Below are 200,166 nucleotides of genomic sequence, written 5' to 3' on the forward strand. Positions count from 1 at the left end.
GTTTGCCGGTATGCAGCGCGCGGCAAACCCCACGCACGCGCCCGCTTCGCACTGAACGCAGATGGTTGGCGTTGACTTCCACGCCAACCACGTTCTGCTCACCTTCCGTGCATAAATACCCCGCCACGGAGCCTAACGTTTCCGCCAGCACCACCGATGCGCCACCGTGCAGCAAGCCAAATGGCTGATGAGTTCGGTTATCTACCGGCATTGAGGCTTCAAGCGCATCCTCGCCGATGCGCTCAAAACGGATATCCAGTAAACCGACCATATTGCCATCGCCCATAGCATTCAGCGCTTCCAGCGTTACTGCGCGTTTCCAGATCATCCCACTATCTCCAATAAAGCCTGCAACGGATGGCGCACGCCATTCCCTTCAACACGTTTCACCTGGCTTCGGCAAGAGTACCCTGTCGCCAGGCAGCGATTACGCGGCAAACGCTGCATCGCCTGGTGCCAGGAGAGCTCGTAAATACCGAGTGAATTTGCATGGTTTTTCACTTCATGGCCGTAGGTCCCGGCCATACCGCAGCAACCAACGCTGACATTTTCCAGCTTCGCGCCAAAACGCGCAAAAATCGACGCCCACTGTCCCGGCGCGGTGGGCAGTGCCGTGACTTCGGTACAGTGACCGAACAGATACCAGGGTTCGCCGCTGATAGCCGGTGCATCTTCGCTGTCAGGTACCGTCGCTAACCATTCATGCACCAGTTGCACATGGAAATCCCCGCGTTTATCCCCCAGCGCCAGTTTGTACTCATCGCGGTAACAGAGCACCAGCGCCGGATCAACGCCCACCATTGGCATCTCCAGCTGCGCCACGCGATTAAGGAAATCTGCCGTCTTCCGCGCGGTTTTCGCAAAGCGGTTCAGGAAGCCTTTAATATGCTGCGCTTTACCATTAGGCGAGAAGGGTAAGACCACCGGCTGGAAACCGAGTTTCTCTACCAGACGAACAAAATCAGTCACCACTTGCGCATCGTAATAGCTGGTAAACGGATCCTGCACCACCAGCACGGTTTTCGCTTTTTGTGCCGCATCCAGTTGTTCAAGCTGTTCCAGCGTCATATTGGCCGTACGGTGCCCAACCATTTGCCGTTGCAGCGACGGCACCGACAATAACGGTAAATCCACCATGCCAATATGTTTTGCTGACAGCGAGCGCACCCAGGGCTGACTCATAAAAAAGTTAAATGTCTTAGGCGCGCGCGCCATCAGCGGCGCATAGCTTTCAACGGTCGCCACCAGATGATCGCGCACGGGTCGCAGATAGCGACTGTGGTAAATCTGCAAGAAGCGCGAGCGGAACTCCGGCACATCGATTTTAATCGGGCACTGCGTGGAACAGGCTTTACAGGCCAGACAACCCGACATGGCCTCTTTCACCTCGTGGGAGAAATCATACTCACCGCGGCGTGCATGCCAGCTATTACGGGTACGCTCAATCAGCGTGCGCAGGCTGGCGCGTTTTTCGGGCAGTTCTTTTTCCAGCTTAACGGGATCGATACCCCGATCCGCCAGCAAACGTAGCCACTCGCGCACCAGCGTCGCCCGGCCTTTTGGCGAATGGATGCGGTTGGCAGAAATTTTCATCGACGGGCACATCGGGCTTTTTACATCGAAGTTAAAACACAAGCCGTTACCGTTACACTCCATTGCACCGCGCCAGGAGGCGCGAACAGCAATCGGGATCTGCCGATCGAGCGTGCCGCGTTTGACATCATCCACCTGCTTCATCGGCGCATCGACGCCTTCCGGCGGGCAAATCTTACCAGGATTCAAACGGTTCTGCGGGTCAAATACGGCTTTCACTTTCCGCAGTTCGCCGTAAAGTTGTTCACCGAAGAACGCCGGGCTGTATTCGGCGCGGAAACCTTTCCCATGTTCGCCCCACAGCAGACCACCATATTTTGCCGTTAGCGCAACCACTTCATCGGAAAGGGTCTTCATTAATATTTCTTGTTGCGGATCGCACATATCCAGCGCCGGACGGACATGCAACACCCCGGCGTCGACATGGCCGAACATACCGTAACTCAGACCATGGCTGTCCAGCAGCGCTCTGAATTCCACAATGTAATCCGCCAGATGCTCCGGCGGCACACAGGTATCTTCGGCAAAAGGAATTGGCTTAGCGGCTCCTTTCGCGTTCCCTAACAGACCAACGGCTTTTTTACGCATCGCGTAGACGCGTTCAATCCCCGCCAGATCGTCGCAGACCTGCCAGCCAATCACCCCACCCTCGCCATTTGCCATCAGCACGTCGAGGCGCTCGCAAAGGGACTGCACCTGGCTGTCAATAAGCGCCTGATCATCACCGGCAAATTCAACAATATTCAGGCCAAGCAGGGTCTTATCCGGCACATCGGTGATCAATTCGCTTACCGAATGCCAGACGATATCCTCTCGCGCCAGATTAAGAACTTTGGAATCAACGGTTTCCACCGACAACGCCCGGGCTTCCACCATAAACGGCGCATTACGCAGCGCGGAATCAAAAGAGTCGTACTTGATGTTAACCAGGCGGCGTACTTTCGGCAGCGGGGTGATGTCGAGCCGTGCTTCGGTAATAAACGCCAGCGTCCCTTCTGAACCGGTAAGAATGCGCGTGAGGTCAAACTCGGTCATCTCATCGTTAAAGACGTGGCGCAAATCGTACCCCGTCAGGAAGCGGTTCAGTTTTGGGAATTTATCAAGAATTAATTGCCGGTTATCACGGCAACGCTCCAGTACGGTTTTATAGATACGCCCAATGGCGGTATTGGCCGCGCCCAGCGTTTCAGCCAACGCCACAGGCATGGCCTGCGTATCCAGAATATCCCCGCCCAGCAGCACGGCGCGAACCCCCAGAACGTGATCGGAGGTTTTTCCGTATACCAACGACCCCTGGCCGGAGGCGTCGGTATTGATCATCCCTCCCAGCGTCGCACGATTACTGGTCGACAGTTCCGGCGCAAAAAAGTAGCCGTAAGGTTTAAGGTATTGATTGAGTTGATCTTTGATCACTCCCGCTTCGACACGCACCCACCCCTCTTCCGGGTTGATCTCCATAATGCGGTTCATATAGCGGGACATATCGACGATGATACCCTGGTTTAACGCCTGACCATTGGTGCCGGTACCGCCGCCGCGCGGGGTAAACACCAGCGACTGGAAACGCGCTTCGGATGCGAGGCGGGTAATAAGCGCAACGTCTGACGTAGAACGGGGGAAAACAACGGCATCCGGTAATAGCTGGTAAATACTGTTGTCTGTCGCCATGGTCAGCCTGTCGGCATAACTTGTGGCGGTATCACCGGTAAAACCTTGTTGCTCCAAAGCCTGCAAAAAATTCAGCACCAGCTGAACGACGCCGGGTGCCTGGGAAATCTGTGGGATCATTATGCTTGACCCTGCCTGACGGTGAGTGTTGTAAAAGGTTAATCGTTTGCTTTCAGCATTCATCGTTGTATCACATTTTTTTCTTATGCGCCCATGAGAATTACAGGCAGAATCAGACTGTCCAAAATCGCTGAAATCATTAATCATTATCTCTGTTGATTTCCTGATACACCGAATTTTCGGCCATTCAATAAAGGTGAGTTATACATATGGTTGATTTACGTCAGTCCAGGGATGTACCGCAAATCATGCTGTCGGTACTGTTTTTAGCCATCATGATTATCGCCTGTCTGTGGGTCGTACAGCCCTTCATTCTTGGGTTCGCCTGGGCGGGCACGGTAGTGATTGCCACCTGGCCGCTGCTGTTGCGCCTGCAACGTCTGCTGTTTGGTCGCCGCTCGTTGGCGGTGCTGGTGATGATGCTGCTGCTTATCCTGCTGTTTATTATCCCTGTAGCACTGCTGGTTAACAGCCTGGTTGACTCCAGCGGTCCGGTGATCCACGCGGTGACAAGCGGCGCGATGGCACCGCCGGAACTGGCCTGGCTGCACAGCATTCCGCTCGTTGGCGACAAGCTTTACGCCGGCTGGCACAACCTGCTGGATATGGGCGGCAGCGGCATTATGGCGAAACTGCGCCCTTATGTCGGCGCCACAACCACATGGTTTGTCGGCCAGGCTGCGCATATTGGTCGCTTTATGCTGCACTGCGCGCTGATGCTGCTATTCAGCGCCCTGCTCTACTGGCGTGGCGAACAGGTGGCGCAGGGGATCCGTCACTTCGCCGTGCGGCTGGCGTCCAAACGCGGCGATGCCGCAGTAGTGCTGGCCGGGCAAGCGATCCGCGCCGTAGCGCTTGGTGTGGTGGTTACCGCACTGGTGCAGGCCGTGCTGGGCGGGATTGGCCTGGCCATCTCCGGCGTGCCGTACGCCACACTGCTTACCGTGGTGATGTTGATGACCTGTCTGGTGCAACTTGGGCCGCTGCTGGTGCTAATCCCGGCGATTATCTGGCTCTACTGGAGCGGTGATTCCACCTGGGGCACCGTACTGCTGGTGTGGAGCTGCGTGGTGGCAATGCTGGATAACGTTATCCGTCCGGTGTTAATCCGTATGGGCGCCGATCTGCCGCTGATCCTTATCCTCTCCGGGGTGATTGGCGGCCTGGTCGCGTTTGGCATGATTGGTTTGTTCATTGGTCCTGTCTTATTGGCCGTTTCCTGGCGTCTCTTTTCTGCCTGGGTTAACGAGGTTCCACAGCCGGAGGCAACGGACAACACGCTGAATGATGTACAAAATTTAGACAGCAAATCCTGAATGCAAACAAGGCGGGTGCAAGCCCGCCTTAAATGATTATTAAGCAGCACTTATCATTTATCTGCCTTATTTCTGAGCGCACCCCTTCAGACCCCGTAAAATGCGCCATTCTGCGCATATATTCTTTACGTACGTTTAACTAATGAGACGAATCTGATCGACTCAAAAATCCCGCATGCCTACTATTAGGCTCAAGGTTATAGATCAACATCTTGATTTATAAGCATGGAAATCCCCTGAGTGAAACAACGAATTGCTGTGTGTAGTCTTTGCCCATCTCCCACGATGGGCTTTTTTTTATCCTCAGTTTGCCGGGCCGCCACCGTGCAGTGACAGCCCGAACAATTCACGCGGGTTATTGGCTGTCGTTCACTTCGCAGTGACTTAGCATTTTCCACTGTTGCGGCAACACCCGGGTTTCCCCCGTCACGCTGACGGTTACCCGACCGCGAATGTCTGATGAAGATGCGCCAACCTGCAGTTCAAACTCACCCGCCTCTACAATGCGTTTCCCATCACGCCGGGTGAAATTCAGCATATCCACCGGCAAAGTAAAGGTCAGCGTCGCCGATTCTCCGGGTGATAACGCAACCCGCTGAAAGGCTTTCAGCTCCTTCACGGGCCGAACCATCGAGGCGACGTTATCGCGCACATAGATCTGAACCACCTCGTTGCCGCTGCGCTCGCCCACGTTTTTCACCCTCACCTGCAAGCGGATATCGCCTTCAATCGGGACTTCCGGGGTGAGTAAGACAGGCTGACCATATTCAAACTGCGTCCAGCTTTGTCCATACCCAAACGGATAACGGGAACCAAAATGGAATGCATAGGGCGTTCCCCCGCTTTTTAGCTTGTGGTTGTAGTAATACGGCATTGCGCCTGCGCTTTTCGGCACACTCACCACCAGACGTCCCTGTGGCTCGGTACGCCCGGTCAGCACATCAGCAATGGCGTGGCCGCCTTCCTGTCCCGGCGCCCAGGCCATCATCCATGCCGCTACGCGCGTCTCCAGCCCTTGCAGGTTGTACGGACGACCGCCGGTCATCACGACCACCACCGGTTTACCTGTTGCCACCAGCGCCTCCAGCAGTTGTTGCTGTACGCCAGGCAACGTCAGGCTGTCAGTGTCGGAACCTTCCCCCACTGTTCCGCTCTGGAACAACCCGGCCAGATCGCCCACGCAGGCGATAACCACATCGCTCTCCTGCGCCACGCGCACCGCTTCCGGAATCAGTCTTTGGTCCATCGACACCGGTGATTGTTGCATCGGCTTACCTGAGGCATCACCCGGAAATACCGGCGCACCCGCCATGCGTTTTTCGATAATGTGGCAACCTTTAGCATAGCGAACGTTCTCTTCTCCCAATTGCTTGCGCAGTGCCGCCAGCGGCGTTGTCACCTGCGTGGTCTCTTCCAGCATATCGCTGATGATCAAATGAACCGGGAAGCTATAGCCGCTGAGTAACGCCAGCGGATCGTCTGCCGTAGGGCCAACCACCGCTACGCGTGGCGTACCGCTGAGCGGTAGAATGCCATTGTTTTCCAGCAGCGTGAGCGAGCGTGTCGCCACATCCCGCGCCACCTGACGTGTATCATCGGATTGCAAGCGGATGCCTTGTTCATCGGTATACGGATGTTCAAACAGACCGAGGCGGAACTTCACTGTCAACACACGAGCGACGATCTCATCCACTTTCGCCATCGATATCAGTCCACGTTCAACCGCCTGTGCCAGATGGCGTGCGCAATCATCTTTCGGCAGTTCCACATCCAGACCCGCATTGAAAGATAATGCCGCTGATTCGGCTGCATCGTGAGAGATCCCATGATGCTGATGCAACAGACTGACGCCGCCATAATCGGCGACAATGATGCCGTCAAATCCCCACTGCTCCCGCAGCAATGTGGTCAGCAAGAAATGATCACTGTGACCCGGCTGATTATCGATATCGTGATAGGCAGGCATCAGCGAACCGGCTTTCGCCATTTTTACCGCCATCTCGAAAGGCAGCAGAAATGTGTCGTTCAGTTCGCAAAAGCCCAGATGCACCGGCGCATGGTTGCGCGCGCCTTCGCTGAAAGAGTGGCCCACATAGTGTTTAAGCGTGGCCAGCATATCGCCCTTCTCACCCTGTAACCCTTCAACGTAGGCGCAGGCCATTACTCCAACCAGCCAGGGATCCTCACCGAATGTCTCTTCGGTCCGCCCCCAGCGCACATCCCTGGACACATCCAGCACCGGGGCCAACCCCTGTTTACAGCCTGTGGAGCGCGCCTCCTGTCCAATGTGCCAGGCAGCGCGTTTGATCAATTGGGGATCCCAGGTTGAACCGTAATTCAGCGACGACGGGAACAGCGTAGCGTCTTTGCATAACAATCCCACCAGACACTCTTCATGGAACAGAGCGGGAATACCCAGCCTCGTCTCTTCCACCAACGTTTTTTGCAGGCGGTTGGCCGCACGCACGCCGCGTTTTGCATCCACAATGTGTGTGCCCAGCGGGCGCGTAATCTGCCCGACACCCAGCTTTAGTCGCTGCGCCAGCGCCGCCTGGGCAATCACGCCGGCGAACTCATCACTGAGATCGGTACGTTCACGGTGCTCACCATGTTCATCGAGCACCAGCCATAAGGCGTGCATTTGTGCGAATTTTTCCTCTGGCGTCATACGCGCCAGTAAATCTGCCACACGTTCTGAAACAGGTCGGTTTGCATCTTTATACAGTGCGGTCATCGGCTGACTCCTGTGTTACTGAAATCCGGTGAGGCCTGCGGCTCCGTCGCGCTTTTGCTGATATCGCGTTTACGCATCAATTGCTGAGCAATAGTGTCAGCAAGCTGGCTGTTGAGTTTGTAACGGGTCAGCAGCAGCACCATACAAATAAACAGCAGGCAAGGAATGAGGGTGAAGAGCGCATTGATGGTGGTGAGCACCGTAGGGCTTTGCAGCGCCTGATTGGGCGCATAATCCACGGCACCCAGTACCCATCCCACCACCGCGCCACCGAGAGCGAGGCCAAATTTGATCGCGAACAACGCAGTAGAGAACACCAACCCATCCAGACGTCGCCCGCTGCGATGCTCTTCATAATCCACCACATCGGAAAACATGGTCCACTGCAGTGGCGTCGTCAGGTTTTGAATAAAACTGAACACAATGTTCAGGCCAAAGATCAGCCATACCTGAGAAGGCGGGATAATAAAGATCAGTGCGGCAAAAACCACGAAGGTAATAATCGTCCATTGATAGGCGCGGACACGGTCGAATTTACCCAGCAAACGGGCAGACAACAGTGCACCGGCGAGAGCGGCAAGCATACCGGAAACAATAAAGGTGAAGACCATCTCCGGTCGCTGTAATACATACTTGACGTAATACATGGTGGCCGAACCACGCGTCACCACGGCGGTTAACAATAAGATATTGAACAGAAACACAATGCGCCACTGACTGTTCGCCGCCAGCAGTTTCAGATCACTCAATAGCGAACCGCTAGTGTCGTTGCGGGGCGTAAACCGCTCGCGGGTCATGAAAAAACAGCCGAAGAACAACACAATCCCGAGCAGGCCCATCATGCTCATGGCGTAAAAATAGCCCTTTTGATCATTACCACCGCCAAGATGCGACACCAGCGGTAAGGCAATCACCGTGACAACCAACCCGCCAATAAAAGACAGGCCAAATCGCCAGGACTGCAACGAATGACGTTCATGAGGATCCATTGTCAGCGCGCCGGGCATTGCGCAGTACGGAACATTAATCGCGGAGTAGATAAAGCTCAGGATCGCATAGGTGACGCAGGCATAAATGATTTTTGCCGTCGCGCCGACGTCCGGTACATAGAAAGTAATGAGGCAGCTCACACCAAACGGAATGGCGAACCACAGCAGCCACGGACGGAAGCGGCCATGCCGGGTTTGCGTGCGATCCACCAGCGCGCCAATACAGGGATCGACAAAAGCATCGATCACGCGCACCACCAAAAACATGGTACCCATGATCGCGGCGGGTAAACCAAAGACATCGGTATAGAAATACGCAAGAAACAGTGTTGCGGTTTGCCAGACAAGGGCGCTTGCCATATCACCCAGGCCGTAACCTATTTTGTCTGTAGTACGAAGGACAGAGGGAATTGTCATTTTTATCAGCCTTGTGAGGTTAAAAATTTTTCAACCTGGCGCGAAATTCGCATCGCGCCGCTCACTACCGGCTAAAGTATTGGAAGAAGAAAACCGGCTCACAATTACAATAATTGCCAGGCTTTTTACGATTTTTAGTTATTGTGATCGAAGACGACTTCGCGTTTGAAATAAAAAAATCCCCGACGTTATGCCGGGGATTTTCATTTAGCCGTTATTTTTTCAGCTCAGCTAGGCTCAACCAGGTCTGAACGACGGTATCCGGATTCAGGGAAAGGCTGTCGATGCCTTCATCCATCAACCATGCGGCAAAATCTTCATGGTCGGACGGCCCCTGCCCGCAGATGCCCACATATTTGCCCTGTTTCTTCGCCGCGCGAATAGCCATTGAAAGCAGCGCCTTCACCGCATCATTGCGCTCGTCAAACAGTTCAGATACCACACCGGAATCACGATCGAGACCAAGGGTCAATTGCGTCATGTCGTTGGAACCAATAGAGAAGCCATCGAAATATTCGAGGAACTGTTCCGCCAGTAACGCATTCGAGGGGATCTCACACATCATAATAATTTTGAGTCCATTCTCGCCGCGTTTCAGCCCCTGACGCGCCAACTCGTCCACGACGGCTTTCGCTTGTTCAACGGTGCGCACGAACGGGATCATAATTTCAACGTTGGTCAGCCCCATATCGTTACGCACGCGTTTCACCGCTTCACACTCCAGCGCGAAGCAGTCGCGGAAGCTGTCAGCAACATAACGGCCCGCCCCACGGAAGCCAAGCATCGGGTTCTCTTCTTCCGGTTCGTAGCGTTCGCCGCCGACAAGGTTTGCATATTCGTTCGATTTGAAATCGGACAAACGCACAATCACGCGTTTTGGCCAGAAAGCCGCGCCGAGCGTGGAAATGCCTTCCGTCAGGCGACCGACGTAGAACTCGACCGGCGAATCAAATCCTTTCATCATCTCGCGGATTTCGCTTTGCAGCTTCGGCTCCTGGTCATCAAACTCCAGCAGCGCACGCGGGTGCACACCAATCATACGGTTGATGATGAATTCCAGACGCGCCAGGCCAACGCCTTCGTTTGGCAGGCAGGCAAAATCAAAGGCGCGATCCGGGTTGCCAACGTTCATCATGATCTTCAGCGGCAGATCCGGCATGGTGTCTACGCTGGAGCTTTTCACGCTGAAATCCAGCAGATCGGCATACACGTAACCGGTGTCCCCTTCGGCGCAGGAGACGGTGACTTTCTCACCGGTTTTGATGCGCTCCGTTGCGTCACCGCAACCCACTACCGCCGGGATCCCCAGCTCACGGGCAATGATCGCAGCGTGGCAAGTACGGCCGCCGCGGTTAGTGACAATCGCTGCTGCTTTTTTCATGATCGGTTCCCAATCCGGGTCGGTCATGTCGGTGACCAGCACGTCGCCCGGTTGGATCAGGTTCATTTCGCTAATGTCCTGGATCACTTTCACCGTGCCCGCGCCAATGCGATGCCCGATAGCACGGCCTTCAGAAACGATTTTTCCCTGCGCATGAAGGGTATATCGTTCCATCACCTGACCACGTGAACGCACCGTTTCAGGACGCGCCTGGACAATAAACAGTTTGCCGGTATGACCATCTTTTGCCCATTCAATATCCATTGGACGGCCATAGTGTTTCTCGATTTGCACCGCCTGTTTCGCCAGCGCCTGCACTTCCTCGTCGGACAATGAGAAACGGTCACGATCCGCCTGCGGCACATCTTCGATTTGCACCTGCTTGCCATGTTCTTGCGTCGGTGCATAGATCATGCGGATTTTTTTCGAACCCATGGTGCGGCGAACAATCGCCGGACGGTTAGCAGCCAGCGTCGGTTTGTGCACGTAGAATTCATCGGGGTTAACCGCACCCTGCACCACCATCTCACCCAAGCCCCACGCGGAGGTGATAAACACCACCTGGTCGAAGCCGGACTCGGTATCAATGGAGAACATAACACCGGATGAGCCGATGTCGGAACGCACCATCCGCTGGACGCCAGCAGACAGCGCCACACCACGGTGATCATAGCCCTGGTGCACACGGTAGGAGATGGCGCGGTCATTAAACAGGGAAGCGAACACATGCTTAATCGCCACCAGCACCGCATCATAACCTTGCACATTGAGGAAGGTTTCCTGCTGCCCGGCGAAGGAGGCATCCGGCATATCTTCGGCGGTGGCCGATGATCGGACCGCGAAGGACGCTTGCGCATCATCTTCCGATAATTTTGCGTAAGCATCATGAACGGCCTTTTCCAGCGCTGGCGTAAACGGCGTCTCGACCACCCACTGGCGGATCTGCGTGCCGGCTTTTGCCAGTTCGGAAACATCATCGATGTCCGTTTTATCCAGTAGTTCATAAATACGTTGGTTCAGCCCGCTTTGCTCAAGGAACTGATTAAACGCATAGGCGGTGGTTGCAAAACCGTTCGGTACGGATACGCCGACACCGGACAGATTAGTAATCATCTCACCAAGGGAGGCATTTTTGCCTCCAACTCTGTCTACATCATTCATGCCGAGTTGGTCATACCAAAGCACCAGCGGAGACGAGTCATTGTTGGACATCGAAACAATCCTTTTGTGATATATGAATGGGTAAAACACCAGACTACCCATTAATCCTGGCATAATTAATTCCGTTGAAAAAACGGTGAATCGTGTAAGCAATTACGATTTCTGGTTTTTCGGACAGATTCCCATCAATCTGCGGTCCTCGGTAATAGTCATTCTTAAGTAAAACCTTATTTTTCATGCAACAATAAAAAAATTGAACTCAGCTTTTCATTAAAAACAAAAACACCATTTCATTTTTAAAAATGAGAAAAAGGAGATACGCAATATCGGTGTTTTAATTTATGCTTTCAGAGAATTACGTATGATATTCAGGATGGATTAAATGGAGAGTTCTGTAGATCGCCACGTGTTTTATATTTCTGATGGAACCGCTATCACCGCCGAAGTATTAGGCCACGCGGTCATGTCGCAGTTCCCTGTTACTGTAAGTAGTATAACGCTTCCATTCGTGGAAAACGAAAGCCGTGCCAGAGCCGTCAAGGAACAAATAGATGCTATCTATCAACAGACCGGCAACCGGCCGCTGGTTTTCTATTCCATCGTCCTTCCGGAAATTCGCTCTATTATTTTGCAAAGCGAAGGATTTTGTCAGGACATCGTGCAGGCGCTGGTTGCCCCATTGCAGCAGGAATTAAAACTCGATCCCACACCGATTGCGCATCGTACACATGGGCTCAATCCAGGTAATTTAACCAAATATGACGCCCGAATTGCAGCGATTGATTACACTCTCGCGCACGATGATGGTATTTCACTGCGTAATCTCGATCAGGCGCAGGTGATTTTACTGGGTGTTTCCCGTTGCGGTAAAACACCCACCAGTCTCTATCTGGCAATGCAATTTGGTATTCGCGCAGCAAATTATCCTTTTATCGCCGACGATATGGATAACCTCATTCTTCCCGCAGCCCTGAAGCCATTGCAACATAAATTATTTGGTCTGACCATTAATCCAGAGCGTCTTGCCGCGATTCGCGAAGAACGCAGGGAAAACAGTCGGTACGCGTCGTTACGCCAGTGTCGGATGGAAGTGCAGGAAGTTGAAGCGCTTTACCGCAAGAACAATATTCCTTGTCTCAACAGTACCAATTACTCGGTGGAAGAGATCGCGACAAAAATGCTCGACATTATGGGGCTGAATCGCCGCATGTACTAACAGACTAGTACGAGAGTTCAATGTGCGCTATCATATGCGGCAATGATGTGATGCGCGTCACAGTCAGACTTGTAATAAGCCGGGATTGGTTTAAGGTGATGCGCATTACTTCCGGCATTTCTGCCCATGAAGCACACCTTTTTTGAGATTTCTGATGAATAAAACCGATGAACTTCGCACTGCGCGCATCGACAGGTTGGTGACGCCATCTGAACTGGCGCAGTTGCACCCTGTTAGCGCAGAAGTCGCGGAGCACGTAACGCATTCCCGTCGCCGGATCGAAAAAATCCTCAATGGCGAAGATCGTCGCCTGCTGGTCATTATTGGCCCTTGCTCCATCCACGACCTTGATGCGGCAATGGATTATGCCCGCCGCCTTAAGACATTACGGGAAAAACACACTGCGCATCTGGAAATCGTGATGCGCACCTATTTTGAAAAACCCCGCACCGTTGTGGGCTGGAAAGGGCTGATTTCCGATCCAGACCTTAACGGCAGTTACCGGGTCAACCACGGTATCGAACTGGCACGTAAATTACTGTTGCAGGTAAACGAACTTGGCGTCCCCACGGCGACGGAGTTCCTTGATATGGTGACAGGTCAATTTATCGCCGACTTAATCAGTTGGGGAGCGATTGGCGCACGGACCACGGAAAGTCAGATCCACCGGGAAATGGCCTCCGCGCTCTCTTGCCCGGTAGGCTTCAAAAATGGCACCGACGGCAATACCCGTATCGCAGTAGATGCCATTCGCGCCTCGCGTGCCAGCCATATGTTTCTCTCCCCGGATAAAAGCGGGCAGATGACCATCTACCAGACCAGTGGTAACCCGTACGGCCATATCATTATGCGTGGGGGGAAAAAACCCAACTACCATGCCGAAGACATTGCGAATGCCTGCACGACATTGCGTGAATTTGATCTGCCGGAACATCTGGTGGTGGACTTCAGTCATGGCAACTGCCAGAAACAACACCGTCTGCAACTGGATGTCTGCGATGATATTTGCACGCAGATCCGTAACGGCTCAACCGCGATTGCCGGTGTGATGGTGGAAAGTTTCCTGCAAGAAGGGACGCAAAAAATCGTGAGTGGTCAACCGATGGTGTATGGGCAATCCATTACCGATCCTTGCCTGAGTTGGGAAGACAGCGAAGACCTGCTCGTCAGATTAGCTGACGCAGTAGCAACACGCTTTTGATCCTCTCCCGCCGTTCGCGGCGGGAATCCCCTTTTCTCCCTACGTCTTCCTGGGGGATCAGCCGCAAAACAGCGACGTGCCCCTTGCCTCTCACGTCAGAATATTGATAATGATTCTCATTGTTAATACAGATTTTGCTTTGAGCTGAGATGTCGCATATGGATAGCACGACGATGCCCCCGGTCAGATCCCAGGAAAACGCCACGCATATCATTCCCACCGATCGCCGCATCAGCAGTCAGATACTGCTGGGCGACGAAGGACGTGTGGTGATTGAGCACAAAGGCCAGCACTATCTGCTACGCCAGACCCACGCAGGAAAGCTCATCCTCACCAAATAACAGCCCGTTAGCTTGAACAGCTCACTTCAAGACGTTTACCCCAGTCCGGCGGACGATGGACATAGTCATCATGGCGATCGATAAAGGGCTGACGAAGCGCGTCATGAAGTTGTTCCAGCTCTGCATTATTGCCCTGCTCCGCGGCTTCTATGGCACGCTGTGCCAGCCAGTTTCGCAAAACGATTGCCGGATTGGCGCTTTTCATCCGTTGTTGCCGCTGTGCATCATCAATGTTTTCCGCCTGGAGACGCGCACGGTAATCCGTGAACCAGCGATCAAACGCTGCGCGATCGATAAATTCATCACGCAGCGGTGAACTGGCGCTGTGCTGTTCCGTCAGACTCAGCATGCGGAAAGTACGGGTATAATCGCTTCCTTCCCGCGCCATTAATGAGAACAACCCATCCAGCAACTGGTTATCACCTTGCTGCTGACTCACGAACCCCAGCTTGCGGCGCATTAACACGCCATACTCTGTCAACAGCACATGCTGATACTCATCCAGCGCTGCGTTTAACGCTTCGACAGCGATAAACGGCGACAGCGACTGCGCCAAACGCTGAAGATTCCACAAGGCAACGGCGGGCTGGTTATCGAAACTGTAACGCCCCTGATAGTCCGAATGATTGCAAATGAAACCCGGTTCATAATCATCCAGAAAACCAAACGGGCCATAGTCAATTGTCAGTCCGAGGATCGACATGTTATCTGTATTCATGACGCCATGAGCAAACCCCACCGCCTGCCAGCGGGCGATCAGTGCCGCTGTGCGCCGTACGACGTCACGGAACCAGACCACATATTTATCGCCTTCATCGTGTAACGCTGGCCAGTGATGGCGGATCACAAAATCTGCCAATTGCTGCACTTTTTGTGGCTCGCGGCGATAGTAGAAGTGCTCGAAATGCCCGAAACGCACGTGACTTTCGGCAATACGCATCAGCATTGCGCCCGATTCCCGTCGCTCACGCATCACCGGCGTCTCACTGGTCACGATACTGAGCGCGCGCGTAGTGGGAATACCGAGGTAATGCATCGCTTCCGATGCCAGGCTCTCGCGAATTGTCGAACGCAGCACCGCACGGCCATCTCCCATGCGCGAATAAGGCGTCAGCCCAGCCCCTTTCAGATGCCAGTCTCGGGTGGAGCCATCCTGCAATTGCTGTTCTCCAAGCAGGATACCGCGCCCGTCGCCCAGTTGACCGGCCCAGACGCCGAATTGATGTCCACTATAGACTTGTGCCAGTGGCGACATGCCCGGAAGCAGTGTTTCGCCGCCCCAGACGCCCGCCCCGGAAGTGGGATGGAAAAGGGCATCCGGTACGCCCAGCTCACGCGCCAGCGGTACGTTACGCCAGATCAGCCGCGCATTATCAAGCGGTGTCGGTGACAACGCGCTATAAAATTCTGGCAACTCGTCGCGCCAGTGGGTAGTAAAAGACAGGGTCATGGTTCCTCCTGCTTTTAGTGTAGTGCCTTCAGCGACGATTAAACACGGGGGAAAAGCAGGGCTATGGATGTATCAGCGAGGTGATCATCGATACAGTCACCGCTGGCCACAGTGCGCCTTGCATGGCGCTGAACTGGAATGGAATGGCCTTTTTTAACGCAAGCTCATTATCGATACCGGTAATCATGATCGAACGACAGTATGGTTCAATTTGCGAAACGATCGCCCGCATAAATGGCTCAAATGAATGGGAAGATAATCGTTGATGAACGAAATTTTTATCTAACGCCACACCTTTAAACAGGCCATCGAAAATGGCTTTGGTCGACGCAGCACCAGAACCAAAATTTGCCAGCACTAACGGATATCGTTTCGCCAATAGAGACAATATCTGATTTTCTTTACCCATATTCAGACCGGGATAGTTCTCATTGATGGTAAATTCCAGGAAGGGGAATTTATCCACGCGAGCAGCAAGTTGTTCATTCGATAACAAAGCATCAACAATAAGCGGGGAAATATTTATCCAGGCAATTAACTGATGTTGTATAAAAAAGAGTTGGCAGGTTTCAAGCAACGCAAGCTGCTCAGCAAACAGCGCCAGCGTCTCGTCTGCCGTCAGGCGTGGCAAGACCAGCTCTGTGGGCGCACGCACAGTACTGTCGCTACCCACAAAGTTTACAATAATCTCCAGCCCCTGAAGCATTCCGTTACCATTTTTCGCAGGCAGTAATAAAAGCTCGGAGCGATATGTGTCATCCAGCGATACAATCATTGTGCCAGTCCCGCATTAAGGGTGAAGTCCGGCATTCTTAAACCCAGGTAAACATAATTCAAATTTGTTGATTTTAATGAGATTAACTTCATTTTTTTCCATTTAATATTCAGATTCTCCTTAATCCTTATTAAGTTTTAGCAGCTTAGAAAACTAATAAGCCACGATTCCAGAGCCCAGTGTACGATAAAATTAATTAATATTATAAATATTAATTAGCAGAAACATCCTGGTTTAATAAACGTGAATGCTCAAAAACAAAAGAGAAGCGACTACTCTCGCTCCTCCTCTCGCTTTCCCCGACGCACGACGAGCACGATATGACTCAAATCCGCCGTGCCTGCCAGAAATTCTTACGCCAGTAAACGTTATCAAGAGAGGAACGCATCACCCCACGACTGGTCGATGCATGAATAAACGCGTGGTCAGTATCATAAATGCCAACATGCAGCCCATTTTCGCCAGAGCCAGTTTTAAAGAACACCAGATCACCGGGCAGCAAATCGTCTTTATCGATCCTTGTGCCAATTTCCGCCTGCTGACGCGTTTCCCGCGGGAGTTGGAGGGCAAACTTATCGCGGAATGTCATCATCACGAAGCCAGAGCAATCAATGCCCGAACGACTGGTTCCCCCGTAGCGATACGGCGTACCGTTCCATTCACTAAGCTGATCATTCAGATTAGCAATAACGGTAATCGAGTCGGACAATCTCGGGTTAGGTGGCGGTGCGCGATGCGAACTACATCCTGCAAGGAATAGCGCTGCGGCCACAAGAAACCAGATACGCATTCTGGACCAAGCCTCGTTCTTTCTTTTCTCGGAATAATCTACCGTGGGAGTACGATATGTGGCAAGTCACGTTTTTGTCACGTCACGGGGATCAGCATCGAATGGCCTTCGATTTCCAGCCGCCGGAAGGGTACGCCGTAAGCCACCTCAAGCATTGATGGCACCAATACGTCCTGCCCTGCACCGTTGGCAATCAGCTTGCCACCATTCAATAACCATGCCTGATGGGTATGCCGTAACGTGTGGTTCAGGTCATGGCTACTCATCACCAGCGTAATGCCTGACGCCACCAGTTCGCAGAGCAGCTTATCCAACGCGGCTTGCTGTGCAATGTCGAGACCATTCATTGGCTCATCCAGCAACAGAAGCTGCCCGGACGGATTACCGCGCGGGTGGATCTGTAATATCACCGCGGCAAGACGCACGCGCTGCCATTCCCCGCCGGAAAGCTGGTTCACTGCCCGATCCAGTTTATCGTTCAGCCCCAGTTTCCCGGCGATCTCCAGCAATAAGGCGCTTTGCGCGCCATCGGGCTGATGCAACGACAGGTAATGCCAGACTGGCATGGCGAAAGGCGGCGTTTGTTGCTGGGCAAGGTAAGCACGATGGCGCGCCAGTTGCGTCGCAGGCCAGCGCTCCAGAGGCTGTCCATCGAATAGCACACATCCCTGCCCGCCAGACAATCCTGCAAGGCGGGTCAATAAGGTGCTTTTCCCCGCACCGTTAGGCCCCACCATGTGCAGGATCTCTCCACGACCAATGGTTGACGTTATCGGACCCAGTCGACCCGCAGCCCCCACATCCAGCAATTGCAACAGCATCGGTATTATTTCGCCAGTGCGTCTTTAATGGCTGCCAGCAAGAGCGGATCTTCCGGTGTCATATCCGGCGAGAAACGTTGGATCAGATGACCATCGCGACCGATAAGGAATTTTTCGAAGTTCCACAAAATGTCACCCGGCTCCTTCGGCGCACGCCCTTTACTCTCCATACGCTCATAGAACCCACTGCCTTCAGGCGCAACAGCCACGGGCGCTGCAGCAATCAATTTTTTATAGAGCGGATGACGAGATTCTCCGTTGACCTCTATTTTGCTGAACATCGGAAAGGTCACGCCATACGTGGTGCTGCAAAACGTTTTGATCTCTTCTTCGGAGCCAGGCTCCTGGCCGAGGAACTGGTTACAAGGGAAGCCGAGCACGCTGAACCCTTCGTCGCCTAACGTCTTCTGGAGGTTTTCCAGTTGCTCATACTGCGGCGTCAGCCCACATTTCGAGGCAACGTTAACCACCAGCAGCACATTACCGCGGTAGTTTTCGAGCGTGGTGTTTTCACCCTCAATGGTCGTGACGTCAGTTTTCAGAATATCCTGTTGCATAGCATCCCCTTTGTTGATGTTGTGGTTGTCAGACTTAGCGCCCAACTTTTAATAATAGCCAGATAAACACCGGTGCGCCCAGCGTGGCGGTTACGACACCTATTGGTAACTCAGCGGCGCTTAATGCAAGACGGGCGACAACATCGGCAAAGAGCAACGCCGATGCGCCAGTTAACGCACAGGCGGGCAATAGCACCCGGTGATCGGTCAGACCGCATAATCGTAGGATATGCGGGATCACCAGACCGATAAAACCTATTGCCCCGGCAAGCGCGACGCTGACACCCACCATCCAGCCCGTAGCGACCACCAATACATTACGCCATAACCATAATGGCAATCCCAGCTGTCGCGCTGACACGTCCCCCAGCGCCAGCACATTAAGTGGTGCCGACTGCAAACAGATCCACCCCATAACGGGCAGCAGCGCAAGCATCAACCAGCTCTGTTGCCAGTCAACACCACCAAAACCGCCCATCATCCAGTACATCAATTGGCGTAAATCGAACGAGGTTGAAAAATAGACCGCCCAGGTGGTTAATGCTGTGCAAATAATGCCGAGCGCAACACCAGCCAGTAACAGCCGACTGGTAGAAAGATGTCTGCGAGCAAAACGCAGCAGAATCAGCGTCACGATAAGCGCACCGGCGATAGCACAGACACCTAGCGCCCAAGTGGGTAGCATGCCGCCACCGAGCAGAACAGCGGCAATCAGGCCAACACCGGCGCCACTGGAGACGCCCAGCAGACCCGGTTCAGCCAGCGGGTTTTCAAATAAAGCCTGCATAACGGCACCGGAGAGCGCCAGCGCTGCGCCGACCAACAGTACCGCCAATGTGCGCGGCAGACGAATTTGCCAGACGAAGAGTTGCCCGCCGGGGGTAAACCAGGCATTGGGAGCAATCCATTGTTCACCCGCGCACAGGCTGAAAACGAGCGCGAACAGTAAAAGCAGCGATAAACCGCATAGCCAGCGGCGATTGCGTTGCTGTTGGAGATGAGCGTATGCCAGCATGTTTTCCGTGATGCCCGTCAGTCAGGTGACTGATTCTAAGGTTGATGCGGCGCGCTGAAAAGAAAAAAGGCCGCATGGCGGCCTTTTTAGTTAGTTCATATCACTCAGCTTTGGGCGAAGCGTTTTCGACACGGCTTTTTAACTTCTGACCGGGTCTGAAGGTCACCACGCGCCGGGCTGTAATGGGAATATCTTCGCCCGTTTTCGGGTTACGTCCCGGACGTTGATTTTTGTCGCGCAAATCGAAGTTGCCAAAGCCGGAGAGTTTTACCTGCTCACCGTTTTCCAGAGCACGACGGATCTCTTCGAAAAACAGCTCTACCAGCTCTTTTGCGTCCCGCTTGCTAAGCCCTAGCTTATCAAACAGATATTCTGACATTTCAGCTTTTGTAAGCGCCATAGGTTCAATCCCTCAATGATGCCTGGAATCGCTCTTTTAATGCCTCTACACATCTGGCAACGGTAGCGGCAATCTCCTCTTCTTCGAGTGTACGGCTGGTATCCTGAAGGATCAGGCTAATGGCAAGGCTCTTATACCCTTCCTCTACACCCTTACCGCGGTACACGTCAAATAAGTTTACGCCAACTACCTGATTTACGCCAACTTTCTTACATTCGCCCAAAACATCTGCTGCAGCCACATTTTCAGCGACGACAACAGCGATATCACGACGGTTTGCAGGGAAGCGAGAAATCTCCTGAGCCTGAGGAACCACGCGGTCTGCAAGCGCATTCCACTCCAGTTCAAACACCAGCGTACGACCATTGAGATCGAGTTTACGCTCCAGCTCCGGATGGACTACCCCAATGAAACCTATACGTTTATCTTTCAGATAAATCGCGGCGGACTGCCCCGGATGCAATGCCGGATTCGCCTCTGCGCGGAACTCGATCGCCGATAATTTGCCCGTCAACTCCAGGACCGACTCCAGGTCGCCTTTCAGATCGAAGAAATCGACGCTGCCTTTCGCCAGATCCCAGTGCTCTTCATAGCGGTTACCGCAAATTGCACCCGCCAGCATCACATCCTGGCGGATGCCCAGGTTTGCCTGAGTATCCGGAACAAAACGCAAACCAGTTTCGAAAATGCGAACGCGGCTCTGCTGACGGTTCTGGTTATAAACAATGGTGCCAAGCAGACCGGTCCACAGTGATAAGCGCATTGCCGACATTTCACTGGAGATCGGGCTTGGCAGGATCAGGGCTTCTTCCCCCGGGTGGATCAACTGTTGCAGTTTCGGATCGACGAAACTGTAGGTGATCACTTCCTGGTAGCCTTTATCATTCAGCAGCGTTTTCACGCGCTTAAGCGACAGGTTCGCTTCGCGGTGCGAACCCATGATCAGACCAGCCTGCACTGGCTCATCCGGAATATTGTTGTAGCCGTATACACGCGCCACTTCTTCCACCAGATCTTCTTCGATTTCCATATCGAAACGCCAGCTCGGCGCGACGGCCAGCCACTCATCCTGACCTTCGGTCACTTCACAGCCCAGGCGGTTCAGAATGTCGCTTACTTGCTCATCGGCAATGTGATGGCCAATCAGGCGATCCAGTTTGCTGCGACGCAAGCGGATAGTCGCTCGTTTCGGCAGCGTCGCCTCGTTTGTCACGTCAATTACCGGGCCTGCCTCACCGCCACAAATGTCCAGCAACAGGCGGGTAGCCCGTTCCATGGCTTTGTACTGCAGTTGCGGGTCAACGCCACGCTCATAGCGATGGGACGCATCCGTATGCAAACCATGACGACGCGCGCGACCGGTAATAGAGAGCGGATTGAAGAAGGCGCACTCCAGCAACACGTTCTGCGTTTCAGCGTTCACACCGGAGTGTTCACCGCCGAAAATACCGCCCATCGCCAGCGCTTTGTTATGATCTGCAATCACCAGCGTATCTGCGTTCAGCTTCGCTTCGCTGCCATCGAGCAATACGAGAGTTTCACCCTCTTTCGCCATACGGACGACGATACCGCCATCCAGACGATCGCGGTCAAAGGCGTGCATCGGCTGACCCAGCTCAAGCAGAACGTAGTTGGTGACATCCACCACCGCATCGATAGAACGAATACCGCAGCGACGCAGTTTCTCTTTCATCCACAGCGGCGTTGGCGCTTTTACGTTAATGCCCTTCACCACACGACCAAGGTAGCGTGGACAGGCTTCAACGGCCTCTACTGTAATCGGCAACGTGTCGTTGATCGTTGCAGCAACCGGCGTCATTTCTGGTGCTACCAGCGGTGACTTATTCAGTACCGCCACATCGCGTGCCACACCAATAATACCGAGGCAGTCAGCACGGTTCGGAGTAACGCTGATTTCGATGGTGTTATCATCAAGTTTCAGGTATTCACGAATATCGGTGCCAATCGGCGCATCCGCCGGCAGTTCGATAATGCCGCTGTGATCGTCAGAAATACCCAGCTCAGAGAAGGAGCACAGCATACCTTCAGACGGCTCGCCACGCAGTTTTGCCGCTTTGATTTTGAAATCACCCGGTAACACCGCGCCGACGGTTGCAACGGCCACTTTCAGTCCCAGACGGCAGTTTGGTGCGCCACAGACGATGTCCAGCAGACGATCGCCGCCAACATTGACTTTTGTTACGCGCAATTTGTCAGCATTTGGATGCTGAGCGCACGCCATCACTTCGCCCACGACCACGCCGTGAAACGCCCCGGCTACCGGCTCAACGCCGTCCACTTCGAGGCCTGCCATCGTGATTTGGCCCGACAACGCTTCGCTATCAATGGACGGATTGACCCATTCGCGTAACCACAGTTCACTGAATTTCATTGTTTTGCCTGCCTTTATTTAAACTGTTTGAGGAAACGCAAATCGTTTTCGAAGAATGCGCGCAAATCTGTCACGCCATAGCGCAGCATGGTAAGACGCTCCATCCCCATACCAAATGCAAAGCCGGAGTAAACTTCCGGGTCAATGCCAACATTGCGCAGCACGTTCGGGTGCACCATACCGCAGCCCAGAACTTCCAGCCATTTGCCGTTTTTACCCATCACATCCACTTCCGCAGAAGGTTCAGTGAACGGGAAATAAGACGGACGGAAACGGATCTGCAGATCCTCCTCAAAGAAGTTACGCAGGAAGTCGTGCAACGTACCTTTCAGGTTGGTGAAGCTGATGTTTTTGTCAACAATCAGCCCTTCCATCTGATGGAACATCGGCGTATGCGTCTGATCGTAATCGTTACGATAGACGCGGCCTGGCGCGATAATGCGGATCGGCGGCTGCTGGTTTTCCATGGTACGGATCTGCACGCCAGAAGTCTGGGTGCGCAGCAGGCGGGTCGCATCGAACCAGAAAGTGTCGTGGTCAGCACGCGCCGGGTGATGGCCCGGAATGTTCAGGGCGTCGAAGTTGTGGTAATCGTCTTCGATTTCCGGACCTGTCGCGACGGTAAAGCCGAGCTCACCGAAGAAACTTTCAATGCGGTCAATAGTACGGGTAACCGGATGCAGCCCCCCATTTTCGATACGGCGACCTGGCAGAGAAACATCGATGGTTTCAGCCGCCAGACGCGCGTTCAGCGCTGCGTTTTCAAGATCGGTTTTACGGGCATTCAGCGCCTGCTGAACCTGCTCCTTCGCTTCATTGATCACGGCCCCGGCAGCCGGGCGCTCTTCCGGCGGCAGCTCACGCAGGGTGGTCATTTGAAGGGTCAGGTGCCCTTTCTTACCCAGATATTCGACGCGAACATTGTCCAGCGCGGCGACATCCTGGGCATCGTTAATGGCTGCCTTTGCACCGGCAACCAGCTCTGCGAGATGTGACATGGTTTTCCTCGTTATATGACGATATTTACACGCGGCAGATACAAAAAAAGCCTCCACAAGGGAGGCTTTCTGGCGCTGTTTTCCGTTTCTTCTTTCACGCGCTAGCCTCCTGGAGTCAGGTGCTAAAGTAAAAAAAGAAGCGGAAAATAGCAGCATTCATGCTTGCGTTACCTTAACCGGGTAAGTGAGCTGTGATGACTTATTGAAAGCGTATCACGGCGAAATGTCAATGCATTGATAATGTTAAAGCAAAAGAGGGAGCCAGGCTCCCTCTCTTAAACTGGCTTACGCCAGAGCTGCTTTCGCTTTTTCAACCAGGGCAGTGAATGCCACTTTGTCGAATACGGCGATGTCAGCCAGGATCTTACGGTCGATTTCAACAGAGGCTTTTTTCAGGCCATTGATGAATTTGCTGTAAGAAATACCGTTCTGACGTGCTGCTGCGTTGATACGTGCAATCCACAGTTGACGGAACTGACGCTTTTTCTGACGACGGTCACGATAAGCGTACTGACCAGCTTTGATAACAGCCTGGAAGGCAACACGGTAAACGCGAGAACGCGCGCCGTAGTAACCTTTAGCTTGTTTCAAAATTTTCTTATGACGTGCACGTGCAATCACACCACGTTTTACGCGAGCCATGGCTCTCTCCTGTATCTATATTCTAATTAAAAAGTTAAAGGTTAACGACTTATGCGTACGGCAGGCACGCGATTACCAGGCCCAGATCGCCTTTGGAAACCATGGCTTTCGGACGCAGGTGACGTTTACGCTTGGTAGCTTTTTTGGTCAGAATATGACGCAGGTTAGCGTGCTTGTGTTTAAAACCACCTTTACCGGTTTTTTTAAAACGCTTCGCAGCACCGCGTACGGTTTTGATTTTTGGCATTTTTTAACTTCCACTTCGCATTGTTAATAAACGAAACATAGGCGAACTAAACCCGCAGGCTTGTGGCCCACAGGTTTAATTACTTGATGGCCTTACTGTTTCTTCTTAGGAGCAAGCACCATAATCATCTGGCGGCCTTCGATCTTCGTAGGGAAGGATTCGACCACTGCCAGTTCATTCAGATCGTCTTTCACGCGATTAAGCACTTCCATACCGATCTGTTGGTGGGCCATCTCACGACCGCGGAAACGCAGCGTAATCTTGGCCTTATCGCCCTCTTCGAGAAAGCGAATCAGGCTGCGGAGTTTTACCTGATAGTCGCCTTCATCTGTACCAGGTCGGAATTTAATTTCCTTAACCTGAATAACTTTTTGCTTCTTCTTCTGTTCCTTTGAAGATTTGCTCTTTTCATAGAGGAACTTGCCGTAATCCATTATACGGCAAACTGGCGGCTCGGCGTTAGGGCTGATTTCAACTAAATCTACCCCGGCTTCTTCAGCTTTTTCCAGAGCTTCTCTCAGACTCACAATACCAAGCTGCTCGCCTTCCAGACCTGTTAAGCGAACTTCCAGAGCACGAATCTCGCCATTGATACGATTGGGACGCGCCGTTTGAACTCGTTTTCCGCCTTTAATACTTTATTCCTCCAGTTGTTGAAGACTGCGGCTGCGAATCTCTTGTTGCAGCTTCTCGATAACTTCATTTACGTCAAGGCTACCCAAGTCTTTACCACGACGGGTACGCACGGCAACTTTACCGGCTTCAACCTCTTTATCCCCACAAACCAGCATATAAGGGACGCGACGTAAAGTGTGCTCGCGGATTTTAAAGCCAATCTTCTCGTTTCTCAAGTCTGCTTTTACACGAATGCCCGCATTTTGCAGTTTACGCGTCAGTTCGTTAACGTACTCAGCCTGAGAATCGGTGATGTTCATCACGACGACTTGCACTGGAGCAAGCCATGTCGGGAAGAAACCGGCAAACTCCTCAGTCAGGATGCCAATAAAGCGCTCCAGTGAACCAAGAATTGCACGGTGAATCATAACCGGCACCTGACGTTCGTTGTTTTCGCCAACATAGGAGGCGCTCAGACGAGACGGCAGAGAGAAGTCGAGCTGTACTGTTCCGCACTGCCATGCACGATCGAGGCAGTCATACAGTGTAAATTCAATTTTCGGGCCGTAGAAAGCGCCTTCACCCAGTTGGAATTCAAACGGGATGTTGTTTTCTTCCAGCGCAACCGCCAGATCCGCTTCCGCACGATCCCACATTTCGTCGCTACCAATACGTTTGTCAGGACGCGTTGACAGTTTGACGACGATTTTCTCGAAACCAAAAGTGCTGTACATATCATAGACTAAACGGATGCACGCGTTCACTTCATCGCGAACCTGCTCTTCCGTACAGAAGATATGCGCATCGTCCTGCGTAAAGCCGCGAACACGCATCAGCCCATGCAGCGCACCTGATGGCTCGTTACGATGACAGCTACCGAACTCCGCCATACGCAGCGGCAGATCGCGGTAGGATTTCAGACCCTGATTAAAGATCTGCACGTGTCCCGGGCAGTTCATCGGCTTAATGCAGTACTCACGGTTCTCGGAAGAGGTCGTAAACATTGCATCTTTATAGTTGTCCCAGTGCCCGGTTTTTTCCCACAGCACGCGGTCCATCATGAACGGGCCTTTCACTTCCTGATACTGGTACTCTTTCAGCTTGGAGCGTACAAACGTTTCCAGCTCACGGAAGATAGTCCAGCCATCGTTATGCCAGAAGACCATACCCGGCGCTTCTTCCTGCATATGATACAGGTCGAGCTGTTTACCGATTTTACGGTGGTCGCGTTTGGCGGCCTCTTCCAGACGTTGCAGATAAGCATTCAGTGCTTTTTTATCTGCCCACGCGGTACCGTAAATACGCTGCAGCATTTTGTTGTTGCTGTCACCGCGCCAGTAAGCGCCCGCAATTTTCATCAGTTTAAAGTGATGGCAAAAACGCATATTCGGCACATGCGGACCGCGACACATGTCGATGTATTCCTGATGATGATACAAGCCCGGCTTGTCATCATGCGCGATATTCTCATCAAGGATGGAGACTTTGTAGCTTTCGCCGCGTTTAACAAACGTCTCGCGGGCTTCATGCCAGCTTACTTTTTTCTTGATGACATCGTAGTTGCTCTCGGCGAGCTCGTGCATACGTTTTTCGAGCGCGTCGATATCTTCCTGGGTCAACGTATGGTCAAGGTCAATGTCATAGTAAAAACCATTGTCGATAACCGGACCAATAGCCATTTTGGTGGTTGGCCAGAGCTGTTTAATAGCATGACCTAACAGGTGCGCGCAGGAGTGACGGATAATTTCCAGACCTTCTTCATCTTTCGCGGTGATGATGGCAAGGTTTGCGTCACTCTCGATCACATCAGAAGCATCGACCAGTTCGCCGTTTACACGGCCAGCAATACAGGCTTTCGCCAGTCCCGGACCGATATCCAGCGCGACATCCATTGGGCTTACAGCATGGTCATAATGGCGTTGGCTGCCATCAGGAAGCGTAATTACAGGCATTTCATTTCCTTATTTGCAGTGGTGCCCCACACGAAAGAGCACATACAAAATTAAATAATATATTTATATCAGCACGTTAAATGTGGTTCTTTGCTTCACTCTGCAAATTGTGCACCTCTGGATGTACAAAAATCCGACAGGCGCCCGCATTCACGGGTTGATAACGCCACCCAATAGTACACGGCATCGGCGTGACATAAAAGCGTGAACAGAATCATAATCCTGGTCTTCGGGACATTGTTTAGCGCAGTGTTACCCGACGTTTTCGACGGGCTTTATTTGTAAGTTATCCGCGACAGAGAAGATTACATATTTACAACAATGACAATTCCAGGTGAAATTGCAGTGTGTTGCTGTGAATTCTGGCAATCAGAATGAAAAGGAATTTTAAAAATCGTTTATGTAATCTGAGGTTTATCTGATTTTAAGGCGCTATCCCAACTGGCTGCTAAAGCGTCAGCTATGGGTGGCTATCATCAACGCCTAACTAACTGATAAAGAATGGAAATAATATATCCGGTTATTGTTATCGCGCTGGTCGCGATCATTATATTTTCGTTTTATAAGCACTACAGCATGAAGTCGTCCAGGAACCTTCCCGGCCGGCATAAAAAGCGCCATTAATCAAAACTCACTCAAAAAGGCACGTGTTCAGCGTGCCTTTTTCTGATCAACTCAAGCCTGATAACCTAAGGCGCGGATCACCTCTTCCATCGCTTCCTGAGTCAGCGCTGAACGTTTAATCTTTTGGTTTGCCAGCATGGTTCTGACAAGGCCCGCAATCACGATATGTTTGGGCTCCTGCCCGAGGTCACGCATTTCCAGCACCACCTTGCCAACCACCCGGCACATTTCCTCATATAACACGTCGTCTTTTGCCTTCCCCATTACGCCTCCGTTTAGCGTCATTTTTATTAGTCAATTTACGTTTGCAGGTGTATCTAATAAAGAAACTAATACGTATAGCATTTCTCCGCATTTAGCATAGGGTGTGAGATGTTCTTTGTAACGTATAACGTTTCACGCTTCTTTCCCTTCCGCTGCGTGCGGATTTCACGCCGGAAGGGCATTTTTTTGCTCAGCGTTAACATCCCCCTGAAAATTTGCGTTAAAGGTAATCAGCAAGCCTGCCGATTAATGATTCATTAGCGATCTGAATGAATCAACCACGGTAATGCAAGCGATCAACTACAACGAAATGACGGGGCTGAATCTGTCCATCAGATCCGCCACAGCATCGACGCTTCAGGAATCGATTGAGCGGTTGTCATCGGGCTCACGGATCAATAGCGCCCGGGATGATGCGGCGGGGCAAGCTATTAGCAACCGCATGCGCGCCAGCGTTAACGCCGACCATGTCGTCTCCCGCGGTCTGGATGACGCCATCAGTATGGCGCAAACTGCCGATGGCAGTCTTAGCACGGTTAGCGAGTTATTGATCCGTGCCAAAAGTCTGGCCATCCAGGCCGGAAACGGCACCTTATCTGAGGGCGATCGTCAGAGCATTCATAACGAATATCAAAGTATTCTGGAGAACATCCAGTCAATTTCTGAAGGTACGGAGATCTTCGGTCGCTATCCGCTGGCAACCGATACTCCGGAACTGCCGCCGGAGTTGATTGGCAACGTCCCGCCGTTAAGCGTTAAATTCCCTGCTCAGGGCGTCAATTACACTTTCAGTTCCGGCATTGTATCGCTGGCCTATATCCCGGCGGGTTCGAAAAACATCGCAATTACTATTGATTCATTGGGGCTGGATGATGACATTCAGTTATTCACCCGCGATGGCAAGCATCTGGCAGGAACGCCAATCAACGGCACCACTGCGGACTACACCTGGAAAAGTCGTAGCATCACCAGCTCAGCTAAAGCCACCAGCAAGGTACTGACGGAAGCGAATGGTTTTCAGCATGGCGCAACCTATGATGACACCATGCTGATCGAAGGCGGCGCGTCATGGGCACTCAACGGCAGCGAAACCCTCGCGTATAACGGCATGACGATCAGCTACAGTGGCGACGGTGACCGTTATGAACCGGGTAAAGCTTTCAACGATGGCAGCAACGGTTCGAACAGGCTTGAACGCCTGAAAATCGACAATGTAACGGAAGATCTGGTAGTGATGGTGGTAGGCAGTGGTTCATTCACAAGTAACCTGACCTGGGGTGATTTGCCAGAGCCCACCCTCACCCCAGCGGAACCACCGAAACAAAGCCGGCCCTGGGAAGTGGTGACCAGCGCCAGCTATGGCGACGAAGTACAAGCTACGACCATGCCAACCACACCTTCGGACGTGAAATCACTGGGACTCACCAACACCGAGTTGCGCTCAACGGCAACGGCCAGTATCGCCATGGGGGCGCTCGACAAAGCGCTGGATAAAGTCAGCAGCTACCGCGCGCAATATGGTGCGTTTATTAACCGCTTCGAATCCAATAAATCCGTACTCGCGCAGCAACGTATTGCCACACAGGCAGCGAAAAGCCGTATTGAAGATGCCGATTACGCGATGGAAGCCAGTAAACTGGTGAAAGCGCAAATATTGCAACAAGGACAGGATGCGGTATTAAAAGTGGCTAACCAGTCGATGGAAAATATTCTTTCGCTTCTGCGAAGTTAGCTCATAAAAAATGTTAAATAATCAACCATTCATTATTCACATCAGTTTTCGTCAGGAACCTATCAGGTTTATCTAACACGCTTTACAGTTCGATTATTAACACAAAAAAACCGGTACAGCGTTATCCGGTTTTTCAAAGCTAATGAATTAACTCAGAATGTAATTAATTCCACTCACCCGCAACCAGTGTATGGGCGTCGAATGCAGCGGCATTGGTGTTATGTTCAGTCTGCGCAACAGGCACCATGTTGGAACCCGCTTCAATGTTAGTGATGTTCGTGTTGTTCTGGCTCGCAGTCGTGGTAACAGAATCCGCGGCGAAGACACCAAAGGAGAGTGCAGACAGCACGACAGCCGCGGCAGCAGTATTGATTTTTTTCATGATGAATTTCTCTTTCTTGAATAAACACATGACTGTTTGGGTGTGTTTTTTACCCGTGCAATCAGTGTAGATCTGGATCACACTTTTGCACAGTCAATTTATTTATCCATTCGTGTCAAATAAACTGAATATGTTTCATTTTAATTAATTATGAAGAAATTAAGGAGGGAGAATATTTACTTAAATAAAATTCAATAAACGCTGCGGAAAATAGCACGAATGAACAAATTAAAACAAGGGGCCGGTATTTCCGGCCCACTCAATTACATTTTATAGCCTAACGTTACCGTGGTTCTGCGATCGGTATGATCCGGCGCAGTTGACGGCGGCTGGGAGTTCCAGGTCAGGTTATAAGCGACTTTCAGCGCGAAATGCTCGTTGATAGCCACGTTCAGCGCCGTCTCGGAGTTCACCGTGGTATCGTCCGCGCCAAATACGGAAACGCCTTGGGTGAATTTCGTGTTGTCGCTAATTTGCCACGCATAGGTACCGGATGCATAACCCAGTGCTGTGGTTTTGGTGTCGCCATCGGTGTACTTGTCGTAACGCACACCCGGACCAAATTCAAAGCGCAGGCTGTGTACCGGGCCGTTCAGGATCTGGCGACCATAACCGGCAGTAAACACATCACGATCGCGGTAACCATTGTAGCGGTCAGTCAACCAGCTCGCCTGGCCAAACAGATAATCGTAATCCGTCAGGTTATAACGGCTACGACCACCTACAGCGTATTTTTCAGACGAACGTTCATCATTTGCCGAGGTGTTGCTGGCATTTCCCCACAGAGACCAGGCCGTTCTGCTACCGTACCAGGTCAAGGTGGAGTCGGCAGTCAAAGAAGAACTCTTTGTGTTGCCGGACTGAGCAAGATAGCCACCGTTCACGCTACCTTCGAACGGTTTTTTTGCAGTTGCAGGGTCATCCATGACAGTAAAAACGGTGTCACTGGCGACAGCATTCATCGACGCAAGCACGCCCGCAGCCATAAACAGTGCGGGTACTGTCTTCAAAAGCTTCATTTATTTAGAGTCCGTACAGCAAAAAAAGAGACCAACACGGTCCCGGAATCTTTCATAAGGATCAACGACCAACGGTCCAAAGAAAGGTAACAAATTATAAAAAGGCCAGTTAAACATATCAATGAAATCTTATTTGATTTTTTGAATAAGAGAGATCTCAAAAAAGAGCATTTGGTTATTAATCCTCACCGTTCCCAAACTTAATTTCAGCCTGCAAATCATACTGTTATTTACTTTCCCTTCTGCGCAATCAGTGCCAGGCTTAAAACAACCAGATAAAAAGGAGGTCATGATGGTTCCGGTATATACGCTGACGTTAGCGCCCTCTCTGGATAGCGCAACGCTCACGCCACAAATTTATCCTGAAGGTAAGCTCCGTTGCAGCGCCCCGGTCTTTGAACCCGGCGGCGGCGGCATTAATGTTGCCCGCGCCATTGCACACCTGGGTGGCCGTGCCACCGCGCTGTTCCCGGCAGGCGGTGCAACCGGCGAACACCTCACCGCACTGCTGGCCGATGAAAACGTGCCCACTGTTGTCGTAGAAGCGAAAGACTGGACGCGGCAAAATTTGCACGTTCACGTCGAGTCCAGCGGTGAGCAGTATCGCTTCGTGATGCCCGGTGCTGCCTTGAGTGAAAGTGAATTTCGCCAACTGGAAGAGAAAGTGCTCACCATCGAATCGGGCGCCATTCTGGTGATCAGCGGCAGTCTGCCACCGGGGATCCAGGTTGAGAACCTCACACAGTTGATCAAAGCGGCCCAACACCAAGGTATCCGCTGCATTGTTGATAGTTCGGGAGAGGCGCTCGCCGCTGCCCTGTCAATTGGTCATATTGAACTGGTAAAACCGAATCAGAAAGAGCTCAGTGCGTTGGTCGGCCGGGAACTCACTCAACCCGATGACGTACGTATTGCCGCTCAGGAGATTGTGAACAGCGGCAAAGCGCTACGTGTTGTGGTGTCGCTTGGGCCACAAGGGGCGCTGGCCGTCGACGCCAACCAATGCGTGCAGGTGGTGCCGCCTCCGATGAAAAGCCAAAGCACCGTCGGTGCTGGTGACAGCATGGTCGGCGCTATGACTTTAAAGCTGGCGCAAAACGCTCCGCTCGACGATATGGTGCGCTTCGGTGTTGCCGCCGGTAGCGCCGCCACCATTAATCAGGGCACGCGTTTGTGCGCGCTACACGATACGCAAAAAATTTACGACTATCTGTGTAATCGCTGACAAAGCGCCCTCTTCCTTATGGGAGAGGGCTTGCTAACTGCACAGCGGCAGTCGACAAATCGCCTTCGCCGACTATGCTAAAAAAACTTTCAGGATAACAATGAGGTGAAATATGAGCAGTGATGGCATCACCCGCTACGTCGTAACGGTCAAATTTCACGAACAGACCCTGACGGAAATCAACGAACTCAACAACCACTTTACACGTGCGGGTTTTCTCCTCACCATGACCGATGAAGAAGGAAAAGTGCACGACCTCGGTATGAACACCTTCGGGCTTATCAGCGCACTCAGTGAGCAGGAGGTTAACGCGCTGGCAAACGGACTGGCGGTAAGCGCAGTGGGGAACGAGGCCGACATCACCGTTTATACCTGGGAAACCTGGCAAAAAGACGAACCATAAGCGCATGGCGGCTACGTTCGTTGCTCAGGTGTGCGTTACATCGTATCTTTTTTAAGCTTTAGTGCGCTAACCTTATGATCCGGCTGATTACATGGGAGAAACATCATGTGGCAAGCGATAAGTCGTCTGTTAAGCGAGCAACTGGGCGAAAGTGAGATTGAGCAGCGCGACGAGCTGCCGGGTGGTGAGATCCATGCTGCGTGGCACCTGCGTTATGCCGGGCGCGATCTCTTCGTAAAGTGCGACGAACGTGAACTGTTACCCATTTTTACCGCCGAGGCGGACCAGCTCGCGTTGCTGGCTCGCAGCAACACGGTGCGGGTTCCGGATGTGCTGGCGGTGGGAAGCGATCGCGACTACAGCTTTCTGGTAATGGAGTATCTCCCTGCCCGCCCACTGGATGCACACAACGCTTTCCTGCTGGGCCAGCAACTGGCGCGTCTGCATCAATGGAGCGACCAGCCGCAGTTCGGCCTCGACTTCGATAACGATCTCTCCACGACTCCGCAACCCAATGCCTGGCAACGTCGCTGGTCAACTTTTTTTGCCGAGCAACGCATTGGCTGGCAACTGGAGCTGGCAGCGGAAAAAGGTCTCGAGTTTGGCAATATTGACGCCATTGTTGAACATGTTCAGCAGCGTTTATCGTCACATCAACCGCAACCTTCCCTGCTTCATGGCGATTTATGGTCAGCGAATTGCGCACTCGGCCCGGATGGTCCCTATATCTACGATCCGGCATGCTACTGGGGCGACAGGGAGTGCGATCTGGCCATGCTGCCGCTGCATCCGGATCAGCCGCCGCAAATCTACGACGGTTATCAGTCGGTTTCTCCCCTGCCGAATGACTTTCTTGACCGCCAGCCAATCTACCAGCTCTACACTCTGTTCAACCGGGCGATTCTGTTCGGGGGCGAGCATCTGCTGAATGCGCAAAAAGCGCTGGATCGCGTATTAGCCGCATAACGCAGATTAACGATACACAGGCCCGGTAAGCGCGGTTGCGCGCCGGGCGCGTCACATCACAAAAAACCAAGCAGCTTAAAGAAGAAGTAACCCGCGACAATGATAATCACCGGCAGCACATACAGCGGAAAAATCTGGAGCAGAATGGTGTGATGCGGTACGACAATGCGCGCTTCAAGCTGCGCACGGGACAACCCTTCCTCACCTTTGGCATTCTCAAGGATCGCCTGATCCTCTAAACCTTCACGCAGAAAACGCACCTGACGACTCATGCGCGCTCCCGAGGCTTGCAATGCCAGCCCCACAAAGATCAACACAAAGATTATCCAGAACAGGATATTGAGGCTTTGGTGGAAGTCCGGCGTCGGCGAGTTGTACCAAAACAGGTTAAGAAACGGCGTATTAAAACGCATCATTTCAATCATCACATGGGCGAAATCAAGCATCACCGCGTTGATACCGGCCTGCTTTTCGCTGTGGTCGTACATAAATTTCAGTACGGAAATAATCGTTGAAATGACGGCTGGAATGAAAATCACCCAACCCAGAACGCGTTTCAGTATGGCGATGCGTCCAGCTTGTTGATACGTCATGGATTCCCCTTGTGAGTGACGCACTGTTTGCGCCTAAGTCTACCTGCTGAGAATCATTTTCGCCTGATCTTTAAAGGCGGTATGATGCCTCTTTGTACATAATCCGTACTTTCTCCGGATAAACCGCGCTAAAAGAGAGGTGTTATGTCTGACCCGCATCAAATTCTTGCTGCCATTTTTGATATGGATGGATTACTTATCGACTCAGAGCCACTCTGGGATCGCGCTGAACTGGATGTCATAGCAAGCCTTGGGGTCGATATCACCCGGCGCAGCGAATTACCTGACACGCTGGGTTTACGCATCGATATGGTCGTCGAACTCTGGTATGCACAGCAACCCTGGAATGGTCCGAATCGCCAGGAGGTCACCGATCGCATTATCCAACGGGCGATCTCTTTGGTGGAAGCAGAGCGGCCTCTGCTTGCCGGCGCGCGCGACGCCGTTGCCTTGTGCAAAGCCAACGGCCTGATGGTGGGCCTGGCGTCCGCCTCGCCATTGCACATGCTCGAAAAAGTCCTGGACCTGTTCGACTTGCGGGAGCATTTCGATGCGCTCGCCTCCGCAGAGAAGCTGCCCTATAGCAAGCCGCATCCACAAGTTTATCTGGATTGCGCCGCCAAACTGGGCGTCAACCCGCTCTGCTGCGTTGCACTGGAAGACTCTGTCAACGGAATGATCGCCAGTAAAGCGGCGCGTATGCGCTCAATTGTCGTGCCAGACGCCGAACATCGGGACGATCCGCGCTATGTGCTGGCGAATGTCAAACTCAGCAGTCTCACGCAACTTACGCTTGCTGATCTGGTAGGTTAAGGCCGTCGGGGCAGTAATTTTGCTGTCCCGATATTATTTTTGAAACATCATTTCATTTTGTTTGTATTTTCTTCACCACCCTTCTATTCTGATCTCCAGACGCTGTGCCCTCTCACTACCATAATTTCGCCGGAGAACTCATGATACTGGATGCCTTTAAACTTGCGGGTAAAGTGGCCATTGTGACCGGGTGCGACACCGGTCTGGGTCAGGGGATAACATTAGGGCTGGCGGAAGCCGGATGTGACATCGTCGGCGTGAACCGTAAAATCCCACATGACACTGCGCAGCAGGTGCAGGCGCTGGGTCGTCGCTTTCTGGCAATACAGGCGGACTTGCGCCACCAGCAAGCCCTTGAGGAAATTGTCACCGAGACGGTCGCGAAAATGGGACGTGTCGATATTCTGGTCAATAATGCCGGGACGATCCGCCGCTGCGACGCCCTCGACTTCAGCGAGAAAGACTGGGATGAGGTGATGGATCTGAACCTGAAAACGGTGTTCTTTCTCTCGCAGGCCGTTGCACGGCAATTTATCGCGCAAGGCAATGGCGGCAAAATCATAAATATCGCTTCGATGCTCTCTTTCCAGGGCGGGATACGCGTGCCCTCTTATACCGCGTCCAAAAGCGGCGTGATGGGCTTAACCCGCCTGCTGGCCAACGAGTGGGCGCCGCACAACATCAATGTCAACGCCATCGCTCCGGGTTATATGGCGACCAATAACACCCAGCAACTGCGGGAAGACGCAGAGCGCAACCAGGAGATCCTTGAGCGCATCCCTGCCGGACGCTGGGGTGAGCCCGCCGATTTGCAAGGAGCCGCGGTATTTCTCGCCTCCCGCGCTGCCGAATACATCAACGGTTACACCCTTGCCGTGGATGGTGGCTGGCTGGCCCGTTAAATTTGAACGGATTGTGACAAAGGGTTACACCGTCACCTCTTCCGCCTACTGTACAAACATCCTATACTGTATGCATCGACAGTTGAGTGAGTTTGATCATGACGGCGGAAGGACACCTGCTTTTTTCCATTGCTTGCGCGGTGTTTGCCAAAAACGCCGAACTGACGCCCGTCCTCGCGCAAGGGGACTGGTGGCACATCGTACCCTCCGCTATTCTGACCTGCCTGCTGCCGGACATTGACCATCCTAAGTCTTTTCTCGGCCAGCGTCTGAAATGGATATCAAAACCCGTCGCGCGCATGTTTGGTCACCGGGGCTTTACCCATAGCCTGCTGGCTGTGTTTATCGCGCTGACGTTGTTCTACTTAAAGGTACCGGATAGCTGGATAGTTCCTGCGGATGCGCTACAGGGGATGGTGGTGGGCTATCTGAGTCATATTCTGGCGGATATGATCACCCCCGCCGGCGTCCCCCTTCTGTGGCCCTGCCGCTGGCGCTTTCGTTTGCCATTACTGGCCCCGCAAAAAGGTAACCAGCTTGAGCGTGTACTCTGTATGGCGCTGTTTACCTATGCCGTGTGGATGCCGCAGACCCTGCCCGAAAACGGTGCAGTGCGTTGGTCATCGCAGATGATTAATACACTGCAAAACCAGTTTAATCGCTTTATTCATCAGCAATCCGGCCATTAATCAGCCAGTAATTCCGCTTTTGGCATATACCATTCCATTTGGATATAAGAGCACCCCGGCACTTCTGCTAACCTTGCGCCACGGGATCAACCGCCAGGGTGATCCGAATAATGATATCAGGAGAACGGGGATGAACTTTCCATTAATCGCGAACATCGTGGTGTTCGTGGCACTGCTGTTTTTGCTGGCGCAGACTCGTCACAAACAGTGGAGTCTGGCAAAAAAAGTATTGATCGGTTTAGCGCTCGGCGTGGTCTTTGGGCTAGCGCTGCAAGCTGTTTACGGATCCGATAACCCGGTACTGAAGACATCAATCCAGTGGTTCAATATTGTTGGCAACGGCTATGTACAACTGCTGCAAATGATCGTCATGCCGCTGGTTTTCGCCTCCATTTTGAGTGCCGTCGCGCGTCTGCATAACGCCTCGCAACTGGGCAAAATCAGCTTCCTGACCATCGGCACCCTGCTGTTTACCACGCTGATTTCCGCGCTGGTAGGTGTGCTGGTGACCAATCTGTTTGGTTTAACGGCGGAAGGCCTGGTACAGGGCTCCGCGGAAACTGCGCGCCTCAATGCCATTCAGAGTAACTATGTGGGCAAACTGGCGGATCTGACCGTCCCACAATTGCTGCTCTCTTTCGTGCCGAAAAACCCGTTTGCCGACCTGACTGGCGCAAACCCCACGTCGATCATCAGCGTGGTGATTTTTGCTGCCTTCCTCGGCGTGGCCGCGCTTAAGTTGCTGAAAGACGATGCGCCGAAAGGCGAGCGAGTTCTGAGCGCCATTGACACCCTGCAAAGCTGGGTAATGAAACTGGTTCGTCTGGTCATGCAACTGACACCGTACGGTGTGCTGGCGCTGATGACCAAAGTGGTCGCAGGCTCTAACATTCAGGACATCATCAAACTGGGCAGTTTTGTTATCGCTTCCTATCTGGGGCTTGGCATTATGTTTGTGGTGCACGGCTTACTGCTCGGTGTCAACGGCGTCAGCCCGCTGAAATTCTTCCGCAAAGTGTGGCCGGTGCTCACCTTCGCCTTCACCAGCCGCTCCAGCGCCGCGTCGATTCCACTGAATGTCGAAGCGCAAACCCGTCGACTGGGCGTGCCGGAATCTATCGCCAGCTTCTCGGCTTCCTTTGGCGCCACCATCGGCCAGAACGGTTGTGCGGGCCTTTACCCGGCAATGCTGGCCGTCATGGTTGCACCGACGGTAGGCATTAACCCGCTTGATCCGGTATGGATTGCCACGCTTGTCGGGATTGTGACTGTTAGCTCAGCCGGTGTGGCAGGGGTTGGCGGCGGTGCAACATTTGCTGCGCTGATCGTGCTGCCGGCAATGGGTCTTCCGGTCACGCTGGTTGCACTGCTGATCTCGGTAGAACCCCTGATCGATATGGGACGCACCGCGCTCAACGTGAACGGCGCAATGACCGCAGGCACGCTCACCAGCCAGTGGTTAAAACAGACCGACAAAGCCGTACTGGACAGCGAAGACGACGCCGAACTGGCGCATCGCTGAGTCCGGATAACACAAAGGCGGGGAATCTCCCCGCCTCTCTCATCTCTATACCTTCACAGCCTGTTTTATTCCTGCGGTTCCGCACGTTTTCCGCCGTTACTCGTCGTCGATTTCCCCTTCCTGGCGCATCTGCATTGCCCAGCGCTGAGCGGATTCTGGCACGTTGAATACCGGCGAACGACGAAACGTCTCCCCCATCAACACAAACGCCACGTATTTGCCACGTAACAACCAAACATCACGATACCCCTCCACTTTCAGGGCATGCTCGGGAGGCGCCGGCTCGACGCGAGGTACGTAGCTGATAACTCGACGGTTTTGTTGACGAAAAGGTTTCATAGGCGATGCGTTCACTAAATACGAATTTCACAACCGGGAAAATCCTATGATAGCCGATTGTCGCCCTGTACGTCGCGCCTGGCGTGACTTTCTCTTATTTTTCGCAGGGTTCCCACCTGCCGCCTCGTACAGCCATTGCCAGGGGGGTGATCTATAGTTAGGGGTGTTTTGACGTAACCACGGCCATTTTTCAGCAATGAAAACAGGAGACGAGTTCAATGTCGCATAATGAGAAAGACCAGCATCCTCGCCAGTCCCCGGTTCACGATCCGCGTGAATCGAAACCTGGACTGGATTCCCTTGCCCCCGAAGACAATTCTCACCGCCCTTCCCCTGAACCCAGCGCCCCCGGCGAACAGCCCACCGCACCAGGTAGTCTGAAAGCCCCGGATACCGTCAATGAGAAACTCGACGCGCTGGATCCGTTTCGTAAGGGCGGTGAAAATTTTCCCCTGACCACCAATCAGGGCGTACGCATTGCCGACGATCAAAATTCACTGCGCGCCGGTACGCGCGGCCCTACGCTGCTGGAAGATTTTATCCTGCGCGAGAAAATCACCCACTTCGACCACGAACGCATTCCGGAACGGATAGTTCATGCCCGCGGTTCCGCCGCGCACGGCTATTTTCAGCCCTATCGCAGCCTGAGTGAGATAACAAAAGCAGATTTTCTCTCCAGCCCGGATAAAATCACCCCGGTCTTTGTCCGTTTCTCTACGGTGCAGGGCGGTGCTGGCTCTGCGGATACCGTGCGGGATATTCGCGGTTTCGCCACCAAGTTCTATACCGAAGAGGGTATCTTCGACCTGGTCGGTAACAATACGCCGGTGTTTTTTATTCAGGATGCGCATAAATTCCCCGACTTTGTGCATGCGGTGAAACCTGAACCCCACTGGGCTATCCCCCAGGGCCAAAGCGCGCACGACACCTTTTGGGATTATGTTTCGCTCCAGCCCGAAACACTGCATAACGTGATGTGGGCAATGTCCGATCGCGGTATTCCACGCAGTTACCGCACCATGGAAGGATTTGGCATTCACACCTTCCGCCTGGTGAATGCCGAAGGTAAAGGTACTTTCGTCCGTTTTCACTGGAAACCGCTGGCAGGCAAAGCCTCGCTGGTCTGGGATGAGTCGCAAAAATTGACCGGACGCGATCCCGATTTTCATCGCCGGGAACTCTGGGAAGCGATTGAAGCCGGGGATTACCCGGAATATGAGCTCGGGTTGCAGCTGATCCCCGAAGAAGATGAGTTTACGTTTGATTTTGATCTGTTAGATCCCACCAAACTGATCCCCGAGGAACTGGTACCGGTTCAACGTGTCGGGAAAATGGTGCTGAACCGTAATCCGGATAACTTCTTCGCCGAGAACGAACAGGCAGCGTTCCACCCTGGTCATATCGTGCCGGGTCTGGATTTCACCAACGATCCGCTATTGCAGGGGCGTCTGTTCTCCTATACCGACACGCAAATCAGCCGCCTTGGTGGGCCAAACTTCCACGAGATCCCGATTAACCGCCCCACCTGCCCTTACCATAATTTTCAGCGCGACGGCATGCATCGCATGGAGATCGACAGCAACCCGGCCAACTACGAGCCGAACTCGATCAATGACAATTGGCCGCGTGAAACGCCTCCCGGCCCGAAACGCGGCGGCTTTGAAACCTACCAGACCCGGGTGGAAGGTCAAAAGATCCGCGAACGCAGCCCGTCCTTTGGCGAGTATTACGCACATCCGCGCCTGTTCTGGCTGAGCCAGACACCGTTTGAACAACGCCATATTGTTGATGCTTTCAGCTTTGAGCTCAGTAAAGTGGCGCGCGGCTATATTCGCGAACGGGTGGTTGATCAACTGGCACATGTCGATGTCACGCTCGCACAGGCGGTGGCGGAAAACCTCGGTCTGACGCTAAGTGATGAACAGCGCAACATCGCGCCGCCAGCGGATGTCAACGGCATCAAAAAAGATCCGGCGTTAAGTCTGTATGCCGTCCCGGACGGGAAGGTAAAAGGCCGCGTGGTCGCCGTGCTGTTGCATGAAAATGTCAGTGCAGCGGATGTACTGACCATATTACAGGGACTGAGCGCACAGGGTGTCCATAGCAAGCTGCTCTTTTCACGGATGGGGAGCGTTACCGCCGATGATGGATCCGAACTGCCGGTTGCTGCGACCTTTGCGGGTTCACCGTCTCTTACGGTCGATGGGGTAATTGTGCCCGGTGGTAATGCGGAGGGGCTGTTGCAAAACGGCGATGCCAAATACTACCTGCTTGAAGCCTATAAGCACCTGAAAACCATCGCCCTGTTTGGCGATGCACGTCAGTTTAAACCTCTTCTGGGTGTGGATGCGCAAGGCGAAGAAGGGATCGTGGAAGCAGACAGTGCCTCGGCCATGCTGATGGATGATTTTCTCACCCTGCTGGCTACGCATCGCGTGTGGTCACGGATGCAAAAAATCGACAGCATTCCCGCGTAATGCGGTAGCAGAAAAAAACCGGCCATGCGGCCGGTTTTTCTTGCTCAGGCTGAAAAGAAAAAAGTTACTGCTTAGGTGCTTGCGGATCGGTGTCGTACTCGGCGCAGGTCTGATAACCGGAGTTCATGACGTGACCGGTCTCATCCAGTGCAACAAAGTAGGTTTCTGTTTTACCGTCACGTTGGCCCAGAATATAAGTCTGGCACGTACCACGTGCATGGATCATGGTCACTTCGGATGAAGGACGGCCAGCAACCTGCATGACCTGCTGGCGGCTCATGCCTTTTTTCACATCTTTCACCACTGGCTGGCTCACCTGATCTTTGGCGCGATCGTAGGCCGTACACCCTGCCAGCATCGTCAGTACCGCCGCTGCACCCAGAATTCCTGCGATGTTCTTGTTCATATTCCATCCTCTTGTTTATCCGCTTGTGTATCAGCGTGTTATCTAAGCCTGGAATATAAAATTGCATTTTTCAACTATACGACAGAGATGGCATAACTTTCGGAAAGTTCTAATAAAACGGAAATAAGCAACTAAAATGCCTTAAATTGCGACACTCAAATCTGTGATCCTTGTCGTTTTACCGGCAAAGGGTTACTTTGAGCCCATCATCTATTTGCAACCTGCAAAGCAGGATTACATAACGGAGGGGTAAATGACTCTGCAACAAGAGATTATTCAGGCGTTAGGCGTGAAACCCGCCATCAATGCCGAAGAAGAAGTTCGCCGCAGCGTAGACTTTCTGAAAAGCTATCTGAAGACCTATCCCTTTTTGAAATCGCTGGTGCTCGGCATCAGCGGCGGCCAGGATTCTACCCTGACAGGCAAAGTGTGCCAGATGGCGATTTCTGAGTTGCGTCAGGAAACCGGCGATGCCACCTATCAATTTATCGCTGTCCGTCTCCCCTACGGCACCCAGGCGGATGAACAGGATTGCCAGGACGCCATCGCGTTCATCCAACCGGATCGCGTGCTGACGGTTAACATTAAAAGCGCAGTGCTGGCCAGTGAACAGGCGCTGCGCGATGCCGGTATTGAGCTGAGCGATTTCGTGCGCGGCAATGAAAAAGCGCGCGAAAGAATGAAAGCGCAGTACAGCATTGCCGGGATGAGTAAAGGCGTGGTAGTCGGCACCGATCACGCAGCGGAAGCGGTCACCGGCTTTTTCACCAAATACGGCGATGGCGGCACCGATATCAACCCGATTTTCCGGCTGAACAAACGCCAGGGTAAACAGTTGCTCGCCTGGCTGGGCTGCCCGGAACATCTGTATAAAAAAGCCCCGACGGCTGATCTGGAAGACGATCGTCCGTCGCTGCCTGATGAAGCTGCACTGGGGGTGACCTACGAAAATATTGATGACTACCTGGAAGGGAAAACGTTGGATGCCGCCACGGCGCATATTATCGAAGGCTGGTATCTGAAAACTGAGCACAAGCGTCGCCCGCCGATCACGGTATTCGACGACTTCTGGAAAAAACAATAATTCTTCAGGGCGGCGCAGGCCGCCTCTTTTTTAACCGGACCGCGCCTGCTATACTGGATAAGTAAACAGTATCAGGAGTCAGTGGTGGTCAGGCGTCTTTCCGGCCCGCGTCCCGAGTTCGACGCTGCGGCAATCTATGAATATCCCGAACATCTGCGCCCGTCGCTTGAGGCTATGCCCAGGCTGCCCGGCGTCTATATTTTCCACGGTGAAAGCGACGCCATGCCGCTCTATATCGGTAAAAGCGTAAATATCCGCAGCCGTGTCCTTTCCCATTTGCGAACCCCGGATGAAGCAGCCATGCTGCGCCAGTCGCGACGTATTACCTGGATTTGCACTGCCGGAGAGATGGGCGCGTTGTTGCTGGAAGCCCGGCTGATTAAAGAGCAGCAGCCGCTATTCAATAAGCGTCTGCGGCGCAACCGCCAACTCTGCTCGCTGCGGTTGAGCGGCGAGAAGCCGCAGGTGGTGTATGCAAAAGAAGTGGATTTTTCGACCTCCCCGGACCTGTACGGCTTGTTCGCTAACCGCCGGGCGGCGTTGCAGGCGTTACAGTCGATCGCGGACGAAGAGAAGCTCTGTTATGGCCTGCTCGGATTGGAGTCGCTGACACGTGGTCGTCCCTGTTTTCGCGCCGCGCTGCACCGCTGTGCAGGTGCCTGCTGCGGCAGAGAGACACCCCAGGCGCACCAGATGCGTTTCACTGCCGCAATGGCGCGTTTGCAACTGGTGTGCTGGCCGTGGCAAGGCCCTGTCGGACTCAAAGAACAAGGTGAGGCGATGACGCAATATCACATCATCCATAACTGGCTGTGGTTGGGGTCGGTCACTAACCTGAACGATGCCGGGGCGCTGTTGCGTACTCCGGCAGGATTCGATCATGACGGCTACAAAATTCTCTGTAAGCCGCTGATGGGTGGCGAGTATGAGATAACCGAACTGGCCTTAATGACCCGGTAGCCAGGCGATCTCACTGAACAATAACTGCCCTTCAGGTTTGAGCAGACGCAGAGTATGCCGCCCTTCCTGCCAGTACGCTCCCTGATCGGTCGTCAGTAGCTTATCGCCCAGTTGCCATGCGCCACTGAGGACAAAAACCACGCCACCACGCTCGCCAAGGGTCGTAAAGGTGCGATCGGCAATGCGCACTTTCGCACGACAGCGATCGCGGCGGGTGAGGATATTAAAATCCATCGACATCTGGCCGTCTGACAGCTCCGCTTTTACCGGTTGCTCACCGGCAAACGTAAAAGGCTGGTGCCGTTTGAGGGTATGGTAAAAAGCACTGCCGCCATCCAGGGTGACTTCCCCGCCTTCAATCAGCGTGATCACGCGATCAACCCCGGGAAATTGCGAGAATTCGCCGTTACTGGCAAGCGATGCAATACTTGCACGCCAGCTAAAATCCCGCGTTGCCGGTGGAAAGCAACAAATTTCACGGGTTTCGCCCGCACCGTTACGCCAAAGGTTTACCGGCATTTTGCGGATATCAAAGTATTCCATCATCCCTCCTGAATGGCGCAGTATCTCGCCGGTGCCGCTGCTTCTGTGGGCAGCGTGCATACTTGTTATCGTTTAAATTGACATGCCCGGGTTATCGGCAGTTTCAATGATTTGCCTTAGGCCACTGGATAACCAGACATGTAAAAAAGTATAAATCCCAGATAAGTGACACCGCCAACGAAGGGGAGCCTGATGAGGATACCGCGCCGGTGGCGGCTGGCAAGAGGGAATGTAAGAAAAACCACCGGCGCTGCCCACCACGCAAAACGTTGGATGGGCAAAACCGGCGGTCTTAAGAGGGGGCTGAATTATTCAGCGGATTCAGGAGGCATTTTACCTTCCGGTGCCGGACGTTCTGTCAGACGCTTCTCAAAATTCGCATTGAACTGCTTTTTCTGCTCCGGGGTCAGAATATTGTAAATCTTGTTCTGCGTTTCCATATGCGCCAGCATACGTGCTTTATGCTGTTCTTCCATTTTGGCGATTTGCGCTTCCGCTTTCGCTTTATCGAAGCTGTCGCTGGCAATAATCTCATGCATTGCACGCATCTCTTCCACCGGCGGACGTTTCATTGCGTCACGCTGGCTTTTCATAATGTCGCGGATCTGCTGTTTCTGCGCATCGGTCAAATTCAGATCGCTGAACATCATTTCGTGCGGCCCCTTCATTCCCTTGTGATGCATCATCGGTCTGCCGTCTGCAGGCGCTGTCGTGGTGTCAGCAGCGTATGCCAGGTTAGCGGCACCGAAAGCCAGGGTAGAGGCAACAAACAGGGCGGTTAATTTACGCATAATTTTATTCCTTACTTCGGTTTTACTTACGGCGGTTGCCGTGTTGACGCTAATCACTTTACCGTGTTTATCGTCAATTAATCAGAGGGACGGTAAAACAATGAAAGTGTAAAGACCGTTTTTACGTCAAATAAGGAGGAAATAAGGATAAACCGTGGAGAGTTGAGAATTAAATATTCAACACACTGATTCAGAAGTAATTATGAAGAATTATAAATCAGGCTCACTTATAAATAAAGCCGTCAACCAGGATAAATCCGCAATTTATTCATAATGGTGATAAAAATAAGCCCCGCAATGGCAGGGCTGAATAATTACTCTATTTTTTCCAGCATTAATCCTGCCCGTAAACCAATAGCCACATTCGGATTGGGAAACAGGACATACTCCTGTTGATGCTGCACCACATAACGTTCCCCGCGATCTTCCGCCAGCAAGGTGCCGGCCTCAAAAGGGGTAAAGTTCAGCGTTTCCGGCGACATATACAGTTTGAATGCTTCACTGTGGCGGGTCAGTTGCTGTACCACCCGGTAGCGCAACGGTGGGCTTTCAGTATCCGGCGCGGGCTCCCCGGCTAATAAGGCCGCCAGCGCCCAGGCTGTTCGTTGGAACTGGCTTAAGTCATTCTCCCCAAACGGCAGTGCCTTACCCAGCTCAAGCGTGCAAGCCAGCGCGTCAAATGTCTCGCAACTGTAATGGGTAAAGGTCCCCCCAGGCGACTGATGAAACACCAGCGCCTCCATGCCCGCGCCGCCGAGCCACTCAAGAAAGAGTTCATCCCAGGGTTCCGTTCTCACCGGAAGCACCCCAAAACGTATATGGTGCGAACCGCGAATGGCGGTATGTAAATCCAGATGCCAGCGCACCCCGTCGCCGTCGGCGAAGAAGTGCGTCAGCGCCCGCTCAAGCTGCGCTGCGCGCATCGTTTCATCACTGGGAGGAATGGATTGCCAGCGTCCGCCAAACAGGCGGTTAAGATCATTTTTCAGGTAGCGTTTACCCTGTGCCAGCGCCTGCGGATTACCAAGCACCACCAGCAACCGCCAGGTCAGCGGCTGCGTACCGGCAAACAGGTTCTTTAGCAAAATATCCAGCATCTCCACCGGCGCAGTTTCATTGCCGTGAATGGCGCACGAGATCACCAGCGAGCGCCCGCAAGGCTGCGGCGGCACCAGTTCCAGGATCCCTTGCTCATGCCACAGCCAGTGAATACCGCCTGACTCCCCTGACATTTTGCGCGGGATGTCGCCCGATAAGGTTGCGGCAAGAAAGTTATCCATACGGCCTCCTGTTAACGCTGGAATGGATAAACGGACCCCAAATGCAACAACTGCGTCAGCCGATCCAGCGCTTCGCGCCCTTCACGCAATAGCTGCGGATCCGCTAAATCAGCCTGAGTCAGACGATCGCGATAATAGCGATCGACCCAATTATTGAGAGTAGTAAACAGCGTGTCATTCATCATTACCGCCGGGTTAACCGCCCGCTGCTCAGCGTCGGTCAGCACCACGCGCAGGCGTAAACACGCCGGCCCTCCACCGTTAGCCATACTTTCCCGCAGATCGAAGACCTGCAACTCACTCACCGGGTTATCCTGCGCCAGCAGTGCATTCAGATAACGCCAAACGCCCGCGTGTGTCTGCGACTCCTGTGGCAATACCAGCATCATGCTGCCATCGTCACGACTCAGTAGCTGACTGTTAAACAGATACGTTGCTACCGCATCCGCCACCGACACCTCGCTGTCTGGTACCTGAATGGCCATGAATCCCGGCACCCGCGCCTGCAATTCCGCCAGCAAACGCGGCTGGTCGACAAACGCGTGTTCGTGACAGAACAGAACCTGTCGGTTCGATACCGCAATCACATCGTTATGAAACACCCCCTCATCGATGACGTCCGGGTTTTGCCGGGCGAACAGCACCTGCTGTGGCCTGACCTGATTGAGACGTGCGATTGCCTGGCTGGCTTCCCGTGTCTGGCGTGCCGGATAGCGTGCAGGCGCCGTGTGCGCACTCTCTTCCCGACCATAGACAAAGAGCTGCACGCCCGGCTCGCCATAATCACCACCAAAACGGTTATGGTTTGCCGCGCCTTCGTCACCGAACATCGCCACCTGTGGCAACGCCGGATGCACAGCAAAATGCGTATCATCACGAAAGATTGCCCGTAGCAAGGCTTCGGTCGTGGGCGCTTCGATGGAACGGTGGAATTTATTGTTCAGACTGGCGACCGTCAGATGCACTTTCCCATCAAGAGAATCCGCGGACGGGCAAATCGTTGCCGCATTCGCCACCCACATCGCGGATGCGGAGCTGGCGGCGGACAACAGATGCGGCGCCTGCCGGGCCGCTTTCGCCAGCACCTGCTCATCGCTGCCGCTAAAGCCCAACTGGCGCAACACCGGCAGGCAAGGACGCTCATGCGGTGGGATCACCCCCTGCTGAAAGCCCGCATCCGCCAGCGCTTTCATTTTCAACAACCCCTGTTTTGCCGCCAGCCGCGGGTTTGATTGCTGAAAACGGTGTTTGGTCGAGGCTTCGTTGCCAAACGACAGCCCCGCATAGTGGTGCGTTAAACCGACCAGACCGTCAAAATTCACCTCACGCGCTTTCATGGCTGCTCCTCGCGGGAAAAATCCAGACCGGGACTGAGCGTCTGCGGCAGCGTTAAATCCGCCGTTTCAAGGCTTGCCATCGGCCAGGCGCAGTAATCTGCGGCGTACCAGGCGCTGGCACGGTGATTACCGGATGCGCCAACGCCGCCAAATGGCGCGGTACTGGCTGCGCCCGTCAGCGGTTTATTCCAGTTAACGATCCCGGCGCGCGCTTCCAGCAAAAGCTGGTCGAATTTTTCCCGGTCGGGGGAGATCAACCCACAGGCCAGGCCATAGCGGGTGTCGTTCGCCAGCGCAATCGCGTCCGGATAGGCATCGTAGCGCCACACACACAACAACGGACCAAAGACCTCCTCATCCGGTACCTGCTCCACACCGGTCATATCAATAATCCCCGGCGTCAGCAGAGAGGTGTCTTCAACAAGTATGCGCGGCGCAAGTAAGGTTTTCCCTCCGCGTGCTTCATGCGCTTGCCAGGCCTGATAAACATGCTGCGCCGCCTGTTGCGAAATCAGTCCACCCAGAAACGGTTGAGGTTCCGCGTTCCAGGCTTGCGGGATCAGGCGCGCACTCACCGCGACCAGACGTTCAAGGAAAGCATCCCCCGCCGCCGACCGCTTAACCAACAGACGACGGGCACAGGTACAGCGCTGCCCGGCGGTGATAAAGGCCGACTGGATCGCCAGGTGCACGGCAGCATCAATATCGTCGGGATCTTCCACAATCAGCGGGTTATTGCCGCCCATCTCCAGCGCGAGGATCTTCTCCGGTTGCCCGGCAAGCTGGCGGTGCAACTGGTAACCGGTATGCGCACTGCCGGTAAACAGCAAACCGTCCAGCCCCGGTAAGGCGCTCAGCGCTTGTCCGGTTTCACGCCCCCCCTGTAGCAGGTTGAGTACCCCGGCGGGTAACCCCGCTTGTTCCCATAATTTCACCACCGCCTCGCCGCTCCATGGCGTCAGCTCACTGGGTTTAAACAGCAGCGTGTTCCCCGCCAGCAAAGCCGGAATAATATGGCCATTCGGCAAATGCCCCGGAAAGTTATAGGGGCCAAATACCGCCAGTACGCCGTGCGGGCGGTGACGAAGCGTGGCCGTGCCATCGGCCATTTCTGTATGCTGTTCTCCGGTGCGAGTGTGGTAAGCCTTCACCGAAATCGCGGCTTTATTGAGCATCGCGGTGACTTCCGTTAACGCTTCCCAGCGCGGTTTCCCCGTTTCACGGGCGATGATCTCCGCCAGCGCCTGTTTGTTGGTCTCCAACAGCGAGGCAAATGTTTCCACTATCGCTTGCCGCGCGCTGAAGGGCTGCCGTGCCCACTGTGGAAATGCCGCTCGCGCTGCCTGATACGCTTGTTCAACCTGCGCGGCATCGGCATCAAAACCGTGCCACAGTGCTTCGTGACTCACCGGATTGGTCTTCACGCGGCGCTCGCCCTGACCGGTTACCCAGTCGCCATTAATCCAGTTACTCATTTTGTTTTCTCCTCGGCGCAAAGGCGGACCAGTCGTACGGTATCACCCGGCTGGCATTTCAACGCGTCCAGCTCTGCGGGTGTGAGCAACAACCGCTCTGTGGCGGGGTCAGCGTTAATAAGCATGGCGCGGAATTGCTGGTATTGCTCATTGGCAACAATACAGGCAGGCCATTCGCCTGGCGCCCGTTGCCCCTCGCCGGTTTCCACCAGCCGGCTTTTGCGGATCGCCCGCACGCGGTCGATATCGCACTCAAGCGTAGGCCCACCGTCGAAAATGTCGACGTAATTGCGGTAGCGGAAACCCTCTTTCTCCAGCACGGCCCGGGCAGGCGCGGTTTGCGGATGCACCTCGCCAATCACCGCCTGCGCTTCGTCGCTGAGAAAATGGGTATAGATGGGATGCTTGGGCATCAGCTCAGCGATAAATGCCTTTTGCCCGGTGCCGCACAGATAATCCGCCCGACTGAATGCCATTGAAAAAAAGCGTTTGCCCAGGCTTTCCCAGAACGGAGAGTAGCCATGTTCGTCAATCACCCCACGCATTTCGGCCACCACTTTTTCATTAAAGCAGTCGCGAAACGCCGCCATAAACAGAAAGCGGGACTTCGACAGCAAATAGCCATTCCCCTCTTTACGCCAGGCGGGATCGAGAAATAGCGTGCAGAGTTCACTGCTGCCGGTGTGGTCATTACTGAGAAACAGCGTAGGCAGCGCGTTATAGACGTTCAGCTCTTTCGACGCATGTACCTGCGTACCCACCCGGTAGTTATACCAGGGATCGTTGAGGCCAACGGCGACTTCGATGGCGCAAATCCCCGCCACGTCTCCGCTTTGGGTATCTTCCAGCACAAACACATAACCCTGCTCGCTTTTTGGCAACTCGCCGGCCCAGGTCTGACGAGAGCGCTCAATGCGCGCGGACAAGGTGGCTTCATCCACCGGTAATGAGGTTAATCCGCCACCGGTTTTCCCGGCGAGGGACATTAACGCAGGTAAATCGCCGCTGGCGACAGGACGGATCACCATCATGATGAGGACCCCGCAATGAATTTTTCGCAGGCGCGGGCAAAACGTGCAAGCCCGGTGCGGATCTCTTCTTCGCTGATATTCAACGCAGGCGCAAAACGCACCACATTCGCCCCGGCAATCAGCACCATTGCCCCTTCGGTTGCTGCCAGTTGCGCAATCTGTTTCGCACTACCGGTATGCTCTGTAGCCAGCTGACAGCCGATCAACAATCCCAACCCACGGATCTCACTAAACAGGTGATAGCGGTTATTCAATGCGGTCAGTTGTTCCGTCAGCCACTGATGGCGCTGCTTAACCCCATCAAGGGTTTCACGGGTATTGACGATATCCAGTACCGCGCCCGCCACAGCCCCTGCCAGGGGGTTACCCCCATAAGTCGTGCCATGCGTGCCTACATTCATCACGTGGCCAAACGTCTCCGTGGTGAGCATAGCGCCAATCGGGAAACCGCCTCCCAGCGCCTTGGCCGTGGTGAGGACATCCGGCGTGACGCCATAGTGCATATAGGCGTACAGCTCGCCGGTACGGCCAACGCCGGTTTGTACTTCGTCAAAGATCAACAGGGCATGATGACGGTCACACAGTTCACGCAGCCCCTGTAAAAACGCCGTCGTGGCCGGTAAGACACCGCCCTCGCCCTGTATCGGCTCCACAATCACGGCGCAGGTATCGTCATTGATCAGTTCGCGGGCGGAAGCTAAATCGTTGTAGACCGCATGACGGATCTCCGGTGGCAGCGGCGCAAAATCCTGCGAATAGGCAGGCTGCCCCCCGGCACTAACGGTAAACAGCGTGCGACCATGGAACGCGTTTTTGAAGGCCACAATACCGCTCTTCTGAGGACCTGCGGTGTCGTGCGCATATTTTCGTGCCAGCTTCAGCGCCGCTTCATTGGCTTCTGCGCCGGAGTTACAAAAGAAGGCACGATCGGCAAACGTCGCATCGAGCAACCGCTTCGCCAGTTTCAGCACCGGCTCATTGGTGTAGCCGTTGCCCGTATGCCAGAATTTCGCCGCTTGCTCGCTCAGCGCCTTGCAAAGCATCGGGTGCGCATGGCCCAGTGCATTGACCGCAATGCCGCCAGCGAAGTCGATATACTCTTTCCCCTGCTGATCCCATAAGCGTGAACCTTCTCCACGGACCGGGATAAAAGGCGCTGGCGCGTAGACGGGCAACATCCATTGATCAAAATTTTCACGCGTAATAGATATAGACATAGCGACCTCATCCGGTAAATGAATAGTTGATTAAATGTTAATAAATATGAACTCTTTCGCTGTAAATGTAGATTGCACAGTTCGTGCCAGCTAGCTCTAAAAGTGCATAAACGGAGTTCAACGACACTATTTCAATGACTTATAGCCTGTCGATATTCATTTTATTTGCATAAAAAGTGAATAAATTGCCAGCAGGTAGTGATGGCAGGCGGGATAAGGCGAGAGTTTATGCAATAAGAATAATTAATACTGGAACTGTGATCATCAGCGAAATTAATTTTCATCGACTGCCCTGTTTTAGCGCAACCTGCCCATAAACAGGGCGTCTGGCGTGTTTTTTGTACAAAGACGTGGATGAATCAGGGAGTGTGCCAATAAGTGGCAGTTGCGAAACATAAACTCTGCTAACATCTTTGCATCTTTCACTCTGCTAAGTGGCTGCGACTATGAAATTCGTCTCTTTTAATATCAATGGCCTGCGCGCCCGACCTCACCAACTTGAAGCGCTTGTGGAACAGCATCAACCGGATGTTATCGGACTGCAGGAAACAAAAGTGCACGACGATATGTTTCCTCTCGAAGAGGTGGCGCGCCTTGGATACAACGTTTTTTACCACGGGCAGAAAGGCCACTATGGGGTCGCACTCCTGACCAAGGAGACCCCGGTTTCTGTACGTCGTGGTTTTCCGAACGACGGTGAAGAAGCCCAACGTCGCATTATTATGGCGGAGCTACCCTCGCCACTCGGCAATATCACCGTGATCAACGGCTACTTCCCGCAGGGCGAAAGCCGCGACCATCCACTGAAATTTCCGGCAAAAGAGAAGTTTTACCAGGATCTGCAACAGTTCCTTGAAACCGAGCTGAAAAAAGAGAACCCGGTTTTAATCATGGGCGACATGAACATCAGTCCGACAGATCTGGACATTGGCATTGGTGAAGAGAACCGTAAACGCTGGCTACGCACCGGAAAATGCTCATTCCTGCCGGAAGAGCGTGAATGGATGGATCGCCTGAAAGGCTGGGGACTGGTGGATACCTTCCGTGAAGCTCACCCGGACACGCAGGATCGCTTCTCGTGGTTTGATTACCGCTCCAAAGGCTTTGATGACAACCGCGGCTTACGCATCGATTTGCTGCTGGCAAGCCAGCCGCTGGCGGAACGTTGCATCGAAACCGGAATCGACTACGACATCCGCAGCATGGAAAAACCCTCTGACCATGCACCGGTGTGGGCCAAATTTAAGGTCTGATCCGAATGTCACCACCGCGCCCACTCTCCCTGTGGGTCACGACACAGTGGCTGGATGATGTTCTCCGCCAGCACCAGACGCCCGCCAGCCTCGTCGGAGAATGGCGGTTGCTGGAAGTGGGCTGTGACCACGGAGCGGCATATCGCACCGGGCATATTGCCGGTGCAGGCTATATCGACACCCATGAAGTGGAAAGTCTGCCGTTGTGGAACGTGGTGCCGCCAGTTACCCTGCGGGCGGTGTTAGCACGACACGGACTGCGTTTTGATACGCAGGTGATTCTATATGGCCGCCAGAATTACGCGGCTGAGCGACTGGCGCATATTTTATTGTATGCCGGGGTACAAAACGTGCGCCTGCTGGATGGCGGCTGGCAATGCTGGCAACAGGCCGGGTTGGCGCAGATGGCTGGGCCATCTCCAAGGGTGATGCCACAGGATTTTGGTGCACCTCTTCCCGCGCAACCACAGTTGCTGCGTAATCTGGCGCAAACCCTCGCGTTGCGCCAACGTGGCGAGATCGTGCTGGTGAGCGTGCGCAGTTGGGCAGAGTTCAGCGGTGCGGTAAGCGGCTATGACTATATCGCCACTGCGGGTGATATTCCGGGCGCTCGCTGGGGACATGCAGAAGGTACAAGCCAGTATATCTGCGCCTATCACAACCCGGATGGCACCCTGCGCCCAGCGCAGGAGATCGCCGCATTGTGGGCAAAAGAGGCGATCTCCTCAGCACAGAGCGTGGTGTTTTATTGCGGCACCGGCTGGCGCGCCTCGCTTGCGTTTCTGGTTGCATGGTCACTTGGGTGGCAGGATATCGCCGTGTATGACGGTGGTTGGTTTGAGTGGAGTCAGCAGTATTACCGGGAATAATCTGGCAATGACAACAGTAAAAGCGCTTGATGTCGTGGCGGCGATCATTGAGCGCGATGGCAAAATCTTGCTTGCACAACGCCCCGCGCATGCGGATCAGGCCGGGTTATGGGAATTTGCCGGTGGGAAAGTGGAACCCGGCGAAAGCCAGCCGCAGGCGCTTGTGCGCGAACTGCGTGAAGAGCTGGGTATTGAGGCAGAACCGGCGAGCTATGTCGCCAGCCACCAGCGGGAAGTCTCCGGGCGCCTTATTACGCTGCACGCCTGGCATGTGGTGACTTTCAGCGGTGAACCTGTGCGGCATTACCACCGTGCGTTGATATGGTGTACGCCCGCCGAAGCCCTGCAACACGAACTGGCTCCGGCGGACCTCCCTTTACTGGACGCCTTTATGGCTTCACGCGCCGCCAGACCAGCGGATTAGTGGAGAGGGCTTTCTCATCACGCTGGCATTGCAGCAGCACGCCTTCCGTCTTGATCACCGCCCCTTCCGTATAGTTTTGATTGCCATACACGCAACACTGAAGACAAGGCTGCGTTGTTTGCGTCTGCCCGCCGGAACTGAATACTTCCGGGGGGATATTCACTTCAACGCCGGGCGACGGTAAGCGCTCAGCCAGCACACTACCGGATGCGGCAACCAGTACCACCGCAGCGATCCACCTGAAACGGGTCATAACCTGTCCTTTCTGATTAACTCCACGTAGTTACTATAACGGATCTATTTCGCAGGACTTTAATTTCCTCAGTCATCGCTTTTAGTTATGACATGAAGGCGGTTATTAATTTGCCTGGTGAGCGAATTTTTCCCTTGCGACCCTCCGCATTGCGGATGTTATAGTCCAAAAGCGCCGCTTTTTTGCGCACAACAACACAAAATCCCCACCTATACGATAAGAGAAATTTATATCTATGGATCAGACCCACTCTCTTGAATCATTTCTCACTTATGTTCAACAACGCGATCCACACCAGCCCGAGTTCTCCCAGGCCGTTCGTGAAGTTATGACAACCCTCTGGCCCTTCCTTGACGCAAACCCTCGCTACCGCCAGTTTTCGCTGCTGGAACGGCTGGTGGAGCCGGAGCGAATTATTCAGTTCCGTGTGGCCTGGGTTGATGATCGCAATCAGGTGCAGGTTAACCGCGCCTGGCGGGTACAGTTCAGCTCCGCTATCGGCCCGTACAAAGGCGGGATGCGTTTTCACCCTTCGGTGAACTTATCCATCCTCAAGTTCCTCGGCTTTGAGCAAACGTTCAAAAACGCCCTCACCACCCTGCCGATGGGCGGCGGTAAAGGTGGCAGCGATTTCGATCCTAAAGGCAAAAGTGAGGGTGAAGTGATGCGTTTCTGCCAGGCGCTGATCAGCGAACTCTATCGCCATCTGGGCGCGGATACCGACGTTCCCGCCGGGGATATCGGCGTCGGCGCACGTGAAGTCGGCTTTATGGCCGGGATGATGAAAAAACTCGCCAACAATACCGCCTGCGTTTTTACCGGCAAAGGACTCTCGTTTGGCGGTAGCCTGATCCGTCCGGAAGCCACGGGTTATGGACTGGTGTACTTTACCGAAGCCATGCTCAAGCGCCACGGCCTGGGTTTTGAAGGGCTGCGCGTTGCCGTCTCCGGTTCCGGTAACGTGGCGCAATACGCCATTGAAAAAGCGATGGCGTTTGGCGCACGGGTGATCACTGCCTCCGACTCTGCGGGTACGGTGGTGGATGAAGCGGGCTTTACTGCGGAAAAACTGGCACGGCTGTGTGAAATCAAAGCCAGTCGCGATGGACGCATTGCGGATTACGCCCGTGAATTCGGTCTGCCCTATCTGGCCGGCCAACAACCCTGGTCCGTGCCGGTAGATATCGCCCTGCCATGTGCAACGCAAAATGAGTTGGGTACCGATGCCGCGCGCATGCTTATCGCCAACGGTGTAAAAGCAGTCGCGGAAGGGGCAAACATGCCAACCACCATCGAAGCCACAGAGCTGTTCCTTGATGCGGGCGTGCTGTTTGCGCCGGGCAAAGCCGCCAATGCAGGGGGCGTCGCCACTTCAGGTCTCGAAATGGCGCAAAATGCCGCCCGTCAGGGCTGGAAGGCCGAAAAAGTGGATGCCCGCTTGCACCATATCATGCTTGATATTCACCAGGCCTGCGTGGAGTACGGCGGAGAGGGTAAACAGACTCACTATGTGCGCGGCGCCAACATTGCGGGCTTTGTCAAAGTCGCCGATGCGATGATGGCGCAGGGCGTGATTTAAACCCACCACCGCAGGCCGGATGGCGGAATCAATGCCTTATCCGGTCTGTGGTGTTATGACACCGCCGCGTCTGCCGGAGGCGGCTGTTTCTTCCCCCGGGTTTTAGCAAAGGTTTTCTTTTTCTTCTCTGCAGCTGGCGCTACCAGCCCACGAAACTGACGCACTGGCGTGTTGCGCGCCTGGTGAATCAACTCATGTAATGTGCCGACCAGTGGTTGCATAAAGTCCTGATAGCGGCACTCTTTTTCACTGATTTGCGTCAGCACCGACTCCCAGTGTGCGGTCATGTCCGGACGCGCCGCCATTTCCGGCAAGGAGTGGATCAGCGCCCGACCGGGATCGGTCGAATGAATATAGCGCCCCTTCTTCACCAGAAACCCGCGTTTAAACAACAGCTCAATGATCCCGGCGCGGGTCGCTTCCGTACCCAAACCATCGGTAGCACGCAGGATCTTTTTCAGGTCCTTATCCTGCACAAAACGCGCGATACCGGTCATCGCGGAAAGCAGTGTGGCATCGGTAAAATGGCGCGGCGGCTGAGTCTGGCGCTCCACCACTTCGCCCTTTTCACACAGCAGCTCATCGCCTTTTGCGACCACCGGCAGCGGTGTGCCGTCGTTCTCTTCATCGCGCTCTTTTGCGCCTAACAACGTGCGCCAGCCCGCTTCCGCGAGGAACCGCGCTTTGGCGATAAACTTACCGTTGGCGATATCGAGATCGATCTGGCATTTGCGGAATACCGCATCCGGGCAGAATTGCATCAGATACTGCCGGGCCACCAGGTTGTAGATATTGGCTTCATTGTCGGTGAGATTCACCTTTGAGGCGCGCGCGGTAGGAATAATGGCATGGTGCGCATCAACTTTTTTATCGTCCCAACAACGGTTGCGGGTATCCGGGTTCACCACCGGTTGCGGCAGTAAATCCGGCGCGTGCGCGCCAATGGCGTTCATCACCGCATGTCGCCCGGCATAGTGCTCTTCCGGCAGATAACGGCAGTCCGAACGCGGATAGGTAATAAGCTTATGGGTTTCGTACAGCTTCTGGCAGATATCCAGCACGGTCTGCGCACTGAGCCCGTAACGCTTTGCGGCTTCAATTTGCAGTGCCGAAAGGGAGAACGGCAACGGTGCCAGTTCTGATTCCCGTTTATCGTTATAAGCTGTAACAAAGGCGGGCTGACCGTTGATGCGGTTGACCACATGCTCCGCCAGCGGGCGATGCAACAAGCGCCCCTCTTCATCCTGGTAAGGTTCGCAGGCCTCACTCGGCTGCCAGAGCGCGGTAAAACGCTCTCCGGCGGGCGTAACGATATGCGCTTTGACTTCGAAGAAATCTTTCGCCACGAAGTTTTCAATCTCTTCGTCGCGACGCACCACCAGCCCCAGCACTGGCGTCTGCACGCGCCCCACCGACAGCACGCCCTGATACCCCGCATTACGGCCGAGCAAGGTATAAGCGCGGGTCATATTAATGCCGTACAGCCAGTCCGCACGCGCACGCGCAAGCGCCGAGACGCACAGCGGAATAAATTCGCTGTTCGCCCGCAAACGCTCGATCGCACGTTCCACCGCCTGTGGGTTCAGATCGTTAATCAGGCAACGCTGCACCTGCTGGCGTTTTTCCGGGGCCAGTTGCAGATAATCAATCACTTCATCAACCAGCAATTGCCCTTCACGATCCGGGTCACCTGCGTGCACCACCTGCTCCGCGTCGGCCAGCAGCCGTTTGATAACGTTGATTTGTTTCAACACTGACGGGCGTGGCTGCAACTGCCACTTTTCCGGCACGATCGGTAAATCCGCCAGATTCCAGCGCGCATAGCGACTGTCGTAGGCATCGGGCTGCGCCTGTTCCAGCAGATGACCAATACACCAGGTCACTACCTGTCCATTACCGCACTCAATATAGCCGTCACCTTTGCGATGCGGCTTTGGCAGCACATCAGCGATGGCGCGGGCCAGACTGGGCTTTTCGGCAATAAATAACCGCATCGAATTAACGGATCTCAATCATCGGACGACCACCGCGCGCGCCGACAAGCTCACCAATGGCGCTCAGCTCAATACCATATTCTGCCGCCGTCGCTTTGACCTCGGCTTCGGCATCCGGCAACACGGCGAGCAGCAAACCGCCGGAGGTTTGCGGATCGCACAGCAAATCACGCACATCCGCAGACATCTCCCCCATCAGGTGCCCGTAACTGGCAAAGTTACGCTGGGTGCCGCCTGGCACCGCACCTTGTGCGATATACGCTTCCACGCCCGGCAATTTCGGTACGTCCTGATACCAGACCTGCGCCTGTACGCCCGCGCCCTGGCACATTTCGCTCAGGTGACCCAGCAGGCCAAAACCAGTGACATCAGTCATCGCTTTCACCCCATCAATACCGGCAAAGGCCGCCCCGGCGACGTTCATCCGGCACATTACTTCTGTCGCCAGTCCTTTATGTTCCTCTTTCAGCAGGGATTTTTTCTCGGCGGTGGTCAACACGCCAATACCCAGCGGTTTGGTGAGGAAAAGTTTGCAGCCTGCCTGCGCGGTGCTGTTTTTCTTCACCCGCTCCGTCGGCACCACGCCGGTCACCGCGAGGCCAAAAATCGGTTCCGGTGCATCAATGGAGTGACCGCCCGCCAGCGCAATCCCCGCCTGCTGGCAGGCAAAACGCCCACCGTCGATCACTTCACGGGCGATCTCCGGTGCCAGTTTACTGATTGGCCAGCCAAGAATCGCAATCGCCATGATCGGTTTACCGCCCATGGCGAAGATATCGCTGATGGCGTTCGTCGCTGCAATGCGACCGAAATCGAAGGGGTTATCGACAATAGGCATGAAAAAATCGGTGGTGCTGATAATGCAGGTGCCGTTACCCAGATCGTACACCGCCGCATCATCGCGTGTTTCGTTGCCGACAAGCAGGTTCGGGTCGAGAAACTTCGCCTGTTCGCTGTGCAGAATGGTATCCAGCACTTTGGGGGAAATTTTACAACCGCAACCGGCTCCGTGGCTGTATTGCGTTAAACGAATTGCTTGCTCGCTCATGGACATCTCCTGTCATTGCAATCCCGCTATGGTAGCGCCCAAACGGTAAGCTGATAAGTCTGGCAATCTGAATTCGCGCGCTATTGCTCATTAAGCGAACGAAAGCCACCCTTGTCACATCTGTTTTTCCGTAGCGTCTGCCGCCAGCGTGAATTCATCGGCCATTTTGCGAGCGACGCCAAGTTTATTTTTTACGAATTGTGACAGAAAGATGACAGAGCCTGAAAGGGCGACGGACGTTATCCAACACCAAGGAACCATGGCGAATGAAAAAAAATATTCTCGCATTTTGTCTTGCCAGCCTGCTTTCTACCAGCGCACTGGCGCTGGTGCCTGCGGGCAACGACGCCACCACCAAACCCGATCTTTACTACCTGAAAAACGCCCAGGCTATCGACAGCCTTGCCCTGCTGCCACCGCCGCCGGAAGTGGGCAGCATTGCTTTCCTGAACGATCAGGCCATGTATGAACAGGGCCGTTTGATACGTAACACCGAACGAGGTAAACAGGCTGCCGAAGACGCCAACCTGAGCGCAGGCGGCGTGGCGAACGCCTTCTCTGCCGCGTTTGGCTCGCCAATTACCGAAAAAGAAGCACCGCAGTTGCATAAGCTGCTGACCAACATGATTGAAGATGCTGGCGATCTGGCCACCCGCGGCGCCAAACAGAAGTACATGCGCATTCGCCCGTTTGCCTTCTACGGCGTACCGACCTGCAACACCAAAGAGCAGGATACGCTGGCGAAAAACGGTTCCTATCCTTCCGGTCACACGTCGATCGGCTGGGCAACCGCGCTGGTGCTCGCCGAGATCAATCCGCAAAGGCAGGATCAAATCCTGAAACGTGGTTACGATCTCGGGCAAAGTCGGGTGATTTGTGGCTACCACTGGCAGAGTGATGTGGATGCTGCGCGTATCGTTGGCTCAGCGGTCGTGGCGACGCTGCACACCAACCCGGCCTTCCAGCAGCAGTTGCAGAAAGCGAAAGACGAATTTGCCGCTCAACGCAAATAAGCCTTCAGAATGGCCCGGCGGCGTAACGCTGACCGGGCCAGCAAACCCTGTTTTTGGTTCAGAAATGCGTCACAAATGGCGCGGTATCCGGCACGCTGACCGTGGTTGAGGCTTTTAACTGCGGGGTGCCAAGATAAAGGAAACCAACAATTTTATCCTGTTCGCGACAGCCGAACGCTTCGCGCACCACCAGGCTGTCGGTCAACGGGCCGGTACGCCAGATCCCATTAAATCCCTGCGCCAGCGCAGCCATTTGCATCGCCATCACAGCGCAACCCGCCGAGAGCAGTTGCTCCCACTGCGGGACTTTGTGATGTTCCTGGCATTTTGCCACCACGGCAATAATCAGCGGCGCGCGAAACGGCGAGGTGCGCGCTTTTTCAATGCCCTTTTCATCCTGACCGGCTGCAATCGCCCCTTTCTCCAGCGTCTGGCTGAAGCGCTCGCGCCCTTCGCCCTCAATGACAAAGAAATGCCACGGTTGCAACGTGCCGTGATCCGGCGCACGCATACCTGCGCGCAAAATGTTATCCAGTTGTTCACCCTCCGGGGCCGGTTCCACCAGCCGGGAAGCACTGCGACGGTTGACGAGAAGTTCTAGTGCATCCATTAGTTAAACTCCTGTATTGAAATTTGTTCATAAAATTAACACGCGCGTAGAATTTGTTACAGCGCCGGAGGCGATTCCTGCTGACAAGTTGCAGCAGGGTAATTAGGATAACCACACTTTGCCGCTCAGGGCAGCGGTGGGCGTTAACTACCAGGGAGAATACATGCGAACCCTTTGGCGTTTTATTGCCGGTTTTTTTAAATGGGCCTGGCGATTGCTGAGCTTTATCCGCAATCTGGTGCTGAACCTGTTCTTTATCCTGTTGGTGCTGGTCGGTGTGGGCATCTGGATGCAACTCAGCGCCGGCAAAGCCGAGCACAGCAGCCGTGGGGCCTTGCTGCTGGACATTTCCGGCGTGGTCGTCGATAAACCCAGCACCAGCAGCCGGTTGGGTGCGCTTGGTCGTCAGTTCTTTGGCGCCAGCTCCGATCGCCTGCAAGAGAACTCCTTGTTCGATATCGTCGAAACCATTCGCCAGGCTCAGGCCGATCGCAATATCACCGGTATTGTAATGGACCTGAAGAACTTTGCCGGGGCCGACCAGCCATCCATGCAATATATCGGCAAAGCGCTGCGTGCATTCCGCGACAGCGGTAAACCGGTCTATGCCGTGGCGGATAACTACAGCCAGGGTCAGTATTACCTTGCCAGTTTTGCCAATAAAATCTGGCTCTCACCGCAGGGCGTGGTCGATTTGCACGGTTTCGCCACGAACGGCCTGTATTACAAGTCACTGCTGGATAAGCTCAAAGTCACCACCCATGTGTTCCGCGTCGGCACGTATAAATCCGCCGTTGAACCGTTTATTCGTGACGATATGTCGCCAGCTGCGCGTGACGCAGATAGCCGCTGGATTAACGAGCTGTGGCAAAACTATCTCAATACCGTAGCCGCTAACCGTCAGATCACTGCACAGCAGGTGTTCCCGGGTGCGCAAGCGATGCTGGATGGTCTGCGTAAAGTCGATGGCGACACCGCAAAATATGCGCTGGATAATAAGCTGGTGGACGAGTTGGGTTCCGCCGCCGAGGCGGAAAAAGCGCTGGTGAAACAGTTTGGCTGGAGCAGTGAAGATAAGAACTTCCGTGCCGTCAGCTTCTATGATTACCCGCTGAAGACCCCAAGCGATGTGGGCGATACCGTGGCGGTGATTTTTGCCAATGGTGCCATCATGGATGGCGAAGAAACACCAGGGAACGTGGGCGGTGATACTACCGCTTCGCAAATCCGCGATGCGCGTCTGGATCCGAAGGTGAAAGCTATCGTGCTGCGCGTTAACAGTCCGGGCGGCAGCGTCAGCGCCTCTGAAGTTATCCGTTCAGAACTGGCGGCAGCAAAAGCCTCCGGCAAACCGGTGGTGGTGTCGATGGGCGGGATGGCGGCCTCCGGTGGCTACTGGATTTCGACGCCGGCGAGCTACATTCTGGCAAACCCGAGTACATTGACCGGCTCAATTGGTATCTTCGGCGTGATCAATACGCTGGAAAACAGCCTCGACAGCATTGGCGTGCATACCGATGGCGTGGCGACATCGCCGCTGGCAGATATCAGCATGACCAAAGCGTTGCCGACGGAAGTGCAACAGATGATGCAGATCAGCATCGAAAACGGCTACAAACGCTTTATCACGCTGGTCGCCCAGTCACGTAACAGCACGCCGGAACAGATCGATAAGATTGCTCAGGGTCACGTCTGGACCGGCCAGGACGCCAAAGCCAACGGTCTGGTTGACGGGCTGGGTGATTTCGATGACGCGCTGGCAAAAGCCGCTGAACTGGCAAAACTCAAACAGTGGCATGTGGACTATTACGAAGAAGAGCCGAGCTTCTTTGACCGGGTGATGGACAGCATGTCCGGTTCCGTTCGCGCCATGCTACCGCAGGCATTACAGGCTTATCTGCCTGCGCCGCTGGCCAGCGCCGCGCTGGAAGTAAAAAATGAAACCGATAAGCTGGCGGTGTTCAACGATCCGCAAAATCGTTATGCGCTCTGTCTGAACTGCGCCAATATCCGTTAACATATCCCTACGCATCCCCTCCCTATGGAGGGGATTTTTTTGATGCCGCAAGAACCGATAATTATGCAAAAAAAATCCATTTACGTTGCTTACACTGGCGGGACCATTGGTATGCAACGCTCCGAACACGGCTATGTGCCGGTATCTGGCCACCTGCAACGCCAGCTGGCGCTGATGCCTGAATTCCACCGTCCGGAAATGCCCGACTTTACCATTCACGAATATGATCCGCTGATGGACTCCTCCGATATGACGCCGGAAGACTGGCAACATATCGCTGACGATATCAAAGCGCATTACGACGAGTACGATGGTTTTGTCATTCTGCACGGCACTGACACTATGGCCTACACCGCGTCAGCACTGTCGTTTATGCTGGAAAATCTCGGCAAACCGGTAATTGTGACAGGGTCACAAATACCGCTGGCAGAGCTACGCTCAGACGGCCAAATCAATCTGCTCAACGCGCTGTACGTGGCAGCAAATTTTCCGATCAACGAAGTCTCACTGTTCTTCAATAATCGTCTGTTCCGGGGTAACCGCACTACCAAAGCCCATGCCGACGGTTTTGATGCGTTTGCTTCGCCTAACCTCGCTCCGTTGCTTGAAGCCGGTATCCATATTCGCCGTCTCGGTACGCCACCCGCCCCGCACACCTCTGGTGAACTGGTGGTGCATCCCATTACGCCGCAGCCGATTGGCGTGGTGACCATCTACCCGGGGATTTCCGCCGATGTGGTGCGCAACTTCCTGCGCCAGCCAGTGAAAGCACTAATCCTCCGCTCTTATGGCGTGGGTAACGCGCCACAAAATGGCGAATTCCTCCGCGAACTGCAAGAAGCAAGCGAACGCGGCATCGTGGTGGTGAACCTCACGCAGTGTATGTCCGGCAAGGTGAATATGGGCGGTTACGCCACCGGCAACGCCCTCGCCCATGCGGGCGTGATTGGCGGTGCGGATATGACGGTGGAAGCCACGCTGACTAAACTTCACTATCTGTTAAGCCAGGATTTGGACGCCGACGCGATCCGTACCGCGATGACGCAAAACCTGCGTGGTGAACTGACACCGGACGAGTGAGGAGAGAGCGATGACGCAACGCGCACTGCTGTTGGTGGATATTCAGAATGATTTCTGCGCGGGCGGCGCACTGGCTGTTGCTGAAGGCGACAGCACCGTGGATGTCGCCAACGCCATGATGGCGTGGTGTGGCGCGCGTGGAGACGCCGTGGTCGCCAGCCTCGACTGGCACCCGGCAGATCACGGCAGCTTCGCCAGTCAGCATAGCGTTCCGCCCTTTAGCCAGGGCAAGCTGGATGGGTTAGAGCAAACCTTCTGGCCGGATCACTGCGTGCAGAACAGCGCTGGCGCGGAACTGCATCCGTTGCTCAGGCAACAGGCTATCGATGCAGTGTTTCACAAAGGTGAAAATCCGCTGATTGACAGTTACAGCGCGTTTTTCGATAACGGTCACCGGCAGAAAACCGCGCTGGACGGCTGGTTGCGTCAGCATGGCATCACCGAGCTGATAGTGCTGGGATTAGCTACCGATTACTGCGTCAAATTCACCGTACTCGATGCCCTGCAACTGGGTTACCAGGTCAATGTGATCACGGATGGCTGCCGTGGCGTGAATCTGGATCCGCAGGATAGTCCGCAGGCATTTATGGCAATGGCCGCGGCAGGCGCCACACTCTATACACTGGCGGACTGGCAGGAAACGCAGCGCTGATTGTGCCAGAACACGCGTCAGGCGGAAGTGCGCTTCTGCCTGACTTTTCCTGGCGGGGCACCGCGCGATTATCACTTGAACGTCGCTATCGGTTTTGCCGCAATGCCAAAATCTTCTTTCAGTTGCTGCTTGCTTTTCATCACCATCTGCCCGTTGGTATCGATAGTCATGTGTTGCGCATCGGTGTTATTTCGCGCCTGCCACAACATCACCAGTTGCAAGCTGTTCTCTTTTTGCTCCGGCGTCAGTGCGACGCCATCCGGCCATTTGCCTAACTCTACGGCGGTCACCAGACGTTGGTAGATCTCCGGCGTCATACTGTTAACGATTTGATCAACACTCATCCTGTTTAACTCCAATGGAATAATCGCTGAATCGATTTTTCAACCGCGTGTCTGGTCACCATTTTCCTCGTCGGTGAAGCTCAACGACGCGGAGTTGACGCAATAACGCTCACCGGTAGGTTGTGGCCCGTCCGGAAACACATGACCGAGATGGGCGTCACATTTCCCGCAGCGAATTTCCACGCGCTGCATACCATGAGAATAATCGTTGAGATAGCGGATAGCCTCTTCGCTCACCGGTTCGAAAAAGCTCGGCCAACCGCAGCCGGAATCATATTTGGTCTGAGAATGAAACAGCGCGGCATCGCACACCAGACAGTGATACACGCCGTCGCGTTTGTTATGCAGCAGACGTCCGGTAAACGGCGGTTCAGTGCCGTGGTTTTGCGTCACGTAAAACTGCATTTCCGTCAGATCTTTTTTCAGGTCGTTTTCAGAAGAATTATTCGCCATTTGCTCACATCTCACGCTAAAAAATCGACAACTTTTCAGCCCAATTCTAACAAAACATTAACACTCAGGTGTTAACTTTTGTTCTAAACTTAGCAGTTGCGTTAAAGCAGCCGGGGAATTGTGAGTGGCTTCACATTTTTCTCCTGTCTGACCTTTAAAATTCCGGGCGGCGTCCCCATGTGTGGACATGCTCAAAGGAAGAGTGAGGCGAGTCAGTCGAACAAAGGTTATGCGGAGGATTGATTTGTCGCAATGATTGACACGATTCCGCTTGACGCTGCGTAAGGTTTTTGTAATTTTACAGCCAACCTTTTATTCACTAACAAATAGCTGGTGGAATATATGACTATCAAAGTAGGTATCAACGGTTTTGGCCGTATCGGTCGCATTGTTTTCCGTGCTGCTCAGGAACGTTCTGACATCGAAATCGTTGGTATCAACGATCTGTTGGACGCTGAATACATGGCGTACATGCTGAAATATGACTCCACTCACGGCCGTTTCAACGGTACCGTAGAAGTGAAAGACGGCCACCTGGTTGTTAACGGCAAAACCATCCGTGTTACTGCTGAGAAAGACCCGGCTAACCTGAAATGGAACGAAATCGGTGTTGACGTTGTTGCTGAAGCGACCGGTATCTTCCTGACCGACGAAACTGCACGTAAACACATCACCGCTGGTGCGAAAAAAGTTGTTCTGACTGGCCCGTCCAAAGACAACACCCCGATGTTTGTACGCGGTGCTAACTTCGAAACTTACGCTGGCCAGGACATCGTTTCCAACGCATCCTGCACCACCAACTGCCTGGCTCCGCTGGCAAAAGTTATCAACGACAACTTCGGTATCATCGAAGGTCTGATGACCACTGTTCACGCGACCACTGCAACCCAGAAAACCGTTGATGGCCCGTCTCACAAAGACTGGCGCGGCGGCCGCGGCGCAGCACAGAACATCATCCCGTCCTCTACCGGTGCTGCTAAAGCAGTAGGTAAAGTACTGCCGGAACTGAACGGCAAACTGACTGGTATGGCGTTCCGCGTTCCGACTCCGAACGTATCCGTTGTTGACCTGACCGTTCGTCTGGAAAAAGCAGCGTCCTACGAAGAAATCAAGAAAGCCATCAAAGCCGCGTCTGAAGGCCCGATGAAAGGCGTTCTGGGTTACACCGAAGACGACGTTGTTTCTACCGATTTCAACGGCGAAGTGTGCACTTCCGTGTTCGATGCTAAAGCGGGTATCGCACTGAACGACAACTTCGTGAAACTGGTTTCCTGGTACGACAACGAAACTGGCTACTCCAACAAAGTTCTGGACCTGATCGCTCACATCTCCAAATAAGTTGAGATGAGAACATGATCTGAAAGAGCGACTTCGGTCGCTCTTTTTTTGTTTTGAAGACAGAGGATTGCGTTAATGATTAATAAAATTTTTGCACTTCCGGTAGTCGAACAAATTACCCCTGTTCTTTCCCGTCGCAAAATGGACGACCTGGATGTGATCGTTGTTGACCATCCGCAGGTAAAAGGTTCCTTCGCCCTGCAGGGCGCGCATCTGCTCTCCTGGAAGCCACAAGGTGAAGAAGAAGTGTTGTGGCTGAGCGGCAATACCCCGTTTAAAAACGGCGTCGCACTGCGTGGCGGCGTACCCGTATGCTGGCCATGGTTTGGCCCAGCCAAACAGCAAGGGCTGCCTGCGCACGGTTTTGCGCGTAATCTGCCATGGGTGCTGAAGGCCCATAACGAAGACGCCGCGGGCGTGGTACTGACATTTGAACTGCAAAGCAGCGATGCCTCTCGCAAATTCTGGCCGCACGACTTCACGCTGTATGCCCGTTATAAACTGGGCGCAACCTGCGAAATGGAGCTGGAAGCCCACGGTGAATTTGAAACCACATCGGCCCTGCATACCTATTTCAACGTCGGCGATATCGCAGCGGTGAAAGTCAGCGGGCTGGGCGATCGCTTGATTGATAAAGTGAATGACGCAAAAGAAGATGTGCTGGCCGACGGTGTACAGACGTTCCCGGACCGTACCGATCGCGTCTATCTGAACGCAGAAGCCTGCAGCGTGATTCATGACGATGCGCTGAACCGTAAGATTGAAGTGATCCACAGCCATAATGCCAACGTGGTGGCATGGAACCCTGGCCCGGCGCTGTCCGCCAGCATGGCTGACATGCCAGATGACGGCTACAAGACCTTTGTCTGTGTGGAATCGGTCAATGCGACCGTACCGCAGAAAACCACCGAAGAGAAACCGTCCCGCCTGGCGCAGACTATCCGCGTGGTGAAACGTTAATCACTGTGCTTACCCTCTCCCAGTGGAGAGGGTAAAAAACGCATTACACCACATCCAGCGGCGTTTTACGGTTTGGCGCCGGGAAGGCTTTATCCAGTCGGGACAGCTCATCAGGACTTAACGTAATGCCCAGTGCCGCCGCATTTTCTTCCACGTGCGCAATGCTTGCCGCTTTCGGAATGGCGATCACGCCCTGATGACTGACAACCCACGCCAGCAAAATTTGCGCCGCGCTTGCGCCATGCACATGGGCAATATCCTGCACCACGTGGTTTTCCAGCAGGCCGTCCCGCAGACGTCCCGCCTGCGCCAGGGGGCAATATGCCATTACCGGCATCCCTTGTTGCTGGCACCACGGCAGCAGATCATATTCAATACCACGCGATCCCAGGTGATATAGCACCTGATCGGTGGCGCACGCGTTCCCTCCGGTCACGCGGGAAAGCTCCTGCATATCGCCATAGTCCAGATTGGAGACGCCCCAGCGGCGAATTTTCCCCTGCTGCATCAGCGTTTCCATCACGTCGACGGTTTCCGCCAGTGAATAATTACCGCGCCAGTGCAGCAGATAGAGATCGAGATAATCGGTCTTCAGACGGCGCAAGCTGGCTTCGCACGCAGCAATGGCTTTCTTGCCACCGGCATTCCACGGGTAGACTTTGGAAACCAGAAAGACCTTATCGCGCAGGCCGCCCTGTAATGCGTCGCCAACCACCTCTTCCGCACCGCCGTCGGCATACATCTCCGCCGTATCGATAAGCGTCAGTCCCCGTTCGACGCCCACCCGCAGTGCATCGGCCTCGGACTTACGTAGCCGCGCATTCTCGCCCATATACCAGGTTCCCTGGCCCACGGCGGGGAGAGTAACCTGACCTGTAAACGTGACGTTTTTCTCTGCCATACCATCCTCCTGCGATAAACGCACCAGCGTAAAGCAAAACAGGGCCGAAGGCCCTGTTTTGATGCATAGATTGCACTGTTAAGGTGCACAATCAGAAACGGTAGGTCACCCCTGTGGATAACAGCCCCGCCCAGGACTTATCCACCATCGGGCTGTCTTTGATTTCATCAGACAGATGTGTGTAGCGCCCGGTACCGTACACGCTCCAGCTATCAGAGAGCCGGTAGCTCACGCTCAGCTCCAGATAAGGGCTCCAGCCATTGTCCGGATCGTAGCTGTTCAGACCGCTACGGCGCGCTTCGGCGCGGGAAACACCGTAGTAATATTCATTCTGTTTGTCACTCGCCCATTCCACACCAATACCCGGCGTTAACGTCAGATCGCCATTGGTGTAACGGTAGAGCCACGCCGCATCCCAAATGATACCGTTGCTATTATCCAGCGTATCACCGGCAAGCGTCGTGCGCAGGAAACCATACGGCGTATTGTGGATATAAGAGAGCCCCGCCATTACCGTGGCTTTACGGCTGTCCAGTTGACGCAATTGATTGTTATCGCTGTTTTTCGGCTTGAAGCGCCACGGGGAGTAAAACGCGGTGATGGAGAGTTTGTCGGCGTCGTCATTCCACAGGTAATAACCGCCGCCCAAACCGCGGAACCAGAAATTATCACTCTCATAGGTGATAACGGGGACCGGGAGAACCTCTCTGTCGTACTGTTTGTACGGGGATTCAACCACCCCAACCCCTGCGCCAAGGGAAAAGGTATTTTCTGCGTTAGCGGCAAATGCGGCGCTTGCAGTCAGCACGCCCAATGCCAGGAGTTTGATTTTGGTCACAGTCCTTCCTTTCCTGTCGTCAAATAATTGCGTGAGAAGTTTAACCGCGCTGCACATCGACCCCAAATTTTTTTACCTAAACATTACAAAACTAAACTCACTACTCTGCGGTCATTAAATGACAGGCAGCTTGCAATTATATGACCAGCAGAAGACACCGCCACTTGACGCTTATCTCAAAAGCAGTTTTTTTTGGATGAGTTATTGATATGTCATTGAAATTGTTTTTTGACGGCATGCAAGTTTTGCAAAGCCATCTACGCTTAATTTAAGAAGACGTTTTTCCTGACACGCACCTGGTTAATGACTGGCAACCTGGCATAAGGGTTGCTGTATGACATTCAGCGTCGTTCAGTTAACGCTTCCGGGAGCCTCTACTACTCATATGAACGGCTCTTAACCTGTGCTAAAAAACGAAAGGACGGCATGCCATGAATATATTCGATCACTATCGCCAGCGCTATGAAGCTGCCAAGGACGAAGAGTTCACACTGCAGGAGTTTCTTGCAATATGTAAGCAAGATCGCAGTGCCTATGCTAACGCGGCAGAGAGGCTATTGATGGCCATTGGTGAGCCAGTGATGGTTGACACTGCCCAGGAGCCACGGCTTTCCCGTCTCTTTTCGAACCGGGTAATTGGACGCTACCCGGCGTTTGAAGAGTTCTATGGAATGGAAGAGGCCATTGAGCAAATCGTTTCTTATCTCAAGCATGCTGCACAGGGACTGGAAGAGAAGAAACAGATCCTTTATTTACTTGGCCCGGTGGGTGGGGGTAAATCGTCACTGGCTGAGCGCCTGAAATCGCTGATGCAACGGGTGCCTATTTACGTGCTGAGCGCAAATGGCGAGCGCAGCCCGGTCAACGACCATCCTCTGTGCCTGTTTAACCCCCAGGAAGACGCGCAGATCCTGGAAAAAGAGTACAACGTTCCACGGCGCTATTTAGGCACCATCATGTCGCCGTGGGCGGCAAAACGTCTGCATGACTTTGGTGGTGACATCAGTAAATTCCGGGTGGTTAAAGTGTGGCCGTCGGTTCTGGAGCAGATAGCGATTGCGAAAACGGAACCCGGTGACGAAAACAACCAGGACATTTCCGCGCTGGTGGGTAAAGTGGATATCCGCAAACTGGAAAACCACGCGCAAAACGATCCTGACGCCTACGGTTACTCCGGTGCATTGTGCCGCGCCAACCAGGGGATCATGGAATTCGTCGAAATGTTTAAAGCGCCTATCAAGGTGCTACACCCGCTGCTGACCGCCACGCAGGAGGGGAACTATAACGGGACCGAAGGGATTTCCGCCCTGCCCTTTAACGGCATCATTCTTGCCCACTCGAACGAATCAGAATGGGTACAGTTCCGTAATAACAAAAACAATGAGGCCTTCCTTGACCGTGTTTATATCGTCAAAGTGCCTTATTGCCTGCGCATCTCGGAAGAGATCAAAATTTACGAAAAACTGCTCAATCACAGTGAGCTGTCTCATGCGCCCTGCGCACCGGGCACACTGGAAACACTGGCGCGCTTCTCGATTCTGTCGCGTTTGAAAGAGCCGGAAAACTCCAGTGTCTACTCCAAAATGCGCGTCTATGACGGTGAAAGCCTGAAAGACACCGACCCGAAAGCGAAGTCTTACCAGGAATACCGCGACTACGCCGGTGTGGATGAAGGGATGAACGGTCTGTCGACGCGTTTCGCCTTTAAAATCCTCTCCCGCGTTTTCAACTTCGACCATGTCGAAGTCGCGGCAAACCCGGTGCACCTGTTCTATGTGCTGGAGCAGCAGATTGAGCGCGAACAGTTCCCACAAGAGCTGGCGGAACGTTACCTGGAGTTCCTGAAAGGCTATCTGATCCCGAAATACGCCGAGTTCATCGGCAAAGAGATCCAGACTGCGTACCTGGAGTCCTATTCCGAATACGGGCAGAACATCTTTGATCGTTATGTCACCTATGCGGACTTCTGGATCCAGGATCAGGAGTACCGCGATCCGGATACCGGTCAGCTCTTTGACCGCGAAGCATTGAACGCGGAACTGGAAAAAATCGAGAAGCCCGCCGGGATCAGTAACCCGAAAGACTTCCGTAATGAAATCGTCAATTTCGTGCTGCGCGCTCGCGCCAACAACAGTGGCCGCAACCCGAACTGGACCAGTTACGAAAAACTGCGCACGGTTATCGAGAAAAAAATGTTCTCGAATACCGAAGAGTTGTTGCCGGTGATTTCGTTCAACGCCAAAACCTCAACCGACGAGCAGAAAAAACATGACGACTTTGTCGATCGTATGATGGAGAAAGGCTACACCCGTAAGCAGGTTCGCCTGCTGTGCGAATGGTATCTGCGTGTACGTAAATCATCATAACAACGCACAGGCCGCGTCACGGGCGCGGCCTGGCAGCAAAGTTGGCATACGCAGCGGGAGGGAACTATGACCTGGTTCATTGACCGGCGTCTGAACGGCAAAAATAAAAGCACGGTTAACCGCCAGCGATTTTTACGCCGTTATAAAGCGCAAATAAAACAGTCGATTTCCGAGGCGATCAACAAGCGCTCGGTGACCGATGTGGAGAATGGCGAATCCGTCTCCATCCCGACGGAGGATATCAGCGAACCGATGTTTCATCAGGGGCGCGGTGGTTTGCGCCATCGTGTACATCCGGGTAACGATCATTTTGTTCAAAACGACCGTATCGAACGCCCGCAGGGCGGCGGTGGCGGTGGTGGCAGCGGTCAGGGTGAAGCCAGCCAGGACGGTGAAGGACAGGATGAATTTGTTTTCCAGATCTCTAAAGATGAGTACCTCGATTTGCTGTTTGAGGATCTGGCGCTGCCGAACCTGAAAAAAAATCAGCAACGGCAGCTTAATGAATTTAAAACCCACCGTGCCGGCTATACCGCTAACGGTGTACCGGCGAATATCAGCGTGGTGCGTTCGCTACAGAACTCCCTCGCACGCCGCACGGCCATGACGGCCGGTAAACGCCGCGAACTGCGAGAACTGGAAGAGAGTCTGGATACGGTTGCCAAAAGCGAACCGGCACAACTGCTTGAAGAGGAACGATTACGCAAAGAGATTGCGGAACTGCGCGCGAAGATCGAGCGTGTGCCGTTTATCGACACCTTTGACTTACGCTATAAAAATTACGAAAAACGCCCTGAGCCCTCCAGCCAGGCTGTCATGTTCTGCCTGATGGACGTGTCCGGATCCATGGATCAGGCGACGAAAGATATGGCCAAACGGTTTTATATTCTGCTCTATCTGTTCCTGAGCCGGACATATAAAAACGTTGAAGTGGTCTATATCCGCCACCATACGCAGGCGAAAGAAGTGGATGAGCACGAGTTCTTCTACTCACAGGAAACCGGCGGCACGATTGTCTCCAGCGCCCTGAAGTTGATGGATGAAGTGGTCAAAGATCGTTACGACCCGGCGCAGTGGAATATTTATGCGGCGCAGGCGTCAGACGGTGATAACTGGGCGGATGACTCGCCGCTGTGTCACGAAATCCTGGCGAAGAAAATTCTGCCTGTGGTGCGTTACTACAGCTATATCGAGATCACGCGCCGTGCACACCAGACGCTATGGCGCGAGTACGAACATCTGCAAACGATGTTCGATAACTTCGCCATCCAGCATATCCGTGATCAGGAAGATATTTATCCGGTCTTCCGCGAGTTGTTCCACAAACAGAGCGCTACCTCAGGTAATTAAACCATAGAAATCAGCCAGTTAAGCTATTTTTTCTGGCTGATTTTTTCATTTTGAGCGTGAAGAAATTTCAAATAAGATCAGAAGCTTATGTCGGGTTTTGGGGAATGCTTTTCCGATATAAACAAGGGATTTTAAATCAGCCGCGTTGTCCCACATAAGCAATAAGTTAGTTTCACTTTTCATCATACCAATTCAAAAACCACACTCGTCCATTCAACGGCGTGCAGTTCCTTCTGGATGAATATTACGATGGTTTTTAAGTTAAAATGTGGCACTGCAATGTCCGCTATGCGCGAAGAGCGGACATGCTTCGCTGTCCGCTCCTCAGGATATTTATCGTGCTGGCCTCAGCAGCCCAAAGTAGATTTCACGATGTTATCCGCCGCCCAGAAGCCCGCCAGGCTCTACAGCCTATGGGATCCTGTTTTATGCCCGGTTTTATTTTCAATGCCTCAGGCCATTTTTTCCCATGACGTCGGTCTTTCATCCAGTTCAACTTCCAGCGTTTCAAGGAAGCGTGCCGTCATCATGTAATGCCCGATCAACAGCGTGATTTCGGCTATTTCCTCCTCGCTGCAATAACACCTGAGCGCATGAAATACCACGCCCGTCACTTTGACATGCTTCACACATTCGTCGGTAAAACGGACCACTGCCTGTGTTTTACCGTCCAGTTTCTGAATATCGCCATCTTCAATGGCGTCGATATCGCTTTCACGCCAGCCGCTCTGTCTGGCTATTTCGACGTGCTGCATACGCTCATACGCGCTGTGGCTGAGCGCGGCGACCCGTAAAATCACCAACTCTCTGTCTTTGGCGCAAAGATGCCCCTGTCGGAATGAGGCGCCTAGCGTCAGATAGCCGTCCGTACACGCGCCGGTGCGCAATAAGGCGCGAGTGAGGTTGGCAGGGAAAAGCTGATAGAGATCCTGTTGTTCAGGCGTGAGGGAATCGACTTCGGGTAGGATAATACGTGCCATGATTGTGCCCCTTTTTGAGGGAAAGACTGGCGATGGCCAGTCTTTCGGCCTTTATTCTTTAAACGCTTGTTCCAGATGCTGACTCAGTCTTTCTTCAAGCTGGCGTACGCTATCGATGCCTACAGCAGAAAAGAGCTTTTCCTCTTGCTCAAGCAGTCGCTTCTGCGGGATCACCTCTTTGCCGAAACGAAGGATGGCCTGATTTTCCTCATCAAATTTCGGCCAGAGATCTTCGCCCCCATGCCGAATAAAGGCGGCATAGTAGTTCCCCATGGCCCCGGCACTGTGTTTGAGTTCATCGATATCGATCCCATCGAATGCAGGCCATTGCGACAGCCGCTCCGGGTCGTAATTACGCCACAAAAACGGCATATCGCCAGTGTGGACCGCCCGTAGCTCTCCACCCCACCCAGGGAGATCGTAGCTGAACTGGAAAAGCCAGGTCGGCACACCTAACCGGGTAAAGTGTCTGGCTATTTTCAATGATGAAAACTTAAAGAACTCAAAAGACATAATGTCGGAGAGAATATGTCCCGGCTCCCGATGTTCCGGATAGAGTTCTGTATACCCTTCGTACAGTTGCTGAGCGCCGTCACTGCCATAAATCGGCGTCAGGACGTCGAGAACATCCTGTACACCGCCATGACGTAGGGTTTCGGTATGACCGCGGAAAAACTGCCATTCATCTTTGGCGAAACCAATCATCAGCTCGTTGACCGTATCGGCAGCCGCGTGGCTGGAGAGATATTCAGCAGGGTGTTGCGGGATCCATTCGCCGTCAACCACGCCACCCAGAGGGCGCCAGGCGATATTTTTGTCCGGATGGAAAAAGCGCGTTAAGACATTCTGCACCGCCAGAAAGTGTTCGGGATCGATGTCGGCGAGCGCTTCAGGGGACGAGATATCCAGTAAGGAGAGATATTTCTCCGCCACCCGGACCGCCTGCCCCTGATTTTGGGTACACCAGACATTGAAAGGAGATAATGACTGGATAATGGCCCGACGGAAAAATTTCCGGGCTGGCGCATAAGTCAGCAGATGCGAGACGGCGGTCGCGCCGCAGGATTCGCCGCCAATAGTGACATTATCTGGATCTCCTCCGAACGCGGCGATATTCTCATGCACCCATTGCAAGGCGGCGAGTTGATCTTTCAAACCCAGGTTGATGGCTTCGGGAAACGCATCGCTGATTAAACCAAAATGCACCCAGCCCAGCGCCCCCAAACGGTAATTGGGCCGGACGACAATGATATTTTCCTGCCGGGCAAGATTGGCGCCGTCTTCCAGATGAAACGATCCCGAACTGACCGCGTTGGCGCCGCCGTGATAATACACGTAGACCGGTAATTTTTTCCCGCCTGCATTCTCCGGGACCCAGACATCAAGGTACAGACAGTCTTCGCTGATATTTTCGTGATGGTAGGTTTTCCCCACGTAAGCGGGCCAGGCAGGAACGCCCGGCACGCCGGGGTCGATGCGCTTAACCTGCGCCATGACGGCGTGCGTGTTGTTCAGGTTCATCTGAAAGGACGCCGGTCCTGAAGCCATTGCGTTTCTGATCCCCTCCCAGGGAGAAAGGGGCTGTGGGTTGCGAAACCGTAGTGAACCGACCGGGGGTCGGGCGTAAGGGATGCCGCGGAAAATATCCAGCGCGTTTTCGTGCAGCCCCTGAATCCGGCCTTGCCGGGTAGTGACGATGGGTGAACGGATTTCTGTATGCATGGAACACCTCTGTTTTCGATGATGGCGATCTCTCGCCAGTGTCGGCTTGAGCGTGATGAAGAGAGTGAAGGGTTATTCATCGACCAGTGCGATGGTTCTGGACCAGCCAGCCGAGGCCCGATGGACTTTTATCGGCAGGCTGATGACCGTAAATCCGTCATCCGGTAATGAATCCAGCGCGGAGAGTTTTTCAATCTGGCAGTAGGGCGTTTCTTTTCCGGCATAGTGTCCTTCCCAGATCAGGGAGGAATCGCCTGTTTGCTGATAACGCGCACGGGTATAAGCGAACGGCGCATCCCAACTCCAGGCGTCGGTGCCAACCAGACGTACGCCTTTTTGCGTCAGATAAAGCGTGCCGCTTCGCCCCACGCCGCAGCCGCGTTCAAGGTAATCCTCACGGCCGTAGCGATCGCCAGCCGCCGTGTTGATCAAAACGATGTCTCCCGCAGAGAGGGTATGGCCGATGCGGGCGAATTCTTTATCCAGATCCGCCGGACCAATGACATAGCCGTCGGGGTACTGGCGAAAATCGAGCTTTACCCCCGGACCGATACACCAGCTCAGGGGGATTTCATCAATGGTCAGAGATCGACCGCCATCCTTCATGTGGGAATGGTAGTGCCATGGCGCATCCATATGAGTGCCGGCGTGGGTGCTCATGTTGACGAACTCCACCGCCCAGCCCTCTTTTTCCGGCAAGTCGTCCGGACTGAGCCCCGGAAACATCGCGGCAAGCTGAAGCGCCCCTGCCGCATGGCTATGGTAATCGATGGAAGGTAAAAACGGCGGCGGATCGGAGGGGATGCCGTTTTGCAGACTGACGGAAAGATCGATGATGCGCTGTTTCATTACTGCTCTCCATTTCTAACCAGAACACCCCAACAGGAGACGAAATGCGGTGGCGCTATTGGATTATCCCCTGTTTAGTTCTATAGTTGCACTCCGCAGTGCAACCGCCAATGCACTGCACTGTGCAGTGCATTTCATAAAAAGTCAAAGACAATGGTGAAAAAAAACACAATGGCAACACCGTCTGCTGAAAAAATTCTGGATTCGGCCATGAATGTCCTGCTGACGCAGGGCTACGACGCGGCAAGCATGGATGACATCGCTGCGAGCGCCGGGGTATCCCGCCGCACCTTGTTCAATCAGTTTTCAACGAAGGAAGTGTTGTTCGAAAAGGCTATTGAGTATTTCTGGTCGCGTTTACCCGTTGTACAACTCTCTACTACGCAGGAAGCCTTGGCCGATCCGCAAACGGGATTGATGCAAATTGGCCTGGCCATCGCGGATTTCTGGGCAGCGGATACCTCCATAAAACTCGCCCGAATGATTGTTCGCGAGAGCGAACGTTTTCCCTCTCTGGCCAAAAACTATCTGGAGTTAGGTAAAGTGCCCGCCCTGGGTTCGCTCATTCGTTACCTTGCCCAGCAGAACGCCGCCGGTCATCTGAAAATGGAAGATACGGATCTGGCAGCCCGCCAGTTCGTAGGAATGATTAATGAGCCTCTGGTGTGGTTTCGTGTGTTAGGACTTAAGGATGAAGCGAATATCACTCAACGCGAGCGGGTGGTACAGGAAGCGGTCAGGACGTTTTTAAGCCGCTATGCTTAAGCCACACGCCGCTTATCTTTATCTATCTACGGAGAGCGGACACGCAGTTATGCTCCCGGTTCAGGTAGTGAGCCCCTGTTCGCTAAGCGGGTTCACTCCTTTCAAGCTAAGTTTGTTATGACCAACCCATTACTTTAATAGAAGCAGACATGTTCAATGTCCGCTCCTGGTACAAAGCGGCTTTTAAGATATGGGACTCTGACATGAGGTGTCAGAGGTCGGAGGTTCAAATCCTCTCGTGCCGACCAAAATTCCCCGAAAACCAGCCACTTGAGACTGTTTTTTTATATCTGCGATTTTGGAAAGGTTAAATGAAGGTAAAACCCCTGACGAATTAAACCACCCAATTATCCTTTCTACCCGGTTAATAATGTGTACGTCAGCACGCCGAAAACCGATACGTCGTTCAGCGTTTTCCCCTTAAGGCCTCTCTGTCATCGGTAATAAGGCCTATCCATTTCGCAAACTGACTGTGGTCGTCATACAGTACCAGCACCTTGTCTCCGTCGTCTGGTTGTCGTGTAAGCATCCCGCACAACCGGCCCTTTCCACCTCCCCCCGATCCGCACTGTTTTGTGACCAGTTTCACAACGCCCCCGATCTATGGGTCTAAAGCATGAATTGCCGTGCAAAATCGCAGCTATTTCCCGACTTGCGCAAAAATTAATGTGGCACATTTTAATCATTGCAAATCGTGGCGCAGACTGGCGCAGCGATGACTGAACAGAGACAGGGTGAAAGAGAATGCTTGATCTGGAGGACTTGAAGGTCTTCATACAAGACGCAGAAATGAAACTTTTCATTGACAGCATCTGGGATACGCTCGGTGAAACATTCACCCAGACACAGTTGATTCTGCCGCCGGAAATGGCCATGCCCCGTCGGGAACTGTCGTTCCATGACCATGTGAAACTGCTGGGTTATCTGTGCTGGTTAATCACTAACTCCGGCGCGGAAGGCGACATCATCGAAATCGGCGTCTGGAAAGGCAAGTCCAGCGCGTTTATGAATGAGATCTGCAACCGGCAACGTCGCATCATCAGTATCGACCCGATGGAACTGACCAACCAGCCTCTGGAGCTGGGCTTCTATCACAAACATATCTTCCCGGAGGTCAATTTAGTCCGCGGTTACTCCGAGCGAAGCATTGAGCGCGTACTGGAATTCGCGCCAAAAACCGTTTTGCTGCATATTGATGGTGGTCACCTCAAGCAGCATGTGCTGGTGGATTTTCTGCTCTACTCCCCCACTGTCGTCAGCGGCGGATTCATCGTGTTCGATGACTATCGCGACCACAGATACTCTCCGGAAGTCGGCCCCGCGGTTGATCTGCTGCGTGCAGGTGGTTTCTTTAACGGGTTCGATGTTATTGGTAGCGTTCCGGGTTTTGAAAACAGCTACCTTTTGCAGAAAAAATAAACAGTACACACAAAGCGTTGTTTGTAGTGCTTGTATTTTTTGCCGCCTGAACAGGCGGCTTTTTTATTCTCATCATCCGTTGCGTGGATTATCCTTGATGTTCTTCAACTCTGTCGGGAGACATTCATGTCTGAGATTGCCAGCCGTAACGTCCACCAGCATTTGCTGACCCTCCTTGAACAACACAACGCGCGTTTTCATGTAGTGGAACACGACGCTGTCGGCAAATGCGAAGCAGTCAGTGAAATTCGCGGGACAGCACTGGGCCAGGGCGCTAAGGCGCTGGTATGCAAAATCAAAGGAAACGGCGTCAAAAAACATGTTCTGGCGATACTCGCCGCGGATCTTCAGGCCGATCTCTCCCGCCTGGCGCAGCACTTTGGCGGACTGAAAGCCTCCCTGGCAAGCCCGGCGGAAGTGGACGAATTAACCGCCTGCGTATTCGGCGCGATCCCCCCCTTCAGCTTTCATCCGGCACTGCAACTGGTTGCAGACCCGATCCTGTTTCAGCGTTTTGACGACATTGCCTTTAACGCCGGACTACTGGAAAAATCCGTCATTCTGAATACCCAGGATTATCTGCGTATTGCTCAGCCAGAACTGGTGGATTTTCGCCACGTCTGACACCCGTCGTGCACGGCGACCATCCTCATCCATGCAATTAAGCAGTAAGGTTCCGTTTCTGGCAACTGCCTGAATTTCATCTGCCGACAGAAAATTGTCTGTTTCATCACGCATTTGCGCGTAGAGTAAACAGGTTTCATTTTTGGCAAGGAACCTCTGTATGTTTGATACCACGCTGTTTATTTTGCTCGCACTCGCGGCGCTCGGTTTTGTCAGTCATAACACCACGGTCGCCGTTTCTATTCTCGTGCTGATTATTGTGCGCATCACGCCACTCAACGCCTTTTTCCCGTGGATTGAAAAACAGGGACTGACGATCGGCATCATCATCCTGACCATTGGCGTGATGGCACCGATAGCCAGCGGAACGCTGCCACCATCGACGCTGCTGCACTCCTTTGTTAACTGGAAATCGCTTATCGCGATTGCCGTTGGCGTGTTTGTTTCCTGGCTTGGCGGGCGTGGCGTCACGCTGATGAGTTCACAGCCGTCGCTGGTGGCGGGATTACTGGTGGGGACTGTATTAGGTGTGGCCCTGTTCCGTGGGGTGCCGGTCGGGCCACTGATTGCAGCGGGTCTGGTGTCGTTGCTAATTGGCCGGCAGTGACGCGCGCCGTTGCCCGCGTTTAACGGCACACTCCAGCGCGCTACACAGCAGGTAATACACCAGACCGGTAAAAATAAATAACGCGGCTGGATACACCTGCACCCGGTTATTCACCTGCCCTGCGACGGTGGTTAACTCCGGTACATTAACTATAAACGCCAGCGAGGTGTCTTTCAGCAGGGCTATCAGCAACCCGACGTAAGACGGCAGTGCATTACGTAGCGCCTGCGGCAACAACACCAGCCGCAAAATCGCGATACTGCCAAACCCGCTGCTGAGCGCCGCTTCATATTGCCCTTTCGGCAACGCACCCAACGCCGCCAGCGTGGAGTACATCACCGAGGCGGAGGTAAACCACGCCAGCGCCAGCGTCACGGTCACCGCCCCCGGTAAATCAGCGCCGGTCAACCACGGTAACAAGAACCACAGCCAGAAGATGACAAAGATCAGCGGAATACCGCGGATCAGCTCCGCCCACAGGAACAATATCTTGCGCGGCCAGCCGGGGAAACGCCATGCGAAACACGCCAACAACATGCCACCGGGGAAAGCCAGCAGCGCCGCGCCAGCGGTCATCAGCAACGAGAGCAATACGCCGCCCACCTCGCCTTGCGCCGCGCGCCCCCACAGTAAATAGTCGAGGTTTTCGGCAATCACCGACATGTTAGCAATCACGGCGCACCTCCGCTGTACGTTGCCGCATGCGCCAGCTTCGCGGCACATTGAACAGTAAACTCATGGCCAGGCCCAACACCAGATAGAGCGCGCTACCAATGGCAAATGCCTCCAGCGCATGGGCGTTGTAGCTTTCAATTTGCCGGGTCTGATAGGTCAGCTCGGCAAAGCCAATCCCGGTCGCCAGCGACGAGAGTTTCATCAGATTAAGATACTGTCCGACTACAGGTTGCCAGGCGTTGTGCAACCCCTGCGGCAGCAGCACCCAGCGAAACAGCGCCAGATTGCTGAAGCCCTGTGATTGCGCGGCTTCAACCTGCCCACGCGGCACCGCCAGCAACCCCGCTTGGATCTCCTCCACCAGAAACGCGGCGGTAAACAAACCCAGCGCCCATGCCGACGAAAGAAACTCCGGCGTCAACCACCAGACATCACCCGGCAGGATACTGAATGCATGATCATCATTCACATACTGACGAAAACTCTGCGGCAACAGGTTCCATGCGGCGAAATACCAGAACAGCAGTTGCACCAGCAGCGGCGTATTACGAAACAGCGACACCCACACCGCTACCGCGCCACGCCCCACCGTTCCCCCCGCCAACCGCAGCGCCAGCAGCAGTACCGTGAGCAAGGTTGCCAGCGCCATACCGGCGATGGTCACCCAGACGGTGGTCAGAAAACCGGAGGTGATCCATTGTGCGGGTTGCCCGGTCAGCACACCCGCCCAGTCAAGGTGCAACCCCATCACAACTCCTTGCTATCGGCATGCAGTGGATTGAGTACTTTCTGCAAAAAGCGTTGTGCACGGGGATGCTGCGGTGCAGAGAAAAATTGCGCCGGGGTCGCCTGCTCAAGGATTTCACCACCGTCGATAAAGATCACCCGGTCGGCAATTTCACGGGCAAACTGCATTTCATGCGTCACCACGATGAGGGTTATGCCGCTGTGCGCCAGCGATTTCATCACCTGAAGCACCTCGCCAATCATTTCCGGATCCAGCGCCGAGGTAGGCTCGTCAAACAGAATGATATGCGGATCCGCCGCCAGTGTACGGGCAATGGCTACCCGCTGCTGCTGGCCGCCGGACAACTGCGCAGGATAGTGGCGGGCTTTATCCTCTAGCCCGACGCGCGCCAGCAATGCCATCGCGATATCCCGCGCCTGGGCTTCCGTTTTGCCATGAATGCGCCGCAGCGCGAGGGTGATATTGTCCAGCGCGTTAAGGTGTGCATAAAGATTGAATTGCTGGAAGACGAAGCCAACGTGGCGACGCAGTTCGCGCAACCCCTTCCCTGTTAGCTGGCTGGTCGGCTGCCCATCAACGTAGATCTCGCCGCCGCTGAGGGTTTCCAGTTGGTTAATCAGCCGGATAAGTGTGGACTTGCCTGACCCGGAAGGTCCGCACACCGCCAGCACTTCGCCTGCGGCAACCTGCAAGTCAATATTATTTAATACTGTATTACCGCCATAGCGTTTACTCACGCGGCGAAATGCAACCGTGCCTTTTTCCACGGGCAACACCTCCGTGGCCGTAGCCACAGAGGCGGAGAACAGACCTGCCAACATATTACTTCGCTTCTATCGTAAAGCTGCGCGGAGCCGGGGTTTTGGTTTGCGGACCAAACCAGGTATCGTAGATTTTCGCGGCTTCACCGGTTTTCTCAAGGTTAACCAGTTCATCGTTCACCGCTTTCAGCAACGCGGGTTCACCTTTGCTGACGCCCACACCAATCTCTTCTTTCGACAGCAGGTCCGGCAGGATTTTAAATTTGGCCTTGTCCGGCGCTTCCGCCAGCAAACCGGCAAGAATAGTGCTGTCCTGGGTGATCGCCTGCACGTTGCCGTTACGCAGTGCGGTTAAAGCCAGTGGAATATCGTCATACGCCAGCACGCGGGATTGCGGGAAACGCTGATGCAGCGCCTGCTCGCCAGTCGTGCCTTTCACCGCGCCAATACGTGCTTTGCTGTACGCATCCAGTTTGTCTGCTGCTGTAGCGGGTACCAGGAACTGCTGCCCGGTAACAAAATAGGGCGTTGAAAAGTCGATTACCTGCGCACGTTCAGGCGTGATGGTGATATCCGCAACAATCAGATCCACTTTGCCGGATTGCAACAGCGGAATACGGTTCGCCGGATTGGTCGCCACCAGTTGCAGTTTTACGCCGAGGCTTTTTGCCAGCGCTTTCGCGAAGTCCACATCATAACCGACAATATCGTGAGTTTTCGGGTCGATAGCACCAAACGGCGGGTTCGCATCGAAGGTGGCGATTTTAACCACGCCTGCGGCTTTGATATCGGCCAGTTTGTCCGCATGCGCGGAAAAAGAGAGTGCTGAAAGCAGCGCCAGTGCGCTAAATGCACCGATTTTTGTTGTGTGTAATGAGGTTGCCATGCTGATCCTTTCGCCCTGTTATCGTGTTGATTTCAGCGCTAAATTCACATAACCCCCTTCATCAGACAAATATCAAAAAGTGCATTGATTATCTGAAAAAGTTATTAAAACTATTTTGCCCATACTAATAGCTTATCTTTTATCGCCTGCCAGCATAAACCTGTCTAACCCACACAAAAATAAAGGAATAAGCAGCAGAAAATGTTACGCACCACCCACGCCGCTCAGGTAACGGCCAGGCGTCTGTCCGAGCCCTTTTTTAAACATGGTGATAAATGCCGTTGTCGAGTCATACCCTAACGTGTGGGCTATCTGCTGTACCGACTGGCCGCCAATCAGCAAGCGCAGCGCAAGGATCAGCTGCATTTGATGCCGCCAGCGACGAAAGCTTAAGCCTGTCTCTTTCACCACCAACCGCGCCAGATTGCGCTCACTCATGGCAAACGTCTGAGCCCACTGCGCCAGGGTTTGTCTGCCAGCTGGATCGGCTTCCATGCTCTCCACCATCTGATAAATCTTCGGGTGCGACGACACCGGCAACTGTAGTTGCATTTGCGGTTGTTCTGGCAATTCATCAAACAGCACCTGCACCAGCCGTTGCGTGGCAGGCTGCCGCCGCTGCGCAGGCGAACGTGACGCCAGGGCGACAATAAGCTCACGCACCAGCGAAGACGTTTTTAATGTACAGCAGTGCTGCGGCATCACCACCGACCAGGGTTCGATAAACAAAAAATAGAGTTGCGCCCCCGGCGTGGCGTGATTGCTGTGGGGGACAAGGCCCGGTAACCACATCGCATGGTGCGGCGGCACCATCCAGCGAGCATGCTCAACTTCACAGGTGATCGCCCCTTTCAGCGCCAGAATCAACTGCCCTTTGCGATGACAGTGCGCCGGGATCCGCTGCTCATCTTCATTGACGGTAATGCTGAATGCCACCGCCGCCTCCTGCTGGCTATCAGGATCGTAACCACCAAGGCCGAGTCCGTGCATCAATTTGTCCGAATTTAGCGATAAACTGTCATTTTAGCTTGATTCAAACAGGAGAAAAAATCGTTATCGTAACCCTCTGTTTTTCATTCTGAGAACCCAATGACCACTTCTCTTCTTTCCCGTGGCAAACAAGGCACCCTGCTGATTGCCGGGATCCTGATGATTGCGACCACACTCCGCGTCACCTTTACCGGCGCGGCCCCGTTACTGGACGTCATTCGTGCAGAGTATGGACTCACCACGGCACAGACCGGTCTGCTCACCACCCTACCGCTGTTGGCCTTTGCGCTGGTATCGCCGCTGGCGGCCGGCGTCGCCCGCCGTTTTGGTATGGAACGCAGCCTGTTTGCCGCGCTGGTGTTGATTAGTGCCGGGATTGCCCTTCGCTCGCTCCCCTCGGCCACGCTGTTGTTTGTTGGCACCGCGATTATTGGTTGCGGAATCGCGTTGGGAAACGTGCTGTTGCCGGGGATTATCAAGCGTGATTTTGCCGGGCATGTTGCAAAACTCACCGGCGCGTATTCCCTGACCATGGGCGGTGCCGCCGCACTGGGTTCCGCCGCCGTCGTGCCACTGGCGGAACAGGGCGCAGGTTGGCAAGGCGCATTGCTGGCATTGATGATATTTCCGTTGCTGGCGATGGTGCTCTGGTTACCCGGATTGCGCCATGGCGCTGCCGCCAACTTGAGCCGTTCCAGCGCATTGTACAGCCGTGGGATCTGGCGTTCGGCGCTGGCGTGGCAACTTACGCTGTTTCTGGGGATCAACTCGTTAATTTATTACATCGTGATTGGCTGGTTACCGTCGATCCTGACCACGCTGGGCTTCAGCGAGATGCAGGCGGGTTCACTACACGGTATTTTGCAGTTAGCCACAGCCGCTCCCGGCTTGCTGGTGCCGTTGATCCTGCCTCGCCTGAACGATCAACGCGGGATTGCCGCACTGGTCGCGTTGATGTGTGCCGCCGGTTCACTGGGATTGTGGCTATTGCCCGACCATGCGGCCCTGTGGGTTGTGGTGTTTGGCTTTGGTTCCGGTGCCACGATGATCCTGGGACTGACGTTTATCGGCCTGCGCGCCCACTCTGCGCACCAGGCCGCCGCCCTTTCCGGGATGGCGCAAGCAGTCGGGTATTTGCTGGCTGCCTGCGGGCCGCCATTAATGGGGAAAATCCATGATGCCAGTGGCGACTGGCATATTCCGCTGCTGCTCTGCGCACTGTTATCCGTGGTGATGGCAGTGTGCGGCGCGCTGGCCGGTCGTGATAAAGCAGGGGTTAATCCGTAACGCCACACATAAAAAAACAGGCCCGCAGGCCTGTTCTTCTTATTCGCACGCCGCGCGTAGCATTGCCTGTACGAGCGGTACCGGTCGCCCGGCAAGCGCAGCGCGTTCATGCTGGAACAGTGTCGCGACATAGAACGGGTGCGTCACCAGCTCCACCGCGCGGATTTCCCCCTCTTCATCCCACCCGGTCACCCGCAGGTTGCCGCTTTCCAGTTCGTGGGCAAATTCCGGTGATACACCAAAATTGCACCGGTAGGCCTCTTCAATCATCTCGCGACCATAAGCACGGGCAATCAGCGTATTGGGCCGCAGTTCAATGGTGCCAGTCTGGTCCACCAGCGCGCAACTGAGCGCGGAGATAACCATCCGGCCTTCGTGATCGGTCTCTGCATGCGCCGCATCCCCCCAGCCCAATACATTGCGGGCGTACTCAATCACCGCATGCTGGAAACCGCCGCAGGTAGCGAGGAACGGAATGGCATTTTCCCGCGCAAACTGGATGGCAAGAAACGCGCCACGGGCATTTTTATAAGGACTTCCAGGGACAACCCAGATGGCATCATAGCCTACCAGATCTTCGTAACTGGTAATTTCACTGGTCGGAAGCCAGTCGTAATCTGCGGTGATCTCCAGCACGGCGGCGGCATCGTCAATTGCCAATGGGATGGCCTGGTGCGCGACAATGTCATGGTTATAGTCGCCAATTAACGCGATGCGGAGTGTTTTCTTCGGAGGGATATGCTGCATGAAAGTGTCCTTATGCCGGAGCCAATAACGAGTAACATAAGGAATATCACATTAGCCGTCTTTTAATGTCATCACAACACCTTAAAATCGGCAGGCCTGTTATCGCATCGGATATAAAAAATCGGATTTACCGGAGTTAATCACAGTGGCGGAACCCGTGCAGCAGACTAAAATCCTCGTCAGTGCCTGTCTGATGGGCTTTAAAGTGCGTTACAACGGCAGTGAAAAAGCGGCATTACAGGAGACGTTGCAGCGCTGGCAGCAAGAAAACAGGCTGATCATCCACTGCCCTGAGCTGGCCGCAGGTCTGGCGGTTCCGCGACAACCGGCGGAAATCGTCAGCGGCAACGGTGCCGATGTCATGCGCGGCAGCGCACGGATCCTCGAAAATAGCGGTCACGATGTGACGGCACATTACCAACTGGCGGCATGGCTGGCGCTACAGGCCGCACAACATGCACGCTGCAGCGCTGCGCTGCTGACCGATGGCAGTCCCACCTGCGGCAGCCAGTTCATTTATGACGGCACCTTCAGCGGCACTCGGCAACCCGGAATGGGTGTGGCTGCTGCGCTACTTGAGCAACATGGCATCCGCGTTTTTTCCGCAGAGCAATTACCGGCGCTGGTCGCCTGGGTTAACGAAAGGGAGAAAAGTCAGTGATCCAATGCAAACGCGTGTATGACGCCGCATCCGACAGTGATGGTTACCGGGTACTGGTCGACAGACTGTGGCCGCGAGGCGTGAAAAAAACAGACCTGCCCTATGATGAGTGGAATAAGGATCTGGCCCCATCGACCGCGCTACGCAAAGCTTTACACGGCGAAGCCATCGATTTTGCCGCCTTCAGTGAAAGCTATCATCAGGAGCTGGCCGCGCACCAGGATGAAGGGAAACAGCTGGCAGCGCGGGGTAAAAAAAGCACTGTCACGCTGTTATACGCGGCGAAGGACACGCAGCAAAACCACGCCGAAGTTCTGGCAACGTGGTTGCGTTCGCTGGTTTAGTCGATAACGCGCTCCAGCACGTCCTGCGGCTGACTGTCAGGCATGAGCGGCATCAGGTGTTCTGCGCGAACAAACGCAAAACCGTGCTGGCCATCAAACGCGGTCACATTACCGATCACCAGCCACAGCGCACGGGTGGCGTTGCGCGGCAATTCGGTCATCACCCCATTGACCGGGTTCAACATGCGTTCACCCGGCTGACACAATCCGAACAATTCAACTGATTTACCGATATTGCCCCGTCCGTTGGCAGTTTGGGCACCGATCACCATTGCCAGGCAGCCCGGTCGTAACTGGAACATACTTCTCTCACGTATTCGCTGGAAAATAAGATAATTCTTAATTGAAGTGTACCCTGGCAAGACGGTTAGTGTCACGATCCGGATGGCAGCCCATTGCGCCTCCCCCCTGCCCACCCCCGTTTTTTCCTGAAATGACCTCGCCACAGACCGACTGAGAAAAAAGATGGCATGCGGCATCTTCATGATTTCTCCATTGTTACTGCACTTTTATCCCCTATAGTGGGCCCTGTTCTCACCCATGACCAGAGAACATCATTCCGTAATCAATGAGTTTTTTGCCCCGCTTCATCAACGGGGCTTTTTTTCGCTCTCTTCCGGTTTGAATGATCCTCTACCCTGATGTATACAAAAATAACCCGCTTCATGGTTTAATACCGCGCACTCGGAATATCCTGTATCAATGTGTACGGCGGGTTTGTACACAGGAGCCCAACGTCATGTCAGATTTTATTCTTGCTCGCGTTTCAGAGACCCTTTCGAAAACGCAATCGCTGGAAAGCCTGGTTCACCAGTTGCTGGAAATGCTTGAAATGGTGACAGAGATGGAATCGACTTACCTGACCAAAATTGACAATGACGCCCGCCTGCAACACATTGTTTATTCACGTAATACGAAACAACTCACTATCCCGGAAGGCTTCTCCCTGCCGTGGGGTGACAGTTTATGTAAGCGCGCACTGGATGACGGCTGCCCGTTCAGCAATGATGTGGCAACGATGTGGGGAGATTGCGAAGCGGCGAAAGCCCTTGGCATCACCACCTATTTAAGTACGCCGGTGCAACTGGCAGACGGCTCGCTGTATGGCACATTGTGCGCCGCCAGTAACGCAAAGAAGTCGCTCAGCGTGCGTGGCGAACAAGTGTTGCATCTGTTCGCCGGTCTGATTGCGCGCACCATTGAAAAAGAGCATCTGGTCAATCAACTGCGTGAAGCCAATGCCGCGTTAATTGCTCACTCGTATACCGATGCATTGACCGGTTTACCGAATCGACGGGCCATTTTTGATAACCTGTCAGCACTGTTTTCACAGGCCCGCAACCGCAATCACTACATCATTATTGCGTTTATCGATCTTGATAATTTTAAAGTTATTAACGATCAGCTCGGCCACGAAGCAGGCGATCAGTTCTTGATCGAAGTGGGACAGCGAATTGCGCAGGAAGGCGATAACAACGCTATTGCCGGTCGACTCGGCGGCGATGAGTTCCTGATAGCCTGCCTTGGCGGTCCACTCGATGAGCCACAAAAACTTCACCTCGCATCGTTGAAAAAGAGTCTGGATAAGTCGATTAGCGGGCAATATGTGCTGGGGAAAATTCACATTTTCTACCCAGGAGCCAGCATTGGCGTGATTGAAATCAACCCGAATCTTACGGATGAAGATGGTGCGTTGCGTGCGGCTGATGAAGTGATGTATCAGGTAAAAAATAACAAAGAAAAAAAACCTTTTCAGCGCCTCGATTAAGCAGATCCTGGGGCGTGAATGGCTTGAGAAAAATCTCATTTTCTTCTATTTCTTATACAATTGATTTCTGGCGATTACCGCCAGTGAAGGAGTTTTCGTGAGAAAGACAACTATCATTATGCTTATTGTGGCGATCGTCGCCGTTGCCGGAACGCAATTCGGCTGGTGGTAATACTGAGCAGTTAATTTTTTGCATCTTCACTTCCCGTGCATATGATGGCGTCATCCGAGCAGAACACCGTTGTCTCATTTATTTGGGCAGGAGCTCGCTATGTTCACTGGTCTGAAAAAAAGCGAAAGCAAACGGCATGCAGCGCTGGAACTGTTGAGTAAACAAGATAAACCCCGCGATGCCGCTCTTGCTGAGTTTGCAAATCTGGCATGTGAAGTCATGGGGGTCGATGGGTGCTTTATTAGCACATTCGACGACGATTACCAATATATTAAATATGTTAAAAACATTCCCATCGATCATGTCCAAATTTGCATCGAACAGACGATGTGCCAATATTCCCTGCGGGCGTGCCAGACGGTTATTTGCTCCGATACGCGGGTTGATGATCGATTTAATTACCAGCCGCTGGTAAAAAGCGGCGATATTATTTTTTACGCCTCCGCGCCAATGATCAATAAAGACGGCGTAGTCCTTGGAACATTGTGTGTCAGTCACCCGGAGACCTATGTTCCCTCTTCCAGGCAGGTAACAAACTTTCATCGCGTTGCTTCTCTCGCCGCCGTCTTTCTGGAATCCTGTTACGCTGCCGGTCTGGTAGATGCAGTGACCGGCCTGCCGAATCGGCAGTTTTTGATGAAAGAGATGGAACGGCTGACACACGAGAAAGTGAGCGGCAGCTATGGGTTGGTGATCTTTGACTGCATTGACATGGCGCGTGCTTATGAGCTGTCCCGCTATCTGGGGCTTGATGCGCTGGAAAAATTGCTACAGAGCTTTGGCCCCTCGCTACGTTCACGGCTGAAGCTGGAAGAGTCCGTTATGCTGTACGCCTTTACGACGGCGCGCTACGCCGTGCTGGTGGATATTGACCACGCGCTGAAGCTGGTGAAACGGACCAAGCGTTTGCCTTGCATTCAGGCCAAAGTTGCTGGTGATATTGATATTAATCTGAAGATCCATGCCGGTTACGTTAAGTTTTCCCCGCAGGAAGATAACGCGCAGGAAATTGTGCGCCAGGGCATTAGCGCACTGCATGAATCGATCCGCCAGGATATCCCGGTGTTGCAGTTCAACCCCATCCTCGATCACAAGCGTAATAAAGATTTCAAGCTTCTGTATGATCTCAGCGAGGCCATTAAATCCCCGAACCAGCTTTATCTCGTTTATCAGCCCAAAATTTCGTTACAAACCGGGAAAACGGAAGGTGTGGAAGCGTTGCTGCGCTGGAAGCATCCGCAACTGGGGAATATCTCTCCGGCGGTGATCGTGGCGCTGGCGGAAAAGACCACGCTGATGAGGGATCTCACCCAGTGGGTCATTACAAGGGTCATTGCTCAGCTTAAGGTCTGGAGACAACAGGGTATCCTGTTGCCGGTCTCGATTAATGTGACGGTCAGTGACTTTTCGCGCCCCGGTTTTGCCGATGAACTTCATCGCAACGTTGTTTCCGCAGGGCTCTATTCCTCGGACGTACGCATTGAGTGTCTGGAAACAGAGAAAGTGCTGGAGAGCGACCCGGCGCTGGAAGAGCTGGACAGACTCAAGTTGCTGGGCTTTACCATCCTGCTGGATGACTTTGGCGCCGGGTACAGCAACATCAGCTATCTGCGCCGGATCCCCATTGATGTGATCAAACTTGACCGTTCGCTGGTCAGCCAGGTCACCACCGACCCCGGCAGCCGAATCATCGCCCGCAACGTCATTATGATGCTGAAAGAGTTGCAATATGTGGTGCTGGCGGAAGGGATCGAAGATCTGGAAACCGCACGCATGCTGGGTGAGTACGGTTGTGATGAGGCTCAGGGCTACTTTTTCTCGCGCCCACTCTCACCGGAAGAAATCCCGGACTGGCTGGAAGACAGTAAACCGTTTCGCCTGCTGGCAAAGATGGCCACTGAACAGCATCAATATGGTTCCTGAGCGCTGACGTTGCCTGACTGTTCTCCTTCTCAACAGTCGGGCGGTGTCACAAAAATGTCATAAAGACCTTATTCTATTTCATCTCAATGCGTTACCCCTGCCGTCGTTTTTTACCCCGTGTAACAGGATTAAAGCCAAACTGAAAACCTGTCGATAGTTCAGGTGTGCGCTCTGTTTTTGCGCCTCACCAGACAATGGGAAGTAATGCGTTATGAAACTCAACCACCTTACTATCGGGCAACGGCTCGGATTTCTGGCAACTCTGCTTTTGCTGGCGACGCTGTTTATTGGCATACGTGGCTTGTCCATCAATGCCAGCGGATTAGTGCAAAACCAGCACATTATGGCCACGGAGAAGGTGGTTGCGGACAGCATTGATACCGCCCGCAACGCGCAGGTCCAGTTCAAAATTCAGGTACAAGAATGGAAAAATACCTTGCTTCGCGGTGCACAAAGTCAGGAAGTGTTTGATAAATACAAAAATGCCTTTGTCGAGCAGAGCCAAAAAACGCAGGCATTACTCAAAACCCTGAGTGAACTGCTGCCGGAAATAGGCCTTGCCAACACCGAAGCACTGAAAACCATCACGCTCCATGCCAGCCTGGAGCAGCACTATCTCGCCGCATTGCAACAGTACACGATTGGTGATGCCACCAGCGCTCAGCGCGTTGATCACCTGGTCACCGGTATCGATCGTGAACCGACGCGGATGATCGATGAGATGGTCGCTACTACGCTCAAACAGGCAGCTGTTATCCGCCAGCAAACTGATGAACGTAACCTTGATCACTACCAGCAAACGCGGCTGATGTTGATCATCGTGATGGCGCTGACACTGCTGGTCGGTTTGTTAATTACCTGGTGGCTGGTGCGCAGCATTACCCAACCGCTCGCACAGGCTGTTTCGGTCGCCCGTAATGTAGCTTCCGGCGACCTGCAATCCACTTTCACCATCAGTGGACGGGATGAAACTGCGGAGCTGATGCGCGCTCTGCAAGAGATGAACGGCAACCTGACACGGATTGTCGCCGGGGTGCGTTCCGGAACAGAGACCATTGCCGGCGCCTCCCAGGAAATCGCCACTGGCAGCCGTGAGCTCTCTTCTCGTAATGAAGCGCAAGCCAGCGCACTGGAACAAACAGCCGCGTCGATGGAAGAGCTGACGTCGGTTGTGAAAAACAATGCGGAAAACTCGCGTGTCGCCAGCGATATCACCCGCGAGGCCTTCCGTGTTGCTAATCAGGGTGGAGAAGTGGTCGAGCAAGTGGTAAACACCATGGGCGAAATTAACCAACTCTCCACTGAGATCAGCAGCATTATCGGTGTGATCGACAGTATCGCTTTTCAAACGAACATTCTGGCGCTGAATGCTGCGGTGGAAGCGGCTCGGGCCGGTACGGAAGGACGCGGTTTCGCCGTTGTCGCCTCAGAGGTTCGTGCACTTGCGCAGCGCTCTGCCACTGCCGCAAAAGAAATTGGCGCATTGATCCAGCGTTCGGTGCACCGTATTGATGAAGGTCATGCTCTGGTAAAAAATGCCGGTAACGCGATGGGGGAAATCGTGCAAAGCGTTGAGCGTGTCAGCCAGCTAGTGGAAACCATTTCACTGGCCAGCAAAGAGCAGAGCGTCGGTATCGACCAGGTGCATGTCGCCATTACCCATATGGACGCCGCCACCCAACAAAACGCCACGCTATCGCAGCAATCATCCGCGGCTGCGCACGCCATGCAACAACAAGCAGAGAATTTGCTTGAGATGGTACAAATCTTCAAACTGCGAGCACAGCATAACCCGCTGTAATGCGCACTAATCCTCGCTTCGGGTATTTTACCGAAGCGGGGGTAATATCGCGACCCGATGAATTAATACGCTGATCATCAATTTTCTCAATCTATCCGCAGAAAAATTTGCGTTTGATTACGTTTTGCTCACGGGTTATAAAGTACGCATGTGATGGATATACGATTTAACAAGCCTCAACATTCTTCGCTGGCAGTTTTGATGTCGAAACTGCCATCCTTTATTTCCTTTCCGGCTCACTTTCTTCCGCGTAGTAACTTCTATTTTACCTGTATTTGATCCCGCTAACGTTTTTTTAAAGAAAAAGCGAGCCTGTGAATTTATTAACGGAAATAACTCAGGCACCGTCAACAGAGAAATAGATCCTGTCTGGATAATGAGCGGAAAGATCAGCGTACTGATTGACGCAGTACGGCAGCCAGCATGTTACCATCCGATCGCGATTGCAAAAAAAACGCCACGCCCGTGACGAGCGAGAAAAGAGGTAAAGCGCCTGGATGAAGCGCTTTATTGGCAGAGGGTTAGTGGGTGCGCAAGAGCATGCTGATTGCATCTTGCTCAGACAATCCGTGCCCCTTAATGGAAACTTCCATCGTTTCATCTTGCGTTTGATTAAATAATGCCTCGTCACCGCTGGCATGCAGATTACCGGACACGACATCTCCCATTTCGACATCGTATTTTCCGAGCAGCTCAGCGATAGTAAACTCACCCTTTTCGTCGCGAATAACAATGAAGCCAATGCGGTGTTCGTGATGAACGACAGTACCTTTCATAAGAAAAATCCTTTCGCTGGTAGGGATCTCAGATTAGCTGAATATAGTCGTTTCGGGAATGATCACCGCCCTTTTTAGTGAGGCTGTACGCGCTCATGCAACAGCTTTTTGATCCGGAGCACAAATATCGGTCTGGGGAAGCCATGCAGGGGCGCTTTGGGCTGGCAAATGACAAAAATCTTCCATAATAAAAATTATCTTTCAGGGGCATACTATAATAAAAGCATCTACATTTTATAGGGTTAAAGTGAGCAATTGCATTTACACTTTTGTTACCCCCGGTGCTTATTTCTTCCATGTCAAGAAATAACTCCGAAACTAAAGCTAAATTTTATGCAAACGCGATTTTCTATTTTATGTCTGTATTGGAAAAGGATATATCCCAAAAAAAATAAAGCACTGAATAAATAGCATCGTAACCCAATAGGGTAATTACACTATATCAGCAGCCCCGGACCTCTCTCGAGAATACTCACTATGCGCAACAATGAGCCCATCACACAAAAAGAGTACGTTTTCGATAATAATGCAACGCTGATGTCTACTACCGACCCCGCCAGCTATATCACTTATGCCAATGACGCGTTTATAAAAGTCAGCGGTTTTTCTATGGAGGAGGTCAAAGGAGAACCGCATAACCTGGTGCGTCACCCGGATATGCCCAAAGAGGCATTTGCCGATATGTGGGCAACGCTCAAGCAGGGCGAGCCGTGGACCGCGCTGGTGAAAAACCGCCGTAAAAATGGCGACCACTACTGGGTTCGCGCAAATGCAATCCCGGTGATACGCGCTGGCAATGTGAAGGGATATATGTCTGTTCGCACCAGGCCAGCCCCGGAAGAAGTGGCGGCGACCGAGGAGGTGTATCGTCAATTCCGGGAGGGACGGGCAAAAGGCAAGCGTTTTCACAAAGGGTTGATTATCCACACAGGGCTGATGGGCTGGCGCTCCCTGTTCGTTACCATGCCCCTGCGCTGGCGGTTACGTTCGGCATTAATCGTCACGCTTTTGCTCAGCCTGCTTGCGGTGTGGAGCAGTGCATTAACTGCGGGTCACCAGGGAATATTCACCGGTTTTATGACTGCCCTGCTGCTGTTGATCGATCTCTGGCTGGAGTATCAAATTGTCCGCCCGGTCGAGCGTCTTTGCCAGCAGGCGTTGCAAGTGGCAAGCGGCGCAACACATCAGGTTGAACAGCTCAACCGTGTGGATGAAGTGGGCGTCACGCTCCGTGCGATCAATCAGCTTGGGCTGATGTTCCGCTGGCTGGTTAACGACGTCAGCGGTCAGGCGCAAAACGTACTCAAATCCTCTGATTCCCTGCGGGCAGGCAATGATGACCTGAGCCGCCAGACAGAACAAGCCGCGTCAAACGTACAGCAAACTGCAGCCACCATGAATGAAATGACCGCCACGGTGCGCAGTAACCGGGAAACCGCCGCCGAAGTCACCCGTCTGTCAGAAAGCACCCGCGATGCCGCCTGCCAGGGGGGTCAGGTGATGAACCATATGATTGAGATGATGGCTGCTATTGCAGACAGCTCCAGCCAGATTGCCAGCATCACCAGCATTATTGACAGCATCGCCTTCCAGACGAATATCCTGGCATTAAACGCTGCCGTGGAGGCCGCTCGTGCCGGTGAGCAAGGTAAAGGGTTTGCCGTTGTGGCAGGTGAAGTGCGTAGCCTCGCGCAGCGTAGCGCCCGCGCCGCCAGCGAAATCAAAGAGCTGATTGAAAATAGCGTAACCCATGTTAGCTCAGGCAGTGGGCTGGCGGATGATGCCGGAAACACCATGAAGGCGATCGTGGAGCAGGTACAGAATGTCACGACCCTGATTGCACATATCAGTGCCGCGACAGCGGAACAAGCCACTGCGCTGAGTGAAGTGAGCCTGGCGGTGGAAGACCTCGATAAAATCACGCATCAGAATGCAGAGCATGTGCTGGAAAGTGCGGAAGCATCCGGTCGCCTTAACCAGCAGGCCATTCGCCTGGCCGAAGCCATTTCCGTATTTAAGTGAAGCCAAAGCGATGTAAACCTGCACACAGCACACATTTTCCCGCCATTTGCGGGGAGAATATAGGCACAGTACTCGTGAGGATATTCCTATGAAAAAGTTACTGATCTGTTGTCTGTTCGGCAATACCGCCAATGCGTTGGCCAGAAAGATGCAAAAGGCCGCCGATGCGCAGGGGCATCAGATGTTGATAAGCGCCATTGGCGTGAGTAATTTTGCCAGTGTTGCACCGGCGTTTGACTGCTATTTAGTCGCGCCGCATATCCAATATAAGCTGGATGAGCTGAAAGACGCGATTGATGATTCCGCACCGATTGCTGTGATCGAAAGTTATCCTTTCGCCTCGATGGATGGCGAGAAAGTGCTGGAGTTTGTCATGGCGCGAATGCCGACGATGACGGCATAAGAGAACCCTAAAACCACGTCTGCGGACGTGGTTTTTGTTTGATGAAAAAGGCGTGTTGCAACAGCACGGCAGCCTGAAGGCGAAATAAAAGCATAAGAGGTTTCCACCCACGCCGGAAACCTCTTATGCACAGCAATCAGGATTGCAGTGTAGCCAGACGCGCTGCGAAGCCCACAAAAATCAGGCCGATCAGGGAATTACCCAGGCGGGTTAGTTTTTGTCGTGTCTTCACCCATTGCGTGACATAGGAACCGGAAATAATCAGGAAACTGAAATAGCAGACGCTGATGATTTCCAGCGTAGTGGCAAGAATGAAGAAAGCCGTTCCGGGGCGGGTATAAGTAATGTCGATAAATTGCACAAAAAACGACACGTAAAACAGAATGGCTTTCGGGTTCGTCAGACTGAGCACCAGCGCGCGTTTGAAAATATCACCTTTATGCACGTCGTGTTGCCCCTCTTCCCGCGCCTTGCGCACAAAGGTGCTGTACAGCATTTTGATACCGAGATAGAGGAGATAAAACGCCCCCAGATAACGGATGATATTGAACAGTACGGGTGTGGTTTTGATAAGCGTGGCGACACCCGCATACGCGAGGAACATCAAGACCGCATCACCAATAAAGACGCCGCTCGCTGCGACATAACCGTTTTTCAACCCACCTGCAATACTGCTCTTCAATACAAAGAAGGTATTTGGCCCCGGCACCAGGATGATAAAAATAGCGCCAATAAAATAGGACCAGTAACTGATAACTCCATACTCGGCAAACACACATCCTCCTGAAAAAACACAACAGCATAACCGGCGCTAACATACGCCATATGGCAGTGAACATAAAGCACGGTGCAAAGCCAGGGGATGAGCGGGTTAATGTCTGTCCGTTTACCACATCACTTGAATACTGATTATATATACAGTATAAATATGCGGTTAATTAACCAGTGAAAAGGAACCATCGATGTTTGTTGAGCTAATCTATGACAAGCGTAATGTTGAAGGATTACCAGGGGCAAAAGACATTATCCTTGCCGAATTGACTAAACGCGTGCAGCGCCTCTTTCCCGACGCTGAAGTGCGCGTTAAGCCAATGCAGGCAAATGGCCTGAACAGCGATGCCAGTAAAAACGATCGCGAAAAGCTGAACCGGATGCTTGAAGAGATGTTCGACGAGTCGGACATGTGGCTTGTACAGGAGTAGCACTCTTCGGCAGGCACAACAGGCGCAGGTTTTAACACTATCATGAAGATTATATAAAGTGCAGACGAGTGGCGTTTCAAGCGGTAACGGCACGCAGAGAATCAGCAACACCAACATCACGTGATGGGAGAAGGCCATGTTCAGCGGACTCAGCGCTAACGAAGCTCAACGGCTTGCCGCACTGGAATTGCTCAAACGCGAAGATAAAGAGCGCGACAGCGTGCTGGGCGAGCTTGCTGAATTCGCCCGCCGTTTAATGGGTGTTTCCGGTTGTTTTGTCACGATTATTGATGACGCATTTCAATACATCAAATACGTGAACAATGTCCCCTTGTTTGCCGGGTGTGTCCCGCTTGAAGAAACCATGTGCCACCATTCTCTGTCTCTGGATGAGCCGGTTATTTGCCCGGATGCCCGTCAGGATGCGCGTTTTTCAGAACATCCCATTGTACAAAATGGCACGGTCATTTTTTATGCCGTCGCACCAATAAAAACCCGTGATGGACATACGTTTGCATACCGGAACCACCGTAGGCGCAGAAGCCCTTTTACGCTGGGAGCATCCGGTGTTCGGGAATATTCCTCCCGCAACGCTTATTGCCCTGGCCGAACGCACCAGCCTGATGGCAGGGCTGACGCAGTGGGTGGCAGACAGAGCCATTAAGCAGCTGGTCGAATGGCGCCGAAACAACATCGGGATTCCCATCTCGATCAATGTTTCCGTCAGTGATTTGTCAAAACCCGGCTTTGCGGATGCACTGGAAGAGAAAATAATCAGGGCCAGGCTGACGACCTGCGTGTTGAATGTCTGGAAACCGAAAGAGTGCTGGAAAGCCCGATCGCTCTTGATGAGCTGGATATGCTCAAAGTCCGCGGGTTTAAAATCCTGCTGGATGATTTCGGCGCGGGTTATAGCAATATTAGCTACTTGCGAAAAATCCCTGTCGATATTATCAAAATTGACCGCTCATTAATTAGCAGGGTGGCCAATGACAAAGGCAGTCAAATCATCGCTAAAAATATTATCAGCATGTTGAAAGAACTGGATTATATCGTGCTTGCCGAAGGCGTAGAGGATGCAGAAACCGCAGAAATATTAAAGGATTTTGGCTGCGATGAAGCACAAGGGTACTTTTCTTCCAGGCCACTTCACCCGACAATGATCCCGGACTGGTTGAACGCGTCCTCGTACTAACGAATAAAGCCGCGGTGGTGGCCTTATTGTCCGATACGGGTCTTATCCGCCTGCCCCCGGAAACAGATTGTCATATAATCGTTCAGGCTAATTTCAAAATTCCTGCACATTTATACACCACTATAAGAGACCCGATAAGGAATTAGCCTCTTTTGGAGGGCAGGAATATAAGATGAGACTGATGAAAAGACTGGCGATGGCTATCACATTGTTTGCTGCCGGCTCAGCCACAGCCCTTGCCGAGCCAGGTTTTCAGCCGCATGGCGGGCATGGTTTTCCTGATGGAGGACGGCGAGATGATATCCCCCGTCCAGGCGACAGGTTCCGCCTTCTTCCGGACATTGCCACTACAGTTTTGCTGGGTGGATTAACCTATTATCTGGTGAACGGTATTTACTACCAAAGACAGGGTGCGCAGTATGTGGTGGTTGAAAAACCCTCATCAGCGCCCTCCCCATCAAGTGCACAGGTGCTGGACTTTAACGGTAAACGCTATTACGTGCGTGACGGTCATTATTATGCGCGCGATATTGATGGCAACTATTTTGAAGTTCCGCGGCCGAACGGGCTCTGACTGTTCTGTAACAGCTGCTGTCTTATAAAGCCCGGCATTACTATTCATTCGCCGCACGGAGAGCGACACGTCTTATCTCATCGCACAATGCTGACAATGCGGAGGGGCAAGAATGTGTTGCCTGAGACTGAATGGTATCGAGGTCTTTTGTATCGAGTGTTGAGTCAATGTGACGAAAAACGTAGGCTTTAAGGGCAGGATTTTTAGGTAAAAGCGCCTTTAAATCAGCCAAAGAATCCCAATGGTCAACCAGTAAGTGCACGATGGCTTCCGAATTTCCCTCCGCGATATCTCCCTGGTCACAGTGACCATAATTTATACGGTTCTGGTTGACCGCCATCCAGGTGTCCAGCGAATCAACGGCCATATCCGCGGCTTTAGCATCAGCCGGGGTACAAGTCTTCGCCCATGTGGAGAAGGCAGTAAATATCCCGCAAAAAAGTACGAAAATCACTTTTTTCATAAAGCGTAATTACCTGTGTTCATTGTCAGGAAGTGACTGATAAACATTTCTCTTGTTGTGTTTTTTTTCGCTACATACCCGGAATAAAGGTGTATTAAACATTAAAGCTTTGTCTTGATATTGGCGAGGACCCATACAATGGCATCGTCTGTATCAGGAACAGATCAGCACTCTGTTACGGAGGCCCGACACAGAGATCGACATCCTTCAGAACAGACGATTGTCGATCGTATTCCTGAAGTCTCAGGCATTCAACTACAGCCGCCAGAAGCTGGTATGACAGTAAAAGACGCGCGACAGATCAAGAGTTACTCAAAAACATAGTCGTTGTTTCGATGGTCATGGTTTGAAATCGAAGACAATCCTTTCCGGGAGGCCTTCAGGTTTATCCGGGAAGTGACCGGATTTCACGGCGGTATTGATCGCAACCAGTGATGCTTTACACAAAGCAACATCCCCTTTCTCGACTTCTACCCCTGTTACCTTTCCTCCTGAGGGCTGATGGACATAGAGGGAACAGGTCTTGCCTTTAAATTTGTCTGGCTCTGAAAAGGCGCTTTCAACCGCGGACTTTGCGCTGGCGGCATACTCATCGATTCCTTTTGGTACAGATATCTTATGTGTAGTCGTGCAACCTGTAATCATAAACACCAGCAAAGCCATCCCTTCCTTCTTAAACATGTTTTTATTCCTTTTTTATCGCAGGAAGACAGCATCTTAACCGTTATTCGTCACTTGCATAGAGCTCTTTATACCATTCAAAGCAGATTGATTTGCTGCGCTAACTCACCCTCACCTTTCTCAGTCTTGATGACGCCCTCTCATCACTCAACAGCCTTGATCCCTTTCCGGAACCTAAAATAAAACCTGCCCGTGGGCAGGTTGTTAATAGCGAGCATTAATGAAATTTAAGATTTCAACTTTGGATCCTGCGAAAGAATTGCTCAGTTGATTCCCGGACGTGCTCATCAGGATTTTCGGCAATATCTCCCTCACCTGGCGAATGCCGGACGTAACTACTGTGCCCATGTATCAAAGCTGGAGAAGATCCTACAGAGCCAGCAACTGCACAAAATGACAGAAACAGCAAAAACCACGAAGTTCTCAACGATTTACCCATCATTCACAATCCGTGCGTTGTTGATATCGAAAAACATACTGGATCAGTTAACGTAAAATGCTGTATGCGATGATTAAACCTATCCAGGAAGCTGTGAACAACTGCATATCCGTTCACGATCACAGGACACGAAAACGAGTAATAAAAGCCCCCTCAAGAAAGTGGTTTAGAGGAGATAAGTAAAAAAGCCCCGGAGAATGCCGGGGCCTGGAATTTTCAGGAAGAATTTATAACGGTGAACCAAGAGGACCGTTGATGATCTTAACACTCTCTTCATAGCAGGCTTCAAAACTTTCCAGTTAAGAGCCAGATACCCTTAATTTTTTGCCGGTATCTAAGTTTGCAACTTCATCATTTGTGAACAGGTCCATTTGCACCAATCCCTGGTACTGGATCCAGTCAAATCCGTTGGTCATATACCGATCCCTGTTTGCTTCGGCTTCTCAGATCAAAAAGTGGAAAGAAGGAATACCGACGCTGACAATTGGGTAAACTGATGGAAATCATCAAATGGTGCCGGGTGCCTCCCGGTTTATTTGAGATAGAGCGATGAATCAATCTCTTGTTTCTTTTCCTGTAAGAAAGAATCAAGAGAATCTGCAGATGTTTTGTAAATTGGGGTATTAGCAGGAATGTCCACTGTTTTTTTACTGATAACTAATGTAAACGAAGGCTGGAACTCACTACGATACCTTACTGCTACTGTTATTTCTAATTTGGCGGGGTTTTTTAAGCTCAGATTTTCAGCTGTAACTTTATCCTGTCCTTTATTTCCGCTATTAATAAGGTCTGATAATTTACCCAATTTACTTTTCAGCGCATCTTTGTAATTACCGACATTAGCCTGTTGTAGCAGTTCTTCATCCGGAACAGCCTTATCATTGAAATTCAGCACTAACGAAACAATCTGATGTTCGTCATAGACTTCACCTAACTTTACAGCCCCACCGTCAACAGGGATGATATGTTCATTTTTGAAACGAAACACCCCAGCATTAATCAATGACGCCAGAATCAGTGCGACCCCAACAATTGTGCTTCCTGCAATTACCGATCTCATTATTCGCCTCCACAAAAATTATTTTCAATGAAATCATATCGCTTATATCACTCTATTAACAGGATCTTTTCTTATCGACCTACCAGCATATCCTGGCATGCCTTTTGATATATTATATTTTCTCAGAACCTTGATACATTGTTAAGGCTCCCTGATGGCTACAGACCAGTTCCTTAGAAAGAAATACGATACACCACAAGCAATATTCGTTTGCAATGCAGTTAGCTATCTTATTGAAAAGATGCACATAAAAAAGCAAAAATGAATATATTCTTCGCGTCAGATGTTTTCTTGAGTTTTAGTTAAAGCCAAAAAAAAACATGCCGATAACTTATATGTTTTACGGCTCTTCAGGCTACTCAACCAAACTTTGTGGAACGAGGTTAAAATGTTCAGGAATTTACCTATCAAGAAAAAATTCTTTTTTGCCTTTGGCGCCGTTTTAGTTTTATTACTGACATTGTGCGCAACTTTCTATTCTAATTTTTCCAACATCGTTAATACCAACGAATGGAATATTCATAGCTGGCGCGTCATCGACAAAAGCCGTGCATTGACCTTAAGCCTGGTGAATATGGAAACCGGTCTGCGTGGCTATGCGATTAATGGCAAAGAAGAAATGCTGGCTCCATGGAGTTCAGGCAAAGAGGATTTTGCTAAATTTTTGCAGGAAACTAAAGGATTGACTGCGGATAACCCTGCACAACAAAAGCGCCTGGATAGTTTGCTTAAGCAGGAACAAGAGTGGCAGGAGAAATTCGTCGCTGAGTTGCTTGATCACCGTCGCGCACTAAATACGGGAGCAATGACACAGGTGGATTTCAATGCGGCCTTCGAAGCCAACACTGGCAAGCCGCAGATGGATCAAATGCGTAAAACCATTGATGAAATCGTCAATGCCGAGACAAATCTGCTCAGCGAACGGCAGGGTTCCGTCGATTCCGTTCAAACAAACACCCGGATTACCTTGTTTATCGGCGCGCTGTTGGGCGTATTTATCGCTTCTGCTTTAGGCTACGTCCTTGCCCGTTCTGTTACCCTTCCGCTTGAGGAAGCGGTAAAAGCGGCTCAGGCGATTGCTGCAGGCGATCTCTCCACCCGTCTGGTAGCACGTTCAAAAGATGAAACGGGTATTCTGATCGTCGCCCTTACCGCCATGCAGGAACAACTTATAAAGGTGGTCTCTGATATTCAGGCCGCCGCGTCTTCTATCGACAGCGCCTCTAAAGAAGTCGCGATGGGCAATACTGATCTCGCTGCACGAACAGAGCAGCAGGCCGCGTCTCTCGAAGAAACCTCAGCCAGCATGGAACAACTGACGGCGACTGTGAGGCAAAATGCTTCTAACGCGCAAAATGCCAGCAGCATGTCGTCCGACGCGTCCGAAATCGCACAGCAGGGAGGCGTAGTGGTGGACAAAGTCGTTACCACCATGGCTGCTATTTTTGACAGCTCGAAAAGTGTGGTCGAAATTATCGGCACAATTGAAAGCATTGCTTTTCAGACAAATATACTGGCGCTCAACGCGGCAGTAGAAGCCGCTCGCGCGGGCGAGCAGGGCCGTGGTTTCGCTGTGGTGGCAAGCGAAGTGCGTGCTCTCGCGCAGCGCAGCGCGACAGCGGCAAAAGAGATAAAATCGCTGATTGAAGCCTCGAATCACCGTATATCGAAAGGCACAGACCTGGTCGCTCAGGCAGGCAAAACCATGACCGGGATAGTCACGGCGATCAGTAACGTCTCAGCAATTATGTCAGAAATCTACACAGCCTCCGGCGAGCAGGTTAACGGTATCGAGCATATCGGCATCGCTATCTCGCAGATGGATGAAGTGACCCAACAAAACGCCGCGCTGGTTCAACAAGCTGCCGCTGCGGCCGCGTCGCTGGAAGATCAGGCTGCTCAGCTAAACCGCTCGGCTGCGATTTTTAAACTCGCCTGACGGCCCCACCGTTACCCACTCTCGCCAATAATTTTACGTCCGCTTTTGGCACAAACGACCAGACCGCGAGCAGTCAGGTCTGCTTTGTGCGAGGAGCGGACAGTTATTCGTATTCGTTTATCCATTCAAATTAAAGTTAAAAGCGCCACTAAGGATTAAATCACAGAAACCCTTTCACTGACTGGCTGGTGAGTGATTAATTTTTCAGATGGCTGCCTGAGTGAGATTGACTCTCCCGCAACGAAAATAAAGCATAAAAAATAAATCTACAAAACCATTCGGTATCGAACAAAGTCATCTGTCACTGCCACTTTATCGTAAAGTTTGCGGGCAGAATTTTGCGCTCGGGTAAACCAGTAAACTTTTGCCCAGCCTTTGGTGGTGGCTTCATCATGTAGGTGCTGCAAAATTGCTCGTCCAATACCTTCCCCTCGCAGGGACTCGCATACGAAAAAATCTTCAAGATAACAAACGGGCGTAACCACATAGGTGCCTTCATGCAAGACACATAAGGCAAAACCCACGACTTTTTTATTTACTTCAGCAACCCGGCAGAATATGGGTGAACCCGGATCATTTGCCCGGTGCCAGGTGAACGTTGTAACTTCATGACTTACCGTACCTCCACCAAAATCGTTATAGGCCTCCCATAATTCCAGCCAGTCGTGATAATCACCCTCTTTTACTTCCCGTACCAGAACGTCCATCTTTATCTAAACCTCTTAAGACTAAACTTAACAAATATACGCCCAGGAAAGACTGATAAAAAACGAATTCATGGGTAAATACTGGTGTGGCTGCAAACCATTGGAGGAGAAATCAGCGGTTATATCCTCTGAGCACTGGCCGGTGCGGTGGGTCATGAAGAATTCGAACCTTTCCACCCTCTCCTTATAAAGGGACCGCTCATGCCAAATGCGCGTCCGGGCCGTAAACCCAAAAGCCCGGCGCGCTGGTTTTTTTGCCGCTTTCAGGCAGTGACCTCACCCATGCCCTTGAGTCAGGTCCCCCCGGTTCAACTTGATCCCCCGTTAGCCATAACCAACGCGTGGTTGAGCTTATGGAAAGTGTCAGTAGAGAGGGTGAAATGAAAAGGCCACCCGGTTTAGACGACCGGCAAAAAGCACTACGGGGTATATGCCTGGGTATAAAGGTACAGCCCCAACGTTTCACGAGCAGCGCTCCCTTTCAGGAAGACTTTATCGAGATCAAAGGCCGGATACACAGAAATTATTGGGGCATAAATCAAGGAAAATGACCGACAAATATAACGATGATAGAGGAAAAGACTGGGTTATAGTTGGTTCAAAAGCTGGTTAATTTTCATCCAGTTTTGGGGAAAGGTTTTGGGGAAAGTTTTGGGGAAGATTTTTTGAGGGCATAAAAAACGGGAACCATCCGGCTCCCGTTCTTGTTTAACCCGCGAGGCGGATTACATGTTCGCGATAATCGCGTCGCCAAACTCTGAACATTTCAGCAGCTTAGCGCCTTCCATCAGACGTTCGAAATCGTAGGTCACGGTTTTGGCGTTGATCGCGCCGCTCATGCCTTTAACGATCAGGTCAGCCGCTTCAACCCAACCCATGTGGCGCAGCATCATTTCTGCGGAGAGGATCACAGAACCCGGGTTCACTTTGTCCTGACCTGCATATTTCGGCGCGGTACCGTGGGTCGCTTCGAACAGAGCGCACTCGTCGCCAATGTTCGCGCCCGGGGCGATACCAATACCGCCAACCTGCGCCGCCAGGGCATCAGAAATGTAGTCACCGTTCAGGTTCATACAGGCGATAACGTCATATTCAGCCGGACGCAGCAGGATCTGTTGCAGGAACGCATCGGCAATCACATCTTTAATGATGATCTCTTTGCCGGTTTTCGGATTTTTGATTTTCTGCCACGGACCGCCGTCGATCAGCTCACCACCAAACTCTTCACGCGCCAGCTGGTAGCCCCAGTCTTTAAACGCACCTTCGGTGAACTTCATGATGTTGCCTTTGTGCACCAGCGTCACAGAGTCGCGATCGTTAGTGATAGCGTACTCAATCGCCGCACGCACCAGGCGTTTGGTGCCTTCTTCGGAACACGGTTTAATACCAATACCGCAATGTTCCGGGAAGCGAATTTTCTTCACGCCCATCTCTTCACGCAAGAATTTGATCACTTTTTCCGCATCGGCAGAGTCCGCTTTCCACTCAATACCGGCGTAAATGTCTTCTGAGTTTTCACGGAAGATAACCATATCGGTCAGTTCAGGGTGTTTAACCGGGCTCGGGGTGCCCTGGTAGTAACGTACCGGACGCAGGCAGATGTAGAGATCCAGCTCCTGACGCAGTGCAACGTTCAGAGAACGGATACCGCCGCCAACCGGCGTCGTCAGAGGGCCTTTGATGGCAACACGGTAATCACGAATCAGATCGAGTGTTTCAGGCGGCAGCCAGACATCCTGGCCGTAAACATGGGTAGATTTCTCACCGGTGTAAATTTCCATCCAGGAAATTTTACGCTCGCCCTTGTAGGCTTTTTCCACAGCGGCATCAACCACTTTCAGCATTGCCGGGGTCACGTCAACACCGATACCGTCGCCTTCAATGAACGGGATAATCGGGTTATTCGGAACGTTGAGCTTGCCATTTTGCAGGGTGATCTTGCTACCTTCCGCCGGAACAACTACTTTGCTTTCCATTCACCTCTCCTTCGAGCGCTTCTGGTTGTTTTGCTCGTTGACTTCATGCCGGGGCGCTCAGACTGCGTCCGCTCACCTGTTACGTGAATCACACAGAGCAAACCGTTTTTTGTTAATGAATTGTAATGAGCCCATCAATACTAACCGATAGTTGGGTTCCATGAAAGGCAATCGTGATTCAGCTATAATGCGGCAATTGATAATCACTGAAAATACCATGAACAAAACTTCTTTTAGAAATCACCGGGTTGAGCGATTCAGCTCGCGACAAGCCACCAGACCCGAACGGAAAAACCAGCCAAAACGTGTGATTTTATTCAATAAACCCTACGATGTTTTGCCGCAATTCACTGACGAAGCCGGGCGCAGCACGCTGAAAGATTTTATTCCCATAGAAGGCGTTTATGCCGCCGGGCGGCTTGACCGCGACAGTGAAGGATTACTGGTGTTGACCAACGATGGCGCATTACAGGCGCGCCTCACGCAACCTGGCAAACGCACCGGCAAGATCTATTATGTGCAGGTTGAAGGTGAACCAACCGAAGAGGCCATTAATGCGTTGCGTAATGGTGTTGACCTGAACGATGGTCCGACGCTTCCCGCAGGTGTTGAACGGGTCGATGAACCAGAGTGGTTGTGGCCGCGTAACCCGCCAATCCGTGAACGGAAGTCCATTCCCACCAGTTGGCTGAAAATTACCCTCTATGAAGGGCGTAATCGCCAGGTGCGGAGAATGACGGCGCACGTCGGGTTCCCTACTCTGCGGCTTATCCGTTACGCTATGGGGACTTACACGCTGGATAACCTCGCCAACGGTGAATGGCGAGATGCTTAATCTTATAAGGGAGTAGTGATGCTGAAACCCCACGTAACCGTTGCCTGCGTCGTACATGCGCAGGGGAAATTTTTAGTGGTTGAAGAGACGATTCGCGGCAAAGCCCTGTGGAACCAGCCAGCAGGCCATCTGGAAGCCAACGAAACCCTGACGCAGGCTGCCGCCCGCGAACTGTGGGAAGAGACAGGCATTCGCGCTGAACCACAACATTTTCTTAGAATGCATCAGTGGATAGCGCGCGATCGCACGCCGTTTCTGCGCTTTTTGTTTGCGATTGAGCTTAACGAAATGTGCGCCACTGAACCCCACGATAGCGATATCGATCGCTGCCATTGGGTCTCGGCCGAAGAGATCTTTTCTGCGACAAACCTGCGCTCACCGCTGGTTGCGGAAAGCATTCGGTGTTATCAGAACTGCCCGCGTTTGCCACTGGAAACTATCGCAGCATTTAACTGGCCGTTTACAGGGGATGCCTGAGCCGCCAGCCCGTGATAGAATACGCCGCCCTGAAGTTCTACGTCGTGAGTATTCTATGTCTGATAGCCCAAAAAAAGTGATCGTCGGTATGTCCGGCGGTGTCGACTCTTCCGTTTCCGCTTACCTGTTGCAACAACAGGGTTATAACGTGGAAGGCCTGTTCATGAAGAACTGGGAAGAGGATGACGGCGAAGAATACTGCACCGCTGCAGCGGATTTGGCCGATGCGCAGGCCGTTTGTGACAAACTCGGCATCGAGCTGCACACCGTCAATTTCGCCGCAGAATACTGGGACAACGTCTTCGAGCATTTCCTGGCTGAATACAAAGCCGGGCGCACGCCGAACCCCGATATTCTCTGCAACAAAGAGATCAAATTTAAAGCGTTCCTTGAGTTTGCCGCCGAAGATCTCGGCGCGGACTATATTGCCACCGGTCACTACGTGCGCCGCGCCGATGTGGACGGCAAAAGCCGCCTGCTGCGCGGTCTTGATGGCAATAAGGATCAGAGCTACTTCCTGTATACCTTAGGTCACGAGCAGATCGCGCAAAGCCTGTTCCCGGTCGGTGAGCTGGAAAAACCGCAAGTGCGTAAAATCGCCGAAGATCTGGGCCTGGCAACCGCGAAGAAAAAAGACTCTACCGGTATCTGCTTTATTGGCGAACGTAAATTCCGCGAATTCCTTGGTCGTTACCTGCCGGCGCAGCCCGGTAAAATCCTCACCGTCGAGGGTGAAGAGATCGGCGAGCACCAGGGTCTGATGTACCATACTCTTGGTCAGCGTAAAGGCCTGGGTATCGGCGGGACCAAAGACGGCAGCGAAGAGCCGTGGTATGTGGTCGATAAAGACGTGGAAAAGAATATCCTGATTGTCGCGCAAGGCCATGAGCATCCTCGCCTGATGTCCGTGGGGCTTATCGCACAGCAACTGCACTGGGTGGATCGCGAACCGCTACAGGGCACACTGCGTTGTACGGTGAAAACCCGTTACCGTCAGGAAGATATTCCCTGCACCGTAACCGTGCTGGACGCCGACCGTATCGACGTGCGTTTTGACAACCCGGTTGCGGCCGTCACGCCAGGCCAGTCCGCTGTGTTCTATAGCGGCGAAGTGTGCCTGGGTGGCGGTATTATCGAGCAGCGTCTGCCGCTGCCCCTGTAATACAGAGTCAATAAAACCGGACTGGCGAAAGCCCGCGCAATGGTTGCAATGCGGGTCAAAAAAGGAGTGAGTGTGGCGAAGAACTATTACGACATTACCCTGGCGCTGGCAGGCATTTGCCAGTCTGCACGTCTGGTGCAACAACTGGCGCACCAGGGGCATTGTGACAGCGACGCGCTGCATGTCTCGCTGAACAGCGTGATTGATCTGAACCCTGACTCCACGCTTGGCGTCTTTGGCGGCAGCGAAACCAATCTGCGCACCGGGCTGGAAACGCTGCTTGGCGTACTGAATGCCAGCAGTCGCCAGGGTCTCAATGCCGAACTGACCCGCTATACCTTAAGTATGATGGTGCTGGAGCGTAAACTTGCCGGTAATAAACAGGCAATGGATACGCTCGGTAACCGCATCGCCAGTTTGCAACGCCAGCTTGAGCACTTCGATCTGCAATCAGACACGCTGCTCAGCGCCATGGCGGCAATATATGTTGATGTCATCAGCCCACTGGGACCACGTATTCAGGTCACCGGTTCACCCGCGGTGCTGCAAAGCCCGCAGGTACAGGCAAAAGTCCGCGCCACTCTGCTGGCCGGGATCCGCGCTGCGGTGCTCTGGCACCAGGTCGGCGGCGGTCGCCTGCAATTGATGTTGTCCCGAAATCGCCTGTCGACCCAGGCCAAAAACATTCTTGCTCATTGTTAACCTCCCGGAGTTGTGACTTATGGAATTATCCTCACTGACCGCCGTTTCCCCTGTCGATGGACGCTACGGCGATAAAGTCAGCGCGCTGCGCGGGATCTTCAGCGAATACGGTTTGCTGAAATTTCGTGTCCAGGTAGAAGTGCGCTGGCTGCAAAAACTGGCGACTCATGCGGCGATCAAGGAAGTTCCTGCTTTTACTGACCACGCAAACGGTTTCCTCGATAAAATCGTCGACGGCTTCAGTGAAGAAGATGCGCTTCGCATTAAAACCATCGAGCGCACCACGAACCACGATGTCAAAGCGGTTGAATATTTTCTGAAAGAAAAAGTCGCGGAGCTCCCTGAGCTGCATGCAGTTTCCGAATTTATCCATTTCGCCTGCACCTCAGAAGATATCAATAACCTCTCTCACGCCCTGATGCTGAAAACCGCCCGTGATGAGGTGATCCTGCCGTACTGGCGCCAGCTTATCGACGCGGTAAAAGCGCTGGCGGTGCAGTATCGCGATATCCCGCTGCTCTCCCGTACCCACGGTCAGCCAGCCACGCCGTCGACCATTGGTAAAGAGATGGCGAACGTCGCTTACCGTATGGAACGCCAGTTCCGTCAGTTAAACCAGGTGGAAATCCTTGGTAAAATCAACGGCGCAGTGGGCAACTATAACGCCCATATCGCGGCTTACCCGGAAGTGGACTGGCATCAGTTCAGCGAAGAGTTTGTCACCTCACTGGGGATCCAGTGGAACCCGTATACCACGCAGATCGAGCCGCACGACTATATTGCCGAGTTGTTTGACTGCATGGCGCGTTTCAACACCATCCTGCTCGATTTTGACCGTGATATCTGGGGTTACATTGCACTGAATCACTTCAAGCAAAAAACCATTGCTGGTGAAATCGGCTCTTCTACCATGCCGCATAAAGTCAATCCGATTGATTTTGAAAACTCAGAAGGCAACCTGGGCCTTTCTAACGCAGTATTGCAGCATCTGGCCAGCAAACTGCCTGTCTCCCGCTGGCAACGCGATCTGACCGACTCCACCGTACTGCGTAATCTTGGCGTGGGCGTGGGTTATGCGCTGATTGCCTACCAGTCAACGCTGAAAGGCGTGAGCAAACTGGAAGTGAACCGCGATCGCCTGCTGGACGAACTGGATCACAACTGGGAAGTTCTGGCGGAGCCGATCCAGACCGTGATGCGCCGCTACGGCATTGAGAAGCCTTATGAAAAACTCAAAGAGCTGACCCGCGGTAAACGCGTTGACGCGGAAGGCATGAAGCAGTTTATCGATGGTCTTGCACTGCCGGAAGACGAAAAAACCCGCCTGAAAGCGATGACCCCGGCCAACTATATTGGTCGCGCCATCACCATGGTCGACGAGCTCAAATAATCGACTGTGGGCCGCTCACCCTCTTTTCCCCGGAAAAGAGGGTTTCTTACTTCTACGGTTTAATAAATGTTTATCCCTCCTGCACCACAATCAGCGTTAGACTGAATTCATCAAAAACTTAAGGAGAGTTCTGACGATGCGCATACTGGTTGTGGAGGACAATGCCCTGCTGCGTCACCATTTAAAAGTGCAGCTACAGGAGCTGGGGCATCAAGTGGATGCGGCGGAAGATGCCAGGGAAGCCGATTATTTTCTTAATGAACATATTCCTGATATCGCCATTGTCGATCTCGGTTTACCGGACGAAGACGGGTTGTCGTTGATCCGTCGCTGGCGCAGCCATGACGTCACCCTGCCCGTTCTGGTGCTGACCGCTCGTGAAGGCTGGCAGGATAAAGTTGAAGTATTGAGTGCTGGCGCGGATGACTACGTTACCAAACCGTTCCACATTGAAGAAGTCGTTGCCCGCATTCAGGCGCTGATGCGCCGCAACAGCGGCCTCGCGTCTCAGTTGATCTCTATGCCGCCATTTCAGGTGGACCTCTCCCGTCGCGAGTTGTCGATTAACGACGATGTGATAAAACTCACGGCATTCGAGTACACCATTATGGAAACGCTGATCCGCAATAGCGGTAAAGTGGTGAGCAAAGATTCATTGATGCTTCAGCTCTACCCTGATGCAGAGTTACGTGAGAGCCATACCATTGATGTGCTGATGGGACGTTTGCGCAAAAAAATCCAGACACAGTATCCGGAAGATGTGATCACCACGGTGCGCGGTCAGGGCTACCTCTTCGAATTACCTAAATGAGACGCGTGTTGCGACACCTCCTGCCGCTTTCCCTGCGGGTCCGTTTTTTACTTGCCACCGCAGCGGTGGTGATGGTGCTTTCCCTCGCTTATGGCATGGTGGCGCTGGTGGGTTACAGCGTCAGTTTCGACAAGACCACCTTCCGTCTGCTGCGGGGAGAGAGCAACCTGTTTTATACGCTGGCAAAATGGGAAAACAATCGGCTCAGCGTTGATCTCCCGGAAAACCTCAATCTGCAAAGCCCGACCATGGCGCTGATCTACGACCAGAACGGCAAACTGATCTGGTCCCAGCGGGATGTTCCCTGGCTGGAAAACAGTATCGACCCTGACTGGCTGCGGACAAATGGCTTTCATGAAATTGAAGCGGATATTGATGCCAGCAGCACACTGATTGATGACGATCACTCCGTTGCTGAAGAGCTGAAAGAGATCCGCGAAGATGACAGCAGTTCTGAGATGACACACTCTGTCGCGGTCAATATCTACCCGGCCACCAGCCGTATGCCGCAATTAACCATTGTGGTGATCGATACCATTCCGATTGAGCTGAAACGCTCTTATATGGTGTGGAGCTGGTTTGTCTATGTGCTGGCCGCAAACCTGTTATTGGTGGTTCCGCTGTTGTGGCTGGCGGCGTGGTGGAGTTTACGTCCCATTGAAGCGCTGGCCCGTGAAGTCCGCGAACTGGAAGAGCATCACCGCGAACAGCTTAATCCGGAGACCACTCGCGAACTGACCAGTCTGGTTCGCAATCTTAACCGCCTGCTGAAAAGTGAGCGCGATCGGTATGACAAGTACCGCACCACACTCACTGATCTCACTCACAGTCTGAAAACGCCACTGGCAGTGTTGCAAAGCACGTTGCGATCGCTACGCAGCGAGAAGATGAGCGTCTCCGATGCCGAACCGGTGATGCTGGAACAGATCAGCCGTATCTCGCAGCAGATTGGTTACTACCTGCATCGCGCCACGATGCGCGGCAGTAGCGGCCTGCTCAGCCGGGAACTGCATCCCGTTGCGCCGTTGCTCGACAGCCTGACCTCGGCGCTGAACAAGGTTTACCAACGCAAAGGCGTCAACATTACCGTCGATATCTCACCGGAAATCAGTTTTGTCGGTGAGAAAAATGACTTTATGGAAGTGATGGGCAATTTGCTGGATAACGCCTGCAAATACTGTCTTGAATTTGTCGAGATTTCGGCCCGGCAAACAGACGACACGCTGCATATTATCGTCGAAGATGATGGTCCGGGCATTCCCGCAGCCAAGCGCGAGGTGGTTTTTGATCGCGGGCAACGCGCTGATACGCTGCGCCCGGGACAGGGCGTCGGGCTTTCCGTTGCCCGGGAAATTGTCGACCAGTATGAAGGGCAGATAATCACCGCAGAGAGTTTACTGGGCGGCGCCAAAATGGAAGTGATCTTTGGCCGACAACAGGCGGCGATCGCTGGCGACTGAACGCTATCGGCATTACTATAATCCTTTATTCAGCCACTGATAATTTGCCGGAAACGCATATGGACTATCACGTAGAAATAGACTGGCCAGACTTTATTCAACGCTACTGGCAAAAACGCCCGGTAGTGCTGAAACGTGGGATTAAAAATTTCATCGATCCCATCAGCCCGGACGAACTGGCAGGACTGGCAATGGAAAATGAGGTGGACAGCCGTCTGGTCAGCCATCTTGACGGTAAATGGCAGGTGGGCCACGGTCCTTTCGAAAGCTATGATCACCTGGGCGAAAGCAACTGGTCACTGTTAGTGCAGGCCGTCAACCACTGGCATCAACCTGCTGCCGCACTGATGCGCCCGTTCCGCGTGCTGCCTGACTGGCGTACCGATGATCTGATGATCTCCTTCTCTGTGCCTGGCGGCGGCGTGGGGCCGCATCTCGATCAGTACGACGTGTTTATCATTCAGGGTACCGGTCGCCGTCGCTGGCGCGTCGGCGAAAAAACGCCGATGAAACAGCACTGCCCCCACCCGGACTTACTGCAGGTCGATCCGTTTGAGGCGCTCATTGATGAAGAGCTGGAGCCGGGCGATATCCTGTATATTCCGCCGGGATTCCCGCATGAAGGCTATTCGTTGGAGAATTCACTGAACTACTCTGTGGGTTTCCGTGCCCCCAGCGGTCGTGAATTGATCAGCGGGTTTGCTGATTACGTTCTGCAACGAGAACTGGGCAGCCAGCGCTATAGCGATCCGGATGTTCCACAGCGCGCCCACCCGGCGGATATTCTGCCGGAAGAGCTGGATAAGCTGCGCGACATGATGCTGGGACTGATCAATCAGCCGGAGCAGTTTAAAGAGTGGATGGGCGAATTTATTTCCCAGTCACGCCACGAACTGGATATCGCGCCCCCTGAGCCGCCCTATCAGCCGGATGAAATTTACGATGCGCTGAAACAGGGTGACAAGCTGGTGCGTCTTGGCGGTTTACGCGTGTTGCGTATTGGTGATGACGTGTTCGCCAACGGCGAGCGGATCAACTCGCCACACCGCCCGGCGCTTGAAGCGCTGGCAAGTCATATCGTATTGCAGGGTGAGATGTTTGGCGATGCGCTGGATGATCCCTCTTTCCTCGCAATGCTCGCCGCACTCGTCAACAGCGGTTACTGGTTCTTCGAAGATTAATACCTGACCGCCTGCTTATCCGGCCTGCGACATCTCTCACGCAGGCCGGATAAGACATGTATTTCGCCGTCAGGCAGCGCAGGCTACTCCCCTTTCGCCGTCAGCTCAGCAATTCGCACAATCACCTGCACGGCTTTCTCCATGCCTTCCAGCGTCACAAACTCGTGCTTGCCGTGGTAGTTATAACCGCCGGTAAACAGGTTCGGGCAGGGTAATCCCATAAAGGAGAGCTGTGCGCCGTCGGTCCCACCGCGAATCGGTTTCAGCTCCGGTTCAATATCGCAGTCGCGCATAGCCTGCTGGGCGATTTCGAGAATATGCGGATGCTCTACCACTTTCTCACGCATATTGTAGTAGCTGTCTTCGATCACCAGTTCGATATAACAATCCGGATGCAGCCCTTTGCCCACTTTTTTGGCAATCTCCATCATCTTACGTTTACGTGTTTCAAACATCTTGCGGTCAAAATCACGGATGATGTAGTGCATGTCGGCGCGTTCAACGGTGCCTTTAATGCTGGTGAGATGATAGAAGCCTTCATAGCCCTCGGTGTTTTCCGGGCTCTCCTCTTCCGGCACCAGTGCATGAATACGGCTGGCCAGCGTCAGCGCGTTAACCATTACCCCTTTCGCCGTACCAGGGTGGACATTATTACCGACAATTTTGATGTTCACCGACGCGGCGTTAAAGTTTTCAAACTCCAGCTCGCCAACGCCGCCGCCATCGACGGTATAGGCCCATTTTGCGCCGAAGCCTTCCACATCGAAATGTTTCGCGCCCTTACCCACTTCCTCATCAGGGGTAAACGCCACGCAAATATCGCCGTGGGGAATGTTTTTCTTCTTCAATACCGCCAGCGCCGTCATGATCTCCGCCACCCCGGCTTTATCATCCGCGCCAAGCAATGTTTTGCCATCCGTGGTGATCAGCGTCTGCCCAAGCAACTGGTGCAGCACCGGAAACATCACCGGCGACAGGATCTCATCGCCAATGCCCAGCGCGATATCGCCACCGCGATAGTTTTCAAGGATTTGCGGATTCACATTCTTGCCGCTGCAATCCGGCGAGGTATCCACATGGGAAATAAAACCGATGGCAGGTACTGGCGTTTGCACATTTGACGGCAACACCGCCATCACCGTGCCTTTATCGCTTAATGTGACATTTTCCAGCCCCATCTCCGTCAGCTGGTTCTGAAGTAAACGCAGGAGTTTCCACTGCCCGTCAGTGCTGGGCACCTGCCGGACGCCGGGCTTTGATTGAGTATCCAGAGAAACGTACTGCAAAAAACGCTCTAATAATTTGTCCATGAAGCCACCCCCACAAAATGTCACAACATTATCAATAAGCGTGAAAAGACAAATATTGCGTCAGGTCACTTTTACCCCGTAAACGAGAATATTTTCAAAATTACGGCCCACGTAATTAACCGTAGCCCGGAAATTCCCCCTCCGTTCGACGAAAATACGACAACGATTGGCGATTTCACCGCTTTGCCGTAGAATGCCAGCCCTTAAATCGTGCACAACCCAAAGGTGGTTAACCACAAACCCCGCATCCGATAAGCCTTTTGATGCGTCGACATGGGACAGAGTCAAAAATTGAACACACAACCGCGTTCGCGTTCACCGCTTGTGCAGCTTGCGGGTATTCGCAAAAGCTTTGATGGCAAAAATGTCATTTCCGATTTTAACCTCACCATCAATAACGGCGAATTTCTGACGCTGCTGGGTCCTTCCGGCTGCGGTAAAACGACAGTTCTGCGCCTGATCGCCGGGCTGGAAAGTGTCGATGTCGGCCATATCCACCTCGATGCCGAAGATATCACGCACGTTGCAGCGGAACACCGCCACGTCAATACCGTTTTTCAGAGCTACGCGCTTTTCCCCCATATGACGGTGTTTGACAACGTGGCCTTTGGTCTGCGCATGCAAAAAACCCCGGCACAAGAGATAACCCCACGCGTCATGGATGCGCTGCGAATGGTGCAACTCGACGCCTTTGCCCAGCGTAAACCGCATCAACTCTCCGGCGGGCAACAACAGCGTGTCGCCATCGCCCGCGCGGTGGTCAATAAACCGCGTTTACTGTTGTTAGATGAATCGCTCTCCGCGCTGGATTACAAACTGCGTAAGCAGATGCAAAACGAACTGAAAGCGCTGCAACGTAAGCTGGGTATTACCTTTGTTTTTGTCACCCACGATCAGGAAGAAGCCCTGACCATGTCAGACCGCATTGTGGTAATGCGCGAAGGCCGCATTGAGCAGGATGGTACGCCACGTGAAATCTATGAAGAGCCGAAGAACCTGTTTGTCGCCAGCTTTATCGGCGAAATCAATATCTTCAGCGCCACGGTGATTGAGCGTGTCGATGCGCACCGCGTGCGCGCCAGCGTCGAAGGCCGCGAATGCTATATTCACGTTAACTTCCCGGTGGAACAAGGCCAGCCGTTGAACGTGCTGCTGCGCCCGGAAGATTTGCGGGTCGAAGAGATCCACGATGTGGGCGAGGCAGAAGGTCTGATTGGCTACGTTCGTGAACGCAACTACAAAGGGATGACGCTGGAATCCATGGTGGAGCTGGAAAACGGCAAGATGGTGATGGTTAGTGAGTTCTTTAATGAAGACGATCCGGATTTTGACCACTCGCTGGACCAGAAAATGGCCATAACCTGGGTAGAAAGCTGGGAGGTCGTGCTGGCTGATGAAGAGTACCAGTAAATTCCAGAATGGGGTGATCGCCACTATCGTCGGTTGGCTTGTGCTGTTTGTTTTCCTGCCGAATGTGATGATCATCGCCACCAGCTTTCTGACCCGCGACGATGCGCATTTCGTCCAATGGGTTTTCACGCTGGATAACTATACGCGTCTGCTCGATCCGCTCTATTTCGACGTGCTGCTGCACTCCCTGAACATGGCGGCGATCGCCACGCTGTCCTGCCTGGTGTTGGGTTACCCTTTTGCCTGGTTCCTGGCGAAACTGCCCGCGAAGGTGCGCCCGCTGCTGCTGTTTCTGCTGATTGTTCCCTTCTGGACCAACTCACTTATCCGCATCTACGGGTTGAAGATTTTCCTCAGCACCAAAGGGTATCTCAACGCCTTCCTGCTGTGGCTGGGTGTCATCGATGAGCCGCTGCGCATTATGTTTACCCCGGTCGCGGTGATTATCGGTCTGGTCTACATTCTGCTGCCGTTTATGGTGATGCCGCTCTACTCCAGCATCGAGAAGCTCGACAAACCGCTGCTGGAAGCGGCAAAAGATCTCGGGGCCGGTAAACTGCAAACCTTCATTCGCATTATTATCCCGCTGACGATGCCGGGGATCATTGCCGGTTGCCTGCTGGTGATGCTGCCGGCCATGGGGCTGTTCTATGTTGCGGATCTGATGGGCGGGGCGAAAAATTTGCTGGTCGGTAACGTGATTAAAAGCCAGTTCCTCAATATTCGTGACTGGCCATTCGGCTCCGCCACCAGCATCACGCTGACCGTGGTGATGGGGCTGATGTTGCTGGTATACTGGCGTGCAGCGCGATTGCTGAACAAAAAAGCAACGGATTTAGGCGAATAACGTTAACTGTCATTGGATGAACCATGATGCTGGCATGCGCTTTACTTCGCGGTAAATGGCATGCCATGCAAGGCACTATCCGTGTCTTGTTGCCATTAAACTGCGGTGTCAGTAAAGTTTTTGCTCAATATTGTCACCCGCATCAACGACCCGCCAAATCTTCCAGTTTCCATTTTCCTTGCGGGTCCAAACCTGCAGATGCGCATGTTCGCTATTCTGCTGCCCAAGCCAGACATCCAGTTTCATACTTTGCCCATCCAAAGACGCCGGGGAAACGTTTATAGTTTTCTCCCACTCGGGGAACGCATCCTGCGCGTAGGTAAAATAATCGGCCATCAGTAACTCTTGCTCCGGCATCGTATAAATTTCATCCATACGCTTAAGTAACGTCGCCGATACCCATTTATTCATTTGTTCCATTTTGATGATGTTATCTGGCGAAACATCGTGATTAATTTCGTGCAGATAAAATGCGTAGAACGCCGTGACATTTTTCTGAATATCGGTCTCTGTTGTGGCGCTGGCAAAAGGGAGATAAGCCGCCAACAGCAATGAAATGAGCAATCGCATCCGTTTTTCCTGTCAATCACATAAGAGGGGTGGCATCTTCGATGGCCATTCCCCGGCTTCAATCGCCCGACGAGTGAACGTTGCACAAGACCCGATAGATTTCGGGCCTGCGTGCTTCACCGGGCCATCACTATTTCAGGCGATGGAAATTTTTTTAAAAATAATGGGCGTAAACGCCAGGATATAACATCAGGCCAGGCGACAATAAACGAAAGTCAGCTCATTTTAAACAGGAACCGCAGGCAAGCGCGGTGTTTCCACACCACCGTGTTTATGGCCGCCATCAGGAGATAAAACGCCCTCAACACCGCAACGCAATAACGTTGCGGGTTGTCCGACACAGGTAAAGTTCGTCATTTACGTGGGAGTTTTTCCCGATCGCAAAACAAAGTGTTGTAAAATGCGCGGCCTCAAACGACGGCCGACGGCCAGTCAGTGTTGGTGAACCAGGCTAGAGGTGGCAAAAAGTGATAATTTTCACATCACTGGAATCGAACAATTTGCTGAAGAAAAAGGTGGAACGCGCATGATTGGTCGACTGCTGCGCGGCGGTTTTATGACCGCTATTTACGCGTATCTGTATATTCCGATCATCATTCTGATCGTCAACTCGTTTAATCAGTCGCGCTTTGGCATTAACTGGCAGGGGTTCTCCACCGAGTGGTATCGCCTGTTGATGAACAACGACAGTCTGCTGCAAGCCGCGCAACACTCGCTGACGATGGCCGTACTCTCCGCCACCTTTGCCACCCTGATTGGCTCGCTGACAGCCGTTGCGCTCTACCGCTACCGTTTTCGCGGTAAACCGTTTGTCAGCGGTATGCTGTTTGTGGTGATGATGTCGCCGGATATCGTCATGGCCATTTCGCTACTGGTGCTGTTTATGCTACTGGGCATTCAGCTCGGGTTCTGGTCATTGCTGTTTTCGCATATCACCTTCTGCCTGCCATTTGTGGTGGTGACCGTCTTCTCGCGCCTGAAAGGTTTTGATGTGCGCATGCTGGAAGCCGCCAAAGATCTGGGTGCCAGCGAAGTGACTATTCTGCGCAAAATCATCCTGCCGCTGGCGATGCCTGCTGTTGCAGCCGGTTGGTTGCTGAGCTTCACCCTGTCGATGGACGACGTGGTGGTTTCGTCCTTCGTTACCGGTCCGGGCTATGAAATTCTGCCCTTAAAAATCTATTCCATGGTCAAGGTGGGCGTGTCGCCGGAAGTCAACGCGCTGGCCACCATTCTGTTAGTGCTGTCGCTGGTGCTGGTGATTGCCAGCCAGCTGATTGCACGTGATAAAACCAAAACTCAGGGGACGTAAGATAATGAAAAAATGGTCACGCCACCTGCTGGCAGCGGGAGCTCTCGCCATCGGCATGAGCGCCGCGCATGCGGACGACAACAAAACGCTCTATTTCTACAACTGGACCGAGTATGTGCCGCCCGGCCTGCTGGAGCAGTTCACTAAAGAGACCGGCATCAAGGTTATCTATTCGACCTATGAATCGAATGAAACCATGTACGCCAAGCTCAAAACCTATAAAGAAGGCGCATACGACCTGGTCGTGCCGTCCACCTACTTCGTGGATAAGATGCGCAAAGAGGGCATGATCCAGAAGATCGACAAAACGAAGCTGACCCACTTCAATAACCTCGATCCGCAGATGCTCAACAAACCGTTTGACCCCAATAACGACTACTCCATCCCTTATATCTGGGGAGCCACCGCGATTGGCGTCAATGGCGACGCGATCGATCCGAAAACCGTGACCCGCTGGGCCGATCTGTGGAAACCGGAATACAAGGGCAGTCTGCTGCTGACGGATGATGCACGTGAAGTGTTCCAGATGGCGCTGCGCAAGCTGGGTTACTCCGGCAATACCACCGATCCCAAAGAGATTGAAGCGGCCTATAACGAGCTGAAAAAACTGATGCCAAACGTCGCGGCGTTCAACTCAGACAACCCCGCCAACCCCTATATGGAAGGCGAAGTGAATCTGGGAATGGTGTGGAACGGTTCGGCGTATGTGGCGCGTCAGGCAGGGACGCAACTGGATGTCGTCTGGCCTCAGGAAGGGGGGATTTTCTGGATGGATAGCCTGGCGATCCCGGCAAATGCGAAAAACGTCGACGGGGCGCTGAAGCTTATCAACTTCCTGCTGCGCCCGGAGATTGCCAAACAAGTGGCGGAAACCATCGGCTACCCAACGCCGAACCTGGCCGCGCGTAAGCTGCTGAAACCGGAAATGGCGAACGATAAGTCCCTCTACCCGGATGCAGAAACCCTCAGTAAGGGCGAGTGGCAAAATGATGTCGGCAGCGCCAGCGCCCTTTACGAAGAGTACTACCAGAAGTTAAAAGCCGGACGTTGAGTCCGTACTGGATAGCGCTGCCCCTTATCCGGCCTGCGGGTATCGAGGCCGGATAAGGCGTAGTTTTCGCGTTACAGCTTTTTCAGCAGTTTTTCGACGTACTCTGGCACCACTACGCTCGCCAGCCCGTAATGTTTCTCTTCGAACTCGCTACCTACCTGGCTCGGTTCGAGGTTCAGCTCAACGGTGTGTGCGCCATGCAGTTTGGCTTCGTGAACAAACCCGGCGGCAGGATACACGTGGCCGGACGTGCCGATCGCAATAAAGACATCTGCCATCGACAGTGCGCTATAAATTTCATCCATACCCAGCGGCATCTCGCCAAACCACACTACGTGCGGGCGCAGCGGCGCAGGAAACTGGCAACAGTGGCATTTGTCGTCACGGGTGACATCATCGGTCCACTTCAGCACCTGCCCGCTCTGGGAACAGCGCACTTTCAACAACTCGCCGTGCATATGGATGATGTGTTTATTTCCGGCACGCTCATGCAGGTTGTCGATATTCTGCGTGATCAGTAAAAAGCGATCCCCCAATGCCTGCTCCAGTTCGGCCAGCGCCAGATGCGCGGCGTTGGGCACAATTTCCGGCTGCTGGAGCTGGCGGCGGCGATCGTTATAAAAGGTTTGCACCAGTTGTGGGTTGCGGGCAAAGCCTTCCGGCGTCGCCACATCTTCGACATGATGTTCTTCCCACAGCCCATCTGCCGCACGGAAGGTGCGGATCCCGGACTCGGCGGAGATCCCCGCCCCGGTCAGTACGACAACTCTCGGTTTTTCCATCACTTCAGGCACCATTGTGTCACGGAAAAAAATGCGCTGGCGTAACCGCTCACGCAAGCGGCGTTTGTTATGGCGAAAACGGCTGAGACGATGTGAACGTCGCGATTGCATGGCATCCTCTCAGGACGGATCAGTAAGATGAAGAAATGCCGCACCGCGCATACCGCCTGCGTCACCGTAGCGTGCGCATTCAATACGCGGCACCTCGCCCGCTGGCAGCAGATGCGGGCGGATACGCTCCGGCAGCAATTGCGTCAGCGCGCTGAAATTGGATAATCCACCGCCAATCACCAGCAGATCCGGGTCGATAATGGTCAGAATATTACCCAGACACACCGCCAGCAAGTCGACATACCGTTCGACATGGGCCAGTGCTTTCGCCTCGCCCTGCTGCCAGCGGGTGATGATCTCCGGCGCGGACAATGACTGATGGTAGAAGTGTTTGTACAGCCATGCAAAACCACGGCCGGACAGATAGTTCTCAATACAGCCGATTTTGCCACAGCCGCAGCGTGTGAGCGGAAAATCAAACCCCATCAGCCCCAGCGCATCGACGGGCAAACGGATATGACCAAACTCGCCGGTGATAAAACGCTGCCCGGTCACAGTCTTGCCATTCACCACCAGTCCGCCGCCCACACCCGTGCCAAGGATCAGCCCCATCACCAGCGGATAGCGCCGGAATTCATCATCCCAGGCTTCAGAAAGGGTGAAACAGTTGGCATCGTTATCCAGCCGGACGTCACGCTCTAGCAACGCGCTAAGATCGGTGCGCAGCGACTGGCCGCTAGCGGCGGGCAGATTGGCGGCATACAACGTACCGTCGGCGGTTTCCGGCATGCCAGGGATGCCGATGCCGACCGTGCCTTTCACGCCGAAACGTGCATCCGCCTCTGCGACCAGCTCAGCAATGGCGCGCAAAAAGGATGTATAACTGTCATGGGGCGTGGCGACACGTGTTTCCCACTGTAACCGTCGATTGGCATCAAAGACACCTAACGCGATTTTACTGCCACCAATATCAAATCCGTAATTCATCGCCACTCCTTCGTTGTGGCCCTGCTCACGCCGGGATTACTGCCCGCTCAGTACTCTCGCCGGATCAATATTGCTCGCCCGGCGCGCCGGATACCAGCTCGCCAGCAGGCTTAATACCAACGCCGTCGCCAGAACGTACACCACATCCAGCGGATGAAGTTCCGACGGCAGGAAGTCGATAAAGTAGATATCGCCCGACAAGAACTGATGACCGATAATTTTTTCTATACCGTTGATAATTGGCGTTAATTGCAGCGAAACCACCACGCCAATCACCACACCGCAAAGGCTGCCCAGCAACCCGGCCAGCAAACCGTACCAGACGAAAACGGCGCGAATAAGACCATCTTTCGCCCCGAGCGTACGCAATACCGCAATATCGCCGCTCTTGTCTTTTACTGCCATCACCAGCGTGGAGACAATATTAAAACAGGCCACGCCAATCACCAGCACCATAGCCAGATACATAATGGCGCGGATCATCTGGATGTCGCGATACATATAGCCATATTTGCCGATCCAGCTTTTGATATAAACATAGCTGTTGGTCACTTCACCCGCATCGCGCACCAGCTTATTGGCGTTAAAGACATCGTTGACTTTAATGGCGATGCCGGTAACGCTGCTGCCCATCTCCAGATATTGCTGCGCATCTGCCATCGGGATCATCGCGAAACCGTGATCAAGCTGACCGCTGAGTTGCAGAATACCCGTGACATGCAACCGCACGCGCTTGGGCTGCAACAGTTTATGCGCGTCGTCAGAGTTAGGGATCATGATGGACACCCAATCGCCCTGCTGCACTTTCAGCGCATCGGCCACGCCTTTCCCCAAAATGATTTGCTGCTCACCGGCTTTAAAATTACGCCAGGCGTCGCCCTGAATATATTTCGGTAACGCGCTGAGGTCAGTTTCCTGCTGCGGATCAACGCCTTTGACCTGAATCGCGCGCAGGTTAGCACCGCTCTCCACCAGCCCTGTAAAGTTGATATAGGGTGCCGCCGCCGCAATGCCCGGCACTTTCTTCACTTTTTCCAGCGCGGTATTCCAGTCATTCCACGGCTGGTTCACCGGCTCGATTTCACCATGTGGCACAACCGCCAGAATGCGGTTATTCAGTTCGCGCTCAAAACCGTTCATCGCGCTCAGACCGACGATCAGCACCGCTACACCCAGCGCGATGCCGATAGTCGAGATCACCGAAATCAACGAAACCATCCCACCGCGACGGCGTCCGCGGCTGAAACGCAAGGCAATCAATAACGACAGAGGCGAAGCCATTACTCGGCCCCCATCAGGGAGACTTCAGTGCTCAGATGACCATCACGCATTTCCAGTTGACGGTTCATACGTTTTGCCAGCTGTAAATCATGCGTCACCACCAGAAACGCCGTACCCTGCGAACGGTTCAACTCGCCAAGCAACTGGAAAATACTGTCGGCGTTGCGGGCATCCAGGTTACCGGTCGGTTCATCCGCCAGCACCAGACGCGGGTTATTGACCAGCGCACGGGCAATCGCCACACGCTGGCGTTCGCCGCCGGAAAGCTCCGACGGACGGTGAGTGGCGCGGTGCTCCAGACCCACTGCACACAGCATTTCACGCGCGCGGCTGTCAATCTCGGCTGGTTTCTTTTTACCAATCAGCAGCGGCATCGCCACGTTTTCCAGTGCGGTAAAATCCGGCAGCAGATGGTGGAACTGGTAGATAAAACCCAGTTCACGGTTACGCAGATCCGCCTTGGCGGTGGAAGAGAGTTTGCTCATCGGCTGATCGCGGAAAATCACATCGCCGGAGGTCGGCGTATCCAGCCCGCCGAGCAGGTGCAGCAGCGTACTTTTACCCGAACCGGAACTACCGACAATCGCCATCAGTTCCCCTTCCGCCATGCTGAAACTGACATTGTGCAGCACGTCGGTTTGCACACTGCCTTCCTGATAGCGTTTGCACAGGTTGTCGCATTGCAACAGGATCTTATTCATAACGTAAAGCCTCAGCGGGTTGAGTGGCGGCAGCGCGCCAGGAAGGATAAAGCGTAGAGAGCAGCGCAATGGCCATCGCCACCAGCGCAATCGTAACAACCTGCAGTGGCTCAATCGCTACGGGCAGTGCAGCGCCATCCAGCAGTGCGCCGATAATCGGCATCAAATTATTCAACTGGCTGGCCAGCAGTGCGCCCAGCACCGCGCCAAGTAGCGCGCCGATGATGCCGGCGCTGGCCCCTTGCACCATAAATACCGCCATGATCTGGCGCGGCGTCAGGCCCTGCGTTTGTAAAATCGCCACCTCACCCTGTTTTTCCATCACCATCAGGCCAAGAGAAGTAATAATGTTAAACGCCGCGACCGCAACAATCAGGCTGAGCAGAAGACCCATCATGTTTTTCTCCATGCGCACAGCCTGGAACAGCTCGCCTTTGCGATCGCGCCAGTCCTGCCACTTCGTTCCTTCTGGTAGTGGCTGCTGGCTCAGCACATCCACTTTCAGCGGTTCGTTAAGCCACAAACGCCAGCCGGTAATGTTACCCGCCGGGTAACGCATCAGGCGTGATGCATCCTCAATATTGACCAGCATCTGGTACTCATCCACTTCGCTGTTTGCGGCGAACGTCCCGACCACCGTGAACAGACGCTGGCTGGGCAGACGCCCCATCGGCGTGAACTGGCTGGCGGAAGGCACCATCACACGAATTTGATCGCCGCGGTTAACGCCTAACTGGCCCGCCAGTTGCTCACCGAGAATGATGTTGTATTTGCCCGCCTGCAGGTCGCTCTGTTTCACGTTGACCAGATAAGGGGTCAGCGGATCGTTTTGTGTCGGGTCAATACCCATCATCACGCCGACCGCCACGCTGCGCGCGCTTTGGATCACCACATCGCCGGTGGTCAACGGTGCAATACGGGTGACGCCCTGCAGCGTTAGCTGATTTGCGGGATGCTGCTGCGGATCGAGGGAGCCGTTTTGCGTAGAGAGAATAGCCTGTGGCATCAGCCCCAGGATGTTGTTTTGCAGCTCACGTTCAAAGCCATTCATTACTGATAACACCGTCACCAGCGCCATAACGCCAAGGGTGATGCCAATGGTTGACAACCAGGAGACAAAGCGACCGAAACGGTCTGCTGCGCGGCCACGCATATAGCGCAGGCCTATGAAAAGTGTGACAGGCTGGTACATGAAATCCGTCTGATTGCTGATAGCAGATTGAGAAGTATATAAGCGAAAGCGCAGAGCGTAAATGAGTGAAACCGTAAGATTTCGTCACGAAGTTTCGAAAAAAAGCCGGAAAATCAAATTACTAATGGCTCGCGGATCTCTGCAAAACAGCCATTGTTTGCCCGGTGTACGACCAAAATCCTTCACCTTAATCCGAAAATCAATAAATACAGACACTTCCCCATTACATCCCCTCTCCCACTACCCAGGATAAATAGCCGAAATTAAGGCAAAACAGGCAAGAAAACGAATGAAACAGAAAACATTATGGATTAATCAAATCAAAGGGTTATGTATTTGCCTGGTGGTAATATATCACTCAGTCATTACTTTTTACCCGCACCTTGACCTCTTTCAGCACCCCTGGTCCGAAACGCTGGCGAAATGTTGGATCTATTTCAACCTCTACCTTGCGCCGTTTCGCATGCCGGTGTTCTTCTTTATCTCGGGTTACCTGATCCGCCGCTACATCGATGAGGTTCCATGGAAAGAGACCATCGACAAACGGATCTGGAGCATTGTGTATGTGCTGGCGCTCTGGGGCGTGCTGCAATGGATCGGGCTTAGCCATATTAATGACTGGCTGGCACCGGATCGCGACCTCAGTAACGCGTCGAATGCTGCGTACGCTGACAACTGGAGAGAGTTCTTACAAGGGATGCTGACCGCCAGCACCAGTCTGTGGTATCTGTACGCGCTGATCGTCTATTTCACGCTCTGTAAGTTGTTAAGCAATTGGAAAATCCCCGTCCTCACGTTGATGATCCTCGCCAGCCTCGCCATTAATTATCTGCCGCTCCCCTGGTGGGGAATGAACAGTGTGGTGCGCAATATGATCTTCTATACCCTGGGTGCATGGTATGGCAACGCTGTCATGGAGTGGATGAAAACCGTGGCGATACGTCGCTACGCCCTGTTGTTCGCTGTCGCGTTGGTGGTGGCGTTTGGATTGTGGATGTTTAACATGCCGTTGCCGCTCTGTTTGCTGTCGATTGTCGGCATCATGCGCCTGTTCCGGGAGCTGGAGCAGCGTTTCCCGCCGAGTGAAAACAGTCTGCTAAATGTGGTTGGCTCAAATACCATTGCGATTTACACCACCCACCGCATTCTGATTGAAGGCTTCAGCCTGGCGTTAATCAAACCGTTGAATGCCGGTGCCTGGCCGCCAACAATGGAACTGGCGCTATTGCTGGTCTACCCTTTCGTCACATTAGTGATTTGTACGCTGGCTGGACTGCTGGTGCGGAAAATCTCCACCGCACTGTTTGCTGATGTTTTTTTCACCCCACCGGCGAAGCTTCGCCCGGCCATTGCCACACGCTAAACCCACGCGTTCGCCTTGGCTAAAACAATGCAATCGCAGATAATAAAGGGATTGCGTATCAGTGATATGCCCCCACATGGGGGTATATCCATAAGGAACACCGACACCGTCTATGCCTGAACAATACCGTTATTCTCTGCCGACAAAAGCAGGCGATCAGCGCCAGTTTGGCGAACTCACCGGTGCAGCCTGCGCCACTGAAGTGGCGGAAATCATTGAACGCCATGCGGGTCCGGTCGTGTTAATCGCACCCGATATGCAAAACGCGCTGCGTTTGCAAGATGAAATTGGGCAATTTACCGACAACCTGGTGATGAACCTCGCTGACTGGGAAACACTGCCGTACGACAGTTTCTCACCGCACCAGGAGATTATCTCTTCGCGCCTGTCGACCCTGTATCAACTGCCCGCGATGCAGCGCGGCGTGCTGATTGTCCCGGTCAATACGTTAATGCAGCGCGTTTGCCCACATAGTTACCTGCATGGCCACGCGCTGATGATGCAAAAAGGCCAGCGTTTGTCGCGCGACCAGTTGCGCACTCAGCTTGAAAGCGCGGGTTACCGCCACGTCGATCAGGTAATGGAACACGGTGAGTATGCCACCCGCGGCGCCTTGTTGGATCTCTTCCCGATGGGCAGCGAGCAACCGTTCCGCCTCGACTTTTTCGATGATGAAATCGACAGCTTGCGTCTTTTCGACACCGATACACAACGTACGCTGGAAGAAGTGGAAGCCATTAACTTACTGCCCGCGCATGAATTCCCGACAGACAAAACCGCGATTGAGCTGTTCCGCAGCCAGTGGCGCGATAAGTTTGACGTCAAACGCGATGCTGAGCACATCTATCAGCAGGTCAGTAAAGGCACCCTGCCCGCAGGGATAGAATACTGGCAGCCCTTGTTTTTCAGTGAGCCATTACAACCGCTGTTCAGCTACTTCCCGGCTAACACACTGCTGGTGAACACCGGTTCGCTGGAAGCCAGCGCCGAGCGTTTTCAGCAAGAGACGCAAGCACGCTTCGAGAGCCGCGGTGTCGACCCGATGCGCCCGCTCCTGCCGCCGGACGCCCTGTGGTTGCGCGTCGATGCGTTATTCAGCGAACTGAATAAGTGGCCACGTATCCAGCTCAAAAGCGAAAAACTGGCGGAGAAAGCCGCGCACGTCAACCTCGGTTACCAGACGTTGCCGGATCTCTCTGTGCAAGCTCAGCAAAAATCGCCGTTGGATAACCTGCGCAAATTCCTTGAGTCCTTTAGTGGCCCGGTGGTGTTCTCGGTGGAAAGTGAAGGCCGCCGTGAAGCATTAATTGAGCTGCTGGCGCGTATTAAGGTTGCGCCTAAACGGATCCTGCGCCTTGACGAGGCAACCAGCACTGGTTGCTGGCTGATGATTGGCGCGGCCGAACACGGCTTTATCGATACGCTGCGCAACCGGGCGCTGATTTGCGAAAGCGATCTGCTGGGCGAACGCGTTGCCCGTCGCCGTCAGGACACGCGCCGCACCATTAATCCGGACACGCTGATCCGCAACCTTGCCGAGCTACACGATGGCCAGCCAGTGGTGCATCTGGAGCATGGCGTCGGGCGTTATGCCGGTATGACCACGCTGGAGACGGGCGGCATCAAGAATGAGTATCTGATGCTGACCTACGCCAACGACGCCAAACTGTATGTTCCGGTATCGTCGCTGCATCTGATCAGCCGTTACGCCGGCGGTGCCGAAGAGAACGCGCCGCTGCATAAACTGGGCAGCGACGCCTGGACGCGGGCACGGCAAAAAGCGGCGGAAAAAGTGCGGGACGTCGCCGCAGAGCTGCTGGATATCTACGCCCAGCGCGCAGCTAAAGCGGGGTTTGCCTTTAAGCACGATCGCGAACAGTATCAGCTGTTCTGCGATGGCTTTCCGTTTGAAACCACACCGGATCAGGCGCAAGCCATCAACGCTGTGCTCAGCGATATGTGTCAGCCGCTGGCGATGGATCGTCTGGTGTGCGGCGATGTAGGCTTCGGTAAAACCGAAGTGGCAATGCGCGCAGCATTTCTGGCGGTGGAAAACAATAAGCAGGTGGCCGTGCTGGTGCCAACCACCCTGCTTGCACAGCAGCATTTTGATAATTTCCGCGACCGTTTCGCTAACTGGCCAGTGCGCATTGAGATGCTTTCCCGTTTCCGCAGTGCCAAAGAGCAGGCACAGGTTCTGGAACAGGCCGCAGAAGGCAAAATAGATATCCTGATAGGCACGCATAAGCTGCTGCAAAGCGACGTCAAACTGAAAGATCTCGGTTTGTTGATCGTGGATGAGGAGCACCGCTTTGGCGTGCGTCATAAAGAGCGCATTAAAGCGATGCGCGCCGACGTCGACATCCTGACCCTGACGGCAACGCCCATTCCGCGTACGCTCAATATGGCAATGAGCGGAATGCGCGATCTGTCGATCATCGCCACCCCACCGGCACGTCGACTGGCGGTTAAAACCTTTGTGCGCGAGTATGACAGTCTGGTGGTGCGTGAGGCGATCCTGCGCGAAGTGCTGCGTGGTGGCCAGGTTTACTACCTCTATAACGACGTGGAAAACATCCAGAAAGCCGCAGACCGGCTGGCACAACTTGTGCCAGAAGCGCGCATTGCAATCGGCCACGGGCAGATGCGTGAACGAGAACTGGAACGGGTGATGAATGATTTCCACCATCAACGTTTCAACGTACTGGTGTGCACCACCATTATTGAAACCGGGATCGATATTCCGACCGCCAACACCATCATTATTGAACGGGCTGACCACTTCGGGCTGGCGCAGCTGCATCAGCTACGTGGTCGCGTGGGGCGTTCGCATCATCAGGCCTATGCCTGGTTGTTAACACCGCATCCGAAAGCGATGACCCCTGATGCGCTGAAACGCCTGGAAGCTATCGCTTCGCTGGAAGATTTGGGCGCCGGATTTGCGCTGGCGACTCACGATCTGGAGATCCGCGGCGCCGGTGAACTGCTGGGCGAAGATCAGAGCGGTCAGATGGAAACCATCGGTTTCTCACTCTATATGGAGTTACTGGAAAACGCCGTTGATGCGTTAAAAGCGGGACGCGAACCCTCACTGGAAGATCTCACCAGCCAGCAAACAGAGGTGGAATTGCGCATGCCTTCGCTGTTGCCGGATGACTTTATTCCGGACGTGAACACACGTTTGTCATTCTATAAACGCATCGCCAGTGCAAAAGACGAGAATGCGCTGGAAGAGATCAAAGTTGAGCTGATTGACCGCTTTGGCCTGTTGCCGGATGCCGCGCGCACGTTGCTGGACATCGCTTTGCTGCGCCAGCAGGCGCAGAAGCTCGGCATCCGTAAGCTGGAGGGTAACGAAAAAGGTGGGGTGATTGAGTTTAATGAAAAAAATCACGTCAACCCGGCGTGGCTGATTGGTTTGTTGCAGAAGCAGCCGCAACATTTCCGCCTCGACGGCCCTACACGGCTGAAATTCATACAGGATCTTGGCGAACGCAAAACCCGCATGGACTGGGTGCGTAGCTTTATGCAGCAGTTAGCGGAAAACGCCCTTGCCTGACTCACATTACGCAACCGGGCCATCAGGCCCGGTTTGTGTTTAAAGCGCAACATTTACAAATTTTTTGCAATGCGCCAGGACTTCCCGACATGCGGGCACACCATAATCCCATTAGTTTGCCACATAAAAATAACCTTATGATTTACATGGATTATGGTCATGATCAAAAATTCGCGCTTTGCTCATTGGATAATGCTCTTCGCTGTTGCCGCGACGGTTGCCCTTTCTCTGCCCGCACGGGCAAATAGCTGGCCGTTGCCCCCCGCAGGAAGTCGCGTCGTTGGCGAGAACCGTTTCCACGTGGTACAAAACGATGGCGGTTCGCTGGAAGCCATCGCTAAGCAGTACAATGTCGGTTTTCTGGCGCTGCTGCAGGCCAATCCTGGCGTGGATCCCTATGTACCGCGCGCGGGCAGCGTACTGACGATCCCGCTGCAAACCCTGCTGCCGGACGCCCCACGTAAAGGCATTGTGATTAACCTGGCCGAACTGCGTCTGTATTACTATCCGGCCGGTAAAAATGAAGTCATTGTCTACCCGATCGGTATTGGCCAACTGGGCGGCGATACGCTAACCCCCACCATGGTCACAACCGTCTCTGATAAACGCGCTAACCCCACGTGGACGCCAACCGCCAATATTCGGGCACGCTATAAAGCCCAAGGCATCGATCTTCCTGCCGTTGTTCCAGCCGGGCCGGATAACCCGATGGGCCATCACGCTATTCGTCTGGCGGCCTTCGGCGGGGTTTATCTGCTGCATGGCACCAATGCCGATTTCGGCATCGGGATGCGGGTCAGCTCCGGTTGCATCCGCTTGCGCGATGGCGACATCTCCGCCCTCTACGCGGCAGTCTCGCCGGGAACACCCGTGAATATTATTAATACCCCTATTAAAGTCTCGGTTGAGCCTGACGGCAGACGGCTGGTGGAAGTCCATCAACCGTTATCAAAATCCATTGATGACGATCCGAAAACGCTGCCGATTGTACTGAATGCGGCGATGCAGGCATTCCAGGACGACGCCCGCAGCGATGCGCAAGTAATGATCCACGCGATGGAAATTCGCTCTGGCATGCCTGTTGATGTTAGCCGCCATGCCGACCCGTCGGTACAAATGCTGTAACCTACCCTGATACGCGAAAAGGCCCTGCTTATGCAGGGCCTTTTTTTAGCAGTGGCAAAGGTCTGTGAGGGTAAGACCTTATTTGTAGAGAACCGCAGTACCATGCAGTTTATCGGAACCGGTCACAGAGGTGATGCGGTAGGATTTCGCCCCCATCTGCTCTGCTTTCTGGGCCAGTTTATCTTCAACAGAAGAGAGGTTGGTGCTGGCAGTGACGCCAACAGTGGCAACTTCCTGCTGACCCGCAGGAGCGGATTGGACTTCAACCGCAGCCATGCTGGCAAAAGAGAGTGAGCTGAGAACTGCGGCGGCAAAAAGCGCTTTTACGTTTGTCATGATTGTTTACCTGTATGCAGATGATAGATGTCGTCAACGAATATGTTAACGATCGATAGGGAAATGTTAGTTGTGATCTATGTCACACGTCAACACATTTTTGTAATGATCATTAGTTAAAATATTAATTTCTTAAAATTCATAAGCATAGGATTTATTAATTTGTGCTGTTTTGCTGCTGGTCAGGCTGACATAATGTTTTTATAATGTCTGTTCAACAAACCAACACAGGTAAGCGGCACTATGTCGACTGAGATCACCAGTTGCAGCAAAAAAAGCCGTGGCCGACCGAAAGTGTTCGACAGGGAAGCGGCGCTCGACAAAGCCATGACGCTGTTCTGGCAGCATGGCTACGAAGCCACATCATTATCCGACCTCGTAGAAGCAACCGGGGCGAAAGCACCGACGCTTTATGCCGAGTTCACCAATAAAGAAGGGTTGTTCCGCGCGGTGCTGGACCGGTATATCGCGCGTTTCGCCACGCAACACGAAGCATCGTTGCACTGCGAGGAAAAACCTATTGAGCAGGCACTACTGGACTATTTCACCGCCGTGGCGAAATGTTTCACCAGTACGGATACGCCAGCCGGCTGTTTTATGATCAATACTTCCGCGACGTTAGCGGCCTCTTCACAGGCAATTGCGAAGACCATAAAGTCGCGCCACGCACAGCAGGAAGAAACGCTACTCAAGTTCCTGATACAGCGCCAGCAGCGAGGAGAGATCCCCGCAGGCGCAGATCCGCAGGCGCTGGCGCAGTTTCTCGGTTGTATATTGCAAGGCATGTCAATTAGCGCGCGCGAAGGCGCAAGTTGTGAGAAATTGCTGCAAATCACCAAAACTACGCTGCGATTGTGGCCCGATCTGATCAAACCCTGAGTTGTTCACACCCGGCGGCGAGTGGCTTGCCGGGTGACTCTCCCAATAGCTAATACCTATCTTAACAATAGGTAGAAACTTTCAGCGTTTTTCCCCGCTTTGCTAAGATTAATTGTGATTATTGCTGTGCTAATGATTAGTACGAGTGATGTGTAAATTATAAGTGTCATGAAGACGCGCTAAGCTATGACTTTCCCTTACTCTCGCTCTACCTGTTGTACTGAATTATACCGTTGATATAGGGCATTTCACTGTACTTAACACATGCATAAGGAAAATGAACATGATTTTGCTATTACCATTCATTAAAGTGTTAATAGTAATAACATTGTTATGTGGTCTGTGGGTGGTGTGTGGTGGTTCGGTACTGTTTGCGTTTATTTCTGTTTTAATCACCGGCCTGCTGGTAATTCGCCAACACGACTTTATTTGATGGTTAAAAAGCCTTGCATCGCTGCAAGGCTTTTTACATGAAAAAAGGCTCCTCAGCCTGAGCAATTGAGGAGCCAACATGCAGAGTACTTCTGTTTTACGCTTTGTTATTCAAAATAAGCTGACCATTGTTATCCAGCGGAATTTGCGTTCCCGGATCTTTATCCATGCGAATTTTTCCTTGCTGGTCGCCAATCTTGTACGTCACGTCGTAACCGATCATTTTCTCGGATTTGTCATAGACGGTTTTACAGCGTTGCTGGGTCGTGGTGTAGGTGTCCCTTTCCTGCATCCCGCCCTGGATTTGGTTACCGGCGTAGCCGCCACCCAGCGCGCCGACGACGGTAGCAACATCTCTGCCCCGGCCGCCACCAAACTGGTGACCCAACACCCCACCAGCCACTGCGCCCAGAACAGAACCGGTAATGCGGTTCTCATCCTGTACTGGCCGGCGGTGTGTCATGGTGACGTTGCGACACTCCTCACGGGGCGTTTTAATGCTCTCTTTGATTGGCGTGGCGGAAACCACCTGCGCATACTGGGGACCACGGTCAAATACATTCAGACTGGCAACCGCGGCAACGCCCAGTGCAGCGGCCACGCCAATCCCGATACCCGCTAACATTGATTTATTCACAGGATTATCTCCCTCGTTTGCTATTAGCAACAATTTTGCAACTTCGGCAGTCGTTAAGCCAATCGGAAAGAGAGGAAAAAATGGGATATATAGGGGAGAAATCAGGATATTCAGAGTTGTCTGAACGCTATAGCGGCCACAGGCAGACGGAAATACTGCTCCCTGCGCGAGTAGCCAGGGAGCAGGAGCAGGAAGGTGTATTAGTGCAGTTTCAACCGTGGGCGAATCACCCGATTAATACTGCCTACCAACATCATCAGGCCTGTTTTGAAATAACCGTGCAGTGCAATCTGGTGCATACGATACAAGGAAATATATACGAAGCGGGCAATACGGCCTTCAATCATCATTGAACCGCGCATCAGGTTCCCCATCAGGCTACCCACGGTCGAGAAGTTCGACAGCGAAACCAGTGAGCCGTGATCCTTATACACATAAGATTTCAGCGGCTTGCCTTTGATCTGCGCCAGAATGTTATGCAGGGCGAGGCTGGCCATCTGGTGCGCCGCCTGTGCGCGCGGCGGAACAAAACCACCTTCAGGACGGGCGCAGGAGGCGCAGTCGCCGATGGCATAAATGTCCGCATCACGCGTGGTTTGCAGCGTTGGTTCAACCACTAATTGATTGATACGGTTGGTCTCCAGACCACCAATCTCTTTCATAAAGTCAGGCGCTTTGATGCCCGCCGCCCACACCATCAGATCGGCGTTGATGTATTCGCCATCTTTGGTATGCAAACCGCCTTCATCAGCGCTGGTAACCATGGTCTGCGTCAGTACACGCACGCCCATTTTGGTCAGCTCGCTATGTGCAGCCCCGGAAATACGCGGCGGCAACGCAGGCAAAATGCGCTCTCCCGCTTCAACCAGCGTCACGTTCAGCGCTTCATTGGACAGACCTTTGTAACCGTAGCTGTGCAGCTGTTTTACTGCGTTATGCAGTTCCGCAGAGAGTTCAACCCCTGTCGCACCGCCGCCAACAATCGCAATATTCACTTTGCCATTGGCACCAAGGTTAGCGGAGTATTTCAGGAACAGGTTCAGCATCTCCTGGTGGAAACGGCGCGCCTGATGCGGGTTATCGAGGAAAATGCAGTGTTCTTTTACACCCGGCGTGTTGAAATCATTGGAGGTGCTGCCCAGTGCCATGATCAGCGTGTCATAGGCCAGTTTTCGCTCCGGCACCAGCAACTCGCCTTTTTCATCACGCAGCTCAGCAAGCGTCAGGGTTTTACTCTCACGGTTAATGTCCACCACGGAACCCAGTTGGAACTGGAAATGATGGTTACGTGCGTGCGCCAGATAGCTCAGCGCATCAACGCCTTCATCGAGTGAACCTGTTGCGACTTCATGCAGCAACGGTTTCCATAAATGGCTGTGGTTACGATCCACCAGCGTAATTTTGGCTTTTTTACCGCGGCCGAGTTTTTTCCCCAACTGCGTTGCCAGCTCCAGACCGCCAGCACCACCACCCACAATTACAATCTTTTTCAATGGTGTAGTCAAAGTGACCCCCTAAAATATTAACCAATTGTTAACTAAAAGTTATACAAATAGCTTTTAGTTAACAAAGGGTTACGCGCTTGCAACTCAACATTGACGATGAGAATACCACGTAAGGTTCAATGGTCATACCAAAATTGATATGCATCAAGTTTTGATGCCTAAAAGATGAACAAGTGTAGTTGCATTACCAGGAATGCGGGTATCGTTTGCCGGACGCGGAAGGGAAGAAGCGCATAATACCGGCAGGCGATAACCTGCCGGTGGAAGATCAACCGAGGGTTTTAAACGCTTTGATGCGCTGAAGGTGTGGAGAGATGTTCTTGAATTTGTGAGATTGTTCTTCATCCCAGACAATCTCGTAGTAGTGGTGCAGCTCATCCGACGTGCGCTGGTTGTCCAGCGCCTCATCGTTACGCGACAAAATCACCAGGCAGCGATCACGATTTTTTTCACGGAAATTAGACACACACTTCGTGGCAATGTCCCGATACTCTTCCGGGCGATCGATTTTTCCCTCCATGTTCTCATAAGGGAACAGATTGGGGTTGAGGATCACCTGACGAATATCACACAGAAAGCCAATGCGCTCCGCCCAATATCCACCCAGCCCTACGCCGCAAATCAGCGGACGCTCATCGACATTCAACTGCAACATCTTATCCACTTCTTTCAACAAGTGTTGCATATCGTGTTTCGGGTGCCGCGTGCTGTAGCTAATCAGACGCACATCCGGATCGATAAACTGTAGCTGCAACACCTTTTCATGGTTGCCGGGACTGTTTGAGTCAAAACCGTGTAAATAGATAATCATGGTATCCTCACCACTTCGACATCGCGTCCGCAGGTGTTAATGAGCCGCTTTCTGCTCCTGCCAGCGCTCGTGTAACCGCTCCAGCTCCTGACTGACAGCTTTCCAGCGCGCCGTGCTCATCAATTCCTGACGAGAATATGAACCTTTATGATACAATTGTGTAACACGCTCTGCATTGATCGGCGACAGGTTATCTAACACACTCACTGCGCCTTTACGATTATTGCAGACCAGGATCATATCGCAACCGGCGTCCAGCGACGCCTGCCCACGCTCTGCATAACTGCCCATAATCGCAGCGCCTTCCATCGACAGATCGTCAGAGAAAATCACGCCGTCAAACCCCAGTTCAGCACGCAAGACGGTTTTCAGCCAGTAGGGCGAACCACTGGCCGGGCGTGGATCGATATCCGTATAAATCACATGCGCAGGCATGATGGCATCAAGTTTGTTTTGCTCAATAAGCTGGCGGAATACCGACATATCTTTGGCGCGGATCTCCGCTTGCGGGCGCGGATCACGCGGAGTCTCTTTATGAGAATCTGCCGTCACGGCACCATGCCCGGGGAAGTGTTTGCCGGTAGTTTTCATACCTGCACTGTGCATACCGTCGATAAACTGCGTTGCCATCGCCAGCGCCTTTACCGGATCGTCATGGTAAGAACGCTCACCAATTGCCGCACTGATATGCCCAACATCCAGCACCGGGGCGAAACTGATGTCGATATCCATCGCAATCATTTCACTGGCCATCAACCAGCCCGCATCCTGCGCCAGACGGCCGCCCTCTTCCAACCCATGCACTGCGGCAAAAGACTGGGCGGCAGGCAGCCGGGTAAAGCCTTCGCGGAAACGCTGTACGCGACCGCCTTCCTGGTCGACGGCCACCACAAGACGATGGCGCGACGCGCTACGGATCTGGCGCACCAATTCACGTAATTGCGCCGGATCGTGATAATTACGGGTAAAGAGGATCAAGCCGCCCACCAGCGGATGCGCCAGAATTTCGCGCTCTTCCGCATCCAGTTCATACCCTTCCACATCCAACATGACCGGACCCACACTCACCTCTCTTATCCTTCAGTCTGTAGCTGACGCCATACTTCATTCGCCAGCGTAATAAATTGTTGTTCACCCGTTTGCTGCCAACGGCACTCATACCAGCCGGCCATCAGCATCAAAACCCAGGGTCGCCAGCGTCTTACCTGTCGCCATAACTGAGCCGGTGCGATAGACGAACACCGTGCGTAGTCCTCCACCAGCGCTCGCCGCTGTGCGTCGTTGTCCATCCACACGGCGGCCAGTTCGAGAGCGATATCGCCGTCTCCCGCATACTCCCAGTCGATCAGCCTTACGCTATGCGGGCCATGCACCAGATTGCCCACGTGTACATCCATATGTAACGGTGCCAACCGCAGCGGCACCGGTTCGCCTTGTTGACGGAGCCGTTTTAATCGCCGCAGCCAAAACGGGGTTCGCCGGTCTGGCGCGCAACGTTGCCAGTATCCTTCGAGCAGCGGAAGCAGCGTGATCCGCCAGCCAAAACAGGCCTGACGGTGCAAATCATAGAGCAATGCCGCCAGTTCGTTGCTCGGGGGCAACACCGTTTTTGTTTCACCGGGCAGATAATCAATCGCCATCCACTCGCCAGTGCAGAGATGGGCGCGTGGCGCAATCGTCGGCGGTAAATGTTTAAACACCCGGTATTGTCGCCGGAAAGGTGAAGATGCGCTCTGATGACGCTGGCGCAACACCCGCGTGTGCAGGCCATCGCTGATAAGACAACTCCCGCCGCTAAGTCCGGTATTCTGACTGGCGACGGGAGCATATTGCGGAAAATAGCGTGACAGGATGTCGTCACGCGTTGGTTTATTGTTGCTGAACCGCACCTTTACCCGACCAGATAATCTCGCCGGTCTGCACCAGCATCAATTGCATTTGCAGGCCCGGTGCATTGGCATTGCCGGTCGCGTTGGAATACAGCACATATTGCGCGCCGACATTGCGGGCAATGCCAATCGCTTTGCTGCGCGTCCCCAGACTGTCCTGCGGTGAAAGCCCCAGTTGTTGCTTCGCCACGGCCAGTTGTTGTGCGGTAATCAATGTAAATTTGCCGTTATTAGCCAGCGCATTACGCACCGCCTCGGTGGCTTCACCGGTATTGATGGCGCCATTAGTGCGGTTATTTACGCTATCCACGAGCAGCACGCTTCCCGCTGTTGCACCGCTCGCAGGCAGCATTTTGCCCACCATCGGTTGCACCGCGCCATTCCAGTCATAGTGACGTTCACGCGGCGTTGGCTGCGCAGTCTGATCCTGATGCTCAATCGGGCCTGGCTGCTGCTGCGGCAGTGTCGGGACAGAAGGCACCGTCGGTACCGGTTGTTGCGGTTGCGGCTGCGTGGGTTGCTGCTCCCCTCCCCCGGCCTGATCGACAGGTGCGGGTTGTTGCTCACCGCGAATGATACAACCCGACAACAACATGGCGAAAGTTGTCAGTAGTGCGTAGCGTCCAAGTGTTTTAATCAAGAGTCACCCCTTACAGGTAGAGATAAAGTCTGACATTACGCGCCCCCAAATAGTTGGCGTTCCCGTAGAGCGTCACACCGGAATTCGCCGGAATGGTCACGCTACGCGGGGCTTCCAGGGGATGCATTTCCAGACCTCTGGCGTCATACCAGTAAAAACGATAATGCACAGTAACGGGTTGTTGCCTCTCATTAAATAACCGTGAAGACGCGGAGGGCTGGAGTTCTTCAGTACTTAACGTTGGCGGCTGCGCGGTAATGCCTGCCGCCAGTATACTGGACTCCATCACCAGCGTTTGATTGTTGGCAACCGGGATCGCCGGGCGCGAACTGCACCCCGCCAGCGTCAACGCCGCCAGTAATAAGGCAACACGCCCTGTGGTCATGTTACAGGCCTTTATGAGCCAGCATCGGCCCAAGCGCCCGTCCGCCAAGCAGGTGCATATGAATATGATAAACCTCCTGCCCGCCATGACGATTACAATTCATGATCAAACGATAACCGTCTTCGTCAATACCTTCATCACGGGCGATTTTCGCCGCCACCGTCAGCATACGCCCAAGCGTCTGTTCATGCGCTTCGGTCACGTCGTTAACGGTAGGGATGAGGATATTCGGCACAATGAGCACATGCGTGGGTGCTTGCGGGGAAATGTCACGAAAAGCGGTGACCAGCTCATCCTGATACACAATGTCTGACGGAATTTCGCGGCGGATAATTTTACTGAAAATGGTTTCTTCGGCCATGACGTTTTCCTTTTTTGAGCGCGGGGAGATGCCCGCAGCCGTCGTCAATTACTTGCCCTAGAGTATGATCGAGTTTCTCTTGTCGTTTCAACCAAAACGCTGTTTTTCTTTCCTCTTTCAGGCACCGCTGGCGCAGGAATAGACAACCCTTCCCTCTCGCGACGGTGAAACAGCATTTCAGTAATAAATCTTACATCTGTTTACATCCATTTAGTGAATGCGTATATTTCGCATTTGCATTTTCATGCGCAATTACTGCCAGGCCAATTAAAAATGTACGCCTGCCGCGACAACGTATCGCCGCCGGGCACTCCCTCTAACACACCAGTAAGGTTTATTCATGTCTTTCACTCATCACGCCAGGAAAGCCGCGCATCCGTTAGCCGCCACACCGTCTCTGCTTGCCACGTACATTGCGCTGGCGTTGGCACCTTCTGCTGCCCTTGCGACTGATAAAACATCTGAAGATACCGTGGTTGTAGACAGCGCAGCGCTAAGCACCTCCGACAGTCAGGATCAGGACTACAGTGTTAAAACCACAACAACCGGCACCAAACTGTTGCTGGTGCCACGCGATATTCCGCAATCTGTGAGCGTGGTTAGCCAGCAGCGCATGCAAGATCAGCAGCTGAACACGATTGAACAGGTTCTGGACAATACCATTGGCGTAAACGCCTCGCGTATCGACTCGCACCGGACAAACTTCTTCGCACGCGGTTTTTTCATCAGTAACTTTGCTTATGAAGATATGCCGACCTTCCTGGATAACCGCTGGAACTTTGGCGATACCGCTGGCGATACCGCCATTTACGACAAAATTGAAGTGGTGCGCGGTGCCGCAGGTCTGATGAGTGGCACGGGTAACCCGTCAGCCTACGTCAATATGGTGCGTAAGCATGCGGACAGTAAAGAGTTCAAAGGCGACGCAACTGCAACGTACGGAAGCTGGGATAATCAACGCTACGTCCTCGACTTACAGGCACCATTAACAGAGTCCGGTAATGTGCGAGGCCGCATGATCACCGGCTACCAGGATAAAGATTCGTGGATTGAGCGTAACCATTACCGCAAAAAATTCCTCACCGGTGTTGTAGATGCAGACCTCACTGATTCCACCACTCTGTCTGTCGGGTATGACTATCAGGAAAGCCAGGAAGACAGCCCGACCTGGGGCGGTTTCCCGTCGATGTACAGCGATGGTAGCCGTACGCACTTTCGCCGTGGCTTCAACACAGCGGCTGACTGGGCTTACTCCAACATGGACTCCACAAAAATTTTCGCCAATCTGACGCAGCGTTTTGATAACGGCTGGGAAGCGAAAGTTAACGCCATGCATGCGGAAACCAATTTTGACAGCAAATTGATGTATATCGATGGCTATCCGGATAAAAACACCGGTCTCTACGATGCCTCACAATGGCAAGGTGCCTGGGGCGGCTGGAACCGTGGTGAGCGTAAACAGGACTCTGTGGATGCATTCGTGCGCGGTGGCTACGATCTCCTCGGTCGTCAACATGAAGTGATGTTTGGCGGTAGCTACAGTCGTCAGCGTAACAACTATGACAACGCTTATCCGGTGAATGATAATTCCGGTCTGATGGACGTTGGCAGTATCAATCGTTACAGCGGCAATACGCTTGCTGACCCCACCTGGTCAGACTGGGCGCTCTATCAGCGGGATGTGATCCGCCAGAAATCCGTTTATGCAGCAACCCGTATTTCGCTGGCGGATCCCCTGCACCTTATTCTGGGTGCGCGTTACACCGAGTGGAGCGCAAAATACAACCTGGAACGTAAACCGGATGAAATCCGCAACAGCAAGTCCGATGATGTAACGCCGTATGCGGGGCTGGTTTATGACATCGATGACACCTGGTCTGTGTACGGCAGTTATACCTCTATCTTTGAGCCTTCAAGCCAGCGCGATATCAACAGCGAGTTCCTCGACCCGACGACAGGTAAAAGCTACGAAGCCGGGGTGAAAGGCGACTGGTTTAACACGCGCCTGACGGCAACGTTTGCCCTATTCCGCACCGAGCAGGATCACGTTGCTGTTTCGACGGGCGAGTACATCCCGAACTCTGGTGGCCAGACGGCGTATAAATCCGTGAACGGCACCGTCAGCAAAGGGGTTGAATTTGAACTGAATGGCGCACTGACCGACAACCTGCAACTGACTTTCGGTGCCAGCCGCTTTATGGCGGAAGATGGTGACGGTGTTGCGGTTAACCCGGAACAAGCGCGTACGACGATGAAGTTGTTTACCCGCTACCAATTACCGATGCTGCCAGAACTTGCTTTTGGTGGTGGTGCCCGCTGGCAAAACAAAAGCTGGCAGGATATTAAAGGCCCGAATGGCGATACCCGTATCACCCAGAGCGGCTACACCGTGGTTGACCTGTTTACCCGTTATCAGGCCACTAAAAATTTCGCGATTCAGGCCAACCTGAACAATGTGTTCGATAAAGCGTATTACGATTATCTGGGCACCTATGGGGTTTATGGCGCGCCGCGTAACTTCTCTATCAGCGCCAACTACCGTTTCTGATAAGCGTGTTAAAGGCTAAGGGAGCCTGATGGCTCCCTTTTTTATCCTCTCGCATCATTACACCCCATAAAAAAGGGAGCCATCAGGCTCCCTCAGTCTCCCCAGACTATGGCTTAGTTGTTACGGATGTATTCATCCATCTCGGTTTTCAGGTTATCGGATTTCGTACCGAAAATAGCCTGCACACCGGAACCCGCCACAACCACACCCGCAGCGCCCAGTTTCTTCAGGCCAGCCTGATCCACTTTCGCTACGTCAGCAACGCTGACACGCAGACGCGTGATGCACGCATCCAGGTTGGTGATGTTTTCTTTACCGCCAAACGCCGTAACCAGAGCCGGAGCCATTTCGCTGGTTGCACCAGCTTTACTCTCTTCAGTGGTTTCTTCACGACCAGGGGTTTTCAGATCCAACGCTTTAATCAGCACACGGAACAGGGTGTAGTAAACAATCGCATAACCCGCGCCGATGACCGGGAACAGCCACAGTTTGCTGCTGTTGCCGCTCAGTACGATGAAGTCAATCAGACCGTGAGAGAACGATGTACCGTCACGCATACCCAGCAGGATACAGATCGGGAATGCCAGACCAGCCAGAATCGCGTGGATGACGTACAGGATCGGCGCAACGAACATGAAGGAGAACTCGATCGGCTCGGTGATACCGGTCAGGAACGAGGTCAGCGCTGCGGAGATCATAATACCGCCCACTTTCGCGCGGTTTTCCGGTTTAGCAGAGTGCCAGATAGCAATAGCGGCAGCCGGCAGACCGTACATTTTGAACAGGAAGCCGCCAGACAGTTTGCCTGCAGTCGGGTCGCCTGCCATGTAACGCGGGATATCGCCGTGGAAAACCTGACCTGCTGCGTTGGTGAATTCGCCAATCTGCATCTGGAAAGGTACGTTCCAGATATGGTGCAGACCAAACGGTACCAGGCAACGTTCAATAAAGCCGTAGATACCGAACGCAACAACCGGGTTCTGGTAAGCAGCCCACTGAGAGAACGTCTGAATAGCGGTACCGATCGGCGGCCAAATAAAGGACAGGATCACACCGGTGAAAATCGCGGCCAGACCAGAAATGATCGGCACGAAACGCTTACCGGCGAAGAAGCCCAGGTACTCAGGCAGCTTGATACGGTAGAAACGGTTGAACATGTACGCTGCGATCGCACCGGAGATGATCCCTCCGAGAACACCGGTATCAGCCAGGTGTTTTGCGGCGATTTCTTCAGCAGGTAAATGCAGAACCAGCGGCGCAACAACAGCCATGGTCTTCACCATGATGCCGTAAGCAACAACCGAAGCCAGAGCTGAAACACCGTCGTTATTGGTGAAGCCCAGTGCAACACCGATAGCGAAGATCAGCGGCATGTTGGCAAAAACGGAACCGCCCGCTTCGGCCATAACATGGGAAACCACTGCTGGCAGCCAGCTGAAGTTTGCAGAACCGACGCCCAGCAGGATACCTGCGATAGGCAGTACGGATACTGGCAGCATCAGCGATTTACCGACCTTCTGCAGGTTAGCAAATGCATTCTTAAACATAATTGAGAGTGCTCCTGAGTATTAGTGCTTTTTTTACGCTTTTGCGCATTGGCGCGGGGGGAGAGCCGCGCCGTGGGAAGGGCATCTAAGCGCCCCTTATTTATTACACAGAGTAAAATAAATCGATTTGGCTTTGTTTGATGGCTATCACGTTTCAGCCAGCGCGCGCTGCAAAACTCACGTTAATTTACAAAAGCCGCATGCCTTCGAATGAAAATAGCCCCTCACCGCCTTTTTTATGGCGGTGAACTTTACTCTGATCGTTTATTAATTACGAGCCCTAAAATAAGCTGAAATTTCAGGCGGATTGCAGACGGGAGGGATCGATATGGAACAGACTGGCAAAGTTTTGCGTGGTTTGCCGGGCCAGTTCCTCAACGGAAACGCCCTTCAATACCGCCATATATTCAGCAACATCTCGCGTCATGGCTGGCTGGTTTTCCTTACCACGGTGGGGCACTGGCGCGAGATACGGTGAGTCCGTCTCGACCAGCAGTCGATCCAACGGAACATAGCGTGCAGCGTCACGAAGCTGTTCAGCGTTGCGGAACGTCACAATACCGGAGAACGAGATATAAAAGCCCATATCCAACAATTTGCCAGCCGTGTCGCGATCTTCCGTAAAACAGTGCAGAACGCCGCCACACTCAGTTACCTTCTCTTCCTGCAGAATAGCCAGCGTATCGGCGCGGGCATCGCGGGTGTGCACAATAACCGGTTTGTTCAGCTCACGGCCAATGCGGATATGGTTACGGAAAGAGATCTGCTGTTGCGGTTTAGTTTCAGGCGTATAGAAATAATCGAGGCCGGTTTCCCCCATCGCTACCACACCGGGTTCGGCAGCCAGCTGGTGTAAGGTCTCGACCTCATAACTTTCGTCCTGATTGAGCGGGTGCACGCCACAGGAGAACACCACGTTGTCACGCTCCCCTACCAATTCTCGCATCGTGCGGTATCCCGGTAGCGTGGTGGCAACAGCAAGGCAAAATTTCACATCACGCGCGGCGGCTTTCGCCAGCACGTCATCCACGTCTTTGTGCAAAGCGTGATAATCAAGACCATCAAGATGGCAGTGCGAGTCGACTAAAAACATAATGTCTCTCTTAAAGATGGGATACAGGAAGCACCGCACCTGGTTGCAGGTAGCGTTCCAGATTTAACAACAGATCGGTCAGCAAAAGTTCGCGGTTCACACCGGACACATTCAGCAATTGCTCCCGGCAGGTAAACAGCGCATGTAAGAGCGCGTGCAACGTGTCGCCGCGCATCTGGCGAGCAAGAGCGTGCACCAACACAGAGGCGTCCACATTACTGAGCAGGGTCGCGCCTTGCTGAACTTTCAGCGCATCCAGAAACAGCGATGACATCCATTGCAGACGCTCAGCAACCCGTTCATGGTTCAACGCCGGTAACACAGCGAGCCAGTCACCACTTTGCAGCGCAGTATCGACAGCCTGGCACAGCGTCAGCCGTTGCGACCAGCATTCTTCCTGCAATAATGCTTCCGCAGCGCCTGGTGACCCGGCACTCAGGCGAAGCGCGGTCAGTAGCGTCTCCGACGATGCCGTCACTTCCCGGCCAAGCCATGCGCTGGCATAGTTTTCTGCAGGAGGCGCAAGGTGATGCAAACGACAGCGGCTGCGCAAAGTCGCTAATAATCGTGCGGGTTCACGGCAGGCAAGGAAAAACCATGTCTGCGCTGGCGGCTCTTCGAGGGTTTTGAGTAACGCATTAGCGGCTGCATCCGTCAGCAGAGCGGCATCCTGAATCCATACTACTTTTGCGCCGCCCAGCCGCGCGTGTTCATACAATTTTTCGCTGACTTCGCGTACCGCATCAATCCCTAATGCAGTTTTGCCTTTTTCCGGCGTCAGCGTGTAATAGTCCGGATGCGTGCCTGCCTGCATAAGCTGACACCCCCGGCAATGACCACAACTTTTGTGCCCTTGTGGCGTCTGGCATAACAAAAAACGGCTGATCGCATAGATCAAGGCGTCTTCCCCCATGCCAGGCAATGCATGGATCAGTAATGCGTGGTGCCCACGTCCGGCCTGATAACTGGCTACCAGTTGTTCAAAGTCCGGCCGCAGCCACGGATACCATCTCATGCGCCCTGCTCCTGGACCCATGCCATAATGGTCTGACGAATATTTTGCATAACATCCTCCAGCGGCTGGGTCGCATCAATGGTGCGAATGGTGTCATCCTGCGCCGCCAGTTCAAGGTAACGGGCTCGCGTCCGGTTAAAGAACTCCAGCGACTCCTGTTCAATGCGATCCAGCTCGCCACGCGCACGCGCGCGTTTTAGTCCGACTTCTGGCGTCACATCAAGATAGAGGGTTAAGTCCGGACGGAAATCCCCCAGCACCGCATCACGTAAGGTGGCGAGCATCGCCTGATCAATGCCGCGACCACCGCCCTGATAAGCCTGGGTGGAAAGGTCGTGACGATCGCCAATAACCCACTGACCTTGCGCCAGTGCCGGTTTGATCACCGTTTCAACTAACTGTACACGGGCAGCATAAAACATCAGCACTTCAGCTTTGTCGCAAATGACCTCGTCACCTACAGAGCGAATATCCAGCACCAGGCTGCGCAGTTTTTCCGCCAACAGCGTCCCACCAGGCTCACGCGTGAATACCATTTCATTCACGCCAGATTCTTTAAGCGTGCTCACAATGACATCACGTGCCGAGGTTTTACCGGCGCCTTCAAGCCCTTCAATGACAATGTATTTACTGCCCATTTTTTTCCTTAAGTACTTTCAGGTATTCCTGCACTGACCGGTTATGGCTGGCGAGATTGGTGTTAAACGTGTGCCCGCCTTTGCCGTCGGCCACAAAATAGAGATACGGCGTCTTCGCGGGATGCGCCGCCGCTTTCAACGACGCTTCTGCCGGAATGGCAATTGGCCCCGGCGGCATGCCGCTTATTACATAGGTATTATATTCCGTCGGTGTATCCAAATCGGCGCGCGACAGCTTACCATTATAACGCGCGCCCATCCCGTAGATCACCGTCGGATCGGTCTGTAGCTTCATGCCAACGCGTAACCGGTTAATAAATACCGATGCGACCTGATCGCGCTCACTGGCCACAGCAGTCTCTTTTTCAATAATTGAGGCCATGGTAACCAGCTGGTTCTGGTCTTTGTAGGGCAGCCCTTCCATTCGCCCCTCCCAGATCTGCTCAACAGCCCGCACCATCTTTTGATGCGCGCGCTTTAGTAATGCCACGTCGGTGGTGTTGGCGGTGTACATCCAGGTATCAGGCCAGAACCAGCCTTCCACCCACTCCGGATGTTCCAACTTCAGAGCCTGCGCTACTGTAGCGTAATCATCATCTTTCAGTGTGTGTTTGATCCACGGTGCGTCACGCAACTGCTTAAGATAGTCACTCAACCGCATACCTTCGACCAGACGCAGCGGGAACTGCGCTTCTTTACCGCTTGCCAGCAACTGCAACATTTCACGAACGGTCATACCTGGCGTAAAACGATAGGTCCCGGCTTTAAAGTGCGAGAGATCCGGTTCCAGCTTAAGCAACCACTGGAATACCCGCGGACGGTTGATCACCTTCTCGTTGTACAACTGTTCACCCAAGGCAAGACGCCCCGTTCCGGCCGGTAGGGAAAAAATGTGTTCTTCCTTGATCAGGATCGTGCTGTCAGCCAATTGGCGAACCTTCCACACACCTGCTCCCGCTGCGATAACCATCGCCGCCAGCAGGAGAAGAACAAAACGTAACATTTTCTTCATGACTGATTTATCTGCTCACACAGGGGGGATAAAAAGTGATACAAATCACGCGCGGTCCAGTGGAGATCACCCCACTGCCGGACCGGGACTACCGGCATCAGCGCGTTGCAAATAAAGACTTCATCTGCTTGCTGCAACACATCCTGCCGCGCATTCACTTCGACAACGTTAAAACCTGAAGATGCCAGTTGCTGCATACAATATTGGCGCATAATGCCATCTACGCCGGCCTGATCCAGGCGGGGAGTAAAAACATCCCTGCCCCGACGCCAACAAAGATTGGCCGCACAACACTCAGTGAGCCAGCCATCGCTGTCCAGTACCAGCGCTTCATCAGCCTCAGTCTGTTCCAGGTGAGCGCGGATCAGTACTTGCTCCAGCCTGTTAAGATGTTTAATGCCTGCCAGCAGAGGGTTTCGCCCAAGACGAACCGGACTGAGCACCAGCGTCACGCCATCCTGCCGCCAGCGCTCGTAATGCGCCGGGTTAGCGGAAACAGAAAGGATACGCGTAGGAGTAATACAGTTTGCCGTACTATAACCTCGACCGCCTGCGCCGCGGCTGATGATGACTTTTACGACACCATCGACTTTTTCCTTCGCCAGCGTGCTCATCTCCCGCTCCAGCACTGGCCAGTCGGCGAACGGAATAAATAAACGCTCACATGCTTGCCGTAAGCGTTGCAGATGTGCAGCCAGAAACTGGATCTGCCCGTCAATAATGCGCGCAGTGGTAAAACAACCGTCGCCAAATTGTGTTGCCCGGTCAGTGGCGGCAAGCGTTTGCTGCTCAATGCCATTAATCAAGAACATAGAGGCTCCTTATGCGTGGCCGGACAGTTTGGCAGGATGAAAAGCAGAGAACAAGCGGAGAAAACCGAATAGAAAAGGCCCGACAAGCGGGCCTTAATATGGCTCAGATAATCAGACTTTTTTGAAGATCAGCGAACCATTAGTACCGCCGAAGCCAAAGGAGTTACACAGAGTGTACTCCATGCCGCTGACCTGACGCGCTTCGTGTGGCACGAAGTCCAGATCGCAACCTTCATCCGGGTTATCCAGGTTGATGGTTGGCGGAACGGCCTGATCGCGAAGCGCGAGAATTGAGTAGATAGACTCAACAGCGCCTGCAGCACCTAACAGGTGACCGGTCATGGATTTGGTGGAGCTTACCATCACGCGTTTTGCTGCGTCGCCAAATACCGATTTCACCGCCTGCGCCTCAGCTTTATCACCCGCCGGAGTGGAAGTACCGTGTGCGTTCACATAGCCAATCTGCCCCGGCTCAATGCCAGCATCACGCAATGCATTGACCATCGCCAGTGCCGCGCCCGCACCGTTTTCCGGTGGAGAAGTCATGTGGTAGGCATCACTGCTCATGCCAAACCCGATGATTTCTGCATAAATTTTCGCGCCGCGTTTTTTCGCGTGCTCGTACTCTTCAAGCATAATGATACCGGCGCCATCGCCCAGTACAAAACCATCACGGTCTTTGTCCCACGGACGGCTTGCCGCCTGCGGGTTGTCATTACGGTTGGAGAGTGCGCGCGCTGCGCCGAATCCGCCAACGCCCAGCGGGGTACTGGCTTTCTCTGCACCACCTGCGAGCATCGCATCAGCATCGCCATAAGCAATGATACGCGCCGCATGACCGATGTTATGCACGCCGGATGTACACGCCGTTGCAATTGAAATGCTCGGACCACGCAGGCCGAACATGATAGTCAGATGACCTGCCACCATGTTCACAATCGTCGACGGAACGAAGAACGGGCTGATTTTACGCGGTCCACCGTTGACTAGAGAGCTGTGGTTTTCTTCAATCAGGCCGAGACCGCCAATGCCGGAGCCAATCGCTGCGCCAATACGGGATGCGTTCTCTTCGGTGACTTCAAGGCCAGAATCATGCATGGCCTGTACGCCAGCCACAATTCCATATTGAATGAAATCATCCATCTTGCGCTGTTCTTTGCGCGAGATGATGTCTTCACAGTTAAAATCCTTTACTAAGCCAGCAAATTTGGTTGCATAGGCGCTAGTATCGAAATGGTCGATCAGGCTGATGCCACTCTGACCGGCAAGGAGAGCTTTCCATGTAGACTCTACGGTATTGCCGACAGGAGACAACATGCCCAGTCCGGTCACAACTACACGACGCTTAGACACGTTTGTCCTCCAGGGAGGGATAAATAAAGAGATTCGTGGGATTATTAGATAAAACTCAGGCGGTCGAGTGACCGCCTGGAGATGTTCACTTACGCCTGGTGACCGTTGATGTAATCAATGGCAGCCTGAACGGTGGTGATTTTCTCAGCTTCTTCGTCCGGAATCTCAGTATCAAACTCTTCTTCCAGAGCCATTACCAGCTCAACGGTGTCAAGAGAATCAGCGCCCAGGTCTTCAACGAAGGAAGCATTGTTGGTAACTTCTTCCTGCTTAACGCCCAGCTGTTCGCCGATAATTTTCTTAACGCGTTCTTCGATAGTGCTCATACTCTTAAATTTCCTATCAAAACTCGCTTTCGCGATGGTTTTCGTAGTGTATAAAATGTTGAAAAATTTGCAACTAAATCCCGGCAGTTCTTACCACGATTTTACGCTATTCTGAGGCTTTTCCCCCTAATAACGCAAATAAATTTCATCGTGGTTAAACCATATACATTCCGCCGTTGACGTGCAGGGTTTCACCAGTGATGTAACCTGCCTCGTCAGAGGCTAAAAATGCAACCGCGCTGGCGATTTCCTGAGCGCCGCCAAGACGGCCCGCAGGAACCTGCGCCAGGATACCCGCACGCTGATCATCAGACAGCGCACGCGTCATGTCCGTTTCAATAAAGCCCGGAGCAACAACGTTCACCGTAATACCGCGGGACGCAACTTCACGCGCCAGCGATTTACTGAAACCGATAAGACCCGCTTTAGCCGCAGCATAGTTGGCCTGACCAGCATTTCCCATGGTACCGACCACAGAACCGATAGTGATAATACGCCCATGACGCTTTTTCATCATAGCGCGCATTACCGCTTTTGACAGACGGAAAACAGATGAAAGATTGGTATCGAGGATATCGTTCCACTCGTCATCTTTCATGCGCATCAGCAGGTTATCACGGGTGATACCGGCATTATTAACCAGAATATCAACCTCGCCAAACTCCGCGCGGATATTTTCCAGAACGGATTCGATAGATGCTGCATCGGTCACATTCAACAGCAGACCTTTACCGTTCGCACCTAAATAATCGCTGATCGCCTTAGCACCATTTTCGCTGGTCGCAGTACCGATAACTTTTGCGCCACGCGCAACAAGCGTCTCAGCAATTGCACGGCCAATACCGCGGCTTGCACCGGTAACCAGCGCGACTTTTCCTTCAAAACTCATGGTTTTCCTCTTTTATTGCGCAAGTGCCTCAGACATCGCGTTCGGCTCATTGAGGGCCGATGCAGTCAGGGTGTCAACAATACGTTTAGTCAGACCAGTGAGGACTTTACCCGGGCCAACCTCATACAGGTGCTCAATGCCCTGCGCCGCCATAAACTCAACGCTCTTCGTCCACTGAACTGGGCTATAAAGCTGACGCACCAGCGCGTCACGAATCGCTTCCGGCGTTGTTTCGCACTTCACATCCACATTATTCACAACCGCGATCTGCGGTGCATTAAACGTAATGCTGTTCAGCTCAGCGGCCAGTTTTTCTGCGGCAGGTTTCATCAACGCACAGTGAGACGGTACGCTGACCGGTAACGGCAGAGCACGTTTCGCGCCAGCGGCTTTACAGGCTGCGCCAGCGCGTTCAACCGCTTCTTTATTCCCTGCAATGACGACCTGCCCCGGTGAGTTATAGTTCACCGGCGACACCACCTGACCTTCGGCAGACTCTTCACAGGCTTTGGCAATCGACGCATCATCGAGACCGATAATTGCCGACATGGCGCCTGTTCCTTCCGGGACAGCTTCCTGCATAAATTTACCACGCAGCTCAACCAGACGTACCGCGTCAGCGAAAGCCAGCACGCCTGCGCACACCAGCGCAGAATATTCACCGAGACTGTGCCCCGCCATCAACGCAGGCGCTTTACCGCCCTGCTGCTGCCATACGCGCCACAGCGCGACGGAAGCCGTCAACAGCGCTGGTTGCGTCTGCCAGGTTTTATTCAGTTCTTCCGCTGGGCCTTGTTGTACCAGCGCCCAGAGATCATAACCCAGCACCGCAGAAGCTTCAGCAAACGTCTGTTCAACCACCGGGTAAGTTGCAGCCATATCAGCCAACATACCAACCGTTTGGGAACCCTGCCCGGGGAACACAAATGCAAATTGCGTCATGTTTTTATCCTTATACTCAGAAACGAACCAGCGCGGAGCCCCAGGTAAACCCACCACCGAACGCTTCGAGCAGGATCAACTGACCCGGTTTAATGCGCCCGTCGCGTACCGCTTCATCAAGCGCGCTGGGAACGGAAGCCGCAGAAGTGTTGCCGTGACGATCTAACGTCACAACAACATTGTCCATCGACATACCCAGTTTTTTCGCTGTCGCGCTGATAATTCGCAGGTTAGCCTGATGTGGCACCAGCCAGTCAAGCTCGCTGCGCTCCAGATTATTGGCCGCCAATGTTTCATCAACAATACGCGCCAGTTCAGTGACCGCCACTTTAAAGACTTCATTACCCGCCATTGTCAGGTAAGTGGAGTTTTCCGGCGTCACGCGATCCAGATTCGGTAACGTCAGCAGTTCACCATAGCTACCATCCGCGTGAAGATGTGTAGAGATGATACCCGGCTCTTCAGATGCACCAAGTACAACAGCGCCAGCACCGTCGCCAAACAGAATAATCGTCCCGCGATCTTCCGGATCCAACGTCCGCGCCAGCACATCAGAACCAATCACCAGTGCATGTTTCACCGCGCCGGTTTTAACATATTGATCGGCGATGCTCAGCGCATAGGTAAAACCAGCGCAGGCTGCAGCAACATCAAACGCCGGACAGCCTTTGATCTCCAGCATATTCTGAATCTGGCAAGCCGCGCTCGGGAATGCATGCGTCGCGGATGTCGTCGCAACAATGATCAAACCAATCTGATCTTTATCGATGCCGGCCATTTCCAGCGCGCGTTTAGCGGCCTCAAAGCCCATGGTCGAAACAGTTTCGTTTGCAGCGGCGATGCGGCGCTCACGGATCCCTGTACGGCTGACAATCCATTCATCAGACGTTTCGACCATTTTTTCCAGATCGGCGTTTGTTCGAACCTGCTCGGGCAGAAAGCTGCCGGTACCAATAATCTTCGTATACATGTACGCTCAGTCACTCTCGGGTAATATACACACACTCTGATTTTCGTCGCTTGATGCAGGCGAAGCAGGATGGGCGTACACAGATTCCAGGCGAGCGGCAATCCGTTGTGGAACCTGCCGCTGCACCGCCTGCACTGCCTGTTCAATCGCGACGGTAAAGGCTCGCTGATTGGCTGCACCATGACTCTTAATCACCGTGCCGCGCAATCCTAACAGACAGGCGCCATTATACTGGTCGGGGTTGAGGTGACTGAATCGCCTTGTCAGGCTTTTTTGTAACCAACGCTTTAATAAAATCAGCCACCACGACCTTTTTTGCCCCTCGCCCTGAGATTTCAGCAACGAAAGGAACATTCTGACAACACCCTCCATGGTTTTTAATGTGACATTTCCTGTGAAACCGTCACAAACCAACACATCCGTTTTGCCGGTGAGCAATTCATTCGCTTCCAGATAGCCAATGTAGTTCATTGCTGGAACCGAGCGTAATAATGCAGCAGCATCGCGGATACTGTCATGGCCTTTGGTTTCTTCTTCACCAATATTCAGTAACGCAACGCGCGGATTTGTAATCCCAAGGATCTCTTCCGCCATGACTGCGCCCATTACCGCAAATTGCGACAACATTGTACTGTCACAATCCACATTAGCGCCAAGATCCAGCACTACTGTTTTGCCCTTTTGCTGATGAGGCAACACCGTCACCAACGCCGGACGCTCAATACCTTCAATCGGTTTGAGCAACATTTTCGCCAGCCCCATCAACGCGCCAGTGTTACCTGCACTCACGCAGGCTTGGGCGCGCCCTGCTTTCACCAGTTCAAGCGCAATGCGCATTGAACTACCGCGACTGTTACGAATAGCCTGCGCGGCACGCGCATCACTGGCAATAACTGACTGTGCAGGAACGATAAGCAAACGCGAACGCTGCTCGAAATCAGCTTTGGCAAGTAATGGCGTGATAGCGTCGGGATCGCCGACTAAAAGAAGATTGAGTTGAGAATTAGAGTTCAGTGCCTGCAAAGCTGCAGGCACTGTCACGGAAGGACCAAAATCCCCTCCCATGACATCTAACGCCAGGGTTAGACGTGTCAAGGTATCGTCGCAGCCTGGTTCGGTTTATCCCCGCTTACGCGGGGAAATCCTCACTAAGCTTCATCACGCTTGCGCGTGATTACTTAGTGATAACCTTGCGACCGCGGTAGAAACCGTCGGCGGTAACGTGGTGACGCAGGTGGGTTTCACCAGAAGTTTTGTCTACAGACAGGCTGGTGACTGCGGTCAGCGCGTCATGGGAACGACGCATGCCACGTTTGGAACGGGTTGGTTTATTCTGTTGTACGGCCATGGACCTTACTCCTTAATTACTTACGCTTTAAGCTGGCTAATACGGCAAATGGATTTGGTTTTTGCGCTTCATCAGGCAATTCACCAAAGACCATGTCCGCCTCGGACACTTCACAGTGTTCAGAATCATGCACCGGAACTACTGGCAAGGAGAGAATGATTTCATCCTCAACCAGGGCCAGCAGATCGATTTCACCGAATTCGTTAACCTCAATCGGCTCATACGCTTCCGGCAGTGCTTCAGCCTGCTCATCTGAACGCACAGGACTGAAACAATACGTTGTGTGAACATGATGGGTGAACGGCTTCCCGCAGCGCTGGCATTCGAGCGATACCGTTACCTTCGCCTCTCCGGTTAACACGGCAAGACGCTGATTATCGATAGCGAACGACATGGAGCACTCCACATCACTGTCCACGCTGACTACAGACCCGGCAACACGCTCAACCTGCTCGGGGGTATAGATACCCTCGTAATCAAGGCGTTTTTGAGCCGTACGAACCGGATCAAGAGTCAGGGGTAATTTTACCTTTTGCATAGGGCGCGCATATTAACTTTGTAACGTCATAGAGTCAAAGAAAAAGGCAGCCTGAGGTTGCCTTTTGCCAATAATTCGCACACATTGCGGCCTACAGTTTAAAATGCCTGTCATTGTTAAGCCATATTTGGTGAAAAAAATATGTCTGCTCTCATCCTTGCTTCAACGTCTCCGTATCGTCGCGCCCTGCTGGAAAAACTGGGGTTATCTTTTGAATGCGCTGCACCGCACACCGACGAAACACCGCGCCCTGGCGAGTCTCCACGCCATCTGGTCCAGCGCCTGGCGCAAGAAAAAGCACAATCACTGGCACACGCCTGGCCCCAACATCTGATTATTGGTTCAGATCAGGTCTGTGTGCTTGACGGTGAAATTACCGGTAAACCTCACACGGAAGAAAATGCGCGCCAGCAATTAATGAAAGCCAGCGGAAATATCGTCACTTTTTATACAGGTCTTGCGTTGTATAATTCGGCAACCGGCCACATACAGACTGAATGTGAACCTTTCGATGTCCACTTTCGCCGCTTGAGTGAGCAGGAGATCGACGATTATGTGCGTAAAGAGCGCCCGCTGAATTGTGCTGGCAGCTTTAAGAGTGAAGGCCTGGGGATCGCGCTGTTTGAACGCCTCGACGGTCGCGACCCGAATACACTGGTGGGCCTGCCGTTAATTGCCTTATGCCAGATGCTGCGACGTGAGCACTGTAACCCGCTGTTAAGTTAATGCTTTACCGATCACAGATTCTTTTTTAATCACCCCTTACATTCATCACCAATATTGAAACAATGTTTTAATTAAAAGGAGGGGTGATGAATATTTTCCGCAGCCTGGCGCTGACGCTAACTCTGCTGGCGTCCGTTAACGCCACTGCACAGGAAGAGTGGCAAACGCAGGGCATTGTCGAAGGTAACCTGCCCGCTGGGTGGCAGACGTTGAAAGCACAGATGCACTACCCTGATTCTTGGTTATCCGGGAAATATAGCCATTTCTCGCAATGGCAAACCCACAGCCGCCGGTTATTTCGCAACGCACTGCTCACCCCAAATGCAACACAACCTTTTGCTCCACACGCTATTGCTAACGAGGATCGCGGCAGCTATATCGCCGAAAAGCTGGCGATAACAATCACGGATGATAATCGCATCGCTGCACTGCTACTCATGCCCAAAACGCCCGGCCCCCACCCTGCCATCGTATTACTTCACGATCACGGTTCAAAATTTGATATTGGCAAAGAGAAGGTGATCCGTCCTTGGGGTGATGCAGAAAAACTGGCCAGCGCGCAAGCCTGGGCCGACAAATTCTTCAGCGGTAAATTTATTGGCGATGAACTGGCGAAGCGCGGTTATGCGGTCATTGCCATCGATAGCCGCGGCTGGGGCGATCGCGGTCCAATGGTTTACGAGCAGCAGCAGGCGCTGGCAAGTAACTACTTTAATCTTGGTCGCTCACTCGGTGGAGAAGTGGCCTATGAAGATATGCGCACGGTGGATTTTATCGCTTCTCATCCCCAGGTGGACAAACAGCGTATCGGCGTGGTGGGATTTTCGATGGGCGGTTTCCGCGCATGGCAACTGGCGGCGCTGAGCGATAAGGTCGCAGCGACGGCCGTAATTTCATGGTTTGGTACCTACAATGGCCTGATGCAACCGGGGAATAATGTTCTGCGTGGGCAATCCGCCTTTTATATGTTGCACCCCGGCATGCCTGCGCATATGGACATTCCCGATATCGCCAGCATCGCAGCGCCGAAACCCATGCTGATTTATAGCGGCGGCAAAGACAAACTGTTCCCGGCGGAAGCTGTGCAGGAGGCGTTCACAAAAGTGGAGAAGATCTGGTCATCACAAAATGCCAAAGACAAACTGGTCACAAAAACCTGGCCAGAACTGGGGCACGTTTTCTACCAGGAACAGCAGGATGAGGTTTTTCCGTGGCTGGATAAATGGCTAAAACCCTAGCCGAAGCACTCTTCCCCTCTCCGGACGAGAGGGGAAATATCATTTAGCATTACGCAGGACGTGCAGGCAGTGTTTGAGCGCATCATCCAGCGGTGCTTCAATACGCAGCGTTTCGCCAGTGTGCGGATGGGTAAACTTAAGCGCAGCTGCATGCAAAAACAGGCGCGACAAACCGGTTGAGGCCAGTTGCTTGTCAAATTCACGGTCGCCATAACGATCGTCAAAAGCAATGGGATGCCCGGCATGTTGCGTATGCACACGGATCTGGTGCGTCCTGCCCGTCACCGGACTGCAACGCATCAGCGTGGCGAACGCATAGCGCTCCTCCACTTTAAAGCGGGTTTCCGAGGGCTTGCCTTCACTGTTCACACGCACAATACGCTCACCGCTTTGCAGGATATTTTTCAGCAACGGCGCCTGCACCACTTTGACATGGGACTGCCATTGCCCACGCACCAACGCCAGGTAATCCTTCTGCATATCCTTGCCGCGCAACTGCTCATGCAGAGAACGCAGTGCTGAACGCTTTTTCGCCACCAGCAGGACACCGGAGGTATCACGATCAAGACGGTGCACCAATTCAAGGAACCGCGCCTCAGGACGTAACGCCCGCAGCCCTTCGATCACGCCAAAACTCAACCCACTGCCGCCATGCACTGCCGTGCCGGAAGGTTTATTCAGCACCAGGATATGATCGTCTTCGTAGAGAATGACATCGCTTAACTGAGCGACTTTTTGCAGATGCGGCGAAACAGCCTCTTCTTCTCTCTCCGCCACACGTACTGGTGGAATGCGCACTTCATCACCGGCTTCCAGCTTGTACTCCGGTTTGATGCGTTTTTTGTTCACCCGCACTTCGCCTTTACGCAAAATGCGGTAGATCATGCTCTTGGGCACACCTTTTAGTTGGGTGCGCAAAAAATTATCGATGCGTTGCCCCGCTTCGTCAGCGGAAATGGCAACAAATTTTACGGATGGCGTCTCAGTTTTCATGGGTGGCGATTCTAAATAGCCTGGATGATTAGCGCCACTCATTTTTATATGCTTATATTTACCTTTGAACCTGGCTTGCTGCGTTTTACACAGTTGATTCGGCGGTTATTAAACCGATCCGTGGTCAAAGGTGAAAAAACTGTGAGTAACCGGGTGATAAATGGTAAAAGTCAGCTTGCTATAACAGGGTTCGCAAGGAATAATGTTGCCGTTTTCCGTGTTGAATTTTGCTAAAACAAGTAAATGAGCGGAATGACCAGTTTTGCCTGTCCGATCATACACGCAGCAATGGCGTAAGACGTATTGAACTTTCAGGCAGTTAGCGGGCTGCGGGTTGCAGTCCTTACCGGTAGATGGAATCTTCTCTGGAGAGTTTTTCCCAGGCTGTTCCCCTGATAATTGCGCTGTGTTTTCCACAGGAAATACAGGCAGCCGACACACTGCGCCTCTTAAGCGAACGACAACCGTGAGGTTGGCGACGTGAATAGTCACGAGGCCATCGGTTCTCCCCCGGAAAGGCGTCATCATGCCCGCAGCTTAGTCGTCAATGTAAGAATAATGAGTAAGTTACGATGAAAAGAATGTTAATCAACGCAACTCAGCAGGAAGAGTTGCGTGTCGCCCTTGTTGATGGGCAGCGCCTGTACGACCTGGATATCGAAAGCCCGGGTCACGAGCAGAAAAAAGCGAACATCTACAAAGGCAAAATCACCCGCATTGAACCGAGCCTCGAAGCTGCATTTGTTGATTACGGAGCTGAACGCCACGGTTTTCTCCCTCTTAAAGAAATCGCCCGCGAATACTTCCCTGCCAGCTACAACGCCCATGGCCGTCCGAACATCAAAGATGTGCTGCGCGAAGGTCAGGAAGTCATTGTTCAGATCGATAAAGAAGAGCGCGGCAACAAAGGCGCGGCGCTTACCACCTTTATCAGCCTTGCTGGCAGCTACCTGGTATTGATGCCAAATAACCCACGTGCGGGCGGTATCTCCCGTCGCATCGAAGGCGACGACCGCACCGAACTGAAAGAAGCGCTGTCCAGTCTGGAACTGCCGGATGGCATGGGTCTTATTGTCCGTACAGCAGGCGTGGGCAAATCTGCCGAAGCACTGCAGTGGGATCTGAGCTTCCGTCTGAAACATTGGGATGCCATCCAGAAAGCCGCAGAAAGCCGCCCGGCGCCGTTCCTGATCCACCAGGAAAGCAACGTGATTGTGCGCGCTTTCCGCGATTACCTGCGCCAGGACATCGGCGAAATCCTGATCGATAACCCGAAAGTGCTTGAGCTGGCTCGCCAGCATATCTCCGCGCTGGGTCGTCCGGATTTCAGTAGCAAAATCAAACTGTACACCGGTGAAATCCCGCTGTTCAGCCACTACCAGATTGAGTCGCAGATCGAGTCTGCCTTCCAGCGTGAAGTGCGCCTGCCTTCCGGCGGCTCTATCGTTATTGATACGACCGAAGCACTGACCGCTATCGACATCAACTCCGCTCGCGCAACCCGCGGCGGCGATATCGAAGAGACGGCGTTTAACACTAACCTGGAAGCGGCAGACGAAATTGCCCGTCAGTTGCGCTTGCGCGACCTTGGCGGCCTGATTGTTATCGACTTCATCGACATGACGCCAGTACGTCACCAGCGTGCTGTGGAAAACCGTCTGCGTGAAGCGGTGCGTCAGGACCGTGCGCGTATTCAAATCAGCCATATTTCCCGCTTCGGTCTGCTGGAAATGTCCCGCCAGCGTCTGAGCCCGTCGCTTGGCGAGTCCAGCCATCACGTTTGCCCACGCTGTAGCGGCACTGGCACCATTCGTGACAACGAATCCTTGTCGCTGTCTATTCTGCGCTTGATCGAAGAAGAAGCGCTGAAAGAAAACACGCAGGAGGTGCATGCCATCGTTCCGGTGCAGGTCGCTTCTTACCTGTTGAACGAAAAACGTGCTGCCGTCAGCGCTATCGAAGCCCGTCAGGGTGGCGTACGCTGCGTGATCGTTCCGAACGATCAGATGGAAACCCCGCACTACTCCGTACTGCGCGTGCGTAAAGGTGAAGAGACCCCGACCCTGAGCTATCTGCTGCCAAAACTGCATGAAGAAGCAATGGCGCTGCCGTCTGAAGAAGACGTTCCGGAACGTAAACGTCCGGAACAACCCGCGCTGGCCACTTTCGTCATGCCAGATGTTCCGCCAGTACCACAAGCGCCTGCGCCTACACCTGCAGTCGCTGCACAGCCAGCCTCTGTCGTCGCCCAGTCCTCGCCGGGTCTGCTGGGCCGTTTCTTCTCCGCACTGAAAGGCCTGTTCGCCAGCGAAGCTGCGCCTGCATCGGTTGAAGTGAAAGAAGAAGAGAAGAAAAATGCGGGCGAGAAACAAGATCGCCAGCAGGATCGTCGTAAATCCCGTCAGGGCAACCGTCGCGATCGTAATGAGCGCCGTGATTCCCGCGGTGAAGGTAATGAAGCGCGTGAAGGCCGTGACAACCGCGAAGGCCGCGAAGAAAATCGCCGCAATCGCCGTGAAAAATCACAGCAGAATGCAGAGGCCCGCGATGTTCGCCAGCCAGTTGCCGTAGAAGAGGCTGATAAGGCGAAGCCGCGTGACGAGCAGCAACCGCGCCGTGAACGCAATCGCCGCCGTAATGATGAAAAACGTCAGGCGCAGCAGGATGTGAAAGAGCTGAGCCGCGATGAACAAACTGCGCCGGAAACGGAACAGGAAGAGCGTGTACAGACGATGCCGCGCCGTAAGCAACGTCAGCTGAACCAGAAAGTCCGCGTTGGCGAGCAGAATGCAGAAACCGTTGTTGAAAAGGATGCTGTCCAGGACGTACCCGCTCCACGCACTGAACTGGCGAAAGTCGAGCTGCCTGTCGTTGCAGACAGTGCCAACGCACAGGAACAGGATGAGAACGGGGATACGCGTGAAAACGCGATGCCGCGCCGCTCACGCCGTTCACCGCGCCACCTGCGCGTCAGCGGTCAGCGTCGCCGTCGCTACCGCGATGAGCGCTACCCGCTGCAATCCGCAATGCCATTGACCGTTGCCTGCGCATCGCCGGAAATGGCCTCCGGTAAGGTATGGATCAGCTATCCGGTTGCGCGTCCTCAGGATGAGCAGCAGGTTCAGGACAGCGAAGTGGAACAGAATGTCGCCACTGAGCAGGATGTCGCTCCCGCTATCGCCGAAGCGCAACTGGTCGCCAGTCAGCCCGCTGAAGCGCCAGAAGCGTCTGCTCCGGTTGAAACGGCCGAAACTGCAACCGCTGAACCTGCGATTGCTGAACCGCAAACGCCTGTTGAAGCACCTGAACCTGTCGTCGTTGAAACCACGCATCCGGAAGTCATTGAAAGCCCGGTAGAGGATCAGCCGCAGTTGATTGCTGAGGAAGATCGCACCGTCGCTGAAGCGGTGATTGAAAACGTGCAGCCAGCACAACCCCCAGTGGTTGCAGAACCGGTGGCTGAAACTGCCGTGGCCGAAGACGTAACGGAAGAAACCGCGACGCCGGTTATCGAAGTGCCGGTCATCCCTGCTGCAGCAGCGCCGGCGGCACGTAAGATTGCCACTGCGCCAATGACTAAAGCGCCTGCGCCAGCCTACGTGCCGGAAGCACCGCGTCATAGCGATTGGGTACGTCCGGAGTTCGGATTCACAGGTAAAGGAGCGGCAGGCGGCCACAGCGCTACGCACTCCGCTACCGCGCCGGCAACAAAACCGCCGTCAGTCAACTAACCCGACTGGCAGTAAAAGCCGACCTCCGGGTCGGCTTTTTTATGCCCGATGCACTGGCTGGCGCATACCGCCCAGCCCTGGCATCACTTCCCGCATCAGTTGCAAAAACTTACGTAACCGCGCGGGATAGTAACGTGCCCACGGGTAAACCAGATGCACTGGCAATGGTGCTGCCTGCCACTCCGGCAACAGCGCCACCAGCTTACCGGCACGAATTTCTTCCTCTACCGCCCAACTGGAGATCACCGCCACACCCAGCCCTGCAATGACGGTGTTACGTGCTGCATAAAGGCTATCCGTATAAAGCCGGGGCGAAATCACCACCTGCTCCGTCTCACCACTGTGCTGATGCGTAAGATGAATTTCGTGCTGGTAGAACGTATTCAGGGCTATCCATGGCAATGCGGAGAGCTGTTGTGGCGTTTCTATTGCAGGAAAACGCGCAAGTACTGCGGGTGCCGCCACCAGACTGCGAGGCACTTCCGCCAGCAACACTGACACGGTCGCTGGATCGACTTCCGCCCCCACACGAATGGCGCAATCGATATTCGCGCTAAGAAAATCCACCTTTTTGTCATTAAGTATCCACTCCACCGATAGCTGTGGATGACGCTCCAGGAATTGCGTTAACGGCCCCAGCAATTGCTCCTGACCAAACGCATGCGGCGCTCGTACCCGTAACATTCCCACCGGTTCATCGTCCGACTGACTCAGCTCATCCTCAAGTGCAACCCATGCATCCGCCACACGTTTCGCATGCTGATAACACCGTTCTCCATCATCCGTGAGCTTCATCGCATGGGTGGTGCGCAACAAAAGTTTCACGCCAAGCAGGCTTTCCAGCGACTGCAAGCGTCTGCTCACCGTCGCTTGTGTGGTGTCCAGTTGACGCGCCGCCGCCGACAGCGAACCCGCCTCGACGATACGGATAAACGTCCGCATTAGATCCACTCTATCTATACGTTCTTGTCGCTTCATAGTTATTACATTTATACGTTACACGTATAACCGTTTTACCACTCCGCTGGCTACCGCGCTATACCGGCATACGCAAAAATGTGCCCACACCGTAGCGTTACGACGCACAAATCAAAACACACCGTTTCTGGGGAACCATCATATGAACCGTCATTCTCTTTCGACAGATGCTGTTGGCTGGGTCATTTTTGCCCTCGCGCTCGGCGCAGGATTCAGCGTTGCAGCAATTTACTATTCGCAGCCGCTATTACCGCTGATGGGCAACGACTTGCATCTTACAATCAACGGCATGGGGCTGGTTCCCACACTGACTCAGGCTGGCTATGCGCTGGGGATCCTGTTTCTGTTGCCACTGGGCGACCGCCATGATCGCCGGCGTCTTATTCTGTTCAAAAGCGCGGCACTGGCGCTGTTATTGCTGGCATGCAGTCTGACCAGCCACCTTCCCTCTCTGCTGATTGTCAGCCTGCTGTTAGGCATGGCCGCCACCATGGCGCAGGATATTGTTCCTGCTGCCGCGATCCTCGCACCGGCGGGTAAACAGGGGAAAATGGTCGGTACGGTAATGACGGGGCTGCTGCTGGGGATCCTGCTTTCCAGGACCGTCAGTGGCTTTGTTGGCGCGGCATTTGGCTGGCGCGTCATGTACCAGGTGGCGGCCGTTAGCATTGCGCTGATTGGTATCCTGATGTGGTCTGTACTGCCGCGCTTCGCCACCCACTCAACGCTGAGCTACCCGGCGCTGATGAAGTCTATGGCGCACCTGTGGCAACATTATCCATCACTGCGTCGCGCTGCAATGGCACAAGGTTTTCTTTCTGTCGCTTTTAGCGCGTTCTGGTCAACCCTGGCGATGATGCTGCTGGAAAAATATCAATTGGGTAGCGCTGTCGCCGGCACTTTCGGCATCGCAGGTGCGGCCGGTGCACTGGCCGCACCGCTGGCTGGCGGGCTGGCAGATAAAATGGGCGCAGAGAAAGTGACACAATTAGGCGCAGGTCTGGTGATGGTTTCTTTTGCTCTGATGTTCCTGTTGCCCGTTCTGCCCCCGCACGGGCAACTGATCCTGATTGCATTGTCTGCCGTCGGTTTTGACCTGGGTCTGCAATCCAGTCTGGTTGCACACCAGAATCTGGTTTACGGCCTGGAGCCGCAAGCACGTGGTCGGCTGAATGCACTACTGTTTACCGGCGTGTTTATTGGTATGGCGGCAGGTTCTGCACTGGGCAGTAAACTCTACTCGGTTGCCTCATGGCAAGGTGTGATAGTGTTGGCAACGCTGTCCGCACTCATCGCACTGGCTATCCGCCTCATCGATGCCCGCCAGATGCAACAAGCCGAACAAAAAGCGTAAAAAAAAAAGCCCGCTCCGGGGTGATGGAGCGGGCATAGCGAACATGCCCAGTTTCCAGACATGTCCAAAATGAAAACGTTACTTATTGAGCTGGAACAGCGACATCCCCTGCATATCACTAAACGCCTTGTAAGACGCCTGCAGTGCAGCCTGTTGCATGGTGTAAGACGAAATCACTTCGTTCCAGTCTACATCGATCAAATCACTCGACTGTTGCTTCAGACCCAGCGCACGGTCATCGCCCAGCGAATCAAGGCTTTCCAGTTCGTTCAACTGCGTACCCAGCTCAGCGCGTACAGTAGACACGTTGTTCAGGGAGTTGCCGAGGCCACGGCTGGTTTTATCTACTACGGCCTGTGCAGCAGCTTTCGCCGTTTCATTACCTGCGACGGGAGTTTTCAGCGCTGCAACGGCCGTATCCAGCATTTTGAACAGGTTCGTTTCGGACGTACCCGGCAGACCCGTTGCCGGATCGATCGGCTCTGGCGTAGCGTTACTGCTGATATGGTTAAAGACTTGATCGCCAGTGTGCGCAATGACCATAGTACGCGAGGCATCCACTTGCTGACTGATTGCCTGCGAACCCCCACTGTAGGTCGCCGTTGCTGAGTCATACGGAGCAGACTCCGTCTTGTAGCCAGCAAAAATATAGCGACCATTACCATCAGTGCTGTTGGCAAGGTTTAACAACTGATCGCGATAGCCCTGCAATTCTGTTGCCAGAGAAGCGCGGTCATCGTCACTGAGCGAACCGCTGCCCGCTTTCACGATAGTACTTTGCGCGCCCTGAATTGCTGTGGTCACCTGTTGCAGTACGCTCTCTTCGAGCGACACTTTCTGCGTAGCGAATGTACGTGCAGTGGCATACTGCGAGTTTTGCGCCTGCGCCTGAGAGATCACCACTGCCTGAGAGGCGGCAATCGGATCATCAGACGGACGGTTCACACGCTGACCGGTGGACATTTGCTCACCATACGCCAGCCACTTACTTTGCGCGTTGGTCACACCGCGCATATTTTGTTCGTACATCATTTGAGTACTGATACGCATTGCTCACCCCTTACTTAGCGTATTTCCAGCAGCGCATTAAAGAGCGTGCTTGCGGTCTGAAGAACCTGCGCGTTGGCCAGATAATATTGCTGATAACGTTGCAGGTTGCCGTACTCTTCATCGAGGTTAACCCCGGAGATCGACTGCTGCTGGTTGCTCAGTTGCGTTACCACGTTAGTCTGCGTCGTACTGCTGGTTTTCAGCGTCGACGTTTTGTTACCCACATCGCTCACCAGCGTGGCATAGGCATCGGTAAAGGTTTTATTACCGCCGACTTTCTTGGCACTTTGCAGGTTGAGCAGCGCCTGCCCGTTGCGGTTGTCGCTCGCACCGTCGCCGGCAACAGACGCCATCGCAATTTTCGACTCATCGGTGATCGCCACGCTCATATTCACAATCGCGTTGCTCACCGGCTTGACGGTAAAACTGTCGTTGGCGGCAGCCGTACCACTGACGCTGACCTTCAGCCCGTCAAAATTCAACGAGCCATCGGTGGAATCTGGTGTAACGTTGAAGGACGTATTGTTGGACAAACGCGTCACGGTCCAGTTGCTGCCATCGTAAGCCACTTTGTAGTCAGTCGCCTGAACAGCCGTACTGTCGCTGACCGCGGGTGATAATGCGGCGGTGCCAGTATTTTTGCCGTTGCCTAAGGCAGACGGCGCACCGATGGTAAAGAAGTTTGTACCCTGTACACCGGCTGAATCGTAACCCTGGGTGTGCTGTTTGTTGAACGCATCAGCAAATGACAACGCCAGTTGGCCCAGGGTATTACGCGTCTGATCCAGATCCTGTGAACGGAAGGCCAGCAAACCGCCCAGAGACCCCGTAGTAATCAGTCTCTCCGGGATCTCAACATTGCCGGCAGTATTGTCGACATAGGCAACCGTGGTACGAGATGCGTCAGCGCTGGAAGCCACTGCCGCCAGTTGGCGAGAAGTACTGCCTTGCACCAGGGTGTAACCGTTAGCCATCGTCAGGTTATAGGTTTTACCATCCTGTACGCTAACTTCCACCCCGACGATCTTATTCAGCTCGCTGACCAACTGGTCACGCTGATCGAGCAAATCATTCGGAGATGCGCCCGCGCCAACGCCGGTCAGACGGGAAATCTGATCATTAAGGGAGGCGATCTGTTTGGTGTAGTTGTTGATTTGGTCAACACTTGAGCTGATAGACAGGTTAACCTGCTTATCCTGGTCACGCAGATACTGATCGGCCACCTTGAACTGGTTAACCAGCGCACTGCCTTTACCTAACAGAGCCTGACGTGCTGCCGGATCTTCGGCGTTGCTCACCAACGTTTGCAGACTGGAGAAAAATCCCTGCAGGCTGGTCGAAAGCGTATTGGTAGTACCAGAGAGCACATCATCAATTTTTGACATCTGCTCATAGCGCGTAGTCAACCCGCTGCTCTGGTTTTGCGCCGCGCGCAGCTGGTTAGTAATGAAAGCATCATACTCACGCTGAACACCCGAGACATAGACACCATTACCAACCCAACCGCCAGCCCCCAGCGTACTGTTAGCCGACGACAATACTGTCGTCTGACGGGTATAGCCAGCCACGTTATAGCTGGCAATGTTGTTACTCGAGGTATTAAGCGCTGCCTGGGCTGCAGCGAGCCCACTCATGGCGCTATTAATCAAACTGGACATGGAGGTTCCTTATACACTTTCAGACATGAGTCCTGTTGACGATTATCGGCAACCCAGAGCGAAACTTGAGATATTTCAGAACAGATTTTCGATGTCGCTGTTATAGGCTTTGCTGACTTTTTCACCCATAGATTTAAGCTGTTGGATCATACTCGTCAGCTTACGGGCATAGTTCGGATCGGTCGCATAACCGGCGTTTTGCAACGCTTGTGCGCCCTGTTCCGCCGTTGCCGCCGTCGTGACCGCCGCATAGCGTTTATTGCGCGTCAGCATGCCTACATAATCAGACAATGCTTCGAGATACGAGCTGTACACACGGAATTTTGCTTTGACTTTAACCGCCTCGCCATTCTCATATTCCGTGGTGGTGATCTCGGTGGTTGGCCCTTTCCAGTTCGGTGTCGCTTTCACACCGAAAATGTTAAAGCTCGGCTCACCGTTCTCACGCGGGATCTGCCGTTGGCCCCAGCCAGATTCGAGAGCAGCCTGCGCGAGGATCAAGTGATGCGGAACACCGCTCTGCTGGCTGGCCAGTCGCGCCGGAAGCGAAAGCTGGGCAAGGAAGTCTTTGCTGTCACCCGTCAACGGTTCATCACTGTCGTCAGGCGCTTTTGGCATAGCCTTACGCACTAACTGCGTCAGCGCCTGGTTTTGATAACTGGTCACCGTTTCCAGAGGGAACTTCATCGGCACCTGTTGCATTTGATCGGCGGGATCTACCGGCGCCTGTTCGCCGGTCATCTGTTTCACCATCATATCCGCCAGCCCCAGACCTTTGCCTGCGGTCATCTGCTGGGCAATCTGTTGGTCATACATGCTGGTGTACAGCCGGGTTGAATCGCTACTGAAAATACCGTCTTTTGGCAGGGCGTCGCGCATGCTTTTTAGCATCATTTGCACAAACATCCCTTCCACCTGGCGCGCTACCGGCCGCAGGTTAGCTTTCGGATCCTGTCCGGCCTTTGATTTCAGTTCATTCAGCGACTGCGCGTCCCAGGCCGCGCTACTCAACAACCGGCTGTCAGTCAACATTAGATGATCTCCAGTTTCGCACGCAGGCAACCTGCGCTTTGCATAGACTGCAGAATCGACATCAGTTCCATTGGCGACGCACCCAGTGCGTTCAGTGCACGTACCACGCTATTCAGATTGGCGCTGGAGCGAACACTTTGCAGCGACCCACCACTCTGACGCAAATCGATCTGCGTTTGCGGCGTGACAACGGTTTGACCACCCCCAAACGGCGTATTCGGCTGGCTAACGTTAGCCTGCTGGTTCACCGTCACGGAGAGGTTACCCTGCGCGACTGCGCAGTTATCCAGCGCCACTTCGCGGTTCATCACCACAGAGCCGGTACGGGAGTTAATGATCACTTTCGCATCCTGTTGCGTTGTACCGACTTCCAGATTCTGAATATCCGCCAACAGACGCACCTGTGAGGTACCGCCGCTGGAGGTACGGATCTGCACGGTACGAGCATCCAGCGCAGTCGCGCTACCATAACCACGGCTGCGGTTGATGGTATCGGCAATCTGCTGCGCCATGGTGAAATCTTCCTGATTCAGTTGCAGGTTTATGGTGTTACCCGCGCCAAATTGCGACGGCAGTTCACGCTCAATAACCGCTCCGCCGGTGATGCGACCGCCGTTGAGCTGGTTAACCTGTACGCTGCTGCCGCCAGCAGATGCACCTGCACCACCTACAAGAATGTTACCCTGCGCCAGCGCATACACCTGGCTGTCCACCCCTTTCAGCGGGGTCATCAGCAACGTGCCGCCGCGCAGGCTTTTTGCGTTCCCCATGGAAGAGACCACCACATCGATTGTCTGTCCCTGGCGGGCAAAGGCCGGGAATTGCGCGGTCACCATTACCGCCGCCACGTTTTTTAATTGCATGTTAGTGCCAGTAGGAACGGTGATCCCCATCTGCGACAACATGTTATTTAATGTTTGCGTGGTAAACGGCGTTTGGGTGGTCTGGTCACCCGTGCCATCAAGCCCAACAACAAGGCCGTAGCCAATTAAGGAGTTTTCTCGTACGCCCTGTACGCTGGTGAGATCCCGGATACGGTCGGCCTGGGCGACAGTCGCCATCAGCACCAACGCGATTCCAGCCAGATATCTAAACATAATTCACCCCGGTTACATCGGCGATAAGTTGAGGAAGAAACGCTGCAGCCAGCCCATCGTCTGCGCTTCGTTAATGTAGCCATTGCCGACATATTCGATGCGCGCATCAGCCACCTGAGTAGACTGAACCGTGTTGCTGCCGCTGATGGTGCGTGGGTTCACAACACCTGAGAAGCGGATGAATTCAGTGCCCTGGTTAATAGCGATCTGTTTTTCACCCACAACATGTAAATTGCCATTGATCAGCACCTGGTCGACCGTCACAGTCAACGTGCCGCTAAATGTGTTACTGGCGTTCGCGCCGCCTTTACCGGCGAAGGTGTTACTCCCGGAAGAACTCAGATCGGCACGTGCGTTGCCAAAAAGACCTTCAAGGTAACGAGGCGTCGTATCGATACCAAAACTGGATTTGCCATCGCGGCTGGCATTGGCCGATGAACTCTTACTGGCGCTCACGTTTTCTTGCAACGTGATCGTCAGCATATCGCCCACGTTACGCGGACGGCGGTCTTCAAACAGTGGCTGATAGCCATAGTTTATTGGCTGCGCGGTCTGATAAATCGAGCCATTCACTAAAGGCACTGGACCCGGGATCGGTTGAGCGGAGGTCGCTCCTTCTACCAATGGTTTTGAAGGAACCCAGGCACATCCGGTCAGGGTAACGGCCAGTAAAGCCATAATTGGGTAGCGGCGCGCGGCGTATTTTTGCATTGCATTCATCTTCGAAATCAGGGTTCCGGTACGGCAGCAACTACCGCACCGGATAACGCCTTAGAGTTGCGTCAGTTTTTGCAGCATCTGATCGGTCGTCGATACTGCTTTACTGTTAATTTCGTAAGCGCGTTGAACCTGGATCATATTCACCAGTTCTTCGGCAACGTTTACGTTTGAGGTTTCCACATACCCCTGGTACAGCAAACCTGCACCGTTGAGGCCCGGTGTCGTGGAGTTTGGCGCCCCGGACGACTGGGTTTCGGTGTACAGGTTCTCACCGATGCTTTCCAGACCGGTGTCATTCATAAAGGTGGTGAGGTTTAACTGGCCAACCTGCACCGGCGCTGTCGCCCCCTGCTGCGTCACGCTGACCACGCCGTCGCGGCCAATGGTGATGCTCAGGGTGTTAGCAGGGATAGTGATCGCAGGCTGCACCTGGAAACCACCCGCCGTGACTAACTGACCATTCTGATCCACCTGGAAGGAGCCGTCGCGTGTATACGCTGAGGTACCATCCGGCAGCAGCACTTCAAAGAAGCCCTGCCCTTTAATGGCAACATCTTTGGTGTTGTTAGTTTGTGACAAGCCGCCCTGGCTGTGCAGGCGTTCGGTCGCAACGGGACGAACACCGGTACCGATCTGCAAGCCAGAAGGCAATGTCGTTTGTTCAGAAGACTGAGCACCAGGCTGACGCATCGTCTGGTACAACAAATCTTCAAATACCGCACGCTGACGCTTAAAACCGTTGGTACTGACGTTCGCCAGGTTGTTGGCGATAACGTCCATATTGGTTTGCTGGGCGTCGAGGCCGGTTTTCGCGATCCATAATGAACTGATCATAGGTAATCCTGTTTATTAGCCCAGTGACAGCAACTGATTGGCGCGTTGCGCGTTTTCATCAACGCTGCCGATCACCTTCATCTGCATTTCGAAGCGACGTGCGCTGGCAATCATGTCGGTCATCGCTTCAACGGGTTTAACGTTGCTGCCTTCCAGCACGCCCGACATCACACGGACAGAGGCATCGGCTTGCAACGTCGTGCCACGCGTGGCTTGCGCGGCCTGGCTCACACGGAACAGACCATCATCGCCACGCACCACTTCTTTACCTTCCGCTTTAACCAGCTTCAGCTTGCCTACCGGTGCAATGGTATTCGCCGAATCGCCAGGATTAAGCGCAGAAATCGTACCGTCAGCGGCAATCGTGATCTGCGAGCCTTCCGGCACAGAGATCGGACCCGCCTCACCAATCACCGGGTGGCCCTGAATGGTCAACTGACCGGTAGGACCGACCTGAATATTACCGTTGCGGGTATACCCTTCCGAACCATCCGCGGTCTGAACGGCCAACCAACCGTTCTGCTGTAACGCCACATCAAGTGGGCGAGAGGTGTAATCCAGCTGACCGGGCGTCATATCGGCACCCGGTGTAGACGCCACCACCAAAGTACGGGTCGGTAACGAAAGCCCTTCAACAGGTACTGCACGCAGCGCATTAAGCTGCGCACGGAAGCCAGGTGTTGAAGCATTCGCAAGGTTGCTGGCGGTGACAGCCTGCTGATTCAGCGTTTGGCTGGCGGCGCCCATCGCGGTGTATATTGCGTGATCCATTAAGCCATCCCGTCAGATGATTAACGCAGGTTAACCAGCGTGTTAAGGATCTGGTCCTGGGTTTTGATAGTCTGCGCGTTCGACTGATAGTTACGCTGCGCGACGATCATGTTCACCAGTTCTTTACTCAGATCCACGTTTGATGCTTCAAGCGCACCGTTGGTCAACTTACCGAAGTTACCGGTACCTGCAGCCCCTAACAGCGCAACACCGGAAGACGAGGTTGCGGACCAAACGTTGTTACCTTCAGATTGCAAGCCTTCGGAGTTAGCGAAGTTCGCCAGAACGATCTGCCCAAGCACCTGTTTCTGCTCGTTGGAGTAGTTCCCCACAACGGTGCCATCTTCGTTAATCTGGTAGCTCACCAGGTCGCCCGGTTTGTAACCGTTCTGCGTGGTGCCGACAATGTTGTTAGAGCCGGTGTTCTGCTGCATGGAGTTAAGGAAACTCAGCGAGAACGTTGCCGGGGTTGCACCATTGATGGTACCCGTAGTGATGGAGGCAGAAGTCCCGCCCGTCAGCGCACCGTTAGTATTGAAGGTCATGGTGGTTGCAAGCGTTGCCGTACTGCCGCTCACACTGCTATCCTGGGTATAAACATCCCAGGTATTCGCTGTGGCACTCTTCACAAAATAGACGTTCATGTCATGGGCGTTACCCTGGCTGTCGTAGACAGTGACGGAACCTTTTTTGTTATAGGTGCTGGCGTTAGTGGGGTCGAACGGCGTAACCGTCGGGGTAGTGTCTGTGGAGTTCAGGTTGATCTGCATCGATGCTGTGGTGGTGGTTTTCGCCGCCATCAGCGTGTTCGGAATGGTGATAGCTGCCGGGTTCGCACCAGTCTGTACTGTCGGCGGTGTACCGGTAGCCGGGTAGCCGGTTATCTGCATACCCTGCATGTTCACCAGGTTGCGGTTTTCGTCCAGTTTGAACTGGCCGTTACGGCTGTAATACACAGAACCGTTGCTGTCGACCACACGGAAGAAACCGTTTCCGCTCAATGCAACGTCAAGACCACGACCGGTGTTGGTGGTGGTACCATCGCTAAAGTCCTGGGTAATGCCCGCCACTTTAACACCGAGCCCCACTTTAGAACCGGCAAACATATCAGCGAAGGACGCAGATCCGGATTTAAAGCCATAAGTGGCGGAGTTGGCAATGTTGTTACCAATGACATCGAGGTTGGTGGCCGCAGCATTCAGGCCGCTGACCGCTTGTGAAAAGGCCATGACTTACTCCTGATAAGTGTTAAGGCTTTAAATAATCTGCCGTACTTCGTCGAGGGTGGTAGTACCGTAGGTACCCAAATCTAATGTGCTTCCGCTACTATTGCGGGTCACACCTTGCACCAGCGCAAACTGCAGAGGTTGAGCAACCAACTGCGTTGAGCCTGAGCTGGCAGCGATAGAGACTTTATAAGAGCCATCTGGCGCTGCTGTACCATCAGAAAGTTTGCCGTCCCAGCTAAAGGTATGGACGCCCGCTTTCAGCGCACCAATATCAATGGTGCGCACGACTGTGCCATCCGCACTGGTCACTGTCGCGGTCACTTTGTCGGCAGCCTGAGTCAGCTCAACGCCAAATGGCGTAGAGGTCTCTTTGCCCACAAGGATGGTTTGTCCTGGGATCATGACACCGTGGCCAATCAGCGTCGTCGCCTGCATGGACTGGCTGTTATCAATCTGCCCGGAGATCGAGCCCAGTGTGGTATTCAGTTTTTCAATCCCGCTTACGGTACTGATCTGCGCAAGTTGCGTGGTCAGTTCATTGTTTTGCAGCGGGTTGGTCGGATCCTGGTTTTTCAACTGCGCGACCAGCAATGTCAGAAAGCTGCTCTGCAGGTCGGAAGCGCTGTTAGTCCCAGTGGTAGTTGTGCCCTTCGTACTGGCTGCAGCGCCGGAGTTGGTCGGGTCATTAACTTTTACAGCGATAGACATGCTGTGCGTCTCCTTTACTGGCCGAGGGTCAGGGTCTTGAGCATCATGCTCTTAACCGTATTCAGTACTTCAACGTTTGCCTGATAGCTGCGTGAAGCGGACATGGTGTTGACCATTTCCCCGACCACATCAACGTTCGGCATTTTGACGTAACCATTGGCGTCCGCCAGCGGGTTACCCGGCTGGTAAACCAGTTTGTCCGGCGCCTGGCTTTCAATAACATCCGCGACTTTTACACCGCCGGTCGCCTGACCTGGTGCGGCATCAACCTGGAAAACGACCTGTTTGGCGCGATAGGGTTGACCATCCGGCCCGGTAACGCTGTCGGCGTTGGCAAGGTTACTGGCCGCCACGTTCATACGTTTGGACTGCGCCGCCAGCGCCGAGCCAGCGACATCAAAAATATTCAGTAAAGCCATCTATCAATTCCCCCCTTGCAGAACACTCATCATGCTTTTGATCTGCCCGCCCAGTACCGTTAAACCGGTCTGGTATTTCACGCTGTTGTCCGCGAACTGCGTACGCTCACGATCCATATCCACGGTGTTGCCATCCAGAGAGGGCTGATCCGGGATGCGATACAGCAGATCGGCAGACGGCGGGGTCATTGCTTGCGCAGGAATATGACGGGAAGAGGTCAGCGCCAATGAAACACCACTCTCTTCAGCACGACCGCGCTCCATGACTTTTTTCAGTTCACTGGCGAAATCAATATCGCGCGCCTGGTACCCCGGGGTATCGGCGTTGGCAATGTTTGCCGACAGGATTTCCTGGCGCTGGGCGCTCAGGTTCAGCGCTTCTTGCTGAAAACGCAGTGCGGCATCAAGTTTATCGAGCATGGCTCCCCCACTGATGACAATTATTTAGCCAACAGCTTAAATCTCCTTACGCAAGCCTTATCGTTGGAATAAGCGCAAAATGCGTCGCTATTTATTGCGTTGATAGATTTGCCATGCGGTTAAAATCTCCTCATTCCATTAACAGGCAGGAGTCTGCGATGATCACTCTGAAAGGCTGTGTGGCTGCGGCCTTACTGTTATTAAGCCCGCTAACGCAGGCGGCCGACTTACAGACGCAACTCACCGCTTTTTTTGCTCAACGTCTTGCTGGATTTAGTGATGAGGTAGTGGTAAATATACGCACCCCGGAAAATCAGCGTCCCGCCTGCGATCAGCCCGAGCTGAGCGTCATCGGAAATGCTAAACTGTGGGGTAATCTGAGTGTTCAGGCGAATTGCGCCGGCGCAAAGCGCTATTTGCAAGTGAACGTTCAGGCGACGGGTAACTATGTTGTGGCCGCACAAGCAGTCGCGCGCGGCAGCACGTTACAGCCGGGCAGCGTGAAATTAGCGCGCGGCCGTCTCGATCAGTTACCACCGAGAACGATGCTGGATATCACCCAGGCGCAGGATGCGGTAAGTTTGCGCGATCTCGCACCCGACCAACCGATACAACTGTCAATGCTGCGCCAGACATGGCGTATAAAAGCGGGACAGCGTGTGCAGGTTGTGGCGACAGGCGATGGCTTTAGTGTGAACGGCGAAGGTCTTGCTCTGAACAACGCATCGGTGGCGCAAAACGCCCGTGTGCGCATGTCTTCAGGCCAGATTGTCAGCGGGATTGTGAACGCTGATGGGAATATTCTGATTAACCTATAATCTTTTTAAAGAATTTGCGTCGGCTGCCGATATATAAGCAACGACTACAGATACAGGCCCCAAACGCCGGGGAACCTCAGTGAGGACTACACTATGAGCATTGATCGGACATCGCCCCTCAAGCCGGTAAACACTGTACAACAGCGTGAAGCCAGCGAGGCCCAAACGCAAAAAACGCGTCTGGAAAAATCCGCGACGACGAACAGCACCAACGTCACCATCAGCGGCGCTCAGGCTAAGCTGATGCAGGCAGGGGCAAATGACATCAATACAGAACGCGTCGAGCAACTGAAAATCGCGATCCGTAATGGTGAACTGAAGATGGACACTGGCAAAATCGCCGATGCCCTGATTGACGAAGCGAAGAGTTACTTGCAGAGTAAATAACAGTATGAACCGACTGTCAGACATCCTTGATCAAATGACAGTTATCCTGAGCGCTCTCAAAGACGTGATGGATGCTGAGCAAAAACAGCTTTCCGTGGGCCACATTAATGGCAGCGCGTTACAGCGTATTACGGAAGAAAAAAGCTCCTTGCTCGCAACTCTGGACTACCTTGAGCAACAACGCCGGGCGACGCAGAAAACGCAACATAGCGCAAATGACGATATCGCCGATCGCTGGCAAACCATTACTCAAAAGACGCAGCATCTGCGTGACCTGAACCAGCACAACGGATGGTTGCTGGAAGGGCAAATCGCGCGCAATCAACAAGCGCTGGACGTTCTGAAACCGCATCAGGAACCCGGGCTTTACGGCGCGAATGGTTATACCTCTACCGCCAACCGTGGCGGAAAGAAAATCTCTATTTAGATCTGTTCAGGCAGTTAATATTCTGATTTTTAGCCAGGGGATCCGTCCCCTGGCTGCCTTTCTGTTTACGCCGTCCGGCGTGCAAATTCTTTGACTTTAAAACCCAACACCGCAAGCGTGGCGAAGTAAGCGATAACCCCCACCAGCACAACCGCCATCAGACGCAGCAGACGATAAGGCATGGTGCCTTGTGCCCACTCCGGCATAACGTACAGCATGCCCACCAGTGCCGCCGACATTACCAGTACCGCAATGACCAGACGGACAAGGAAACTCGTCCACCCCGGTTGCGGCGTAAAAATATTCTGTTTGCGCAGTTGCCAGTAGAGCAGCACGGCATTCAGACAGGCCGCCAGACCGATCGACAAAGAGAGACCGGCATGTTTTAGCGGACCGATAAAGGCCAGGTTCATGAGCTGCGTCATGATTAGCGTGACGATGGCGATTTTCACCGGCGTTTTAATATCCTGCCGCGAATAGAATCCCGGAGCCAGAACCTTCACCACAATCAGCCCCATCAGCCCTACGGAATAGGCGATTAACGCCCGTTGCGTCATCGACGCATCGAAGGCGGTGAATTTGCCGTACTGGAACAGCGACACCGTCAGCGGCTTTGCCAGGATACCTAATGCCACCGCACTGGGCAGTGCCAGCAGAAAGCAGAGCCGTAACCCCCAGTCCATCAACCGGCAATACTCATCATGGTTGCCGCTGGCAAAGCTTTTCGAGAGTGAGGGAAGCAGAATTGTCCCCAGCGCTACGCCCAGCACCCCGGAAGGAAACTCCATTAAACGGTCAGCGTAATACATCCACGACACAGAACCGGAAACCAGAAAAGAGGCGAAGATGGTATTGATGATCAGCGAAATCTGGCTGACGGAGACCCCAAGAATAGCTGGCCCCATCTGCTTAATGACTCGCATCGCCCCCGCATCATGGAAACTGATACGCGGCAGTACCAGCATACCTATTTTTTTCAGATGCGGCAGTTGATACACCAGTTGGAGAACACCACCAGCAGTTACCGCCCATGCCAGCGCCAGTACCGGCGGGTGGAAATAGGGTGCACCAAACAGCGCAAACCCGATCATGCTGATGTTCAAAAATGTCGGTGCAAACGCCGGAACGGAAAAACGGTTCCAGGTATTGAGGATCGCACCGGCCAGCGATGCCAGTGATATCAACAGAATATAAGGAAAAGTGATGCGCAGCAGTTGCGAGGTTAAAGCGAATTTATCCGCCGTATCGGCAAAACCGGGAGCGGTCACGAGGATCACCCACGGCGCTGCCAGCATCCCGGCGATGGTGACAACGGCCAGCGCCAGCGTCAACAGACCGGACACGTAAGCCACAAAAACCCGCGTTGCATCATCTCCTTGCTTGCTCTTGTATTCCGCAAGGATGGGCACAAACGCCTGAGAAAATGCACCTTCCGCAAAGATACGGCGTAAAAGATTAGGCAATTTGAATGCCACAAAAAAAGCATCGGTCGCCATGCCCGCGCCGAAAACCCGCGCCACTATGGCGTCACGCGCGAAACCCAGCACGCGGGAAAACATGGTCATGGAACTGACTGCCGCCAGCGATTTCAATAGATTCATTCTGGTTTCCATAAGACACAACGCCTGCAATGCAGGCGTTGGTGTACAGCGAAGCGCTTAGTCTACAGGGAAAAAGGCGAATTACTATCGCCAGATGTTACAGACGGTTATTCGCTCATCGCCTCGCGCCAGAGCTTTTCGACAATACGTTGCGCCAGAATCGCCTGCTCCCCGGCCGTTTCGGGAACTGTCTGATTTTGCACACATTCAATAAAATGACGTGCGCATCCGGCAAAGCCGCGCTGCTCCAGAGTACTTTGCCAGCCAGGAACCGGGCGGGCAATCACACCCTGCCCGCGCTCTTCACGCCACTCGCGCATATCCGTAATATCGAACAGCCCACCATCGGTAACAGCCTGAACCCACTCGCGCTGGCTCCCCGCACGGCGATGCATACTGGTGGTGATTTGCAGATGTTCAACGCTGAAATGGTGTTCAGCGTAGACCATAGCACCGTCATCATTGGTCAGCAGCGTACCGCTTTTCAATTGCGCTGCGCCCCCGGACAGCCACAGTGCGGTGTCCACCACATGCAGATAATCATCAAGTAAAGTGAAACGTAAGTCGTGCGGCCCGACGCTGTCGCTACGGTGTTTATCCATACGTAGCGAGGCAGCCTGCGGCATGTGCTGCTTCAATTCCCGGTACAACGGCGAAAAGCGACGATTAAAACCCACCATCAGTGTCAGCTTCTTCCGGGCAGCCAGCTCAACCAGCCGTTCCGCATCCTGTAAATTTTCCGCCAACGGCTTATCCACACAGACATGTACGCCAAGATTGAGCAACTCGCTGACCACAGAATAATGCGACGAGGTGGCGGTATGAACAAAAACGGCATCACACTGTGCCGCCAGGCTGGCGAGCGAATCCGCATACGGAATACGCCAGGTTGCACATATGCGTTCGGCTTTCTCCCGGGTAGGTGACCAAGCTGCCACCAGCGTCCAGTCCGTCGCAGCCCCCAATACCGGTAGCCAGGCTTTTTGTGCGATACCACCCAAACCTACAACACCAATACGTAATGTCGCCACGGTTAATCCCCCAAATGTGCGAGAAGCGAATCCAGACGCTGTTTCAACTCAGCCACTTCGTCTTCCAACGCTTCAACGCGCGCCAACAGTGAGTCCGCGGCCGGGCCCTCTGCGTCAACAGCGCCAGCCAGCACCGGCACATCGCCGCTGAACAGATGCATAAAACGACTTTCTCGCTTACCCGGCTCCCGGGGCAGGCGCACAACAAACGGACCATCTTCCCGCGTCGCAAGATGCTCGAGGGTACTTTCCACTTCCGCCATGTCGGTAAATTGATGCATACGTTCAGCACGCCCACGTAACTCGCCTGGAGTTTGCGGCCCACGCAGCAACAGCGTGGTGATCAGCGCCACTTCGGCGGACGTGAGTTTCAGATCGCCAAATTCAGAGTTGCAGAAGCGTTGCTCATATTTGGTCACCCGATTGCCAAAACCGCTGACAGTACGCAGATAATGACGTTTTACCAGCGCATCAAGTATGTCCTGAACGTCGTGTTCACCGAGGTTCATCACCGGTTCGCGGTTGGTTTTCTGATTACAGGCCGTGACCACCCCGTTAATAGAAAGCGGATATTGTTCTGGCGTCGTCACCTGTTTTTCCAGCAGGCAACCAATGACCCGCGCTTCCACGGCGCTCAATTGATACTTCATCTTTGCTCCTTAACGACCCGGGGTCCATTCCTGTGTGGTTAATGCTGTTAATACGTGATCGCGCCATTGCCCGTCGATTAACAGATACGATTTGGCGTACCCCTCTTTTTCAAAGCCGAGTCTCGCCAGGAGATCACCGCTGCGTTTATTGTGCGGCATATAGTTTGCCATTATGCGGTGCATATGTTGCGTACGTTGCATATAGCGGATCGCGGTGGTCAAAGCCTCAAACATTAACCCTTGTCCTTGCCACTTTTGGCCGATGGAGTAACCCAAATAGCAGGCATGGAATGAGCCGCGGACCACATTAGAAAAATTCGCCACACCAATGATTTCTTTCTCTTCCGGATCGAGCAACGCGAAATAGAACGCCGTACCCTGTTTATGGAATTCATTGATCATGCCGAGACGTGCCTGCCAGCCGGAAGGGTAACAATGGCTTTCGTCGCGCACGGGCTCCCAGGGTTTTAAAAATTGGCGATTTTCAGCGTAATAATCCGCCAGGCGCCAGGCGTCGCGGTCGTGGACGAGGCGCACCACCAATCTGTCCGTTACTAAGCGTACTTTCGGCACGTTACTGCGATAGCCAAACATGCATTACCACTCCTTCCGTTTCACGACTTTTTTAACCCCTTCCCTTTACTATACATTTGCATAGCTGCTCAGGGAAAACAGCAACATGGCATTTTCTGCGTCAAGCGCCATTTTCGATGAAAACTCTCAATCAAAGACTGATTTTGATAAAAAAATATTGTCACCATCAATATGGGAAAAGCAGTAGCGAAACCGCAAAATAAGATTGTCTTATCTTTCTAATTTCCCGGAGGGGAAATGGCGCGCATATCGCAGGCAAGGAGCCTGGGTAAATACTTCCTGCTTGTCGATAATATGCTGGTCGTCCTTGGCTTTTTTGTCGTTTTTCCCCTGATTTCCATTCGCTTCGTCGATCAACTGGGCTGGGCTGCTCTCATGGTCGGTATTGCCCTCGGTTTGCGTCAGTTTATTCAACAAGGGCTGGGGATTTTCGGTGGCGCCATTGCCGACCGTTTCGGGGCAAAACCGTTGATTGTCACCGGCATGCTGATGCGCGCGGGCGGCTTCATTGCCATGGGCGTTGCGCATGAACCCTGGGTGTTGTGGCTCTCCTGCTTGCTCTCCGGGCTTGGTGGCACACTGTTCGACCCACCGCGGTCAGCGCTGGTGGTCAAACTGGTGCGCCCACACCAGCGTAGTCGCTTTTTCTCTCTGTTGATGATGCAGGATAGCGCCGGCGCGGTTGTCGGCGCTTTGCTCGGCAGTTGGCTGTTACAATACGATTTTCGTCTCGTCTGCGCCGTGGGCGCGTTAATGTTTGTTCTTTGCGCCGCGTTTAACGCCTGGTTACTGCCCGCGTGGAAATTATCGACTGTGAAAGCCCCTGTGCGCGAAGGGCTTGGTCGGGTACTGCATGATAAACGCTTTGTGACCTATGTTCTGACGTTGACCGGCTATTACATGCTCGCGGTACAGGTAATGTTAATGCTGCCAATTATGGTTAACGACATTGCTGGTTCGCCGGCAGCGGTGAAATGGATGTATGCCATTGAGGCCTGCCTGTCGTTGACTCTGCTCTATCCGATTGCTCGCTGGAGCGAGAAACGCTTTCGTCTGGAACACCGCCTGATGTTCGGGTTGCTGGTGATGTCGTTTAGTCTGCTGCCGGTAGGTATGGTGGGCTCATTACAGCAATTGTTCACGCTGATTTGCACGTTCTATATCGGGTCGATCATTGCCGAACCTGCACGTGAAACGCTGGGTGCACAACTGGCGGATGCCCGTGCGCGAGGAAGCTATATGGGGTTCAGTCGCTTAGGATTGGCGTTTGGCGGTGCGCTGGGTTACGCCGGTGGCGGCTGGTTGTTTGATGCCGGAAAAGCCTTTAATCAACCGGAACTCCCCTGGATGATGCTGGGGTTGATAGGCCTTATCACCTTCTTTGCACTGCTGTGGCAATTTGGTCTTAAACGTCTGCAACAACGGATGCTGGAACCGGGTGCTTGATTATTCTGCCAGCGGAAGCCCCCGCTTCCGCCAGTGCATTCAGCTTTTTCCGCTGGTCTTTGCGCAGCGTGTCACGCATGCTACTGTCCAGGACTGAAGCATCCGGACCACGTTGAGGAACACATGAGAAAAATCATTTTTGCCGCGGTGTTGATATTGAGCGGCGTGCTGGTGGGCTGTAACCAACTGACCCAATATTCCATCAGCGAACAGGAGATCAATCAGGCGCTGCAAAAACGCAACAATTTCGCTAAAGATATCGGCGTTCCTGGTGTCGCGGATGCACACATTGTGCTGAACAACCTGACCAGCGCAATTGGTCGCGAAGAGCCGAATAAAGTGACGCTGACCGGCGATGCGAATCTGGACATGACCTCCCTCTTTGGCAACCAAAAAGCGGTAATCAAGTTGAAAATGAAAGCGCTGCCGGTTTTTGATAAAGAGAAAGGCGCAATCTACCTGCAGGAAATGGAAGTGGTCGACGCGACAGTCACGCCAGAGAAGATGCAAACCGTTCTGCAGACGCTGTTACCTTATCTTAATCAGTCTTTGCGCAGCTATTTTAATCAGCGCCCGGCCTATGTGCTAAAAGAAGACAACAGCAAAGGCGAAGCGTTGGCGAAGAAATTCGCCAAAGGCATCGAAGTGAAACCTGGCGAGATTATCATCCCCTTCACTGACTGAATACTGGGGGCGCAAATGCGTCCTTTTTTTCAGGAAAAAGATGCAAACGAAAACGTTTCCGCATATCCTTAGTGCCCGGCAAAAACAACTGATCCTCACCAGCCGGAGCATTCCAATGACACAACCCCAGGTTTTGAAAATCCGCCGTCCTGACGACTGGCACGTCCATTTACGTGATGGCGATATGCTGAAAACCGTCGTGCCGTGGACCAGCGAAACTTACGCCCGCGCCATTGTGATGCCCAATCTGGTTCCCCCCGTGACCACCGTGGACGCAGCCCGTGCTTATCGTCAGCGTATTCTTGATGCCGTCCCCGCGGGGCATAATTTCACGCCGTTGATGACCTGCTATCTGACCGATAGCCTGGAGGCCGACGAAGTCGAGCGCGGTTTTAGCGAGAATGTCTTCACAGCGGCAAAACTCTATCCGGCAAACGCCACCACCAACTCCAGCCATGGCGTCACCCGTATTGATGCAATCATGCCGGTACTGGAACGCATGGAAAAACTGGGAATGCCGCTGTTAGTACATGGCGAAGTGACACAGGCAGAGATCGATATCTTCGATCGCGAAGCACGGTTTATTGAAACCGTGATGGAACCGCTGCGTAAACGCCTGCCCGGCCTGAAAGTGGTGTTCGAACACATCACCACTAAAGACGCCGCTGATTATGTCCGCGAAGGCAACGAACGTCTGGCAGCGACGATCACCCCTCAGCATTTGATGTTTAACCGTAACCACATGTTAGTTGGTGGCGTGCGCCCACATCTCTATTGCCTGCCTATCCTCAAACGCAATGTTCACCAACAGGCTTTGCGAGAGCTGGTTGCCAGTGGGTTTGAACGCGCGTTTCTGGGCACCGACTCTGCGCCACATGCCCGTCATCGTAAAGAGGCCAGCTGTGGCTGCGCGGGTTGTTTCAATGCACCGACTGCGTTGGGCAGCTATGCGACGGTATTTGAAGAGATGAACGCATTGCCGCATCTTGAAGCGTTTACATCGCTGAATGGTCCGCGTTTCTATGGTCTGCCGGTCAACGAAACCTTTATCGAATTGGTGCGCGAGGAGCATGTTGTGCCAGAGACGATTGCCCTATCGGACGATTCACTGGTGCCCTTCCTTGCCGGTGAAACGGTACGCTGGCGCGTTAAACGTTAAAAATTTCACCCCCCTGTTGTAATAAGCATGAATTAACTGTATAAATATACAGTTAATAACGCAGGGGGCTATTATGCGCATTGAAGTGACGATTGCCAAAACCACATCCTTACCGCCCGGCGCCATTGATGCGCTGGCGGGTGAATTATCCCGTCGTTTGAATAATTATTACCCCGATCGTGAAAACAAAATCACGGTCCGTTATGCCGCCGCGAACAATTTGTCCGTGCTCGGTGGTGCAAAAGAAGATAAAGATCGCATAAGTGAAATTTTACAGGAAACCTGGGAAAGCGCTGACGATTGGTTTATCACCGAATAATTTCTCTTTAAGTTTGTTCTTATTGCCGGGTCGCCCCGGCTTTTTTGTTTCTTTGCTAAGCGTGTTAATGACATTGTCGGCAAGTAATAAAATAAGTGATTAAGATCCCGCTCTGTTATTCGAACAAACGCAATCAGCGTAAAAAAGATGTTGCAGAGTGTTTATTCATTCGATCTATCCCCTCAGTTGTTGGTATACTAAAAAGGCTTCAAAAAAAACACGCATTGAACCTCGAAAGTCGTCGTCTAATTAAACACGCTAAAATGGGGGTTATGATGGTAAAGAATAATGAAGTCATCCAGACCCATCCGCTGGTCGGATGGGACATCAGCACCGTGGATAGCTATGATGCCCTGATGCTCCGGCTGCACTACCAGACCCCAAACCAAGCCGCACAGGAAGAGACCGAAGTCGGTCAGACGTTGTGGCTAACGACGGATGTCGCCCGCCAGTTTATTTCGATCCTTGAAGCGGGCATTGCCAAGATTGAATCTGGCGATTACCAGGAAAATGAGTACCGCAGACATTAGTCATAATGCCTCTCAGCCACTCAAAAGGCACCCGGTGGGTGCCTTATTTATTTCCGTTCTTGTATAACGCCCCCATGTTATTTACCCTCCTGAAAAAGCATTCACCTGGAGGACATCATGAAATACGATCTGATTATTATCGGCAGCGGCTCTGTCGGTGCTGCGGCTGGCTATTACGCCACCCGCGCAGGGCTTAATGTGCTGATGATCGATGCACATTTGCCGCCACACAAGGAAGGGAGTCATCACGGTGATACACGCTTAATTCGCCATGCTTACGGTGAGGGGGAAAAATATGTACCGCTTGTCTTGCGCGCCCAACAGCTTTGGGATCAACTGGCGGCAGAAAGCGGCGAAGCCGTGTTCGAACGTACTGGCGTGATCAATATTGGCCCGGCGGACTCCAGCTTCCTCGCCAATGTCGCGCAGAGCGCTTTACAGTGGAACCTGGCGGTGGAAAAGCTCGACGCGCCTTCTTTGATGGCTCGCTGGCCGGAGATCCGCGTGCCGGACGACTATATCGGGCTATTTGAAGCTGACTCGGGCGTACTGCACTGCGAACTGGCGGTGAAAACCTGGATCGACCTTGCCCGAAAAGCCGGTTGCGCACAATTATTCAACTGCCCGGTGACGGCACTGCATCATACGAACGACGGTGTTGCAATTGACACGCCGGAAGGAACATTCCACGGCAAGAAAGTGTTGGTCGGCGCAGGAACCTGGGTTCAACGATTGATCCCCACCCTGCCAATACAGCCTGTGCGAAAAGTTTTCGCCTGGTTCCAGGCTGACGGACGGTACAGCACGAAAAATCGCTTCCCGGCATTTACCGGCGAAATGCCTAATGGTGATCAGTATTACGGGTTTCCGGCGGATGACAACGCGCTGAAGATCGGTCGCCACAATGGCGGACAACACATCACTGAACCGCAGCAGCGCACGCCATTTGGTGATGAAGCTGGCGATGGCTCGGAATGCTTCGCTTTCCTGCGCCAGTTTCTGCCCGGCATCGGCGGTTGTTTATACGGCGCCTCTTGTACCTACGATAACTCCCCGGATGAGGATTTTATTATCGATACGCTGGCGGATCACCCCGATACACTGATCATAACAGGGCTGAGCGGACATGGGTTTAAATTCGCCCCCGTACTTGGCGAAATCGCCGCTGCGTTTGCTGCAGGTAACAGTACAGCGTTTGATTTAACCCCGTTTTCTCTTTCTCGCTTTGCGTGATAATCCTTCAGCGACCGGAAATTAAGGTCGCTGAACTTATTAATAACGAGGCCATCATGCGGCAGGTGTTCCATTACGTAATTAATAACGTGCGTGAGCATTTGATGATTTATATTGTCCTGTGGTTACTAGTTACTGCGATCGATATTATCTATATTGTATGGCTGGATTAATAATAACTGACAAAAGCTTACATTTATTTAATTAAAGCTCATAACCGCATTCACTCTCACCCATGCTTCAATAACAAAAAAAATAAGAAAAATCTGACACCCATCAGAATGGATGGTTATTTTTTCTCTAACCGATTGAATATATCAACCTGTTCTTATTCAAAAAAAATGATATAGAAAAAATAGCAATTCAATTCATCGATTTTCAGTTGCAATATTATTTAACTCACGCCATTTTAAATTAACTCCCTATTAACTTCGGTTAACAATTATGCAATTGCGTAATACCCCATCTCGCTATGGCGTTATTTCCGTTGCCCTGCACTGGTTGGTCGCTGTCGTGGTTTATGGCATGTTTGCGCTGGGCTTATGGATGGTCACATTGAGCTACTACGACGGCTGGTATCATCAGGCACCCGAGCTTCATAAAAGCATCGGTGTGCTCCTGATGCTGGGATTAGTGGTGCGCATTGTCTGGCGTTTTATCTCGCCGCCCCCGCCTGCGCTTGCTACCTATTCGCCTCTGACACGCATCAGCGCTGCAATCGCGCATATCGCGCTCTACCTGTTGCTGCTTGGCATCATTGTGAGCGGTTACCTGATTTCAACGGCTGACGGTAAACCCATCAGCGTCTTCGGCTTGTTTGAGATTCCGGCAACCCTGGCCGATGCAGGCGTACAAGCAGACCTGGCCGGTACGGTTCACCTGTGGCTGGCATGGAGCGTTGTCGTGTTCTCTGTTTTACACGGACTTGCTGCGTTAAAACACCATTTCATCGATAAAGACGCCACTCTCAAGCGCATGCTGGGAAAATCGTCATCTGACTCTGGAGCATAATATGAAGAAAATCCTGCCGGGACTTACACTCGCCTCGCTGTTATTTGTCACCGGTTCCGCAGTGGCAGCAGACTATAAAATTGACAAAGAAGGTCAACACGCCTTTGTTAATTTCCGTATTCAGCATTTGGGATATAGCTGGTTATACGGGACATTCAAAGATTTCGACGGCACCTTTAGCTTTGATGAGGCAAATCCTTCAGCGGATAAAGTTAACGTCACCATCAATACCAATAGTGTGGATACTAACCACGCCGAACGCGATAAGCACCTGCGTAGTGCGGAATTTCTGAATGTGGCTAAATTCCCGCAAGCGACGTTTACTTCGACAGAAGTGAAGAAAGATGGCGACGGTCTCGACATTACCGGTAATCTCACCCTGAACGGGGTAACAAAACCCGTCACGCTGGAGGCAAAACTGATGGGTCAGGGTAACGATCCATGGGGCGGCGTGCGAGCAGGTTTTGAAGCAGCGGGGAAAATTAAGCTGAAAGATTTTAACATCACCACCGACTTAGGCCCGGCATCGCAAGATGTTGAGCTGATTATCTCTGTTGAAGGCGTTCGTCAGAAGTAATGACCCCGGAGAGGGCGGCTCGCCCTCTCCGCATCAGGCTTATTCCGGATCCGGAATGCCCAGTTTAGTGTTCAGACGACCACGGGATTTATTGAAAATCTTATTACCATTTTCACGGCCCGCGCGGCGCTTACGCTGCTCTTCTTCCGGCAGTTTGCGCTCTTCCTTACACAATTCACTGCAGCACCCGTCGAATTTTTCCGCACAGGCCGGGCACTGGATAAACAGCAGGTGACAACCGTCGTTCAGGCAATTGGTATGAGAGTCGCAGGGTGCGCCGCACTGGTGGCAATGGGCAATCACATCCTCCGAAATGCGCTCCCCCATGCGCTCGTCAAAGACGAAGTTTTTACCGATGAAACGCACCGGCAACCCCTGTTCACGGGCCCGGCGCGCATACTCGATAATACCGCCTTCGATATGCCACACTTTGTTGAATCCGTTGTGCTTCATCCAGGCGCTGGCTTTTTCACAACGGATGCCGCCGGTGCAATACATCACAATTTTTTTATCTTTGTGCTCCTGCATCATCTCTACTGCTTTCGGCAACTGCTCGCGGAACGTATCGGCAGGGATCTCAAGCGCACCATCAAAGTGCCCGACTTCATATTCGTAGTGGTTACGCATATCGATAAAAATCGCCTCAGGATCGTCCAGCATTGCGTTCACTTCCGCCGCTTTCAGATAATCACCCACATCACTGGCATCGAAGCTGTCATCATCAATACCGTCTGCGACAATCCGGTCACGCACTTTCATGCGCAGCACCCAAAAAGATTTGCCGTCATCATCAATTGCCTTGTTCATCCGCAGCCCGTCGAGCGCAGGATCAAAGGCATAGAGGAAGTCGCGGAATGCGGCAAAACGGCTTTGTGGCACACTGATTTGCGCATTGATACCTTCATGCGCCAGGTAAACACGACCGAAAACGCTCAATCGTGTAAATGCCTGATATAACGCATCGCGCGTGGCCTGCGGGTTGATGATAGAAAAATACTTATAAAACGAAACGGTGACGCGCGGCTCGGTTTCAGCAAGCATGCGGGCTTTTAATTCATCATTGGAGATGCGGTTGTGTAACACTGGCATGGTGTACGTGTCCTGCAAGAGTGAAAAAACGGCGGCATCATAAAGCAAATACGGATAATTTACATCCTTACATTTTGCGCTACATTTTCCTCATTCTCATTACCACATTTCAACAGTTACCCCCAAAAACAGGCGTTATGTGCGCTCTGATTTTGGCTAATTCCAAAAAAATGAGACAATACAGGGAATTGTTGCTTAAAAAAGGACAAACATGACGCATTTACCCAAGTTCTCAGCAGCGCTTCTGCATCCCCGCTACTGGCTAACCTGGCTGGGCATCGGAGTACTGTGGTTAGTCGTTCAGCTCCCTTATCCCGTGATTTATCGTCTTGGCTGCGGTATCGGCCGCCTGGCAAAACGCACGATGAAGCGCCGTGTATTGATTGCACAACGTAATCTTGAGCTCTGTTTTCCGCACATGAGTGACGCAGAGCGCGCAAAACTGGTGGACGAGAATTTCCTCTCCGTCGGCATGGGAGTGATGGAAACCGGTATTGCCTGGTTCTGGTCCGACAATCGGATGGCACGCTGGATGGATGTCTCCGGCTTTGAACACATTCGTAACGTGCAGGCGCAAGAGCGCGGCATTTTGCTGATCGGTGTCCATTTCTTAACGCTGGAAATCGGCGCGCGCATGTTCGGTATGAATGAACCCGGCATTGGTGTTTACCGACCGAACGATAACGCGCTTATCGACTGGCTGCAAACCCGGGGGCGCATGCGTTCCAACAAGAGCATGCTCGACCGAAAGGATCTCAAGGGCATGATCCGCGCGCTAAAATCCGGGGAAGTCGTCTGGTATGCGCCTGATCATGACTACGGCCCGCGCGCCAGCGTATTTGCCCCTTTCTTCGCCGTCGAACAAGCAGCCTCGACCTCTGGTACCTGGATGCTGGCACGTATGTCGCAAGCGTGTATCGCGCCATTTGTTCCGCGTCGTAAACCGGACGGCAAAGGCTATGAGTTAATCATACTGGAGCCAGAATGCTCCCCTCCTCTCGACGATGCACAAACCACCGCCGCATGGATGAATAAGGTTGTAGAGCGCTGCATTATGATGGCACCCGAACAATATATGTGGCTGCACCGCCGCTTTAAAACCCGCCCGGAAGGCGTTCCATCCCGCTACTGATCGCAAACAGCCCGCTAAGCGGGCTGTTTTCTTTTGTCACACATAAGTCCTGCCGCACATTGCAGTGACCATCCCGCAGGCGCATAATTAGCGTGCTTACCAATTTCAAACCCTATTGTGTGCGTTGAATCAACGCCGTTACGGATCGTTATGCCATCCTCTGATGTCCCGATAAACTGGAAACGTAACCTGACTGTCGCCTGGTTTGGGTGTTTCCTTACCGGCGCTGCATTTAGCCTGGTGATGCCATTCTTACCGCTATATGTCGAGCTGTTGGGGGTGACGGGTCACAGTGCGCTGAACATGTGGTCCGGGTTGGTTTTCAGCATCACGTTTCTGTTTTCCGCTATTGCCTCTCCATTCTGGGGAGGGCTTGCCGACCGTAAGGGTCGCAAAATTATGCTGCTGCGTTCCGCGCTCGGTATGGCAATCGTCATGGCGTTAATGGGGCTTGCGCAAAACGTCTGGCAGTTCCTCATCCTGCGCGCCATGCTCGGTTTACTGGGCGGCTTTATTCCTAATGCCAATGCGCTCATCGCAACGCAAATTCCACGTAATAAAAGTGGCTGGGCGCTCGGTACACTTTCCACCGGTGGTGTGGCAGGCGCGCTGCTCGGGCCACTTGCCGGCGGACTGCTGGCGGATTCGTGGGGCCTGCGAATGGTCTTTTTTATCACCGCCTCGGTGCTGTTTATCTGTTTTCTACTGACGCTTTGTTATATTCGCGAAAATTTCGTCCCGGTGGCAAAACGCGAAATGCTGCACGCCAGAGATGTTTTTGCTTCGCTCAAAAACCCGAAACTGGTGTTAAGCCTGTTTATCACTACCATGATTATCCAGGTTGCCACCGGCTCGATTGCCCCCATTCTGACGCTTTATGTGCGTGAACTGGCGGGCAACGTTAGCAACATTGCGTTTATCAGTGGGATGATTGCCTCCGTGCCCGGTGTTGCGGCCCTGCTCAGCGCACCTCGCCTGGGGAAACTGGGCGATAAGATTGGCCCGGAGAAGATCCTGGTTGCTGCACTGGTGATTTCGGTGCTGCTGCTACTACCCATGTCGCTGGTACAAACACCGTGGCAACTGGGTGTGTTGCGCTTTTTACTCGGGGCAGCGGACGGCGCACTGTTACCCGCCGTGCAGACTCTGCTGGTGTATAACTCCACCAATCAGATAGCCGGGCGTATTTTTAGTTATAACCAGTCATTTCGTGATATCGGTAATGTCACCGGCCCACTGGTAGGTGCGGCCATTTCCGCCAGTTTCAGCTTCCGCGCGGTGTTCTGTGTGACGGCAGGTGTCGTTCTGTTTAATGCCCTCTATTCGTGGTTCAGTCTGCAACGCCCGCCCCGTTCCACCACCGTGGAGAGTGAACGCCCGCGAGTACAGCAAACACTGCCAACTGACGATTAAATCCCTGCCGCGACACAAGGGACATGTGTCTGAATGCTGTCTGATGCAGCATACAAAAAATACGCATCGAATCAGGCGGATGACGCATATTCAGGAAAACGTGAGGTGGCTGAAAGCCCGATAATTCAGCAGAACGCCGGCGTGAAAATTCACCCACTGACCATCAGACGCACTGTTTTTCAGGGGGGTGTAACATTTCTTTTTGTCCTGACACCTTACATTCGTTACGGATAACTCAACTCGCGATTTGACGCTCTCAATACCAGCGTCTATAGGTTTCTGCATACCTTTTTTCCTCTCGCTAAGGAGTTAGATATGGCCGATTCCAACCTCAATTTTTACTCGACGCTCTCTGAAGCAATTGATGCTGCCCGTGAAGAATTCCTCGCCAGTAATCCGGAGCTGGATGAGGAAGAGGCGAACGTCCAGCAATTCAATGTGCAGAAATACATTCTGCAGGACGGCGATATCGCATGGCAGGCTGAATTTTTTGCCGATGAAGAAGAACCAGGTGAATGTTTGCCCATGTTCAGTGGCGAGGCAGCACAAAGCGTATTTGATGGCGAATATGATGAAATAGAAATAAGCCAGGAGTGGCTGGAGGAGAATACCCTGCACGAATGGGACGAAGGAGAGTTTCAGCTTGAGCCCCCACTCGATACAGAGGAGGGACAGACCGCTGCCGATGAATGGGACGAGCGCTGATTACTCGTACGGACCGTGATGGGCGTCTATAGGTAGCAATAAGGTATCGAATACCAGCGAGAAGGGTAAGTCCAGCACGGTAATATAACGCCACGCGGAGTCACGGACGTCCCATTTAACACCCGGGTAGTATTGATTTCCATGGCCCTGCCCGGGGATCGTCCGGCTGATGATGCTACCGCACGCGCTCAGCAAACATGCCATCACAACGACCAATATCACTTTCACCTGTCCCCCCCTCTCATCGTATGGATAAAAAAATACCGGCACTCAGGCCGGTATTTTCATTGTTGTCGGCTTACTTCGCCTTCAGTGCCTGCGGATTAAGCTTCAGCGTCTCGTAATAGTTAACCCAGGATAAATATCTCTCCGGGGCTGACCATACGCGATAATGCATCCGCGACAGTGTAACCGGGTCACTCAGCAGCACCAAACGACGATCGCGGTTCAGTTTCTCCGGCGTTTCATTCAGCGCCTGTTCAACATGACGATCGCGGGCGATTTCCAGCACATGGCTTGCGCGGTGACGCGCTGTCGCCATCGCTGTTGCCAGCGCATTGAAGGACGGGTTAAATACCGCATGCATAAACCCATCATCCAGCGAGCGTGAACGGTTCAGTTCCAGATATGCATCAGTGTCCACCAGCACTTTAGGCGGTGAATACTCTTCCGGGATCAGGAACAGCTTCCAGCGTTTGGTGCGCAAACCGATCGTTGAGCGGCTGGAAATAACCGATACAAACGGCGACAGGATCAGCGAGAAGACTATCGGCGCCAGCCAGAACAGGAAGCGCAAATCCAGCCAGGCCATGCCCACTGCCCATACCAACCCCAGCAGCAACTGCGAACCATGGCGCATAAAGGCTTCGCCCCACGGGGTAGAGTCATCATCGCGCTGTGGTGAGTTCCATACCACTTCCCAGCCCAGGAACGCGCTAACCACAAACACGGTGTGGAACAGCATGCGCACCGGCGCCAGCAGCACGGAGAACAGCACTTCAAGCAGCAATGAAAGCGTAACGCGAATGAAACCACCGAACTCTTTTGGCCCTTTGCACCACACCAGAATGATACTCAGCAACTTCGGCAGGAACAGCAGTACCATGGTCGACGCGAAAAGCGCGATGGCCAGCTCCGGACGCCACTGCGGCCATACCGGGAAAAGCTGGCGTGGCTGCAGGAAGTACTGTGGTTCGGTCAGGGCATGCACCACCTGCAGCGCCGTGGAAAGCGCCAGGAACATAAACCACAGCGGCGCAGAAAGATAAGACATTACGCCGGTCAGGAACACAGCGCGGTGCACCGGGTGCATCCCTTTTACCAAGAACAGGCGGAAGTTCATCAGGTTACCGTGGCACCAGCGGCGATCGCGTTTCAGCTCATCCAGCAGGTTTGGCGGCAACTCTTCATACGAGCCCGGCAGATCATAGGCGATCCATACGCCCCATCCTGCACGGCGCATCAACGCTGCTTCTACAAAGTCGTGTGACAGAATGGAACCGGCAAAAGAACCTTCACCAGGCAGCGGCGCCAACGCGCAGTGCTCAATAAAGGGTTTCACACGGATAATGGCGTTATGGCCCCAGTAGTGCGATTCCCCCAACTGCCAGAAGTGCAAACCCGCAGTAAACAACGGCCCGTAAACGCGGGTGGCGAACTGCTGGCAACGCGCGTAGAGCGTGTCCATACCGGAGGCTTTCGGCGAAGACTGGATGATCCCGGCATTTGGGTTCGCTTCCATCAGACGCACCAACCCTGTCAGACACTCGCCTGTCATCACTGAGTCAGCATCCAGCACCACCATATAGCTATACTGGCTGCCCCAGCGACGGCAGAAGTCGTCAATGTTACCACTCTTGCGTTTCACGCGACGGCGACGGCGACGGTAGAAAATCTGACCTTCGCCCTGCACTTCAGCAATCAACTCCATCCAGGCTTTCTGTTCCGCTACGCAGATATCCGGATTATAGCTGTCGCTGAGGACATAAACGTCGAAGTGCTGTTGCTGCCCGGTCGCTTTCACCGACTCCCACGTTGCGCGCAGACCTGCGAAAACGCGGTCTACGTCCTCGTTGCAGATCGGCATAATCAACGCAGTGCGATGCGCCGGATTCAGCGGTTCATCGCCAACGGTCGATGCCGAAATGCTGTACTTATCCCGGCCTATCAACAGTTGCAGAAAGCCCATCAACGCGGTCCAGAACCCCGCAGAAACCCAGCAGAACAGCACCGCGAACAGGATCAGGATGCCGGTTTGCAGCACATAGGGTAGTAACTGCATAAAGGAAACCCACAGATCCTGGCCCGCCATATCGGTTGGCGTAATCAGCGCCCACCCCTGATAGGGCAGGATCGTTTTCATATACCAGGTTGCGACCACGGTCTGCGACAACGTCAGCAGCAGCAGAATATAGCGACGGATAGAACCTACCGTACGCCATTTCTGTTCGTGGGCCTGTTCTTCTTTGGTCAGACGTGCGAGATAACGCGGAGCGACTTCGCGCCCACGCAGACGATCCCAAAAACGGCCAATCGGGTTTGTACGCCAGGGGTCCGGAAACATGGAGGAGCGTTTTGCCTTCGGCATAGCCTGCAGTTGCGCACGCCCTTCATCATCTTTCATCAACTGGCCTTGCGCCAAAGAGTCTGGCCAACTGCCTTCCAGACGTGCAGCGACTGAGCCCAGCGGGGTGTCATCTTCACGTTCCCATTGCGTATGTTCCGCGTCCAGCGCGCTGTGCACGCGCTGGATACTGTCTGTCGGCAACACCGCCTTCTTCTCGTCCGGAAGCGGCAGCGCGTCGATATACTCAGTTATCTTATTCATTGGCAGGTAGCTGATAGCTCCAGGTTTCACTCAGGGTCTGATCGGCATTGACCAGCGCTGCACGCATATCCGTCGTTTTCTTCGGATCTTTCACTTTCACACGCAGCATCAAACGCCAACCTTGCGTAACCGGGTTATAGCGAACGGTGTTTTCAACGATCTCGCCGTTATCGCCAATGCTGGCTTGCGCAGTGACAGGGGTGTTTTGCGGCAGTTTTTTCATATCCTGGCCAGTGAAGTCCACCACAAACGCGATGGTACCGTCTGGCTGACGGATAAGATTTGACTGTTTCACATCCCCCGTAGAACGGCGAGTCTGCAGCACCCAGGCATTATCCGGCGCATGCAGCTTGTCTTCGTCACGGCTAAAGGTGATGGTGTATTTGAAGTTCATCTCTTTACCGGGCTCCGGCAGTTGGTCCGGCGTCCAGTAAGCGACGATATTATCGTTGGTTTCATCGTTGGTCGGAATTTCAACCAATTCAACTTTCCCTTTGCCCCACTCCCCTTTCGGCGTTACCCACGCGCTTGGGCGCAGATCGTAGCGGTCATCAATATCTTCAAAACGGGAGAACTGACGCCCACGCTGCAGCAGACCAAAGCCCTGCGGGTTTTCCATCGCATAGCTGCTCACCGCCAGATGTTTCGGGTTGTTCAATGGACGCCAGATCCATTCGCCATTACCAGCCAGCATCGACAACCCGTTAGAGTCGTGCAATTCAGGACGATAGTTGGTGGCGGACGACGGCTGAGCAGGCCCAAAGAGGAACATACTGGTCAGCGGAGCGACGCCCAGTTTGCCGACTTTATCGCGCAGGTAAACTTTCGACTGCACGTCAACCACGCTATCCCGACCCGGGATAATCACAAAACGATACGCGCCGGTCGCACGCGGCGAGTCCAGCAATGCATAGATAGTCAGGCGCTTATCCGTCGGCTTCGGACGCTCGATCCAGAACTCACGGAAACGCGGGAACTCTTCACCGGACGGCAGCGCCGTATCAATCGCCAGACCACGAGCGGAAAGGCCGTAAACCTGGCCCGCGCCGATCACGCGGAAGTAACTGGCTCCCAGCATGCTGACGATTTCATCGTTTTTGTCTTTATTATTGATGGGGTAAAGAACTTTGAAACCCGCAAAACCCAGATCTTTGACCGTGTCTTTATCGTGCTGGACATTGCCAAAATTGAAGTAGTCCGGGTTGTATTTGATTTGGCGTACGGCGGTGGCGGTCACTTCATTGATGGTCACCGGCGTGTCGAAGTACATACCCTGGTGGTAAAACTCAAGCTTAAACGGGGTGTTGGTCGCGTTCCAGTAGGCTTTATCGTGGTTAAACTGGATCTGCTGATAGTCCGCATATTTCATTTCACGGAACACAGAGGGCAAGTTGCTCTTGGGCGCTTCGTAGCCTTTGCCGGCCAGGGATTGTGCCTGTTTTGCGACATCATCAATAGAAAAAGCCCATCCCGATGACGTATAAAGTGACAACAGTACCGCTGCACCTACCCAACGCATTTTCATCATTCGTAATTTAGGTTTCATAATAACTAAGCACTTCCCCCTTTGTGTGCTTAAATCGATCCGATCCATTTTAATGGAAACTCACGCAATCCGACAACTGAATCCCCGCATTGTTCTGCATGCCGGCTCAGTGAATAAACAATTGAAACTAACCCTTTATCGTTTTGCGAGCTATCCTGGAGACAGGATCCCGGTCGTAGTGTAGGGTTAGTTGCGAATGTAATCATTATTTGTCTTATGGATAAGACGAAAAGTCTGAGAATGCACAGAGTTATATGACCAGAGCCCCTGCACAACGTGAATATTTCCTTGATTCCATACGCGCATGGCTGATGCTGCTCGGGATCCCATTCCACATATCGCTGATTTATTCGAGTCATATGTGGCATGTCAACAGCGTCTACCCGTCGTGGTGGCTAACGCTGTTCAACGACGCCATTCATGCGTTCCGCATGCAGGTATTCTTCGTTATTTCCGGTTATTTTTCATACATGCTTTATTTGCGTTATCCGATGCAGCGCTGGTGGACACTCCGCGTTGAACGCGTCGGTATTCCCATGCTGACCGCTATTCCTCTATTAACGCTGCCACAATTTATTATGTTGCAATATGTGAAAGACAAAACCAGCGAATGGCACGCCCTCTCGGCTTATGACAAATTCAACACCCTTTCCTGGGAATTGATCTCCCATTTGTGGTTTCTATTAGTGCTTGTTGTATTAACGACAATCGGCATGTGGTTGTTTAAAAAAATAAAAAACAATGCGAAACACTTCCTGGGCGCTATTTCGCTGGGCAAACTCTCACTGTGGTTTCTGCTGTTTGGCACTGTCTGGGCAGTGCTGCGCCGAATAATCGTTATCGCCTGGCCGGAATTATTGCGTGATGCGCTGTTTAATTTCGCAGTGATGCAGTCACTGTTTTACATTCCATTTTTCCTCCTTGGCGCGCTGACGTTCATCAATCCGCGGCTCAAGTCATTATTCACCACCCCGTCACCGTGGTGTGCAGTAGGAGCATTACTGGCGTTTGCTGCATATTTGCTCAACCAGCGTTACGGTAACGGCGATGCCTGGCTGTATGAAACCGAAGCCATTATTACTATGTTGCTGGGGTTGTGGATGGTGAACGTCGTGTTCTCTCTGGGGCATCGCTTGCTGAATTTCCAGTCAGCGCGGGTGACTTATTTCGTTAACGCATCGCTGTTCATCTATCTGGTGCACCATCCTCTTACGCTGTTATTCGGTGCATGGATAACCCCACATATTCAGTCAAATCTTTTAGGCTTTATTACCGGGTTGGTCTTTGTGGTGGGTATCGCGGTGTTGCTGTATGAAATGCACCTGCGTATTCCTCTACTGCGCTTCCTCTTTTCGGGGAAACCGCAGGAGAAAAATGCACAACAACACGTCACGGCACGATAATCCGGATGGCTGCTTTGGTCTTCAAAGCAGCCACAGAATCCACCGAACAGAACTGGCAGGCAAGTGGTGGATCAACCAGTCGGCTCATCGCCCAGTTGGGTAAGTAAACGTTGATAAAGATGGGTGGTTTCATCGTCATAGCAAACAAAGTATATCTGCTGTAAATGGTGATGCCGGGTGAGATAATCCGTTATCGTGTTGACGGCAATCTCTGCGGCCGCCGCTTTCGGGTAGCCGTACACGCCGGTACTGATCGCCGGGAAAGCGATGGTCGTGTAGCCATTCGCTTCGGCCAGTTGCAGACTGTTGCGGTAGGCATCTTCAAGCAACCGGGCTTCATGCTCATCTCCTCCCCGCCAGACCGGCCCTACCGTGTGGATCACAGCTTTCGCGCGTAAATTTCCAGCCGTGGTGATAACGGCATGCCCGGGAGGACATTCCCCCTGCTGCTGTCGCACCTGTTTGCACGCTTCCAGCAGAGCTGGTCCCGCCGCACGGTGGATCGCGCCATCGACGCCCCCACCGCCAAGCAATGACGGATTTGCCGCATTAACAATGACATCGACATCAAGGGTAGTGATATCCCCCTGAAGCACTTGCACACGTGGTTGCATCTTTTTTGCCCCCTTCACGGCTGCTAACCCATTCACACACTTAAGTGTATCCTGGACTGAGAGGAAATGACGGGCATCGCATCCTTCCCTTGGCCTGCGTAATCAGTTGTAGGCGACGGCTATAATCGCCATCGAATGCTGTTGGTTAAGGTAGCGCATCTGCACTTTTTCGAATACGGAAACAGATTGAGGTGCTGTGACGATAGTATTCAAATCAATACGCTGGATCGGCTTTTTGGTATTTTGCGCACAGGATATGACCAGTGTGTGCGGTACAGTTTGCATATCGCACCCCTTTTCGACAATTGCCCCCCGAAAAGCAATATTCCCCGTATCGGCGGAGGGAGTAGCAGAACAAAAACTGGCAACAGCAAATCCGGAAAGAGCGAAAATACACAGGTTAAAAAGACGCATAAGCACCTCAGGACACCTTCAATTCATCACACTGGTATGACCAGGAATTAAGATGACATAGCTGCACATTTTTTGAAACTAACGCAGTGAGGAATTTAAGATAAGTGCTTAAAACAACTCATATTCACACCAAAAGAAGGGATATTTAATTTAAAGAAGATTTTTCTGAGGAAAGTACCGACGCGCGCCAGGAAGCCAGCCACAAGCCGCTATTTTTCATCGCATATCCAAACAGTAAACCCACAGCCAGCGACGGCATCACCAGTTGCCAGTCACCCTGGCCGGCAAAGGTGGCGCAGGCACCCATAAACGTTCCAGGCACAAAGGAGAGTAAAAAACTTTTTGCCTGCATACACATCAAAAATGCCACCGCACCGGTCATCACATAACCGAATATTTCAAGATGCGGAGCCAGTGCAGCACCGTGAATAATCACCAGAGCCCAAATCACGCCGCTCATCACTGTACAGGCGGAGATGAGTAGCCCTTTAATGCCGCCTTGTGGACAGGCAAAATATGCCGTACAACCGAGGAACCCTGCCCAGCTTAATAAGCCAAGAGATACCGCGACCCAGCCCCAGAGGCCAGAGAGGATCCCTGTTGTTAATGCGATAGAAAGAAGTATGTTCATGGCGCGCATCATAACAAATACGCACCAAACTTATGCGACAGACAGCACGTTATTTGAAACGAAATCGTAATCGTTGCAATATTTTTGTGATAGCAATCACAATTATTCGTCAGATTCTTCCTGTAACTCTTCCCACATAGCGGCAATCGCATCACGGGCAAGCGGCGCCATGGTACGCCAGAATGGCGTGGAAGCATGCGCTTCCACCTTGCCAAGGAAGGTATCGCACCAGGGGAGCAGATAGTCGGCAAACAACGTTTCAAGCGCCTCACTCTCGTCTTCAGCCGACTGGTCTTCCAACCAGGATGCTGCCAGCAATAACGTACCGAAATGATCAGCTGGGGTATCGGTTAATGGCATCCCGCGGGTCGACAAAAATGAACGAATCTCGGCTTCAGTCGCCCCTTCAACCCAGGCGCTGCGAAACGGCGATACACGGCACTCTTCGCCAACGAAAAGCGCGTTATAATCCGCTGCCAGCGCTTGCATATCGCAGTTTTTTTGCAAGCGTTCCAGCAGTTCATCCTGTTCCAGCGGCCAGCTTTCCGCCAGTTTTCCTTCACGGATCAGGGTGTACAGCGGCACCAGCAGCGGATCCTGCGGTTGGCGATAAAACAGCGAGCCGAGCACCCGGCAAAGGATAGAAAATTCGTTCATTCAGTTGTTCCAGTCAGTATTAAAGTTCAGCAAATTCGGCAATCGGCGCCATTCCGCGCGATTCAAGGAAGTTAAGTAAACGGCGAGGAGAGGCATTAAGGATACGCTCTTCCGGAAAGTCCACCGCATCAAGGATCTTTCGACACTCGTCAAACTCACCCAATGTGAAAGCGGTATGTGAGTCTGAACCGAGCGCGACCCATCCTCCGGCATCTCGTACGGCCGCCGCAACCGCACGGCAGTTTTTTTCACTGCCTTTACGGGAGTGTAAAAACGAAGAGTTGTTGATTTCCAGCGCCACGTCGTACTTCGCCGCTGCAGCGGCAATCGCCGGAATATCGACCGGGAATTTCGGGTTGCCCGGATGGCTAATAATATGCACGTTACCACTGGCCATCGTCGCAATCATTGCCTGCGTATGCGACGCTTCATCCTGCGGAGGAAACACCGGTTCGTGGAATCCGGCGATGATCAGATCCAACGACGCGAGCATTGGCCCGCTGCAGTCAATTTCACCGTCCGTGTTTTTAATGTTGGCCTCAATGCCACGCAGGATGCCAACCCCGTCCACCAGACGTGGCCAGATACGCATATTCACAAAGTGCCAGTAATGTGGCGCATCCGCCATGTCCGGGCCATGGTCGGTAATGGCAAAGAGTCGAATGCCTTTACGTTTCGCTTCGGCAATATAGTCATGCAGGGTACTGTAAGCGTGCGTGCTGGCGACGGTATGCATATGCAGGTCAACGGGATACATGTTTCACTCCGATAGTTATTTCTGCAAGGATAGCAGTTATCGTTATGCAGTTTAATGAAAACCCGGCGTTACCGGGTATGTCATCAATAGCCGCGCTGCCGATCAACAAGCCCGGTGACTGGCAGACCTTGCTCAAGTTGCAAGATTGTATGCGTAATAAAGGCAATCGCCTCGTCCGGGCGGGTTACGGCAGCTATATGCGGTGTCATTGCCACGCGCGGATGCGCCCATAACGGATTGTTCGCGGGTAGCGGCTCCTGATTAAACACATCCAGCATTGCCCCTTTCAGTTTGCCATTATTCAGTGCCTGCAACAGATCCTTCTCGACCAGATGGACGCCACGCGCCAGGTTCATAACATAACTTTCGTCTGCCAGTTGCTCGATCAACGCATGATTGATGATCCCCGCCGTTTCCGGTGTGTTCGGCAGCAGGTTAATCAGAACTCGCGTACCGTGCAAAAAATCCCCCAATTCAGCCACACCCGCAAAACTTGTTACACCGGGCAGTGATTTTCGGCTTCGACTCCAGCAGCGCAGTGGGAACCCCCATGCAAGAAGGCTTTCCGCAACCTTACCCCCCAGCACACCAGCCCCAAGAATGCCAATGGTGAAATCTTCACGTCGATATTCATCAAGCGGTTGCCATTTCGCTTGCAGCTTCAATTGCTGGTAATCATCAAAGCGACGGAACCAATGCAGCACCTGACTCACCGCATACTCCTGCATCTGCAGGCCCATGCCGGTATCTTCCAGCCGAAACAACGGTATCGATTCTGCCAGCATTTCCGGGTGGGCTTTAAGCTGACCCAGAATAGAATCCACCCCGGCGCCAAGTGCGAAAACCCCTTTCAGTTTGCGCCCTTTTAGCATGTCGACGGGGGGGTGCCAAACCAACGCATAGTCTGCGGGCGCATTATCCCCTTTTGTCCAGGCGCGAATGTTAGCCTGTGGCAACGCCTTTCTTATTGCGCCCAGCCAGTAGTGGTGATCAAAAGAGGGGTGATAAAAGATAATGTCCATATCAACTCCAGAACATGTTGTGGGGTATCCGCATCATTCGCGGCGCTGTTGTGTATGATTTTATGAGGAAAGCAGCATAACAAATTTCTCCTGAGCAGCGCGGAGAAACTCCTGTGCCGAGAAAAAAAGCGATTTCAGGATGTTTAAGAAGCATGTTGTTTGAAGTTTGTCTAAACGCGTTAATTTATTGAAAAAGAAGATTGACGGCTTTCGTGGTTTTCCCTACATTAGCGCCCGTCCCGTTAATAACGGGATGACAATGTGGTGAGGTGTCCGAGTGGCTGAAGGAGCACGCCTGGAAAGTGTGTATACGGCAACGTATCGGGGGTTCGAATCCCCCCCTCACCGCCATCATTTCAGATAAGAGCCTGTACGAAAGTACGGGCTTTTTTCTTTTATATCCTCCCGAACCGGGGGGATGAGAACGCCCGACCGGGGGTCGACAACGGGCAACTGCCCGTTGGACAGATGACGAGCCTGCGAGGAAGCTGCCCGCAGGGCGAGCGAAGCGAGTCAATCCCCCCCTCACCGCCATCATTTCAGATAAGAGCCTGTACGAAAGTACGGGCTTTTTTCTTTTACATCCTCCCGAACCGGGGGGATGAGAACGCCCGACCGGGGGTCGACAACGGGCAACTGCCCGTTGGACAGATGACGAGCCTGCGAGGAAGCTGCCCGCAGGGCGAGCGAAGC

193 protein-coding genes, 1 tRNA gene, 1 other RNA gene, 3 pseudogenes and 1 other annotated feature (1 of these 199 cut by a window edge) are annotated in these 200,166 nt (G+C 53.2%); of the genes and pseudogenes, 84 read left to right on the top strand and 114 right to left on the bottom strand.

The annotated features are described in order from the left end of the window. Together menI and ABGA49_RS02300 are read right to left on the bottom strand one after the other, a co-directional pair. Window positions 1-328: the 5' portion of a 1,4-dihydroxy-2-naphthoyl-CoA hydrolase gene (menI, locus tag ABGA49_RS02295; protein ID WP_061495231.1), read on the bottom strand. It extends 83 nt beyond the left edge of the window; only the first 328 of its 411 coding nucleotides appear in the window; it begins with the start codon at window positions 326-328; its stop codon lies beyond the left edge, outside the window. Continuing rightward, window positions 325-3,381, bottom strand: coding sequence for an FAD-binding and (Fe-S)-binding domain-containing protein (locus ABGA49_RS02300; protein WP_347665080.1), 3,057 nt, complete (start codon window positions 3,379-3,381; stop codon window positions 325-327). The genes menI and ABGA49_RS02300 overlap by 4 nt, the downstream gene beginning before the upstream one ends. Before the next feature lie 209 nt (window positions 3,382-3,590). Between ABGA49_RS02300 and ydiK the strand changes: the two genes are divergently transcribed. Both ydiK and rprA read left to right on the top strand, forming a co-directional pair. Then, entirely contained in the window at window positions 3,591-4,697 is a 1,107-nt protein-coding gene (ydiK, locus tag ABGA49_RS02305) for an AI-2E family transporter YdiK (protein ID WP_061495228.1), read from the top strand. Between the two features lie 193 nt (window positions 4,698-4,890). Next, an RNA gene (gene rprA, locus ABGA49_RS02310) (antisense sRNA RprA) lies at window positions 4,891-4,998 on the top strand. A gap of 54 nt (window positions 4,999-5,052) precedes the next feature. Here rprA and ABGA49_RS02315 read toward each other — a convergent pair. From ABGA49_RS02315 to ppsA, 3 genes are all read right to left on the bottom strand, one after another. Beyond that, entirely contained in the window at window positions 5,053-7,431 is a 2,379-nt protein-coding gene (locus ABGA49_RS02315; protein WP_347665081.1) for a glycoside hydrolase family 3 N-terminal domain-containing protein, read from the bottom strand. Next, on the bottom strand, window positions 7,428-8,837 hold the full coding sequence (locus tag ABGA49_RS02320) for an MFS transporter (RefSeq protein ID WP_061495223.1): 1,410 nt from the start codon (window positions 8,835-8,837) through the stop codon (window positions 7,428-7,430). The genes ABGA49_RS02315 and ABGA49_RS02320 overlap by 4 nt, the downstream gene beginning before the upstream one ends. A gap of 214 nt (window positions 8,838-9,051) precedes the next feature. Beyond that, window positions 9,052-11,430, bottom strand: coding sequence for a phosphoenolpyruvate synthase (gene ppsA / locus ABGA49_RS02325; RefSeq protein WP_061495105.1), 2,379 nt, complete (start codon window positions 11,428-11,430; stop codon window positions 9,052-9,054). 331 nt (window positions 11,431-11,761) lie between these two features. Here ppsA and ABGA49_RS02330 point away from each other — a divergent pair, with 331 nt between their 5' ends. The 3 genes from ABGA49_RS02330 to hemP all read left to right on the top strand — a co-directional run bounded on the left by ABGA49_RS02330 (window position 11,762) and on the right by hemP (window position 14,137). Continuing rightward, window positions 11,762-12,595 (top strand): pyruvate, water dikinase regulatory protein, encoded by an 834-nt coding sequence (locus ABGA49_RS02330; RefSeq protein WP_061495103.1) that lies wholly within the window; start codon window positions 11,762-11,764, stop codon window positions 12,593-12,595. A 154-nt stretch (window positions 12,596-12,749) separates the two neighbouring features. Beyond that, window positions 12,750-13,796: a 3-deoxy-7-phosphoheptulonate synthase AroH gene (gene aroH / locus ABGA49_RS02335; RefSeq protein ID WP_061495101.1), complete on the top strand. Its 1,047-nt coding sequence runs from the start codon at window positions 12,750-12,752 to the stop codon at window positions 13,794-13,796. Window positions 13,797-13,945: 149 nt separating this feature from the next. Next, window positions 13,946-14,137, top strand: coding sequence for a hemin uptake protein HemP (hemP, locus tag ABGA49_RS02340; protein WP_061495099.1), 192 nt, complete (start codon window positions 13,946-13,948; stop codon window positions 14,135-14,137). 7 nt (window positions 14,138-14,144) lie between these two features. On the opposite strand, the gene selO is transcribed toward hemP, so the two are convergent. From selO to fumD, 15 genes are all read right to left on the bottom strand, one after another. Further along, complete coding sequence (gene selO, locus ABGA49_RS02345) at window positions 14,145-15,587, bottom strand: protein adenylyltransferase SelO (protein ID WP_134318279.1); 1,443 nt, start codon at window positions 15,585-15,587, stop codon at window positions 14,145-14,147. Between the two features lie 61 nt (window positions 15,588-15,648). Next, window positions 15,649-16,362: an EAL domain-containing protein gene (locus ABGA49_RS02350; protein WP_347665082.1), complete on the bottom strand. Its 714-nt coding sequence runs from the start codon at window positions 16,360-16,362 to the stop codon at window positions 15,649-15,651. Window positions 16,363-16,687: 325 nt separating this feature from the next. Then, complete coding sequence (locus ABGA49_RS02355) at window positions 16,688-17,152, bottom strand: NlpC/P60 family protein (protein ID WP_061495093.1); 465 nt, start codon at window positions 17,150-17,152, stop codon at window positions 16,688-16,690. Between the two features lie 77 nt (window positions 17,153-17,229). Further along, window positions 17,230-17,979 carry a vitamin B12 ABC transporter ATP-binding protein BtuD gene (btuD, locus tag ABGA49_RS02360; RefSeq protein ID WP_061495091.1) on the bottom strand — a complete coding sequence of 250 codons (750 nt, stop codon included), beginning with the start codon at window positions 17,977-17,979 and terminating at the stop codon, window positions 17,230-17,232. Then, window positions 17,979-18,530: a glutathione peroxidase gene (locus tag ABGA49_RS02365; RefSeq protein WP_061495090.1), complete on the bottom strand. Its 552-nt coding sequence runs from the start codon at window positions 18,528-18,530 to the stop codon at window positions 17,979-17,981. The genes btuD and ABGA49_RS02365 overlap by 1 nt, the downstream gene beginning before the upstream one ends. Window positions 18,531-18,564: 34 nt before the next feature. Then, the gene (btuC, locus tag ABGA49_RS02370) at window positions 18,565-19,545 is read right to left on the bottom strand and encodes a vitamin B12 ABC transporter permease BtuC (protein WP_061495088.1); all 981 of its coding nucleotides are present in this window, start codon (window positions 19,543-19,545) and stop codon (window positions 18,565-18,567) included. Between the two features lie 100 nt (window positions 19,546-19,645). Then, window positions 19,646-19,945, bottom strand: a complete 300-nt coding sequence (gene ihfA, locus ABGA49_RS02375) for an integration host factor subunit alpha (RefSeq protein WP_006820203.1) — start codon at window positions 19,943-19,945, stop codon at window positions 19,646-19,648. A 4-nt stretch (window positions 19,946-19,949) separates the two neighbouring features. Next, window positions 19,950-22,337, bottom strand: coding sequence for a phenylalanine--tRNA ligase subunit beta (pheT, locus tag ABGA49_RS02380; RefSeq protein WP_061495086.1), 2,388 nt, complete (start codon window positions 22,335-22,337; stop codon window positions 19,950-19,952). A gap of 14 nt (window positions 22,338-22,351) precedes the next feature. Beyond that, on the bottom strand, window positions 22,352-23,335 hold the full coding sequence (gene pheS, locus ABGA49_RS02385) for a phenylalanine--tRNA ligase subunit alpha (RefSeq protein ID WP_061495084.1): 984 nt from the start codon (window positions 23,333-23,335) through the stop codon (window positions 22,352-22,354). Window positions 23,336-23,375: 40 nt separating this feature from the next. Beyond that, window positions 23,376-23,500, bottom strand: a sequence feature (Phe leader region). Continuing rightward, window positions 23,451-23,495, bottom strand: coding sequence for a pheST operon leader peptide PheM (gene pheM / locus ABGA49_RS02390; protein WP_001386830.1), 45 nt, complete (start codon window positions 23,493-23,495; stop codon window positions 23,451-23,453). It overlaps the preceding feature by 45 nt. A gap of 120 nt (window positions 23,501-23,620) precedes the next feature. Further along, window positions 23,621-23,977, bottom strand: a complete 357-nt coding sequence (gene rplT, locus ABGA49_RS02395; RefSeq protein WP_013366084.1) for a 50S ribosomal protein L20 — start codon at window positions 23,975-23,977, stop codon at window positions 23,621-23,623. Between the two features lie 49 nt (window positions 23,978-24,026). Beyond that, window positions 24,027-24,224: a 50S ribosomal protein L35 gene (gene rpmI / locus ABGA49_RS02400; RefSeq protein WP_001124225.1), complete on the bottom strand. Its 198-nt coding sequence runs from the start codon at window positions 24,222-24,224 to the stop codon at window positions 24,027-24,029. Between the two features lie 92 nt (window positions 24,225-24,316). After that, window positions 24,317-24,859, bottom strand: coding sequence for a translation initiation factor IF-3 (gene infC / locus ABGA49_RS02405; RefSeq protein ID WP_071532057.1), 543 nt, complete (start codon window positions 24,857-24,859; stop codon window positions 24,317-24,319). A 3-nt stretch (window positions 24,860-24,862) separates the two neighbouring features. Then, window positions 24,863-26,791, bottom strand: a complete 1,929-nt coding sequence (gene thrS, locus ABGA49_RS02410; protein WP_088236906.1) for a threonine--tRNA ligase — start codon at window positions 26,789-26,791, stop codon at window positions 24,863-24,865. A 675-nt stretch (window positions 26,792-27,466) separates the two neighbouring features. Further along, window positions 27,467-27,679 carry a fumarate hydratase FumD gene (gene fumD / locus ABGA49_RS02415; protein WP_061495080.1) on the bottom strand — a complete coding sequence of 71 codons (213 nt, stop codon included), beginning with the start codon at window positions 27,677-27,679 and terminating at the stop codon, window positions 27,467-27,469. A gap of 286 nt (window positions 27,680-27,965) precedes the next feature. Between fumD and ABGA49_RS02420 the strand changes: the two genes are divergently transcribed. After that, a complete protein-coding gene (locus ABGA49_RS02420) occupies window positions 27,966-29,411 on the top strand; it encodes a flagellin (protein ID WP_088236907.1) in 1,446 nt (481 codons plus the stop codon). 163 nt (window positions 29,412-29,574) lie between these two features. Here the strand turns inward: ABGA49_RS02420 and ABGA49_RS02425 are convergent, their stop codons facing one another. Together ABGA49_RS02425 and ABGA49_RS02430 are read right to left on the bottom strand one after the other, a co-directional pair. Beyond that, complete coding sequence (locus ABGA49_RS02425) at window positions 29,575-29,793, bottom strand: hypothetical protein (RefSeq protein ID WP_088236929.1); 219 nt, start codon at window positions 29,791-29,793, stop codon at window positions 29,575-29,577. A 263-nt stretch (window positions 29,794-30,056) separates the two neighbouring features. Then, window positions 30,057-30,812, bottom strand: coding sequence for a YdiY family protein (locus ABGA49_RS02430; protein ID WP_061495076.1), 756 nt, complete (start codon window positions 30,810-30,812; stop codon window positions 30,057-30,059). Between the two features lie 292 nt (window positions 30,813-31,104). Here ABGA49_RS02430 and pfkB point away from each other — a divergent pair, with 292 nt between their 5' ends. From pfkB to ABGA49_RS02445, 3 genes are all read left to right on the top strand, one after another. After that, the gene (pfkB, locus tag ABGA49_RS02435) at window positions 31,105-32,037 is read left to right on the top strand and encodes a 6-phosphofructokinase II (protein WP_061495075.1); all 933 of its coding nucleotides are present in this window, start codon (window positions 31,105-31,107) and stop codon (window positions 32,035-32,037) included. Between the two features lie 112 nt (window positions 32,038-32,149). Next, window positions 32,150-32,440 (top strand): type V toxin-antitoxin system endoribonuclease antitoxin GhoS, encoded by a 291-nt coding sequence (gene ghoS / locus ABGA49_RS02440; RefSeq protein WP_347665083.1) that lies wholly within the window; start codon window positions 32,150-32,152, stop codon window positions 32,438-32,440. A 105-nt stretch (window positions 32,441-32,545) separates the two neighbouring features. Then, window positions 32,546-33,406 (top strand): fructosamine kinase family protein, encoded by an 861-nt coding sequence (locus tag ABGA49_RS02445; RefSeq protein WP_061495072.1) that lies wholly within the window; start codon window positions 32,546-32,548, stop codon window positions 33,404-33,406. A 56-nt stretch (window positions 33,407-33,462) separates the two neighbouring features. On the opposite strand, the gene ABGA49_RS02450 is transcribed toward ABGA49_RS02445, so the two are convergent. Next, the gene (locus ABGA49_RS02450) at window positions 33,463-33,999 is read right to left on the bottom strand and encodes a YniB family protein (protein WP_061495070.1); all 537 of its coding nucleotides are present in this window, start codon (window positions 33,997-33,999) and stop codon (window positions 33,463-33,465) included. 144 nt (window positions 34,000-34,143) lie between these two features. Here ABGA49_RS02450 and hxpB point away from each other — a divergent pair, with 144 nt between their 5' ends. From hxpB to ABGA49_RS02470, 4 genes are all read left to right on the top strand, one after another. Then, complete coding sequence (gene hxpB, locus ABGA49_RS02455; RefSeq protein WP_088236909.1) at window positions 34,144-34,812, top strand: hexitol phosphatase HxpB; 669 nt, start codon at window positions 34,144-34,146, stop codon at window positions 34,810-34,812. 140 nt (window positions 34,813-34,952) lie between these two features. Then, complete coding sequence (kduD, locus tag ABGA49_RS02460; protein ID WP_347665084.1) at window positions 34,953-35,714, top strand: 2-dehydro-3-deoxy-D-gluconate 5-dehydrogenase KduD; 762 nt, start codon at window positions 34,953-34,955, stop codon at window positions 35,712-35,714. 98 nt (window positions 35,715-35,812) lie between these two features. Beyond that, entirely contained in the window at window positions 35,813-36,403 is a 591-nt protein-coding gene (locus ABGA49_RS02465) for a metal-dependent hydrolase (protein ID WP_061495064.1), read from the top strand. 130 nt (window positions 36,404-36,533) lie between these two features. Further along, entirely contained in the window at window positions 36,534-37,925 is a 1,392-nt protein-coding gene (locus ABGA49_RS02470) for an L-cystine transporter (protein WP_061495062.1), read from the top strand. 96 nt (window positions 37,926-38,021) lie between these two features. On the opposite strand, the gene cedA is transcribed toward ABGA49_RS02470, so the two are convergent. Then, window positions 38,022-38,279, bottom strand: coding sequence for a cell division activator CedA (cedA, locus tag ABGA49_RS02475; protein WP_276326311.1), 258 nt, complete (start codon window positions 38,277-38,279; stop codon window positions 38,022-38,024). 203 nt (window positions 38,280-38,482) lie between these two features. On the opposite strand from cedA, the gene katE reads away from it, so the two are divergent. Continuing rightward, complete coding sequence (gene katE / locus ABGA49_RS02480; RefSeq protein ID WP_088236910.1) at window positions 38,483-40,741, top strand: catalase HPII; 2,259 nt, start codon at window positions 38,483-38,485, stop codon at window positions 40,739-40,741. Between the two features lie 64 nt (window positions 40,742-40,805). Here katE and osmE read toward each other — a convergent pair whose 3' ends face one another. Further along, entirely contained in the window at window positions 40,806-41,147 is a 342-nt protein-coding gene (gene osmE, locus ABGA49_RS02485; protein ID WP_061495056.1) for an osmotically-inducible lipoprotein OsmE, read from the bottom strand. Window positions 41,148-41,400: 253 nt separating this feature from the next. On the opposite strand from osmE, the gene nadE reads away from it, so the two are divergent. Together nadE and cho are read left to right on the top strand one after the other, a co-directional pair. Beyond that, window positions 41,401-42,231, top strand: coding sequence for an ammonia-dependent NAD(+) synthetase (nadE, locus tag ABGA49_RS02490; RefSeq protein WP_061495054.1), 831 nt, complete (start codon window positions 41,401-41,403; stop codon window positions 42,229-42,231). A gap of 84 nt (window positions 42,232-42,315) precedes the next feature. Further along, on the top strand, window positions 42,316-43,191 hold the full coding sequence (cho, locus tag ABGA49_RS02495; RefSeq protein ID WP_061495052.1) for an excinuclease Cho: 876 nt from the start codon (window positions 42,316-42,318) through the stop codon (window positions 43,189-43,191). Here cho and ves read toward each other — a convergent pair. The 7 genes from ves to ABGA49_RS02530 all read right to left on the bottom strand — a co-directional run bounded on the left by ves (window position 43,177) and on the right by ABGA49_RS02530 (window position 50,865). After that, entirely contained in the window at window positions 43,177-43,734 is a 558-nt protein-coding gene (ves, locus tag ABGA49_RS02500; protein ID WP_347665132.1) for an environmental stress-induced protein Ves, read from the bottom strand. The genes cho and ves overlap by 15 nt on opposite strands. Window positions 43,735-44,042: 308 nt before the next feature. Further along, on the bottom strand, window positions 44,043-44,525 hold the full coding sequence (gene spy, locus ABGA49_RS02505; RefSeq protein WP_061495049.1) for an ATP-independent periplasmic protein-refolding chaperone Spy: 483 nt from the start codon (window positions 44,523-44,525) through the stop codon (window positions 44,043-44,045). A gap of 314 nt (window positions 44,526-44,839) precedes the next feature. Further along, window positions 44,840-45,805, bottom strand: a complete 966-nt coding sequence (gene astE, locus ABGA49_RS02510; RefSeq protein WP_347665085.1) for a succinylglutamate desuccinylase — start codon at window positions 45,803-45,805, stop codon at window positions 44,840-44,842. An 11-nt stretch (window positions 45,806-45,816) separates the two neighbouring features. Next, the gene (gene astB, locus ABGA49_RS02515; RefSeq protein ID WP_061495045.1) at window positions 45,817-47,142 is read right to left on the bottom strand and encodes an N-succinylarginine dihydrolase; all 1,326 of its coding nucleotides are present in this window, start codon (window positions 47,140-47,142) and stop codon (window positions 45,817-45,819) included. Further along, window positions 47,139-48,617, bottom strand: coding sequence for a succinylglutamate-semialdehyde dehydrogenase (gene astD / locus ABGA49_RS02520; RefSeq protein ID WP_347665086.1), 1,479 nt, complete (start codon window positions 48,615-48,617; stop codon window positions 47,139-47,141). Before astD ends, astB begins: the two co-directional genes overlap by 4 nt. Further along, window positions 48,614-49,648 (bottom strand): arginine N-succinyltransferase, encoded by a 1,035-nt coding sequence (gene astA, locus ABGA49_RS02525; RefSeq protein ID WP_347665087.1) that lies wholly within the window; start codon window positions 49,646-49,648, stop codon window positions 48,614-48,616. Before astA ends, astD begins: the two co-directional genes overlap by 4 nt. Beyond that, window positions 49,645-50,865 (bottom strand): aspartate aminotransferase family protein, encoded by a 1,221-nt coding sequence (locus tag ABGA49_RS02530; RefSeq protein WP_088236912.1) that lies wholly within the window; start codon window positions 50,863-50,865, stop codon window positions 49,645-49,647. The genes astA and ABGA49_RS02530 overlap by 4 nt, the downstream gene beginning before the upstream one ends. Before the next feature lie 446 nt (window positions 50,866-51,311). Here ABGA49_RS02530 and xthA point away from each other — a divergent pair, with 446 nt between their 5' ends. The 3 genes from xthA to ABGA49_RS02545 are packed head-to-tail and all read left to right on the top strand — an operon-like array spanning window position 51,312 to window position 53,411. Next, window positions 51,312-52,118 carry an exodeoxyribonuclease III gene (gene xthA / locus ABGA49_RS02535; RefSeq protein ID WP_061495040.1) on the top strand — a complete coding sequence of 269 codons (807 nt, stop codon included), beginning with the start codon at window positions 51,312-51,314 and terminating at the stop codon, window positions 52,116-52,118. Window positions 52,119-52,123: 5 nt separating this feature from the next. After that, entirely contained in the window at window positions 52,124-52,987 is an 864-nt protein-coding gene (locus ABGA49_RS02540) for a rhodanese-like domain-containing protein (protein WP_088236913.1), read from the top strand. Window positions 52,988-52,994: 7 nt separating this feature from the next. Then, the gene (locus tag ABGA49_RS02545; RefSeq protein ID WP_061495038.1) at window positions 52,995-53,411 is read left to right on the top strand and encodes a pyrimidine (deoxy)nucleoside triphosphate diphosphatase; all 417 of its coding nucleotides are present in this window, start codon (window positions 52,995-52,997) and stop codon (window positions 53,409-53,411) included. On the opposite strand, the gene ABGA49_RS02550 is transcribed toward ABGA49_RS02545, so the two are convergent. Next, window positions 53,377-53,664, bottom strand: coding sequence for a DUF1496 domain-containing protein (locus tag ABGA49_RS02550; protein ID WP_061495037.1), 288 nt, complete (start codon window positions 53,662-53,664; stop codon window positions 53,377-53,379). The two genes, ABGA49_RS02545 and ABGA49_RS02550, sit on opposite strands and share 35 nt — an antisense overlap. Window positions 53,665-53,899: 235 nt before the next feature. Here ABGA49_RS02550 and gdhA point away from each other — a divergent pair, with 235 nt between their 5' ends. Further along, window positions 53,900-55,243 (top strand): NADP-specific glutamate dehydrogenase, encoded by a 1,344-nt coding sequence (gene gdhA, locus ABGA49_RS02555; RefSeq protein WP_088236914.1) that lies wholly within the window; start codon window positions 53,900-53,902, stop codon window positions 55,241-55,243. A 53-nt stretch (window positions 55,244-55,296) separates the two neighbouring features. Here gdhA and ABGA49_RS02560 read toward each other — a convergent pair whose 3' ends face one another. Further along, the gene (locus ABGA49_RS02560; RefSeq protein ID WP_347665088.1) at window positions 55,297-57,237 is read right to left on the bottom strand and encodes a DNA topoisomerase III; all 1,941 of its coding nucleotides are present in this window, start codon (window positions 57,235-57,237) and stop codon (window positions 55,297-55,299) included. A 4-nt stretch (window positions 57,238-57,241) separates the two neighbouring features. Then, the gene (gene selD, locus ABGA49_RS02565; RefSeq protein WP_088236915.1) at window positions 57,242-58,285 is read right to left on the bottom strand and encodes a selenide, water dikinase SelD; all 1,044 of its coding nucleotides are present in this window, start codon (window positions 58,283-58,285) and stop codon (window positions 57,242-57,244) included. 266 nt (window positions 58,286-58,551) lie between these two features. Here selD and phoC point away from each other — a divergent pair, with 266 nt between their 5' ends. Then, entirely contained in the window at window positions 58,552-59,298 is a 747-nt protein-coding gene (gene phoC / locus ABGA49_RS02570; protein WP_061495029.1) for an acid phosphatase PhoC, read from the top strand. Window positions 59,299-59,356: 58 nt separating this feature from the next. Here the strand turns inward: phoC and ABGA49_RS02575 are convergent, their stop codons facing one another. Next, window positions 59,357-59,908: an NAD(P)H nitroreductase gene (locus ABGA49_RS02575; RefSeq protein ID WP_061495027.1), complete on the bottom strand. Its 552-nt coding sequence runs from the start codon at window positions 59,906-59,908 to the stop codon at window positions 59,357-59,359. 163 nt (window positions 59,909-60,071) lie between these two features. On the opposite strand from ABGA49_RS02575, the gene sppA reads away from it, so the two are divergent. From sppA to pncA, 3 genes are all read left to right on the top strand, one after another. Continuing rightward, entirely contained in the window at window positions 60,072-61,925 is a 1,854-nt protein-coding gene (gene sppA, locus ABGA49_RS02580) for a signal peptide peptidase SppA (RefSeq protein WP_088236917.1), read from the top strand. A gap of 63 nt (window positions 61,926-61,988) precedes the next feature. Then, on the top strand, window positions 61,989-63,005 hold the full coding sequence (gene ansA / locus ABGA49_RS02585; protein WP_347665089.1) for an asparaginase: 1,017 nt from the start codon (window positions 61,989-61,991) through the stop codon (window positions 63,003-63,005). 10 nt (window positions 63,006-63,015) lie between these two features. Further along, entirely contained in the window at window positions 63,016-63,657 is a 642-nt protein-coding gene (gene pncA / locus ABGA49_RS02590) for a bifunctional nicotinamidase/pyrazinamidase (protein WP_061495022.1), read from the top strand. 71 nt (window positions 63,658-63,728) lie between these two features. Here pncA and ABGA49_RS02595 read toward each other — a convergent pair whose 3' ends face one another. Together ABGA49_RS02595 and msrB are read right to left on the bottom strand one after the other, a co-directional pair. Continuing rightward, window positions 63,729-64,001, bottom strand: a complete 273-nt coding sequence (locus ABGA49_RS02595) for a YeaC family protein (RefSeq protein WP_134318291.1) — start codon at window positions 63,999-64,001, stop codon at window positions 63,729-63,731. Window positions 64,002-64,040: 39 nt separating this feature from the next. Next, window positions 64,041-64,454, bottom strand: coding sequence for a peptide-methionine (R)-S-oxide reductase MsrB (gene msrB / locus ABGA49_RS02600; RefSeq protein ID WP_061495018.1), 414 nt, complete (start codon window positions 64,452-64,454; stop codon window positions 64,041-64,043). Between the two features lie 342 nt (window positions 64,455-64,796). On the opposite strand from msrB, the gene gapA reads away from it, so the two are divergent. After that, on the top strand, window positions 64,797-65,792 hold the full coding sequence (gene gapA, locus ABGA49_RS02605; protein ID WP_061495017.1) for a glyceraldehyde-3-phosphate dehydrogenase: 996 nt from the start codon (window positions 64,797-64,799) through the stop codon (window positions 65,790-65,792). Window positions 65,793-65,867: 75 nt separating this feature from the next. Beyond that, entirely contained in the window at window positions 65,868-66,752 is an 885-nt protein-coding gene (locus tag ABGA49_RS02610; RefSeq protein WP_061495015.1) for a D-hexose-6-phosphate mutarotase, read from the top strand. Between the two features lie 43 nt (window positions 66,753-66,795). On the opposite strand, the gene ABGA49_RS02615 is transcribed toward ABGA49_RS02610, so the two are convergent. Continuing rightward, entirely contained in the window at window positions 66,796-67,653 is an 858-nt protein-coding gene (locus ABGA49_RS02615) for an aldo/keto reductase (RefSeq protein ID WP_347665090.1), read from the bottom strand. A 91-nt stretch (window positions 67,654-67,744) separates the two neighbouring features. Beyond that, window positions 67,745-68,491, bottom strand: coding sequence for a MipA/OmpV family protein (locus ABGA49_RS02620; protein WP_061495011.1), 747 nt, complete (start codon window positions 68,489-68,491; stop codon window positions 67,745-67,747). Between the two features lie 431 nt (window positions 68,492-68,922). On the opposite strand from ABGA49_RS02620, the gene yeaG reads away from it, so the two are divergent. Then, complete coding sequence (gene yeaG, locus ABGA49_RS02625) at window positions 68,923-70,857, top strand: protein kinase YeaG (protein WP_061495010.1); 1,935 nt, start codon at window positions 68,923-68,925, stop codon at window positions 70,855-70,857. Window positions 70,858-70,923: 66 nt separating this feature from the next. After that, window positions 70,924-72,207: a YeaH/YhbH family protein gene (locus ABGA49_RS02630; RefSeq protein ID WP_061495008.1), complete on the top strand. Its 1,284-nt coding sequence runs from the start codon at window positions 70,924-70,926 to the stop codon at window positions 72,205-72,207. A 452-nt stretch (window positions 72,208-72,659) separates the two neighbouring features. Here the strand turns inward: ABGA49_RS02630 and ABGA49_RS02635 are convergent, their stop codons facing one another. The 3 genes from ABGA49_RS02635 to ABGA49_RS02645 form a co-directional block, all read right to left on the bottom strand. Further along, complete coding sequence (locus ABGA49_RS02635; RefSeq protein ID WP_088236920.1) at window positions 72,660-73,187, bottom strand: carboxymuconolactone decarboxylase family protein; 528 nt, start codon at window positions 73,185-73,187, stop codon at window positions 72,660-72,662. A 51-nt stretch (window positions 73,188-73,238) separates the two neighbouring features. Then, window positions 73,239-74,909, bottom strand: a complete 1,671-nt coding sequence (locus tag ABGA49_RS02640) for a carboxylesterase family protein (protein ID WP_347665091.1) — start codon at window positions 74,907-74,909, stop codon at window positions 73,239-73,241. Window positions 74,910-74,981: 72 nt separating this feature from the next. Then, complete coding sequence (locus ABGA49_RS02645) at window positions 74,982-75,758, bottom strand: cyclase family protein (RefSeq protein WP_347665092.1); 777 nt, start codon at window positions 75,756-75,758, stop codon at window positions 74,982-74,984. Window positions 75,759-75,929: 171 nt separating this feature from the next. On the opposite strand from ABGA49_RS02645, the gene ABGA49_RS02650 reads away from it, so the two are divergent. The 4 genes from ABGA49_RS02650 to ABGA49_RS02665 all read left to right on the top strand — a co-directional run bounded on the left by ABGA49_RS02650 (window position 75,930) and on the right by ABGA49_RS02665 (window position 79,173). Further along, window positions 75,930-76,523: a TetR/AcrR family transcriptional regulator gene (locus ABGA49_RS02650; RefSeq protein WP_167352664.1), complete on the top strand. Its 594-nt coding sequence runs from the start codon at window positions 75,930-75,932 to the stop codon at window positions 76,521-76,523. Window positions 76,524-77,312: 789 nt separating this feature from the next. Beyond that, a complete protein-coding gene (locus tag ABGA49_RS02655) occupies window positions 77,313-77,942 on the top strand; it encodes a class I SAM-dependent methyltransferase (protein WP_245191444.1) in 630 nt (209 codons plus the stop codon). 126 nt (window positions 77,943-78,068) lie between these two features. Continuing rightward, complete coding sequence (locus ABGA49_RS02660; RefSeq protein ID WP_061494995.1) at window positions 78,069-78,566, top strand: YbaK/prolyl-tRNA synthetase associated domain-containing protein; 498 nt, start codon at window positions 78,069-78,071, stop codon at window positions 78,564-78,566. A gap of 160 nt (window positions 78,567-78,726) precedes the next feature. Next, a complete protein-coding gene (locus ABGA49_RS02665) occupies window positions 78,727-79,173 on the top strand; it encodes a DUF441 domain-containing protein (protein ID WP_088236923.1) in 447 nt (148 codons plus the stop codon). Here ABGA49_RS02665 and ABGA49_RS02670 read toward each other — a convergent pair. The 5 genes from ABGA49_RS02670 to ABGA49_RS02690 all read right to left on the bottom strand — a co-directional run bounded on the left by ABGA49_RS02670 (window position 79,156) and on the right by ABGA49_RS02690 (window position 83,233). Then, the gene (locus ABGA49_RS02670) at window positions 79,156-79,848 is read right to left on the bottom strand and encodes an ABC transporter permease subunit (RefSeq protein ID WP_061494993.1); all 693 of its coding nucleotides are present in this window, start codon (window positions 79,846-79,848) and stop codon (window positions 79,156-79,158) included. The two genes, ABGA49_RS02665 and ABGA49_RS02670, sit on opposite strands and share 18 nt — an antisense overlap. Further along, window positions 79,838-80,596, bottom strand: coding sequence for an amino acid ABC transporter permease (locus tag ABGA49_RS02675; RefSeq protein ID WP_347665093.1), 759 nt, complete (start codon window positions 80,594-80,596; stop codon window positions 79,838-79,840). The genes ABGA49_RS02670 and ABGA49_RS02675 overlap by 11 nt, the downstream gene beginning before the upstream one ends. After that, a complete protein-coding gene (locus ABGA49_RS02680; protein ID WP_088236925.1) occupies window positions 80,596-81,417 on the bottom strand; it encodes an amino acid ABC transporter ATP-binding protein in 822 nt (273 codons plus the stop codon). The genes ABGA49_RS02675 and ABGA49_RS02680 overlap by 1 nt, the downstream gene beginning before the upstream one ends. Window position 81,418: 1 nt before the next feature. Continuing rightward, complete coding sequence (locus ABGA49_RS02685; RefSeq protein WP_061494987.1) at window positions 81,419-82,243, bottom strand: ABC transporter substrate-binding protein; 825 nt, start codon at window positions 82,241-82,243, stop codon at window positions 81,419-81,421. Window positions 82,244-82,447: 204 nt separating this feature from the next. Then, entirely contained in the window at window positions 82,448-83,233 is a 786-nt protein-coding gene (locus ABGA49_RS02690) for a helix-turn-helix transcriptional regulator (RefSeq protein WP_061494985.1), read from the bottom strand. A 99-nt stretch (window positions 83,234-83,332) separates the two neighbouring features. Here ABGA49_RS02690 and ABGA49_RS02695 point away from each other — a divergent pair, with 99 nt between their 5' ends. Beyond that, window positions 83,333-84,520 (top strand): CynX/NimT family MFS transporter, encoded by a 1,188-nt coding sequence (locus ABGA49_RS02695; protein WP_088236926.1) that lies wholly within the window; start codon window positions 83,333-83,335, stop codon window positions 84,518-84,520. Between the two features lie 39 nt (window positions 84,521-84,559). On the opposite strand, the gene ABGA49_RS02700 is transcribed toward ABGA49_RS02695, so the two are convergent. Then, window positions 84,560-85,267 (bottom strand): CTP synthase, encoded by a 708-nt coding sequence (locus ABGA49_RS02700; RefSeq protein ID WP_061494981.1) that lies wholly within the window; start codon window positions 85,265-85,267, stop codon window positions 84,560-84,562. Window positions 85,268-85,412: 145 nt separating this feature from the next. On the opposite strand from ABGA49_RS02700, the gene ABGA49_RS02705 reads away from it, so the two are divergent. Then, complete coding sequence (locus ABGA49_RS02705) at window positions 85,413-85,928, top strand: DUF523 domain-containing protein (protein WP_347665094.1); 516 nt, start codon at window positions 85,413-85,415, stop codon at window positions 85,926-85,928. Continuing rightward, window positions 85,925-86,272, top strand: a complete 348-nt coding sequence (locus ABGA49_RS02710; RefSeq protein ID WP_061494979.1) for a DUF488 domain-containing protein — start codon at window positions 85,925-85,927, stop codon at window positions 86,270-86,272. The genes ABGA49_RS02705 and ABGA49_RS02710 overlap by 4 nt, the downstream gene beginning before the upstream one ends. Here the strand turns inward: ABGA49_RS02710 and ABGA49_RS02715 are convergent. Beyond that, window positions 86,269-86,574, bottom strand: a complete 306-nt coding sequence (locus tag ABGA49_RS02715) for a hypothetical protein (protein ID WP_061494977.1) — start codon at window positions 86,572-86,574, stop codon at window positions 86,269-86,271. The two genes, ABGA49_RS02710 and ABGA49_RS02715, sit on opposite strands and share 4 nt — an antisense overlap. Before the next feature lie 437 nt (window positions 86,575-87,011). On the opposite strand from ABGA49_RS02715, the gene ABGA49_RS02720 reads away from it, so the two are divergent. The 3 genes from ABGA49_RS02720 (at window position 87,012) to ABGA49_RS02730 (ending at window position 91,936) form a co-directional block, all read left to right on the top strand. Then, entirely contained in the window at window positions 87,012-88,040 is a 1,029-nt protein-coding gene (locus ABGA49_RS02720) for a sensor domain-containing diguanylate cyclase (RefSeq protein ID WP_347665095.1), read from the top strand. A gap of 271 nt (window positions 88,041-88,311) precedes the next feature. Further along, complete coding sequence (locus ABGA49_RS02725; RefSeq protein ID WP_347665096.1) at window positions 88,312-90,135, top strand: sensor domain-containing phosphodiesterase; 1,824 nt, start codon at window positions 88,312-88,314, stop codon at window positions 90,133-90,135. Window positions 90,136-90,346: 211 nt separating this feature from the next. Then, the gene (locus ABGA49_RS02730; RefSeq protein WP_061494971.1) at window positions 90,347-91,936 is read left to right on the top strand and encodes a methyl-accepting chemotaxis protein; all 1,590 of its coding nucleotides are present in this window, start codon (window positions 90,347-90,349) and stop codon (window positions 91,934-91,936) included. A 521-nt stretch (window positions 91,937-92,457) separates the two neighbouring features. Here ABGA49_RS02730 and ABGA49_RS02735 read toward each other — a convergent pair. Continuing rightward, entirely contained in the window at window positions 92,458-92,712 is a 255-nt protein-coding gene (locus ABGA49_RS02735) for a hypothetical protein (protein ID WP_347665097.1), read from the bottom strand. A gap of 477 nt (window positions 92,713-93,189) precedes the next feature. Between ABGA49_RS02735 and ABGA49_RS02740 the strand changes: the two genes are divergently transcribed. Together ABGA49_RS02740 and ABGA49_RS02745 are read left to right on the top strand one after the other, a co-directional pair. Continuing rightward, window positions 93,190-94,734 carry a PAS domain-containing methyl-accepting chemotaxis protein gene (locus tag ABGA49_RS02740; RefSeq protein ID WP_061494967.1) on the top strand — a complete coding sequence of 515 codons (1,545 nt, stop codon included), beginning with the start codon at window positions 93,190-93,192 and terminating at the stop codon, window positions 94,732-94,734. A gap of 88 nt (window positions 94,735-94,822) precedes the next feature. Continuing rightward, the gene (locus tag ABGA49_RS02745; protein ID WP_061494965.1) at window positions 94,823-95,137 is read left to right on the top strand and encodes a PTS cellobiose transporter subunit IIB; all 315 of its coding nucleotides are present in this window, start codon (window positions 94,823-94,825) and stop codon (window positions 95,135-95,137) included. Window positions 95,138-95,273: 136 nt separating this feature from the next. On the opposite strand, the gene leuE is transcribed toward ABGA49_RS02745, so the two are convergent. Then, window positions 95,274-95,912, bottom strand: coding sequence for a leucine efflux protein LeuE (leuE, locus tag ABGA49_RS02750; RefSeq protein WP_134318308.1), 639 nt, complete (start codon window positions 95,910-95,912; stop codon window positions 95,274-95,276). A 187-nt stretch (window positions 95,913-96,099) separates the two neighbouring features. Here leuE and ABGA49_RS02755 point away from each other — a divergent pair, with 187 nt between their 5' ends. The 4 genes and pseudogenes from ABGA49_RS02755 (at window position 96,100) to ABGA49_RS02770 (ending at window position 98,108) form a co-directional block, all read left to right on the top strand. Continuing rightward, entirely contained in the window at window positions 96,100-96,339 is a 240-nt protein-coding gene (locus ABGA49_RS02755; RefSeq protein ID WP_061494961.1) for a DinI family protein, read from the top strand. A gap of 256 nt (window positions 96,340-96,595) precedes the next feature. Beyond that, window positions 96,596-96,796, top strand: a pseudogene (locus tag ABGA49_RS02760) (sensor domain-containing phosphodiesterase); the annotation flags it as partial. 49 nt (window positions 96,797-96,845) lie between these two features. After that, a pseudogene (locus tag ABGA49_RS02765) lies at window positions 96,846-97,534 on the top strand (EAL domain-containing protein); the annotation flags it as partial. A gap of 172 nt (window positions 97,535-97,706) precedes the next feature. Continuing rightward, on the top strand, window positions 97,707-98,108 hold the full coding sequence (locus ABGA49_RS02770; RefSeq protein ID WP_170933820.1) for a DUF6515 family protein: 402 nt from the start codon (window positions 97,707-97,709) through the stop codon (window positions 98,106-98,108). A 40-nt stretch (window positions 98,109-98,148) separates the two neighbouring features. On the opposite strand, the gene ABGA49_RS02775 is transcribed toward ABGA49_RS02770, so the two are convergent. The 3 genes from ABGA49_RS02775 to ABGA49_RS02785 all read right to left on the bottom strand — a co-directional run bounded on the left by ABGA49_RS02775 (window position 98,149) and on the right by ABGA49_RS02785 (window position 100,751). Beyond that, a complete protein-coding gene (locus ABGA49_RS02775; protein WP_061494955.1) occupies window positions 98,149-98,571 on the bottom strand; it encodes a hypothetical protein in 423 nt (140 codons plus the stop codon). Between the two features lie 339 nt (window positions 98,572-98,910). Beyond that, on the bottom strand, window positions 98,911-99,252 hold the full coding sequence (locus ABGA49_RS02780) for a cell envelope integrity TolA C-terminal domain-containing protein (protein ID WP_347665098.1): 342 nt from the start codon (window positions 99,250-99,252) through the stop codon (window positions 98,911-98,913). Between the two features lie 971 nt (window positions 99,253-100,223). Then, window positions 100,224-100,751, bottom strand: a complete 528-nt coding sequence (locus ABGA49_RS02785; protein ID WP_061494951.1) for a hypothetical protein — start codon at window positions 100,749-100,751, stop codon at window positions 100,224-100,226. A 388-nt stretch (window positions 100,752-101,139) separates the two neighbouring features. Between ABGA49_RS02785 and ABGA49_RS02790 the strand changes: the two genes are divergently transcribed. Next, a complete protein-coding gene (locus ABGA49_RS02790) occupies window positions 101,140-102,690 on the top strand; it encodes a methyl-accepting chemotaxis protein (protein ID WP_347665099.1) in 1,551 nt (516 codons plus the stop codon). 266 nt (window positions 102,691-102,956) lie between these two features. On the opposite strand, the gene ABGA49_RS02795 is transcribed toward ABGA49_RS02790, so the two are convergent. Next, complete coding sequence (locus ABGA49_RS02795) at window positions 102,957-103,397, bottom strand: GNAT family N-acetyltransferase (protein ID WP_134318313.1); 441 nt, start codon at window positions 103,395-103,397, stop codon at window positions 102,957-102,959. A gap of 442 nt (window positions 103,398-103,839) precedes the next feature. Here ABGA49_RS02795 and ABGA49_RS02800 point away from each other — a divergent pair. Continuing rightward, a pseudogene (locus tag ABGA49_RS02800) lies at window positions 103,840-104,010 on the top strand (integrase); the annotation flags it as partial. Window positions 104,011-104,122: 112 nt separating this feature from the next. Here the strand turns inward: ABGA49_RS02800 and icd are convergent. Continuing rightward, window positions 104,123-105,373: an NADP-dependent isocitrate dehydrogenase gene (gene icd, locus ABGA49_RS02805; RefSeq protein ID WP_061494935.1), complete on the bottom strand. Its 1,251-nt coding sequence runs from the start codon at window positions 105,371-105,373 to the stop codon at window positions 104,123-104,125. Between the two features lie 187 nt (window positions 105,374-105,560). Between icd and rluE the strand changes: the two genes are divergently transcribed. The 8 genes from rluE (at window position 105,561) to ABGA49_RS02845 (ending at window position 113,391) form a co-directional block, all read left to right on the top strand. After that, window positions 105,561-106,208: a 23S rRNA pseudouridine(2457) synthase RluE gene (gene rluE / locus ABGA49_RS02810; protein WP_071890692.1), complete on the top strand. Its 648-nt coding sequence runs from the start codon at window positions 105,561-105,563 to the stop codon at window positions 106,206-106,208. Between the two features lie 18 nt (window positions 106,209-106,226). Continuing rightward, window positions 106,227-106,685, top strand: a complete 459-nt coding sequence (locus tag ABGA49_RS02815; protein WP_061494931.1) for an NUDIX hydrolase — start codon at window positions 106,227-106,229, stop codon at window positions 106,683-106,685. Between the two features lie 55 nt (window positions 106,686-106,740). Then, window positions 106,741-107,847 carry a tRNA 2-thiouridine(34) synthase MnmA gene (mnmA, locus tag ABGA49_RS02820; RefSeq protein ID WP_061494929.1) on the top strand — a complete coding sequence of 369 codons (1,107 nt, stop codon included), beginning with the start codon at window positions 106,741-106,743 and terminating at the stop codon, window positions 107,845-107,847. Window positions 107,848-107,919: 72 nt separating this feature from the next. Next, window positions 107,920-108,549: a high frequency lysogenization protein HflD gene (gene hflD / locus ABGA49_RS02825; RefSeq protein WP_061494927.1), complete on the top strand. Its 630-nt coding sequence runs from the start codon at window positions 107,920-107,922 to the stop codon at window positions 108,547-108,549. Between the two features lie 19 nt (window positions 108,550-108,568). After that, the gene (gene purB / locus ABGA49_RS02830; protein ID WP_347665100.1) at window positions 108,569-109,939 is read left to right on the top strand and encodes an adenylosuccinate lyase; all 1,371 of its coding nucleotides are present in this window, start codon (window positions 108,569-108,571) and stop codon (window positions 109,937-109,939) included. A gap of 136 nt (window positions 109,940-110,075) precedes the next feature. Further along, the gene (gene phoP / locus ABGA49_RS02835; protein ID WP_061494923.1) at window positions 110,076-110,750 is read left to right on the top strand and encodes a two-component system response regulator PhoP; all 675 of its coding nucleotides are present in this window, start codon (window positions 110,076-110,078) and stop codon (window positions 110,748-110,750) included. Then, on the top strand, window positions 110,747-112,210 hold the full coding sequence (gene phoQ, locus ABGA49_RS02840; protein ID WP_347665101.1) for a two-component system sensor histidine kinase PhoQ: 1,464 nt from the start codon (window positions 110,747-110,749) through the stop codon (window positions 112,208-112,210). The genes phoP and phoQ overlap by 4 nt, the downstream gene beginning before the upstream one ends. 59 nt (window positions 112,211-112,269) lie before the next feature. Continuing rightward, window positions 112,270-113,391, top strand: coding sequence for a cupin domain-containing protein (locus tag ABGA49_RS02845; RefSeq protein ID WP_061494919.1), 1,122 nt, complete (start codon window positions 112,270-112,272; stop codon window positions 113,389-113,391). A gap of 83 nt (window positions 113,392-113,474) precedes the next feature. Here ABGA49_RS02845 and pepT read toward each other — a convergent pair whose 3' ends face one another. Next, complete coding sequence (gene pepT, locus ABGA49_RS02850; protein WP_061494917.1) at window positions 113,475-114,701, bottom strand: peptidase T; 1,227 nt, start codon at window positions 114,699-114,701, stop codon at window positions 113,475-113,477. A gap of 273 nt (window positions 114,702-114,974) precedes the next feature. On the opposite strand from pepT, the gene potA reads away from it, so the two are divergent. Further along, window positions 114,975-116,111: a spermidine/putrescine ABC transporter ATP-binding protein PotA gene (gene potA, locus ABGA49_RS02855; protein ID WP_347665102.1), complete on the top strand. Its 1,137-nt coding sequence runs from the start codon at window positions 114,975-114,977 to the stop codon at window positions 116,109-116,111. Next, window positions 116,095-116,958 (top strand): spermidine/putrescine ABC transporter permease PotB, encoded by an 864-nt coding sequence (potB, locus tag ABGA49_RS02860; RefSeq protein ID WP_061494912.1) that lies wholly within the window; start codon window positions 116,095-116,097, stop codon window positions 116,956-116,958. Before potA ends, potB begins: the two co-directional genes overlap by 17 nt. A 108-nt stretch (window positions 116,959-117,066) precedes the next feature. On the opposite strand, the gene ABGA49_RS02865 is transcribed toward potB, so the two are convergent. Continuing rightward, window positions 117,067-117,528: a DUF3828 domain-containing protein gene (locus tag ABGA49_RS02865; RefSeq protein ID WP_347665103.1), complete on the bottom strand. Its 462-nt coding sequence runs from the start codon at window positions 117,526-117,528 to the stop codon at window positions 117,067-117,069. 526 nt (window positions 117,529-118,054) lie between these two features. Between ABGA49_RS02865 and potC the strand changes: the two genes are divergently transcribed. Together potC and potD are read left to right on the top strand one after the other, a co-directional pair. Then, on the top strand, window positions 118,055-118,840 hold the full coding sequence (gene potC, locus ABGA49_RS02870) for a spermidine/putrescine ABC transporter permease PotC (protein WP_061494907.1): 786 nt from the start codon (window positions 118,055-118,057) through the stop codon (window positions 118,838-118,840). Window positions 118,841-118,844: 4 nt separating this feature from the next. Beyond that, window positions 118,845-119,891 carry a spermidine/putrescine ABC transporter substrate-binding protein PotD gene (potD, locus tag ABGA49_RS02875; protein WP_347665104.1) on the top strand — a complete coding sequence of 349 codons (1,047 nt, stop codon included), beginning with the start codon at window positions 118,845-118,847 and terminating at the stop codon, window positions 119,889-119,891. Between the two features lie 71 nt (window positions 119,892-119,962). On the opposite strand, the gene cobB is transcribed toward potD, so the two are convergent. From cobB to lolC, 5 genes are read right to left on the bottom strand one after another with little or no spacing between them, the layout of a single operon-like run. Continuing rightward, the gene (cobB, locus tag ABGA49_RS02880; RefSeq protein WP_061494903.1) at window positions 119,963-120,784 is read right to left on the bottom strand and encodes a Sir2 family NAD+-dependent deacetylase; all 822 of its coding nucleotides are present in this window, start codon (window positions 120,782-120,784) and stop codon (window positions 119,963-119,965) included. A gap of 9 nt (window positions 120,785-120,793) precedes the next feature. Next, the gene (gene nagK, locus ABGA49_RS02885; protein WP_061494900.1) at window positions 120,794-121,711 is read right to left on the bottom strand and encodes an N-acetylglucosamine kinase; all 918 of its coding nucleotides are present in this window, start codon (window positions 121,709-121,711) and stop codon (window positions 120,794-120,796) included. 36 nt (window positions 121,712-121,747) lie between these two features. Further along, entirely contained in the window at window positions 121,748-122,992 is a 1,245-nt protein-coding gene (gene lolE, locus ABGA49_RS02890; protein ID WP_134318316.1) for a lipoprotein-releasing ABC transporter permease subunit LolE, read from the bottom strand. Further along, window positions 122,992-123,693: a lipoprotein-releasing ABC transporter ATP-binding protein LolD gene (lolD, locus tag ABGA49_RS02895; protein WP_347665105.1), complete on the bottom strand. Its 702-nt coding sequence runs from the start codon at window positions 123,691-123,693 to the stop codon at window positions 122,992-122,994. The genes lolE and lolD overlap by 1 nt, the downstream gene beginning before the upstream one ends. Next, window positions 123,686-124,885, bottom strand: coding sequence for a lipoprotein-releasing ABC transporter permease subunit LolC (lolC, locus tag ABGA49_RS02900; protein ID WP_061494894.1), 1,200 nt, complete (start codon window positions 124,883-124,885; stop codon window positions 123,686-123,688). The genes lolD and lolC overlap by 8 nt, the downstream gene beginning before the upstream one ends. A gap of 289 nt (window positions 124,886-125,174) precedes the next feature. On the opposite strand from lolC, the gene ABGA49_RS02905 reads away from it, so the two are divergent. The 3 genes from ABGA49_RS02905 (at window position 125,175) to ABGA49_RS02915 (ending at window position 130,932) form a co-directional block, all read left to right on the top strand. Beyond that, window positions 125,175-126,248, top strand: coding sequence for an acyltransferase family protein (locus ABGA49_RS02905; RefSeq protein ID WP_347665106.1), 1,074 nt, complete (start codon window positions 125,175-125,177; stop codon window positions 126,246-126,248). Window positions 126,249-126,360: 112 nt separating this feature from the next. After that, complete coding sequence (gene mfd, locus ABGA49_RS02910; RefSeq protein WP_061494890.1) at window positions 126,361-129,807, top strand: transcription-repair coupling factor; 3,447 nt, start codon at window positions 126,361-126,363, stop codon at window positions 129,805-129,807. 159 nt (window positions 129,808-129,966) lie between these two features. After that, complete coding sequence (locus ABGA49_RS02915) at window positions 129,967-130,932, top strand: L,D-transpeptidase family protein (RefSeq protein ID WP_139109671.1); 966 nt, start codon at window positions 129,967-129,969, stop codon at window positions 130,930-130,932. A gap of 78 nt (window positions 130,933-131,010) precedes the next feature. Here the strand turns inward: ABGA49_RS02915 and ABGA49_RS02920 are convergent, their stop codons facing one another. Then, on the bottom strand, window positions 131,011-131,268 hold the full coding sequence (locus ABGA49_RS02920; protein WP_061494887.1) for a DUF1471 domain-containing protein: 258 nt from the start codon (window positions 131,266-131,268) through the stop codon (window positions 131,011-131,013). 243 nt (window positions 131,269-131,511) lie between these two features. Here ABGA49_RS02920 and ABGA49_RS02925 point away from each other — a divergent pair, with 243 nt between their 5' ends. After that, window positions 131,512-132,147, top strand: coding sequence for a TetR/AcrR family transcriptional regulator (locus ABGA49_RS02925; RefSeq protein WP_061494885.1), 636 nt, complete (start codon window positions 131,512-131,514; stop codon window positions 132,145-132,147). A 529-nt stretch (window positions 132,148-132,676) separates the two neighbouring features. On the opposite strand, the gene ABGA49_RS02930 is transcribed toward ABGA49_RS02925, so the two are convergent. The 8 genes from ABGA49_RS02930 to hinT all read right to left on the bottom strand — a co-directional run bounded on the left by ABGA49_RS02930 (window position 132,677) and on the right by hinT (window position 138,807). Further along, window positions 132,677-133,216 (bottom strand): glycine zipper 2TM domain-containing protein, encoded by a 540-nt coding sequence (locus tag ABGA49_RS02930; RefSeq protein WP_061494884.1) that lies wholly within the window; start codon window positions 133,214-133,216, stop codon window positions 132,677-132,679. Window positions 133,217-133,416: 200 nt separating this feature from the next. Continuing rightward, entirely contained in the window at window positions 133,417-134,721 is a 1,305-nt protein-coding gene (locus ABGA49_RS02935) for an NAD(P)/FAD-dependent oxidoreductase (RefSeq protein ID WP_061494882.1), read from the bottom strand. Between the two features lie 268 nt (window positions 134,722-134,989). After that, a complete protein-coding gene (ycfP, locus tag ABGA49_RS02940) occupies window positions 134,990-135,532 on the bottom strand; it encodes an alpha/beta hydrolase YcfP (RefSeq protein ID WP_061494880.1) in 543 nt (180 codons plus the stop codon). Between the two features lie 36 nt (window positions 135,533-135,568). Beyond that, complete coding sequence (gene nagZ / locus ABGA49_RS02945; protein ID WP_061499971.1) at window positions 135,569-136,594, bottom strand: beta-N-acetylhexosaminidase; 1,026 nt, start codon at window positions 136,592-136,594, stop codon at window positions 135,569-135,571. An 11-nt stretch (window positions 136,595-136,605) separates the two neighbouring features. Then, a complete protein-coding gene (thiK, locus tag ABGA49_RS02950) occupies window positions 136,606-137,421 on the bottom strand; it encodes a thiamine kinase (RefSeq protein ID WP_061494878.1) in 816 nt (271 codons plus the stop codon). Then, the gene (gene lpoB / locus ABGA49_RS02955) at window positions 137,402-138,061 is read right to left on the bottom strand and encodes a penicillin-binding protein activator LpoB (protein WP_061494876.1); all 660 of its coding nucleotides are present in this window, start codon (window positions 138,059-138,061) and stop codon (window positions 137,402-137,404) included. Before lpoB ends, thiK begins: the two co-directional genes overlap by 20 nt. 10 nt (window positions 138,062-138,071) lie before the next feature. Further along, complete coding sequence (locus ABGA49_RS02960; protein ID WP_347665107.1) at window positions 138,072-138,446, bottom strand: YcfL family protein; 375 nt, start codon at window positions 138,444-138,446, stop codon at window positions 138,072-138,074. 1 nt (window position 138,447) lies between these two features. Beyond that, window positions 138,448-138,807, bottom strand: a complete 360-nt coding sequence (gene hinT, locus ABGA49_RS02965; protein ID WP_061494873.1) for a purine nucleoside phosphoramidase — start codon at window positions 138,805-138,807, stop codon at window positions 138,448-138,450. 340 nt (window positions 138,808-139,147) lie between these two features. Between hinT and fhuE the strand changes: the two genes are divergently transcribed. After that, window positions 139,148-141,355, top strand: coding sequence for a ferric-rhodotorulic acid/ferric-coprogen receptor FhuE (gene fhuE / locus ABGA49_RS02970; RefSeq protein WP_347665108.1), 2,208 nt, complete (start codon window positions 139,148-139,150; stop codon window positions 141,353-141,355). Window positions 141,356-141,468: 113 nt separating this feature from the next. Here fhuE and ptsG read toward each other — a convergent pair whose 3' ends face one another. From ptsG to yceD, 14 genes are all read right to left on the bottom strand, one after another. Next, window positions 141,469-142,902, bottom strand: coding sequence for a PTS glucose transporter subunit IIBC (gene ptsG, locus ABGA49_RS02975; RefSeq protein ID WP_061494870.1), 1,434 nt, complete (start codon window positions 142,900-142,902; stop codon window positions 141,469-141,471). A 298-nt stretch (window positions 142,903-143,200) separates the two neighbouring features. Then, window positions 143,201-143,995 carry a metal-dependent hydrolase gene (locus ABGA49_RS02980; protein WP_347665109.1) on the bottom strand — a complete coding sequence of 265 codons (795 nt, stop codon included), beginning with the start codon at window positions 143,993-143,995 and terminating at the stop codon, window positions 143,201-143,203. Window positions 143,996-144,005: 10 nt separating this feature from the next. Next, complete coding sequence (gene holB / locus ABGA49_RS02985) at window positions 144,006-145,010, bottom strand: DNA polymerase III subunit delta' (protein WP_088236521.1); 1,005 nt, start codon at window positions 145,008-145,010, stop codon at window positions 144,006-144,008. Continuing rightward, on the bottom strand, window positions 145,007-145,648 hold the full coding sequence (gene tmk, locus ABGA49_RS02990) for a dTMP kinase (protein WP_088236522.1): 642 nt from the start codon (window positions 145,646-145,648) through the stop codon (window positions 145,007-145,009). The genes holB and tmk overlap by 4 nt, the downstream gene beginning before the upstream one ends. Then, window positions 145,638-146,660, bottom strand: coding sequence for a cell division protein YceG (gene yceG / locus ABGA49_RS02995; protein WP_061494866.1), 1,023 nt, complete (start codon window positions 146,658-146,660; stop codon window positions 145,638-145,640). The genes tmk and yceG overlap by 11 nt, the downstream gene beginning before the upstream one ends. Then, complete coding sequence (gene pabC / locus ABGA49_RS03000) at window positions 146,657-147,472, bottom strand: aminodeoxychorismate lyase (protein WP_347665110.1); 816 nt, start codon at window positions 147,470-147,472, stop codon at window positions 146,657-146,659. Before pabC ends, yceG begins: the two co-directional genes overlap by 4 nt. A gap of 111 nt (window positions 147,473-147,583) precedes the next feature. Beyond that, window positions 147,584-148,825 (bottom strand): beta-ketoacyl-ACP synthase II, encoded by a 1,242-nt coding sequence (fabF, locus tag ABGA49_RS03005; RefSeq protein ID WP_061494864.1) that lies wholly within the window; start codon window positions 148,823-148,825, stop codon window positions 147,584-147,586. A gap of 89 nt (window positions 148,826-148,914) precedes the next feature. Continuing rightward, window positions 148,915-149,151 (bottom strand): acyl carrier protein, encoded by a 237-nt coding sequence (gene acpP / locus ABGA49_RS03010; protein WP_000103754.1) that lies wholly within the window; start codon window positions 149,149-149,151, stop codon window positions 148,915-148,917. 154 nt (window positions 149,152-149,305) lie between these two features. Further along, the gene (gene fabG, locus ABGA49_RS03015; RefSeq protein WP_061494863.1) at window positions 149,306-150,040 is read right to left on the bottom strand and encodes a 3-oxoacyl-ACP reductase FabG; all 735 of its coding nucleotides are present in this window, start codon (window positions 150,038-150,040) and stop codon (window positions 149,306-149,308) included. Window positions 150,041-150,052: 12 nt separating this feature from the next. Continuing rightward, a complete protein-coding gene (fabD, locus tag ABGA49_RS03020) occupies window positions 150,053-150,982 on the bottom strand; it encodes an ACP S-malonyltransferase (RefSeq protein ID WP_061494862.1) in 930 nt (309 codons plus the stop codon). A 16-nt stretch (window positions 150,983-150,998) separates the two neighbouring features. Continuing rightward, window positions 150,999-151,952 carry a beta-ketoacyl-ACP synthase III gene (locus tag ABGA49_RS03025; RefSeq protein WP_088236524.1) on the bottom strand — a complete coding sequence of 318 codons (954 nt, stop codon included), beginning with the start codon at window positions 151,950-151,952 and terminating at the stop codon, window positions 150,999-151,001. A 6-nt stretch (window positions 151,953-151,958) separates the two neighbouring features. Continuing rightward, window positions 151,959-153,047: a phosphate acyltransferase PlsX gene (plsX, locus tag ABGA49_RS03030; RefSeq protein WP_082794156.1), complete on the bottom strand. Its 1,089-nt coding sequence runs from the start codon at window positions 153,045-153,047 to the stop codon at window positions 151,959-151,961. A 79-nt stretch (window positions 153,048-153,126) separates the two neighbouring features. After that, a complete protein-coding gene (gene rpmF, locus ABGA49_RS03035) occupies window positions 153,127-153,300 on the bottom strand; it encodes a 50S ribosomal protein L32 (RefSeq protein WP_020457446.1) in 174 nt (57 codons plus the stop codon). 16 nt (window positions 153,301-153,316) lie between these two features. Next, window positions 153,317-153,838: a 23S rRNA accumulation protein YceD gene (yceD, locus tag ABGA49_RS03040; protein ID WP_061494859.1), complete on the bottom strand. Its 522-nt coding sequence runs from the start codon at window positions 153,836-153,838 to the stop codon at window positions 153,317-153,319. A 141-nt stretch (window positions 153,839-153,979) separates the two neighbouring features. Between yceD and ABGA49_RS03045 the strand changes: the two genes are divergently transcribed. Together ABGA49_RS03045 and ABGA49_RS03050 are read left to right on the top strand one after the other, a co-directional pair. After that, the gene (locus ABGA49_RS03045; protein WP_061494858.1) at window positions 153,980-154,564 is read left to right on the top strand and encodes a nucleoside triphosphate pyrophosphatase; all 585 of its coding nucleotides are present in this window, start codon (window positions 153,980-153,982) and stop codon (window positions 154,562-154,564) included. An 86-nt stretch (window positions 154,565-154,650) separates the two neighbouring features. After that, entirely contained in the window at window positions 154,651-155,802 is a 1,152-nt protein-coding gene (locus ABGA49_RS03050) for an alpha/beta fold hydrolase (RefSeq protein ID WP_347665111.1), read from the top strand. Between the two features lie 39 nt (window positions 155,803-155,841). Here the strand turns inward: ABGA49_RS03050 and rluC are convergent, their stop codons facing one another. Beyond that, on the bottom strand, window positions 155,842-156,795 hold the full coding sequence (rluC, locus tag ABGA49_RS03055) for a 23S rRNA pseudouridine(955/2504/2580) synthase RluC (protein ID WP_088236528.1): 954 nt from the start codon (window positions 156,793-156,795) through the stop codon (window positions 155,842-155,844). Between the two features lie 572 nt (window positions 156,796-157,367). On the opposite strand from rluC, the gene rne reads away from it, so the two are divergent. Then, window positions 157,368-160,526, top strand: a complete 3,159-nt coding sequence (gene rne / locus ABGA49_RS03060) for a ribonuclease E (protein ID WP_347665112.1) — start codon at window positions 157,368-157,370, stop codon at window positions 160,524-160,526. Between the two features lie 39 nt (window positions 160,527-160,565). Here rne and ABGA49_RS03065 read toward each other — a convergent pair whose 3' ends face one another. Next, the gene (locus tag ABGA49_RS03065; protein ID WP_088236530.1) at window positions 160,566-161,504 is read right to left on the bottom strand and encodes a LysR family transcriptional regulator; all 939 of its coding nucleotides are present in this window, start codon (window positions 161,502-161,504) and stop codon (window positions 160,566-160,568) included. A gap of 142 nt (window positions 161,505-161,646) precedes the next feature. On the opposite strand from ABGA49_RS03065, the gene ABGA49_RS03070 reads away from it, so the two are divergent. After that, window positions 161,647-162,858 carry an MFS transporter gene (locus ABGA49_RS03070; protein WP_347665113.1) on the top strand — a complete coding sequence of 404 codons (1,212 nt, stop codon included), beginning with the start codon at window positions 161,647-161,649 and terminating at the stop codon, window positions 162,856-162,858. 78 nt (window positions 162,859-162,936) lie between these two features. Here the strand turns inward: ABGA49_RS03070 and flgL are convergent, their stop codons facing one another. The 11 genes from flgL to flgB all read right to left on the bottom strand — a co-directional run bounded on the left by flgL (window position 162,937) and on the right by flgB (window position 172,796). Then, window positions 162,937-163,908, bottom strand: coding sequence for a flagellar hook-associated protein FlgL (flgL, locus tag ABGA49_RS03075; RefSeq protein WP_061494852.1), 972 nt, complete (start codon window positions 163,906-163,908; stop codon window positions 162,937-162,939). 14 nt (window positions 163,909-163,922) lie between these two features. Next, entirely contained in the window at window positions 163,923-165,566 is a 1,644-nt protein-coding gene (flgK, locus tag ABGA49_RS03080; protein ID WP_061494851.1) for a flagellar hook-associated protein FlgK, read from the bottom strand. 75 nt (window positions 165,567-165,641) lie between these two features. Next, window positions 165,642-166,598 carry a flagellar assembly peptidoglycan hydrolase FlgJ gene (gene flgJ, locus ABGA49_RS03085; protein ID WP_061494850.1) on the bottom strand — a complete coding sequence of 319 codons (957 nt, stop codon included), beginning with the start codon at window positions 166,596-166,598 and terminating at the stop codon, window positions 165,642-165,644. After that, window positions 166,598-167,695, bottom strand: coding sequence for a flagellar basal body P-ring protein FlgI (locus tag ABGA49_RS03090; protein ID WP_347665114.1), 1,098 nt, complete (start codon window positions 167,693-167,695; stop codon window positions 166,598-166,600). The genes flgJ and ABGA49_RS03090 overlap by 1 nt, the downstream gene beginning before the upstream one ends. A gap of 12 nt (window positions 167,696-167,707) precedes the next feature. Continuing rightward, window positions 167,708-168,406 carry a flagellar basal body L-ring protein FlgH gene (locus ABGA49_RS03095; RefSeq protein ID WP_061499968.1) on the bottom strand — a complete coding sequence of 233 codons (699 nt, stop codon included), beginning with the start codon at window positions 168,404-168,406 and terminating at the stop codon, window positions 167,708-167,710. Between the two features lie 60 nt (window positions 168,407-168,466). Further along, window positions 168,467-169,249, bottom strand: coding sequence for a flagellar basal-body rod protein FlgG (flgG, locus tag ABGA49_RS03100; protein ID WP_088236535.1), 783 nt, complete (start codon window positions 169,247-169,249; stop codon window positions 168,467-168,469). A gap of 15 nt (window positions 169,250-169,264) precedes the next feature. Next, window positions 169,265-170,020 carry a flagellar basal body rod protein FlgF gene (locus tag ABGA49_RS03105; RefSeq protein WP_061494847.1) on the bottom strand — a complete coding sequence of 252 codons (756 nt, stop codon included), beginning with the start codon at window positions 170,018-170,020 and terminating at the stop codon, window positions 169,265-169,267. Between the two features lie 20 nt (window positions 170,021-170,040). After that, window positions 170,041-171,249, bottom strand: coding sequence for a flagellar hook protein FlgE (gene flgE / locus ABGA49_RS03110; RefSeq protein ID WP_061494846.1), 1,209 nt, complete (start codon window positions 171,247-171,249; stop codon window positions 170,041-170,043). A 27-nt stretch (window positions 171,250-171,276) separates the two neighbouring features. Next, the gene (flgD, locus tag ABGA49_RS03115) at window positions 171,277-171,957 is read right to left on the bottom strand and encodes a flagellar hook assembly protein FlgD (protein ID WP_347665115.1); all 681 of its coding nucleotides are present in this window, start codon (window positions 171,955-171,957) and stop codon (window positions 171,277-171,279) included. 14 nt (window positions 171,958-171,971) lie between these two features. Beyond that, window positions 171,972-172,376 carry a flagellar basal body rod protein FlgC gene (gene flgC, locus ABGA49_RS03120; RefSeq protein WP_061494844.1) on the bottom strand — a complete coding sequence of 135 codons (405 nt, stop codon included), beginning with the start codon at window positions 172,374-172,376 and terminating at the stop codon, window positions 171,972-171,974. Between the two features lie 3 nt (window positions 172,377-172,379). Then, on the bottom strand, window positions 172,380-172,796 hold the full coding sequence (gene flgB, locus ABGA49_RS03125) for a flagellar basal body rod protein FlgB (protein WP_061494843.1): 417 nt from the start codon (window positions 172,794-172,796) through the stop codon (window positions 172,380-172,382). A 158-nt stretch (window positions 172,797-172,954) separates the two neighbouring features. On the opposite strand from flgB, the gene flgA reads away from it, so the two are divergent. The 3 genes from flgA (at window position 172,955) to flgN (ending at window position 174,428) form a co-directional block, all read left to right on the top strand. After that, the gene (gene flgA / locus ABGA49_RS03130) at window positions 172,955-173,614 is read left to right on the top strand and encodes a flagellar basal body P-ring formation chaperone FlgA (RefSeq protein WP_347665116.1); all 660 of its coding nucleotides are present in this window, start codon (window positions 172,955-172,957) and stop codon (window positions 173,612-173,614) included. A 93-nt stretch (window positions 173,615-173,707) separates the two neighbouring features. Then, window positions 173,708-174,001 (top strand): flagellar biosynthesis anti-sigma factor FlgM, encoded by a 294-nt coding sequence (gene flgM, locus ABGA49_RS03135; protein ID WP_347665117.1) that lies wholly within the window; start codon window positions 173,708-173,710, stop codon window positions 173,999-174,001. Window positions 174,002-174,005: 4 nt separating this feature from the next. Beyond that, entirely contained in the window at window positions 174,006-174,428 is a 423-nt protein-coding gene (flgN, locus tag ABGA49_RS03140) for a flagella biosynthesis chaperone FlgN (RefSeq protein WP_061494840.1), read from the top strand. Between the two features lie 65 nt (window positions 174,429-174,493). Here the strand turns inward: flgN and murJ are convergent, their stop codons facing one another. From murJ to rimJ, 4 genes are all read right to left on the bottom strand, one after another. After that, entirely contained in the window at window positions 174,494-176,029 is a 1,536-nt protein-coding gene (gene murJ / locus ABGA49_RS03145) for a murein biosynthesis integral membrane protein MurJ (protein WP_061494839.1), read from the bottom strand. A 107-nt stretch (window positions 176,030-176,136) separates the two neighbouring features. Further along, window positions 176,137-177,060, bottom strand: a complete 924-nt coding sequence (locus ABGA49_RS03150) for a Gfo/Idh/MocA family oxidoreductase (protein ID WP_347665118.1) — start codon at window positions 177,058-177,060, stop codon at window positions 176,137-176,139. A gap of 2 nt (window positions 177,061-177,062) precedes the next feature. Continuing rightward, window positions 177,063-177,710, bottom strand: coding sequence for a YceH family protein (locus ABGA49_RS03155; protein WP_347665119.1), 648 nt, complete (start codon window positions 177,708-177,710; stop codon window positions 177,063-177,065). Window positions 177,711-177,719: 9 nt separating this feature from the next. Then, a complete protein-coding gene (gene rimJ, locus ABGA49_RS03160; RefSeq protein WP_061494836.1) occupies window positions 177,720-178,304 on the bottom strand; it encodes a ribosomal protein S5-alanine N-acetyltransferase in 585 nt (194 codons plus the stop codon). A gap of 237 nt (window positions 178,305-178,541) precedes the next feature. On the opposite strand from rimJ, the gene mdtH reads away from it, so the two are divergent. The 9 genes from mdtH (at window position 178,542) to ABGA49_RS03205 (ending at window position 185,263) form a co-directional block, all read left to right on the top strand. Then, the gene (mdtH, locus tag ABGA49_RS03165; protein ID WP_061494835.1) at window positions 178,542-179,750 is read left to right on the top strand and encodes a multidrug efflux MFS transporter MdtH; all 1,209 of its coding nucleotides are present in this window, start codon (window positions 178,542-178,544) and stop codon (window positions 179,748-179,750) included. Window positions 179,751-179,873: 123 nt separating this feature from the next. Then, a complete protein-coding gene (locus tag ABGA49_RS03170) occupies window positions 179,874-180,434 on the top strand; it encodes a lipoprotein (protein WP_061494834.1) in 561 nt (186 codons plus the stop codon). Between the two features lie 115 nt (window positions 180,435-180,549). Further along, the gene (pyrC, locus tag ABGA49_RS03175; RefSeq protein WP_347665133.1) at window positions 180,550-181,593 is read left to right on the top strand and encodes a dihydroorotase; all 1,044 of its coding nucleotides are present in this window, start codon (window positions 180,550-180,552) and stop codon (window positions 181,591-181,593) included. Window positions 181,594-181,666: 73 nt separating this feature from the next. Continuing rightward, window positions 181,667-181,912 (top strand): DNA damage-inducible protein I, encoded by a 246-nt coding sequence (gene dinI, locus ABGA49_RS03180; RefSeq protein ID WP_061494833.1) that lies wholly within the window; start codon window positions 181,667-181,669, stop codon window positions 181,910-181,912. Between the two features lie 275 nt (window positions 181,913-182,187). After that, window positions 182,188-182,442 carry a biofilm formation regulator BssS gene (bssS, locus tag ABGA49_RS03185; protein ID WP_061494832.1) on the top strand — a complete coding sequence of 85 codons (255 nt, stop codon included), beginning with the start codon at window positions 182,188-182,190 and terminating at the stop codon, window positions 182,440-182,442. 117 nt (window positions 182,443-182,559) lie between these two features. After that, the gene (solA, locus tag ABGA49_RS03190; RefSeq protein ID WP_347665120.1) at window positions 182,560-183,675 is read left to right on the top strand and encodes an N-methyl-L-tryptophan oxidase; all 1,116 of its coding nucleotides are present in this window, start codon (window positions 182,560-182,562) and stop codon (window positions 183,673-183,675) included. Between the two features lie 56 nt (window positions 183,676-183,731). Then, window positions 183,732-183,848, top strand: a complete 117-nt coding sequence (locus ABGA49_RS03195) for a YceO family protein (protein WP_071889996.1) — start codon at window positions 183,732-183,734, stop codon at window positions 183,846-183,848. A gap of 271 nt (window positions 183,849-184,119) precedes the next feature. Continuing rightward, window positions 184,120-184,686, top strand: a complete 567-nt coding sequence (locus tag ABGA49_RS03200; RefSeq protein WP_134318338.1) for a cytochrome b — start codon at window positions 184,120-184,122, stop codon at window positions 184,684-184,686. Window position 184,687: 1 nt separating this feature from the next. Beyond that, window positions 184,688-185,263, top strand: a complete 576-nt coding sequence (locus ABGA49_RS03205) for a YceI family protein (protein ID WP_061494829.1) — start codon at window positions 184,688-184,690, stop codon at window positions 185,261-185,263. Window positions 185,264-185,302: 39 nt separating this feature from the next. On the opposite strand, the gene ABGA49_RS03210 is transcribed toward ABGA49_RS03205, so the two are convergent. Then, window positions 185,303-186,352 carry a rhodanese-related sulfurtransferase gene (locus ABGA49_RS03210; RefSeq protein ID WP_061494828.1) on the bottom strand — a complete coding sequence of 350 codons (1,050 nt, stop codon included), beginning with the start codon at window positions 186,350-186,352 and terminating at the stop codon, window positions 185,303-185,305. Between the two features lie 211 nt (window positions 186,353-186,563). On the opposite strand from ABGA49_RS03210, the gene ABGA49_RS03215 reads away from it, so the two are divergent. The 3 genes from ABGA49_RS03215 to ABGA49_RS03225 all read left to right on the top strand — a co-directional run bounded on the left by ABGA49_RS03215 (window position 186,564) and on the right by ABGA49_RS03225 (window position 189,602). Beyond that, window positions 186,564-187,484 carry a Kdo(2)-lipid IV(A) acyltransferase gene (locus ABGA49_RS03215; protein ID WP_347665121.1) on the top strand — a complete coding sequence of 307 codons (921 nt, stop codon included), beginning with the start codon at window positions 186,564-186,566 and terminating at the stop codon, window positions 187,482-187,484. 150 nt (window positions 187,485-187,634) lie between these two features. Further along, complete coding sequence (gene mdtG, locus ABGA49_RS03220; protein WP_061494826.1) at window positions 187,635-188,897, top strand: multidrug efflux MFS transporter MdtG; 1,263 nt, start codon at window positions 187,635-187,637, stop codon at window positions 188,895-188,897. 315 nt (window positions 188,898-189,212) lie between these two features. Continuing rightward, window positions 189,213-189,602, top strand: coding sequence for a MysB family protein (locus tag ABGA49_RS03225; RefSeq protein WP_061494824.1), 390 nt, complete (start codon window positions 189,213-189,215; stop codon window positions 189,600-189,602). Here the strand turns inward: ABGA49_RS03225 and ABGA49_RS03230 are convergent, their stop codons facing one another. From ABGA49_RS03230 to mdoG, 3 genes are all read right to left on the bottom strand, one after another. After that, window positions 189,603-189,830: a YceK/YidQ family lipoprotein gene (locus ABGA49_RS03230; RefSeq protein ID WP_347665122.1), complete on the bottom strand. Its 228-nt coding sequence runs from the start codon at window positions 189,828-189,830 to the stop codon at window positions 189,603-189,605. A 70-nt stretch (window positions 189,831-189,900) separates the two neighbouring features. Continuing rightward, window positions 189,901-192,429, bottom strand: coding sequence for a glucans biosynthesis glucosyltransferase MdoH (gene mdoH, locus ABGA49_RS03235; RefSeq protein WP_347665123.1), 2,529 nt, complete (start codon window positions 192,427-192,429; stop codon window positions 189,901-189,903). Beyond that, the gene (gene mdoG / locus ABGA49_RS03240) at window positions 192,422-193,957 is read right to left on the bottom strand and encodes a glucans biosynthesis protein MdoG (RefSeq protein ID WP_088236549.1); all 1,536 of its coding nucleotides are present in this window, start codon (window positions 193,955-193,957) and stop codon (window positions 192,422-192,424) included. The genes mdoH and mdoG overlap by 8 nt, the downstream gene beginning before the upstream one ends. 272 nt (window positions 193,958-194,229) lie before the next feature. Between mdoG and mdoC the strand changes: the two genes are divergently transcribed. Beyond that, complete coding sequence (gene mdoC, locus ABGA49_RS03245; protein ID WP_347665124.1) at window positions 194,230-195,378, top strand: glucans biosynthesis protein MdoC; 1,149 nt, start codon at window positions 194,230-194,232, stop codon at window positions 195,376-195,378. Between the two features lie 71 nt (window positions 195,379-195,449). Here the strand turns inward: mdoC and ymdB are convergent, their stop codons facing one another. From ymdB to ghrA, 6 genes are all read right to left on the bottom strand, one after another. Then, window positions 195,450-195,992 carry an O-acetyl-ADP-ribose deacetylase gene (gene ymdB / locus ABGA49_RS03250; RefSeq protein ID WP_061494820.1) on the bottom strand — a complete coding sequence of 181 codons (543 nt, stop codon included), beginning with the start codon at window positions 195,990-195,992 and terminating at the stop codon, window positions 195,450-195,452. 102 nt (window positions 195,993-196,094) lie between these two features. Beyond that, window positions 196,095-196,406, bottom strand: coding sequence for a type 1 fimbrial protein (locus ABGA49_RS03255; protein WP_140418302.1), 312 nt, complete (start codon window positions 196,404-196,406; stop codon window positions 196,095-196,097). Window positions 196,407-196,551: 145 nt separating this feature from the next. Next, entirely contained in the window at window positions 196,552-197,037 is a 486-nt protein-coding gene (locus tag ABGA49_RS03260; protein WP_061499963.1) for a DUF1097 domain-containing protein, read from the bottom strand. A 102-nt stretch (window positions 197,038-197,139) separates the two neighbouring features. Continuing rightward, window positions 197,140-197,694: a molecular chaperone gene (locus ABGA49_RS03265; RefSeq protein ID WP_088236550.1), complete on the bottom strand. Its 555-nt coding sequence runs from the start codon at window positions 197,692-197,694 to the stop codon at window positions 197,140-197,142. Between the two features lie 19 nt (window positions 197,695-197,713). Beyond that, a complete protein-coding gene (locus ABGA49_RS03270; protein WP_061494817.1) occupies window positions 197,714-198,451 on the bottom strand; it encodes a phosphatase in 738 nt (245 codons plus the stop codon). An 83-nt stretch (window positions 198,452-198,534) separates the two neighbouring features. Next, the gene (gene ghrA, locus ABGA49_RS03275) at window positions 198,535-199,473 is read right to left on the bottom strand and encodes a glyoxylate/hydroxypyruvate reductase GhrA (RefSeq protein ID WP_347665125.1); all 939 of its coding nucleotides are present in this window, start codon (window positions 199,471-199,473) and stop codon (window positions 198,535-198,537) included. A gap of 263 nt (window positions 199,474-199,736) precedes the next feature. Here ghrA and ABGA49_RS03280 point away from each other — a divergent pair. Continuing rightward, window positions 199,737-199,824, top strand: a tRNA-Ser gene (locus ABGA49_RS03280). Window positions 199,825-200,166: the final 342 nt, after the last annotated feature.

The organism is Kosakonia sp. WA-90, assembly GCF_039871955.1.
Taxonomy (GTDB): Bacteria; Pseudomonadota; Gammaproteobacteria; order Enterobacterales; family Enterobacteriaceae; genus Kosakonia; species Kosakonia oryzendophytica.

Excerpts from the sequence above, each read along its gene's own strand:
- selD (WP_088236915.1), bottom strand. The coding sequence starts at position 58,285 with ATGAGCGAGCAAGCAATTCGTTTAACGCAATACAGCCACGGAGCCGGT.
- ABGA49_RS03195 (WP_071889996.1), top strand. The coding sequence starts at position 183,732 with ATGCGGCAGGTGTTCCATTACGTAATTAATAACGTGCGTGAGCATTTG.
- potB (WP_061494912.1), top strand. The coding sequence starts at position 116,095 with ATGAAGAGTACCAGTAAATTCCAGAATGGGGTGATCGCCACTATCGTC.
- nadE (WP_061495054.1), top strand. The coding sequence starts at position 41,401 with ATGACTCTGCAACAAGAGATTATTCAGGCGTTAGGCGTGAAACCCGCC.
- phoQ (WP_347665101.1), top strand. The coding sequence starts at position 110,747 with ATGAGACGCGTGTTGCGACACCTCCTGCCGCTTTCCCTGCGGGTCCGT.
- ABGA49_RS02630 (WP_061495008.1), top strand. The coding sequence starts at position 70,924 with ATGACCTGGTTCATTGACCGGCGTCTGAACGGCAAAAATAAAAGCACG.
- ABGA49_RS02315 (WP_347665081.1), bottom strand. The coding sequence starts at position 7,431 with ATGACCGCACTGTATAAAGATGCAAACCGACCTGTTTCAGAACGTGTG.
- katE (WP_088236910.1), top strand. The coding sequence starts at position 38,483 with ATGTCGCATAATGAGAAAGACCAGCATCCTCGCCAGTCCCCGGTTCAC.
- flgL (WP_061494852.1), bottom strand. The coding sequence starts at position 163,908 with ATGCGTATCAGTACTCAAATGATGTACGAACAAAATATGCGCGGTGTG.
- yeaG (WP_061495010.1), top strand. The coding sequence starts at position 68,923 with ATGAATATATTCGATCACTATCGCCAGCGCTATGAAGCTGCCAAGGAC.
- ABGA49_RS02865 (WP_347665103.1), bottom strand. The coding sequence starts at position 117,528 with ATGCGATTGCTCATTTCATTGCTGTTGGCGGCTTATCTCCCTTTTGCC.
- ABGA49_RS02925 (WP_061494885.1), top strand. The coding sequence starts at position 131,512 with ATGTCGACTGAGATCACCAGTTGCAGCAAAAAAAGCCGTGGCCGACCG.
- ABGA49_RS02730 (WP_061494971.1), top strand. The coding sequence starts at position 90,347 with ATGAAACTCAACCACCTTACTATCGGGCAACGGCTCGGATTTCTGGCA.
- ABGA49_RS02845 (WP_061494919.1), top strand. The coding sequence starts at position 112,270 with ATGGACTATCACGTAGAAATAGACTGGCCAGACTTTATTCAACGCTAC.
- potD (WP_347665104.1), top strand. The coding sequence starts at position 118,845 with ATGAAAAAATGGTCACGCCACCTGCTGGCAGCGGGAGCTCTCGCCATC.
- mdoG (WP_088236549.1), bottom strand. The coding sequence starts at position 193,957 with ATGATGAAAATGCGTTGGGTAGGTGCAGCGGTACTGTTGTCACTTTAT.
- ABGA49_RS02785 (WP_061494951.1), bottom strand. The coding sequence starts at position 100,751 with ATGAGATCGGTAATTGCAGGAAGCACAATTGTTGGGGTCGCACTGATT.
- ABGA49_RS02675 (WP_347665093.1), bottom strand. The coding sequence starts at position 80,596 with ATGGGGTTGCACCTTGACTGGGCGGGTGTGCTGACCGGGCAACCCGCA.
- ABGA49_RS02695 (WP_088236926.1), top strand. The coding sequence starts at position 83,333 with ATGACCACTTCTCTTCTTTCCCGTGGCAAACAAGGCACCCTGCTGATT.
- ABGA49_RS03215 (WP_347665121.1), top strand. The coding sequence starts at position 186,564 with ATGACGCATTTACCCAAGTTCTCAGCAGCGCTTCTGCATCCCCGCTAC.
- hxpB (WP_088236909.1), top strand. The coding sequence starts at position 34,144 with ATGTCTGACCCGCATCAAATTCTTGCTGCCATTTTTGATATGGATGGA.
- ABGA49_RS02755 (WP_061494961.1), top strand. The coding sequence starts at position 96,100 with ATGTTTGTTGAGCTAATCTATGACAAGCGTAATGTTGAAGGATTACCA.
- ymdB (WP_061494820.1), bottom strand. The coding sequence starts at position 195,992 with ATGCAACCACGTGTGCAAGTGCTTCAGGGGGATATCACTACCCTTGAT.
- flgJ (WP_061494850.1), bottom strand. The coding sequence starts at position 166,598 with ATGTTGACTGACAGCCGGTTGTTGAGTAGCGCGGCCTGGGACGCGCAG.
- ABGA49_RS03200 (WP_134318338.1), top strand. The coding sequence starts at position 184,120 with ATGCAATTGCGTAATACCCCATCTCGCTATGGCGTTATTTCCGTTGCC.
- ABGA49_RS02425 (WP_088236929.1), bottom strand. The coding sequence starts at position 29,793 with ATGAAAAAAATCAATACTGCTGCCGCGGCTGTCGTGCTGTCTGCACTC.
- rplT (WP_013366084.1), bottom strand. The coding sequence starts at position 23,977 with ATGGCTCGCGTAAAACGTGGTGTGATTGCACGTGCACGTCATAAGAAA.
- ABGA49_RS03070 (WP_347665113.1), top strand. The coding sequence starts at position 161,647 with ATGAACCGTCATTCTCTTTCGACAGATGCTGTTGGCTGGGTCATTTTT.
- ABGA49_RS02700 (WP_061494981.1), bottom strand. The coding sequence starts at position 85,267 with ATGCAGCATATCCCTCCGAAGAAAACACTCCGCATCGCGTTAATTGGC.
- ABGA49_RS02740 (WP_061494967.1), top strand. The coding sequence starts at position 93,190 with ATGCGCAACAATGAGCCCATCACACAAAAAGAGTACGTTTTCGATAAT.
- rluC (WP_088236528.1), bottom strand. The coding sequence starts at position 156,795 with ATGAAAACTGAGACGCCATCCGTAAAATTTGTTGCCATTTCCGCTGAC.
- ABGA49_RS02915 (WP_139109671.1), top strand. The coding sequence starts at position 129,967 with ATGATCAAAAATTCGCGCTTTGCTCATTGGATAATGCTCTTCGCTGTT.
- mfd (WP_061494890.1), top strand. The coding sequence starts at position 126,361 with ATGCCTGAACAATACCGTTATTCTCTGCCGACAAAAGCAGGCGATCAG.
- ABGA49_RS02735 (WP_347665097.1), bottom strand. The coding sequence starts at position 92,712 with ATGAAAGGTACTGTCGTTCATCACGAACACCGCATTGGCTTCATTGTT.
- ABGA49_RS03090 (WP_347665114.1), bottom strand. The coding sequence starts at position 167,695 with ATGTTTAGATATCTGGCTGGAATCGCGTTGGTGCTGATGGCGACTGTC.
- lolE (WP_134318316.1), bottom strand. The coding sequence starts at position 122,992 with ATGGCTTCGCCTCTGTCGTTATTGATTGCCTTGCGTTTCAGCCGCGGA.
- pfkB (WP_061495075.1), top strand. The coding sequence starts at position 31,105 with ATGGTTCCGGTATATACGCTGACGTTAGCGCCCTCTCTGGATAGCGCA.
- mdoC (WP_347665124.1), top strand. The coding sequence starts at position 194,230 with ATGACCAGAGCCCCTGCACAACGTGAATATTTCCTTGATTCCATACGC.
- ABGA49_RS02905 (WP_347665106.1), top strand. The coding sequence starts at position 125,175 with ATGAAACAGAAAACATTATGGATTAATCAAATCAAAGGGTTATGTATT.
- ABGA49_RS02795 (WP_134318313.1), bottom strand. The coding sequence starts at position 103,397 with ATGGACGTTCTGGTACGGGAAGTAAAAGAGGGTGATTATCACGACTGG.
- ABGA49_RS03050 (WP_347665111.1), top strand. The coding sequence starts at position 154,651 with ATGAATATTTTCCGCAGCCTGGCGCTGACGCTAACTCTGCTGGCGTCC.
- mdtG (WP_061494826.1), top strand. The coding sequence starts at position 187,635 with ATGCCATCCTCTGATGTCCCGATAAACTGGAAACGTAACCTGACTGTC.
- holB (WP_088236521.1), bottom strand. The coding sequence starts at position 145,010 with ATGAGATGGTATCCGTGGCTGCGGCCGGACTTTGAACAACTGGTAGCC.
- pncA (WP_061495022.1), top strand. The coding sequence starts at position 63,016 with ATGACGCAACGCGCACTGCTGTTGGTGGATATTCAGAATGATTTCTGC.
- flgM (WP_347665117.1), top strand. The coding sequence starts at position 173,708 with ATGAGCATTGATCGGACATCGCCCCTCAAGCCGGTAAACACTGTACAA.
- ABGA49_RS02715 (WP_061494977.1), bottom strand. The coding sequence starts at position 86,574 with ATGTTCCAGTTACGACCGGGCTGCCTGGCAATGGTGATCGGTGCCCAA.
- icd (WP_061494935.1), bottom strand. The coding sequence starts at position 105,373 with ATGGAAAGCAAAGTAGTTGTTCCGGCGGAAGGTAGCAAGATCACCCTG.
- ycfP (WP_061494880.1), bottom strand. The coding sequence starts at position 135,532 with ATGATTATCTATTTACACGGTTTTGACTCAAACAGTCCCGGCAACCAT.
- flgD (WP_347665115.1), bottom strand. The coding sequence starts at position 171,957 with ATGTCTATCGCTGTAAAAGTTAATGACCCGACCAACTCCGGCGCTGCA.
- ABGA49_RS02775 (WP_061494955.1), bottom strand. The coding sequence starts at position 98,571 with ATGAAAAAAGTGATTTTCGTACTTTTTTGCGGGATATTTACTGCCTTC.
- pheS (WP_061495084.1), bottom strand. The coding sequence starts at position 23,335 with ATGTCACATCTCGCAGAGCTGGTTGCCGGTGCAAAGGCAGCCATTAAC.
- ABGA49_RS02430 (WP_061495076.1), bottom strand. The coding sequence starts at position 30,812 with ATGAAGCTTTTGAAGACAGTACCCGCACTGTTTATGGCTGCGGGCGTG.
- ABGA49_RS02635 (WP_088236920.1), bottom strand. The coding sequence starts at position 73,187 with ATGGCACGTATTATCCTACCCGAAGTCGATTCCCTCACGCCTGAACAA.
- fabG (WP_061494863.1), bottom strand. The coding sequence starts at position 150,040 with ATGAGTTTTGAAGGAAAAGTCGCGCTGGTTACCGGTGCAAGCCGCGGT.
- phoC (WP_061495029.1), top strand. The coding sequence starts at position 58,552 with ATGAAAAAAAATATTCTCGCATTTTGTCTTGCCAGCCTGCTTTCTACC.
- ABGA49_RS03270 (WP_061494817.1), bottom strand. The coding sequence starts at position 198,451 with ATGTATCCCGTTGACCTGCATATGCATACCGTCGCCAGCACGCACGCT.
- lolD (WP_347665105.1), bottom strand. The coding sequence starts at position 123,693 with ATGAATAAGATCCTGTTGCAATGCGACAACCTGTGCAAACGCTATCAG.
- ABGA49_RS03065 (WP_088236530.1), bottom strand. The coding sequence starts at position 161,504 with ATGAAGCGACAAGAACGTATAGATAGAGTGGATCTAATGCGGACGTTT.
- lolC (WP_061494894.1), bottom strand. The coding sequence starts at position 124,885 with ATGTACCAGCCTGTCACACTTTTCATAGGCCTGCGCTATATGCGTGGC.
- ABGA49_RS02725 (WP_347665096.1), top strand. The coding sequence starts at position 88,312 with ATGTTCACTGGTCTGAAAAAAAGCGAAAGCAAACGGCATGCAGCGCTG.
- ABGA49_RS03225 (WP_061494824.1), top strand. The coding sequence starts at position 189,213 with ATGGCCGATTCCAACCTCAATTTTTACTCGACGCTCTCTGAAGCAATT.
- ABGA49_RS02770 (WP_170933820.1), top strand. The coding sequence starts at position 97,707 with ATGAGACTGATGAAAAGACTGGCGATGGCTATCACATTGTTTGCTGCC.
- flgG (WP_088236535.1), bottom strand. The coding sequence starts at position 169,249 with ATGATCAGTTCATTATGGATCGCGAAAACCGGCCTCGACGCCCAGCAA.
- ABGA49_RS02790 (WP_347665099.1), top strand. The coding sequence starts at position 101,140 with ATGTTCAGGAATTTACCTATCAAGAAAAAATTCTTTTTTGCCTTTGGC.
- mdtH (WP_061494835.1), top strand. The coding sequence starts at position 178,542 with ATGGCGCGCATATCGCAGGCAAGGAGCCTGGGTAAATACTTCCTGCTT.
- yceD (WP_061494859.1), bottom strand. The coding sequence starts at position 153,838 with ATGCAAAAGGTAAAATTACCCCTGACTCTTGATCCGGTTCGTACGGCT.
- flgB (WP_061494843.1), bottom strand. The coding sequence starts at position 172,796 with ATGCTCGATAAACTTGATGCCGCACTGCGTTTTCAGCAAGAAGCGCTG.
- gapA (WP_061495017.1), top strand. The coding sequence starts at position 64,797 with ATGACTATCAAAGTAGGTATCAACGGTTTTGGCCGTATCGGTCGCATT.
- murJ (WP_061494839.1), bottom strand. The coding sequence starts at position 176,029 with ATGAATCTATTGAAATCGCTGGCGGCAGTCAGTTCCATGACCATGTTT.
- ABGA49_RS02615 (WP_347665090.1), bottom strand. The coding sequence starts at position 67,653 with ATGGCAGAGAAAAACGTCACGTTTACAGGTCAGGTTACTCTCCCCGCC.
- pyrC (WP_347665133.1), top strand. The coding sequence starts at position 180,550 with ATGACACAACCCCAGGTTTTGAAAATCCGCCGTCCTGACGACTGGCAC.
- ABGA49_RS03095 (WP_061499968.1), bottom strand. The coding sequence starts at position 168,406 with ATGCAAAAATACGCCGCGCGCCGCTACCCAATTATGGCTTTACTGGCC.
- xthA (WP_061495040.1), top strand. The coding sequence starts at position 51,312 with ATGAAATTCGTCTCTTTTAATATCAATGGCCTGCGCGCCCGACCTCAC.
- ABGA49_RS03045 (WP_061494858.1), top strand. The coding sequence starts at position 153,980 with ATGTCTGCTCTCATCCTTGCTTCAACGTCTCCGTATCGTCGCGCCCTG.
- hinT (WP_061494873.1), bottom strand. The coding sequence starts at position 138,807 with ATGGCCGAAGAAACCATTTTCAGTAAAATTATCCGCCGCGAAATTCCG.
- ABGA49_RS02420 (WP_088236907.1), top strand. The coding sequence starts at position 27,966 with ATGCAAGCGATCAACTACAACGAAATGACGGGGCTGAATCTGTCCATC.
- cobB (WP_061494903.1), bottom strand. The coding sequence starts at position 120,784 with ATGCAATCGCGACGTTCACATCGTCTCAGCCGTTTTCGCCATAACAAA.
- pheT (WP_061495086.1), bottom strand. The coding sequence starts at position 22,337 with ATGAAATTCAGTGAACTGTGGTTACGCGAATGGGTCAATCCGTCCATT.
- ABGA49_RS02680 (WP_088236925.1), bottom strand. The coding sequence starts at position 81,417 with ATGTTGGCAGGTCTGTTCTCCGCCTCTGTGGCTACGGCCACGGAGGTG.
- ABGA49_RS02550 (WP_061495037.1), bottom strand. The coding sequence starts at position 53,664 with ATGACCCGTTTCAGGTGGATCGCTGCGGTGGTACTGGTTGCCGCATCC.
- ABGA49_RS02450 (WP_061495070.1), bottom strand. The coding sequence starts at position 33,999 with ATGACGTATCAACAAGCTGGACGCATCGCCATACTGAAACGCGTTCTG.
- ABGA49_RS02685 (WP_061494987.1), bottom strand. The coding sequence starts at position 82,243 with ATGGCAACCTCATTACACACAACAAAAATCGGTGCATTTAGCGCACTG.
- ABGA49_RS02330 (WP_061495103.1), top strand. The coding sequence starts at position 11,762 with ATGGAGAGTTCTGTAGATCGCCACGTGTTTTATATTTCTGATGGAACC.
- btuC (WP_061495088.1), bottom strand. The coding sequence starts at position 19,545 with ATGCTGGCATACGCTCATCTCCAACAGCAACGCAATCGCCGCTGGCTA.
- ihfA (WP_006820203.1), bottom strand. The coding sequence starts at position 19,945 with ATGGCGCTTACAAAAGCTGAAATGTCAGAATATCTGTTTGATAAGCTA.
- ABGA49_RS02445 (WP_061495072.1), top strand. The coding sequence starts at position 32,546 with ATGTGGCAAGCGATAAGTCGTCTGTTAAGCGAGCAACTGGGCGAAAGT.
- ABGA49_RS02640 (WP_347665091.1), bottom strand. The coding sequence starts at position 74,909 with ATGCATACAGAAATCCGTTCACCCATCGTCACTACCCGGCAAGGCCGG.
- ansA (WP_347665089.1), top strand. The coding sequence starts at position 61,989 with ATGCAAAAAAAATCCATTTACGTTGCTTACACTGGCGGGACCATTGGT.
- flgC (WP_061494844.1), bottom strand. The coding sequence starts at position 172,376 with ATGGCTTTACTGAATATTTTTGATGTCGCTGGCTCGGCGCTGGCGGCG.
- msrB (WP_061495018.1), bottom strand. The coding sequence starts at position 64,454 with ATGGCGAATAATTCTTCTGAAAACGACCTGAAAAAAGATCTGACGGAA.
- ABGA49_RS02815 (WP_061494931.1), top strand. The coding sequence starts at position 106,227 with ATGCTGAAACCCCACGTAACCGTTGCCTGCGTCGTACATGCGCAGGGG.
- fumD (WP_061495080.1), bottom strand. The coding sequence starts at position 27,679 with ATGGGGAAGGCAAAAGACGACGTGTTATATGAGGAAATGTGCCGGGTG.
- aroH (WP_061495101.1), top strand. The coding sequence starts at position 12,750 with ATGAATAAAACCGATGAACTTCGCACTGCGCGCATCGACAGGTTGGTG.
- pepT (WP_061494917.1), bottom strand. The coding sequence starts at position 114,701 with ATGGACAAATTATTAGAGCGTTTTTTGCAGTACGTTTCTCTGGATACT.
- ABGA49_RS03255 (WP_140418302.1), bottom strand. The coding sequence starts at position 196,406 with ATGCGTCTTTTTAACCTGTGTATTTTCGCTCTTTCCGGATTTGCTGTT.
- selO (WP_134318279.1), bottom strand. The coding sequence starts at position 15,587 with ATGACCCTGTCTTTTACTACCCACTGGCGCGACGAGTTGCCAGAATTT.
- ppsA (WP_061495105.1), bottom strand. The coding sequence starts at position 11,430 with ATGTCCAACAATGACTCGTCTCCGCTGGTGCTTTGGTATGACCAACTC.
- osmE (WP_061495056.1), bottom strand. The coding sequence starts at position 41,147 with ATGAACAAGAACATCGCAGGAATTCTGGGTGCAGCGGCGGTACTGACG.
- fhuE (WP_347665108.1), top strand. The coding sequence starts at position 139,148 with ATGTCTTTCACTCATCACGCCAGGAAAGCCGCGCATCCGTTAGCCGCC.
- dinI (WP_061494833.1), top strand. The coding sequence starts at position 181,667 with ATGCGCATTGAAGTGACGATTGCCAAAACCACATCCTTACCGCCCGGC.
- ves (WP_347665132.1), bottom strand. The coding sequence starts at position 43,734 with ATGGAATACTTTGATATCCGCAAAATGCCGGTAAACCTTTGGCGTAAC.
- yceG (WP_061494866.1), bottom strand. The coding sequence starts at position 146,660 with ATGAAGAAAATGTTACGTTTTGTTCTTCTCCTGCTGGCGGCGATGGTT.
- ABGA49_RS03260 (WP_061499963.1), bottom strand. The coding sequence starts at position 197,037 with ATGAACATACTTCTTTCTATCGCATTAACAACAGGGATCCTCTCTGGC.
- astA (WP_347665087.1), bottom strand. The coding sequence starts at position 49,648 with ATGATGGTGATCCGTCCTGTCGCCAGCGGCGATTTACCTGCGTTAATG.
- ABGA49_RS02745 (WP_061494965.1), top strand. The coding sequence starts at position 94,823 with ATGAAAAAGTTACTGATCTGTTGTCTGTTCGGCAATACCGCCAATGCG.
- flgK (WP_061494851.1), bottom strand. The coding sequence starts at position 165,566 with ATGTCCAGTTTGATTAATAGCGCCATGAGTGGGCTCGCTGCAGCCCAG.
- flgN (WP_061494840.1), top strand. The coding sequence starts at position 174,006 with ATGAACCGACTGTCAGACATCCTTGATCAAATGACAGTTATCCTGAGC.
- rluE (WP_071890692.1), top strand. The coding sequence starts at position 105,561 with ATGCGGCAATTGATAATCACTGAAAATACCATGAACAAAACTTCTTTT.
- purB (WP_347665100.1), top strand. The coding sequence starts at position 108,569 with ATGGAATTATCCTCACTGACCGCCGTTTCCCCTGTCGATGGACGCTAC.
- ABGA49_RS02540 (WP_088236913.1), top strand. The coding sequence starts at position 52,124 with ATGTCACCACCGCGCCCACTCTCCCTGTGGGTCACGACACAGTGGCTG.
- fabD (WP_061494862.1), bottom strand. The coding sequence starts at position 150,982 with ATGACGCAATTTGCATTTGTGTTCCCCGGGCAGGGTTCCCAAACGGTT.
- kduD (WP_347665084.1), top strand. The coding sequence starts at position 34,953 with ATGATACTGGATGCCTTTAAACTTGCGGGTAAAGTGGCCATTGTGACC.
- ABGA49_RS02610 (WP_061495015.1), top strand. The coding sequence starts at position 65,868 with ATGATTAATAAAATTTTTGCACTTCCGGTAGTCGAACAAATTACCCCT.
- ABGA49_RS02365 (WP_061495090.1), bottom strand. The coding sequence starts at position 18,530 with ATGCAACAGGATATTCTGAAAACTGACGTCACGACCATTGAGGGTGAA.
- ABGA49_RS03210 (WP_061494828.1), bottom strand. The coding sequence starts at position 186,352 with ATGCCAGTGTTACACAACCGCATCTCCAATGATGAATTAAAAGCCCGC.
- flgE (WP_061494846.1), bottom strand. The coding sequence starts at position 171,249 with ATGGCCTTTTCACAAGCGGTCAGCGGCCTGAATGCTGCGGCCACCAAC.
- ABGA49_RS02320 (WP_061495223.1), bottom strand. The coding sequence starts at position 8,837 with ATGACAATTCCCTCTGTCCTTCGTACTACAGACAAAATAGGTTACGGC.
- rimJ (WP_061494836.1), bottom strand. The coding sequence starts at position 178,304 with ATGTTTGGCTATCGCAGTAACGTGCCGAAAGTACGCTTAGTAACGGAC.
- astB (WP_061495045.1), bottom strand. The coding sequence starts at position 47,142 with ATGAAAGCGCGTGAGGTGAATTTTGACGGTCTGGTCGGTTTAACGCAC.
- ABGA49_RS02665 (WP_088236923.1), top strand. The coding sequence starts at position 78,727 with ATGTTTGATACCACGCTGTTTATTTTGCTCGCACTCGCGGCGCTCGGT.
- ghoS (WP_347665083.1), top strand. The coding sequence starts at position 32,150 with ATGAGCAGTGATGGCATCACCCGCTACGTCGTAACGGTCAAATTTCAC.
- ABGA49_RS03205 (WP_061494829.1), top strand. The coding sequence starts at position 184,688 with ATGAAGAAAATCCTGCCGGGACTTACACTCGCCTCGCTGTTATTTGTC.
- ABGA49_RS02780 (WP_347665098.1), bottom strand. The coding sequence starts at position 99,252 with ATGTTTAAGAAGGAAGGGATGGCTTTGCTGGTGTTTATGATTACAGGT.
- ABGA49_RS02920 (WP_061494887.1), bottom strand. The coding sequence starts at position 131,268 with ATGACAAACGTAAAAGCGCTTTTTGCCGCCGCAGTTCTCAGCTCACTC.
- solA (WP_347665120.1), top strand. The coding sequence starts at position 182,560 with ATGAAATACGATCTGATTATTATCGGCAGCGGCTCTGTCGGTGCTGCG.
- ABGA49_RS03155 (WP_347665119.1), bottom strand. The coding sequence starts at position 177,710 with ATGAAGTATCAATTGAGCGCCGTGGAAGCGCGGGTCATTGGTTGCCTG.
- ABGA49_RS03105 (WP_061494847.1), bottom strand. The coding sequence starts at position 170,020 with ATGGATCACGCAATATACACCGCGATGGGCGCCGCCAGCCAAACGCTG.
- astE (WP_347665085.1), bottom strand. The coding sequence starts at position 45,805 with ATGGATAACTTTCTTGCCGCAACCTTATCGGGCGACATCCCGCGCAAA.
- ptsG (WP_061494870.1), bottom strand. The coding sequence starts at position 142,902 with ATGTTTAAGAATGCATTTGCTAACCTGCAGAAGGTCGGTAAATCGCTG.
- hemP (WP_061495099.1), top strand. The coding sequence starts at position 13,946 with ATGTCGCATATGGATAGCACGACGATGCCCCCGGTCAGATCCCAGGAA.
- nagK (WP_061494900.1), bottom strand. The coding sequence starts at position 121,711 with ATGAATTACGGATTTGATATTGGTGGCAGTAAAATCGCGTTAGGTGTC.
- flgA (WP_347665116.1), top strand. The coding sequence starts at position 172,955 with ATGATCACTCTGAAAGGCTGTGTGGCTGCGGCCTTACTGTTATTAAGC.
- ABGA49_RS02470 (WP_061495062.1), top strand. The coding sequence starts at position 36,534 with ATGAACTTTCCATTAATCGCGAACATCGTGGTGTTCGTGGCACTGCTG.
- ABGA49_RS02350 (WP_347665082.1), bottom strand. The coding sequence starts at position 16,362 with ATGATTGTATCGCTGGATGACACATATCGCTCCGAGCTTTTATTACTG.
- ABGA49_RS02650 (WP_167352664.1), top strand. The coding sequence starts at position 75,930 with ATGGCAACACCGTCTGCTGAAAAAATTCTGGATTCGGCCATGAATGTC.
- potC (WP_061494907.1), top strand. The coding sequence starts at position 118,055 with ATGATTGGTCGACTGCTGCGCGGCGGTTTTATGACCGCTATTTACGCG.
- ABGA49_RS02655 (WP_245191444.1), top strand. The coding sequence starts at position 77,313 with ATGAAACTTTTCATTGACAGCATCTGGGATACGCTCGGTGAAACATTC.
- sppA (WP_088236917.1), top strand. The coding sequence starts at position 60,072 with ATGCGAACCCTTTGGCGTTTTATTGCCGGTTTTTTTAAATGGGCCTGG.
- ABGA49_RS03025 (WP_088236524.1), bottom strand. The coding sequence starts at position 151,952 with ATGTATACGAAGATTATTGGTACCGGCAGCTTTCTGCCCGAGCAGGTT.
- ABGA49_RS02300 (WP_347665080.1), bottom strand. The coding sequence starts at position 3,381 with ATGATCCCACAGATTTCCCAGGCACCCGGCGTCGTTCAGCTGGTGCTG.
- tmk (WP_088236522.1), bottom strand. The coding sequence starts at position 145,648 with ATGGGCAGTAAATACATTGTCATTGAAGGGCTTGAAGGCGCCGGTAAA.
- rne (WP_347665112.1), top strand. The coding sequence starts at position 157,368 with ATGAAAAGAATGTTAATCAACGCAACTCAGCAGGAAGAGTTGCGTGTC.
- astD (WP_347665086.1), bottom strand. The coding sequence starts at position 48,617 with ATGAGTAACTGGATTAATGGCGACTGGGTAACCGGTCAGGGCGAGCGC.
- ABGA49_RS03265 (WP_088236550.1), bottom strand. The coding sequence starts at position 197,694 with ATGAACGAATTTTCTATCCTTTGCCGGGTGCTCGGCTCGCTGTTTTAT.
- ABGA49_RS03170 (WP_061494834.1), top strand. The coding sequence starts at position 179,874 with ATGAGAAAAATCATTTTTGCCGCGGTGTTGATATTGAGCGGCGTGCTG.
- ABGA49_RS02545 (WP_061495038.1), top strand. The coding sequence starts at position 52,995 with ATGACAACAGTAAAAGCGCTTGATGTCGTGGCGGCGATCATTGAGCGC.
- potA (WP_347665102.1), top strand. The coding sequence starts at position 114,975 with ATGGGACAGAGTCAAAAATTGAACACACAACCGCGTTCGCGTTCACCG.
- spy (WP_061495049.1), bottom strand. The coding sequence starts at position 44,525 with ATGCGTAAATTAACCGCCCTGTTTGTTGCCTCTACCCTGGCTTTCGGT.
- mdoH (WP_347665123.1), bottom strand. The coding sequence starts at position 192,429 with ATGAATAAGATAACTGAGTATATCGACGCGCTGCCGCTTCCGGACGAG.
- ABGA49_RS02660 (WP_061494995.1), top strand. The coding sequence starts at position 78,069 with ATGTCTGAGATTGCCAGCCGTAACGTCCACCAGCATTTGCTGACCCTC.
- ghrA (WP_347665125.1), bottom strand. The coding sequence starts at position 199,473 with ATGGACATTATCTTTTATCACCCCTCTTTTGATCACCACTACTGGCTG.
- mnmA (WP_061494929.1), top strand. The coding sequence starts at position 106,741 with ATGTCTGATAGCCCAAAAAAAGTGATCGTCGGTATGTCCGGCGGTGTC.
- ABGA49_RS02645 (WP_347665092.1), bottom strand. The coding sequence starts at position 75,758 with ATGAAACAGCGCATCATCGATCTTTCCGTCAGTCTGCAAAACGGCATC.
- pabC (WP_347665110.1), bottom strand. The coding sequence starts at position 147,472 with ATGTTCTTGATTAATGGCATTGAGCAGCAAACGCTTGCCGCCACTGAC.
- ABGA49_RS02980 (WP_347665109.1), bottom strand. The coding sequence starts at position 143,995 with ATGTTTTTAGTCGACTCGCACTGCCATCTTGATGGTCTTGATTATCAC.
- ABGA49_RS02465 (WP_061495064.1), top strand. The coding sequence starts at position 35,813 with ATGACGGCGGAAGGACACCTGCTTTTTTCCATTGCTTGCGCGGTGTTT.
- ABGA49_RS02530 (WP_088236912.1), bottom strand. The coding sequence starts at position 50,865 with ATGTCTATATCTATTACGCGTGAAAATTTTGATCAATGGATGTTGCCC.
- rpmI (WP_001124225.1), bottom strand. The coding sequence starts at position 24,224 with ATGCCAAAAATCAAAACCGTACGCGGTGCTGCGAAGCGTTTTAAAAAA.
- gdhA (WP_088236914.1), top strand. The coding sequence starts at position 53,900 with ATGGATCAGACCCACTCTCTTGAATCATTTCTCACTTATGTTCAACAA.
- phoP (WP_061494923.1), top strand. The coding sequence starts at position 110,076 with ATGCGCATACTGGTTGTGGAGGACAATGCCCTGCTGCGTCACCATTTA.
- ABGA49_RS02960 (WP_347665107.1), bottom strand. The coding sequence starts at position 138,446 with ATGACCACAGGGCGTGTTGCCTTATTACTGGCGGCGTTGACGCTGGCG.
- ABGA49_RS02355 (WP_061495093.1), bottom strand. The coding sequence starts at position 17,152 with ATGCGTATCTGGTTTCTTGTGGCCGCAGCGCTATTCCTTGCAGGATGT.
- rpmF (WP_020457446.1), bottom strand. The coding sequence starts at position 153,300 with ATGGCCGTACAACAGAATAAACCAACCCGTTCCAAACGTGGCATGCGT.
- ABGA49_RS02690 (WP_061494985.1), bottom strand. The coding sequence starts at position 83,233 with ATGCACGGACTCGGCCTTGGTGGTTACGATCCTGATAGCCAGCAGGAG.
- thrS (WP_088236906.1), bottom strand. The coding sequence starts at position 26,791 with ATGCCTGTAATTACGCTTCCTGATGGCAGCCAACGCCATTATGACCAT.
- ABGA49_RS02595 (WP_134318291.1), bottom strand. The coding sequence starts at position 64,001 with ATGAGTGTTGATCAAATCGTTAACAGTATGACGCCGGAGATCTACCAA.
- ydiK (WP_061495228.1), top strand. The coding sequence starts at position 3,591 with ATGGTTGATTTACGTCAGTCCAGGGATGTACCGCAAATCATGCTGTCG.
- ABGA49_RS02575 (WP_061495027.1), bottom strand. The coding sequence starts at position 59,908 with ATGGATGCACTAGAACTTCTCGTCAACCGTCGCAGTGCTTCCCGGCTG.
- bssS (WP_061494832.1), top strand. The coding sequence starts at position 182,188 with ATGGTAAAGAATAATGAAGTCATCCAGACCCATCCGCTGGTCGGATGG.
- ABGA49_RS02560 (WP_347665088.1), bottom strand. The coding sequence starts at position 57,237 with ATGCGGTTATTTATTGCCGAAAAGCCCAGTCTGGCCCGCGCCATCGCT.
- acpP (WP_000103754.1), bottom strand. The coding sequence starts at position 149,151 with ATGAGCACTATCGAAGAACGCGTTAAGAAAATTATCGGCGAACAGCTG.
- ABGA49_RS02720 (WP_347665095.1), top strand. The coding sequence starts at position 87,012 with ATGTCAGATTTTATTCTTGCTCGCGTTTCAGAGACCCTTTCGAAAACG.